Genomic DNA, 189,519 nt, shown 5'->3' with positions numbered 1-189,519 from the left:
ATTGTATATAAAATACTAGAATATTGTAGAAATAATTAATGGCTATTATACTAAAAACATATATTTCAGATTCTACGCATATGAAAAATCCCGCCCGCCCTATTACCTAAAGCTAAATATCACACAAACATGGTGCATTCTTAACTTTTAAATCATGATATTTATTAAAGAGAGCAAAGTAACGTTATTAGCCTGCAAAATTTACCTTAATAACAAAAAGCTTTAAACTGCTTTATTTAAAAACTGCTCTACCCCCGCTGATTTCTATATTATCTTCCGCCTTTATTGCAAAACGGTCTTTATTAGGAAAAGTAATAAAGCACCCTTTCATACAAAGGGTAATTGTTTGATTGACATTCAACGGAATATTTAAAGACATACCACCTTCTGCCACAACGAGATATTGTGCCTTTAAATCAGCATTCTTCACAGTTGCTGCAAAAGCCTTCATGGTCAAAATATCAAATATTGCAACCACTATAAAAAGATGCATACATTTTAACACTCTAAGATCCCTTCCTCAACAAAACGTTTATATAATACGAAGCGAAGAGCATTGCTCACCTCAGAAGGTGAGGTAATGTTAGGTACAAAAATAGCTAAATTAAATGAAAATTTTTTGCTATCAAATGCAGTAAAACTTACCTGTGGTGCAGGATGTTTTAAAACCCCCTCCGTTGCAGAAGCAATTTCTAGCAAAATTTCAACAACACGCTCTGGAGCAACATTAGAAGAAACAGTAACAGGGATATCAATTCGACCCATTTTACTACGTCGCGTCCAATTACTGACATTACTATTGATGAGACTTGAGTTAGGAATAATAATCGTCTTACGCTGAAATGTTTCAAGTTCAGTTGCACGCACACTGATACGTTTGACAATACCACCTACTGATCCAGATTCCACATAATCCCCAAGTTTAAATGGCCTTCCAATCAAAATAATAAGCCCAGATACAAAATTTTGAACAATGTTTTGCAATCCAAAACCTATACCAAGCGAAAGCCCACCAGCAATAAGTGCAAAATTTTTGAGATCCAAACCGGCCATTGAAAGCCCTACCAAGGCTGAAACAACAATACCACCATAACTTATGACTGTTTTAATAGAATTCCTTACACCAGCGTCAAACTTTCCATGCGCCAATACCGTTTCATCTAGCCAACCGATAAGTCGGCTTATAAAAAAACGAAAAATAAAAAAAGAAACAATTCCAGTTATAATAGAAATAAAAGAAATGAACACATTGCCAATTTGAAAACCAGTCATTAACTGCCACAATAATGCTCTTAGATCAGAATATGAAAGTCCACATTGTACAGCAATTGGTGCTGCACAAAATACAACCACAGCCAAATTGAGGAAAATGCTTAAAATACCCCCCAGTTGGTTCATTGTTTTCTCTTCTAAATGCAACCATTGCATCAAAGCATGACCAACACTAGTTTTCATAAATTGTCCTTTTATCCCAATAACTTGAGCACTTTTTATCCCTAGATACATTAAAAATAGAAACGCCCCACTAATTATAATTTGCTGTATAATAAAATGCGCCAAGCCAACATAACCTGAAAAATTCATTACAATTAGCAATAAACCTAATACAATGAGAGAAATTCGTATATAAAGTGGCCAAAATAGAGACTCACCACCTTCATTTGGAGAAGACTTATGTCTAAAGCGCAGAGGAACAAATGAGATAACAAGCAGTAATATCGCTACAAAAAAAACAGCAATGAAACTTTTAGCAATTGTTAAAGAAAGAGGAGCTGAAATTATTTGATAAATGCTATCGAGAACAGCATCAAATGCCAAAACGCTACCTAAAAAAGTAAATAAAATCACCAATTGATAGGTCACCAACGGTGCAATATTAAAAAGATGCACATGAGTCACATTCGATGATAGAAGAACAACTGCCAGACGATTTATAAAAAAGACTAAGATAAGTTGATACCCGACCATATCAAAAACGGTTATAAGCTTACCTAAATCCAAGCCAAAACTACGGAATAAAAACAAGACAATATAAACGCAAATAATACATACAAGTGAAGGAAGAAGAACCGAAATAAAAGCGACTAATAAGCGTTGCAAATAAGATATTTCTTCATCGTCCTTGATAAAATGGCAGCGTACATGCACAAGAACTTTATGTACAAAATAAGAAAGCCCCAAACCCACGAAAATCGGAATTAAAAATGAAAGGAATAGTTGTAACAACTTGAAATAAAATATGAAATTCCACCAAGAGCTCAACAGCAAAAAAAAATCAGATACAGCTTCTTTGGTTTTCTCAACAAGATGTTTTAGCATCGACATCGAAAACTCAAGCCTGTACGTAAGTGTATTTTTAAAAAGCTCTTGAGACTGAAAAATAGAAAGTTCAGCCATCCTATTTGCAGTTAAAAAGATTGCTTCAAATTGAAGCACTATATTATTAATCTTAGCTTTTTTCTCTATCCATATAGAGCGTTCCTTAGCGAGATTTTTTACATTTTTTGAATCATCGTGGAGTTCTGTTAAGGTGTCAAGGACTGCATTAATATCATTAAGAGGAGCACGTAAAACAAATGCGGCCTCTATAGCACGTTTGCTAATATCTCGTGCACGCAATCGCAGTTCTGCTAAAGCATGCTCATTTTCTGACTCATTTTCAAAGCTATTTTTTAAAACTTCTATATTTTGTTCAAGAGCCTTAATAATTATCTTCTGTTGTTGAATAATCTCATCAACCGAGTGAGAAGTTATCGGTTGTTCTATGATGGCACTTTGTGCTTCAGGATATCCCCGCGCATAAGAGCTGAATACAGTGATAATCCCTAGGATAATGAAAAGTGTACGTAATTTTTTTTTAAAAAATAAATACATATCTGCCTTAGATGTACAAAAAGGATCCCACCCCTTTTTAAAAATATCGCATGAGGAAAAAATTTTCAACCTTTTGTAGAATAGTCTTATAAAAGCTTCCCCTCATCCTATAATACTGATAATAAGAGAAAGAATAACTGTGAGCTGTGAACTTAATAAAATTCAAGAAGGCATTCTAGCATGTTTTTTTTTCACCTCTTTTGCTATCGCAAAAAAGAAAATTTCTGCTCTTTTTCAACTTTGCTTTTTCTATCTGGATCCAGCTTTGATATGTTATTGACTAATAAGTTAGGAATACGCACTTATTGGATCAAAAAACCATACACTAGTAATATAATAAAAGCCAATACACTTAATCCAGACCACAAGCTTGATCACTTAAAGATTACAATGGCCGCAAACAAAAAACTTGTAAATCTTTATATAAAACATGCTTTCCCGATCAATATTTTTCAAATCGCCCTAGCATTAAACCTCTTTTTAATAACTAATATAATTGTTCACACACGGTTTAAGAATTCTCAAACACAATATTTTCGAATAAACATGCTCCTGCTATTTCATGCTCCTCCTATTTTTGAATTATAAAACTATTATCTTATTTACCTCTTCCTTTAATTTTAATAACTATTAGATTGCCTATTAGCGGAATATATCATGCGTACATCAGGTTGGTTAACTACTTTTTATTGTTTTATCCTTTTGAGCAGCATTTACATTGCCTTGCCCAATTTATTCTCGCAAGAACAAGTTCAAAACTCAAAATTTTTACCTAACACCCGTGTAACACTGGGACTTGATCTTCAAGGAGGCTCTTCTCTCCTACTTGAACTCGATAGCAAAACGTTAAAGCGCGATCAATTACGTATAGTTTTAGGAAATGTGCGCAACACATTACGTGAAAAAAAAATACGCACATCGAGTGTCCATATCGTAGGAAACAGCATTATTGCTGTGATTTATGATCCATTACAAACTGAAAAAGCACTCTCTGCTTTAAAAACATTGGTAACTCCTATACACAGTGCCTTTGGTACTACAGCCAATGACATTTCTATCAGCGCTCAAAATAATACTATCCGTGTAATATTAACTGAAGTTGGTATTAAGGACCGTATTAATAATGCTATTGAACAAAGCGTAGAAATTATTCGTCGCCGTATAGATCAAGTTGGCGTTACTGAGCCAGCTATCCAAAAGGTAGGAACCGATCGTATTATGGTTCAATTGCCAGGCTTACAAGATCCAAAACAACTGCGTGATCTTTTAGGAACAACCGCGAAGATGACCTTTCATCTAGTACCTACTAACGTAGATGTAAATAACTTACCAGCAGGTGTTTCAATCCTTCCTGGATATACTAATGAAACACAAAGCTATGTAATTTATGACCAAATCGCCTTAGATGGAAATGTCCTAAAAGATGCCCGCGCAGGTTTTGATCCACAAATACCAGGACGTTCTATTATTTCATTCACCATGAATTCCGCTGGTGCAAAAATATTTGCAGACATAACACGTCGAAATATTAATCATCCTTTTGCAATCGTTCTTGATAACAAAGTTCTAACCGCTCCGGTTATTAATAGCGTTATTCCCAATGGACAAGGTCAAATTACAGGAGACTTTACCCCAAAAGAAGCATCAACTCTGGCTGCTCTTCTTCGTACTGGTTCCTTACCTGCACCATTAACAGTAATTGAAGAGAGGACAGTAGGTCCAAATCTTGGTGCTGATGCTATCAAAATGGGACTTTACACTGGTATCATTGGCTTTATTCTGGTGACAATTTTTATTTTTCTTCTATACAGAATTTGGGGTATCATTACTAATATAGCACTAGCACTCCACACTATTTTGACATTTGCTGTGCTAAGTCTTCTCGGTGCTACACTAACATTACCGGGTATTGCTGGTATTATTTTAGGAATCGGTATAGCTGTTGATGCTAATATTTTGATCAATGAGCGCATTCGTGAAGAAAGCCGCAAAGGGGTCAGCGCCTTTGCAGCCTTGGATCGTGGATTCAAACACGCTTTCGCAACCATTGTTGACGCCAATGTCACTGCAATTATTGCAACTGTTTTACTATTTTTATTTGGCACAGGCCCCGTTCGCGGTTTTGCTGTAACAATGTTGCTTGGTATTATTATATCTATGTTCACAAATATTACCATTGTGCGTATCATTATGGTTTGGATCATTCGTAAATGGAAAATTAAGACGTTACATCTTCAATCTATTTTCAACATTATCCCACAAAATACAGCTTTCCGCTTTATGAAAGCCCGTTTCATTGGCATAGGTGTCTCAATTGCTTTATCACTCACTTCAGTTTTTCTGTTTTTTAAACCTGGTCTGAATTTGGGAATTGATTTCATTGGTGGTAGCCAAATGAGTATTACTACAAAAGCACCAGCAAACTTAGCAACATTGCGTTCTAAGCTTTCTACCCTTAATATTGGTGAAATTACGTTGCAAAATGTTGATAATGCAAACACTGTGTTACTTCGCCTGCAGAAACAAAATGGTGACGAAACACAACAAACCATCGCCATTGATAAAGTCAAAATAGCTGTACAAAATATCTATCCAGATGCTACCTTCGATCAAATAGAGGTTGTGGGTCCAAAGATTTCAGGCGAGCTTGCCACAGCTGCTTTTACTGCTCTTCTTTTAGCTGCAATTGCTATGTCCCTCTATATATGGTTTCGCTTCGAATGGTTCTTTGCTGTCGGAGCAATTGCTACACTCATCCTTGATACTACAAAAATGATTGGTTTGTTTGCTTTATTTCAATTTGATTTTAATTTAACAGCCATCGCCGCTCTCTTAACCATTGTCGGTTATTCTATAAACGATAAAGTGGTTGTCTATGATAGAATGCGTGAAAATCTGCGTCTTTACAAAAAAATGCCTTTGCGTGAAGTCATTGACCTCTCAATTAACCAAGTTCTTGTACGTTGTCTCTTTACATCAACTACCACAGTTCTCGCTATGTTACCTATGGCGATATGGGGTGGAAGTGCTGTCCACAATTTTGCATTACCTATGGTCATTGGAGTTATTATTGCAACATCGTCCTCTATCTTTATTGCTGCCCCTATTTTATTATTGTTAGGTAATTGGTGGCGTAAACGAAATAATCATACAAAAACTACACTAAAATGAAAATGTTATGTTAATTCATATGATGTACTGCCTTTTTCTGATCATAAAAAAAATTACAGTTGTTTCAATTAACCCATTTTTTGATTAAAGAGTCATAAACAATTCTATGCTTCACGATACACCACTAATTACAACTATTGTTGCAGGTCTATGTTTAGCCTTTCTTTTGGGAATGATTGCGAATCGTTTGCGTATCTCACCGCTAGTAGGATACTTGTTAGCTGGTGTTATTGTGGGACCGAATACAGGTGGATTCAAAATAGATTCCGTCATTATAAATCAACTCGCTGAAATTGGTATTATTTTGCTGATGTTTGGTGTTGGACTGCATTTTTCATTAAAAGATCTTTTATCTGTGAAAGCTATTGCTATCCCCGCTGCTATTGCTCAGATAGCATTTACCACTTTTCTAGGTTTATGCCTCGGCTTGATCATGGAATGGGGAATCAGTGGTAGTATAATTTTCGGTTTAGCGTTATCAACGGCAAGTACTGTTATTTTGCTACGCGCTTTGCAAGAACGTCATCTTATTGAAACAGAAAAAGGCCGCATTGCTGTTGGTTGGTTAATTATTGAAGATTTAGCGATGGTTCTTATACTTGTTCTTATACCATCACTGGCAACTATTCTTCGCAATACAAAAAAAGAAGCTATTGATCCTCTTGTTCAATGGTTAAATTTAAACATTTGGGGAATTTTTGGTCTTACCATCTTAAAAGTTATAGTATTCATCATTCTCATGCTTGTTATTGGACGGCGCGTTATCCCGTGGTTGCTAAAAGTGAGCGCACACTCAGGATCACGTGAATTATTTCGTCTTAGTGTCTTTACTACTGCACTCGGAGTAGCTTTTGGAGCAGCTCATTTATTTGGTGTCTCTCTTTCTCTTGGTGCTTTTTTTGCAGGTATGGTTATGAGTGAATCAGAATTGAGCCATCGTGCAGCAGAAGAATCTTTACCACTGCGAGATGCATTTTCTGTCCTCTTTTTTGTTTCTGTTGGTATGTTATTTGACCCAGGAAAACTATTGACTCATTTCCTCCCTCTCTTAGCAACATTATTGATTATTATATTAGGAAAATCTGCTGTTTCCTTTTTTATCGTTAAAGCTTTTCACTATTCTAATGCAACAGCTTTGACCATTGCTGCAAGCCTTTCTCAAATTGGAGAATTTTCTTTTATCCTTGCAGGTTTAAGTTTGAACTTAGGACTTTTAAACGACGATGCCCATGATTTAATTCTTGGAGCTGCAATTCTTTCTATTTTTCTTAATCCCCTTGTTTTCATGGCCTGTAAAAAAATTAAAAAATATCTAGAAGATTATTCTGCAAATTCACAAGATACACAAATGATCACTGATATAAATCAGCAAGATCCTGACCAAGAATTTTTACAAATAACTTCAAAAGTAAACCATATTGTTATTATTGGTTACGGTCGTATTGGTAAATCTATTGCATTATCTTTAGTAAATAAAGATAAACCTGTAATTATAGTGGAGGAATCAAAACGCCTCACTGATAAAGCAATGGCAGATGGTTTTGAGGTAATCTGCGGTAACATCATTCAACAAGATATTATGAATGCCGCCAATATTAGAAATGCATACAAAGTTGTTATTACAATGCGAAGCACTATTGAAGTTGGAGAATGTATCGTGAATATACGCCATATGAAGGAGGATATTCAAATAATTACGCACGCGCTATCTGATGTAGAAACAGCTTATCTCATTGAAATAGGTGCTGATATTGTAGTAACTGATGATGAGGAAATTTCCAATAGTATTATTGAACATATAACTGGACAAAAATCTTTTAAAAGTATGCACAACCACGAATTAAATTTACAAAAAACATAAATAAAAAACGGATAAAGAAGCGTGAAAACAAAGCAATTTATATGGCCATTTATCGGTATCGCAGCAATGTTGATATCTATTCGCATTCTTTACAGAAAACTCTCTGTTATTTCTTTTAGCGATGTCCTAGAACGTTTGAGCAATTTAAGTATACAGCACTGGCTTTTAGCCTGTTTATGCTCTCTTCTAGCGTATGCTGCTCTTGCAGGATATGATCGAATTGCCTTGCAACATCTCGGCCATAAAATTTCTTGGATTTTTATTGCATTATGTTCGTTTACTACCTATGCCCTTTCACACAATATTGGTGCTTCAGTTTTTTCTGGTGCAATCGTGCGCTACCGCGCATATAAACTGAAGGGATTAAACGGAACCGAAATCGCGATATTGGTAGGTTTTTGCTCTTTTACTTTTGTAATAGGCACAACCTTACTTTTGGGGATCGTTTTGATTTTGGAACCTGAAATTATTACTCTCATTCACGAAGGGATTCCTGAATGGCTTGGAATAACAATTGCTACAATTTTGCTTAGTTGTATAGCGCTCTATACTTTTTGCAGCTGGCTTCAATTGAAACCTTTACGCTTAGGAAAAAAAATTCAACTTTCCTATCCAAAGCTAAAAATTGTTATTCAACAACTTCTCATTAGCCCCTTAGAACTTTTGGGAGCAGCAGGAATTATATACGCTGTTCTTCCGCACAGCACAGATATTCATTTTATTTCTGTGCTTGGTGTTTTCCTGGCATCTTTTACTATAACACTCCTCTCTAATGCCCCAGCCGGAGGAATTGGTGTTCTAGAAGCTTTATTCATAACAGGCATGCCCGATGTAAATCCAACTGATGTTGTTGCAGCACTTATTGTGTTTAGAATGCTTTATCTGGTTATACCACTCATCATTTCATTATTTATTGTAGCAATTTTTGAAGCTCACCAATATTTGCAACGAGCTCCTAAAACACCTCCGAATAAATAAAAATCTACTGCTATTCTTTTTGTGCGCGTGTATATAACAATAATTGTGCTGGATTTCATTTAATATGGGAAGCAACATAATGATTGCACTCATTTATCTTTTATATCGCACCTCAAAGCACCCCTATTTTTATATAAACAAATACGATGCAAAATACACGAAACTGTTTGAACATTTCTGTTTTCTTTCATAAAACGCTTTCGCCAGTTCACCCAATAAATTCTGCGTAGAAAAAGAAGCTCTTCGATAAGTTCCAACCCTTTTCTAATATTAAATATTGGTATTTTTATTTTGTAGTGTAATCTCTCGATACAACTTTTATTGAAAGGAGAAGGAACAAAAGAAGTTTATATAAACTAAAAGACAAAAAAGACTTTATAAGATTTTCATCTCTAAAAACTGCAGAAATAATGCATATAAAATCACCACTTTTAAGATTAATGATCATTTTACGAATAACTTTGCATTATTTTTTCTATTCCTAGCAGCAGATCATCTCGATAGAAGCTTTTTTCTAACCTGAAAGCGCATTAGCAATTAAACTTCTTGTATGTCTATTGCTTCACCCTCTAAAACCTATAAAATAATAATCCCACAATCGATCCAACAGTCTCCATATCCTTATCTATAAACCCAAAGAAGTACTATTATCCTCTTACTTACAAAAATAATTAGCTTTTTTCTAATAAGATAAGTGGAGAGATAAGAATTTTAGAAATATTTCTGCGATCCATTTCTATGACTTTAAAGCATAAACCTTCCGCTTCAAAACTTTCCCCCTCATTTGGTAAATGACCAAATCGCCAAAGCATAAATCCTGCTAGAGTAGTATAACGATCTGCCTCATCAACAAGATTACGCCCAAGATAACCGCTTAAACGTCGGATATCAGCATATCCCTCAACAAGAAGGCTTCCGTCTTCAAGCTGTTCTGCCATCATGGGTTCTTCATCATCATCAGGAAAATCACCTGCAATAGCTTCAAGGATATCAGTTGGTGTTGCAATCCCTTCAAAAGAACCATGCTCGTCAACAATAATAGCAAGCTGAACTGAAGAATGGCGTAATTGCTCCATCAATCGTAAAACGCTTGTATTTTCATGAACAACGAGTGGTTCTCGCATGGCTTTTTTCCAATTTATCTTTTTACCCTCAGCCAAATTTAAAAGAAGGTCTTTTGTTAGAGCAACCCCAACAAATTCATCCACTTTCTCACGTGCAAGAATTAAGCGGCTATGTTTTACCTGTTGTAATTCCTGACGCATTTCGTTCTCATCACCATTTAAATCTAACCACTCAATCTCATTACGCGGCGACATAATGGAGCGAACAGGACGATCAGCCAAATCGAGAACACCACGGATCATCTCTTTTTCTTCCGGCCGGAAAATCTCAGAAGCTGCTGCTTGTTCAGCAATAACATCTACAGTCTCACCAAGATTACCATCTTTGTTTCCCCCCCCTAAAAGCCTCAAAACTGCATCAGCTGTTCGACCACGTAAATCATTTGTTGTAATCATTTTTTCACGATTACGGCGTCCAATTTGATTAAAAGCCTCAATAAGAACAGAAAACCCAATAGCAGCATACAAATAGCCTTTTGGAATATGAAAGCCAAAACCTTCAACAATAAGCGTAAAGCCAATCATCATCAAAAAGCCAAGACAAAGGATCACAATAGTGGAATGACGATTAATGAAACGCATAAGAACGCCAGAACCAGACATCATCACCCCCATAGCAACAATGACTGCTATATACATAACTGTAGCCTGCTCCTTTGCAATCATACCTGTTGCAGTAATAATACTATCTAGAGAAAAAACGGCATCCAGCACTACAATTTGAACAATAACCTGCCAAAAAACGACATAAGCGATACCAGTTTTTCTTTCATGCGAAGTGCCTTCTAATCTTTCATGTAACTCTAGAGTTCCCTTTGCCAACAAAAAAACTCCACCACCAATCAAGATGAGACTATGCCAACTAAACACAAAAGATGAGAACGAAAGGATGATGGTATCAAGATTCATTACCCATCCAATAACTGAAAGAAGAAAAAGGCGCATCACTAACGCTAGCGTTAGGCCTACTAGGCGTGCACGATCTCGCAAATCCAGCGGCAATTTCTCAGCTAAAATTACAATAAAGACAAGGTTATCGATTCCTAAAACAATTTCAAGAAAAATCAGCGTAACCAAGCCAAACCACGCATGGGGATCAGCGATCCACTCCATCATAGTTCATCCTTTAAAAACTTAAAAGCGCGCGATTGATAAAACAAATTCATGAGCTTCCATTTTCATAATTAATCAAGCACATTGGACACAAACAAATCGCACCCCAAGCAAGAAACAGAAAAAAATTGCTTAAACGCACACAATTATTGATAAAATTTATAAAACAGAATGATAACCCACAGCACTTGCAACCACAAGAAGATTCCGCTGAATTTTTCTCGGGCATTACGCTCGATAATCCTCCAATTATAGCTCTGCATAATAATTAAAACACTCATTTATGAAGCTTTTTATAATGGGTCTATTTTTATATAACATTGCACGACAGTATCATATTTTTAATTGCACAGTCAATTTAGCTATAATTTTTACATAAAAAACAATAAAATCATCTAGACATCCTCCCAACAGAGCGTTATAGAACCGCTCATTCTCATTTTTGAAAAATCGTGGGTGATTAGCTCAGTCGGTAGAGCAGCTGACTCTTAATCAGCGGGTCGTGGGTTCGATTCCCTCATCACCCACCAGTAAAATCAAATAAGTGAGTGATTTTTCTCAATTATAAAAAAGCGTTTTTTAGCTGCAAAGCACTTATGGAGCATAAAAATAAGACTGTTGAATGATTGATGCTCTAAAATATCAGCTCACCTCTTGTAACTTGACAGTATATTTTATAAAAATTTATTTTTATCAAATTGTTACAGAGTAATCTTAAAATATTACTTAAAAAATTTTTAAATAAATCTTTATTTATTTCTACTTTTTCACGAGAAAATTTCTATTCCCAGAGTTTACTCAACGCTTAGCTTCGGCGAGATATCCCACCTTTGTTCTCGGCACCCATATCGCCAATTGTGTACTGCATCCTACACAATGGTACACCTGAAACAAACAAAAAATCTATAAGCATTATTCTTGTCTCAATGCGCACCGCATATAATAGCATTGATGACTTAAAGGCTATCAATCAGTTTAATTTTTTCATATTCGAGAGTGGTGATTATGGAGCTAGTTGGATTGGCAATAGTTTAAGGATCTTTCCATTTTTATGGAATTGTATAAATGTTACCCGAAATTAAATTAACACCATACTTCAGAGGATGAAATATACAAATCTGGAATTTTTATTAATGTATCCAACCCTGCCTACACTTACACACTAAAGGCAACATAGATTGGCTAATAAACGTATTTATACTTGAAGTTTTTTTCGACAGATATATATCTTTACTCTCCTCTTAAAAAGTTCTAGTATTTCTATTCTGTTAAACCAGCGCGATAAAACCAGTAACGGCTCGATGTAGTTTGCCACCAGGTTTTGCATAATTTGACACCAAGTTTTGCATCAATTTATTTTTTTTCAAAGAGTTTTTAAAGAGCTTTAAAAGGGTCTTCAAAGGGGTTTTAAAGCCCCCTCAAAGAGTATTTTTTCTTCTGCTAAAATCTTCTGCTAAAAATCGCAATTTGTGATGATTAGTTCTTTAGCAAGATTTGAACCACCAAATGAATAAAGTGTGGTGACCTCTTTTATATTAAATTGGCTGAAGGTTTTTCGAATCTCTGGCACATCATTTAAAGAAAGAAGAAACTTCCCCTTTAATTGCGAAAGAATCTTTGTCATCACCTGATAATCTTCTCGCTTGAACAAATCTTTTCCGTAGTAATCCTCAACACCCCAATAAGGCGGATCAAGATAAAACAAGATGTTTGGTCGATCGTAGCGAATCATAAAGTCAGACCAATTTAACTGTTCAATGCTAACTCCTGCTAAGCGGCGATAAATAAGCTCTAATGATGCTTCAGCCTTAAAGTAATTAAATCGCGCACTACAGTCAGTTGAAATGCAAATTTTAGCAATTGTGCTTGATTATCTGCCAATGCCGTACCACGCAGGACTGTACGCAACTCTGTCTGTAAATTTTGTGCAATGCGATTGAGGAGTTTCACCGATACCTTCGATAAACCAATCCTATCGGCAACATGTGTGGCAAAGTACAAACTTTGCACTTTGCCATTTAAGTCACCATCATTTGGCAAAGGGTCAACTTTACCCTTTGCCACTTTGTCCTTTGTATATTGATTACCGTGGTCACCGCCACGTTGAATCTCCCCATACTTCTTTTCCCATAACTCGCGATAGGTCTGTACGAATAATGTACGGTCAATAACCGATAATTCATTGCGAAAAAGGTTTTCTGCCACCTCTAACAATGCAGCACTCTCTTTATCGGCTTGCACTACAATGGCATCAATTTGATCATAATCCAAAATCTCAGCAGCGCATAAACGATGTGCTCCAGCAATAAGGGTATAATTACCCCCCTTTGCATTGGGGGTGTGGCGTACTGTAATGGGATTCATCAATCCCTCTTGTACCATAGACTGAGCAATTGCCTTAGCATGCTCATCATCCACAGGGCGAATACGATCAGGCACAACAATCAGATCAAGATTAAGTCTTTGAAACTGTGCCATTACGCTGCTGCCTTTCGGATTTCTTGTAAAAACAAATCCTCCGCACGCTTTGCCCATTTGTGATACGCTTTGGCAAAAACAGGCTCTGCTAAACGACGATTAATTACTTGTATGGATAAAGAAATAGAAGTGCGTTGACGTTCTTGTATAGCTACAATACGCCGCCGTGGAACCTGAAACTGATAATGAAAAATATGAATAGCAATCTGCCGCGCTAACATCGCATCAAATAAATGATGCGGCGGGTCAATAATATATCGTATAGGCAAATGACGAAAACTTCTTTGCACAACCTTATAACAGCAAGCAAGCATCGTTTCTAACCGCTCAACTTCTGAGTAAGGGTTGATGATCTCATTTTTTGCAGAACACCAATTTATCCTATCTATTTTGTATTGATTTTTAGACATTGATAAACCTTTTTGTCTTATGTAATCTAAAGGTTATGGGAAATGCGTTTGATAACGCATCCTTGTAACCAACTTTAAGCAGCATTATTGCGCAATGTGGAATGGGCTATGGAATCTGTATTGGAATGTTTTGCTGCTTTGAATATGCGACTGCGACTTTTGGGGTAGCGGTCGTAAAAAACCTGCTCAACGGGCAAGCCGATAAAATCGGCAATGGCGCGTTCGGTTTTTTCATTGGGCCGTTTCCAAATGTGTTTAACACTGGATGACGGTATTTGATAGGCTTTCGCAAGCTCCGCCAAGGTCATATTACGACGGCATAGCTCAGCTAAAATACTGTGGCGATCCCATGTTTGGGTGATGGTCATAACTTTCGCTCCTGCTTCAAACGGATGCTCCAACATCCGTTTTTTGTCGGGTTATTTGTGTAATAACTGCCTAATATAACGGGCAGTAATAAGAGTTAAGACCATTTTATGAGTTTTATTAACCCGCAAAATGGTTATAATGGGTATTTTTTTGGCACGTTTAGAAACAGAACCTAAAACACCATTGGCAAAACGGTTACGTGAAATACGACGAATCCTCGGAAACGAAGAACGGGGCATTTTTGCAAAATCTCTTAATTTGGCGAAAAATACGCTCGCAAATTATGAACTCGGTGTAAATGAGCCACCAGCATCTATCATGATTGCCTATCACAAAATTTATGGCGTAGACTTTCATTGGCTTCTCACTGGTGAAGGTGAAATGTTTAGTGACATGGCAAAGGCGAAAGCAGCAGGTTTTAAAGCGCCTACCATTCCTACTGGTCTCATGAAAAAGCTCGGTCGCATAGCTTATACAACCTATCGCGATGCAAAAATAAAACTCCCCCCTGAAGATATAGCGGAACTCGCGGCGGAACTTTATAAAAAACTGCAAGAGCTTGTTAAAAACATCAATGATACGGAAGAAGTTGAGCTTACTTTGCCACTTCTAAAACTGCACTTAAAGCGTCAAATCGAAGCTGAAAAAGCACATCTAGAAACTACACAAGATACGGCTTAACAATCATCTAAAATACAAAAATGCAGGCGCGTTTCTATTTACGTTAACAAATTCAATTAACATATTGTTTTTAAATAATTATATTAATAAAAAAATAGAAATGCGCCACATGGCGCGTTTCTATTTTGCTTTTTTAGCGATTTTGAGCTGATTTTGAAGATGGCTTCACTCTTTACGTGATTTTTTTCAAAGGGCTTTCAAAGGCAGTTTTCTGGGCTTTCAAAGGTTTTTTTTAAATCTTCAAAGACTTTTCAAAGGCTTTTCAAAGCCTCCTTACCTTATTTACTGAAAAATTCTGATTTTTACGATTTTTCGCACTTTTTGCGATTTTTAGGTGTCAAAATCCTCTTTGAAAAATGCTCATTTAATGGTAAAAAATATGCATAAAAACAATAAATTATCATCTATTCCTAACTAATCCCACCTCTTCCCACTTAGTGCAAAACATACCGTCAAACTACACTCGATTTATTCTTTCTTTTTGATCTTTTTTACAAAAGCATGATACCTCTCTAAAAATTATCAAGCTGCTTGCTATCATAAGCATCAAAATCTTCAAAAAAACATCAACATGATAGAGCTGATAGTCGTAAATAATAAAATCAGATAAAATATCATTTTTATTTGTAGCAACACCTTTCCGCACTGCGATATATGTCTTTGAATAAAATATGGCGAAACTATTTTCTTACTTGTTTCTACAAAATTTTCTTGAATAAGCAGCGGATATTTTGAAGCCGCTTTCTTTTTTAAGAGGTTCGACTTTTATTGACTAATTTTGTTGTCTTCTTCCACTTCCACTGTAACAACTTTTTGTATTTATCTGTTGAAAGATCTGGCACTCCATACTCGGTATTATCCCATTCAAGAAGCTTGCTACATAAAAGATATAGTAAGAATGCTGCTGTACGGTAATAATCCATCTAATCAAGTATTGTCTTCTAATTAGAGCCATCCTTACCATATCGTCCTTCCATAATAACTATTTCTGTGATAAATTTCATCTTTTAAAAAACTCAGTAAAATATATTATGTGTATGCGATCTTTCGTACACTACTAGAGTAATGTTCCAAATATAAGTTAAAATTTTTCACCATTTGATATTTTATCTTCAGTAAGATGATAACTCCATATTATATTCTAGAAAATGTAAAAACCCTCTTCTACTATAGAATCTAAAACAACTGCAGTACTGTAGTAGGCTTTGCCATAAACTAATAGGCAGTTCATTGACTCTTTGAAACAGCTTAAAAGTGATCGTTATAATAATACTAGGTTTTTTTTTATCAGCCATTTATAGTTGTTTCAGATATAACTTGAAATTCTGCACTCAAATATTCACTACATTTTTTGAAAATCTACACTCTTATCAGTTCCAATATTCTTTTTCTTTATCCACACAAAAACATAAAAAGTGTTTTCTTCCTTTACTCCTCATTAATATCATGCTTCGATAGAGAAGCATCGTATTTTACGGTGTAATTTGAAGTTTAAATAATTAAAGGGTTTCGCCAAAAAATGAACTATAAAAAAAAGTTAGAAGATAATTCTCAAAACAAACTGCAACGTGGGTTAACTAATCGCCATATACAACTTATAGCCATTGGTGGAGCTATCGGAACAGGACTCTTCATGGGATCAGGAAAAACAATCAATGTAGCAGGCCCTTCAATTATCCTAGTTTATGCTATTATAGGCTGTATTTTATACTTCGTAATGCGCGCTATGGGAGAATTACTTCTTTCTAACCCACAATACCGATCTCTTATTGACTTTTCAACCGATCTCCTAGGGCCAGGAATTGCTTTTTTTATAGGCTGGAGCTACTGGTTAAGCTGGGTTGTAACTGGAGCTGCTGATATCATTGCGATCATAACCTATACACACTTTTGGTGGCCAACCCTTAATCCATGGACTGTTGTTTTTGCTTGCATTATTTTCTTTTTAGCCTTTAACCTTGTAGCTGTAAAACTATTCGGTGAACTCGAGTTTTGGTTTGGTCTCATAAAAGTCATAGCAATTTTGGCATTAATTATTGTGGGATTTTATATGATCATGACTGGCTTTACCTCTCCAAATGGTAATCTTGCATCTCTCGCTCACGTATGGAACGAAGGCAATATTTTCCCTCGGGGCATTAAAGGTTTTTTTGCTGGATTTCAAATCGCCATTTTTTCTTTTGTTGGTATAGAAATTGCTGGAACAGCTGCAGCCGAAGTCAAAGAACCTAAAAAAGCTCTACCAAAAGCCATTAACTCAATACCTATTCGCATTATGCTCTTTTATATCTGTTCTCTTGTTGTAATTATGTCAGTTATACCTTGGAATCAAATGATTCCAGATAAAAGCCCTTTTATCGCGATGTTTTGGCTTGCGGGCATTCCGATAGCTGCTGGTTTAGTGAACTTTGTTGTTCTCACCTCAGCTGCATCTTCAGCGAATAGCGGTATCTTTGCTACTAGCCGCATGATATATGGACTCGCGACGCAAAAAAGTGCTCCTAAACTTCTAGGAAAACTTTCTGGAGGCCATGTACCTGCAAACTCCTTAATCTTTTCTTGCATATGTATTTTATCAGGATACGCGATTACATCGCTATCTCCAAGCATCATGAGCGCTTTTACAATTGTGAGCAGTATTTCAGCAATCTCATTTATATTCGTATGCTCTATAATTACAGTTAGTTATATTGTGTATCGTCGCACTCGTCCTATGCAACATGCTGAATCCACCTACAAAATGCCAGGAGGCATTATAACGTGTTGGATTATTTTAGCTTTCTTTGCTTTTATGATCTTTTTGTTAACATTAGAACCCGACACTCTAATAGCCTTTAAATGTGGTTTATTATGGTTTATTTTCTTAGGAGTAATGTATTTTATATTTGTAAGAAAAAAAATAGCTAAATGACAAATAAAATCTGTACATAAAAAGCATATCAGCAAAAAAAAATGTTATCCCTTTTTATACATGAAATATCAGTTTTTTATAGAGAATCCTCAATAAGTTTTAATGGTGTTTTTATTAACAATAAGGTGTTCAACTTTATTAAACTTATTATAAAAACAGAGTTTTTGCCAACTTTCTTCTCGAAGCTGAAAAAGCTTACTTGTTGTGCTATACAACGTATGGCTTAAAAACCATCTAAAATAAAAAGTTATATGAAAGTCTTTTTTCTTTTTTAAGGTTATTTCTGGAGTAAATTCTCCTCTTTTTAAAATTTTTTAGGAACCTTCAAAGGAAGTTTTCTGTATTTTTTGTCATTAAATGTTGATTTTTGTAATCTGATGCTTTTGTAAATTTTTGCTATTAAAAATCAATTTAACAAATATCGTAGTTAAATATAAAAAAAATGAAAGAAAAATTACAACATGGACTAAATAACTGCAACGTACAGCTTATAGCCACCGGAAGAGCAATTAGAACTGGTCTCTTCATAGGATCCTGAAAAATATTCAGTGTTACGGACCTTTAATCATACTAGTTTATGCTATTATAGATTGTATTCAATATCTCGTAATGCATACTATAGAAGAATTATTACTTTCTAACACACAATACAGATATCTTTTATTGATTTCCCAAACGATTTTCTAGGATCAAGTATTGGATTGTAACTAGAACTGCTAAAGTCATTGCTATTGTTAGTTATAAACATTTTTGGTGTCCTGAACTCAATCCATGGATTTTTTATTCTAATCAGTCTTATGTCGTTTTAATACTCAACCTTGTAGTTGTAAAATTATTTAGCGAACTTGAATTTTGGTTTGATTTTATAAAAGCCTTAGTGATTTTAGTGTTAATTATTGTAGGGTTTTACATAATCTTCACCGATTGTATCTCCCCAAATGGAACGGTTATCTCCTTTAGCAACATGTAGAAATACTTTTCCGCAGGAAATTACAGAATTATTTCCGGATTTCAAATTGAATTCTTATCATCTTTTTTACATTTATAATTTACTTATTGTCACTAGAATCTAATATTATAATAGCTTTAGAAATATACTCCTGCATAGTTTATATTTTTAGGAATCGTATATTTTCTTTTTGGAAAAAAGAATTTGCAAACACAAAGACTTAAAAAATAAACCTTATAGCAAAAAGGGTCAACTTTAGTTGACCCTTTTTGCTACTTACATAGCAGTTTAATATAAACTTCAATTACGCTCTTTATCAACCAAAGCGTTAGATTTTATCCAAGGCATCATAGAGCGAAGTTTTTTGCCAACTTCTTCAATAGAATGGCTATCATTTAAACGCCGCATGCTTTTAAAATGAGAAGCACCAGCTTTATATTCTTGAATCCAATCTGATGTAAATTTACCTGTTTGAATATCTTTCAAAATACGTTTCATTTCTTCTCTAGTTTTATCCGTGATCACACGTGGACCAGACATATATTCGCCCCATTCAGCTGTATTGGAAATCGAATAATTCATATTTGCAATGCCCCCTTCATACATGAGATCAACAACCATTTTAACCTCATGTAAACACTCAAAATAAGCCATTTCAGGTGCATAGCCTGCTTGTGTTAGTGTTTCATAACCTGCTCGAATCAACTCAACAAGACCACCACAGAGAACGGCTTGTTCACCAAAAAGGTCAGTTTCACACTCTTCTTTAAATGTTGTTTCAATCACCCCGGCACGTCCACCACCAAGACCACAAGCATAGGATAATGCTATATTCTTGGCATGTCCTGAAATGTCTTGTGCAACCGCAATTAAGCACGGAACACCACCACCACGTTGGTATTCATTACGAACTATATGACCTGGACCTTTAGGAGCAATCATCACAACATCGACTGTTTTTTTAGGCTCAATTAAACCAAAATGAATGCTCAAACCATGCGCAAAAGCAATTACCGCTCCATCACGTAAATAATTATGAATATGCTCTTTATAAATGTCAGCCTGCAATTCATCTGGTGTTGCCATCATGATAAAATCTGCCCATTTCGCCGCTTCAGCAACACTAACAACCTCAAAACCGTCTACAGTAGCCTTTTTAGCTGTTTCTGACCCGGGGCGTAAAGCAATTTGCACATTTTGAACACCGCAATCTTTTAAATTTAAAGCATGTGCGCGCCCTTGTGAACCATAACCAATAATGGCCACTTTTTTCCCTTTAATCAAATTAACATCCGCATCACTATCATAATAAACACGCATAAAAATGCTTCCTTCTCTCTATATTGAAATTGAATTTCAGATTATTTTTATTTAATAAAAAGTTATCCTGGGTACCTTACACATCGTAAATAGCAAAAACATTTACCATAATAAAATAGCAATTGAATAATATTTTTAAATTTGCATATTGCATACCAAAAGTTTCACCCCCTCAAACCTTTCAAAAACATACCTATATCCCAAAATAAATTTCAGTTTATGCTCTACAAGACAGTATACTATACGAAAAAATACTTCTTTAAAAAAAACACACCTGCTAAAATTCTGTTTTTTCTGCATAACCAATCATTGTATTCTTAAAGTTAAGATATACTAAGCGATTTTATCTCTTTCTTGATAAAAACTTCCTGTACAACCCTCAACAATTCAAAAAACTCTCATCTGCAAAAACACACGGAAATACTGCCCTTTCAATGCTTATTTTCCATAAAGATCTTCACAATAAACTGCTTCAAAATCTTGAATTCACTTGTTGTAAGCTTGCGTAAAAATTTTCTCTGATATTATTTATCCGCGCCTACAGCCTTATACGCTTGCTCCTTATCTTGTTAAAGATAAGGGCAACTTTTTTACTTATGATTCAATGCCACGATATACGTGGTAAACATATCATCAGATTAGCAAGCTAAGAATCCTTTATGAACTCAGTAGTTAAAAATCCCATACAATTTCTTGAAAAAAAATGTTTTTAAAATCTGATCTCTTAGATAAACATAATTACAACCGATAACATGAGTAAAAAAGCATTTAATGCATTAATAAATACAGAAAAATAGAGGGCTATAAATAAATATCTTTTTGGATCATAAGCCGCATCTCAAGCAGTATTATCTATCTAAGCATATAAAATTTTTTTGAGATGAACTGAAAGAGCTTTACAAAAATTTATTCTCGCAATTGAACAGAGAGAAAAAGTCACATCAACAATCGAATAAAACGCTGAACAGTTTTATGCATTCCATATTCTAACGCATCAGCAATAAGTCCATGACCAATGGAAACTTCATCAATCCAAGGAATACGACGGACAAGAGCAGGAAGATTTCCAATTGTCAGATCGTGTCCTGCATTAACACCTAATTTCAGCTCCTTAGCTCTTCTTGCTGCTAAAGCAAGTTTATTTAACTCTTGATCTTGTTTTGTCTTATCTTTAAACGCACCACCATAAGGTCCAGTATAAAATTCCACACGATCAGCTCCAATCGCTTTAGCAATATCCAGACCATCTACAATAGGATCAGCAAATAATGATACGCGAATTTTTTTTTCTTTCAAACGTTGGACAATAGGTTCTAAAAATTCTGCATCGTGAGCAAAATTCCAACCATGATCAGAAGTTGATTGAGAGGGATCATCAGGAACAAGAGTAATCTGATCAGCATAGTTTTCTGCTATATCTAAAAATACACCACTTGGGTAACCTTCAATATTAAATTCAGCGGTAGGAAATGTACTGTTAATTAAACAATATATATCTGGCAAATCAGAAAAACGAATATGCCTTTCATCAGGTCGCGGATGAACTGTCAACCCCGTAGCACCAGCTGTAAGTGCTATATGCCCAATACTCTTAATATTTGGCCACGGAAGATTACGCCGATTGCGCAAAACGGCAATAGCATTAAGATTCACCGAAAGTTTTACTGCCATGCACACTCCTATTTTCGTGTATAATTCTAAAGACAGGAAAAAACACATTCAAAAGAACAAACATTATTTTCTCTATCGGACAATTGTTAGCTTCTCTACCGCACGCGTAATGCCCGTATAAAGCCAGCGTGCATACATGTCACGAAATGCAAAACTTTCATCGAATAAAACTACATTGTTCCATTGAGATCCTTGTGCTTTATGAACGGTTAATGCATACCCATAATCAAAATCATCATATCTTTTTCTTAATTGCCATGAAATCTTATTCTGAGGATCCTCAAACACTGCTTTTAAAAGCTTAATCTTCACCACTCCACCCTCACTTTCTTCTGGTTTAATGAGAAGATTTATTCCGGGTTTAACTGTTTCCTTCTGTGAAGTCATCACCTTCCATAAAGAGCCATTCAACAAGCCTTTCGCGGACTCGTTGCGCAAGCACACAAGTTTATCTCCCGCTTGTGGATAATCTGCTGTAAACCCCTTCAGCTCACGTAAACGTTTATTATAAAGGTGGCGCGTTCGATTAATCCCCACCAAGATCTGTTCAGCGTCTAAAACTAATTGTTGATCCACCTCTTTTCGTGTAATAACACAGGCTGCTCCATAATTACCATAAGCAATATCACGTCCTTCACGCACATCCATAGCCATACGAATAATAGGATTATCTCGCGCTTGTCGATGGATTTCCGAAAGAAAAAAATCTGGCGCGCCTTTAGAAAAAAAGCCACCTCCTGATATGGGAGGCAATTGCCCCGGATCACCAAGAACAAGAATTGGCGTCCGAAAGCTCATCAAATCAAGTGCCAATTGCTCATCTACCATTGAACATTCATCAACAATGATAAGCTTAGCCTGCGCAGCCAAACTGCTCCGTTTCAATGAAAATGTCGGCGCAATAGATTTTTTTCCTGTTACTTCATCGGAAACTTCTTCTTCTCCACGTGGACGGTAAATCAGCGAATGAATAGTACAGGCGTTATTTGCACCTTTAGAACGTAAAACTTGTGCCGCTTTTCCTGTAAACGCAACAAATTGGACAGAACCATCAACTGTTTCCGCAAAATAGCGTGCAAGTGTTGTTTTACCTGTCCCTGCATAGCCAAAAAGACGAAAAATAGGAGAACGCCCATCCCTCAACCACGCAGAAACAGCCTTCAATGCATTATCCTGTTCCGGTGAAAACTGCATAGTTTATAAAAATAAGATTCGCACAAAAAGAGCAAGTATTTTGAAAAAAGTGACCGTCAAGAAAACTTTTTCATTAATAATTTCTGATACATGAATATCTAACAACCACTTTCAAAGCACAATTATCAACCATTTTGCAAGCGCTTTCGTAAAAAATATTTCAATAATCTAAATTATTGTGCCCATATAAAATTTGTATAAAGCTTTTTGATAAAATCTCATACTTGCTTAAGTAAAAGCATTCTGTTCTATAGACGAAGTCAACACAGTAAAATTAACATAGCTTAATATACGCATCTACTGCACCATATTAATAGATATAGAGTTGTAATTACAAATTTCTCAGGAAAAAAACTATCCTATTACAGAATATAAATATGTAACTTCATAAGCTATAATCCATATTTACTTATTAATCAGCTCAGTTATAGCTTAAAGTCAAATACGTTACCATGATGAAAAAAGATTAAACCTACTTATGGGTTGTTCATCCAGATACATTATAAATCAAAGAATGAATATTATGGATCTTTCCTTTCTCAGGTCATGACTAAATCACATCTCCTTCATATTATTAGGATAAATTAGCAGTTACTTATTTCTATTAATTCCGGTACAATAACATCATAACTCAAAGCACCGTTCTCTTATGCAGATTACAGTACACAACCTCTTTATATAAAAAGCGTCGAAAACAATAAAATCCCTTAATTATCTTGTGAATATATTCCTTTTATACCAAAACTCGGCCGTCCAACGAAATAGCGTTTGTAACTGCTTCATCATTAGCTTCATCAGGTAAAAGCATATCATTATGAGCACACCCAGATGGAATCATGGGAAAACAATTTTCTAAATTATCAACTCGGCAATCAAAGAGAACTGCTTTATCACAGTCAATCATTTGCTGAATTTTACCATCAAGTTCATCTGGTTTTGAACAACGTATACCAACCGCTCCGTAAGCTTGCGCCAATTTTACAAAATCAGGCATCGATTCCGTATAAGAATGAGAAAGACGATTACCATGCAACAATTTTTGCCACTGTCGAACCATTCCCATATACTGATTATTTAAAATAAAAACTTTCACTGGTGTATTATGCTGAATTGCTGTTGCGAGCTCTTGAATATTCATCTGAATTGAAGCATCACCAGAAATACATAACACAAACGCATCAGGATGTGCTATTTGAGCACCAATAGCAGCGGGAAGACCATACCCCATAGTCCCAAGACCACCAGAGGTAATCCAATGTTTTGGCTCATCAAAGCGATAATATTGTGCAGCCCACATCTGATGTTGTCCAACGTCAGTTGTGACATAAGCATTCTTATTTTTGGTAAGCGTATAAAGTCGTTCAAGAGCATATTGCGGCATAATAACATCTTGTTTATCAGCATATGCTAATGAATTACGAGCTTTCCAGCGATTAATTTGCATCCACCACGCCTCTCGACTTTCGCTTTTAAACGTTGGTCGCTGCATACGAAAATGTTGATTTATATTTTCCAAAACATCACTCACATCGCCAATAAGTGAGACTTCTGCTTTTACAATCTTATTGATACAAGAAGGATCAATATCAATATGGATAATGCGTGCATAAGGTGCAAATGCGTCAACCCGCCCAGTAATACGATCATCGAACCGTGCACCAACAGCTAACATAACATCACAATCATGCATAGCCATATTAGCTTCATAGGTTCCATGCATTCCAAGCATTCCAAGCCAATTTTTTCCAGAAGCAGGATAAGCGCCAAGCCCCATTAATGTTGAAGTAATCGGAAAATTTCCCAGTTGAACCAAATCGCGCAAAAGCTGTACAGCTTTAGAGCCTGATGAAATAACGCCACCACCAGAGTAAATTATAGGGCGTTTTGCTTCTACTAAAAGAGAGACAACACTTTCAATAGCTTTAGTGCTCTCTTTCAACTGCAGAGAAGAACGCAAAGGCGTAGAAATTTGAGGTGCTCTATAAACACCTGAAGCAAATTGAATATCCTTAGGAATATCAATTAAAACTGGCCCTGGACGTCCTGATTGGGCAATATAGAAGGCTTCATGAATAATTGCCGCAAGATCATTTACATTTTTAACTAAAAAATTGTATTTGGTACAGGATTTCGTAATGGCAGTTGTATCGGCCTCTTGAAAACCACTTTTTCCAATCACTGTCGTCGGTACCTGCCCAGACAAACAAACAATAGGAATAGAATCCATTAATGCATCTTGCAAAGGTGTTACAACATTAGTTGCACCTGGACCAGAAGTCACTAGCATAACACCTACTTTTCCTGTGCTCCGCGCATAACCTTCAGCAGCATGACCAGCTGCTTGTTCATGCCGTACCAAAATATGTTGAAGTGAATTTTGTTGATAAATAGCATCAAAGATAGGGAGGACAGCTCCACCAGGATAGCCAAAGAAATGTGTAATCCCTTGATCAATAAGAGCTTGAATCACCATTTCAGCACCTGACATTGTTTTTCCGTCCGCATGTTCTTGCATTTTTAGATGATTTGTCATTTTCCCACTCCCCTACTTGACAGCACAATAAAAGAGCCCTACGAAGGAGCTCATTATATGCAAAATATTGTATGATTATTCCTTTTATTCCCATACATAGAATGTACAAGGGCAGTATTTCCTGTAAAAATGCTTCTAGTTCTATTGATATCATTCGTCAATAAAAATTATACTGCCTAAAAATATGCATTAACAATTTTCTTTCTTAAATTGCTTTGCAAATCTCTTAGCTTTGGTATCAAGAAGTAACCCTCCATTCCTCATCAAATTGATTACGAAACCAAGTTATTTGCCTTTTTGCATACCTCCTTGTTTTTACTTTCACTGTTTCAAGAGCATTTTCAAAGCTTCTATATCCATCCAAATAATCTACAAATTCAGGGACACCAATAGCCTTCATCGCCGGCAATAAAGGAGAAAGCATAAGTTTCTTCATGGCAATTATCTCTTCTAAAGCTCCTCTTTCAATCATAATATCCAACCGCTTATGAATACGCTCATAAAGCAATTGACGTGGCGGAATGAGAAGAATTTTTTCTAAACAATTAGATGTAATTAGGGGTGTTGTTTTTTGCTTTTGCCACCAACTTAGTTTCTTATCAGTCGCATCATAAACTTCCAAAGCACGTACAATACGCTGACCATCTTGAGAAGAAATTTTCTCAGCGAGAACAGCATCAACCTGTAACAACTGACGATAAAGACTTTCAGCCCCCTCTTCATCAAACCGCCGTCTCCATTTTTTCCGTACAACATCTGGAATATGAGGAATTTTTGAAAGCCCCTCTAAAAGAGCACGAAAATAAAGCCCTGTTCCACCGACAAAAATTAGTGATTGCGATGTAAACGTAGCCAACAATTTTTCAACATCACGCACCCATTGTCCTACTGAATAACTCACACTAGGACTTACATAACCATAAAGATAGTGCGGAATAGTTATAGTATCCATTTTTGTCGGTCGTGCCGTTAAAATGCTTAAAACATCATAAACCTGCATTGAATCAGCATTAATGATGAGAGCATTTTTTTCTTGAGCCATTTGTAAAGCAAGCATTGATTTTCCACTTGCCGTTGGCCCCGCTATTAATGTAATCGTTCTCTCTGTCATGAATGGCAATCTTCTATGTTCATCAATAAACAATTTATTGCAATACACATGACAAACTCCAAAGGCTCTGTATTTTACCTACATCGTAATAGATGTAAACTCTTCAAATAGAAAGCACCCATGATAACTCGCCACTTTAATATTAGTTTAACATACATACTCAACCAGCTTTATCTTTTGATAAAAATGGATGCATTATGTTTTATACTGAAGGAAGAAAACTATAACTTATCGTATAATTTTATAGCAATAAAAATGATTAAAAATGCATTCAAAAGCATCAATCCATTAGGATTGCTACCAACCTTAACTCCCCATCTGGCCGAGCAACAATGAATAGAGCATTTTTGCGTCCAGCTTCACGTAGTTTATGGATACGTTTTTTAGCTTCATCAATCGTTGTGACAGAACTTTGATTGATATCAACAATCACTTCACCAATGCGAATCCGCTTTTTGTCTGCCGCACTGTTTCGTGCAACAGATGTCACTACTAATCCTTGAAGTTTATCAGTGATTGAATAACGATGACGTAAATCCTCTGTAAGCTCAGATAATGTCATTCCCATAAATTGCATAGTTACGCTTTTTGATACAGCACTACTTTTTTCATCGTCAGACTCTTTTTCGATATTTTCATTTGCATCTCCCTCAATCAAACGTCCAAGCTTAACTTTTACTGTTTTTTCCTTTCCATTCCGCAGAACAGTAATATCCACCACTTCTCCTTCTAAACTTTCCGCTACTAAACGTGGTAAATCACGCGCATGCCTAATTTTTGTCTTTCCAAAAAAAAGAATAACATCTCCATCCTGTAATTGACTATTGTCTACATCAGCATGTTCTATTTTACCAGCAACCAATGCTCCCACAGCGCTGTCTAATTTTAAACTTTTAGCAATATCTTCTGTCACTGGTTGAATATGAATAGCCAACCAACCACGCCGCATTTCGCCAAAATCACGCAACTGGTTAATAACAGAAAGAGCCATATCTGACGGTATAGCAAAACCAATACCAATAGATCCTCCTGAAGGCGAAATAATTGCTGTATTAATCCCGATTACTTCACCATTTCTATCAAACAATGGACCACCAGAATTGCCTCGGTTAATCGCTGCATCTGTCTGAATAAAATTATCATAAGGGCCTGCATTAAGATCACGATTACGTGCAGAAATAATACCAACCGTTACACTCCCACCAAAACCGTAAGGATTCCCGATAGCCATCACCCAATCACCAATGCGCGTCTTCTCCGAGTCACCAAAACGTACAGCTTTTAATTTTTTATTTCCTGCATCCACTTGCAACAGAGCTAAATCAGTCTTGCTATCCTTCCCAAGCAGCTTTGCTTTTAGCTTTGTACCATCAGTGAAATTAACTTCAATATCATCAGCATCGATGATAACATGATAATTTGTAACAATAAGCCCCCTTTGCGCATCAACTACAAAACCAGATCCTAAAGAACGTACCTTTTGAAACTGGCTGTCCTTTTTACCATCTTGAGGTGTAAAAAAATCACTAAAATATTCTTGTAACAATGAATCCTTTGGGATAACAGGCACAGAAGTATATTCGTCCTGTTCAGTTCCATCAACGGTCTGGGCTGTAGAAATATTCACAACCGTCTCCAAAAGCTCAGCAGCTAAATCAGGAATAGAGAGGAGTGTATTTTTCTTCTCCTCCCCCCAAGATAAACTGACTGATCCTGATAAAAACAAAACCACACAGACAACAACTCTTGTAACAAAGATCTTCAAAGACATATTTTTACCTATGAAATTTCTACCCATGACATGCCTTTAACAAAATGCTGCAAAGAAACTCATTAAATTTGTCTATGCAAAATCAATCTGGCTCAACACTCTACTGCTTTCATCAAAAAAGCAAGAAACCATGAATCATACCCCTAGGGCCAACGCTCCTACTTAGAGTCCATTGCTTCATCTACTCCCTCCCAACTTTTGGATCAATTTTACTGAAGCTAGGATTCATTGTTGAGGAAAGTTTTCTCTTTACTTGCAGTGGATTGCGGAAATAGAAAAAGAAATCCTCACTTGGGGAAATTACCATTGGAACACGTTCCAAATTTTTATACTGTTCCATAGCTAACCAAAAATCGTAAAAGGACGGATTAGCCTCTCTCGCATTCAATAAAAGACGAATACTCTCAGCTTGACCTTCACCACGGGTAATTTCAGCATCACGCTTTGCAACTGCGACGATCTCTTTATATTCACGATTAGCTTCCGCTACAATACGATCTCGCTCTTGTTGTCCACGTGCACGAATATTCTCAGCAGCTGCTTCACGCTCGGCTGCCATCTGTCTATATACATCTTCTGAAACAGCATCAGTTAAATCGGTTTTGCGAATACGCACATCAACAATAGTAATACCCAAGGAACCTGCATCTACAGAAAATTGCCTCTGCACTTCAGCCATCATAGCTCCTCGTTCATCTGATAAAGCCGCCTTAAACTCTCGCTTACCATAAACAGCCCGCAAAGCATCAATAAAACGCGGTGCAAGATTTTCACGCGCAGCAACCTGCGGACGCCCAGAAGCAATGCGTTGTAAAAATAACTTAGGGTCTGTAATACGATAAATAAAGAACGCATCTACTTCATAATAAGCACCACCACGAACTTGTACAGACTGTGTAGGAACATCGTAACGCAACAAACGGTTATCAACGACAATCATCTTATCCACGAAAGGCACCTTTAAGTAGATTCCAGGAGCAGACTCCACCTTAACAATTTGTCCAAAACGCTTAATTGCAACTTGTTGTCTAGGATAGACAATAAAAATAGACATCCACAAAACCATCAAAATTAGCACTATAGTACCAAAAATAAATAAAAAACGAGACTGCTGCATAATTAGCGTCCTCCAGAAATGCGAGAATCTAATAACGATGAAGAATGTGCTGGTGTCTTTTTCGCGTTTTCTAATGAATCGCTACGTAACAATTCATTCAGAGGTAAATAGGGCAGCACCGGAGAATTTATTTGATCAAGAACCAACTTATTTTGCGAAGAGAGGATATACCCCATCGTCTCCATATAAAGGCGATAACGAGTAGCCTCTGGTGAAATTGCTGCCTCACGAGCTATAGCCTGAAAACGCTCAGCACGCCCTCTCGCCTCTTCAACCATTTGTGCCTTTTCACCTTTTGCGATTTCCCGTGTGCGTGAAGCCTCACCATTCGCTAAACCAATTTTAGTAAAACGCACACGATTCCCCTCTTCAATCATTCGCCCACGTTCCTGTTCGGCCTGCTGGACAGAATTAAACGCAGCAGCAACCTTTGTAGGAGGAGCAGCTTCACTAATCGATACACGACTTATGTCAACACCGAGTTGATATTTATCTACAGTCAACTGGATAATTTTTCTAACGTCATTAGCAACTTCTTCTTTCTTATCGCGTAAAACATCATCAACAGGCCTTGAGCCAATAACTTCACGCATTGCACTCTCGGCAACTTGGCGAACTGTCCCTTCTTGATCATTCACATTAAATAAAAATTGACCTGGATGTGAAATTCTATAGTAAACAGAAAAATTAACATTAACAATATTCTGATCACTTGAGAGCATCAAGCCTTCACTTTGTTGCCTTTGACCAGGATGACCACCAATCGCGATTGTTTTTTCCGTTAAAGGAACTTTCAGATAGGTCTCAACTGGCCAAAAGTGAAAATGCAAGCCATCACCGATAGCTCCTTTCTTAGGCACACCAAAACGTAACTCCACAGCTTGTTCATTTTGCTGAACAACATAAATAGACTGATACAGCCAAAACAACACAGTAAGAAAAAGCAACAAAACAAAAAGACCACCTTTACCAAATTGTTTAAACTGATCCTGCCCTTTACGCAAAATATCATCAAGATTAGGACCATTGTCGCTACCATTATTGCCACCAGAACCAAAGATGTTCTTAGCCGGCGTTTTTTTATCACCACCGAGTTTATTTTTCTCACCACCCCACGGGCCACCACCATTTTGATTTGTCCAGGGCATCATCACCTCTTCAACTGACTCTTGTTAATCAAATACAAACTATTTCACTTGACTTTATAAGACGCCTCTCAATTGATTACAATGTGACTGACAGGCTCTTTATCATTATAATTTAATTACGAACGATTATTTCCGCTCATAAACCACAAAACGTGTCGCATGACTGTCTTTATCTCCTTCTGGAATATATTGTGTTTGCACAATAGTCCACTTTTCTTTATCAAAAACAGGAAAAAAACTATCACCTTCAATAGAGGCTAGGACTTCTGTAAGGAATACCTTATCAGCAATGCTAAATCCTTGTTGAAAAATTTCACCACCACCAATAATAAAAATTGCCTCTGCACCATTTTGAGAAGCAGCTTTTTTTGCAATAGAACAAGCCTGAGACAAAGAATGAGAAACAATAGCTCCTTCAGCTGTAAAGGCACGATTGCGGGTAATAACAATATTCGTGCGTCCTGGTAAAGGACGTCCGAGAGAATCCCAAGTTTTTCGTCCCATAATGATGGGATTACAGAAAGTCAAAGTCTTAAAGCGACGTAAATCTGTCGATAAACGCCATGGCATAGCGCCTTCACGACCTATAACACCATTTTCTGCAACAGCTGCAATTAAATAAACAGGAAAAGTCATATTGCCACCGGTGCCTTGATATGTGGTTGTGCTTCATAATTAAGCAATTCAAAATCCTCAAATTTAAAGGAAAAAAGATCTGTTACCTCTGGATTTATACGTATAAATGGCAAAGCATTTGGTGTGCGAGACAATTGACGTCTTGCCTGTTCAAAATGGCTAGAATAAAGGTGCGCATCACCGAGAGTATGAATAAAATCACCTACTTTAAGACCGCTCACTTGTGCAATCATCATTGTTAACAATGCATAGGAAGCAATATTGAATGGAACACCTAAAAAAATATCTGCTGATCGTTGATAAAGCTGACAAGATAATTTACCATCTGCAACGTAAAATTGAAAAAAACAATGACACGGGGGAAGAGCCATTTCCTCTATTAATGCGGGATTCCACGCTGATACAATTAAACGACGAGAATCAGGTGTTTTCTTAATCATAGCCAAAAGGTTACTGATCTGATCAATATGTCGTCCATCAGGAGCTGGCCAAGAACGCCACTGATAACCATAAATAGGGCCAAGATCACCTTTTTGATCAGCCCACTCATCCCAGATTGATACACCATGCTCCTTCAACCATGCGATATTTGTATCTCCTTTAAGAAACCATAAAAGCTCATAAATAATCGAACGCAAATGCAATTTTTTTGTTGTTAACAATGGAAAACCAACTTGTAAATCAAAGCGCATCTGATATCCAAAAACTGACCGCGTTCCCACACCGGTTCGATCTGCTCGATCAATCCCCTGATTTAAAACATGATATAAAAGCTCAAGGTAGGTTCTCATATAAATATTATGGCCGATTCTATCGATTATAGAAAATAGAAACTGTAAAGTTCAAAAAAATACAATTAAAATCTCTCTCTTGAAACATCTTACACAAAAAATTACCATGATTTTATTAAATTTTTGACGCAAAAGATAAAATACTGTAGACAGTCCCGAGAGGAATAAGTACGAGAAACAAATAACCGAAAATAAAATTACAAAGGGATAGATTTATGGAGAATGAAGCAACTCTAACGCTGCACGATACAAAAAAACGTGTTTCCTCTATCATATCAAGCGCGTCAGGTAATCTGGTAGAATGGTATGATTTTTACGCCTATGCTTTTACCTCTATCTATTTTTCATCACAGTTCTTTCCTTCAGGTGGAGACGTCGTCTTAGAGCTTTTAAAAGCTTCTGCTGTTTTTTCTATTGGTTTTCTCATGCGTCCAATCGGTGGTTGGATTTTTGGATTTATTGCTGACCGTTATGGACGAAAGCGCTCACTGCTTATTTCTGTTTTTATGATGTGCGGTGGTTCCTTCTTAATTGCCATACTACCTACCTACGAAACCATTGGAATGACAGCAGGATTTCTGCTTCTTTTGCTCCGTATGCTTCAAGGGCTCTCAGTTGGTGGCGAATACGGTACGACCGCAACTTATATGAGCGAAGTGGCTCTCAAAAATCGCCGTGGTTTCTTTAGCTCTTTTCAATATGCCACAATTATTGGTGGTCAGCTTCTTGCTAGCCTTGTTATTTTCATCCTAGCGTTGTATCTCACAGAAGATCAACTAAAAGCATGGGGATGGCGTATTCCTTTTGCGATTGGTGGGCTTGGAGCAATTGTTGCAATTTACCTCCGACGCTCACTTCATGAAACAACGACAAAAGAAAGCCGTTCTACACAAAAAGCCGGAAGTCTTAAAGAACTTTTATGCAATCATGGAAGAACTTTCCTTCTGGTTATGGGCTTTACAGCCGGAGGTTCGCTCACATTTTATACATATACTACTTATATGCAAAAATATCTGATCACGACAACTGGTTTTGATAAGCATACTGCCACGACTATAATGACGGCTGCACTCTTTGTCTTTATGCTAATTCAGCCCATATTTGGTTCTCTAGCTGATAAAATTGGAACAAAAGCTTCATTGCTTATTTGGAGTGTTTTATCTATTATTTTTACAATTCCTGCACTTAAAGTGATTGGCAGCACTAATAATACATGGGTTGCCTTATCGGTCATTGTGGGAATGCTTTTTATTATGAGTTTTTATACATCTGTCTCTGGTATCGTAAAAGCAGAAATGTTCCCTGCCTCAGTACGTGCACTGGGAGTTGGACTATCATATGCTATAGCCAATGCACTATTTGGTGGTTCTGCTGAATCCGTAGCACTGGAATTAAAAACTGTCGGATACGAATTTCTATTCCATTTTTACATAGTCGGTATGATGGTTATTGCATTCATCGCAATTTTCTTTATGCCAGATGCTCGAAAGGGAGGGTATCTGCAAGGAAATGATATTAATTAATTTTAAAATAAGAGAAAAGCTCGACTTATTGAGATTTTCTCTTAATTTTGTATTAAAACACATCGAAAATGCTATTCTTCCCTAAAAATATTAAGAAATAAGTTATTATATTGTTTGAGTAGAATTTATTCTTTAGCCTATTAAGTCCAGCGCACTTAAGATAAACTTTTTATAATAGTACAAGCTTGAAAAAAGAGAAAATTAAAGAATATATTAGCAATTTAGCACTGCTTATACTAATCCCTATCAACGATTTTACAATATTTTTATTGTTAGCAAAAAAACAACTATAAACTCTCCTTAAAATATCTGATACAATTGAGAATTTGGTATAAAATAGTCTACTGTAAATAACCGTAAGGGAATTAGTATACAAAAAAGGGGAAGGAATATTTTTATGAAAAATCAAACGGCTTCAATGCCTTTAGCATCGCATGATGATACAAAAAAACGTGTTTCCTCTATCATATCAAGCGCGTCAGGTAATCTGGTAGAATGGTATGATTTTTACACCTATGCTTTTACCTCTATCTATTTTTCATCACAGTTCTTTCCTTCAGGTGGAGACGTCGTCTTAGAGCTTTTAAAAGCTTCTGCTGTTTTTTCTATTGGTTTTCTCATGCGTCCAATCGGTGGTTGGATTTTTGGATTTATTGCTGACCGTTATGGACGAAAGCGCTCACTGCTTATTTCTGTTTTTATGATGTGCGGTGGTTCCTTCTTAATTGCCATACTACCTACCTACGAAACCATTGGAATGACAGCAGGATTTCTGCTTCTTTTGCTCCGTATGCTTCAAGGGCTCTCAGTTGGTGGCGAATACGGTACGACCGCAACTTATATGAGCGAAGTGGCTCTCAAAAATCGCCGTGGTTTCTTTAGCTCTTTTCAATATGCCACAATTATTGGTGGTCAGCTTCTTGCTAGCCTTGTTATTTTCATCCTAGCGTTGTATCTCACAGAAGATCAACTAAAAGCATGGGGATGGCGTATTCCTTTTGCGATTGGTGGGCTTGGAGCAATTGTTGCAATTTACCTCCGACGCTCACTTCATGAAACAACGACAAAAGAAAGCCGTTCTACACAAAAAGCCGGAAGTCTTAAAGAACTTTTATGCAATCATGGAAGAACTTTCCTTCTGGTTATGGGCTTTACAGCCGGAGGTTCGCTCACATTTTATACATATACTACTTATATGCAAAAATATCTGATCACGACAACTGGTTTTGATAAGCATACTGCCACGACTATAATGACGGCTGCACTCTTTGTCTTTATGCTAATTCAGCCCATATTTGGTTCTCTAGCTGATAAAATTGGAACAAAAGCTTCATTGCTTATTTGGAGTGTTTTATCTATTATTTTTACAATTCCTGCACTTAAAGTGATTGGCAGCACTAATAATACATGGGTTGCCTTATCGGTCATTGTGGGAATGCTTTTTATTATGAGTTTTTATACATCTGTCTCTGGTATCGTAAAAGCAGAACTATTCCCCGCTTCAATACGAGCAACAGCAATTGGACTAGCCCATGCTATAGCCAATGCACTATTTGGTGGTTCTGCTGAATTCGTAGCACTTCAATTTAAAAAAACGGGATACGAAGCTTTATTCCATTTTTACATAGTCGGTATGATGATTATTGCATTCGTCGCAATTATTCTAATGCCAAACGTTCAGAAAGTAGGATATCTTCAAAGAAACGATATTAGTTAACTTTTTAGTTAAGAAAATCAGAAAAAAGCCTAATAAACTGGGCTTTTTTATATCCGTCATATAGCATATAGGAATTTAGTATTTACAACGCTTTGATCCCCCCCATTTGAAACATCACAAAGAAGTAACATTTCCTTTTGTAAGGTCATCTAATGAAAAGTAAATTACTTCAAATTATTAAGCACTATTTCAAATATGTCATTTTCTTCTTTCACTCAATATAACGCAATAAAGTTCAAAAGAATACTTGAATTAATTTAACAAGCGTTCAGTCCTTTTAGCAAAGTCGAATAAAAAAGAAAAGTTCTCAATGGGCGGTTGTCTTTCTCATACCATCGACAATGCATTATTTGATGGCTCTGCTAAATATATGATACTTAGATTCAAAAAAAATTGGACATGAATCTATCTTTTTTTACATACGCTGTGTAATGATTATCGCATTCATTGCACTTCTCTTTGTACAGAATCTGAATAAAGAGGGATACTTCAAAAACGACAAAACTCACTAACGTCCTACATAAAATAAAAAATCCCAATTTATTGGGATTTTTTGTAATTATTATTGTCCAAAAATCCAATTTTAATATCATTTAAATTTTATGGAGCGCATTTAATTCTTTAGCTACCAAATAATAAAAAGTGATACGACTTTTTCTGCGATCTCCAGACATTATAGCTACAACTTTTGAAACAGCTGTTTTAGCACTCTGTTCATCAACGCCTAACACATCTTGAATCCATCTTTCGACACGTTCTAACTCTTTTGGATCAGATGTAGCAACAAGCGATGCATCTTGCTTCTTCATAACCAAAGCTAAACGATGGCTAAGCCGCTCTATTGCAGCTTCATCTGGATCTTGGTCATATAATTTAATATCTGCTAGATAATTTGTCATTTTGCACCATTTCCTCTCCAAAAATTAGCGACTGTACTTTACAACCGCATCATATACCTCCGTAGATAATTAGAGGATTAAAAATATTAACAACCCCCTTTTCCAAAGACCGTTCTTCATCTATATTAAGAACGCTGGCTTGCCAGCTATGGTAATAAATGGACAATGAAATAAACTTATTGGACCCGGGGGCGGTACCCGGCGCCTCCACCAAAATATAAAAAATTATATTTTGGTGGGGGCGAAATAGGATCGACAAGAGTGTAAAGATTGCTCTTTTACTCGGCATAGTACCACCGTTATCGGACTAAATGAGTAGTTGCAAATGACAACTATGCGGAAGCACGTATCGCCGCTTAATGTGGTGTGAATGCTTCAAATTAAGCCTTAAACTATCGCAGGTTTAAGCGGGGTTCGGAGGCACCTGGCAACAGAAGCCTTCACTTTTATGGATATTATAGATTGATCTTTCCAACATTATTTGTCATAAAATTTCATATTCTTTTTCGGTTAATTTAGATGCATAGTAGACAAAATATTGCTAGCCTTAAGATGCATTCCATCGCACAATATTACTTATCATCATCTTTTACGTGAAATAAAAGGAATAAGCTTCAATGATTCAAGATCAAATCCGTTACGATATTCTCGTTCAAGATGCACTTCGTGGGGTTATCCGTAAAGTTTTATCAGAAGTTTCCAAAGCAGGGCTTCCAGGAAATCACCACTTTTTTATTACTTTTTTAACAAATGCTTTAGGTGTAAAGATCTCTTCTCGACTTAAAAATCGTTATCCGGAGCAAATGACAATCATATTACAACATCAGTTTAGAGATTTAATTGTTTCTGAAACAGCCTTCGAAGTAACACTTTCTTTCAACGAAATTACTGAAAAATTAGTGATTCCCTTCACTTCTATCCAAGTATTTTATGACCCTGTAGCAGCATTTGAAGCAGCATTTGACCTGCCCTCAAACCTTACCTCTGAAGAAAGTAAAGATTCAGAAAATACTTTATCTAAACCTATCATTCTATCGGAAAAAGAAAATAAGCTCACAAAAGAACAAAACCTTAATACAAATAAGGAATCTTCAAACAATGATAGTAAACAAAGTGCTGATGTTGTCTCATTAGATTCTTTTCGAAAAAATAAATAAACTTTTTCATGGCTGAACTGATTAACCTTCGTCAATTTAGAAAACAAAAAAAGCGTGCAGAAAACGCTGTATTGGCAATAGAGAATCGCTATCGCTTTGGACGAACAAAAGCTGAAAAACTTTTCGAGAAAAAAAAGTCTTTAAAAGTGCAAAGAATTCTTGATAAAAATCGTTTATGGTACGATAAATAAGAGTAGAAGAAATGCATGAAAATAATTTTATTGATTGGTCAAAAGCAATCCCGCGAAAAATATCCGTTCGAATTGATGGACATGCAACAAGTGTATCTTTAGAACAACCATTTATAGACGTTCTTAAAACCATAGCACGCAAAGAAAGACAATCATTAGCCTTTATTATCGCTGATATTGACAATAAAAGACCGCAACAAGTGAACCTTTCGGCATCATTACGTATTTATGCACTTCAAAACGTTCTTACTCAACGCCTTTAGTCTTCATTTTTGTTACGATCTCTATTTCTTTATTCCATTAAGGGTATTGCCGTGTTTTTAAGAAGATTTTTTTAAACCTAACCCTAAGATGCAAAAAAGGCTAGAGAAAAGGTACAATGACTAATTTTCCTGATCACGGAATGTTCTTTGAATAAAACACTTCATTCCCGTAAACATATAAATAATCCTAGGTTAACTACATGCAGTATAACAGCAAAAGAAACAATGCGATATGATTTCAAATGATGTCGGTTATTTAGAAAAGCTTAATCCAGAACAACGACAAGCTGTAATGAATACAGAGGGACCTCTCTTAGTTCTCGCGGGTGCTGGTACTGGAAAAACACGCGTTCTCACTACCCGGATTTCTCATATTTTACACTCTGAGCTTGCTTCTCCTAAGCAGATACTTGCTGTAACTTTTACCAATAAAGCAGCACGCGAAATGAAAATGCGTATTGGTGAACTTGTTGGTACAATTGTTGAAGGCATGCCTTGGCTTGGAACTTTTCATTCCACCGGAGCGAAAATTTTGCGCCGTCACGCAGAACTTGTTAATTTAAAAAGCAACTTCACAATTCTTAATAGCGACGATGTTATTGCTCTTTTAAAGCAGCTTATTCAAATTGAAGGACTGGACGATAAACGTTGGTCAGCGCGTCATCTTGCAATAATGATTGATTCTTGGAAAAATCAAGGGCTTTCTCCAGAATATATTTCAGAAAGTGATTCCTATTCTTTTGGTAACGGCATGGGGCAAAAACTCTACAGAAGCTATCAGGATAGATTAAAAAACATTAATGCCTGTGATTTTGGCGATCTTCTACTTCATCCTATCTCTATCTTTCAACACAATCCAGATATTCTTCGCGAATACCATTCTAAATTCCGCTATATTCTTGTAGATGAATACCAAGATACGAATACAGCACAATATCTTTGGCTTCGTCTTTTGGCACAACAATCTAAAGGACAAGGTGTCAATCTTTGTTGTGTTGGTGATGATGACCAATCCATTTACGGATGGCGTGGTGCTAAAGTCGATAACATATTGCGTTTTGAAAAAGATTTTCCTCCGGCAAAAATTATTCGTTTAGAACGTAATTATCGCTCAACATCACACATTCTCAAAACCGCTTCTCACCTAATTTCTCATAACCAAGGGAGACTTGGAAAAGCACTTTTTCCTGATCAAGTAAATACTGAAGAAGAAAAAGTAAAAATTCATGCAATATGGGATTCGCAAGAAGAAGCTCGCGCAATTGGAGAAGAAATTGAACGCGCACAACAGGCCGGTCATTCATTAAACCATATGGCTATATTGGTGCGCGCATCATTTCAAATGCGTGAATTTGAAGATCGTTTTGTTATACTTGGCTTGAATTATCGTGTTATTGGTGGTCCGCGTTTTTATGAACGAATGGAAATACGTGATGCCATGGCTTATCTGCGTGTTGTTGTTCAACCAGCAGATGACTTGGCCTTTGAACGTATTATCAACACACCTAAACGCGGCCTGGGAGATATAAGTTTACGCACCCTTTATGAAAGTGCACGTGCACGTTCTATACCCCTCTTTTCTGCCGCAGCAGAAATAATTGAAACTGACGAATTAAAACCCAAGGCACGCAGTGCTTTGCGCAATGTTATTGAAAACTTTCGTCGTTGGCGAAATATGATGCAATGCACCCCTCATAAAGAGCTTGCTGAAATAATCCTTGATGAATCAGGTTATATAGCTATGTGGTTAGAAGATCGCACACCAGAAGCACCAACACGGCTAGAAAATCTCAAAGAAATGATCCGCTCTATAGAACAATTTGAAAATCTTGAAAGCTTTTTAGAACATGTTGCGCTGGTTATGGATGCTGAAAATAATGAAAATACCGATGCAATCAACATTATGACTCTTCATTCAGCCAAGGGACTCGAATTCGAAACAGTTTTTCTTCCTGGTTGGGAAGAGGGACTTTTTCCTCATCAGCGCTCATTGGATGAAGGTGGCAATTTAGGATTGGAAGAAGAACGTAGACTTGCTTATGTCGGGCTAACAAGAGCAAAAAAGCATTTGCATATATGGTTCGTATCTAATCGAAAAGTTCATGGACTTTGGCAGACAGCACTCCCCTCCCGGTTTCTGGATGAATTACCAGAAAACCATATAGAAGTTGTAGAAATGGGAACATCTTATGGTGGTTATGGAAAGTCTTCCTTTAAACACCATAGTCCCCTTTATAATGATTATAAAACACAAAAACAGAAGCATGCACAAAAGAATATTGAAGGAAAAATCATCGCTAAAACAAACTCTGAAACGCCCTCAGTGTTTTCAATAAATGATAAAATTTTTCATATAAAGTTTGGGTATGGTCATATCACAGCAATAGACGATAATAAATTAACGATTGTATTTGAGAAAGCTGGAGAAAAGCGTGTCCTCGACAATTTTGTGAGAAAAGCTTAACGCAAACATAACCAAAGTCATCATTCACAAGAAAAAGTTATTTCTCTTCATTGCATCTTGGATACCATATTCCATTTGTGAATAAAAATTTTGATTAGAAGCTTTTGCGTAGCAGACAATGTGTTGTAAAATTTATCAAGCAGCAAATTCCACCAAGTTATATCTAACAACACCTAAATTACATTATCGGGAAAACGCATCTTCAATTTCTTGGAAAAAACACTATGAATAACGACATAAAGTAAAATATCTTTCATTATGATAGCATTAGCAAAAATAACAGTACCATTTTCAATCCATATATCATGATTCAGTAAAACACATTTTTCACAATGTTTTTCACGACCAGGACTATCTAACGACATATAAAGAAATATAATGAGAGCATTCGTTAGGATGAAGGAATATTTTGCGTTAAAATACACTCTATGAGATGTTTTAGTATATTCACACATCATAATGTAAGCTTCAATAGAATAAAAATATCCAATATCGCTATAAATAACTTTACTGTTACGCTCAAAATAAGAAAAGCCCCCAACACCATATTACATCACGCCAAACCATCCGCTCATTGATTTCCAGATAGCGTTATAATTTACGACCCTGCAATCGTGCTATCATATTGATACAAAGTTTACTCTCATGGAATTTAAAATCTTTTTTCGTGTTATTCATCTTCCATCAATTGTTTTCCAAAAACTAATGTAAAAAACAAAGCAACTAGCTAAACAAACTCAACAATGAAACAGAGATTGCAAACTTAATAGACCAGTGTTATAATTTTTTTGGACACTTGAAAGAGTTAAACTATGAAAAATGTAATACGCATCTTAGGGCTAACAATTATATTTCTTGCAGGCATTTTTATTTATGATGCGTTAATAAACAAACCTTTAGGAAATAATTTTACACTTACTGATTCCAATGGAAAAACTGTCACTGAAGCTGATATTCGAAGTAAGCCTTCAGTACTTTTCTTTGGCTTCACCATGTGTCCTGAGGTGTGCCCTAATACATTAGTGAATCTTGATCGGTGGCTGACAGAACTTGGCCCTGAAACTGATAAGTTAGGAGTATGGTTTGTTACTGTTGATCCTGAACGTGACACCCCAGAAATACTCCGTGAATACTTGAGTAATTTTACTAACAAAATTATTGGTATCAGCGGAGATCCTGAAAAAGTTCATAAAATGGTAGATTCTTTTAATATCGTTGCTGAAAAAGTGCCCGGAACAGGTGAAAACTACACTTATAACCATACAGCAGCAATTTTCTTGCTCAAAAAAGGTGGAAAACTGGCTGGTGTTATTCCTTATGACACGAAAGAAGGCAATAGTGAATCAAGAGATGATATCGCCATTAAGCGACTAAAAAAATTAGCCTCAAAGTAAATTATAAAACCGATTAAGAGAAAGAACAAAATGTCGCAGCAAGTTCGCCTGTATTACGCTACTTTCAAGAGCGAAGCAGAACGGTTGTACACTCTTATGGAAACGGCTTTTGACGAAGAAGGGTATCCTCTTGCTCTTGTAGAAATAGATGAAAAAAATGCTGTATATGAAATTTCACTTTATGTAGATAAAGAAAACCAAGAAAATGCTGCTGAACGTTTTGCATATATCTTTTCTATAGCCCCTGATAAAATTAACTGTGAAATTTTACCCAATATTGATTGGGTTAAACAAAGCCTTGAAGGACTAACACCTGTGCATGCTGGCCCCTTTTTTTTACATGGAAGCCACAACCGAAACGATATTCCACCTAATGTTTTGCCTATTGAAATTGAAGCTAATCAAGCCTTTGGTACCGGACATCACGGAACAACAGCCGGTTGTCTGGAAATGATTTCCAAAGTAATGCAAAATGAAAATTCGCAAAATGTTCTTGATCTTGGCACAGGAACAGGAGTATTGGCCATTGGTATTGCAATGCTCAAACCTGTTTCTATACTCGCATCCGATATTGATCCAATTGCTATTCAAGTTGCACAACACAATATCGCACTCAATGGCGTAAAAGAGTATATTACAGCTGTCACAGCAACAGGTTTCAGTCATGATCAAATTGCATCACGTGCACCCTTTGACCTCATCATTGCAAATATCCTTGCTAATCCTCTGATTGAGCTTGCGCAAGAAATGGTACAGGCACTCTCAAAAGGTGGATCACTCATATTATCTGGAATTCTTGAAGAACAACATACCCATGTTGTGGAAACTTATATAAAACAGGGCTTAAAACATATTGAAACATATCACCGTCAAGGGTGGGTTACTATACACTTAAAATAGAAGAAAAAAGCATTGTTATGTATCAATCATTTGAAGAAACAACAAATCTAGACTGTACTGCAGAACGTATTTTCTCTCTTCGTAAAGAACTTGATCATCTTGGATTAGATGGCTTTATTGTCCCACGTACAGATGAACATCAAGGAGAATATGTCCCCCCACATGCTCAACGTCTTAGTTGGCTTACTGGCTTTACTGGATCATCTGGTATCGCACTCATTTTAAAGGAAAAAGCCATCATATTTACAGATGGACGTTATAAACTCCAAGTTCGTCAACAAACTGATCCTAGTATTTTTGATTATGAAGATTTAATATCTTGCCCATTGGCACAATGGTTTGCCAAAAATAAAAAAAAGCTTTCTATTGGTTTTGATCCATGGCTCCACACCATTACCGCCACAAATGCATTAAAAGAAGCATTAGAATTTGAAGCAGGTGGAAGGCTTATCGCAACTCAGTCCAATCTCATTGATCTTATCTGGCATGATCAACCACAATTACCCCAATCTGCCTTATTTATTCATCCTCTCAAATATGCAGGATGTAGTGTTAATGAAAAACTCACATTAATTCGAAAAAAAATACAACAAGCCAACGCAGATATTTTTATCTTTACAGATCCCTCCTCCATTGCATGGACATTCAATATACGTGGCAATGATGTTTCCAATACCCCCCTTTCTCTTTGTTTTGCTCTTATTCCCATCAAAGAAGCACCAACCTTATTCATTAACAGCAAAAAACTTGGTATAGAACAGAAACAATATTTGGAAAATTATGTAAAGTTGTATGAACCAGGGCAACTAATTTCAAAAATCAGAGATTATGCTCAAAAAGAAACAACTTTTTCCTTAGATCCAAGATTAACATGCGAAAAATTACGCACAGTTATTGAAGAAGAAGGTTGTTCTTTTGTCTCTCTTTCCGATCCCGCTGCCTTACCCCGTGCCGTTAAAAATGTTACAGAATTAGACGGTGCACGTAAAGCGCATCTGCGTGATGGTGTAGCGCTTACTCGTTTCTTTTCTTGGCTAGACAAGCAAACACCAGGCACACAGGATGAAATTTCTTGTGCTAAAAAATTAGAAGAATTTCGTATAATGACAGCAAATGAAATGGGCGAAAAACTTGAAGATCTGTCATTTGATACAATCTCAGGCGCAGGTGCAAATGGTGCAATTGTTCATTACCGCGTAACGAGAAAAACAAATAAACAACTAAATGCTGGTGAGCTGTATCTTGTTGATTCAGGAGGACAATATCGTGATGGTACAACAGATGTTACGCGTACAGTAGCAATTGGAAATATTGGAAAAGAAGAAAAACGCTGTTTTACTCTTGTTCTCAAGGGTATGATTGCTCTTTCAACCGCACGATTTCCAAAAGGCACACGCGGACAAGATATTGATGTCCTAGCACGCATCGCATTATGGAAAGCGGGTTTTGATTATGCCCATGGAACTGGTCATGGCGTTGGATCTTACCTTTCTGTTCATGAAGGACCACAAAATCTTTCAAGCCGTGGAAGCCAAGAGTTAATCCCTGGAATGATTATCTCGAATGAACCTGGATATTACCGCGAAGGTGCTTTTGGTATTCGTATTGAAAATTTGATGATTGTAAAGCCAGCACAAAAAATTAACGGCGGTGACATAGAAATGTTATCGTTTGAAACACTCACTAATTGTCCTATTGATCGATGGTTAATCCTACCAGAGCTTTTGACACAGCAAGAACGGCAATGGCTCAATGATTACCACGCTCACGTTTATCATATTAACGCGCCTTACTTAAATGAAGATGATAAAAAATGGATAAAAGAAGCGACAATGCCGATTTAAATAAATCCAGCATGCAGCATCTTTCACCTTTTTTAAAAGAGAGAAATGCGCATTTGGACCATCAAAGAAGGCAAAATACTCTTTAAGAGAACTTCAATCGTGTCCAAGAATTTAGAAATTAGAGCTATTTTGCAAACACAAGTCACATTATAATAATATAAAACGCTTACCAATATTTATTGCAACGCATAAGCAAAAACCACAGCTCAGATCTATAAGATGAATAATTATTACTAACCTAGTGCGTCACTCTTGAAGAGAAAGAATTTAAACATAATGTTTCTTAATCAATCGTAACCATGCTTTTTCATCTATAATCTTAACACCGTACTCTTGCGCTTTAACCGATTTTGACCCTGCTCCCAGTCCAGCAACAAGAAGATCCGTTTTTTTAGAGATAGAAGCTGATGTCTTGGCGCCTAATCTCTCTGCCAATGCTTTTGCTTCATCACGTGACATATGCTCTAAAATTCCTGTAAAAACAATTATCTTTCCTGCTATTGGCGAAGAAAATACCACCAAAGGCTCCTCATCAAGAGGCGTTACTTCCTCAAGCAAAGCAGATAAAATCTCACGGTTATGCGCTTCTTGATAAAAATCAACAATTGCTGTACCTACCTGTTGTCCAATTCCTTCAATATTAATGAGATCTCTCCAAGCTTCATTACCCTCTTCACCCATCTTATCGCATGGCATAGTGGCTGCCACCACAGCAGTCTCAAAAGCAGTATAATTTTGATAAGCGCGTGCAAGACGCCGCGCATTAACCTCTCCAACATAGCGAATGCCTAACGCAAATAAAAAACGACTTAAAGGAATTTTTCGGCAAGCATTAATAGCATCATAAAGTTTACGCACTGAAACAGCACCAAAACCTTCCATATTTTCTAAACGTGTCAAAGATTTTTCTTGGCGTCGTTGTAAAGTGAAGATATCAGCTGGTGTATGAATACAAAGTGTCTTATCCTGAACATGAAAGAAAAATTCCACTTGCTTTTTGCCAAGACCGTCAATATCAAAAGCGTTGCGCGAAACAAAATGACGAATACGCTCAATCGCCTGTGCTGGACAAATAAGTCCACCTGTGCACCGACGTATAGCTTCTCCTTCTTCACGAACAGCATGGCTTCCACAAGCTGGACAAAGGTGAGGAAACACAAAAGCAGCAGTATCTTTTGGACGTTTTTCAAAAATAACATCAACAACTTGAGGAATGACATCACCAGCGCGCTGCACAATTACTGTATCTCCTACACGGATATCACGCCCTTCACGAATTGGTTCACCTTTATTGCCAATCCCTTTAATATAATCTTCATTATGCAAACTTGCATTCGTAATTACCACACCACCAACAGTAATAGGTGCAAGACGTGCAACAGGAGTTAATGCCCCAGTTCTCCCAACTTGAATATCAATATCTTCCAAAAGAGTCGCTGCTTTTTCTGCTGGAAACTTATGCGCAATTGCCCAACGTGGTGAGCGAGATACAAATCCCAAACGCTTCTGTAACGTTAAATCATTAACTTTATAAACAACCCCATCAATATCATAGCTTAGGGAATGACGGCACTCTTCAATACCGTGATAATAGGAAATAATATCTTCTACGGTTTTAAAAACTTTTGTTAATGGATTTATAACAAACCCATATTTTTGAAACTTTTGCATCATCTCCATTTGGCTTTCTGCAAATGGTTCCTTAACCTCACCACAAGCATAAGCAAAAAATTGAAGCTTCCGACTAGCCGTTATGCGTGAATCAAGCTGGCGTAAAGAACCAGCCGCCGCATTTCTAGGATTAGCAAAAGTTAATTTTCCCTTTTCCTGTTGCCGTACATTAAGCGCTTGGAAATCTTCCCGTCTCATATAAACTTCACCGCGAACCTCCATAATACTGGGAAATTCACCCTGCAAAACTTGTGGAATATCAGAAATTGTCCGTGCATTCACAGTTACATCTTCACCTATATGCCCATCACCACGCGTTGCAGCCCGTACAAGCTTTCCTTCTTCATAGCGTAAAGATAAAGATAAGCCATCGATTTTTGGCTCAGCTGTTATTTCTAAAATTTGCGTTTTTGGAAAACGTAAAAAACGGCGAATCCGTTCAACAAAGTCACTTATATCTTCAGCGCTAAATGCATTCTCTAAAGAAAGCATTGCCTGTGCGTGAATAACCTTTTCAAATTTTTCAGAAACCGGTGCTCCAATTTTATTTGAAGGAGTATCTGAGCGAATTAGCTCTGGAAACAGAGCTTCAATCTCTGCATTACGACGACGAAGTGCATCATATTCTGCATCAGAAATTTCAGGCTGATCGTTATTATTATAAAGCACATCGTGACGTGCAATTTCTTTTGATAACCATTCTAATTCACTTTCTGCTTCAAGGGCAGTTAAATTTTTGATTGCATTTTTACTCATAAAATCTATTCCAAAATTATGGACGATAGCCATAAAAATTTCAATTCTTGTATCATAAGTGAAATATGAATGAACACATGCTCTTCAGTATTTTTATTATTTATCGATTATCTTTATGCAAGAAGCTTCTGAGCAGCTGCACGTGCTTCTTCAGTAATCTGTTCTCCTGCCAACATACGAGCAATTTCTTCTGCACGCTCATGCTCTTCCATTTTATGGATAGCCGTAATGAAGCAGCCTTTATCATCACTTTCGACCTTTGAAATAAGAAAATGGCTGTGTGCTTTCGATGCTACCTGTGGCGCATGCGTAATAACCAAAACCTGAACATTTTTCGATAAACGCTGCAATCTTTGCCCTATAGCGGCAGCAACGGCTCCACCAACACCTGTATCAATTTCATCAAAGATTAGTGTAGGAGCTGAACCTCGATCAGACAAAGAAACCTTCAACGCCAATAAGAAGCGCGATAGTTCACCACCAGAAGCCACACTGAGCATTGGTCCAGCACGTGTTCCAGGATTTGTTTGAACCCAATATTCAATACGATCTATTCCCTCTGCGGTACACTTTTCAGCGTCACTTTGCATTTCAACGATAAATTTTGCCTTTTCTAATTTTAATGCAGGTAACTCAGCCATAACGCTTTCAGATAAGCGATTTGCTATTTCTCGGCGCTTTATTGATAACGATTGCGCCAATGTATCGTAATCTTTTTTGGCCGCCCTCGTCTCCTCTTCAAAACGCGTTAATGTAACCTCAGCCTTCTCAAAATCAGAAAGCTTAGCATCCATTTTATCGCGTAATTGAGCTAATTCATCTACAGAAACATGGTATTTACGGGCAATCCCCCGAAGAGTGAAAAGACGCTCTTCTACCTGCTCCAATTCATCCGTATCAAAATCTAACGCCCTCATTGCTGCTTCGATACCATCTTGTGCTGCGGCAAGTGCATGCAATGCATCATCAAGCGATTTTACCACAGGCGTAATCAGTGTTTGCGCCTCAGAGATTTTCCGCTCTAAACGTCTTACTAAATTGGAAAGAACAGGAATTGGCGATTTGCTACCACTTAAAAGGTCATCAGCTTCCTTAATATCCGTCGCTATCTTTTCTAACTTCAACATATCCGCACGACGAAGGGACAATGTTTCTTCTTCACCGTCCTTAAAATCGTACTTATCAAGCTCTTCAACACATGCGCGAAGATAATCAGCTTCACGGATTGCGTCTTCTACTTTGATACGCTGTTGTTGCAAACGTTTTTCAAATTCACACCATATCTGGTAGCATCGACGCAAATTTTCTGTTTCAGCGTCAAGCCCACCAAAAGCATCTAATAATTGACGATGTGTAGCAACATCAACAAGAGCACGGTCATCATGTTGTCCATGAATTTCAACCAACATACGACCAATATTGCGCATCAACGCAACGCTTGCCGCATGATCATTAATAAAGACACGGCTGCGACCATCGCTTGACTGTACACGTCGTAAAATAATATCGCCTGTATCATCAAAGCCACTTTCACGGATAATTTGGCGTACAGGGTGTGAAAGAGGCACATCAAAAACAGCTGTAACTTCCCCTTGCATTGCACCCTGACGAACAAGAGAGCCATCTCCACGCCCACCAAGAGCCAACGACAAGGCATCAAGTAAAATAGACTTTCCAGCGCCCGTTTCACCAGTTAAAACAGATAATCCCGCTGTAAAATGAATATCGAGCGTTTCGATCAAAACAATATTACGAATCGAAAGCTGTGTCAGCATATAAAGTCAACGCACATTATTCTTATCACCACTTAAAGCATGTGAGATCCAAGAAGATTTATGCTCTTGGGGCAATATGTTACTCTTTTTTAGTAAATTGTAAGAAAATTTATACCACTCACTTTTGGGATAATTAAGTCCTAAAATAGCTGCTGCTGTCTGAGCTTCCTGAATTAAACCAAGAGCAAGATTAACCTCTGTCAAACGGAAAAGAGCTTCTTCAATTTGGTTTGTGTCCGAATATTCTTCAACCACCGTACGAAACCTTCTACTAGCAGCAAGATATCGCCTACCCTCCTCATAATAACGACCAATCTGTATTTCTTTACCAGCTAACTGCTCTCGCGCAAAACGTATTTTAGCTTTAGCATCCTTGACATACTCAGAATTAGGATAATGCTTCACAAGAAACTGCATAGCAGCAATAGCACGTTTAGTGTCGCGTTGATCGCGTGTAACATCCGGAATCCGGTGGAAAGAAGAAAGACCAATAATATAATAAGCATAAGCTACATCATTTTCTCCTGGATAAAGAGTAATGTAACGCTGAGCCATACTAATTGCTTCATCATACTTTGCGAGTTTGTAATTTGTAAAAGCACCCATCACTAAGGATTTACGCCCCCAATCGGTATAAGCATATTGCTTTTCAAGCGTAAAAAACTTTTTTGATGCTTCTCCAAGCCGCCCACTATTAAGGCTGGCAACTGCCTGATTATATAAAACATCCGGTGGGTCTATTTTTAAAACATATGCAGATGAACTAAGAGTATTTTTCTCTTTAAATAAACAACCCGCTAACATACAGGTGCTCCCCAAAAGCACTACACTTAACACCTTATATGCAACATTAGATTTTCTATATGGCATATTTTTAATACACACACGAGATTTTGTCATATATTTCCAGACTCCAAATAATGCCACGCTATAACTATAGCAAAAACTATTCATTAAAAGTTTTTATATCATATCGCTTTAAAATCCACTAACAAATTTAGTGATTTAGACTAATCATCCCCTTAAAAATAAATCAGACTATAAGAAAATCTTTGGAGTTTTCTGTCACTTTACCTACAAATAAATTTTTTCGTAACACGATTCATCTGCCAAAACAGCTTGCACTGACTGTGAATTAATTCTATGCCCACTACAGTAAGAACGAAATAATCCGATAAAAGGTGCTCCAAGCAAAGCAGTATCACCAATCGCATCAAGCGTTTTGTGCCTAACATATTCATTCTTCCAATAAAGACCATCCGAATTCATGACTTTTCCATCAAAATCGATAATAAGAGAATTTTCCAAAGAAGCTCCTATCCCCTTTCCAGAAACCCATAATTTTTCCACGTCTTTGACAAAACCAAAAGTACGTGCACGTGACAAATAGTTTTGAAATCGCTTTGTGGTAAGATCAAAACTTAAGTGTTGTTTACCAATAGTAGAATAAGGAAAGGAGATTGTTATATCAAAACGACACCCATCAAATGGAAAAAACTCTGCAAAACCGCTGCCTACCTCAACTCGCAAAGGTTTTTTTATAAGGAAATAAGAACGCAACGCATTCTGCTGTACAACACCAACCTCTCCAAAAGCTTGACAATACTGCCATGCAGAACCATCCAAAATAGGTATCTCATTGCTCGATACTTCAATAATAAGATTATCTAAATTATAAGCAGAGATTGCAGCCATCAAATGTTCAATCGTTTCAACTCTCACTTCTCCATATCCAAGCACTGTTGATAATTCAGTCGCCCCTGTTTGCGATGCAAGCGCTTGAAATATTTTCTCTGTTCCGTACAATCCACAACGCTTAAAAATAATACCACACCCAACATCAGCTGGACAAACCTTCACCACAGATGAACACCCACTATGAACACCATAGCCTTTAAATGTCACGGCCTTTTTAAGAGTAGATTGATATTTTTGCATTAATCTCATAACATCACGTGATTGGCTATTCTATGCCTTTTAGGGATACAAACCAAATAATAAATCACATAAATACTAAATAATAAACCCGCTTCAATAAGCGGGTTTATAAAAAACAGAGTATTTCTCTCCAAAATGCAATATATTTTACCGTACAAAATGTTTGCCTATCATAGAAGAGGCATCGCAATCTTTTCTCTTCCTTATTTATGCCAATTAATTTGCCTGACGGCGCAAAAATGCTGGTATTTCCAACTGATCTTCTTCGCTTATAAAACTACGCTGATCTTCCACTACATGAGGATGCAACTCGCCAGAACGACGTGGAACATAAATAGAAGCATCTTGAGAAAGCGCATGAGAATTTTTATTATAAACATAAGCTTCTTGCTGCTGAGAAGATCTCACAGCAGGCTCTAAGCGAGCTTCTGGCTCAGCTTCTTCACGATATGTCAAGCTTTGTTTCAAACGCTGCCAAAGATTACGAGGTCCTTGGTTAGTTGTAGATGACCTCTCACCTTGAGCATTATGAGCAACAGAGGGGAAATCCTTTAGCTCAGGCATACGCATAGGTGAACGCACTTGCATCTGTTGTACTTGCTTTCGTTGTACTTGTCTCCCTTTATGCTTCATAACCCCAGTCATTTCGTCAAGAACATGAGCCGTTGCCTCCATGCTCACTGGTGCAGTCATAGAACTTTGAGAACCACGGCTAACCTGCATACGTGGTACATTCAACATCTGCCCATGCACAGCACTTGCCCCATAGGGAGTAGCATTTGTACTTCGTGCATTAACTGTATCTGCAGGCTGTGAAAAAATTTGACTTTTAGGACGAAACTGTTCCCCAGTTGATTTTTCTATCTCCAATGCGTCTATCACTTCTTCCATTGACTCAGAAGGCAAAGGAGGTGACTGAACATGAAAAGAAGTCTGCGACATTCCAGGATCATTTTTACGAATTGAAGCTGCTGGTCTCTGAAGTTGGGAATGAGAGGGCTGGATAACATCACTAACTTCACGATCAATACCTGTTGCAACCACAGATACACGAATAACACCTTCTAGTGACTCATCATCAATGGCACCAAAAATAACATTTGCATCAGCATCAACTTCCTCGCGAATACGATTAGCGGCTTCATCTACTTCAAATAAAGTCATATCACGACCACCAGTAATAGAAATCAATAAACCACGAGCACCGCGCATAGAAGTATCATCCAACAGTGGATTTGCAATAGCAGCTTCGGCAGCAGCCAAAGCACGACCATCACCAGATGCCTCACCAGTCCCCATCATTGCCCGACCCATTTCGTGCATAACAGAACGAACATCAGCAAAATCAAGATTAATCAGACCCTCTTTAATCATCAAGTCGGTAATGGAAGCAACACCAGAATAAAGCACTTGATCTGCCATAGCAAAAGCATCAGCAAATGTTGTCTTTTCATCTGCGATACGGAAAAGATTCTGGTTGGGAATAACAATCAATGTATCAACAGACTTTTGTAAATCTTCAATACCAGCCTCTGCCGTTTTCATCCGGCGAGCACCTTCAAACTGAAATGGTTTCGTCACAACGCCCACGGTCAAAATACCTTTCTCACGGGCTGCGCGAGCCACAACAGGAGCTGCCCCAGTTCCGGTACCTCCACCCATACCAGCAGTAATGAAAACCATATGGGAATCTGCCAAATGATCGATAATTTCATCAATGCATTCATCCGCAGCCGCCTGTCCAACTTCCGGCAAAGCACCAGCACCTAAGCCTTCCGTAACTGCTGCACCAAGCTGGATCACACGTTCAGCCTTTGACATAGCTAAAGCCTGCGCATCCGTATTGGCAACAACAAAATCAACTCCCTGAAGACCAGCATTAATCATATTATTCACGGCATTCCCGCCACCACCACCAACACCAAAAACGGTAATGCGTGGTTTCAATTCCGCGATATCTGGCCGATGCAGATTAATCGTCATTTCCTTTTCCTTCTCATAAGACATCGCAAGCCAAAGCGATGAAATTTAATTTTCTATACAAACTTACTTAAAAACTCTCACGCAACCACTGACCAACACGCTGAAAATACCCACGCGTGCCCATCGATAAATAATTCACTGCAGACTGCATTGCTTTTTCTTCAAAACCCACCAATTGTGGATAAATTAACAATCCAACAGCAGATGTAAACGCCGCCCCTTTTGCAAGAGAAGGAAGCCTCGAAATACCTAAAGGCCGTCCTATACGAACATTTCTTCCCAACATAGTGCGTGCCATTTCAGGCAATCCTGTTAACTGGCTTGCTCCCCCAGTCAAAATAACACGCTTACCAATAACGTGACCAAAACCAGAACGATTTAAACAATCACGTACCATTTCTAAAATTTCTTCAACACGCGCACGAATGATCCGACCAAGAACAGCACGAGGATATTGAGTTTCACGATGTTCGTTTCCAATTTCCGCCACATTAATCATATGACGCTCATCAGCACTTGTCAGAAGCGCTGAACCATAGATAACCTTTAAACGCTCTGCCTCTGTAATAGACATAGAGAATCCGCGAGCAACATCAAGAGTTACATGATGCCCACCAAGCGCAAGTGCATCCGCATAAACAAATTTTCCCTCAAAAAATACTGAAAATGTCGTTGTTCCACCACCAAAATCAATACATGCTGCTCCTAAATGCGCCTCATCATTCGTCAAAACAGCAAGACCACTTGCAAAGGGGGTTGCAACCATTGCTTCAACACTCAAATGTGCACGATTAATGCAAATTTCTAAATTGCGTAAAGATGCTGTTTCCGCTGTTACAACATGCACATCCACACCGAACAACTCCCCTGCCATGCCAACAGGATCAGAAATTCCTTTATCGCTATCTAATACATAGGAAACCGGAACTGAATGCACAACACGACGCTCAACATCAAAGGATTTGCGAGAAACATCTGCAAAAGCCGTATGAACATCACGCCTGGTGACTTCACGACCATTCAAACGTACCATAGCATTGATAAGAGCACTTTTTAATCGGCTTGAGGAAAAATTCACAATTACAGAATCTACCACCAAACCAGCCATCTTTTCTGCTGCGTCAACAGCCAACCGTATTGACTGCTCTGCTGCAAACATATCCATCACAACACCGGATTTAATACCGCGTGAGCGTTGCACTCCAAAACCTAAAATTTCCATAGAATGTGTACGGCCATGCAAATAATGTGCATGCTTCAAAGGACGCAAACAGGCAATAAGACACACAATTTTACTTGAACCGACATCGAGAACCGTTAAAAAACGCGCTTTACGCCCACCTATATGATGTGATCCCAACAACATCATAAGCTCCCTGCTTTTCGCATTTTGAAAATGCGTTCTTCTTCTGCTACAGCAGCAGCACGACGTTCCAACGCATCATCTGATAAAGAAACAGTAATTCTATCAGAAAGACGTAAATCAACACTTAAAATATCACGAGAGAGAAGATCTTGTGCCTTACCCGTCTCAAGAAAAGAGGAAAGCCTTTCAAATGTGTCATTTTCAGGCAACAGAACACGTACCCCATTATTCAAGACAAGATCCCAACGCCGATCACCTACACGAACGTAAGCGCAAACATAATTGTACAGCTGTGGATATGCCGAAAGTGTTTGAATAAACATTTTGGCGGTACTTTGCGCACCCTGACCAACTATGAGAGGCAAACCCCGCACATCCCCCCCTTTAAAAGGCACAATGACGCGACCTGTCTCATCAACAATATCCATCATGCCACCATGCTGCCAGATTGCATACGGTTTACGCTCCACAATCGAAATACGTACAAGATTAGGATAAATCTTCTTAACGTGAGCTGATTGAACCCAAGCCTGCTTTTCTAAAAGAGAACGCGCCCTATCAACATCAAAAGTAAATATAGATGGAGCTGCATCAAGTCCTAAATTTTTTAAAACCTCCTGTTTTACCAAATGCTTATTACCACTTATGTGAACATCAGTGACCTTAAAACCAATATCTGATGCTACAGTTTTCATAATCATCCCGGTATAATAATCATTCGATAAAAGCCCATAAAGCACTGTAATAAAGAAAAATAATAAAACCGCGAAGGAACCAAAATGGCGCGGAACATAAATGTTGATAAACACAAACTCAGATATAAACCGGAGAACACGGCGATAAAGATGTGGCAAAGCTGGCACTAACAGCACCTCCATCGGAATAACTGTTTTATCAATAGTCAACGCATGCACGACGCGTCCTCCACCATCCACTGAATAACATCGCCATAAGTACGACCACTCGCTTTTGCAATATCAGGGACAAGAGATGTTGGCGTCATACCGGGCTGCGTATTAATTTCAAGCCAAATTAACTCTTCTGTTTTCTCATTAAAACGAAAATCAGAGCGGCTAACACCTCGACAACCTATCACCTGATGTGCTGCTAAAGACATTCTTTGCACCTTTTGGTAAATATTTGGTGAAAGTTGCGCAGGACAAATGTGAATAGAACCACCAGTTTTATATTTTGAATCATAATTATAGAATTGGAAGTGCCGATCTGGGAGAATTTCACAGACATCCAGCACCTCATTTCCCAAAACAGCACAAGTAAGTTCGCGGCCGGGAATATATTTTTCAACAATTACCTCATCTGCATACGCCCACTCAACCTCCGCAAAATTAGATGGCGGTGCAGATTCATTTTCTGTGACAATCACAACACCAAAACTTGACCCTTCACGCACAGGCTTAATCACATAAGGAGGCTCCATAGGATGCTCCCGCCCTATAGCAAAGCGGCTCATCACACAAGAAGGAGCAACAGAAACACCAACGCTTGCAACAATAATTTTTGCGCGCCCTTTATCCATTGCCAATGCCGACGCCATAACCCCAGAATGAGTATAAGGAATTTTTAAATACTCAAGAATACCCTGAATACGACCGTCTTCACCAAACGCCCCATGCAATGCATTGAAAGCAATATCAGGCTGTAATTGTGCAAGAACAGAAGCAATATGGCCATCAACATCTACGCGGCTCACACGATACCCCTGCTCTTCAAGAACATCAGCACAAGCCGTACCTGAAGATAAACTTACAGACCGTTCAGAAGAAATACCTCCCATCAATACAGCTATATGGTTATCTCTCATAACAACTTATCCTCATTAGAACACTATATATAGATCGCAGAGAAATCAGAGGCACTAGATACAGAAAATACCAAGATTTATCATTGCGAATCAATAACCTAGCACTTGACATAATGAATCAGACTCAAACGCATGACGCAAGAGATTCTTTGTTAATTTATTGATTCTTAATGGATTTTTTTTATTATCTCTTTGAAATGACTCAATTTTTTATTACACCGAAATAAGTTAATTAAATTGGTCAAAAAAAGGAACACTACGGCCTTGTTCAAATTGACCAATACGTTGAATTTCCCACTGCAATAAATGGTCTGAATGAGCCAAAACACGAGAACGCACTGTCTCTCCCAATACCTCAAGATCATAGCCTGTTGCTTGCCCTGTATTGATCATAAAATTACAGTGCATTTCACTCATTTGAGCCCCACCAATCCGCAAACCACGACATCCTGCTTCGTCAATAACACGCCATGCAGATATATTTTTAGGGTTTTTGAAAGTTGATCCACCTGTTTTTTCGCGAATAGGTTGTACTATTTCCCGGTGACGGGCAACTTCATCCATGGCTGCACGAATATTCTCTTTATTTCCTAGTTGTCCTTCCAACAAAGCAGCAGTAAAAATAAAACCTTCAGAAATACCACAATAACGATAGGAATAACACATATCCTCTAAACTTAAGACATGACGGCGTCCTTTACGATCAAGTGCATAAACTTCAACAACACGTGCGGCTGTTTCTACACCATTAGCTCCTGCATTCATTTTGAGTGCTCCTCCAAGACTACCAGGAATACCATGATAAAAATGAAAACCCGCAATCTCAGCTTCTAAAGCTGCTGCTGCTAAATGTTTATCTGCAGTAGCAGCACCAACCAAAAAACGCTTTGGAGAAACTTGCTGCACTTGTCCAAAACCTTTAGATGACAGACGAATAACAACACCAGGAATGCCTCCATCACGCACAAGAAGGTTAGAACCAATCCCTACAATTGTTACAGGGATAGGTTCAGGTAGATTTTTAAGGAAAAGAGCTAAATCTGCTTCATCCGCAGGCTGATAAAAAAGCTCTGCTAATCCACCAGTACGAAACCATGCAACCTTACGCATAGAAACATTAGGCGTAAGCTTACCTTTTATTCCATTTAACGCTGATTGCAATCGCACCAACAGCTTCTCACCATCAATGAGCTGAAAATTTATCATTTTTATCAAGCACCGCCAACTGGTGAGGCAACGCACAAGCCCACTGCGTGATATTGCCAGCACCAAGAAAAACAACATAATCCCCCGCCTTAGCAAATGTAGAAACAATTGAAACAACATCTTCCAGACTATGGATCAGATGCACATCACGATGACCAGCCATTTTAATATGCTCTACCAATTCTCTAGCACCAAAACCAGCAACTGGGTTTTCTCCAGCCGCATAAACTGGTGTAATCAACACAGTATCTGCATCATTAAAACAAGCAGCAAAATCTTCGAATAAATTATACAAACGTGAGTAACGATGTGGTTGTGCAATCGCAATCACGCGCCCTTTTGCACTCTCACGCGCTGCACATAAAACAGCCTTTATTTCGACAGGGTGATGCCCATAATCATCAAATATTTCAATGCCGCGCCAAATTCCTGTTTGCGTAAAGCGTCGTTTTACTCCACCAAACTCTACTAAACCCTTTTTTATAGATTCAGTTGAAATGCCAAGTTCATTAGCAATAGCAATTGCCGCAGTTGCATTAGAAACATTGTGCTGACCAGACATTGGCAAAATCAAATTTTTTAACTCAGTTTCTTTACCTGTCTTCCGCGAACGAATAAGAACATCAAAATGCGTTTTTTGACCATTCATCGAAAGATTTAAAAAACGTACATCCGCTTGTGGATTTGCGCCATAAGTGATCACCCAACGATCATTAATACGACCAGCCAACGACTGAACCTCGGGATGATCAAGACACAAAACAGCAAAACCATAAAAAGGAACATTTTCTACAAATTGCTGAAAAGCCTGACGCACAGCACCAAAACTCCCGTAATGATCCAAATGTTCAGCGTCAATATTGGTAACAACAGCAATATCAGCAGGCAATTTTAAAAATGTGCCATCACTTTCATCTGCCTCAACGACCATCCAATCACCTTCCCCCATACGAGCATTCGTGCCATAATCATTGATAATCCCGCCATTAATCACCACCGGATCAAAACTACCAGCGTCAAGAAGTGCTGCTACCATTGATGTGGTCGTTGTTTTACCATGCGTACCACCAACAGCAATTGCTCGACGAAACCGCATTAACTCCGCTAGCATTTCTGCACGCCTTACAAGAGGTAAATGCCTTTCTTTCGCAATAATATACTCAGGATTTGTTTTCTTTATAGCACTAGAAAAAACAACAACCTCTGCATCTCCTAAATTTTTAGCGTGATGGCCTATATAAATATTAATTCCTTTTTTTCGTAAACGTTCAACATTTGCACTATCAGCTTGATCTGAGCCTTGAACTTTATAACCAAGATTATGGAAAACCTCCGCAATTCCACTCATCCCAATACCACCAATTCCAATAAAATGAATAACACCTATATTAAGCGGCATTTTCATCAAGAAACTCCTCTTTTATATCTGAGAGCGATCGTCGTGCAATCAACGCTTCAACCATATCAGCAAGGCGACTTGTTGCATGTGGTTGTCCAACTTTTTTTGCACAAAACGCTTGTTTTTCCAATAGATGCGGTGTAGAACAGGCCTCTGTTAAAAGAGAAGCAAGTCTCTGCACAGTTAAATCTTTTTCTGCTATAATCTTGGCCCCTCCCGCATTAGAAAGTAAAGCTGCATTTTCTGCCTGATCATGATCTAGAGCATGGGGATATGGTATCAGCAATGCGGGTCGGCCAATTACAGCTATCTCACAAACAGATGAAGCACCCGCACGTGATAAAATAAAATGAGATTGCGCCATACGTTCAGCCATATCATCAAAAAAAGGTGCAACTTCTGCTCGCACACCTATCTTGTGATAGATTTTTATCAGCTCTCCAGCCTCACCCCGAACTTGCTGAACAAGCCGTAAACGTTTACGTATCCTGTCATCAAGCAAAGCAATTGCTTCTGGAACAATTTTTGAAAAAGAAGATGCCCCTTGACTACCACCAAAAATCAAAAAATGAAATGGCTTATCACCAACAGAGGGACAATAAGGAATTTCTGCTGCTTTAAGAACAGCTTCACGCACAGGATTACCAGTCAAAAGCATTTTATGAGCGTAAGGGTTATTTAGTGACAACAAACCTCCTGCTATTGCTTGCACAAAAGCTGCCAACGCCCGATTGGCACGCCCCATAACAGCATTTTGCTCATGAATAAATGTTACACGTCTTGTTAAGACAGCAACTAAAAGAGGAGGAAAGCTAGGATATCCTCCAAATCCGCCAACAAGAACAGGACGCAATTTATAAAAAAGCGCTAATGATTGCCCCATTCCCTTTAACAAAGTCAAAACTGTTTTTATAAGTGCCAAAGGGTGGCGTCGTGTAAATGTTGCTGATGAAAGTAGATGTGTGTGCTCTTCGTCAAAACAACGTACAAAACGTTTTGCTCTTCCATCCGTAGCTAAATGAACATCATATCCACGACGCCTTAATTCAACAGCAACTGCTTCTGCAGGGAAGAGATGCCCACCTGTACCACCAGCGACCAAAACAATAACTTTTTTATGAGTCATGGGTTGTACCTAAAGCAGAAGAAGAAAAAGCTGAAAGGCGGGCTTCTGGCCAACGACGCGTTAAACTAAGCAAAATACCCATTGAAAGTGCAATCGCTATCATAGATGAGCCACCATAAGAAATAAATGGCAATGTCATACCTTTTGGAGGCATTAAATGAAGATTAACTGCCATATTAATTCCAGATTGAAAGCCAATCATCATGGCTATGCCAGTAATACCAAGACTTATAAAGGAATCACGCGTATTCAATGCTATATATAATGAGCGCATAACAATAAAGCCAAAAAGCATCATAATTAATAAACAGAGGATAATACCATATTCTTCAGCAGCAACGGAAAACACAAAATCTGTATGGCTATCAGGAATAATACGTTTCACCGTTCCCTCTCCCGGCCCTTGCCCAAACCAACCACCATTTAAAATCGCCTCACGTCCTACATCTACTTGAAAAGTATCGCCTTCACCTGTCAAAAAACCATTAATACGTTCACGTACATGGTGTAAAAAAAGATACGCAAAGACAATTCCTACAATACCTAAAATGATAAATAAAAAAATAATGATAAGAGGCACACCAGCAATAAAAAACAGGCCACCCCATGTTGCACTTATTAAAAGTGTTTGACCAATATCAGGCTGCAAAACAAGAAGCACACAACAAAAGGCATAAAGTGCAAAAGCTAACGTATAACCGGGAATACCTCTGTCTCGTACTTGTTCTGAAAAAAGCCAGGCAGACACCACAACAAAAGCAGGTTTCATAAATTCTGAAGCTTGCACAGAGAAACCAAATATAGGAATCCACCGCCGCGCTCCCTTTAATTCTGGCCCCCAAAATAAGGTTGCAATCATAAGAACAAGCGTTACAATTAGTAGAAGGGCACATAAACTGCGAATATTACGAATCGAAAAAAAAGAAATAGTAACCATCGTAAAAAACGCTGGAATACTAAAAATGATATGCCATCGAACAAAATAAAAACTATTGGCAATTCCGATTTTTTTTGCAATGGTGGGGCTCGCAGCAAAAGACAGCATAATGCCAATCCCCATTAAAAGCAAACAAGCTGCAAAGATAGAGCGATCAATCGTCCACCACCAATTAGCAATTGGGTCTCTATCCGCACGTGTAACCATTATATCCACCTTATTCTTGTCATAACTCTACTCAAAGCCCTATGGTTCCAACTTTTTGTGGCAAACACTTCAATAACTGAATTACAAAGAAAAAGATTCTAGAGTATTAACACAAAAGCATTTTTTAAAAAAATTATGCTTCTTTTAACTGCGTAACAAAAGAAACAAAAGCTTCCCCACGCGTTTCATAATTTTTAAATTGATCATAGCTTGCACATGCGGGTGAAAAAAGGACAACAGCCTCTTTCACTTTACAACGCATTGCATCAGCAGCAGCTTCATGTACTGCATCTTCCAAAGTTAAACTCATCGAAAAAGGAAAAGAAGATCCAATCACGCCAGCAAATTCTTCCGCTGCCGTCCCAATTAAATAGGCTTTGTGAATTTTATGAAAAAATCCTCTAAGAGCCTCAATCCCACCCTCTTTTGCCTGCCCTCCAACAATCCAAAAAATATTATTAAAAGTAGAAAGTGCAGGAGCTGATGCATCTGCATTTGTAGCCTTGCTATCATTAATAAACAAAACTGATCCTATTTTACGCACCTGCTGCATACGATGAGCTAACCCTTTATAACTAACTAAATGCTTTTCTATATGCGGATCATTCATTTTCAAAGCCTGCAATGTCGCTAATGCCATAAGAGAATTTTGTGCATTATGACTACCACGTAATGAAGCAGCATGAGCGAGATTCGCAAGCATATGACGCTGTCCTTTACAAACAGAAAAGAGCTTATCCCCATCCGCATAAAAACCATTTTCAACAAAATTTTCTTTAGAAATTGCTTCAACTTGATGGCCTTCAAGAAGTAATTGTTGATACAAAATCTGACAAGCTGCATCATCAACTGAAACAAAAGCACGAGAAGCTCCAGCAACTAAACGCCTTTTGGTTTGTACATAATGAGCAAAACTGCCATGGCGATCAATATGATCAGGTGTTAAGTTCAATAAAAGCCCAATAGTTGGCTTAAGAGAAGGTGTAAGATCAATTTGAAACGATGAACATTCAATCACGTAAATACGTTTTTTAACAAATGGCTTAAGCATCAATATTGCAGTTCCAATATTCCCACCCATTTGCACATCATAGCCCATTTGTTCCAACAAATGAGCAAGCAAAGCTGTCGTTGTTGATTTCCCATTCGTGCCCGTAATAGCAATGAACGGAACGTCTTGATCGCAAAAACCACACTGTTGTAAAAAATGGTTACGTGCTCGAACAAATAATTCAATATCACCGATAATTTCTATATCTGCTTTACGCGCTTTCTCAACAACCCAATGAGGTTTAGGATGAGTCAAAGGAACTCCAGGAGATAAAATCAATGCAACAAATTCTGACCAGTCCTCATGTTGAAGATCTCTCGCTGGAATATTATGCCGTAAAGCCGCTTGTACACTTGAAGGATTATCATCCCATGCAACCACTTCTGCACCGCCGCTGATCAATCCTTGTGCAGCCGCTAATCCTGATTGCCCTAATCCAAAAAGAGCAACTTTTTGACCTTTATAACACGCAATAGAAATCAAAGCTTTACCGTAATTTAAGTGTTGAAAGACCAATCAAAGCAAGAACAATCGAAATAATCCAGAAGCGTATCACAACCTGACTTTCAGTCCATCCTTTTTTCTCAAAATGATGGTGTATCGGTGCCATAAGGAACACCCGTTTTTTTGTTAATTTGAAATAACCAACCTGAATAACAACCGAAAACCCTTCCAGAACAAAAAGCCCACCAATAACAGCCAAAACAATTTCATGCTTGGTTATTACAGCAACAATACCCAATAGCCCTCCAAGAGCCAAAGAACCAGTATCCCCCATAAAAATAGCTGCAGGTGGTGCGTTAAACCATAAAAAGCCAAGCCCCGCACCAACAACAGCTCCCAACAAAACAGCCAGTTCACCTGTTCCCGATACATAATGTATTTGCAGATAATCAGCAAAATTTATATTACCAGAAAGGTAAGAAATCAGAGCAAAAGACAAGGAAACAACCATTACAGGAACAATAGCAAGCCCATCAAGACCATCAGTCAAATTAACTGCATTACCAGTCGCTACAACAACAAAAGCAGAAAAAGGGATAAAAAACCAGCTCAAATTGATAAAGTAATCTTTCACAAAGGGCAAAGCTAATCCAGGAGAGCCAACTTGCAAGATAGCAAAAGCAGCAATTGCTGCAACAAAAAACTCAAAACTAAGCCGCGCTTTCCCAGAAAACCCTTTCTCTGTTTGTTTTGTAACCTTTAGATAATCATCATAGAAACCAATTGCCCCAAAAGAAAGCATAACAAATAACGATACCCACAAGTAAATATTCAATAAATTACACCACAAAAGCGCCGATACCACAGTGCCAGTTAAAATCATCAATCCACCCATGGTAGGCGTCCCCGCCTTTTTAAAATGTGTTTGAGGACCATCGGCTCTAATGGGCTGCCCTTTTCCTTGTCGTAATTTAAGAGAAGCAATGATGCTAGGGCCAAACAAAAATACAATTAACCCAGATGTGAGCATAGCCGCCACAGTACGAAAAGTAATGTAACGAAAAACATTGACGCCTGGAAGCCAATCACTAAGCAAAGAAAAAAACAACACCATACTACAAAACCCATTTAAATTACCGAGAAACCACTTTATAGCTATCAAGCAGTGCAGCCACAATATCTGATGAATAAAGACTACGGGATGACTTAATCATAAGCAAATCTCCGTCAGAAATTTCTGCAAAAATAAGCGGTAAAATTTTTTCAATATTTTCAGCATAATGAACCGTAACATAGACAGACAGATCAGTAGCTAAAAATTTCATAGCTTCACCAAATAAAAAAACTGGATTAGCACCAGAAAGATATACTGGCTTTACTAAATCACGATGGAGTTTTTCACTATAAGCCCCTAACTCCAGCATATCACCTAAAACAGCAATTCTCCTACCACCCCCACCTACTGGCCCTGTAGCAAGCAAATCAAGAGCAGCACGCATAGACGCGGGATTAGCATTATAGCTTTCATCAATTAAATGAAATTCTCCACCACTTGATAACGATAGGCGATAACGAACACCGCGCCCCTCTTGAAGAGGAAAATCACTTAAAGAAAGCAAAATAGACTCCAAATCAACACCGATGGCATCACAAACAGCAATAACACTTAAACTATTTTGTATAATATGTCGTCCAGGAGCAGCAATTGTAATCACTTTATCTTGCTCCCCAATATTTACAATCATAGAAGAACAATCTGTTAAAAGACGTACATCTTTCGCCTGATAATTAGCACTTTCAGTCTCACCAAAGCTTAAGATCTTTTTCACACCACACTGCTTTGCTTTTTGAACTAAATAAGAAAAAAAATCATTATCTGCATTTAAAATGGCAATGCCGTCCTCATCCAGTCCTTCAAAAATCTCAGCTTTTGCATCAGCTATTCCTTTAAGATTTTTGAAGAAGCCCATGTGCCCTTCTGAAATATCCGTAACTAAAACAACATGCGGATGAACTAACTTAACCAAGGGGCGAATTTCATCTTTATGATTCATACCAATTTCAAAGATACCATAATCACTATCCACAGGCATCCGCGCCAAAGTAAGAGAAACCCCCCAGCAATTATTTAAAGAAGCAAGATTCGCATGAACATTCCCAACAGTTGCAAGTACTTTTTTCAAAGCTTCTTTTGTCGTAGTTTTTCCAACAGAACCTGTTATCGCTATAATCCTAGCTCTTGAACGTTTGCGTGCAGCTTGCGCAAGTTGTTCTAAGGCCTGCAATACATCAGGGACAACAATCAATGGAGCGGATATTTTTTCCATTTCAGCCAAACGATTTTCTGCAACGATAAGGACGCCTGCCCCTCGTGCGTAAGCTTGAGCAGCAAAATCATGCCCATCAAGATGATGCCCTTTTATACAGAAAAAAATATCACCCTCTGTAAGAGTTCGACTATCAATGGAAATTCCAGAAAAAGTTTCTGGTATACACCCAACCACAAAACCATCAATTGCCGTAACAAGTGCTTCTTTATCCCATAAAGCTATCATCTATTTCGTTCCTGCAAAGCATCAATCACTTTCAAGCGATCTGAAAAAGGGTATATTTTTTGCCCTATAATTTGACCATTTTCATGCCCCTTTCCAGCAATAATTAATGCATCCCCCGCTTTAAGAAGTCCCACCGCATAATAAATAGCTTCGCTACGATCTGCTATTTCAATCGCTTTTGGTGCTGCTTGTAAAATATCCTTGCGGATTTTTCCTGGCTCTTCTGTACGAGGATTATCATCAGTTATGATAACAATATCCGCCTTATTTTCTGCAATTTTGCCCATCAAAGGTCTTTTTCCCTGATCGCGATCACCTCCACAACCAAAAACAAGAATTAAACGCCCTTGAGTAAAAGGACGAATAGAAAGCAACACTTGCTCTAAAGCTTCTGGCTTATGCGCATAATCTATATAAATAGGAGCATTATTTTCTGTCTTTCCAACCAACTCTAATCGACCAGGAGCTCCCTGCAAAGTTTCAAGGGAGCGAAAAGCATTGCTAGGAGAAATACCTGTTACAATCGCTAACCCCGCCGCCAAAAGCGCATTTGTCACCTGAAAATCTCCAGCTAAAGGTAAATCAAATGTATAAATATCGTTTTCTACACGGCATTCAACACACTGCTTTGATCGCTGATGTTCAATACGATTAATAGTGATAAATTTTCCTTTACGCCCAATTGTAAAAACACGGCGGCCTGCTTGGGTGATAGCCTCAACAACCTTTTGTGAATAAACATCATCTGCAAAAATCAAAGCAGGAAAATCTTGAGGCAAAAGCGTATCAAAAAGCCTTATTTTAGCACGCAAATAATCCTCTACACACGTATGATAATCCATATGATCGCGCCCTAAATTTGTAAAGGCAGCAGCAGATAAACGTACCCCATCAAGTCGGCGTTGATCAAGACCATGTGAAGAGGCTTCAAGAGCTACATGTGTAACACCTTCAGTAGAAATTTCATAAAGTAACTTCTGCAAGGCTAAAGGGTCAGGTGTTGTGAGAGAACCAGAATCATTTCGGTTAGGAGAAACCACACCTACCGTTCCTATACTCGCAGCACATAATCCAACATGAGTCCAAATTTGCCGAACAAAAGAGACAACAGATGTTTTACCGCTTGTGCCTGTCACAGCAACTACAGTTTCAGGTTGAGCACTGTAAAAACGTGCAGCTGCAATTGCTAAGCTACGACGAACATCACAAACACGTAAAACCGGAACAGACAAATTTTCAAGAACAACACTCAAATCTGTAACGATCACTCGCGCACCACGCTTTATAGCATCGTTTATGTATTGTCTACCATCACTTTGCTTACCTTGAACGGCTACGAAAACATAACCCGGCAACACTTGCCGAGAATCTGCACTGATTCCTGTTATTTCCATTGAAGAAAGACTTTCATCTTCAATACATTCCGTAAAAACTGCTCCAAACAACATGATAACGTACCTTGATATTAATTTTGTGATTGTCTAACTAATCTTGAGCTCTTCTTTGTGCTTAAAATAGGCTCATATTCTTTTTCAAAATCTGGCTTTATTCCCAAAAAACTAGCTGAACGATAAATAATATTTGCAAGCATTGGCCCTGCATTCATTGCTGCTGTTGCTGACTTTTTTCCCTCTTCAGGCTTAGGCTCATCGATAATTGTTAAAATAACATAAGAAGGATTCTCAATGGGAAAAGCAGCGAGAAAACTATTAAAGTTTTTTGTTTTAGAATATTTTCCATTTTCAACTTTTTCGGCCGTTCCTGTCTTACCACCAACGCGATAACCTTCTACTCTTGCATTACGTCCAGAACCAATATCGCTATTTAATTTATAAAGATAACGCATACTTTGACTTGTTTTTGCCTGTAAAACCTTTTTTGCATGTTGCAAAGCTTGTTCTTTTGTCCGCTTTAAAAATGTAGGTTGGATCAACCAACCGTTATTCATTAAAGCAGCGGCACCCACCGCTGTTTGCAGTGGCGTTGTTGCCATACCATGACCAAAAGAAATTGTCATAGAATGGATATCCTTCCAGTGATACGGCACAATAGGATGGGCAACTTCAGGTAATTCAGTTGTTAATCGATCAAGCAAACCAAGTCGTTTTAAAAAATTACGATGTTCGTCAACCCCTATTGCCAATGCCTCCTTAGCAGAACCAATATTAGAAGAGTAAATAAAAACCTCCCATAAAGTTAAAGGACGGTTTTTTCCATGAAAATCACGAATAGTATATCCTCTTCCTGCATGCATTGGTTGTGAAGCATCAATGACACTGTTTAAATGAAACATATTTGAATCAAGTGCCATTGCGGTCGTAAAACTTTTAATGATAGATCCCATTTCAAAAGTTCCAGCCGTCATCCGATTTAAACGATCACTTTGCAGAGCTTCAATAGGATTTCCGGGGTCAAAATCCGGTATAGATACCATGGCGAGAACTTCACCAGTATGTATATTTAAAATAACCGCTCCTGCAGCAAGTGCCTTATAACGCTTCATGCCCTCAATAAGTTCATTATGAACAATTGTCTGAACACGGACATCAATCGAAAGCTGAACTGGCTTTAATGATCCTTCAGTTGCAACACCAGCAGCACGTAGAGTACTTAATCCGGCATCATCAATATATTTTTCCATACCCGCTATGCCTTGATTATCAACATTCACCATACCGAGAATATGCGAACCCACTGATCCACTTGGGTAAAAACGACGGATTTCAGTACGAAAACCAACCCCCGGAATACCAAGAGCCATAATTTTTGCCTTTTGCCCCGGTGTTAATCCACGCTGAATCCAAGAAAAGCTAGACTTTTTTTTTAAACGTTTATAAGTTTCCTGCCAATTGAGATCGGGCAAAACTGTTGAAAGTAATTCAATAGTTTCATCTACATCAATAATGCGTCGAGGTTCAGCAAAAAGCGAATAAGTTTTAATATCTGTTGCTAATAAATGACCATTACGATCAATAATATCAGGACGCGCAGTCAATCGAAGAACTCTTGGCCCTTTTGCTTCTTCAATCTGCCCACTTTCAAGCCCATAAAAAATAAGACAAGTTCCCATGATACCATATAAAATAAGGAAACAGAATAAAGAAAAAATTAAGCGTAGACGACTAGAATACGGGCGACGAACAGAAAAGTTATGAATATTCGACTGGCTATTTAAGTGCTTTTTCTTCTGTGAAAATAAAAATAACGATTTCATCACCGCACGCCTTTTCGAACAACGTCATTTACCTGAGAAGTACGACTATTCACCAAAATATCCTGGCCTGCATCCAAGATATTTTGTTTAATCACTTCTTCAATTTGAACATGAACGCGTTTTGGAATATCTTTAAGCTCTACGATTTGGCGAGGATGTATGGTCTCTAAACCAAGCTCTTTTTGATAAAGCTTCGCAAGTTTCTGCATGCGTGAAGGCTCTATCATCACAGCCCACTCAGCATAAAGCAAATTCACTGTATTCTTTTCTGCAAAAATTTCATGTTCAAGACGGCGAATTTCACTCATACGTTTTTGGACATCATATTTTACCTTATAAGTAAAACCTGCAATACAAATCATAATCATCACCAAAATCATATCAAATGTACGAAAAACTGTCATTTTTTGGCGCCTTCAAAACGAGGAATCTCTGCTAAACTGAATAACTTCATATCTGCGTCCAGACTATCCACTTCCGTACGCACACCAATGCGCAACCTCGCAGAACGCGAACGAGGGTTTTGTTGCAACTCCTCTTTACTTGCAGTTACTCCGCCTTTAAACAAAGGAAAAAATGTTGCTGGAGCCGTCTCTATTTCAGGAAGATAACGCGATCTCATACACTTTCCTGAACGAGCAGAGAAAAATCTTTTGACCATACGATCTTCAAGAGAATGGAAACTCACGACACCCAAACGGCCTCCTGCTTTTAAAGCGCGTTCAGCAGCAAATAAGCCACGCGCAAGTTCACCAACTTCATCATTAACATAAATGCGAAGAGCCTGAAATACACGCGTCGCCGGATGAATCCGATCTCCTGCTTTACGCCCTACCAATGTCTCAATGGCATGAGCAAGGTCACCTGTACGCAAAAAAGGCTGAATACAGCGGCGTTTTTCAATCATCCGTGCAATTCGAACCGCATAGCGCTCTTCTCCTAATATTTTAAAAATCCTAATTAACTCATCTACTTTTAAACGATTCACAACATCGCTTGCGGTAAAACCAGTCTGAGCCATACGCATATCTAATGGACCATCTTTTTGAAAAGAAAATCCTCTTTCAGCTTCATCAAGCTGCATAGAAGAAACACCAATATCCAAAATAACGGCATCCACTTTCTCTTCAATGACGCAATCCAATTGTGAAAACTCCATTTGTACCAAACGGAGTCGTGGAAAAAATTCATCAACAAGCGATTGTCCAGCGCCAATAGCATGAGGATCACGATCAAGAGCAATAACCTCAGCACCTGCATTTAACAAAGCACGCGTATAACCACCAGCACCAAAGGTGCCATCAATCACTCTTGCCCCACCCAATGGCATAAGCCCAGCTAAAACCGGTTGTAACAACACTGGGATATGGCGTTCAGCTTTATGACCTTGTTCTGTCACAATATTCCATCTAGATTTACGCTTCTTAAAACCAACAGCCATCACTGGCAACTGATGTCAAAATAACCAAAACTTCAACTCTCATCTCTATCAAAATGAAAGAAAATAAAGCTGAAGTGAACCTAATACATATCCTAGCATATTATATTTAAAAAAATGTTATCCTTTTACAAATAATCTTTAGTCTAAGTGCATATTTTATAAAAATACACACTCCACAAAAAACATGTACAATATCAATTGTATAAAATAGAGCTTAATCACGAAAGATCAGTCGGCCTGTAAGCCGGGTTCTGTATGGTAAAGCTTATACTCTACATGGCAACCATTCATCTGGGACGGATGTTACCACCCGCCTCGTGCAACCTACCCAAATGACTCACCCGGAAAGCGGCTGCAAGCTAAACCTTGCGCGTCATTTCTATTCGGTCTTGCTCCCGGTGGGGTTTACCTTGCCACACTCATTACTGAATGCGCGGTGGGCTCTTACCCCACCCTTTCACCCTTACCTACAAAAATAGGCGGTTTACTTTCTGTGGCACTTTCCCTAGGGTCGCCCCCGCCGGGCGTTACCCGGCACCGTTTCTCCATGGAGCCCGGACTTTCCTCACTTGCCGCCTTTAGGCATTGGACAAGCGCGGCTGCCCAGCCGACTGACAGAGCACTTATAAAACATTTTTTCTTAAGTGAAAATAGCTCCTTTAAGATATTTCATAAAACTGATTAAAAAAATGCATCACCTTTAAGATACATTTTCATTTTAATGAAGCTAAATAAGTTTTTACTTTTGAGCAATATTTTGCCGAAGTAGAATTCATTTTTTTTGCAGCATGACCTGCATTATATTTAAGGATTGTGCCACATGTATTTCCACCACTTAATTTATATGCTCGCGCTAAATAACGCATACCGTATTCAAGATTAGTCGCGGGATCGTAAAGCTCTTGTAAAGAACCATTGAATCCCAATGTTCGCGCAGTAGACAACTTAATTTGCATCAAACCTATTTCACCAGCAGCCCCTTTTATACGAGCCCTATAATTACTTTCAACTCTCACAACAGCATGTGCTAAATTAACAGGAACATTATACTTATTTGCAAGTTTCTGAATAAGAGACTCGTAAGGACGAACAGAAATCTTAAAAGCAACAGCTACCGGGCTTTCATTTAAACTTGCAACATTTAAGATAGTACGAGCTCCACTGATATCAAATACAAAAAATACAGCAAATACTGTACTTAAAAGAATTTTTAAAAATTGCATTTTCCTTCTCTTCATTAAAACATTCTCAAAGAGTAGCCAAAACGGCTTTGCGAATGCATTTTAAATAAAAAGAAAGCTAAAGAGCGGCTTGAAAATGAAAATATTGGGACAATTTTAAGATAAATTTTCGCGACAGAAGAAAATTACTCATATTAATAATTATATATTGATATATCTCTTAAATTATAACAAAATTCTAAACATTATAAAAACATGATATACTTTAATTAACTCGAATATAGTTAGAGCACTAAAAACTTTTTTTTAAAAAAAAGTGACAATTTAAAATTCTGCTACCATTTTTTACATACGATTATTAAAATATTTATTGAAGTCAATTCCATAATCACAAAAAATGGAGCATATTCACCAAGTGCTATCAATCCCACAAAGGTCGTAATAATGATAGAAACCGTTATAAACTCTTCGCACTAGCTGATAAACACACGCTGCAAAACACTTTATAGGCAAACAAATCATCTACAAAAACTAACCATTGCGCATGAAGTTCACAAATCTATCAACCCTTGTCACACAACACAGCTCAATAGCATCTGGATAAAAATCCATCTTACCCATCCCCATTCAAATATTGTGCCAACAAAATATAATCCATTTATTGTTGCACGCACTATCCTGATTTTCAGAAAGCGTACAACAAATAAACATCATAAAACCTGAAAAAAACTTCAAGTAATCGCCCATTTTCTATCCCTTAAATATAAAATAGGCAGTATAACCTTCTTGAAGGCTTTTTAAAATTCCACGATAAACTATAATAACGCTCGTAAGATACACTGAAAACACACACTTCTTTAAAGAAATGACTAAAAATTAAAGATACCTAATGGAAAAATTTTAAAAATCGTTTTTAAAAAAGCACAAAAACAGCGTCAGCTAACGCCTAGAGTTGCCCGCCGCCCTACCTACCAGTAAGAAAATGGTAGTAATCATTCAACAAAACAGTTCCTGAATTAATTGCTTCATCGTTGAGGGATCATATTAAAGAAGTTTATTATAATTTATATCGAAGAAACACTCTGGCGAATTGTTAAAACACCGCAACAGCAAAGACTATCCCCCAACCCTTAACGCTCTCCCCGATAAACTACAAGTCGAACTACTCAGCGCGCTCGCTCTCTTCTAATACCGCACAAAACCTTAACAACCAATTCCCAAAATCCTGACTGAGGAGACCCTCAGCCAGGCCAGACAATCTACGGGATCCACGCGGGGGGGGGGGGAGGAGGTTCCCAGATCGTCCTCTCACACCAACCATTAAAGCCGATGTAATATCCTGCTATGGAATAAAATACTTTAAACAACAAGAAGTTCTTACATATTCCCCGCAAAAAAACATAAAAAAATTACAAATAGTCTAAAAGTGAAAAATTTTAGGCAAAAAATATATGAAGTGATCCAATTTGAAGCAATTTAATTTTGATAAGAATCTAAGAATCTATAATTATCACGTTTTTTATAATATTTTTCTAGAAACTCCAATAACTGTAAAGGCTTAAAAACATAAGCGATTTCTTTTGCCCCTATAAAACAGCATATAAAAGCAATAATTCCTTCTCTAACAGTTCCCACCGAAATCATAAAAAAATAAACCATTTAGTACTTTAAGATTATACAAAAAATAAATACTTGAACGTAATTTGTTCTGAATCATGTACTATACAGATCTAAAGTGACTACAAATGATTCTACAATCAGAAAAAACAGTATATTATCATAATAGAAAACGACTAGTGGAAATATTTTCTCCCTATATCTACCAGCTGAGCTTTTCCGAAAAATTATAAAATATAGAAATTTCTATATTCTATTCTCTTTAACAGGCTTACACCCTTCACGAAAAACTGTAGGCAACTAATATTATTCAAACACTTTCTTTTAAAAGACATCTCAGCTTGCTTCCAATCCATCTTCAAACACCATTCCAGAAAGATATAACACAAGACCTATTAAGCGCCACCGCCCTTGATATGTATAAAGGTAGAAAGCAGAACCATGATTTATTTACCTGCATCAATGTTGCTAGCTGTTCTTTATTGAATAATTCATAAAAGCCATATTTTTTCTTACTCAAACGGTTTATTTACGCATTAATCCCTCTTATGATACGCAAACAGTTGTTTTTATTGTGCATTAAAATTTAATACGAGAAAGTATTTCTATATCTTGAACTCTGTTTCAAGTTGGAAATGATTAATTAGCGTGATAGAATGACATGCCGGACAATTGAATAACACTGCATTAACAGATATAAATAACTACCTTAATCGCCTTATTTTTGAAGGACATGTTTGGTTATACAGCTTGCACGCCCATATCTCCAAACACCAATACTATAGCATAAAAAGCGATAAATATTCAAATAGTTACAAAAGCTCCACATTGGTGCTTTTAATTAAAAAAATCAAAGAATAAAATACGTTAACAAACACAACTATGCAAAATCCACTTTTTTATCTTTGAGATCATCTATCAGTAAACACGGATCACGTGCAAGCCAAAGTATAGCCATTAGCCTTTCGTTATTTTCAGTTTTCATAGGAGAAAGAAAAACTTTTTTTTCTAGAATAAGCCCCGTATTTTCAAGCCATTGTTCTATTTGTGAATCTGAAAACCCAATATGCATATCAGCATCATAAAAATGCGAAGATCCAACTTCATAGTGCACAAAATCCAAAACCAGCAAACACCCATTAGGACGCAACACACGTGCCAATTCGTTAAACGCTGTCTCAGGATTCTCAAGAAAGAGCAAAGCCCAATGAAAAATTACCAAATCAAAAGTTTTATCTCCAAAAGATAGTTGTAAAAAAACATCACTATCAAGTGCAACTTTCACTGCAGACGTATAAAGGCCTGAAAACAATTTTAAGAAAGAGCCTGTACCTATACCAATATCCAGCATTGTCTCAAATAGTTTATCGCCAATAACTTCAAGTAAGGCACTTTCTACGACATGATCCGCAACATATGATGACCGCAATGTATTCCATTGCGTTACAGTTCGTAAAAAATACTCTTGCCTCATTTTTCGACGCTTTTTTTTAACAGCTAACAAACGTGCACAATCGTATGCTAATATCATATCATGTTTTGGCAATGCTGAAATAGCAGCCATCATAATGTCTTTACCTAAACAGCTATGACACAACTTAAAATAGATCCATCCCCCCTTCTGATAACATTCAATCAACCGTGCCTCATATAATAAACGTAAATGTCTTGATACACGTGATTGCGACTGAGAAAGGATAAAAGTAAAATCAGAGATCGTTAAATCTTCATGATACAAAAGCGCAAGAATACGCAAACGGCTCACTTCTGCCACTGCTTTTAGAAGTGTAATCACTACATCCAAACTTGCTATTTTTTTCATCAATATTCCTTACTGCTCAGATAAGCATTTATTCCTATTAAATAGGAAATTAAGCAGAAGGCACATAGTTGCATCTATTCTGTTTTTATTCTTTTTCCATAATGTCAAAAATGAAAAATTGCTAAAAAACTAAAATATCTGCTCTCACTATTACTCCATGATGATAACAAGAAGATTTGTATTGCAATTGCCGAATAGCGTAAGAAAATTTACGTTTTCCATTATACTCTGATAAGCAATAGCTTCTAATTTACATCATTGGCATATAAAGCATGATAAGGAATTCCACAGAAGAATAGAACAGGATTCTGCATCTATGTCTAATTTAATGCGATAAATAAAAACCTCGCAATACAGCATCAGCATCCTCTTTTAAAAAATAAAGAAGATACAAAACACCATCACTATTTTCTCAATCAGGTTGAAACAGGATAAGAAATTCTAGCGTGTAAGCGGCTTATAATTTACATGCTTAGGATTGAGAGATTCTGCACCAAGACGGCGGATCTTATCAGCCTCATATTCAGCAAAATTACCTTCAAACCATTCCACATGGCCATCACCTTCAAAGGCCAAAATATGAGTTGCTAATCGATCAAGAAACATACGATCATGTGATATGATAACTGCACAACCAGCAAAATTTTCCAATGCATCCTCCAATGCACCTAATGTTTCAGTATCAAGATCATTTGTCGGTTCATCAAGGAGAAGAACATTGCCTCCTTCTTTTAAAATTTTAGCTAAATGTACGCGATTGCGCTGCCCTCCTGATAAATTTGCAACCTTTTGCTGTTGATCTGCCCCCTTAAAATTAAACGCACCACAATAAGCGCGACTGTTCATTTCATATTTACCTAACTTAATAATGTCATTTCCGCCAGAAATTTCCTCCCAAACGGTTTTATCACCCGCTAACGAATCGCGACTTTGATCAACATAACTCATGTGAACTGTTTCACCGATGCGTATTTGACCTGAATCTGACGGTTCCTGTCCTGTTAACATTTTAAATAAGGTAGATTTCCCCATACCATTGGCACCAATAACTCCAACAATGCCACCAGCAGGAAGCTTGAAAGAGAGTCCATCAATTAACACACGCTCACCATATGCTTTAGAAAGATTATCAACTTCGATAACAACCTGCCCCAATCTTTCTCCAATAGGAATAGTAATTTGTGCCTCTCCAGGACGACGCTCACGTGCAGCCTGAACTAACTCATCATAGGCCTTAATTCGAGCCTTTGACTTTGCTTGTCGCCCTTTTGGACTAGAAGCTATCCACTCTTGCTCACGTAATAATGCACGCTGACGAGCAGCCTCTTCACGACCTTCCTGAGCAAAACGTTTAGCTTTTGCCTCCAAATAAGCAGAATAATTCCCCTCATAAGGAATACCTTTACCACGGTCTAATTCTAAAATCCAACCTGTTACATTATCGAGAAAATAACGGTCATGCGTAACCAAAAGCACCGCACCATGATATTCACGCAAATGCTTTTCAAGCCAAGCTGTAGTTTCGGCATCCAAATGATTCGTCGGTTCATCCAAAAGTAATAAGTCAGGTTTTGATAAAAGTAATTTACAAAGCGCAACACGCCGTTTCTCACCCCCTGAAAGTTTTATCACACTTTCATTGGCTGATGGACAACCAAGAGCGGCCATAGCCATTTCCACTTGACTTTCTAAATCCCAAAGGTTCTGACTGTCTATAATATCCTGAAGCTGTGCACTTTCATCAGCAGTTTCCTCGCTATAATTCATCATTAACTCATTATAACGTTCAATAATTGCCTGTTTTTCAGCAACACCTTCCATTACATTGCCACGCACATCTTTGCTTGTATCAAGGATAGGTTCTTGCGGCAGATAGCCACAACGTGCCCCTTCAGAAAGCCATGCCTCTCCTGTATAATCCTTATCCAACCCAGCCATAATACGTAAAATTGTCGATTTACCTGCACCATTCTGCCCTAAAATACCGATCTTCGCATCTGGATAAAAAGATAAATGAATATTTTCTAAAATTTTTTTGTTGCCGTAAGCCTTGTTAAGCCCAGCCATGTGATAGATAAATTGACGTGCCATGAATTTCTCTTTATATCGTGCGGTATTAAAGGTTGAGACTTCGAAAAAGTGCTTTCACTTTCTTAAACTTCAGTTAAAGAGCACTTGCATTATATCAAAAACTTATTGCTGTATATTGATACATTTTTTCTAATCCCACAAGCCCAACAAAGGTTCTAAATGCAAAAAAACATTCCTTTGAAGACAAAAACACAACTCTTTTTAGCTATACCTGAAACGTGCTATCAAATTCCGCCTTACTTTTCTGTACCAGATACAACAATGTGTTTTTATCGCATCAAACCAACCTATCAATGTAATATAGCACTACCCCAAAAACCAATTCTCTATGCTCCTTCTTTTTTTGCTTTTTGGGCTTTACATTACGCTGTAAAAAACCCATCCCTTTTTTCATCACTTTTATGCTACGGAAAACAATGGTTTACTCCTTTCGCTTTAATGTGGCTCAAATTACGTTTACAAAATGAGCGCTACCTTATGGGATCTGACGTCCCAAGCTCCATAATCATGAAGACTTTATACCAACATGTAGAAAGGAGTGAATACAGTGCTCTCCCTATTGGGACATGGTTACAGTTCGTAAAAAACTATAAAAAAAATTATAGAAACTTATCCATCCCCATTTTTTGGCTTGATAAATATAAAAATAAATTTTCCACAGGAGGGGTTTCATGGAAAAGGAAGTCTTAATCGTTATTGATGTCCAAAATGACTTTTTACCAGGTGGAACACTTGCAATACCACAAAGTGATATCATTTTACCGACTGTAAATAATCTAATAGACCATTTTGATCATGTCATTTTTACACAAGAATGGCATCCAAAAAACCATTGCAGTTTTGCCTCTTCCTATCCTAATAAAGTACCCTATGATACAGTTGACCTTAACTACGGTTCTCAAATACTTTGGCCTGATCATTGTATACAAGGAACACAAGGAGCAGAATTTCATAAATCTCTTAAAACTGAGAAGGCGCAACTTATCCTTAGAAAAGGCTATAATCAAAATATTGATAGCTATTCAGCTTTTTTTGAAAATGACCATAAAACACCAACAGGCTTACAGCTTTATCTCAAAGAACGTGGTTTCACAAAGCTAGTTATGTGTGGATTGGCAACTGATTTTTGTGTTGGTTTTTCTGCACTTTACGCTATAAAATGCGGCTTTAAAGTCAGCGTTTCACTAAACGCTTGTGCGGGCATTGATCTAAACGGATCTCTTAATACTATGCTAAAAACTATGAACGAAGCCGATATAGAGCTCTTAATGGCCTCCTAAGATATCTTTTTACACTACTGTTGTGATGCATAAAAATTTTTTAACTTATTTAGACACAACATGTCTATTCAAATTGTTAAAACGAACAGAAGAATAAAATGCTATTCCAATAATACAGCCTCCAACAAGTCCTGTTAATACTTCAGGAATAAATATAACGGTTTGCAAATACATAATCACTGCAAGTACCAAAATCGCATAAAAAGCGCCATGCTCTAAATAACGATAATGCAACAATACTCCTGACTCGACAAACATAATCGTCATCGAGCGAACATAAAATGCACCTATACCAAGGCCAATTGCGATAATAAAAAGATTATGTGAAAAGGCAAAAGCGCCAATAACGCCATCGAAAGAAAAACTAGCATCTAAAATTTCTAAATAAAGAAATGCACCTGCTCCCCCTTTGGCAACTGTCATTAAAGTCGTTTTTGGAGCATCCAAAAGCGAACCAATGGCTTCGACACCTATAAATGTCAAAAGCCCATAGAGAGCAGAAAGCAAAAAAGTCATTTTATCTTCTTCTACGATCTGCCCAGAAAAAAATAATATAAAAACCAAAACAATTGCAATATCAATTCCAATAAGCGACCCAAACTTCTGGGCTGGCTTCTCTATACAACTGAGCCAATGCACCTCTTTTTCAGGATCAAAAAAATATTTCAAAGCAACCATCATGAGGAAAGTTCCTCCAAATGCAGCAATTCCCACATAAGCATTTTCTAAGATTGCAGCATATTTCTGTGGCTCCAATATTGCTAATTTTACTGCCGCAATTGGATTAATCCCAACAGCAACAGCAACCACTAATAACGGGAAAACAATCCGCATCCCAAATACTGCCACCAAAATACCCCATACCAAAAAACGACGGCGCCATAACAGATCCATTGTTCCAAGAATACGCGCATTGATAATAGAATTATCAAAAGATAAAGAAATTTCTAAAATCCCTAAAATACAACAGATAAAAAAATATTGAAGAAAACCAGCAACACTGCCAGTTTCAAACCAACCAATAACTCCTCCTATAAAAACGCCAACAATTGTGAAAAAAAAGGTCCATCTAAAATAGCCTAACAGGCTCATGAGCACTCCTTAAAATTTATTTTCTTAATTTATCTGTGGCGCAAATTGAAAGACTCCATCAATAAATACAAAAATAGATAGAATCTACACAGCGGATTTTTATAAAACTTCTGGCAAAATTATATGAAACTTCCAGAAAAAAAGGCAAGAGTTGCTTTCTATCCACTAAAATTAAAAAAAATAAAGAGAAATAAAGCTATAAATATTGACATTGCATCATGAGGTATTAATACATAGTGTGCCTTTATTGGTCAAAGCCTATACCATGTGAATTAATGAGGGAGATAATTCGTGGCACGTCCTGAAACTGAATCAAAAACTATATTTGGAAAACGTTTACGTTATGTACGCCTCGCATTAGGGGATCCATCACGCGAAACACTTGCTAAAAGTTTTAGCATGACAAAAAATTCCATCGCTTTTTATGAGCGGGGGGAAAGAGAACCCAACCTTAGTGTCTTAAAAACATATCACACGTTGTACGGTGTCAATATTAACTGGCTTTTAACTGGGCAGGGAAAAATGTTTGATACCGAATACACTAAAGGTGACTTTGACTGGAACTATTTTATAAAAAAAATTGAGGTATTGGAAAAAATTCTTGCCAAAAGTGATCACAGCGAAACACTAAGTCAAGAAAAGATCGACAAATCTTATGAAAAATTGCAACAATATTTATCAAAACAAGGTTTATCTAATAGCCTTAACCCAAAAGCCGCAATATCTCTGATCGATATGAAGGCAAAAATGGCTAATTCTTATACCCTTAGCATATTCATTGATTTACTTATTCGAAGCGTATCTCAAAAAGAGATTATAGCTAATCAATAAACATTCTTATCACAAAGAACAACGAAACAGATTTAAATTATGCCAGCAAGGAAAGAAGCGCTCTCACCTTTTCCATGCTGGTAAACTTTCGTATACCATAATAATTTTGTCTATATAACAAAGTAATTTAATGTATCATTCCTGAAAGCAATAAAAGAAATTTTTTTCTTATTTAAGTAGGAATGTAATATAAATAAATTAAAAAAATCATTTTTATATTATAAAATACCTGTTTATGCCTTATTGACAATAAATATTTTCTTGTTACAAAATATAATTATCATAGAAACTATTGCTCTAAGATAAAAAATTTAAGGAGAATATATTGACTACTCACCATGAAGACATACCTTAGTGTTCACAGTCAAATTGGTGAATGTCTATCATGCACATTATCGGCTATTTTATGAGGTAGGAAGCATGTATTTTGAGGTGTTTCAAGGAGTTCACAATCAATGGTACTGGCGGCTAATCTCCGGAGACGAACAAAAAGTCGCTTTTTCTAGCAAGGGTTATTCAACTAAACAAGATATCTTGATAAGTATTGAGCAGATAAAAGAGACTACACATAAAGCCCTTATTAGAGAGCTGCAGTCCTAGTGTTCTTTACCATTACGTAAAAATCTTACCTTAGACATATTGAGTCCTCGTATCACACTTACGTGATAAACGAGAAGTGTTTGTTCTTCCCTCTAATATTACGTTTTTATAGGATTATAATATACACAAAAAGCTGTTAATGGAGCTTTTCGCAAGTTATGTTTCTATCCCGAAGCTGACAGTTAAATTTCTGTTGAACATGCCAACCTGCCGCTTTTTCAAATTTTGTATTTTTTCGTAAAAATAGCAGAATATACAACACAAATTATGTGTCCGATGTACGATCATCCTATCAGGTATCTAGTATCTTCCTGGTTCGTTTTTCTCTTCTTCTTTTTGAAGAGCTTTAACCGGATCGCGATAATAAAAAGCAAACTGAAATATTATTCCACTGACAACAAAAACAGCATGTATTAAGTGCAAAAAATCACGCTCGGTACCCTTTAATTTTATCTAACAAAACTCACTAAAAATGATGTGAAAAAATTCCATGAAAGTCGCCAAAATCTATACTATCAAAAAAATTGTTTGCACCGTATTTATTTACACAAAATGCACGAGCACAAATGATTGCAAACTAATGCTAACGACACAACAAATTTAACAGACGCCTTCCTAAAAGTTACTGTATAACTGCAAACTAACAGCTTGACATAAATATTAGAACTTTCAAAAATCTTTGCATAATTATAAATTTGTATAATACCATAAATACGTAGAATACTGGAAATAAGCAACACATAATGTGTCTGTGCCTTATCACGAATACAGATATCATCGCAAACACAGGCATCTTTGTAGATCACAACATTAGAAAAAGCATATTCGTCTTCAATTAAGCATCTAGCATTTGTATGCATTCCACCAAACAATCATCTGCAAGATAGTAAAGAGCCTTCGTACTCTATCGAAACACAAAAACCATTTTTTCCTGATATTTTTAAAACTTTTTAACACACATATGCGATACACTATCTAACAATAACCCTATTTATTAAAACAAAAAAACAAAGCGTTTTAAATCTATGATCTGCGCTTTTTTAAAGCCATGTTTTTTTCTTTAAAACCGAAAATTCACTATATCCGTGCGCCGACATTAATGCAAAAATTTCTTACAAATGCCAATGTTGGGGTATATCTTGATTTATGGGAACGCTGCGTATACTATCAGTAATATCTCATGAACACGCTAAAGATACTCCCTTCTCTGGAGTATACGCATCCACCCTGTTATATCCGTGGAATTAAGCAACCGTTTTTTGTTAATTTGAATCTGAAAGTGCATGTGGATATTTTGTTATTGGTTAAAAACAACTCTGTATCCTTCATAAGCGAAAAACTACGCATGGATATTTTCACGCTCCTTATATTATATATTCTGGATTCGCAGCGCAATTTTAACGCTATAGCGTAAATGTGTAAAGGTCTAAAAATGACAAAGACTGAAAAAGATTGGTTCCAGCGCTTAATTGAACTGATAAAAAGTGATGGACGTACGATGATTGAAATAAGTAAAGCAGCAGGCTGTGGACAAAACTACGTACAACAAATGATAAATGGAGGAAAAAGACCCTCTGTCGATAAACTGATGGCCATTCTTAACACACTCGGAAAGACTAGCGCTATCTATGTAATAACGGGCTTTAGTATCTCCGATGAAGACTTAAAACTTATATCTTTGGTTTCGTCTGGAGATAAAAAGAAGATTGAGGCTTTGAACGTTCTGTTGAACGAGAAGAAGTTGTAGCATTTTCTACGATTTTCAATATCTCCTGCTTTTGAACCGTAGACAAAGCCTCCCATTTTACGATTATGTCAGATAAAGCTGCCTCAAGTTTTTCGTCATTATTCATAGTTACACTCCATGTAGTCAAACTATATAACGCTAAAGCGTTTATATATATCCCATACCTTAGAAAAAAATATTTGCAATAGATCGCATGGAAGTAGTTGTAGTGTACAAACTGCTTTTATGAAATCAGGCGAAATTTCGTTGGTTGTGTACCATGGTGGAACAAAAAGCATCACACAGTTCAAACCTTTTTACAAAAAAGTTGACATATTACTTTTACCAACGACGCTAATAACGCTACTCAGATCTCGCGATTCGAATCAATAGCTAATCACAATGAAGATATCTCTGAAAACTCTGCCCAACTCTGCGTAAAAGAACATGAAAACAACTGTCTTGAAAAAAATATATCACAATTTTATTTTACACAGCGCAGCCTATGTTTTGATATACCATAAAGAAAGAACATAATGATGCAATATAAACAGTTCTTGTGAACAGCAGCTGCCTATGAGATGCTTTTTAAAAAACCTTCTCCGCCACTAAAACTGACGTAGAGACCTATCCTAAAAGAAAAAAATATTTAAACAAGTTCCAATAATAGCGCATATCAATTGCATAAGAACTTACAAAAAATAAGAAAGGAATTTAATGACAAAGATAAAAACCACCCCAGAAGCAACACAGAAAAAGAAGTTGAGTCTCTGAAAATACACCTAATGGCTCATCTGGATAAAATCAAAAAAGTTCTTGGTAAATTGCTCTTCAATGACAATTCAAACCACAGATGGAATAGAATCAATGAGTATAGTCTAGAAAAAAATGCATATTTTAATGAATATTGCACAACACAAGCTTAAAACGTCAACACAATAGACTCAAAAAAAACAATTCATTTAAGGTGTTAAAAAAATAACCCGACCTCAGTTATAAAAAAACGCCTCTCAAAAATTGAAAAAAGAAGACATAAATAAATGCTACCATTCGATAACAAAATATACACAAACATCCACGAACTTGAATCTTTCGTATATAAATTGACATCCTGCTACTCTAGTTCCGATCGGTTGAAAAAGCATGATATATAATGGCATTCATTAAAAAATAAAAAAGCCAATTTAAAATAAAATACTTTCACTCCGGCTTTAACTGCACTAGAAAAAAATTAAAACCAGCCTTATCAAAATAAAACACTCATATAAGAAAAGAAAAAATAAACACAGGGTACAGAATCCCAGAACTTCTATTAACCTATTTATTTTATAAATTGGTGGGCCCGGAGGGACTCGAACCCCCAACCAAGCGGTTATGAGCCGCTGGCTCTAACCAATTGAGCTACAGGCCCCACATAGGTTGTTTCTCTCTAAACTAAAAAAACCTACGATACAAGAGCCTATCTGTATTATAATTTATCTTTTTCTCTTTTCTTTGGTTTTTTTTCTGTGCCCTAATTTCTTTACAAGAGTCTCCTAAAATGAGAAAATAATAAACCGATAAATATAAAGGAATGGATATGATAAAAACAATTTTCCAACCGTTCAGTCATTACAGAACTCAAATAGTCATGGCAGTACTCACACTATTAGCCAGTTCAGTTGCTATACAAGCTACAGAAAGCACAATAAAAAACTCAACAATTAAAGTTACTGCAACTGGAGAAAGCCACGCAGCACCCGATATGGCAACTATCGATTTAGCAGTTATTACAAATAGAAAAACTGCCCAAGAAGCATTAGAAGCGAATAATAAATCTATAAATGGCATTGTAACTGCTCTTAAGAAGAACGGAATCCAAGAAAATGATTTGCAAACATCAGGCTTTTCTATTTATCAAAACGATTCCGATAAGCATAACGAAACAAAGAAGAGTGCAGAAGAATATCAGGTTTTCAATGTCTTAAGGATTCTTGTTCGCGACCTTCCCAAGGCTGGTAAAATATTTGATCAAGCAATAAAGTCTGGTGTTACAGTAGTCCACGGTATTGACTTCAGCAATGCTAATACGAAGCCATTTTATCAAGAAGCACGGAAAAAAGCCATTGCTGAAGCCTTAGAAAAAGCAAAAACTATAGCACAAGCAGCAAACGTCAAATTGGGAAAAATTATTGAAATCAATGAACATCGTGATAATCATTATCCAACGCCACGCCTTACAAGGAGTGCAGCACAGACACACTACTCCGAAAATACAAATTTTTCAGGAGGCACGTTGAGTTATAATGTTAATGTTACTATGGTATTTGCTATAGACTAAATCTATATAGTGCTATTAATTATTGCATAAAACAATCATATTACTGGCCTTCAGAGAAAAGACCGGTGATATGGTGAGGTTAAGTTTCTTGAAACAATAACTTATTTTCCCGGATTCCTATCTAATCTACGCACAAAAATTTTTTGATGTATAGCCCACCAATTTCTCGACACGAGCAGATGTCATCATCGTAAAGTTTTTTCCTTCCTCAATAAAGCAATAGATACAACTTTCTGGAAGTCCATAAACCGTTTTAATCATTGAAACATTCCTCAATATGCAATGTTTCCTATCTAAAAGACAACAAGAAACGCTGGTTGTACAAATATCATCAATATTTATTATCTTCTACTTCTTGTAGACAACAACACCCGCAAGCAAAGCGAAACTTTTCTCGCTTTAAAATTGAAATTTCTTCTAGCTTTGCACCTTCTAAAAAGGAATTCCTTTATTCATAAAATCAATCACATTTTTTAAAATAAGAAAAATTATCACAAGGAAAACAAATAAAATTCAATCCTTAAAATTTCATAGCTTTATATTTCTCAAAAAACATTAAATCCACTGCATTGCCTCAGGAAAATCTTTTTCAAACAAACAAAAAAGTGCGCTTTTTGAATATTTTATATTCTAAATTAACAATATAACTAAAATAGAAACTTTAAATTTCTATATAGTTACATAAATCGCTTGTGTAAATTCCTTTGGAATACAAAAGAAAACACACCCTGGACATCAAATAATTGATACGTTCCAATATAGGTCAGTCTTAAAATATTAAGCCCTTCAATAAGCAGATCACTATACGCAGAATAATATTTGAGATACGTTAAACATCTTAAATTGTGCATAGATTTTCAACACTTACGGTATATCCTTTCCCAAAAAGCATCTCAAAAACTATAGCACATTACCTTTTGTTCACACTTATTTAAAAAGGAATGTATATTTGAATATGCATAAGCCTTTTATTAAGAATCAAGAAAACTACGTAATTTGCGTGAACGACTAGGGTGCTTCAATTTACGAAGTGCCTTTGCTTCAATTTGACGAATACGTTCTCGCGTAACTGAAAACTGTTGACCAACTTCTTCCAACGTGTGATCAGTATTCATCCCTATACCAAAACGCATCCGCAAAACACGTTCTTCACGTGGCGTTAATGAAGCAAGAACGCGAGTCGTTGTATCACGAAGATTAGCCTGAATAGCGGCATCAATTGGCAACAAGGCATTCCTATCCTCGATAAAATCACCCAAATGAGAATCATCTTCATCACCAACTGGAGTTTCAAGTGAAATAGGTTCTTTTGCAATTTTAAGTACTTTCCGCACTTTCTCTAACGGCATCGAAAGTTTGCTCGACAATTCTTCTGGTGTTGGTTCACGTCCAATTTCATGTAAAATTTGGCGTGATGTACGAACAATTTTGTTAATTGTTTCAATCATATGAACAGGAATACGAATAGTACGTGCCTGATCAGCAATTGAGCGTGTAATCGCCTGACGAATCCACCATGTTGCATAAGTTGAAAATTTGTACCCACGCCGATACTCGAACTTATCTACAGCTTTCATCAAACCTATATTGCCTTCTTGAATAAGATCGAGAAACTGCAAACCACGATTAGTGTATTTTTTTGCAATTGAAATCACGAGACGCAAGTTAGCTTCCACCATTTCTTTTTTAGCAATTGTTGATTCACGTTCACCTTTTTGCACCTGCATAACAATTCGACGAAACTCACCAATTGAGATACCTGTCTCCTGCGCAAGATTTTGGATTTCGCTACGCAAACTTTGAATTTCTTTCCCTTCATTCATCGAAAATTCTTGCCAACCAGGCCCTGGCAAAGTCGCAACATAATTCAACCAATCTGTATCCAATTCGCGGCCTTGATATTCTTTTAGAAAATCCTCATGCCCGATACCATAACTATTGGCAATCCGCTTCAGTTTACCCTCATTATGGATCAATCTTTTATTGATATCATAAAGCTGCTCAACCAAAGCCTCAATACGATTTTGATTCAGAGAGAGCGACTTTACTGCTTGAATCAACTCGCTTTTTAATTGAGTATATTTTTTCTTCTGAGAAGGCGAAAGAGCGCCCTCTTTATTCTCGACCAAAGTACTCTCAACATGCTGATCTTGTAATTTGCGTAATTTTACATAGGTCTGAGCAATAAAATCCAATGTTTCCATAACTTGAGGACAAAGCTCACTTTCCATTGCAGCAAGTGACAAATTAACTTCGTCATCGTCTTCTTCATCATCCTCAAGAACTCTATCTCCCGTAATACCCACCATATTACGTGTACCAGAAGATATTTTTTCCTCTTTTATTTTATCAACTTCACTTCGTTCAACAACAGGAGCCTGTTTAGCCTCTGGACCAGCATAAGTCATTTCAAGATCAATAATCTCACGCAGTAGAATACGTTGTTCTTTCAGTTCTTCACGCCAAATAATGAGGGCCTGAAAAGTCAAAGGACTCTCACAAAGCCCTGCAATCATTGTTTCACGCCCTGCTTCAATACGCTTGGCAATAGCAATTTCACCTTCTCGCGAAAGCAGCTCAACAGCTCCCATTTCACGCAAATACAGACGTACCGGATCATCAGTACGATCTGCTACCTCACGTTTATTAGTTGTCGTTGCAATCGCGTGGCTAGAAACCGCTACCAAATCGCCACTCTCTACCGTAACCTCTTCCTCATAATGTTCAGACTCGACGTCATCTTCATTGTCTACAACATTAATACCCATCTCAGAGAGCATGGCCAAGATATCTTCAATTTGTTCAGAGGTCACCTCGTCAGAAGGAAGAACTTCATTCAGTTCATCCATCGTCACATACCCATTTCTTTTTGCGAGTTTAACCATTTTCTTGATGGCATCATCAGAAAAATCAAGAAGATGACTATCCAAACTTGCTTGGTTTACTACTTCCACATTATCTTTCTGTTTAACCTTTGTTGCCATACCGTAACTCCACTTGATCACTACATAGCAGCTTCCACGTGACCAACTTTTTGCATTCTCACTTAACGTATCAACAGTTTCTTATATATATTTCTTCTTAGAAGAAATTAGTACGGAAAAGAATACATTTGTATACGTCCTTTATTCACACAAAAACGCGGGAAAACTCCAGAAGTTTCCCCGACACCTCTCAGCTTTTCTGAGATAATCTCTGCACCATATAGTAAGAACCAATTTCCCGCTTTTCCCAAAATTCAGCCGCCATCTTTCATAAAAATGCCGTTCACATAAACTTCCTCATCTTAAGCCTTAGGTGACTGATTCGCATCAAAAAAGCGAATCATTTTATTGTATCTTGCTTATTCTCATCTATTTTTCCATCCAACCAACTTCCAAATCCTTCAATTAATGCTTCTGTTGCCTGCGTTTGTTTCAGCTCATTTTTTATCTCACGAAGCAGATTAAAAATCTGACTATCAGGATTTTCTAAAAGTTGCTCTTTGATATCTTGTAATCTCTTATGTAGGTGGTGTTCTTGAAGATGCAAGTAGATGGCCTGTTTTAATATGGCACGAGCATCTTCTACAGGAGCTCCAATCAAAATTGTACGCATACCAACATTTTGCACAAGAGACTTCATATGCTCTAATAGAGTTTTTTGCCCCTTTTTTTCTAAGAGAGAAACCATTGTCTCTTTATCACGTAGCTGCTCGTTCCCAAGAATTTCTAACATAGATTGATGAAAGCACACTAATTGAGCATTTTGCAACTCCAACTCAGAAAAGACTTCAAAATTTTCATACCACAGCTCAGGATAATACGCCAAAATCAATAAAATAACTGCCTCACGCAAAGGGATAGATCGTGTAGCATTGCGCACTATATCTGTATTTGCCAATACAGAAAAAGATTGATCTTTAAATGCTCTATTTTGTAAGTTTTTCTCATATCGTTTTGCTCCTTTTTTCTTTGAAAAAGAAGAGCGAAAAAATTCAAAGAGCCGTTTCTTTATATCTTGCAAATAATAGCGACGTATATCTTCATCCTTAATCGTAAAAACTTGCTGTTTTAGTTGTTTTTCTAGTGCCGCTCGTGCCTCTGGAGTTTCAAAATTCTTCCCATAAGTAGCACGCCACCACAAAAGCTCAATCAGTGGAACCGCCTTTTGCAAAAAAGAAGCAAAAAGCTGTGCGCCACCGGTTGAAATAATTTCATCTGGATCTTTACTTTCTGGCAACAAAACAAAGCGCACAGAAACTCCTGCTTTTAAAAGAGGAAGCACGCGATCAGCAACACGAAAAGCAGCTTTTAAACCAGCGTTATCTCCATCAAAACATAAAATGGGATCAGTATCTATCTGCCATAAAAGCCCAATTTGCGCCTCCGTTAATGCTGTCCCTAAAGGTGCTACCACTCTCTCAAAACCAACTTTAATCAACGCAATTACATCCATATAGCCTTCAACGACAAGGACAGAACGAACTTTTTCATCAATAGCAGAACGGCTATTTCTGCGAGCTGCTGCTGCATTGTACAATATATCGCCTTTATGAAACAGCACTGTTTCAGGACTATTGAGATATTTTGCTGGTGCATCTTTCTCTAATGCACGCCCTCCAAAAGCCACTACGCGTCCGCGTAAATCTTCAATAGGAAACATAATACGATTTCTAAATCGATCATAGGAAACAGTATTATCTTCATCAGATTTTATAAGCCCACAATCTTCCATTTGTTTTATTGAAATACCGCGTGCACTTAAAGCTTCTTTTAAAGCTGTACGTCTAGCTGGAGCAAAACCAATCCGCAAACGTTCTGCAAGCTTTGGTGTTACACCACGCGCATCAAGATAACGACGCGCCTGCATACCCTCTTTACTGTGTAAGCTATGCTGAAAAAAATCTGTGGCTACTCTCATAACATTATAAAGATCGACCTTTTCTATCTGACGTTTATGACTTTGTGCATCAAAAAGAGGTAATTTTATCCCTGCGACATCAGCTAAACGCTCTACACTTTCTGAAAAATGCAATCCATCAAGCTCACAAAGAAAAGTAAAAATATCACCACTCGCACCACAGCCAAAACAATAATAGCGACCTTTATGATCATCACAATGAAAACTTGGCGTTTTTTCACCATGAAATGGGCAACAGCACCAAAAATCCCCTCGCGAAGGCTTACTTTTTCGAGGATCAAATACCACCCTTTGACCAATAACTGTTGAAATTGGTAATTTGGTGCGAAGTTCATCCAGGAAATCAGGTGGAAAGCGCATTATCTCTCACAGAGTATTAAAATTCTCTTTTGCATATTTAACGACTTTAGAGCATAATTCCAATATCTTTTCTTAATTAGTTGAAAAGTTTTAAAGGTTCAGCTGTATATATTTCAAAAATGGAGATAGAAAAAGTGATCGAATTTGTTGCCCCATATCCGTGGTTTAGAGCCATTTTTTGGCTCATTGTTCTTACTGTTGTTGCGCTTTTAGTTAACTTCTTAGTACGAAAATTACTCATTCGCGGATCAAAAAAGCTTACTTCTTTCCTTCCCAAAAATACAGCCAACGATATAAACAGTGCCATTCAGCATATGGCAAATATTATTTCAGCTTTTTTTCTTTCCGTTGGTATTAAATTTATACCAACCTTGCCCAAAGCATTTAGCGCCATTGTCTATAATGTTGCTAATGCATTCATTATTTTTATTATTGTCCTGATAATTTCTACCCTTCTCAATGTCATTAATGTCATTTACGAACAACGGCCAATAGCACAACTGAGGCCAATAAAAGGCCCTATTCAAATCGCGAAAATTGCACTTTTTTCTATTGCCACAGTTTTAATAGTGGCCACATTAACCGACCGGTCACCTCTTATTCTCTTCTCCGGTCTTGGTGCAATGGCCGCTGTCCTCATGTTGATTTTTCAAGACACCCTGCTGTCCCTCGTTGCAAGCATCCAAATTTCATCCACAGATATGGTGCGTGTCGGCGATTGGATTGAAATTCCTAGTCTTAATGCAGATGGAAATGTCATTGAAATTGCACTTCATACCGTCAAAGTTCAAAATTTCGATAACACAATCACTACTGTACCCATCCGTAAACTTGTGACAGATTCCTTTAAGAATTGGCGTGGAATGCAAGAATCTGGTGGACGCCGCATCAAACGATCCCTCTTTATTGACCAATCAAGCATCCGGTTTCACACAGAAAAAGAACAAGAATATCTTGCCCAATTTAATTTGTTAGAAAATTATTTTATGCAAAAAATACCAGAAATCCATGAATGGAATGCTCAATTAGATAAAAATAAAGACTTCTTAGCCAATACCCGCCGTTTAACAAACATCGGAACTTTTCGTGCTTATGTTTTTGCGTATTTACAAAAGCACCAAGACATACAAAAAAACATGACTCTGATGGCACGACAATTACCTCCTACACCAAACGGTTTGCCTTTAGAAATCTACTGTTTTACCAACACAACCGTTTGGCTAGAATATGAAAAAATTCAAAGTGATATTTTTGATCACCTTTATTCCATTCTTCCAAGTTTTGGTCTAAAGATTTTCCAAAATCCAAGCGGTTATGATTTCAGTCATGGATTATCAAAGGCAAACTAAATAAAACGATAAATTTCAATTCGTAAATTTTTGTGTCAACCATATTCATAACAACAAAGAAAGAAAAAGTATCATGAATGGTTCATTGGTACTCCTTCATCTTGCAGGCGCTATTTCTTTATTACTGTGGGCCACACGCATGGTACGCACAGGGATTGAGCGCGCCTATGGTGACAAACTTAAATACAAAATGCGCCATGTCATTTCCAAACCATTTTTTGCTGTAAGTTTTGGACTTTTTACAGCAATGATTTTACAAAGCTCTACAGCAATCACACTACTTGTTGGTTCTTTTGTTGAATCCGGATTTGTCTCTGGATTAGCAGGACTTATGGCTGTACGTGGAGGAGAATTAGGATCAGCATTAGTTGTCAAAATTCTCTCCTATGACCTCACTATCATTGTGCCACTATGTCTTTTAATCGGCACTTCTACCTTCATGACAACTGAAAAACGTAATTGGCGTCAAATAGGACGTATTGTTATTGGTATTGGTCTTTTGATTTTATCTTTACAAATGATAAGTGCAGCCACCGAACCTTTACGCGACAGTGCGATTTTGCCTAGCATAATGAATTACCTTTCAACAGATCCTATTTCTACTTTTTTGTTGGCAGCCGTATTAACTTACCTTTTACATTCATCCATTGCAGGAATCATTTTGTTGGTTAATTTTGCCAACTACAATCTTATTCACACCCAATTGTGTATTGTAATGGTTCTTGGAGTTAATTTTGGTTCCTCTCTTATAGCGCCGCTTTTAACACGCAATGCCTCCCCGAATACCCGCCTTGTTCCATTGGGCAATTTACTTATGCGTGGAGCTGGTTCAATCTTTATCCTTATTTTATTTCTCTTCTTTGAACCACCGGTCACATGGCTTGGCAATAATGCCTCTACTCAAGTTATCAACGGCCATATCATTTTTAATGTTTTTATTCTACTTGCTGGAATACCACTCTCCAAATGGATTTTAAAACTGACCACTAAAATTGTCCATGTAAGTACAAAAAAAACACAAACCGATAAAATGTCTAATTTATCTAATCAAACAGCCCTTGATGATAGCGTCCTTGAACGCCCAACTTTAGCACTTTCTAATGTCATGCGTGAGGTTATTCATATTTGTGATCTCGTAGATATTATGCTAGAAAAAATCATGGGACTGTATGAAAATCCTGATCCCGACATCATACGTGAGCTCAACCAGTTGAATACCATATTGGATAAAAAGCATATAGCAATCAAACTTTATCTCGCACGATTGGCTGGACAAAAATTGTCTGATGAAGAAGCCCTTCAAATACAAGAACTGCTAGGCGCTTGTATAAAATTAGATCAAGCAGGAGACATCATTATTCACAATATGCTTATGCTAGTTAAAAAGAAACAGCAAAAAGGTCTACAGTTCAGCAAAGATGGATGGGATGATCTCCTTCGTTTCCACGCCATTGTTCTAGCCAATGCGCATATCGCATTTAACCTTCTTGTCTCGCGTGACACACACACCGCGCATTTGCTAGTACAGAAAAAGGATCAACTCCGAAATTTAGAAAAAGAAATAAGTTTAAAACATTTTAAACGCCTCCGTGAAGGTGATACCCAAAACGTAGAGTCATCCGGTCTTCATCTTGACACTGTACGCGATTTAAAACAGATTAACTCCCTTTTAACCTCAATGATTTACCCAATTTTAGAAGAACAGGAACTACTCAAAAGTTCCCGCCTGCGTAATCCTACCGAACAGAAAACGGCCAAACCTTAAATTTTAAGAAAAGTTAGGCGAGAAAATGGATAATTGCCACTATTATAGAGAAAAAGTTTACCATAATAAATGCAAAATATACGTGGAACTGCAAAAATTATATCAATTTTTTTACGGCTTCAACCCACGCAGCATTTTGTAAAAAATTAAACAAAAACATTTTTAATATCATTGTAAGGTGATACCCATATCGTATTTTCAGGCTTCATTTCAAACTTTTTTGGTACTCAGTTTACTTATTTTTTCACCATATCACTCTAGTTTTTTTGAACTTAGTTATAGGAGTTGGAAAGTAATCACTGACTAAATATACTTTTTACACTTTCAAAATACTTTTCTTAATACACAAAATATCTCTAACTTTAGCATTTTTTATTAAAATGAAGGAAATTACGTGTATTTATGATTTTTTGGATATAATGCTGTATATATTACGATAAAATATGCACGTTAGTTTAAAATAAGCCAAGTAAAAAAGTAATGAAGTTTCCAAAACAATGTCTTCCCTAAGAAAAGAATAAATCTTGACCTTTATAAAGCTTACCCTAGTTAGAAATAACAGTTTATATTTAGGTAAAGGAGAATATAATGGAAGATGCAAACATCGGTTGGATTGCAGCTGTAATTGTTGGCGGGCTTGCAGGTTTGGCCGCACAATATTTCATGAAAAGCCAGACAGGAATATTTCTAAACATTATCTTAGGAGTTGTTGGAGCAGCATTAGCCAGTTTTCTTTTTAACCTTTTAGGCGTAAATTTTGCCGGTTGGATTGGTTATCTTATTTCAGGTTTTATAGGAGCCTGCATTCTTATATGGGCAGGACGAAAGATTCGATTATAGACTATTTATATATTTTTTAGAGCTACCTTTTCGTGCCGAGCGGAACAATTTAAATATTTTCGCTACAGCTTTCAATGACAGCGATGAAGTGGAGGTGAGGTGCTTAAACTGTGATTTTTGTATCAATGTCGTTGTTTTCTTTATGATAGAAGCAAAAAACACCTTACAACTCATCACACTGTGCCAATAGATAGATCACAGCATAGTTACACCGATAGATGTGTTAGTATTATTGAGTACAATAATAGCTTAATCTCGTTATAATCCAAGCTCAAATATCATTGTTTTCAATATTCAATTGCTCTAGCAGCATACTGATATCAAAAATTTTATAAAGAATTAACTCATACTATTTTCTGCTACTGTAATTGCTTATTTTATCAACATATATAAAAAATTCTTCTTATTTTGATTTATCAGCCTTAAAAATGAATTTTAAGATACAAACTGTCTTTCCCAATCCCCTGTTGCTATTTAAAAAATTAAAAAGTGTATTGTACATCATACTCCTAGATAAGAATATATGTTTTACATATTTTTTAATAGCTTTCCATTAAACATTTCTTTTACACATTCCCGTTTAAAATCTTGTTGATTTTGTATTTTTGTATTATAGTATGAAATATCTATTTGCATGCATCTAGCATAGCACACGACATAGAGTTTCAGATGTGAAATGAAATGATGGTTGATCACAAAGATTCCATTTTGCCACCTCTGAAGTGGTTGTCTGATCAAGATCCCTCAATCCCAGAGAATATTCGTGATTGGCTCATGGAGTTTGGCTCAATGACGCTTCGGTTAAAAAGTCACTGTACCTGCATACGTGTTGAGCCACAACGCGAATGTTTTATTACGCGGGATAAATTGAAAGAAGAAGCGGAACATCTGCCAAAGAGTGTACGTTACTGGCTACGCGAAGTCGTACTTATGGGAGATAATCAGCCTTGGCTCCTTGGACGCACTGTAATCCCGCAAGAGACCCTACTCGAACAGAATCAAGCAATGATGAATTTGGGCAGTGTACCACTGGGGCATTATTTGTTTAACAGTGACAAATTGACCCGCGATTATATTCATATTGGACAACAAGATGCACTATGGGGACGTCGTTCCCGTTTACGGCTCACAGGAAAACCATTGTTGCTAACTGAAGTTTTTTTAATATCTTCCCCTCTTTACACAATAAACCCCGCATAAATAGAAGGTTCTACCCCCCTTTTTATACATAACTTGTCTGCTGTATATAATTTTTTAAATAAAGAAACAGAGTTTTCAAACTTGTCTCAACATATTATAAATGGACAACTCTTCTCACAATATCCCTTTAGCCATCTCTCCTCAAAAATGTTTCTACTTTTAAAAAAAAATATCTAAAAACATCTCTTATCTCATCATAATCATTATCTTACGGCACATAATAAAAAATAGTTAATCTATGCTTTGAAAAATCGTAAAACAGGGCTTTACCTCTTCATGGAATAAACCTATACTCCCAATTCTAGGAAAAACAATATACACAATATCTATTATGATTGTGTTTTTGTGTAAGGTTGACCATTATACTCTTTCAGATAATAAATTGTGGGCGCACACTATGACACGAACTATCCCATCTCACGATCCTTGGAGTATAAAAAAACCTACAGCCCTCTTAATATTAGCTGATGGAACAGTTATTGAAGGTAAAGGAGCAGGTGCTACGGGTATTGCTGAAGCTGAAATCTGTTTTAATACCGCTATAACTGGCTATGAAGAAATCCTCACAGATCCATCATATACGCAACAAATTATTAATTTTACTTTTCCTCATATAGGAAATGTAGGGGCAAATAGCGAAGATATTGAAGATCTCACACCCCTCAACTGTCATGGTGCAGTTGGTGCTATTTTTAAAGCAGACATTACGCATCCCTCTAACTACCGTGCACATGAAAACCTTAATAAATGGCTTAAAACACGTAAAATTATTACACTTTGTGGTATTGATACGCGCGCACTTACCATTCTTATCCGTGAAAAAGGTGCACAAAATGCCGTTATCGTACATGATCCTCAGGGAAACTTTGACATACCTTCTTTAAAGAAGCGTGCACAAAAATGGCCCGGTCTTATCAATCGTGACCTTACAAAAGAAGTTACATCTAAATCATCAAGGCAATGGAATGAAAAGCCATGGGTGTGGAATAAAGGATATAGTACAAACAATGTGCACAATCTTCACATCGTTGCAATTGACTATGGCATTAAGCGCAATATTCTTCGCCTTATGGCTACACAAAACACACGCATTAGTATTGTGCCCGCCCATACAAGTGCAGAAGAAATTTTAGAAATGAATCCTGACGGTATTTTTCTTTCCAATGGACCAGGTGACCCAGCTGCGACAGCTCAATACACCATTCCAACAATCGCAACATTGATTGACCGTAATTTACCACTTTTTGGTATATGTCTTGGCCATCAACTTTTAGCTCTTACTATGGGTGCAAAAACCGTTAAAATGCATCAAGGACATCATGGCGCCAATCATCCTGTTAAGGATCTTAATACTGGGAAAGTCGAGATTGTATCAATGAATCATGGTTTTGCTGTAGATGCTACATCTTTACCAAAATATGTCCAAGAAACACATATTTCCCTGTTTGATGGTTCAAACTGTGGTATTCGAATCGCTGAAAAACCAGTTTTTTCTGTTCAATACCATCCAGAAGCCTCTCCTGGACCACAAGACAGTCATTACCTTTTTCAATATTTCTGCGATCTTATTATGGATTATAAAAAATATCCTGGTTGAATTGCTTTATCTTTTGGATTTTTTTCCTTGCATTTTATCTTTTTGTATAGAAGCATATGACCTTCAGTATCATATCAAAGAGCGGAACCTGCTTGAAATTCATGAATTTTGTTTACATTCTGCATTGTCTTAGCAAAATACTCTGAGCAGCCAGGAAATCAAAAACTTAGTGTATCTGGTAAGAAAAAACCATCATCATGACGACAAGTAAAGTACACAGAGAAAGTTCCCTCAAAAAGAACATAGAAATAAAACAAAATATTATCGCGCCCAGCAGTTCTCTCTGTAAATTTTCAAACATCGGCATTAAGGCGATAGTTGATAGGTGCATAAACAAGATATTCAAACATTGTACAACAAAACTATATAAACTATTTATCCTTGCATTGCCACAGCCAGGCATAGCAGCCAATGAAAACAGGAAATCTACCCCATAGTAAAACGCCAATCACTTCAATGACTAAAAGAGTAAGTCAGAATAAAAGATACAACAATAATCTATCTTCTTGAAAAAACACTATAAGGAAACCCAATAAATATTCCACCCTAATTATAGCGTTCTTTAATAACCAATGCTCCAAATGCTTTATCATGCAAATTCTGCAAACTAATAAAGAAGAAATCAACAGCACCCAGAGAACTATTGGATATTGTCTAATTGCAAAAAGTTTCCAAAAGGGTTTGTACACTTAATATTAAAATTAGCGTTTATTCCAGACAGGAAAAATTCCTAAAAACATAATCCATATAAAACGGAATATGAAAACTAAACTGACCTAAAAAATTTCTTATAAACGAATCTAAAATAAATCTCAACACGGTGCAATTCTTAAAATAAAAACTGAGTGCACTAGTCTTTTCGTCAGATAGGATATATCAGAAAATATATTGTACAAATTGCAATAAGTATGAATAGCTTCCAATACCTTCGAGGCATTACGGTCAGTTTTGTTAGCTACATTCCTCCTCTTGAATATCAAGCACTTCCAAAAAATTTAAGGAGATCTCATGAAAATAACTGAAAACCTTTAACATAAGCTCTTAGGAAAAGTCCATCTATTTCCATATGAACGTATTGTCAAAAGAATATGCCATCAAAATAAAATTTTATCGTAAAAATGAAATAAGCCAGCAGCAAAAATTGCAAATACCCTATAAAAATAGGCGCTGACTAGGTGAAAATGCATCAATCCTTAATATTGACATTATTCTAGCTAAAAGGCGCACCTTAAGACCTCTTTTACAATCAACATTGTATGATACCCTAGCTGCGCTAGTCATTTCTATTGGATATTCACACGCCTTTTAAAAATCCATTCTCCCTTGTAACAAATGCACCGTTCTATAGCATCACCACCAAGGAAGCGTATAAGCAAAAAGTTCACATAAAACATAGTATATTCACGATATCCTCTGTAATGCACATAATATTTTGTTTTTACACAAAAATTTTCATTTATAGTAAAAAGCTAAAATGTTCTGCTAACCACAATATCCCTCTATTTCATGAAAAAAACATGGAAAAGGTATTTTATAGCTTACTTTCTTTATCTATTAACTTATACAATGGCTGTAATCTCAAAATTCAATATTCCGCCTGTTGCATGTTACAATCGCTCACGGATATTTGTCATAGGAAAAAAACATGCCAAAACGTACAGATATAAAATCTATTCTTATAATTGGAGCAGGGCCTATTATCATTGGTCAGGCATGTGAATTTGACTATTCAGGCACACAAGCCTGTAAGGCATTAAAAGAAGAAGGCTACCGAATTATTTTGGTAAATTCTAACCCAGCTACCATTATGACGGATCCAGATCTAGCTGACGCCACTTATATTGAACCTATCACTCCCGAAGTAATTGCTAAAATTATTGCTCATGAACGCCCTGATGCCCTCTTACCAACTATGGGAGGCCAAACTGCACTCAATACAGCCTTATCATTAAAACGTATGGGAGTTTTAGACCGCTATCATGTTGAAATGATAGGCGCAAATGCTGATTCTATTGATAAAGCTGAAGATCGCGCCTTATTTCGCCAGGCAATGGTAAAAATTGGTTTGGAAACACCACGTTCTATCTTGGCTAATGCAACAGAACTTAAAGAAGAAAATCGCCGTCAGCACACAAAAACACGGGATAAACTTAAAGAAAAACTTTCTGGTGAAGCACTTGACCAAGCACTAGAAGAGCTTGAACGTGATTGGCGACGCACAGAAGCCGACCGCAAACAACATTATATTGCACATGCAACTGCAAAAGCGGTACAAGCTCTTGATATTGTTGGTCTTCCAGCTATTATCCGTCCTTCATTTACCCTTGGTGGAACTGGTGGTGGAATCGCTTACAACCGCTCTGAATTTTATGAAATTATTGAACGTGGCCTTGAGGCTTCACCTACAACAGAAGTGTTGATTGAAGAAAGCGTTTTGGGATGGAAAGAATATGAGATGGAGGTTGTTCGCGATAAGAATGACAACTGTATCATTGTTTGTTCTATTGAAAATATTGATCCTATGGGCATTCATACTGGTGATTCGATCACCGTAGCTCCTGCTCTCACCTTAACTGACAAAGAATATCAACGTATGCGCAATGCTTCAATTGCTATACTGCGTGAAATTGGTGTTGAAACCGGTGGATCCAATGTACAGTTTGCAGTTAATCCGGAAAATGGACGTCTTATTGTCATTGAAATGAACCCCCGTGTCTCCCGCTCTTCAGCACTTGCCTCAAAAGCAACAGGCTTTCCAATTGCCAAGGTAGCGGCTAAACTAGCAGTTGGCTACACACTTGACGAATTAAAAAATGATATCACGGGCGGTACAACACCAGCATCATTTGAACCTTCTATTGACTATATTGTTACTAAGATTCCTCGTTTTGCTTTCGAAAAATTTCCTGGTTCATCACCTGTCTTAACCACTGCGATGAAATCTGTGGGAGAAGTGATGGCAATTGGGCGCACTTTTCAAGAATCGCTGCAAAAAGCGCTCCGTGGACTTGAAATTGGTCTTACCGGTCTTGACGAAATTGCGATTCCTGAACATGCGGAGGGTGATGAAAAGAGCGCTATACGCTCCGCAATTGCAATACCAAGCCCTGATCGTCTACGCTACATTGCCCAAGCAATGCGTACAGGTTTACCTTTACATGAAATTCACCAAATCAGCAAAATTGATCTATGGTTTTTAGAACAAATAGCCTCCATTATTGAAATGGAACAGCGTATCCGTATCCATGGATTACCCCAAGATACAGAAAACCTACGCATGTTAAAAGCCATGGGCTTTTCGGATGCCCGTTTAGCCACCCTTACAGGAAAAGAGCCCGATGATATAACTGCTTTGCGCAAATCACTTAATGTTAAACATGTTTTCAAACGGATTGACACCTGTGCAGCTGAATTTTCTTCACCTACAGCGTATATGTATTCAACATATGAAATTCCTTTTGCAAATGTAGAACATTCGGAAGCACAAGTTTCTGAACGCAAAAAAATTGCTATTTTAGGTGGGGGGCCAAACCGCATCGGACAAGGTATTGAATTTGACTATTGTTGCTGCCACGCTGCTTTTGCACTCCGCGATACAGGTTTTGAAGCCATTATGATTAACTGCAATCCTGAAACCGTCTCGACCGACTATGACACCTCTGATCGCCTTTATTTTGAATCTTTAACAACAGAAGATGTTATTGCTATTTTAGAAACAGAACAGAAAAAAGGTGAATTGGTTGGAGTCATCGTTCAGTTTGGCGGACAAACACCATTGAAATTGGCCAGTGCACTAGAAAAGCACAAAATCCCCATCTTAGGCACTTCACCTGACGCTATTGATTTAGCAGAAGATAGAGATCGCTTTCAAAAATTGTTGTTCCAACTTAATTTAACACAACCTAAAAACGGAATTGCTTATTCAGTTGAACAAGCACGCCTCATTGCCAATGAACTGGGCTTTCCATTGATTGTGCGTCCTTCTTATGTTTTAGGAGGAAGGGCTATGCAAATTATCCGTGATGAACGTAGCTTGCAGAATTATTTACTTGAGAATGTGCATGAATTAGTACCAGAAGATATCAAAACACGCTACCCCAGTGACAGAACGAGCCAAATAAACACATTACTTGGTAAAAATCCACTTTTATTCGATACCTACCTGACAGAAGCAATCGAAGTTGATGTTGACTGTCTATCTGATGGAGAAGAAACATTAGTTGTTGGCATTATGGAACACATTGAAGAGGCAGGAATTCACTCCGGTGATTCAGCTTGTTCTTTACCCGTGCATACTCTCTCACACAAATTGACAATTGAATTAGAGCGCCAAACCAAAGCGTTAGCAAAAGCACTTCATGTTCGTGGTTTAATGAATGTGCAATATGCAGTTAAAGACGATACAGTCTACGTTTTAGAAGTTAATCCCCGTGCTTCACGTACTGTCCCATTTGTTGCAAAAACGATTGGTTGCCCTATTGCTAAAATAGCCACACGCATTATGACAGGAGAAACTCTTCACAATGCTCTCCAGGTTTATGGTGGATTGCCATCTCCACAACACAAAAAACGTATTGCCGTTAAAGAAGCTGTTTTTCCTTTTTCCCGTTTTCCAGGTGTTGATACACTTCTTGGGCCAGAAATGCGCTCAACCGGTGAAGTCATGGGGCTTGATTATGAATTTGCACTTGCTTTTGCTAAAGCTCAACTTGGAGCTGGTGTTGAACTCCCAAAAGAGGGAACTTTGTTTGTTTCTGTAAGAGATGAAGATAAAAAACGTATCGTTAATCCCGTAAAACTTTTGACAAAACTTGGCTTTTCTGTTTTAGCAACAAGTGGAACGCAAAAATTTCTTACCGAACATAATATTGAAGCAAAAAAAATTAATAAAGTATTAGAGGGACATCCTCATATTGAAGATGCGATTCGTAATCGACAAATTCAATTGATTTTTAATACAACCAGCACTGCCAGTGCCATCTCAGACTCCAAGTCATTACGCCATGCAGCGCTTATGCAAAAAGTTCCCTATTATACAACAGTTGCTGGAGCAGAAGCTGTGGCAGAAGCTATTAAAGCACTTAAAAAAAGTAATCTCAAAGTGCGCTCACTGCAAAGCTATTTCACTTGAATTTTTTGTTATAAGTAGAGTGTATTCTCTCAAGCTTTTCTTTTATAGAATACAGATTCGTACTTGCTTTTTATCCAAAAGGCTTTTATATAATTCCTATCGAACTTTTGGTTATGTGACTTTCTTTCCTGTGCAATATGCGCTTTCGACGAAACTTCTCCCACCTAATTTCGATCTACAATCGTATTGAGAGCTTTTGGCCTCAATACACAGTATAATATATATTCTAAGGAGTTTCTTATGTCTACAGGAACAGTTAAGTGGTTTAATACAACCAAAGGTTTTGGGTTTATTCAGCCCAGTGATGGAAGTGCTGATGTATTTGTACATATTTCTGCTGTTGAGCGCTCTGGTTTAAGCAATCTTAATGAAGGACAAAAAATTTCTTATGACGTTCTTCAGGACCGTCGTTCTGGGAAATTTGCTGCTGGCAACCTTTCAGCACTCTAGTCTTTAAATTCTGCAATATTGTAGTGTAATATTTTAAAACCTTCATCCATAAAGATGGGGGTTTTGTTTTTTATAAAACATAATTTACCCTTATAGTTTATCTGTTTTTTTTCACAATTATCAAGATACTTCTAAATCTTTTCTATAAAACTTGCATGATTTTTGCGAAGGTATCTCTCATTAGCAATCTCAAAAAACAACGATATTGAATCTTCGCAGGAGTGTTTCCGCAGTTTTTTATTGCATACAAAGCAATCTCTTATAAAATACTAAAAAAACAACAGTCATTTTCTTATACGTATATAAAGGTTAAAATCATGGCTTTTATCGCAGAAAAGCTTTCCTACATCAAACCTTCTGCAACAATTTCTGTTTCCCAAAAGGCACGCGATTTAAAAGCACGAGGTAAAGATGTCATTACTTTAAGCGCTGGAGAACCAGATTTTGACACACCAGAAAATATAAAAAATGCCGCCATTGAAGCTATTCGACGTGGAGAAACAAAATATACGCCTATTTCTGGTATTCCAGAATTGCGCCAAGCAATTTCTGAAAAATTTAAAAGAGAGAATAATCTTCTTTATAAACCAGAGCAAATTATTGTTGGTACTGGTGGTAAACAAATCCTCTTTAATGCATTGATGGCAACTTTAAATAAAGGAGATGAAGTTATCATTCCCTCCCCTTATTGGGTTAGTTATCCAGAAATGGTTGCCTTAAATGATGGTATACCTGTCTTTGTAGAAACTAAAGCTGAATTTTCTTATAAACTTCAACCGCAAGAGCTAGAGGCTGCTATTACCCACAAAACCAAGTGGTTCATTTTTAACTCCCCTTCCAATCCATCAGGCGCCGCTTATACACATGATGAATTAAAAAAACTAACAGATGTTTTAATAAAATACCCCCATATTTATATCCTCACTGATGATATATATGAGCATCTAACATATGAAGGTTTTACCTTTGTTACTCCAGCTCAAGTAGAGCCCAATCTTTACGACCGTACCCTCACAATGAACGGGGTTTCTAAAGCTTATTCTATGACCGGTTGGCGAATCGGTTATGCAGGTGGACCGCAAAAATTAATTAAAGCCATGGATACCATTCAAGGTCAGCAAACATCTGGCACAAGTTCTATTTCACAGTGGGCAGCCGTCGAAGCACTTAATGGTCCACAAGATTTTATTGCTCAAAATAAAAATATTTTCCAAGCACGTCGTGACCTCGTCGTTTCTATGTTAAATCAGGCTCTCGGCATTAACTGCCCAACGCCGGAAGGTGCTTTTTATGTTTATCCTTCTTGTGCAGAGCTCATTGGGAAAAAAACACCTGAAGGTAAAGTGATTTCTCATGATGAAGACTTTGTAATGGCGCTTTTGGAAGCAGAATCTGTTGCTGTAGTCCATGGATCTGCTTTTGGACTTGGACCAGCTTTCCGTATTTCCTATGCAACATCAGAAAAATTGCTTGAAGAAGCTTGCCTACGGATTCAACGCTTTTGCAGTAATTTACTTTAAAAACTTTTAGCATCCTCTATTTTGAATAGTTTTTTGCGGTTGTCAGTTTATCTGAGATAACTTCTGCTGTTTGGTTATAGTTTAAGTAAATAGCTTCTGCCAAAAATACATATCAATGGAACCGTAAGGAAGTATATGCAAAAACAACTAATTTGAAATGATATTCTGATAAGGTGCATTATTAACTTTTTCCACATTAATTAAAGTGCACTATTGGCCATTTAAACTTTATGATCAAGAAAGGACCCTTTCAGATTCTATAGTCCTTTTAAACCATTATCACCCAACAAACTTTACGTATATTTATAAAGCTTGACAGTTTTTAAATAAGTGTAGAATGCTAAAAACTGAGCAATTGTAAATACTATGCGCCTCTAGATCAAACTTTTTCTATTCCGCAATCGTTATTATAATCCAAATATTTCAGCAAATTCTCCATCACATATTGATGTGTCTAAAAATTGTTAGATATTCATAAAACTATTGCAGTTTTTTTATTACCTTTCGATACATCTGTATTTTCAAATACTATTACAAGAATAAAAAAAAAGCCGGGCAAATGCCCAGCAAATCTTGAAAATCCTCAGAGATAAAATCAATCTAAAAGATTTTCGTAAGGGAACGCTCAAGAAAATGCAATGGGAGACAACATAATCAAGAGACACCACTTTATGTCATTTTATAAGAAGAAGTACAACAAAGACTTAAGCGCATCTGCTATGCAATAAACACATAGCTTTAAACAATAGATCATTAAAAAGACCACTGACGAGCTTTTAAAAATATATAATCTCGAAAAGCTTTCAACTTTGCCAAATTCTTTAAAGCGTAAGGATAACAGAAAAAAGTATCAAAAGAAGGAATATCACCAATATCAGGAAAAAGGCGCACAAGTCGATCATCATTACACACAATATAATCAGGCAGCACAGCAATGCCAAGATCTTGCATAATCGCATTCTTGATTGAAATAATATTATTGACTCGTAATATTGAAAGCCGCAAAGACCCATCACTTCTCCCGGCCTTTTCCAACCAATTTAAACCAGATAAATAAGCAGGAACAGGTTCCCCAAATGAAATAATACGGTGAGCATCCAACTCAGACAATGTTTCTGGTTTGCCATAATTTGCAATATAATTTTTCGAAGCATAAACGTGCATATGAATTGTAAATAATTTTTTTTGTATAAGATCAATTTGTTGGGACTGATGTAAACAAACAGCGCAATCTGCGTGACGCGTCGTCAAATCAACATCAAGTCCTTTATCATCAAGCAAGAGATGAACCTGTATATCCGGATAAAGATTAAAAAATTCAGGTATACGCTCCACAATCCATCCTGTCCCCATTCCAAAGGTTGATGTAACACGCAAAATCCCTTTTGGCTTTTCATAGCTTTCGCTTAATTGCGAACGTGTACTCTCAAGCTTCATCAAAACATCATGTGTTGTTCGATAAAGAATTTCGCCCTGCTCCGTTAAAATTAACCCACGAGCATGACGATGAAATAATGACACACCAACATCCACCTCTAAAGCTGAAACCTGCCGTGAAACCGCTGATTGAGATAAATGAAGCTTCTGAGCCGCATGCGTAAAAGAACCTGCTTCTGCTGCAGCATGAAAAACTCTCAACTTATCCCAATCTAACGGTGCTACCACAATTTCACCTCTAAGTTTTTTACTTTTTCAATAAATTTTTATGCTTGCAATTCTAGAAAACGCTCTGCTTCTAATGCCGCCATACATCCCCGTCCCGACGCCGTGATAGCTTGGCGAAACGTTTCATCTGCTACATCACCTGCAGCAAAAACGCCAGCAATGCTTGTTGCTGTTGAATCTGGTGCTGTCCATAAATAGCCGCCTTGTTTTTGTTTTAGTTGCCCTTCAAACAAAGAAACACTGGGATCATGCCCAATAGCAATAAATATTCCCTCGGCATTTACCTGAGTTTCCTGACCAGTATTAACATTTTTAAGACGTGCACCCGTTACAATCGGCCCTCTTGAACCCTGGGCTGGCAAACCAATAATTTCTTCTACCACATGATCCCAAATAATACGTACATTATCACAAGCAAGCAATCTATCCTGCAAAACTTTCTCTGCTCGAAAACAATTTCGCCGATGAACTATGCTTACATTCTTCGCCAAATGCGACAAATAAATAGCTTCTTCAACGGCTGTATTGCCCCCACCCACAACAATGACATCCTTATCACGATAAAAAAAGCCATCACACGTAGCACAAGCAGAAACACCACCACCCATAAAGGTCCGCTCACTTTCCAAACCAAGCCAGCGCGCCTGCGCTCCCGTTGCAATAATCAGCGCATCACAAGAATATTGCGTTCCTGAATCTCCGTATAAGGTAAAAGGATATTTCAATAGATTAGCTTTTGTAATATTATCGTACACAATTTTTGTGCCCATATTTTCGGCTTGTTGTGCCATTTGCTCCATCAACCACGGTCCTTGAATTGGATCGGCAAAACCTGGATAATTTTCAATAGTAGTTGTAATCGTCAACTGCCCACCCTGCTGCAATCCAGTTACTAAAACCGGTTTGAGCATTGCTCTTGCTGCATAGATCGCCGCTGTATAACCAGCTGGACCAGAGCCAATAACAAGCAAGCGAATATGCGAATATACCATAGGATCCCCTTCACTTCTTTATTAATTATTCTATAAATTATAACGATATGTAATCTTTGGAAAACATTTTTTAACAACCTAAGTTACGGTGCATATACACTTCTTTTAAAGTTTTATAAAAAAGTTCAATTGTCAATTTATAAAGGCGCACTTAATATAGAAATTAACCTTTACCTTATAAAGAGAAAAACGTAAATTTTTATGAGTACAAAATCATAATAAAAATAGGAGGCTATAATTTTTCAATTTATCATCAATGTCTGTGCACGTTTTGCATTAATAATGGGAGCAGCAATGCTTTTGCCAATTTTTGTGGATTTGCACGACAGTAACCATAATTGGATAACTTTTCTCTACTCTTGCACCATAACCACCATGTTAGCGACATTAATTCTTCTAGCTACTAAGGGTGCTACCTGTCATTTTTCAGCACGGCTCGGCTTTATGCTCACTGTTTGTCTTTGGCTAACAGGCAGCATCGTAGGCGCCTTGCCTCTTTATCTTGCTCCACTCCCAATTTCTCTAGCTGGAGCAATCTTTGAATCCGTTTCTGGAATTACAACAACAGGTTCCACAGTACTTACGGGCATTGATAATTTATCACGAAGTATTTTGTTATGGCGTTCTATCATATGCTGGATTGGAGGTATTGGCTTTATCGGTTTAGCCTTATTGCTTTTGCCCTCACTCCGTGTTGGTGGAGTACGACTTTTTCACATGGAATCCTCAGATAAATCTGAAAAAATATTGCCCCGCATCAATCAAATTGCTAACGGAATTATTGTAGCTTATATTGGACTAACACTAGCTTGTATGCTCTCCTATTTTGCTTCGGGCATGAACCTATTTGATGCCATCAACCATGCAATGAGTACGGTAGCAACAGCTGGATTTTCGACTCATGACGCTTCTTTTGGATATTTTTCTGATAAACCAGCCATCTTGATTATTGCAACAATCTTCATGTTGCTTTCCGCTTTACCCTTCGTGCTTTACGTTAAATTAGTGCTCCCTGGTCACTCTAAACGCTTCATTGATCCACAAGTAATCATTTTTTTCCATATTGTTTTCCTTTTTAGCTTTGCTTTAGCAGCATGGCTACGATTTCACGATCACCGTCCTTTTCACTTGATTTTTCTTGATGTAATTTTTCATCTTTCATCCATCATTAGCACCACTGGTTATAGCGCTGAGGATTATCAACTTTGGGGACCTTTCGCACTTGGGATTTTTTTTATTGTTTCTTTTACGGGTGGATGTGCCGGTTCTACCTCTGGCGGAATGAAAATCAATCGCTTAATTATCCTTTGGAGGATTACACAAGCAAATATAGAAAAACTTCTTTCTCCCAATATCGTCGTAAAAGCCCGTTACGATCACTCAAATATATCTAGCGATGTTGCTAAAGCGGTTTTATTTTTTGTCTGCCTTTATATGTTCTGTCTTCTTATCGGCAGTGCACTTCTGCTCATAACTGGCCTTGATTTTACTTCTGCCTTTACTGGCGTCTTAACTGCTCTTTCAAATATTGGCCCAGGTTTTGGAAACATTATTGGTCCTGCTGGCAACTTCTCTACAATCAATGATAATGCTCTATGGATCTTAAGTTTTCTTATGCTGGCCGGCCGTCTTGAAATTATAACTGTATTCGTACTTTTTATCCCCGCTTTTTGGCGTGAATAATCTTAATGAACGAAATTTAATTTTATAACGATCAGAAATTTACAAAATAAGCAGTGTACATTCTAAAATTTAATATCCATTCAATTTCTGGAAAAACCTTGAAAAAATTTCAAATAACTAATTATATCAGCAGTACAAAGGTGCCAAAAATAAATCTCTATTAACCTTATAGGGAGTCTCAGCTGTTTGAAATGGCTGCAATGCATCAAGAATTATAAAATGTTATTTTCAAGAACCTTTAATAAGACAATATCTTTGTAATACTCTAGTTTGTTGACCTTTATCATCAAAAAAAACGGATCATGCAATACCAAAATATATTTTACTAAACGCAGACATCCCCCCCCTCTGTACAATAACCTGATAAGCGAATTACCGGACCCCATAAATATACTGCTAGCAATAACCCTATTCATGCAGTGTAGTAATATCTTGAAAAAAGCAGACGAAAAAATCGAGGAACTGGTGTAAAGACGAATTTAGGCTTCATTCACAAAATACCATACAAAAAGACTTAACAAGGCATCTCAATGAGCGTGCTCAATACTAAACAATCCCTCTCAGTGGCTCTTCCAAAACCTAAAAAGATTTATAAAGGCAAGGATCAACAAATTTCATGATAATTCAAAAACAAAATTTGAAGATATTTGTACTTTTTTCTGCCATAGTGGAATGGGCTGAATAAACACAGGCTTTATTCCTAATAAGGACTTTTAAAAATCAAAGAGCAATAATCTCAGTTTCTTCTAAGGATCCAGGCATAAGCATTTAGATATACTGAACCTCTATAATTTCGTAATTATGAGCACCACCTGGTGCATTCACTTCAATCACATCACCTTCTTGCTTGCCAATGAGTGCACGTGCAATAGGTGAGGAAATAGAGATTTTACCAGTCTTTACGTCAGCTTCTTGATCACCGACGATCTGATAAACCTTCTTTTCTTCAGTATCCTCATCCAAAAGCTTGATAGTGGCTCCAAACTTAATTTTGTCACCTGAAAGACGTGAAACATTAATAACTTCAGCCCGCGCAATATAGTCTTCAAGCTCATTTATACGCCCCTCATTAAGACTTTGTGCCTCTTTAGCAGCGTGATATTCAGCATTTTCTGACAGATCCCCATGCGCACGCGCCTCAGAAATTGCTTCAATAATTCGTGGACGTTCCTGCTGTTGACGCCAACGTAACTCTTCTTTAAGACTTTCGAAACCAGCTGTAGTCATCGGAATTTTTTCCATAATCTGTCCCTTTCTGTTGCACGGAAGGTTTAATAAAAACACAAAAAACAGCTTCCAAAATTACTTTTGGAACCCGAAAACCACAATCCTTCTTATTATATAGTACAGCATTCCTGTTTTCCATATAAAAATAAAATAAGGAAACAAAGCATTCATTCATTATGTTTAAGCCATCTGATATTTTTGTTTGATGCTTAAAGTGTCAAACTGCATTTCCGCCATTAAAGAGTCCTACATAATAACCCCATTGTATTTTTTTCTGTTTTATCATAACCTAACGAAAGAAGACCTTGATATGAAGAGAGAAGAAAAGAAAATCTCTAAAGGAATCCTCTGTAGAAAAATGAAAAAATTAATAATTTTTTTTATATTTTGCCCTTTCTTTTTAGCCACAACAGCCTCTAAAGCAGTAGATGCTTTTGTCACAAGAAATCTTAATTTTAGAACAGGACCAAGTATTCAGCACGTACTTCATAGTGTAATTCCTGCAGGAGCATTGGTATTTGTTCAAAGTTGTAAAGGGGACTGGTGTCACATTAAATACAACACAAAAACGGGCTGGGTTTCAGCTCGTTATCTATCATTTAAAGATGGAAATAATCTTTATCACACATACACAAATTTTCAGTAATAAATCACTGTGTATATAGTCATTCTTCCTAACAGCCATGCAAATATTACAAAAGATCCTCAATTAAATATAGCTACAGTGCAAACGAAATGGTGAACATGTAAAACTGCTAAGCAACATTGTAGTATTATAGCTATGAAGTTGTAAAAATTAGTATTTCATTTAAAATTACAAGCAGCTTTACAATACAAGGACACAACAATGAAAAATGGTTTCACAGCAACAGTGGAAGCTCTTGCTGCACTTATTGCCTCAGGAAATCCTCTTTTTAAGAATGGCGCACTGTGGACACCTCACCGTCCTGTTCGCCCTGAAAAGTCTGAAGGTGGCATTCCATTTGAACTTAAAACATCCTTTGAGCCTGCAGGAGATCAACCTAAAGCAATTAAAACTCTGGTTGAAGGAATTGAAAAGAATGAACGTACCCAAGTGCTTTTAGGTATTACCGGATCAGGAAAAACCTATACAATGGCAAAAATCATTGAAAAAACACAGCGTCCGGCTTTGATCTTAGCACCAAATAAAACTCTGGCAGCACAACTTTACGGAGAATTTAAAAGATTTTTTCCCCACAATGCTGTTGAATATTTTGTTTCTTATTACGATTATTATCAACCAGAAGCCTATGTTGCACGCTCTGACACTTATATTGAAAAAGAATCTTCTATTAATGAACAAATAGACCGTATGCGCCACGCTGCAACACGTGCTGTACTTGAACGCGATGACGTTATTATCGTCGCATCTGTATCCTGTATTTACGGAATTGGTTCAGTAGAGACCTATACAGCCATGACATTCCAAATAGAAAAAGGCGACCAACTTGATCAACGCCAAATTCTAACCAGTTTAGTTGCTCAACACTATCATCGACAAGATCTCAATTTCACTCGTGGTTCTTTTCGTGTTCGAGGAGATATAATTGAAATTTTTCCTGCTCATCTTGAAGACCGTGCATGGCGTATTTCACTTTTTGGAGATGAAGTAGAAACAATCACTGAATTTGACCCTCTAACGGGGCAAAAAACAGACGACCTTCAATCTATTAAAATTTATGCCAATTCACACTACGTAACACCACGCCCAACACTAAATCAAGCAATACAATCAATTAAAAAAGAGCTTGCTCAACGCCTAGATGAACTGAACGAAGCTGGACGTTTTTTAGAAGCTCAGCGTTTAGAGCAACGTACAATTTTTGACTTAGAAATGTTAGAAACAACTGGCTCATGCCCTGGAATTGAAAATTATTCACGTTATTTAACGGGACGAAAGCCTGGTGAACCACCCCCAACCTTATTCGAATATATTCCAAATAATGCTCTTGTTTTTATCGATGAAAGCCATGTAACCATTCCCCAAATTGGTGGTATGTACCGCGGTGATTTTCGACGAAAAGCCACTCTAGCGGAATATGGATTCCGCCTACCTTCCTGTATGGATAATCGTCCTTTACGCTTTGAAGAATGGGATGCTATGCGCCCGCAAACTATTGCTGTTTCTGCAACGCCTGGTCGCTGGGAAATAGAACAATCTCACGGCACTTTTGCTGAACAAATTATTCGCCCAACAGGGCTCATTGAGCCAGAAATAGAAGTACGTTCAGCGCACACTCAAGTCGATGATGTTATAAATGAAATTCGCAAAACAATTCAAAAAGGCTACCGTACATTGGTGACTGTCCTGACAAAGCGTATGGCCGAAGATTTAACAGAATACCTACATGAACAAGGTATTCGCGTACGCTATATGCATTCTGATAATGACACCTTAGAGCGTATTGAAATTCTTCGTGATCTACGGCTTGGTACCTTTGATGTCTTAATTGGAATCAACCTGCTTCGAGAAGGTTTAGATATTCCAGAATGTGGTTTTGTTGCCATTCTAGATGCCGATAAAGAGGGTTTTTTGCGCTCAGAAACATCACTTGTACAAACAATCGGACGCGCTGCACGCAACATAGATGGACGAGTCATACTTTATGCAGATACAATTACTGGCTCCATAGAACGGGCCTTACAGGAAACACAAAGACGTCGACAAAAACAAATAGCCTATAATGAAGAGCACCATATCACACCAACCACTGTCAAAAAAAATGTCGACGATATTCTCAACTCAGGGTGTCAAAATCACCATACTCATACAAATATTCCTGCTGTCATCAGGAAAAATAATTTGCTTGGTAATAATTTAGCTCTTCATATTCAATCTTTAGAAAAATCAATGCGTGAAGCAGCATCTGACCTCAACTTTGAAGAAGCAGCTCGACTTCGTGATGAAATCAAACAACTACAGAAAATAGAACTAGAAATCGTGGATAACACTTTAATACATCATAGTAAACAGTCCATCAATGACTCCATAACAGAATCAAATCTTGACGTTAAACCAGATCTTGATCACGTAGATCCAAGAAACCACGGATACCAGCGTTTTAAAAAAACGAAGGGTAAAAGAAAACAAAAAAAATCCTTTCCAACCGATAATCCAGAGCCCTTAAACTGTCCAAAATAAATCTTAACCACCTCTAAAATCTTTATAAAATGACCAGTAAAGGTATCATTTCATAAAATAAAGCCCTAAACCTCAACTGAGGCTTAAATTTAGCGAAAAAGTTATGTAAAAAAACTTATTACAAGAAAATGCTTCTAAACTCTAAACGAAATCAAATAGCATCTGTTTTCTATATCTCCAAAAACCTAGCTAGTGATATACTGTGTAGCCCAATTTTTATAATCAATATCTTATGAAACATGTCATAACAGAACAGCACCATTATAAGCCAAGAAAGTAAAACGAAGGCTTTATCTTAATACTATAAATCTATAGTGACAGAAATTATATCCATTGTTCATGCTCCTAATAATTCCTGTTTTCAATCCTGTGAGACACAAAAATACTAAAATTATTATTTTCATTAAAGCCGGTTATAAAGATAAAGGTTAGTAATTATAAATACTAGATTGATAAATTAATCTTAAAAAGAGTGTAATTTTTAAAATAGCTGTTTACTAGGATTTTTTCTATTTTTTGATAATTTTTTCTCAACCAAATGGCTTCCTTATGCGTTTTGTCAAAATAAAGTCCAAAATCGTTCAGGTTATATTCAGTTTAGTCCGCGTAGAGTGCGGATAATACGAATTTATGTAAAGGAGTGTTGCTTATGAAAAAATTTACTAAGCTAACAGTGTTATCAGCAATATCAGCAGCAACCATTTTAGTGTCGCTAGATGCAACGTTTGCAGACACAACATTCATCCATAATGAAAATATTATGGAAAGAATAGGGAGCAATTTTCCTTCTCACGATTTTGGCATCCATTCTAATATTCATCACAACCCCCATGTTGAGCATAAAAGGCGAGAATACAACCAGTACCGCGTTGAACGCAAAACGCATCATTATGTCGAACGCGAAAAAACAACACAGCGTCATATACATCACCATCATGTGAGTCCTAATAAGTCAGGGGATGCGTTAACAGCAGGTATTGTCGGCCTTGCTGCTGGTGCAATTCTCGGAAATGTTTTAAAGCAGCCAGAACAACCACAGGTTGTTTATCAAAGCATACAACATCCGCAAGTAGTATATCAAGAAGTTCCACAAAACCGAGTAATTTACGAAGTTCAACAAACCACAACATATCAGCCAGTCCAACAGACACAGACAGCTCGCTGGCTTCAATATTGCCAGAAAAAATATCGCTCATTTAATCCAAATACAGGAACTTTTCGGGGCAATGATGGTTTAGAGCACTTTTGTTATGCTCCATTAAATTAACTTTTCTTACGTTCCAATGAAAAGTCTTGGACGATGTCGAAAATGCTGGGGGGTGTTGTGTGATCAGCTATCTGTAAAGCCCTTGAAGAAAGGGGTTGTGTTGGAGTTCATAGCCTAAGGAGCTTTGTGGGCCATGTCCGCAGATGAAACGGACGTCTTCGCCTAGAGGTAAAATCTTTTCCTTAAGAGATTTCATTAATTCTTCATGAGAACAGAAGGGGAGATCTGTACGCCCAATAAAACCACGAAAAAGGACATCTCCCAATATAGCAAAGCGTGCGGTTTCATTGAAATAAATAACGTGACCAGGAGAATGCCCTGGTGTGTGGAAAACTTTAAAAACATGTCCTGCGAAATGAACGCTATCACCGTCTTCTAACCACCTGTCAGGAATACAAATGCGTGCATCAGTGATGCCATAGCTTTGTGCACTTTTGTGTGCAGCATCCATCACAGGCTTATCATCGCAATGGGAACCGATGATTTTAACATTAAGTGCCTCTTTAGCTTGCATTGCCGCTCCTGCATGATCAACATGACCATGTGTTATCCAAATAGCCTCAACTATAATGCCCTTTTTTTGAATCACTTCTTGAACTCGAGGCCAATCACCACCAGGATCAACTAAAACTCCTACTTTTCGTTCATTATCAAAAAGCAAAGTACAATTTTGTTGAAGAGGTGTAACCGGAATAATATGTATACTAAAATAAGACATGATATCCTTTTCAAAAGTAAAATTTTTCCAAGTGTATAAGTAACATTTTCTTTCTCTTAACGGAATAAAATAGCCTATCTCGATAGCTTTATGCAACTTATGTAAATGTGAATTTTGTAGAAACTAAACTTTCGTCAAGGTTTTGAAGACTCACCGACTATATTTAAGTTTCGTATAACAATGCACCTTACCTTCTTGTGATTAAATAGCGATATTCATTTCGCAATCTTTTATTTCAATTTTTCTTTAAAAATGGATTTCGTGTTTCAGTCTCAGCCAATGTGGACAAAGCAAAGTGGCAGTTCACAAGTTGAGATATTGATCTCCCTATAATTGATGTATAATGCTCAACCAAAATGGTGTAGATCTTACCCGCTCACTCCGTCACAAAAGACTCTTCCCATTCTTATGCCAACAACTTTATTGAAAACAGGAAAACTATATCTATGGCTTAAAAGCAAGCGTTCATGACTATCTTTCTAAGCCAATTGACTCTCGTTAGCTTTTACTCCACATCGATAAAGCAGCCTAACATCGTCTAAATAGTTTTTGGATTACATATATTCAATTTCGCGGTTTAATTTCAAAACAGGAGAATAGCTTAAAATTAACATAACAAAATACAAAATATGATTGTTATTTTTACCGAAAATGCAGGAAATATAATTTCACACCAAGATAACTATAGATATATCAAGCATATTACAAGAATGTGTAGAACTAAACCATTGCTATTCTGCTGCCTTCCCTCTTCAAGAACCTAAACCATTTTTTCAATTATTAGCTATTTTATAAATGGAAAAATCACCTAAAAAATTAACAACCCCTTTTGAATTGATAGCATGATGGATTCTGATCTTATTCGAAATCCTCATCAATCCTTAGCCACAAGGTCTCGCACGTCTTTTCACTATAAATTTCCAAGACTAGTATTTTTTATGCTTGATAGTTAAGAACCCCTCTGTTGTTGTATTTCTGACAACGACTTAGCTCAAAAAATGAAACCAATTTACCAATTAACTAAAACACTAGCATTGAATTTTAAAGTTTGTAGGCATTGTATTTAAATTATGGTTTACACTTTAAAATTCAGCTAACGTTAGCAAATAATAATTTTGATATTGAAGCACTTAAGAAAAATGTTAGCGACATGCACAGTATGCTAAAAACAATTATATATGTTTTTCCTATAGCGAAGGAAGCGATGATGTTAACATCTTTGATTTGAAAACTTTTATGCAAGAATTCTCCACTGATACCCATATTAATAAACATAAATTTTCCATACATTATTGACGGTTTTAGGAAGACAAAAGTGCGCCCACATGCTTTCCCTTCACACACTCAATAACCTTATGTAAAATGCATTTTATTACACGAACACTGTTACACTAATAACCATATCTTAAACAGAATCTTTCATCATAATGATTGGGAAGATGTGCCTAGAACCCGTAAAAATATGCGTAAAAAAGTATTTATGCCGTTCTGTAGATTCGATAAAATATGAAACCAAGATGCAGGTGGAACATACCTCAGTCTTTTTTTACCTAAAATATGATGCATAGCCATGGAGGCAACATTCAATTAGAGAACAGCTCGTTAAGGGATTACACACCATTATCGATATTCCCTTATGAGCAGTATCATTTTAAATCACCTATAAAAAAACTTCTAAATGATTTAGGCATTCCCCACAGTTTCAAACAAAGTATATTGCAGTGCCTTACCAGCACTTTCTCCAGACCAGGCAACCATCTGAAATGCAACATAATGGCTTTCACATACTGTAAGTGCGTGAATTAACAATGCTTCAACCTGTACATGAGATGGATGCACCCCACCAGCAAGAAGAAGCCCCTGCCGGTAAATAACCGAATTATTCCCTTGCCAATAATCAAAATGTCCCAGCAACAATTTTTCATTAATTGCCAGCAATAAGCGATGCATTTCCGCTGTTCGGGCACTGTCAATAGAAAGATCAAATGCACAAGCTAAATGAAGCGCCTCCTGCATTTCCATCCATGAGAAAGAAAGACGATAATTTGCCCATTTTCCCTCTACACAAACACTAATTTCATCTTGTACATCTCGCTCGAATGACCAATCATATTTGCAGGCAATCTGTTCAATAAAGTCAACAGGATGCTCTTCTCTTTCTGTGGCGCAAAACGCAAGCCTCATCATAACCCTCAATCATATTAAAACATTGTCAACAGAACACAAAATGCCAAAACTGTAACGACATTTGCTACAATCAAAGCCTTTACACAAAACAAATACACACTAAAAACACCAAAAATCCACAGAACCCAATAAAGCTTTCTGCAGCAGCCTGATAATAATCAAATGAATCATCAAGTCTTTTCAGTGTATTGATACAATTTCACAGTACTAGCCCCCTGCTTCAAAAAAAGTGCTTTTCGATAAAAAAAAATCAAAAACAAATCTGTAATCTGCTCTAACAGATTCAGTATTAAGCATTTTTTAGCTTCATGCATCACATTGAAAAATTGGGGATATTTTTTCTAATGCTGTCCTTCTTAACAGAAATCTCCTTATTTTTTTCGTGTATGCGTCTTCTCTAGCTCATCAAGACGTCTTTTCAAATCAGCATTATCGGCATGTAATTTCAGCACCATATCTTTAAACGTTTCAAATTCTTCCCGTGAAACAAGATCAAGCTTATTGGCTATCTTCTCAGCCTGCAGACGAAAAGCTGTGCCAGCTTCACGTCGTATACCTTGAACAACATCGGTAGCATCTGTTGCTAATTTTGCTAATTCATCAAGAATACGGTTTGATCCATTACCCATAACATTTTTCCTTAAATTTTAATTATTGACGCATGCATTATAGCGTATTTTAACAACGTTTAGATACTGCATTTGTTCCTTTTGCTCCATTTATAGATTTTATCTCACTATACAGACTTTACTTTGTTTTTTACGCTCACTTTACAATCATAAATTATTACCACAATAAACAAATGGAAACCTACAGCCCTTCTGACTTGACCATTGTGCATTCATCTGTCATTTCTGAACATCATATAACCTCATATAATGGAAAATGCCCAACTCATGAATAATCTTTCTTGTCCAACCATTGCTTTTCCATCTTTCCTTGATCCCATAATCATCCACTTAGGACCTATAGCTCTCCATTGGTACGGACTTGGTTACGTAATAGGTATCCTTTTTGCTTGGTGGTATGCGCAAAAATTGTTAAAAAAACAAACCTTATGGTACGCAAATAATCCTCCTATGGATGAAAATAAGATAGGAGATTTTGTTGTCTGGTCTGCCATTAGTGTCGTTGTCGGTGGGCGCTTAGGTCAAGTTCTTGTATGGGATCCCATTTATTATTTTAACCATCCAAACGCCATCATCGCAGTATGGAACGGGGGAATGTCCTTTCATGGCGGACTCATCGGCATTATCATTGCAATGATCTGGTTTGCCTGTAAAAACAGTATCAATATACGAGCAATGTTTGATATAATTGCTGCAGGTGCCCCTATTGGTATCGGCATTGTACGAATATGCAACTTTATTAATCAAGAATTATGGGGCAATATTACTACAGTACCTTGGGCAGTTTGCTTTCCCTTAGATCCTTACCATCTACCGCGCCATCCTAGCCAACTTTATGAAGCATTCATGGAAGGATTTCTTCTTTTCATTATCCTGTTTATCATTATTTTTGTTTTCAAAGCATTAAAGCGCTCTGGAACCGTAGCAGGAACATTTATTATAGGCTATGCAATAGCACGCAGTATCTCAGAACTCTACCGTGCTCCTCAAGAAGATCCAGAATGGTTTTCTACCCTTTTTCATTCTACAGGATTTACGTATGGTATGGCCTTATCTCTTCCCATGCTTTTTTTAGGTATTTATCTCCTTCTCCCAGCCTTCAAACGTAAATCTAAAAAACATGGCGACCCTAAAAGAAAAAATTAAAGAAATTATTGCGCTTAATGGCCCCATTCCTGTTAGTCAATATATGACGTTAGCACTAACAGATCCCCAATTTGGCTATTATCAAACACAAACGCCCTTTGGACGCTCTGGTGATTTCATAACAGCGCCTGAAATAAGCCAATTATTTGGAGAAATGATTGGCATTTGGATCTTAGCAAGCTGGCAAGCCCAAGATTATCCTCACCCTTTCATTCTTGCTGAAATAGGTCCTGGCCGTGGAACTCTCATGGATGACATTTTACGTACCATTAAAAAATTATCCACAACAGCATTTAATGCGGCTGAAATTTTTCTCGTTGAAGTAAGTAAACAGCTCGCAGAAGAACAAAAAAAACGTCTTTGCTCTTATCAAAAACAAATCTATAGTATTGAAAGTTTTGATCAAATTCCTTCTGGACCGCTTTTCTTAATTGCCAATGAGCTCTTCGATGCGCTCCCCATCGACCAATATATAAAAATTAATGGCGAATGGAAAGAACGCCGCATTACAATAAATCAAGATGGAGATTTCCAATTTATTGCCGCCCCAGGTAAATTTCCTTCTTCTTGTATACAATCCTATTATTCCGAAATACCTGATGGAACAATTTTTGAGCATGCACCCTCACGGTATCAATTAATGCAGCAAATCAGCGACCATTTGGCACATATGAAAGGTTGTGCTTTGCTTATCGATTACGGTGCCTCTGATCTTGCATTTGGCGATACACTGCAAGCAATTTCAAAACATAGATTTTGTAATATTTTTGATAGTCCTGGTGAACATGATTTAACATCACATGTTGGTTTTTCTTTTTTAAAAAAAATAGCCATTGAGCAAGGCTGTTTTGCTGAAATTCTAGAACAAGGAGATTTTCTTTTAAAAATGGGTCTGCTAGAGCGCGCAAGACAGCTTGGAGCCAATAAAAGTACAACATTGCAAGACAAAATCTATCAAGATATCGAACGACTGATTGGATCAGACCAAATGGGTAAATTGTTTAAAGTCTTGCATGTAAGTGACAAAAAGATACCGTTATCTCCTAGATTTTGATTACCAACAATAACGCTCATTGACAAATAAGGGTATCTCACCCACTATTCCCACTTTGAATAAACATCTTATAAGAAACTTTTATGAATCCTGCCCCTTTTCCCATACTTGCAAAAAATCTCTCTGCTTTACATACGCATGGAATAAAGCATGGTTTTTTTACACGCCAAAGCGGTATTTCAAAAAGCCTTTATCAAAACCTTAAGGTTAGCCAAAATTCAAATGATAAACCTGAACACATTGAAAAGAATCGTATTTTTATCGCCAATTATTTTGGTGTTGATGTAAAAAATTTAGTCACTGTCAATCAAGTACACTCCTGTGAAGTCGTTGTGGTTAATCAAGCTATTATGGATGCACTCCCTAAAGCTGATGCTATCGTTACAACAACACAAGAACTCGCAATCGGTATTCTTACAGCAGATTGCGGACCGATTCTATTTGCTGATCCACAAGCAGGTGTCATTGCCGCAACACATGCTGGCTGGCGAGGGAGTTTAAATGGAGTTGTGGAGAAAACAATTTCTGTTATGGAAGAGCAAGGAGCCAAAAGACCATCAATAACAGCAGTTCTTGGACCTTGTATTGGCCCTTGCCACTACGAAGTAACAAGCGAATTTTACAACCAGTTTATTGATTATCATAGGAAGTTCCAAAAACATTTTTTAAAGACGGATAAACCAAATCACTTTTACTTTAACCTATGGACATTCATTATGAATCAGCTAAAAGAAGCAGGGATCCGTGCTTCTTGTCTAAAGCTTTGCACATACAAAAATGAACAGTCCTTTTTTTCCTATCGCCGTGCAATACACCGCAATGAACCTGATTGTGAACGGCAAATTTCTGCTATCGTACTGAAAAATAAATAATGATTCATTAACTCACAGAATACGAATATTTTTGCCATTATTGTCTTCAATATTTTATTGTAATAGCTAAAAAAGAGTTCTTTCAACATGGTTGCTCTTCATCCATTTCACAAATAATACATTGCCCATATTGAAACTGTTCTTCTATAAAACAACAGCAAACATCCCAATTAACAGCCATTTTTCCTCACAGCTAAAAAACATTCTCTAAAAATAGTAAAAATTTCAAAAAAAGAAAAACTCATACCACTTTAACAATGATTGGTAAAATTCTAATATTTTTATAATTGTTTCCTTGCAATTTAAATTTAAAAAGTTAAAAACCGTATCACATTTCACCGTGATTACCCATAGGATCTATTATGAAACTTTTTTGCGGCAATTCTAATCCACGCCTCGCTGAAGATGTTGCAAACTATTTAAATACTCCTTTAGGCAAAGCAATCGTAAAACGTTTTGCTGATCAAGAAATTTTTGTGGAATTACATGAAAATGTACGCGGACAAGACGTGTTTGTTTTGCAATCTACATCCTATCCAGCAAACGATCATTTGATGGAATTGCTTATCATGATTGATGCTCTTCGTCGTTCTTCAGCGCGCCGTATCACAGCTGTAATACCCTATTTTGGCTATGCTCGCCAAGACCGTAAACCTGGACCACGTACCCCTATTTCTGCAAAACTTGTTGCTAACCTGATTACTGAAGCAGGAGCTCATCGCGTTTTAACATTGGATCTTCATGCCGGACAAATTCAAGGTTTTTTTGATATTCCAACGGATAATCTTTATGCTGTTCCTGTTATTTCTCGGGATGTTAAGATGCATTACTCCCTTGAAAAGGTTGTTGTTGTTTCACCCGATGTCGGTGGTGTAGTACGAGCACGTTCCTTAGCTAAACGTTTGAACAGTTTGCTAGCTATCGTGGATAAACGTCGCGAACGTCCCGGTGAATCAGAAGTTATGAATATCATTGGGGATGTATCTGGAAAAGATTGTCTTTTGCTCGATGATATTGTTGATTCAGGTGGAACACTATGCAATGCAGCAAGCGCTTTACTTAAACACGGAGCAAATAGTGTTACAGCTTATATCACTCACGGCGTTCTTTCTGGAAATGCTATTGAACGCATTACTAACTCAGAACTAAAAGAATTGGTTATTACGGATTCAATTATGCCAACGAAAGTAATTGAAAAAGCACATAATATTCGTGTTTTGCCAATTTCTGACCTTATTGGGGAAGCAATTGCAAGAACAGCAGCAGAGCAATCTGTTTCAAGCTTATTCGGTTAAATTAGTTCCATAAGCCCCCTAATGCTGTTTCTACACAAAGATAAAAAAGAGGTGTTATAGTACATTGACTATTAAAATGCATATGAATAATAGTGAGACTGCACTCTTCAAAGTAAATTGAATACGGGTATACATAACTTAAAGAATGCGTCCATTAAAGGACTACGAAAATGCATTCTGTTTGTACATTTTTTCAGTTAATACAACATTTATCACATCAAAAAAACACCTTGAACATCATATTAAAAACCTTCTGCTATATGTTAAGAGATGTTTTTAATTTTTACTCACAATGCCACTTGCAGCGGTTTCTTCATCGACTAAAGTCTAGGCAATGACCAATTTACACAAAAATTGTAAAAGACTTAAAAGATCTCCCAATATACCATAAATACAGTAGCGAAGCTAATAAATCTTTATAACGCATTAATGTTAAACAATAGAAGATCTCAGGATCATAAAGGGTTTCCAGAGTAACATATTTTACTTGAATATCATAATCAACAACAGAAATTTTAGGAAATAAACCCAGTTCTTCTACCAACAACTTTTGTTTTTTACGCATAACCCCTTCTAATATTTCATGAGTTTATTTTTCTTTTACAGCCTGTTCATGATTAGTGAAATAGAATTTAAATTTCCTCTAGTGAAGCCAGAAAAAAAAGTTCATTTACATCAACCTATTATTTTAGAAATAGCATTAAGGTTGAACTAGAAGAACATATTACGTAACTACTTCGACATGAACAATATGCGCCAACTCTATTTTACTCTGCTAAGCCTCAAATAATGACATAACCCAATTTATCTACAAAGGCTATAAAACTACCGTCTAGACCAATTATACAATGTTATATTCAAAAAAAGATAGAAGAAGATGTAATTTCCCTGATCAGGAATTGTCTTCACAAGAGGAGACATCTCCAGTTACTCTTCAAGATCAAAAAATGCTGGCAACAATTAAGAAAAAGTGCAACATTCTGCCACCTCACAAAAAGTAGTTTCAATCTTTTATAACATTTCCAATATTTGTTTTTAATATATCAACTAGTATTTGTTTATTCTCTATCCGAGACACATATTTCTTAATATTTCCTCTTTTTAACAATAGAAATTACCGATTTTTCTCACAACGCTTGCATCTGCGAATTGTTTGAATTATAGGGATATCTTCTGCGTAGACACCCTTGGAGGCAACGTAGAATGGAGCAATCGCTGCTTACTAGCGCATATCTTCATATTCATACAAAAACTGTTATTCGTTTTTGATGGATCTCCAATCATGTAAAAGGACTTAAATTATGAGCAAAAGCTATACTCTTAAGGCTGAAATACGCGAGCGGGTTGGTAAGGGGTCCTCCCGTGAACTTCGCCGCAACGGTCTCATTCCTGCTGTTATTTACGGTGACAAACAACCTCCTTTGGCAATCTCGGTTTCTTATAAAGAAATCTTCTACAAAATTCATGCTGGTGGCTTTCGTACCACTGTTGCTAATATTGTAATTGGTAAACAAAAAATCATGGTTTTACCAAAAGACTACCAATTGGATCCTGTCCGCGACTTTCCCTTACATGTAGATTTTCTACGTATTTCAGCCAAATCTGTCGTAGAAGTAAATATTCCTGTACACTTTCTCAATGAAGATACAGCTCCCGGTATTAAAAAGGGTGGTGTCTTAAATATTGTTCGCCATGAAATTGAATGTACCGCTCTAGCAAACGCTATTCCTGAAGCAATTGAAATTGATCTCTCTAATTATTCCATTGGTGATTCTATTCATATTTCAGCAGTGCAACTGCCAAAGGGTGTTACTCCAGTTATCCAAGATAGAGACTTTACCATTGCAACCATCGCAGCTCCTGCTGACATGGATGCAAATGATGATGCTTTACAACAAGAGAATAACGTAAAAAAAGAGGACAATTAACAGGTGTTAGCAGGCGGGGCATTTTCCCGCCTTAATTTTTTAGATATTCATTACTCCCTCACACTTTACTGAAGGCGCACATGTGGCTTATTGCTGGTCTTGGCAATCCTGGTTTACGCTACCAAAATAATCGACATAATATCGGTTTCATGGCTATTGATGCCATTTACCAGTCCTTCTCTTTTTCTCCATGGTCGAAAAAATTTCAAGCCGAAATTTCTAATGGTTCTATAAATGGTAAAAAGACTTTTCTTATAAAGCCTCAAACTTTCATGAATCTCTCTGGGCAAGCTATTGGTGAAGCCTTGCGATTTTATAAATTAGATTTGAAGAATTTAATTATCATTTATGATGAGCTAGACTTACCTCCAGGAAAAGTACGTGTAAAAATCGGTGGAGGAAATAATGGGCATAATGGCATAAAGTCTATTGATGCCCATTGTGGCACTGACTACTGCCGTGTACGCTTAGGGATCGGACATCCTGGTTCCAAAGAGCTTGTTCATCAGCATGTTTTGGGAAATTTTACAAAATCTGACCAAGAGTGGTTATTTCCTTTATTAGACGCAATTGCAAAAAATATCGATCTCCTTATTCAGAGCAACAAGTGTCTCTTTATGAATGAAGTCTCACAAGCAATAAAAAACAAAAATCTACGATAACAGCTTATTTTTCTAAGACATGGAAATAAATCAATATTTCTTTGTGCAATTCTTGTACATAATACTCTTTTTTGAAAAGGAGAGTAAGAAGTAATGCTTAAAATGATTAAGAAATGCTAGCCAAATGCACCCTTTTTGGAATTTAAAAATTTGTTTGGATTAACAATGGACTGTAACGGATCGTATACATTCGGTTGTTGATTTAAAACTCTGGATGTATCCTCATTGTTTTGTATCACAACCACACGTGAACCAATGGGAACACGATCATAAAGATCTATAATATCTTGATTAAGTAAACGAATACATCCACTTGAAACAGCACGTCCAATTGACCACGATTCGTGTGAACCATGAATGCGGAAAAGTGTATCCCGTCCATTTTTGAAAAGATAAAGTGCTCGTGCACCCAATGGATTATCAGGTCCTGGTGGCATTCCTTGCCCCAAATGACCATAACGCTCTGGTTCTCGAGCCATCATTGCCGCCGTAGGAGCCCAACTTGGCCACCGGCGTTTGCGCTGTACAATCCCTTCACCTTCAAATGCTAATCCTTCCTTACCGACACCAATACCGTAACGCAAAGCTTGCCCATTTTCACCAATAAGGTAAAGAAAATAATCCTGCATATCTATGACCAATGTCCCAGCTGGATAAGATGTATAATATACCACTTGTTGACGCCAAAATTTTGGATCAATTGTTGAAAGGTCAACCGCAGGTAATGAGTAAGACTCATTTGTTATAGGGCCATACAAGGCTTGTATTTCTTCTGGAATATATTGGACGGATTGAGAAGAAATAGATGACATATCTAATTGACGAGTAGCACATCCAACTAAAGCCAAAGGTACTGCAATTAAAAAGGAACGACGAGACAACACTCTTATATTTTCTCCGATTAATTCTTTATGAAAGCTCGTATACTATGAAAAACTTAGCGCACTATTAACATTAACTTAAAATTTCCTTACCCTTAAAATTAGAGAGCGCAAAATATAGAAAAAAATATAACTCATTTTTTCAACATAAACTTTTTCCTTCCATATAGCCGGATGAAGACTATGACTCTTCTCAAAATATGCTATAAAAATTCCAAAGAAGCTTTATCTTGGTCAAATCAATAGAAAAGAAGACACTCATGGGTTTTAAATGCGGTATTGTGGGATTACCTAATGTTGGTAAATCAACCCTTTTTAATGCACTAACAAAAACAGCTACAGCACAAGCTGCCAATTATCCTTTTTGTACAATTGAACCCAATACCGGCGAAGTTGCTGTTCCAGATTCACGAATAGAAAAAGTTGCATCTATTGCGGGTTCAAAAGAAATCGTTCCCACACGCATCAGTTTTGTTGATATTGCTGGACTTGTACGTGGCGCGTCAAAAGGTGAAGGTTTAGGCAATAAGTTTTTAGCCAATATCCGTGAAGTCGATGCTATTATCCATGTTTTACGTTGTTTTCAAGACGAAGATATTACCCATGTAGAAGGACACATTAATCCTATTTCTGATGCCACAACTGTTGAAACGGAACTAATGCTTGCAGATCTTGAAAGTCTTGAGCGACGGATCGTACAAATCCGTAAACGTGCAACTGGAAAAGATAAAGAAGCTCTCATAATTCTACCTATAATGGAAGCATCATTAAATTTACTGCAAAATGGGAATCCTGTCCGGCTATTACTCAAAGATATTTCTTCCGATGAACGCCGCACACTTGATGGTTTAAACCTTTTAACTGCAAAACCCGTTCTTTATGTTTGCAATGTAAGTGAAAATGACGCTGCTCATGGAAATAGTTTTACCCAAACAGTTGAAAAAATGGCAACAGAACAACATACTCAAAGCATTATTATTTCTGCTGCCATCGAATCTGAAATCACCCAACTTAATGATACAGAAGCCTCAGAGTATCTTAATACCCTTGGGCTTATTGAACCGAGTCTTAATCGCCTTATTCGTGCTGGCTACCATTTACTGGATCTAATTACTTATTTCACCTGTGGTCCTAAAGAAACACGAGCATGGACAATTGCACGCGGTACTAAAGCGCCCCAAGCGGCTGGTGTCATTCACTCAGACTTTGAACGTGGCTTCATTCGCGCCCAAACCATCAGCTATAATGATTATATCGTTTTTGATGGAGAAAATGGCGCAAAAGAAGCAGGTAGAGCTCGTGATGAAGGAAAAGAATACATTGTACAAGACGGCGATATCATGCTGTTTAAACATAATACCTAATACCCACTTCATTTTAAAGTTTTATCTTGAAGGTGTTGTAATAATTTCATTTATAAAATTGTTGCAAAACCTTCACGAGATTGTCTATAAGAAACAGCGCCATCATATAATATGACAGCAACTGTTTTCTTCATAGAAGGATGGAAATAGAAGTTAGCGTGTCCAACGTCCTTCATATTTAAACGTTGGAGCATCTTTTAAAGAATCCTTTGTAGCATTCGTAATAAGTTTCCACTTTCCATAATCATTTGTCATCTGGATTGTCTCTGGAGAAACAACTACATAACTCTCCCCGATACCAAGGAAACCACCAACAGCAATAACAAACCCCGCAATGTTATTTTCACGCAGAATGATATCTTTTACTTCACCGATATTTTCATTTTCTATATTGTATACATACGCACCAATAAGGCTCGAAGCAACAAAATCAGTTGCTAAAGGTGTAACATAACGCACAGACATATCTGATCCCACTTGTACAATACCCGTTGCAGAAATCATTTCAGGTTTACTAGAGGGTACAGTGAAAGACTGAGCATAAGCACTAGAAGCCATCAAAAATAACATCAGAGTAGTACATGTAATTTTTTTCATTTTAACATCTCCGTTTTTACTTTGCTTTTACTTTACAAAGTCTCAATGCATCATAACAAGATTTGTTCCCTACGCCCTAAAAAGACCTGTATTCCAGGCTTTTTCTCCTCTTCAGTCTTTATTTTTTCCAAAACTCCCCCTTGAAACCACACCAGATGCGGACTTTTAAAATATAAATAACTCCCCTCAAAATTGTTAAAAAAATAAAATAACCTTAAAACCGGTTTTTTTACGAACCTCCATATAAAGATCTGTAGCTCACATTAAAAATGTAGAAACATCACACGTATAATGCTCAAATGTTTCTGGTATTTCATCCTCATAGGAAAAAATATTATCCTTCAAACAAACACATCATTCAAACTGCTAGTACCATTTATTGTATTAGAAAAATAGAATCTTAAAGATGCCGTGTGTATTACCGAAGAATGTAGTAATATAATCTTTAAAATTGTGGCGTATTTAATATACTCTCTTGTATTAAAAGTAAATATTCAGAGATATTGTAAGAAAGTTAATTTACGGCCTGACGTTAAATTAGATCAAGTTCAATATCTGCATTTATGAAATTTTTTGCAGACGTTATATACAATCTTACGCGTTATTTCCTGCATACACTTCAATCATTATAGTAAAATAATCTTACCGAAATCAATGCGCTTGAAATCACCCAATAACTCTTCTACGCTTTCTCCAAATAAAGTTAGTTTTAGATTCAGTAAAACCTATAAATTCCATCATCTCAGGCTCTAATCAAATTTCACAGATAATACATATTTTGACGATTGAAATTGAATTTAATAATCCAAACTTACTCTATAAATATTTTGTTTTACCAGAATGAACCAATTCATTTCAGATATAATTAAATATGGTGGGAAACTCCCTCCTGTTTATCTCAGCCAAGCCTATGTCTGTAACTTTTTTCTGAAATTTAAAGGGAATAACAACCAAAAGAAAAACCAAGTTCTTTTCAGTTACATTTCTCGACAAGCCACAAGAAGCTCTTTACAAACACAAAGAAAAAATCATATTATATGAAATATGACACTTCACATTGCTCTTTTTCAACCTGATATTGCTGGTAATACTGGAGCAATTTTGCGTCTTGGTGCTTGTTTTGGTTTGCATGTTCACATTATTGAACCTGCAGGGTTTGATCTATCGGACCGTAACCTTAAGCGATCAGGCATGGATTATCTCGAATATGCTTCCCTAGAGAGACACACTGATTGGCAACATTTTATAAGCACAATGAAACACTTGAACCGTCGTCTTTTTCTTTTGAGCACAAAAGCAGAGACATGCTATACGCAGATATGTTATAAGAAAAACGATGTTTTACTTTTTGGTCGTGAATCGGCAGGTGCTCCCGATTATGTCCATGAAGCCGTTGATTATACATTAAAAATCCCCATACAACCACGCACACGCTCTTTAAATCTTGCAATGAGCGTAGCCATAACAACAGGGGAAGCACTTCGTCAAATTGGTTATAATATATAATAGAAAAATTTCACTGAGGATTTCAGTATATTATACTGACAAGATATACCTGTATTCTGCAAATAGTAAACGATTTTTAAAAGAGTGCAATCATCACATTTTTCTAGAATCCAACAGTTCCATAAAACCTCATACTTCCTTGATTGTGCTTCTGAGATAAAATACAAAATACCTTTGCAAACCATCAAGAAAGAACTTCGTAGAGTTAGAAAGATAATAGTTCAGCATATCATTTCCGCTGCAAATAAACACACAGTTTAAAACAAAAGCTGGAAACAACTCCAGCCATAAACCATAAAAAAAAGCGTCTTTGTAAAAATTCACATTATGGACTAATTTTTTCTAATAATGCATTACGATCCATTAAAAACCCGCTTTCAACCCATATCATTTCTATCTCTTTGAGTTTTTTCCCTAAAAGTACTCCTTTAGAAAAACCTCTCTGCATCAAATCCTTGCCATTAATAGGAAAAGTCGGAATCTGCCATTTTAGAGCAAGCTGATAAAGCCTAATAAAATCCTTTGCTTTTTGCGAAACTCCATTTCCCTCCATAGCATCAACATATGATGAAGCCACAGACAAAGATAATTGATCTAAAACCGGCTGTCGACCATGAAAATACATAAGTTTTTGCACAAAAAAATCTGAACAATTTTGGCTAATCATTTTCAACTTTGCCCATTCCGTTAATCGTATCGTTTCTTTATGAGACAAACGTAAGCGCTGGGCCATTTCATGGAGACGTATAGGGTCAGGAGGAAGAAGACTTTCTAGGCGTAACAACAGATCAATTTTCCAACCAAGAGCCTGTTCTACTTTTACCAATAAGTGGATTGTATCAATGCCCCATTTTTCTGTTTCAGGAAAAATGAGTGTCAAAATTCCGCTTTGTCGCATCCATAAAAGAGCACGTGTTGGATCTGGAGCAGCGAGAAGCTTCTTCATCTCTCCCCAAATACGCTCAGATGAAAGTTTTTGTAGACCATGTTTTAAATAAACGCACGCTTTCAAGCCTTGTACATCAGGTCGTCCTGCACCATACCAGGCAAAAAAGCGAAAAAATCGCAAAATACGCAAGTAATCTTCGCGAATACGATTCTCCGCAATACCAATAAAGCGTACTGTTCGACTAGCGATATCGTTTAAACCTCCCACATAATCATAAATGTGACCAACAGCATCACAATAAAGCGCATTAATCGTAAAATCCCGCCGTTCAGCATCTTTTTGCCAGTCCCGACAAAATACCACTTTTGCATGGCGACCATCCGTTTCAATATCAGAGCGGAGGGTTGTAACCTCATAAGAACATGACCGAGTAACAACCGTTACTGTACCAAATGCAACCCCTGTAGGAATAGCTCTAAATCCTGCTTTTTCTACACGCTCTATAACTTGTTGAGGAAAACAGGTTGTAGCAATATCAACATCACTAATAAGCTGCTCTAATAGCTGATTGCGCACAGCTCCCCCCACAATACGCGCCTCTTCACCATCAAAAGACAAAAGATGAAGAAGTGTTTGGATGTCACTATTCTGTAACCACGCAACCTGTTCAAAATTTCGCCTTATGCCCACCCTTTAACCTTTCAAAAAATTCTTTCTCATTATCTCAAAAAAATCTCCTCATAGAAAAATATTTTTAGAAGATACATTATATAATGCATTTATTGATCCCAAACAAATTTCTCTATCTGCGCACGAATATTAAAAAAATAGCATATTATACTTCTTTTCTTCTCATTTTCTGATACAAATCATATAATATTCATTATCATATAAAAGAAATTATCGATTTTACGACAAATGCCTTAAGGAAGAAATATGAGTCAAAGTGATACATCATTTAATTCTAAAAAAAAGGCCAGTATCAAGAATGATGCCCAAGTGATTATTGATGACATTAATACAATACATAAAGAACTGGGTATTCTACAACAAGAGATTGACAAAGTTATTTTTGGACAAAATCATGTAATTGAATATACTTTAACAACTATTTTTTCTGGTGGACATGCTCTTCTTGTTGGTGCTCCAGGACTTGCTAAAACGCGGCTTGTTGAAACATTAGGAACGGTATTAGGACTTGATGAAAAACGTATCCAATTTACGCCTGACTTAATGCCATCGGACATTATCGGCTCTGAAGTTATGGATTCCGATAAAAGTGGTAAGCGCTCTTTCCGCTACATTCAAGGCCCTATTTTTACGCAGCTTCTTATGGCTGATGAAATTAACCGTGCCTCTCCTCGCACGCAATCAGCCCTTTTACAAGCCATGCAAGAATATCATATCACCGTTTCTGGTACCCGTTATGATTTACCTCAGCCTTTTCATGTACTTGCAACTCAAAACCCTCTCGAGCAAGAAGGAACCTACCCACTTCCTGAAGCACAACTGGATCGCTTCTTGATGCAAATTGATATTGACTATCCTGATTTAACAACAGAACGACGTATTATTTTGGAAACAACGAAAGAGAAAAACCAAAGTGTAAGACCGATTTTGTCAGCTCAAAAACTGAAAAAAATTCAAAATATCGTTCGCAAAATGCCTATCTCAGAAAATATTATAGAAGCCATTTTAAAGATCGTCCGTTCAGCTCGCCCCCATAAGAACAACACTCTTGCCAATAGTTATGTTGCTTGGGGACCTGGCCCACGAGCGTCACAAGCTCTTTCACTTTGTGTTCGCGCTCGCGCTCTTTATTACGGACGTTTAGCTCCATCACTTGATGATGTTGAAGCATTAGCTTACCCCGTATTACAGCACCGAATGGCACTTAATTTTTCTGCACGTGCCGAAAATATAACCGTAAAAGATGTTATAAATAATCTCGTGAAAGACATCCTATAATGGCTCTTGGTAAAAAAGTTTTCAAAAAGCACCCAATGTCACTTGCTTCTAAGCTGCATAAAGATGCTACGCAGATGCCATATTTTCTTTTACAGGCACATCTTATAGCCAATACACTGATAACCGGATGGCATGGTCGACGCAAGCGTGGTAATGGGGAAAATTTTTGGCAATTTCACCCTTATGTTGAAGGAGAACCCATTACACACATTGATTGGCGTCGTTCAGCACGTGATGAACATACTTACCTACGCGAACACGAATGGGAAATGACACAGACAGTTTGGCTATGGCCTGATCAGAGTGCATCTATGCATTATTGTTCTCGCTTTTCCAAAATTTCTAAGGGTAATTATGCCATCATTCTTACCCTTGCATTAGCAATGCTTCTTGCACGCAATGGCGAACGTATTGCTATTCCAGACTTAATGCCTCCTACAATGGCATCCAATGTAATAGAACGTGTAGCTTTAGCGTTAGCAAATCATTCAGATGAAAATGCATTTCCAGATTTTTCAGCTATTACGCGCTTTTCACACGCCATCATAATAAGCGACTTTCTCGATTCTTCTGAAAAGATCATCAAACATTTAACCATTTTATCTACAAAACGGGTTAGAGCTCATTTAATTGAAGTTTCTGATCCCGCAGAAGAAAACTTTCCCTATAAAGGTCGTACAGAGTTTTTTGATCCTGAAACAAAAGAAAAACAAGTTTTCGGAAAAGCAGAAAATCTTCGTGAACATTATTGCAAGCTGTATAAAGCAAGACGACAAGAATTAGAAAATTTTTGCTCACGCCAAGGATGGACTTATCATGTAAATACCACAGACCAATCCTTAACAGAAACTGTTTTGCACCTCGCGAACAAAATTAACGCCTCTCCATCTTACAGGAGGGAGCTTTGAGTTTTGCCGCCCCACTGCTGTTACTCGGACTTTTATCTCTACCAGTCATATGGTGGTTATTACGTATAACACCTCCATCCCCGCATAAAGAGCTTTTTCCTCCTTTACGTTTTCTACAAAAGTCGACTAATCAGCAGGAAACTGCAAACCAAATACCTTGGTGGTTACTGTTATTACGGTTAACTATGGCAGCAATCATTATTATCGCTTTGGCACAACCCACTTGGAACAAAAAGCCGGTTATGCTTTCCGGATCTCAATCACTTGTACTCATTCTCGATAATGGATGGGCATCTGCAAAAGAATGGAAAAAACGTGTTTCCATTGCCGAAACTCTTCTTGAACAAGCAGAAAAACAGAAAAAAGATATTTATTTTCTTGCAACAGCTGAAAATGATACCTCCAATATGGGTCCCCTCTCTGCTAAAGCCACAAAACAAAAGTTAATGCATTTGCAACCCCGCCCTTGGCCTGTTAATCGCGTGAATGTACTAAAAAAATTAATCGAAATAACCAAAGGCAAAGCCCTTGATATTGCTTACTTAAGTGATGGATTACAAACAAGTGACGATGACCAAGCTTTTGCTCTTATTGAACAGTTAAAACCAAAAACATTCTTATGGTACTTAGCTGATATTTCCGATTTAATCGGTATAACAGCAATAGAAAGTAACAAGGGAACAATGGTAGCGCGCGTCATCCGTTCGACAACACACAACGAGACCCCTGCCACACTGAGCCTCTATGATTTAAACAATAAACTTCTTGGCCAATTTATAACCAACTTTATTGAAGGAGAAACAACAACACTTGTTCCTTTTAACATACCGCTTGAATTGCGCAACGACGTTGCTTGGGTAAAAATCAATAACCAAGCTCATGCTGCGGCTACCTTTTTAGTCAATAGCCATAATAGAGTGAGCCGAGTTGCTCTCCTCTCACAAAATACCAATGAAATGACACAACCTTTGCTCTCTCCATTTTACTATATTATAAAGGCATTACAAGATAATACACAGCTTATAACAGCCAATGGAAGAGGACTTTCGACTGATATTGATCATTTACTCAAACAAAATCCTTCTGTTTTCATTATGGGTGATATTGTTAACATGCCAGAAGAAGCAGAAAAAAAGCTCTCTAATTTTGTGAATAAAGGGGGAACACTTATCCGCTTTGCAGGAGAAAACCTGAGTACTGCGGAACACTATGATAGCCTACTTCCAGTGCCACTGCGTCCTGGTAAACGTTTGCTCGGGAGTATTATGTCTTGGACAAAACCGCAAAAACTTGCACCTTTTACAAAAAACAGCTTTTTCTTTGATCTTCCTTTTCCGGAAGATATTACTGTCTCACGCCAAATTCTAGCAGAACCAATCCCCAATCTTTTTGAGAAAACGTGGCTCAGTCTTTCTGATGGAACCCCTCTTATTACAGCCACTAATCGCGGTAAGGGAACACTCATTTTTATTCATATAGCTCCCGATCCTACATGGTCAAATTTCCCTCTTTCTGGCTTTTTTGCACAAATGTTACAGAAACTAATCACATTAAGTTCCTACGGAAGTATAAATCAAACATACATAGAACAAAAAACAACCGCACAGAATCCTTGGCGAACAATTACCGCCAACGGACAATTGCAAACACCTCCCTCTCATGTTGTTCCACTAATTCCTGATACCCAAGAACCACTCCGTCCCTCCTATAATACTCCACCTGGACTTTATGGCGTAAAAAATAATTTTTATGCACTCAATATCTTAAACCATTCATCACGCCTTATGAAACAATCATCATTGCTGCCCTCTCTAAACAAGAATTCTTTATCTTACGATACAAAAGAAAAACGTCTTACTGGGCCACTTTTAGGATTAGCCATACTATTATTCGTCTTTGACAATTTTTTAATTTTATGGATGGGTGGTACTTTTTTTCTTAATAGAAGAAAAAATATTCTCCTTTTTCTCCCTCTTATAATAAGTTTCATCACCTTGTTTTCGCATGTACCAACAGTTCATGCACAAAACGTAAAAAATCATAATGAGACCATAGTACAAGCAGCTGGCTCTACACATCTTGCATATATTGTAACCCATAACCATGAAATTGACACAACTAGTAAAAGTGGACTAGAAGCACTGAGTCAATTTATTGCAGAACGCACAATGCTTTCTCCCGGCTCTGTGATAGCACTTGATCTCGATAGAGATGAGCTCGCCTTTTATACTCTCATTTACTGGCCAATTGATGCTAATAGCCCTGTACCAACACAAAAAAATCTTGAAAAAATAAACGCCTTTATGAAACATGGAGGCACTGTTTTATTTGATACACGTGATCAGATAAATACCAACCTTAATCTCACAGGAGCTGCCACCCCAAGCACACAAAGGTTACGAACTATCTTAAAGGGATTAAATATTCCAGCGATCGAACCAGCATCAACTAATCATGTTGTTGCGCGTTCTTTTTATATTATGCCAGATTTTCCCGGTCTCTACCGTGGTTCACATTTATGGGTTGAATCATCATCAACAACTAAAGAAAATAAAAATTTTCTTGCTACAGGTGATAATGTAAGTTCTCTCCTAATCACTGCAAATAACTTTGCCGCTGCTTGGGCACTAGATGAAAAAGGAATGTGGAAATATCCACTTATCCCAAATGATCCGATGCAACGCCTCTGGGCATTTCGTGCAGGATTAAATATTGTTATCTATGTGCTTACAGGAAACTATAAAGCTGACCAAGTTCATGTTCCAGCACTCCTAGAACGCTTTAAAAAAGAAAAAAGGCAATGATACCATCCTTCACTTTTCAACCTTTTTTGCCTCTTTCTTGGATTCTCTTATTAGGAGGTATATCCACCTTTTTTGTAATTATTGGGCTCGTTGCACGACGCCAAGGATCTTTATTGCGCCTTATAGCATTAACCTCACTCATTCTTGCTTTGCTTAATCCGATGATTATAAAAGAGCAACGTGAACCACTTAAGAGCACAGTAGGTATTGTAATTGATCGCAGTAAAAGCCAAACATTTGGCACACGTAAAAATGATAGCGATGCAGCACGTGCACAATTAACCAGCGCATTAGCGCATTATCCACAATTTGAACCCCGTTTTATTGATGCTGGAAAACTTGCTGATAATCAATATGCACCCTCAACAAATTTATTTCATGCTTTAACACAAGCTATATCTGATGTACCACCATCTCGTTATGCAGGCACAATTTTTATCACCGATGGACAAGTGCATGATATTCCACCATTATCAGATTTTCACCATAAAGCGCCTACTAATGCTCTTATCACAGGAAGACCAAATGAATTTGACCGCCAAATCAAAATTATTTCCCCTCCTCGCTTTGCCCTCATCAATAAACCACAAACAATCTCCATCCTTTTAGAAGATAAAGGACAATCTCAAGAATCTCTAGAAAAGAAAGCAAATATTACTGTAAGTGTTAATGGAGAAGAAGTAGGACATTATTCTGTCATTCCTGGCATTATTTTTCAAACTGAAATCACTCTTCCTCATGCTGACAAAAATATCATCCAAGTTACAACTGACGAGCAAAAAGGTGAATTAAGCTTTGAAAACAATCGCGCTATAACCACTATTGAAGGAATCAGAGAAAATTTACGTGTTCTTCTTATTTCAGGTGCACCGTATAATGGTGAACGAACATGGCGCGATCTTTTGAAAGGAGACTCCAATATTGACCTTGTTCATTTTACTATTTTACGTCCTCCCAATAAAGCAGATAATACGCCATTAAGCCAATTGTCACTTGTGGTGTTTCCTACAAGAAAGCTCTTTGTTGAAGAGATTGATAATTTTGATCTTATCATTCTTGATGGCTACCAACACTCTTCTGTTCTCCCATTAATCTATTATGATTATATAGCTCAATATGTACAAAAGGGTGGCGCATTACTGATGATAACAGGACCTGAGTTTACCCAGAAAAACTCACTTGCAAAAACACCTCTAATAAGCATCCTACCGGCATTACCCAATGGTGTTATCATTCAAAAGCCTTTTCGGCCTAGCTTAACCAAAGAAGGTGAACGTCATCCTGTTACGCGGGACCTTGCAACGCCTACCTATCCAGCTTCTCAATGGGGGCAATGGCTAAGGCAAATTGCAATTAAAAATATAAATCAAGGCACTGCTCTCATGAAAGGTGCTGATGAACAACCACTTTTACTTCTTTCCCGTGTTGGCAAAGGGCGTGTTGGGATGTTGCTTTCTGATGAAAGTTGGCTTTGGGCAAGAGGTTTTGAGGGTGGAGGCCCTTATGCAGCTCTTTATCGTCGAATTGCCCATTGGCTTATGAAAGAACCAGAACTTGAAGAAGAAAAATTAAGTGCGGTAAGCAACCATCGTGGCTTAATGATTCGTCGCCAAACGCTCAAAGATCACCCAGAACCAGTTGAAGTAACCTTTCCATCTGGAAAAAAAGAAAATATTGCCCTTATAAAAGAACAAGAAGGTGTTTTTACAACAACTATTAATACGGATGAAACAGGGATTTTTACCATAAAAAACAGCGATTTAAAAGTTCTTGCTTCTGTAGGAGCGCATGATAGTCTGGAATTATTTGACTTAATTTCAACGGAAGAAAAGCTCGCCCCCATCATTAAATACACCGATGGATACATAGCACGTTTACACAACAAAGAAAAAGAAGGCATTAATCTTCCTCCGATCAAGTTGATTCAATCACAAATAGGCTCAACACCTCCCCATAACCATTCAATTGTTCTGAAAGAAGCGATGGAAACCCGTTTAGTCAATAGCTTCTATTTTTCGATCTTTTCGGGTTTCTTTGCACTACTCGCTTGTCTTTTACTTTTGAACAGCATGTGGTATTGTGAAAGCCGTTAAAAGTTTCTAAGAATTAAGCTACAATTTTAAAATGTGGCTTATTTTACAAAGACTTTTCTTACAAAACTGTTTGCTCATTTAACAATCTTTTCTTATCTCACTTGTCTCAAAAATGCATCAGCTTGTCTTAATAGTCTTTTTCATTGCCTAAATTAATTTCAACGCTATGCTAATATCTATGTTTTACCTCGCCCATATATCAGATGTGCATCTTTCACCTCTGCCGCAACCTTCCTTATCTGAACTTTTTGGGAAACGCCTTACGGGCTACCTGAATTGGCAAAGAAAACGTAAAAGCCAAATGGCAAGAAATGTCCTAGAAGCTTTAATAGATACCTTAAACAAGAAAAATCCTGATCACCTTGTAATCTCCGGTGATCTTGTCAATCTTGCTCTCAATAAAGAATTTGAACAAGCGCGTAATTGGTTACTTAAGCAAGGTAATCCTCAAAATATTTCTTTAACATTTGGTAATCATGACGCTTATGTCCACGGAGCATTCCGAAAGGCATGTGCTTTCTTTCAACCTTGGATCACGAGCGATTTCCCTCAAAAAAATGCTTTTCCTTATATGCGCATACGCAATAATGTCGCCATTATAGGCACTTCTTCAGCTATCGCTACACCACCCTTTCAAGCTTCTGGCTATTTTGGCAAAATGCAAGCGAAAGTTTTATCACAACTTTTAAATGAAGCTGCAACACGCAACCTTTTTCGTGTTGCTATAATACATCACCCTCCTTTTCACCATGCAACTTCTTGGTATAAAAAGCTATGGGGCATAGAACGTTTTCTAGACGTTATAAAACATCACGGCTGCGAACTCGTTCTTCACGGACATACTCATTTACCTACATTAAATACCATTAAAGGAACAACGGGAAAAATTCCCATTGTCGGTGTTGCTTCTGCATCACAAGCTTTTGGTGGTAAAAAACCACCTGCAGGCTTCAACTTATTCGCCATTGAGCGCCTTCACCATCAATGGCACTGTCAATTGCAGCGTTATAATTTTATAAACAAAAAAAATGAAATAGCGTGTACTGAAACAATTGATCTTTAGCACTTTGTAAAACAAGTAAAAAACAAAAATATCTTTTGGTTCAGAGCATTTTAAATAATAATATAATTGGAAAATTCCTTATATAAAAGGAATCATTGTTGTACCTGGAGGCAACTTAGCCTCATCTTCAGGCTCTACATGAATAGAAATACGCACATTATCAAATTCTTTTTGAAGAACAGCTTCAATTTTATCACAAATCTTATGCGCTTCTCCTACCGACATCGCTGCCGGTACAACCAAATGAAACTCTATAAAAGTAACTCTACCAGCAACACGCGTAAGCAAATCATGTACTTCAAGTGCACCGTGGGCATTTGCAGAGATGAGCTCACGAATTCGCATGGTTTCATTCAATTCAACCCCAACATCCATTAACCCTTGAACGGCACTGCTAATCACCTTCCACCCCTGCAAAAGAATATTAACGGCGACAATTATAGCTAAAACCGGATCCAAGACGCCCCATCCACCCAGAAAAGAAGCAATGAGGCCAATTAAAATAGCAAGTGAAGTAAAAACATCTGTTATAAAGTGTATTCCATCAGCTTTAAGAACGGGTGAACGGTGGATTTTTCCCTGTTGAATAAGAACCCAACCCCATATGTAATTTATGGCACTTGCAGCAAGATAAATCACGAGCCATATTCCAGGTTTTTGTACTAACTGAAAAGTTGAAAGAGCCATCCATGCTTCTCTTAAAATTACAATTGCCGCAATAATGATCAGGATTCCTTCAAGAATCGCAGAAAAATATTCCGCCTTATGATGTCCAAAAGGATGATTATGATCTGCCGGCTTCATACTTACCTTAACAGCCCACCATGCTGCCAATGTAGCGAATATATTTACGATTGATTCTAATGCATCAGAATAAAGTGCGATTGAACCAGTAAGGTAATATGCCCAATATTTTAAAGCAAAAATAATACAAGCAATGAAAATAGAGTACAAAGTCAAGCTTTGTATATCGATTTTTACATTCATAATCATACCCTTTTCTTCAACTAAATAAGGGATAACATTTTCAGCCCTACACCCTATGGTATTTTTTCCGTATCTGCCAATATTTCCTCAACATCACAGAAGCTTCACAAAAAAATAAACGACTCTTATAGCCATTGTTACTGCAGCAACTGCTTGGTATACGGTATAATATAACGGATAGAGTAGTATGGATATAACTCAAAAAAGAAGCAATTAACCCTCTAAGAGAAGTCAAACGCATCTTACTTACGCACTGTTTAGAAATCTTTAGTATATCAGCGCAATTACGCGCAGTGAAAAGATCGTTCAGCATTTTGCTACGACCTAACTTTATTAAAAAATACAACCGCTAAAACAACTTTGAAAATCATTTTTATGAGCGAAAAAGAGAAGTAATTACCCCAAAAAAAAGAATCTGGGCATTGGGGACCCAGATTCTTTACCCTTAGCAAATTAAGGATATGCAGAGCTTAGGAAATAGCGGGGACCTAAGACTCTGCACCCGATACAACACGATACACGGTGCTGTACTCAGTGTCTTCATACTATACCCATGGTTGTATTTTGTCAACATGAATTCTATCATAGGTTTAAAATAATGAATTTTTTTCTTTATCAGAAATAAAGCAAGCATTTCACATCTGGAAATTTAAAAAAAAGAACATTAAAAACCCTGTATGCGTTTGAATATCATAACAATTCACGAAACTGATGACCCACGTCTGGAGGACTATCAAAAAATCCGTGAAAAAGACCTTGTTGGACGACAACATCAATTTATTGCTGAAGGAAAAGTAATATTAGCAGCATTACTGCATTCGAAGGAGTTTTCTGCTCTCTCACTGCTCACAGTGATAGAACGCCTTCCTGGGCTTATGCCACTTTTAGAAAAAGCACAACCAGCATGCCCTATTTATTGCGTTCCGCAAAAAATTATGGATGAAATTGCAGGATTTCATGTTCATCGCGGTGTACTCGGTATTGGTAAACGAAAAATGCCACCATTATTACAAAGCTTTTTAAAAGATCTTCCAGAAAAAGCTTTGATTCTAGTTTTATGTGGTATCTCTAATCACGATAATATGGGCGCTATTTTTCGCAACGCCGCTGCCTTCGCCAGTAATGGCATCATCGTTGACAAAACTTCGTGTGATCCACTTTACCGCAAATCAATCAGAGTTTCTACTGGCGCAGCGCTGAAAGTACCTTATACGCGAGGCGCCAATATTAACAACATTATAGAAACTTTAAATGATGCAGACTTTCATCTTTATGCTCTATCCCCCTCTGCACCATCCACTCTCAAGCAAGCAAAAACAAAAAAAAGGACAGCACTGATATTGGGAACAGAGGGTGATGGCTTACCAAGCCATGTGCTACAAAAATCAGAAACTTTACGCATCCCCATGGCTCGCGGCTTCGACAGCCTCAATGTTGCCACAGCATCAGGTATTGCTCTTGCTCATTTTGCTGATTTTAATAAACTCCACTAAAAATAATAACGCTCTAAACTCATAAAAAATATCCCACTATGGATTAATTTATTTTTAAGAAGTGATTGTTTCAAGTTTGGAGGAAGCAGCAGTTTTTGTTTCCAGATTGCATAAAACGCGCTTCAACATCACTTCAATATCAGCAGCACGTTCTGAACGGGCCACAAATCCTCCCCCAAGAACGCGTGATTCATTATCATTACCATCATAAAAAACACAAGCTTGCCCTGGTGCAACAGCACTTTCGTGCTCTAACAAATCAACGAAAAATATACCTTCTTGATAATGTAGGCGAGCAAGATGGGGGGGACGGGTTGAACGCACTTTTACAGCTATTTCAATGCCACCAGGAGGAAAATTATCCAACTGCTCATCACCCAGCCAATTGACATCACGCAAAAAAAGCTTATGTGTTTCTAACATTTCACGCGGACCAACAATAACACGCGCATTTTCTACATCAAGATAAACCACATAAAGCGCTTCACCCGTTGCAACACCAATACCACGACGTTGGCCAACAGTATAATTTACAATTCCCGAATGCTTTCCTAAAACTTGTCCATCGATATGCACAATCGCTCCAGGATTGACAGCTTCTGGACGCAATTTTGTGATAACATCAGAATATTTTCCCCGCGGAACAAAACAAATATCCTGACTATCAGGTTTATCAGCAACAACAAAGCCCATTCCCGTTGCTATTTCACGAACACGTGCTTTTGAAAGATCACCAAGCGGAAAACGCAAATAATCAATCTGCTCTTGTGTTGTTGCAAATAGAAAATAACTCTGATCGCGATCAGCATCAAGGGGGCGAAAGAGTGCTCGATGCACACCATTGGAACGCGAGCGAATATAATGTCCTGTTGCCAAAGCATCTGCATCTAACTCACGCGCAGTTGCTAATAAATCAGCAAACTTAACGGTCTGATTGCATGCGACACATGGTACAGGAGTTTCTCCGTGCGCATAACTTTCTGCAAAAGGATTAATTACAGCTTCATGAAACCGCTTTTCATAATCAAGAACATAATGAGGTATCCCCAATGTCTCTGCTACGCGGCGCGCATCTTCAATATCTTGTCCTGCACAACACGCTCCCACTCTATGTGTTGCAGCACCATAATCATAAAGCTGCAACGTAATTCCAATGACATTATACCCTTCCTTTTTCAAAAGGCCTGCAACAACCGATGAATCAACTCCCCCCGACATTGCTACAACAATGCGAGAATCTTCAGGTCGTCCTGGTAAATCAAGACTGTTCAAAAACATGCATTTATTCTCTATTTAATGGATATCCATTCGTTCACATTCTTACTTATGCGCACTGTTCATTGCTTTTTATGCTTATGTCCTTTTATATTTTTTTTGTACTTTACACAACCAACAGCATCACTTTCTTTTAAATGGCTGCAAACAAAAAATAGTGATGTAAATAAGGCACAATAAAAGTTTTTTAAAAATCCGATAAAAACATCGCAAAAAACTATTCCACTCACTTCATTTTGTATCACATTTTCACAGGTTGGCTTACTTTATTAATTTTTTTTCAACGCGTTTAGCTCTTTTTTAAATTTCATGTTTTAAAAACGAATCAAGTCCTTGACTAAAGGTAGAGGATACAATGAAAAATTTGATAAAATTACCAATGAAATATGTTATGGGGCCGGATGGAAGTCCGCTTACAATTGCCGATTTACCACCGAAAACAACAAGGCGCTGGGTGATCCGACGCAAAGCTGCAGTTGTTGCGGCTGTGAGAGGTGGATTATTAAGTCTTGATGAGGCATGTCAGCGTTATTCTTTGACCGTAGAAGAATTTCTTTCATGGCAAAGTTTGATCGATGAACACGGTTTAGCTGGATTACGAACGACAAAAATTCAAAACTACCGGCACTAGTTGCTATTGATAATGATTTGATAACAACTTTAAAAGTTTATTTAAAATAGCCAAACTTTTATCAAGTTTGGCTGTCTTTTTATGTTTTCAGCAGATAGATATCTCCAAAATTATATAGCTTGCATCATCACCTATCATCCAGCCATGGAGTTAGATTGAATTAAAGTACCATTATCCCCAACTGCAGCTTTCTTTCTTCGCCTCTCAAGAACCTGCGCACGTTGTAATTCTGTATTGACTTCATGGAGAGCAATTTCAGCATTTGTTTTTTGAAGCTGCAAATCACGAATCGAGTTTATAAGATTATCGCGTCTTTGCCGTGCCGCACGAGCCAAAGCAGAATAAGCAAAGTGATGAACATTATTGTTTCCAGATTTACGTTCTTCATTAACAATTTGGGTATCCAGTTCTAACACCATCTGCTCAAATTCTGCTATCATCATCTCAACCTGTGCAATTTCACGACGTTTTCCACGCACTTGAAACATCCTCAATCGCACCATACTTCCCCGTCGCTTCATGCTTACTACTCCTTAATTGCACCAACAATTGCAAATTGCACTAACCCAAAATTAGTACATTTACCTACATTTTAGTTACACTATTTCTGAAGAAAACAGTCCACTTGACTAACATTAAAATATAATTTCTTAATCTTTCCCCAAAGCGTCTACAAACATAATTTTCTTTCAAAAAAAATAACTATCTTTTTGCTTTTCGCATCCACTATAGAATGAAGAGATTTAAAGCTCAGTAAATAAACACTGAAATTGTAAAAAAGTAATTTAAAAGAATCTTTTATAAGATTTTTTTAAATGAATACAAAAACATTTCACTTGTTCATTAATTTTAAAAACTAAGGGATTTTTCTAAAATAATTTTGAAATCCCTTTTAAAAATGAAAATATTTTGTTAACCACTATAATAGATAGTGGGGAATTCAGTGGTTATTGTTACGCGTACTACTGAAATATTCATAAACACTTTTATTTTAAGTGTTTAATTTCATGAATTGTTTTTTATTAACAGTGGTTATACCAGCAGTTAATAAAATAATAAAGTGCTCCTTCTGATTCGGAGGAGCGAAGTGAGGGATCTAAGATGCGCGTATTATTAATTGAAGATGATAAAGCAACTACCCAGAGCATTGAGTTAATGCTAAAGTCAGAAAACTTTAATGTCTATATTACTGATCTAGGTGAAGAAGGAGTCGATTTAGGTAAGCTCTATGATTACGACATCATTTTGCTTGATCTGAATCTTCCGGATATGTCAGGCTATGATGTCTTGCGAACCCTGAGATTAGCAAAAATAAAAACTCCTGTCCTCATTCTTTCTGGTATGAATGGCATTGAAGATAAGGTACGTGGTTTTGGTTTTGGTGCAGACGATTATATGACAAAACCGTTCCACAAGGATGAGTTAATTGCACGTATTTATGCGGTTGTTCGTCGCTCTAAAGGGCACGCGCAATCGATCATTGTTACTGGCGATCTCACCGTTAACCTTGACGCAAAAACAGTTGAAGTTGCTGGACATCCCGTTCATTTAACTGGTAAAGAATACCAAATGCTAGAGCTTCTCTCTTTGCGCAAAGGCACCACGCTCACCAAAGAAATGTTTCTCAATCATCTCTACGGTGGAATGGATGAACCAGAACTTAAAATTATTGATGTCTTTATCTGTAAATTGCGGAAAAAATTAGAAGCAGTCTCTTCTAATGTTAACTACATTGATACAGTTTGGGGACGTGGTTATGTCTTACGTGACCCAGTTGAAAATAACGTACGTAAAACCGCTTAAACAGTGAAATCGCACATTGTAAAATCTCGGGGTACAGCGGGCCGAGATTTTTTTTTGTTCCAATAAAAGCTCGCACGCAGAAAATCTCTTAGGTATATAGAGAATATTTCTGGCTTAAGAAAATCAAAAATTCCCATTTATAGATATAACATCATCGTTCTCAGATAAAATCTAAGCTACATTTTTGCAACACAACTTAAACACTTATATCTTATTTTAAAGCTTCTTCACACTTTCCAAAATAATACAACCGTTGGTTTCATCTATATTTATTTTCATATCTGTCATCTCAGAAAGTAACACCGTATAATAAAATTGGATGACATGAGCATCGATATGTTCTTCCTTAATGTTCCCATTATATAACTCAATAAAATGAGAAGGAATACGTAAATTGTTACCACAAACCTCAAACCGAAAAGAACGTTTATGTTCGTCCTGCAAAATCATAACAACGATTTCACCCCCACGAGAAACTGTTGCGTTCGCTATCAATAATAAATTCAGTAAAAGTTTAACTTCATTTTTTGGTAAAAGCAACGCAGGAGCCTGCCATTTTAAAATTGCCTTTTCTTCCTTCATATATTGCTGAGAAACCTGCTCAGCAGAACGTGTATCTATTTGTCCTCCACTTGCCCCGGAAAAACCAAAAGCCAACCGCGCAAATTGCAAACGTGCAGAAGCACTGGCAACGGACCAACGCACCAATTGCAAAGCATCTTCTTCAGCTCCTCCTTCATCATAAAGCTCCATCGCATTTTGAATAGCGCCAACAGGTGAAATTAAATCATGGCAAATACGACTACAAAGCAAAGCAGCAAGATCGGTAGAATTCAAAGAAACAGTGAACGTCATAATTATTGAGAACTCCTAGATTTTAAAAAGTTTCATTTTAAAGCAAAACTCTTAATATCCCATGCACACATATATGGAACCTTAACAATCACGATAAAATTTTTTTAGAAACAAATTTAAGGATTTATATATCTTATTCTCTCATTTTTTATTTGAACAGAATAAAAATCCTAATATTATCTTTTGGTTTGTAATTTATAAAAGGAAAAAACTCTATGGCTCTCCCTCTTTTAACACATTGCTACAAAAGGATTGTATCCTTAATCTTCCTTTTATTCATAGTTATAAACTGCACAATCATAAACCATGCAAATGCTCAATCCCAACCAATACAACAAAAGGAACCCTATTATTCGCTGCAAGAAATTATCGATTCCGGCCATATCTTCTTTGGAAAAACTTCCAGTGGTATAGCAGTAGCAATTCAAAATGTTTTTTCACGATATGGTCACCCAAATGCCTATATTTTAGGAGAAGAAGCGTCTGGTGCTTTTCTCGCTGGACTAACCTATGGCGAAGGAACACTTTTTACTAAAAATTATGGACAACAGAAAGCTTTTTGGCAAGGACCCTCTATAGGATGGGATTTTGGTGGACAAGGCTCTCGTTTAATGATTTTAGTCTACAATCTTAATAAGATAAATAATTTATGGGGACGCTATGGTGGTATTTCAGGTTCAGCCTATTTAATAGCAGGTGTTGGTTTTCATATCCTTCAGCATAAAAACGTCCTATTAGTTCCGATACGTACAGGAGTTGGTGCACGCTTCGGCGTTAATGTAGGATATTTAAAATTAACACCCACACCGACATGGAATCCATTTTAAATGGACCCCTATTGAAAAGGAGATTTATGCTTATACAATCGCTTCTTTTTTTTATTCTTGGAGTCGCCTCCATTTCTTGGTTACTTGTGATTTTTGCCCCTCTTATTTGGCGCAAAGCCGTTCATTTTGCCCATAAACATGTTTCTGCACAAATTCCACTATCACACACTGAAATACAGGCAAATTACGATTTTCTTTCTGCCCAACATGCTGTAAAATTAGCGCAAAATGAACACAAATACGACTCTTTACAAAAAAAATATGCCCAACAAAAAATACAACTTAGCAAAGTAATGGGACAGCTTTATCAATTATCGCTTCGCACCGAAGACACTTATTCCTCAAAAAAAGAAGTTTCTACAATCAAACAAAATGACGGTGTAACAAATAATTGCATGATGGAAATCAAAATTATGCACGAAAAAATAGCACAATATCAGCAACGTTTACAAAAAATTAAAATTCATGAGCTTGCCACCGCTGCTAACCATCAACTCCTAGATGAACTGCGTGAAGAAACAAAGGAATTAGCAGCAATATTATCTGCCCAAATAGCGCTACAGGAAGGTGAAATATCACCCATAAATACACTGATCAAAAACTCCAAAAGAAAAAATGACTTGGCGTCGCGTATTCGTAAAAAAATAGCCCACGCAAAAAAAAGTTCCTTACATAAGTAATCTTTTAAAACAACTTAGTATAAATATTTAAACTGACAAACATTTGCGTTATCATGTTGATAAAAACATATAAGATGATCTTTATGCCCAAGAAATTATAGTAACAGAACAGCCGCTAATTCTGATTTTTTTTAGTTATCAACTATAAAATACTTTCCAAGGTATAATAAAATTAAAGCTAACTGTTAAATAGCCTTAAAGATAAAAAATATTATCTCAAAAACAATAAAAATCTCTTATTCCTTGGATAATCATATCCTGATCGGTCTGCGTCAAATAAGGATGCATAGGTAAACTTAAAACACAATCTACTAAAGACTCAGAAACAGAAAGAGAACCTTTTACATAAGGAAAATTTTTATAAGCTGGCTGCTCATGCAATGGAGTCTTATAATAAATCATTGTGGGAATAGAATTTTTCTGTAAGTATTCCTTTAATTTGTCGCGATTCTTCACTTTAATAGTGTATTGTGCATAGGTACAACGAACATTCTCTATCATTTGCGGAACTGTGACGATGTCCCTTAAATTATCGGAATAATATTGAGCGATTGCCATACGCTTTTCCATCTCATCTTCAAAGATAGCAAACTTTTCTAGCAAAATTGCAGCTTGAATTGCATCTAGGCGCGAATTCATACCGATACGCACATTATCGTATTGTGTTTCGCCTTTACCATGAAACAGAATAGAACGCAAAAGCTCTGCCATACTATCATCATTAGTCATCATAGCTCCCCCATCGCCATAACACCCTAGTGGTTTTGCGGGATAAAAACTTGTCGAGGATACATCACCAAACGCCCCACACATAATTTTACCGCTTCTCCCCCCAATCGATTGAGCAGCATCTTCAACAATAAAAAGATTTTCCTTTACCGCTACTTTAGCAAGTTCCTCATAATCGGCAGGAAGCCCAAATAAATCAACAGCAATAATTGCCTTTGGTTTGAGTCGTCCCTCTTTTTTAATCATTTGGATCGCTTCACAAAGTTTTTCAACATCAAGATTGAACGTATCAGGCAAAACGTCCACAAAAACAGGTTCAGCTCCTACCAAAGCGACAACTTCAGCAGTTGCAGAAAACGTGAAGCTAGGACAAAAAACAGCATCTCCCGGACCAATATTTTTAGCCATAAGAGGCATCTTCAACGCATCAGTTCCATTAGCACACGCAATAACATGCCTAACACCAAGATAATCTGCTAATTGTTCTTCAAACTCTGTTACTTTCGGTCCCAAAATATACTTACCACTGGCGACCACATGCGCAATTGCAGCATTAATTTTGTCTTCAATACGTGCGCGCTGCGCTGCAAGGTCGATAAACTGCATATTAACTCCATTAATCATCACAATAATGCAAAAACGCTATACTTATCCCTTTTATCTACGATAATTGACACTAGCAACAGTTAAAATCCGTAAAACGGCAATCGCATCATCACCATTTGTACGAGGCGACTGACGCATTGCAATACAATGAAGGAAATGCTGTAATTCACAAGTAAGCGGCAAATCCTCACAAACATCAACATACTCCAGCTTATCATTACTAAAAGCCCACTTTTGATTTTCTTTCCACACGGAAAAACGGTGCAATGCCAATTTACGGCTCCACGGTTCTATATCATCAAAAACGAGCATAGCCTTTGTACCAACAACAGTTAGACGTCTTTCACGATATGGACTAAGGCGTGAAGTAAAAAGATGACTACGTACACCATTTGGAAAAGTCATGTGAATATGAGCAAAATCAGAAAGCTGATCAATAACAGCTGCTCCTTCTCCACGAACTTCAGAAGGTTCACATTTTGTTAAAGCCAAAATCATAGAGAGATCATGAGGAGCAAGATCCCATAAAGCATCGCTTTGTGTATGAAACTTTCCAAAGCCTAATCGATGAGAATAAATATAACGTATCTCCCCTAATTCCCCTTTTTCCACCAATTCACATACTTTTTCAAAAGCAGGGTGAAAACGCAAAATATGACCTACCATAAAAATTCGCCCATATTTCGCAGCAACCTGAACTTGGTATTCAGCATCCTCTACATTCAAGGCAATTGGTTTTTCAACAAAAACATCTTTACCACTTTTAAAAGCGCGTACTGCATTTTCTGTATGGAATTGGGGAGGCAACGCCAACACCAGCGCATCAATATCCTCACGAGTAAAAAGATTTTCCGGAGCAATAGATTCCACACCATACATGCGAGCATAACCTGCAGCACGCTCAACATTCCTATCAGAAACTGCTACTAAGACTCCTAAACCTTTGAGTGTTCGTATATGATTTTCACCCCAATTTCCGCACCCTAAAACTGCTACACGTGGCACCATTTTTATGCTTTACCCTGCTTATTAATAAAAAAAAATACACTTCTACTCATTCCATACCGAGGATGAAATAGAATGACAAGAGAAAAGCGTAAAAACGATGCTTGACATCTCACTATTCTACCTCTTATACCCGTACAGAATGAGATAAGTTGTAATCATATTTGTCTATCTTGGCGGAGTAGCTCAGTAGGTTAGAGCAGAGGAATCATAATCCTTGTGTCGGGGGTTCAAATCCCTCCTCCGCTACCGTTTTATTTTCGTTGTGTTTTCAGAGGACCTTGCACTGTAGTGTGTGTAGCCTAAAAGCTGTTTTGTATAGTTTTTAAAGAGTCTTTGTACTAATTTATTTTTTCAAAAGTTTTTTTTAAAACGTTCCAAGAATTATCTTAAGTCTCTCAATTTTTCGTAAGAATTTCTCAAAATAACCCTATCTCCTTCTGATTTTTTAAAAAAAGAAAAAAAGCAACCTCTCTGCAACTATATAACTATGCAGACCCCGTTACACTCTATTAATCATTTTCTGTTTTTGCAGCATGTTCTCAACTCTTCTCCCTTATAAAATAAACAAATCGAGATTGACACAAAATGATGAACACAAATAACGAAAAAATCTCCAAACAGCGTGTAGCGTAAAAAGAATTTACATACTTTTATCCTGTAAAGATAAAAATCAAAAAGGCCATTATTAGAAATGGCACAAAATTGAAAAAATAGTGAACATCCTCAAAAACTTAAAACAAAAAAACTTTATTTTTTCTTCTATAAAACCTATCATACCATTTCATCTTTGTGAACAATAGGCTCAATACTTGCTTCAAAAAACATCTTTGTATAGCCGTGTTGTGCGTGCAAATTGCGCAAATTTTCGTTGCTGAGCTCCTCAAGAATGACCCCTTTGTGCATAATGCCAACACGCTCACAAATGTGTGCAACAACAGCAAGATCGTGGGATACCATCAAATAAGTGAGCTTTTTTTTCTCTCGTAACGATCTCAACAAATTTAAAATTTCAGCCTGTACCGACACATCCAATGCAGATGTTGGCTCATCAAGCAATAAAACCTCTGATTCAATAACCAAAGCACGTGCAAGAGCAATACGTTGACGTTGCCCTCCAGACAATTCATGCGGATAACGGTAAAGAAATGAAGAATCTAAACCAACAGAATTTAAAGCATCATGCACCCGTTCCTTTGGATTATCCATATTATGGATTTTGAGAGATTCAGAAAGAACAGTATAGACCATTTTTCTTGGATGAAGTGAAGCATAAGGATCTTGAAAAACCATTTGAACCCGGCGTAAAAAATCCTTGTTTCTATTTTTTGCTGCTTCTTGTCCATCAAAAATGAACTGACCACTATAATCCGGAATAAGCCCAACCAGTGTATTCAAAATAGTTGATTTTCCGCATCCTGATTCACCAATCAAACCATAAGCTTCACCACGCTTAATATGAAAGTTGACATTTTTAACAACCGTTACTGCTTTATGCCTATGTCCAAAAGTTACAGATAAATTAGACACATCAATAATATTCTCACAATTACTCATGGAGTAGCTCCTTCAACGCCATTAACAATCGTAGGGTTATGCAACCAATCAGAATCACGCTCAGGAACAGCCAAAACATCAACAGGACTATCAAGCCGTGGCAAACTAGCTAATAGAGCTTTAGTATAAGGATGAGAAGCACTAGACAAGTCACATGCAGGCAACTCTTCTAACACACGACCTGCATACATAACCAAAACACGATCACAGAAATTCGCAATCATATTCAAATCATGACTAATGAAAATAAGTCCCGTTCCAGATTTAGTTACAAGCTTATCCAACACTGATAAAACTTGACGTCTTACTGTAATATCAAGTGCAGATGTTGGCTCATCTGCAATAATTAAATCAGGCTCAGGAATGAGCATCATCGCAATCATCACGCGCTGCCCCATACCGCCTGATATTTCGTGAGGAAATAATCGCATCACATGTTCAGGATCACGGATATAAACAGATTCTAACATAGCAATCGTTTTTTTACGCGCATCAGATTTTGAAACACGGTAATGAATACGGTAGGCCTCCATAATCTGTTCCCCAATCCGTATTAATGGATTAAGCGAATATTTAGGGTCTTGTAAAATCATTGAAATACGCTTCCCCCGGATAGTCCGCATCCGAGATTCACTTGCAGCCAACAAATCAACATTACCAAAGCGCATTTTTTTAGCTTTAATAATTGCTGTTTTTGGATTTAATTTTAGTATCGCGCGCCCAGTCATTGATTTTCCTGACCCAGATTCGCCAACAATTCCAACTTTTTCTTTTCCGATGGAAAAATTAACACCACGCACAACCTCTAAATTGCCATGCGTTGTAGGAAAAGAAATACGTAAATCTTCTATCTCTAATAAATTTTTATCCATTACGTGGATCCAATACATCACGAAGTCCGTCGCCTAAAAGATTGAAAGCAAGGCTTGCAAGCAATATTGCACAACCTGGTATTGCAGCCAACCACCAACTTGTCATCATAAATTCACGACCTGTCGAAAGCATTGCTCCCCATTCAGGACTTGGAAGTTGAGCACCTAACCCTAAAAAACCAAGACCAGAAGCCGTCAAAATAATTCCAGACATGTCTAATGCTAACCGAACAATCACTGAAGGAATACACATAGGCGCAATATGAAATAAAATAATTCTCAAAGTAGATGCACCCTGCAAACGGACTGCTGAGACATAATCAGATGAACGTATAGTCAAAGTCTCGGCACGCGCTAAACGTGCTATCGGCGGCCACGCTGCAACAGAAATTGCAATAGCTGCATTTTCAATGCCTGGCCCTAAAGCCGCTGAAAAAGCAAGAGCTAGAATCAAACCTGGAAAAGCAAGAAAAATATCGACGATACGCATAAGAACAGCATCAACTACTCCTCCCATATAACCAGATATAGTTCCAACAATCAATCCTATAGGACCTACAATAATTGTAGTGAGAAAAACGATATAGAGAGTGATACGCGTACCAAAAATAATTCTGGTAAAAATATCACGTCCCAACTCATCGGTTCCTAAATAATGCTGCATAGATGGCGGTTGCAATCGATGCAACAGATCATTACTAAAAGGATCATAAGAAGTAATCCAAGGAGCAAAAACTGCACACAAAGCAATAACCAGAATGATAATCAAACCAAATACAGCAGAAGGATTATGAGAAAATTTTATTGCTGAATAATAAGCTTTTTGTACATTTGCTTGAATTATCGATCTTGGGACAGGTTCATTTAACCAATATCTCAAAGAAAATGATGATTGCAATTTATGATGATTATTTTTTGTCATAAACGTGTCCTCGGATCAAGTATGCGATAAAGAAAATCAGAAAATAAATTAATAGCTATAAATATAATTCCTATAAGCAAAGTGCATCCCACAACTGCATTCATATCTCCTGCTAAAAGAGCATTCGTCAAGTAACGCCCAAAACCAGGCCAAGCAAAAACTGTCTCTGTTAAAACAGCACCTTCTAATAAAGAAGCGTAAGAAAGTGCAACAACAGTGATAATCTGAATAGAAGCGTTGCGAAAAGCATGACACCAAACCGTTCGCATCAAAGATAATCCCTTAACACGTGCAGTAATAATATATTCCTGATTAAGCTGTTCAATCATAAACCCACGAGTCATACGTGTAATGTAAGCCATAGAACCGAAACCCAAAATTAAAGCAGGCAAGATAATGTGGCTTACCGCATTACAAAAAGCCTCCCACTGCCCCTGCAAAGCGGTATCCAAAAGAAAAAATCCTGTCCTAGATTCAAACGAATATTCATAAAGAAAATCAATCCGCCCTGGACCACCAACCCAACCAAGTTCAGCATAAAATATTAATAATGCCATCAGACCAAGCCAAAAAATTGGCGTTGAGTAACGAAGGAGCGTAAAAATACGAACAAAATGATCAATAAATGAATCACGATACATTGCTGCAAAAACACCAAGTGGAATACCCAAACTCGTGCCAATAATAATAGAAATTGTTGCAAGCTCTAACGTTGCAGGAAACACGCGCGTAATATCTTCCAAGACAGAGTGCCCCGAAGTTAACGCATCCCCCAAATTAAGCGAAAACACATCGCGAAGATAATTCCAATATTGAACTATCAATGGCTTATCAAGACCAAGCTTGTAAAACATGGCATCGTAAGCTTCTTGGCTAATATTATCACCAAGCATAGCAAGAACAGGATCTAAAGGAAGAATGTGACCAAGAAAAAAAGTAATGGTCACTAAACCAAGAAGCGTAAAAAATACAGAAATAAGCAACTTAAATGTCTTAAAAAAAAAGGCCCATAAGTACAAATTCTTCTTCTTTGGTGATGTTGCTATATTAGCTTCTAAACACGATAAAGTCATCTTAATAAGATCCTACACACTGATAAAAAGTAAATGCGAAGTCTTCCCCCCGCAACACAATAAAATAAATTATAACAAAGCTTTACACACAACTTTACTGATACGACTGCGCATACTTTTCTGCATCATTGTAGTAAATTCTAAAACTATTCCAAACCCAATTCTTTACTGTAGGCCCTATACCAACAGTATAATACGGCTGAAATAAATAAACCATGGGACCATGCTCAAACATATAATACTGCAAGGCATTATATTGCTTAATCCGCTTATCTTGATCTTTTTCAAATAATGCATCCATTACCATTTTATTAGCCTTTGCATCATAATAGCCAGCGCGCCAAGCCAGATTCGTGCTATGAGTTTTTGTAAATGTCGGATCAGGATTAAAAACACTATTTAATGAAACAGGATGTCCATCAGGGTCAGAACTCCCCCACCTCATAACCGCAGTATCATAATTTCCACCACGAACACGACTTAGCAATTGAGCATGTGCCATTTTTTCAATTGTAAGCTCAATACCAATTTTACGCGCATTTTCCTGGATAGATTGTGCAACAGATGAAGCATAAGAAAGGCTGCTCACCAAAAGATTAGCTTTAAAACCATCAGGATAACCCGCTTCACTTATAAGCTGCTTTGCTTTTTCTAAATCTAGACTGAAAGGTAACCCTTGCTCTTCATTCAAAGCCCCCGGAATGCCTAATGGTATGTAACTTGCTCGTGGAATTGCAATACCTTTTAAAATAGTTTTTCCAAGACCTTCATAATCAATCAAATAACGAAATGCTAATCTTACTTTTTCGTTAGCAAAAATTTCATTTTTGTTATTCAGCGAGAAATAAACAGATTGTGGTCGTAAAACACGGCTAATTCTGATAGGACCGTTCTGCTTTTCAATGCTCAAAATATCCTCTGAAGAAAAATCGCGCGCTACGTCCACATCACCTTTTTCCAAAAGCAATCTCTGACTCGTTGACTCAGCGACATGACGTATTACAATCTTCTGTATTTTTGGAGCTTCTCCCCAATAATGTTTAGCTGCTTGTAATACGACTCTGTCTCCCGGATTCCAGCGCACTAATTTATAAGGACCAACGCAAGCCGAATGGGTTGCTAAATATTTATTACCCATATCACCATTAACACTATTCGCCTCAATTATTTTCCGATCGAGTAAAGCAGAAGCATAAGATTGCCCGATAACAATCAATATAAGATGAATAGGATAAGGTTTATCCAATTTTAATTGAAGAGTTTTATCATCTAAAGCTTGAATACTTGTATCTATATTATCTTTTGTAAACCCATAGGCTATAAAAGACTGAGCAAAATTAAATCCTAATTTAACAATACGTCGCATTGACCATGCAAGATCTTGCGCTGTCGCCACTCTTCCATCATCAAACTTTAAATCATCACGAAGATGAAAAATAATTCTTTTTCCATCATCTAAAACATCCCAAGATTGAGCCATTGCAGGACGAATTTTTGCAGAATCAGATTTATCATATTGCACCAATGCACTACACATATTCATCAATATTTCACTTGTTACAATCTCAAGTGATTGCGCGGGATCAAAACTGCTAATTGAATCAATATTCCAAGCCATCACCAATGCACTTTTTTGTGGTGCACTTAATGCTGATGATATGAATCCATTAAAAAAACTTGTCACCCCTAATAAAAGATAAAGCCTCTTTAACGTTTTGCTTTTTTTCATTTTATTCCTCTACTTTGCATTTTATTTTTGAAAACATTTTTTACACAAAGCAATTCTAATTTTTCTATTGCCCCCCAAAACATAATCATAGAATTTCCTGCTTAATTTTCGCAAAATATATTCTCAATCTTTAATCTACAAATTGAGATACCTCCCCTGCCTTTTCAAATATGAATTCTCATGATTACAAATATAGACTACATAGCATACCACAAACTATACTTAATTCCACTTATAGTAACTCCCCTGCAGTTTCGTCTCTTAGATGGGTTTAAAAGCACTCTCATGCAGGGGAAACAGCGTCGTACCTATATCATAACCAGGATTTCTTTATAGTAAAGGAACTTAAATACACCTTTATTTCTCAATTACACTATAAAAAATACGCGGAGCATTATTCCATACCCATTTTTTAACAACAGGTGACATAGCAACAACACTATATCTTTGATAAATAAATGCATATGGCCCTGTTTTCATAAGCTCTCGCTGCAATTCAGCATATTTCTGTGCCCGTTTTTTAGAATCCTTTTCAAATAATGCATCCGTCACTTTCTGATTCATATTTGCATCATAGTACCCGTTTTGCCAGCTGGGATACGCTGTATTTCTAGCTTCAGGTCGATTATCGGAATTGTAAATAAGACGTAAAGCCATTGTATGAGGATCCGCAGAGTCATTATTCCATCCAACAAAAGCAGTCTCAAAAGAACGTGCATAAATTTTTGAAAATAATTGCGCACCTCCTAAGCGTTCAATTTTCAAATTCACACCAACCTTTGCAGCATTATCTTGAATAGATTGTACAATCGGCAAATTAAAAAGAGTTGCTCCGACAAGAATACTTGTCTCGAACCCATTCGGATAACCTGCCTCGGTTAAAAGCTGCTTAGCCTTTTGAAAATCAACTTTAAAGGGTTGTCCTTCTTGTTCATCTAAAGCCCCTAAAGTTCCAAGAGGAAGGAAACTTGCACGCGGAATAGCAAATCCCTTGAGAGTTGTCTTTGCAAGACCTTCATAATCAATAAGATAGCGCATTGCCAAACGCACTTTTTCATTAGCAAAGATAGGATTCGTCATATTGAAGCCCCAATACATTATAGATGGCGCCAACACTCTCTCAACCTTAATATCTGATGTTTTTTGAAGATCTAGCAAATCTTCAGATGTCAAACCACGTGCAACATCAATATCGTTTTTTTGTAACAATAAACGTTGTGTTCCCGACTCATCAACATGACGAATCAAAATCTGCTTGATCTTGGGCGCTTTTCCCCAATAATTAGAACTTGCACGCAATAAGATAGCCTCGCCAGGATGCCAACTTGTCAGCTGATAAGGACCGACACAAGCAACATGGCTAGCCAAATACCGATTTCCCATATCCCCGTCTTTTTCATGCTTCATGATTGTTTGGCGATCAAGCAAGGCTGTAGCATATCTAGCAGCAACATTACTAAGAATAAGCTCTTCTGGGTAAGGCTTATCAAATTTCATTACCACAGTTTTCTCATCTGGTGCTTGAAGAGCAGAATCAACTGTTTTAGCTGTTATACCATAATCACTAAATGTCCCAGCATTAGCCATATTCAATTTAACAACCCGCTTCATACTCCAAAGAAGGTCATAAGCATTTGCAGGACGACCATCATTAAACTTCAAGCCATCACGCAAGTGGAAAGTAATCGTCGTACTTTTACTATCCCCTGAAACCTCCCAACTTTCTGCCAGAGACGGAACTATTGTAACGGCATCATCTTGAGCAGTACTAACCAAAGCATCACAAGTATTCTCAATAATTTCAGCTGGAACAACTTCATTGATTTGCGCTGGATCAAATGTAACAATACTATCAATACTCCAAGCCATCACGAGTGTATCAACAGGGGTTTTTGCGGATAGTTGTTGCAAAGAGGCACTTACGGCAATAAGAGCAGAAATAAAAGAACCACTACTCCTCAATAATTTTCTCTTAAAACTCATCAATTTTTCCTTTGTAATATTTTTATCGATTCAGCATTTTAAAATGACACAACAAACTCACGATACCAAAAAACTGAATAAAAACGATCTAACGACCTACACATATTTATTCCATTGTTTAATCTGTTTGTTGATGCCCTAATAAAACCGTAAAAGCGCACACCCTACAGCTCATATGCTGCTAAATTTTACCCACACGACAACACATAACACCCATTATTCACTGAAACAAGAAAATTATCCCCTTAGGCTAATCATTGAATCTGAAAGCCATGAATAAAATTATCACATGAAAATTTATAACTTATCATCCCATTTCCTTAAACTACATCAAAAAAATAATTGCGCTCCTAAATATCCAATCTTAAAGCGCGAACACTCTCCCTCCCTCATTAACGTAATTAAATTAAACAGTTGGTGAAGCATAAAAATATCTTTTTTCAAAAACATACCGCGATTAAAATCATCTAACCTTTTAAAAACTAAATATAAAACAATACCTTAACCTTAAACAGTAGGTAATATGATAAGAAAAAATCGGAGCAAAAAATACCAATTTTTCAGATATCATCTTTCTAGAAAGACACTATCTTCAAAAAACATCACGCCTGACAAGAGAGCACATAATTAAACATACATCTTCCACTAACAAAAATAAAATCCACCACACTTGCCTCGCACAAAAACATAGCTGAAGATAAACTTTTCTTAAACTGCGACTTTTACCACCGCTTTGGGCATCCAAAAAATTCACAATAATACCAATATCCTTAGATTCAATGGAAAATATTAAAGATTTAACTAAGCATTACAGCAGATAAAAAACCTTTCTCGCTTCCGCCTACTTCTTTAGAAGACAAAACTCACACATATAACAAACCACTATTAGAGGAAAGCTATCAGATAATAAAGCATCATACACATATTCTAAGTAATTGAGCATAATTTTTCATTATGGTTTTTTAATTTTTTACTTAATTAACAATCACTTGAAAACAGAACATCTGGCCAAGATAACTCATGACCATACTTCAAAAATAGAACAGCATATACACGAATAAGCCCAAAATTTAACGACAAAAACACCCTTCAATATGATCATTAACAATCCCTATTGCCTGCATAAAAGCGTAACAAGTAATCGGCCCCACAAATATCCAACCACGTTTTTTTAAATCTGTCGCAAGACGCACAGAAGAAGGCGTCATAGGATTATCCCGCAATATTTGAAAATTTACCTTTTCATGACGCTCAGACTGCGGTGGCTGAAAAGACCAAAAATAATGAGACAAGCTGCCCCATTCCGCAACGATTTCCGTTGCTTTTACGGCATTATTAATCACTGATAGAATTTTTCCTTTATGACGAACAATGTCTTTATTTTGCATTAATATTTTCACCTTTACTTTATCGTAGTGGGTAATTTTTTCAAAGTCAAAGTGATCAAACGCATTTCTAAAAGAGGAGATTTTTTTTAAAATTGTTAACCAAGAAAGTCCTGCTTGAAAACTTTCAAGGCAGATCTTCTCAAATAAACAGCGATCATCAAAAACAGGCTTGCCCCATTCATTATCATGATAAGCACAATAAAGCGGATCAGTTCCTGCCCACGAACAACGAACCTTTCCATCTGCCCCCATAAGAAGCCCTTCACTAAGCACTACATTTACCTCACTAAAAGAGTGTGTCTTGACCATCTTGTTTTGATTTTATTCGTTTAGATTTTAGAGATCGACCGGAAACATGATTTTGTGTTGAAACACTAATTTCACCGTCAAAAAAACGCAATTTTATTGATCCTGTTTTTGGAAGTTTTACTAACCGTTTAATAGGTTTATCATTTTGCTCCAAAGCCAAAACAAAACCACGCTCTAAAATACTTTGGTATGAAGCACTTCTTAAAAGTCTGAATGATAACTCTGCCTGAGCACGTTGTTTTTCAACGCTGCGCAAAAAAGCACGATGGAGACGGATAGTATATTCTATGGTATTTTGCTTGGCATGTTCAACATTTAATAATCGTAGCGAAAAACGTGCACCAACCGCATAAAAACAAAAACGTTGTTTATCAAAACTTACGTGAAGAGCACGCTGCAATCGACTTGAAATTTCATCAAAACCACGCCGTGGTAGAGAAAAAAGTTGGTCGACAGTTAAAAGTCCTCGGGTCACAGCACGCAATTTTTGTTGATGAAAATCAAAATAACGCGCTAACCCTTTGCGTAAACGTGCACCAAGCGAGGCCACTTCCACTTCGAGATCAAACTTAACGGGAACAGCCTTTTCTGCTGCGCCTGTAGGAGTTGGAGCGCGCCAGTCAGCGACATAATCAATCAAAGTCCAATCCGTTTCATGCCCAACAGCAGAGATAACCGGAAGTGTAGATGCATAAACAGCACGAACAACAGCTTCGTCATTAAATCCCCACAAATCTTCTAAACTTCCTCCTCCCCGTGCAACAATAATAAGATCAGGTTTAGGAATAATACCTCCTAAAGGAAGAGCATTAAAACCTTCAACAGCATCAGCCACTTCCCTCCCACTTGTCTCCCCTTGAACACGCACAGGCCAAACCAAAATATGTAATGGAAAACGATCTGATATACGATGAATAATATCGCGAATGACAGCACCTGTTGGCGATGTCACAACGCCTATAACTCTGGGCATATAAGGCAAAGGTTTCTTCTTGGACTCATCAAATAAACCCTCATCTGCGAGCTTCTTCTTGCGATTTTCTAACAGCGTCATTAAAGCGCCAACCCCTGTTGGTTCAAGTGCTTCAATGATAATTTGGTATTTTGATGACCTCAGATAAGTGGTAAGTTTTCCAACAGCGATTACTTCCATTCCTTCTTCCGGAGGGAATTTAAGCTTTTCCATAACGCTGCGCCAAATAACAGCCTCCAACCGCGCCTTATCATCTTTTAAAGCAAAGTAGGCATGCCCTGAAGCATGAGCACCACGATAGCCTGATATTTCCCCACGTATCCGCACATAATCAAACTTTTCTTCAACAATACGCTTTAGAGCTCCTGCTATTTCAGAAACACTAAATTCTGCAACGTTCGTTGCACCTACTTTTTCACCAAAAAAATTCATCATTTTTCAATTCACAGAAGTTGAAATATTCACTCTTTTAACATGTACACAAACACATCTTTGATTAGAATGACATGCTTCTCTAAAATAGAATGTCTTGAAATGACATTCTATACACAACATATTAACTTCTTTAAAGAGGCCTTCGACGCGCTAAAAATCGCCCTTATCATCTCGAACCTTTATAATTGTCTCTTGGAAAATTCTTAGAAAAAAGAATGCCCAACAAGTTAATGAAAGAAACACTATGAAAATATCTCGAAAAATGGCAACAGAACTCGAACGCGCTTCAGAAACAGCCACAGAGGTTACTCCAGCCTTAAAAGGCCGTAAACTCGAAAAAAAAGTGAGAAAAAACAAATAGCGGAAAAAAATCTTTTCTCTATAATAATGGCACCATCACAATTACGCAACGGGAATGCTATATGTTTAAAGATATGTCAAAATCAACAATATGCCCAACTCTTTTTATGCATTTTCCAAGTGTGTAATACAAAATTTTGTATGCATAACAATAAAATTTTTTAAATATCTAGGGAAAAAGGGGTTTGTAATTCTTACAATCCTTTCTACATGACTCCGGTGGAAATAATCATTTTTATGCCTATTTTTTCTTTTTTACGTATTCTTATAAAAATAACGCTGTAGCATTTTATTTTCACTAATCTTTTCTAAAAATCAAGCGGCATAAAAAGCCTGTAGTAACAGCCACAATCACCGCAACAATACCATATAAAAAACCATATTTGTGAGCTGCTTGAAAAATTGTATAAGCTATATGTGCTTTGACAATTTCAAGAGTCGTGCTTGCACTATCGATAAATTTTCCATCACGAAAAAGATAAGCACGAGCCTTATAATGTCCAACGGGAATATTTGCCGGCAAACGAAAATGTGCTGTAAAAAGTGTACCAGAACCAAAACGAACACCGCCCACTTCCTCATTATAAAGGTTTTTGGCCCTTTGCAATTTTATAAGTTCATCGCGAAAAATTTGTATTTTCTTCTGATCCTGTTCATTCGTCTGCGGCAACAAATGGGATAATCCTAAACCTAAGCGTTTATAAGTCGCAACGCTAGTAATAGCATCAATCTCACGCGTTGTAACAACATAATAAAAGAGAGGAACATTTTCAAAAACAAGAGAATCTGCGTTAACCCAAACTCCAGCATTACGTTTTTTTTCTCGTATAACCATAGGCCGGGTTTGTCCCTCTAAACTAACCACAATATCATAACCATTCTGTCGAGAGTATAATGGATCTACATTTTCCAAAACACCAGCAATATAAAGATCACAACCTTCGAAATGTGTATCGACCGTAACCCTATTTGTTGTGACGATAATTTGGATAGTTTCGTGATTAACTTGATCAATGAATGCAGCTTTTGCACCAACATATGCCCACGTAGGAAAAGAGACTACGAAAAAGCAAGCAGAAATGATCCATAAAGAAAATAATCTACCCATTTTTATCTCATAAGAATATCCAGAGAAAAAAGATTATCAGGGCGCACAAATAACTGAAAAGCAAGACGCATACACATAATCAACACTAAAAATGCAAGCGCCATACGCAATTGTTCAGCTTTTAACTTTCGTCCAGCCCGTGCTCCATATTGCGCACCAATACTTCCTCCAAGCATCAGCAAAAAAGCCAAAACAATATCAACAGACTGATTAGTCACACTTTGCAAAACGGTGGTAAAAGAGGATACAAATGTAATCTGAAAAAGTGAAGTTCCGATCACCACACTTGTTGGAACACGCAGCAGATAAATCAGTGCTGGTATCGTAAAGAACCCCCCACTAATTCCCATAATAGAAGATAGCAACCCAACAATTAATCCAATCCCTAAAACTGGAATAATACTGACATACAGCTTTGATGCCCGAAAACGCATTTTAAACGGCAAGCGATGGATCCAATTATGCCTGCCGGCAAGACGAATATTGACTTTTTCCGCCTTGCGCTGACGCACCATATCACACCAACTTTCAATAATCATCAAACTTCCTATGCTCCCAAGAAGAATCACATAAAGAAGCGAAATTATTAAGTCTAATTGACCTAATTTTTTCAGGAAAGAAAAAATCTGGATCCCGATAAAAGAACCAGTTCCCCCTCCAATGGCTAAAAGAATACCAAGTTTTACGTCAAGAGTGCGTCTTCTAAAATGTGTAATCGCCCCCGCCACCGATGCTGCAATCATCTGGGTGGCTCCCGTTCCAACAGCAATAACAGGAGGAATATTATAAAAAATCAATAAAGGTGTGATAATAAAACCACCACCAATCCCAAAAAGACCTGAAAAAAAACCAGCAATGATTCCCATACCAATCAAGATCAGCATATTGAGCGACATTTCAGCAATTGGTAAATAAATACTCACTTACAGAACCTTCAAGATAATTGAGTTTTCTAGATAATTTGAGAGGCTTCTCTCCAATAGTCTTTCTTGCGTTTTCAAAAGGACAATTTTAGCTGCTGGGCATAGCATCTTGGCAAAATGAGAAACACGCAATACTCTACATTTATTAACTTAATATCATAAAATTTAAAAAAACGAACTCCTATTAAAAATTCATGAGAGATAACGCTATTGCTGCCATAAAGACAATGATTAAAAAATAAAGAAAAATTTTTTTAACAAGATAACGTGAAAAAAAGGAAAATCCTATAGACTCTGTACTTAAGGAAGGAGACTGATCATCCCCAATGCTATGACCAACTGCTTGAACATCAGAGCATTTTTTTTCTACTGCAGAGCGCTCCACAGAATCCTTAATGTTTTTAAAAGAAGGCTTCATGGCATTTATGTGCAAAGTGCCTGTACCCTCTTCTAGCACATTATTCTTAGCATGTGTTGAAATTGGAGTTATATTGTTTTGTGCTGAAAAGTTTTGTGCCTCTTGAAACGAAGCTCGTTCTTGATTGCCCTCACATTCCATATGAGCAAGGTGCTGCACAACAGAATCAGAAGGTTTTAGACGAAGCGTACGCCGGGTTACCGACGCTTCTTCTAGGATTTTTTTTTCGCTATGCAGACTTTGAACAAGAGTTTTAATCTGCTCTAAATATTCAAAAAGCTTTTTTTCTTTTTGGCAGCGTGTATAGTGCTCAACCAAAATTGCCCGACTAATGTCATCTAAGTAAGATTTTAAATTCTCTTCTATTATAGAGCTTTGCGACGTTAAATGGCGAGGCGAATACTTCATTTGCATTTGTGCATAAACAGAGCGTAATCTTTTAGCAATGTCCGACATCGTTACTTCAATCGGCGTATCCGCCTTCTCCTTTTGCTCAACAGCAAAAAAAGAAGACTTATCATTCTTCATCTGCTTTGTAGTATGACTCTTCGTATTCAAAAGCTCTACCCCTCATTGTATTTAACAACACTACGCCTCATTAATGTTTGCAAAAAATTGCAATGAATTAAGAAATGTGCCCTATTTTAGTAAATAGAGCTTTAAGAATTTCTAAAAATATTTAAAAAAGCGACATTTAAATTTGTTGCTCTCAAGGTTTTAATCAGAACATCACTTCTTTGTTTTTTCAGCATTTTGCCATGACATGAAATAGCTATTGCTCCCATTATAAGTTGAGCATGTGCAACAAAAAATAATATCTTCATAACCTACACTACTGTTTTTACTTTTTGTTCAAGCAAAGAAAGCAATTATTAACGTAAAAAAAGAAGCATAATACAATGTATATTAGAAATAACGATAAAAGAGTACCAACAAATGTGAGAAAGCTTATATAATGAGAAAACCAGCTATAAGTACAATTTAGTTCTAAACGATTTGGTTTCTTGTGGTTATTATTATAAACTTGTAACCATACAAATAAGGAGGATCATCATGAAGATAATTGTCGCTGTCAAACGTGTTGTTGATTATAACATCAAAATACGCGTCAAACCAGATAGCACAGGTGTTGATCTTTCCCATGTAAAAATGTCTATGAACCCTTTTGATGAAATCGCCGTGGAAGAAGCAATTCGCCAGAAAGAATCTGGAAAAGTTTCAGAAGTTGTTGTTGTTTCAATTGGGCCTGAAGCAGCACAAGAAACCTTACGCACAGGACTTGCAATGGGCGCCGATCGCGCTATCCTTGTCACAACGGAAAAAGTACTTGAACCCTTAGTAATTGCTAAGATTCTGAAAGTTATCGTTCACGAAGAAAAGCCAGATATGGTCTTTTTAGGAAAGCAAGCCATTGATGACGATAGCAATCAAACTGGACAAATGCTAGCAGCTCTTCTTGGTTGGGGACAAGCAACTTTTGTCTCATGTCTCAACATAGAAAATGGACACGCTGTTGTTACTCGCGAAGTAGATGATGGCACACAAACTCTTTCTCTACCCCTTCCCATAGTTATGACCGCTGATCTACGGTTAAATGAACCGCGTTACATTTCATTGCCAAATATCATGAAGGCAAAAAAGAAATCTATTGAAAAAAAAGCACTTGCTGATCTTGGTATAGATACGCGAACACGTCTAACAGTCTTGAGCGTTGCAGAGCCAAAACCCCGCAAATCTGGTACCAAAGTGGCTAATGTAACAGAGCTTGTCAATGCACTAAAGCAAAAAAATCACATTTAAGCTCTATAACCAAGGCATAAAATTAAAGAGGTAAAAACTTATGGCAATTCTTTTGTTAGCCGCACATAATACCGAAGAAACTGCAAAAACACTCACCGCAGCTCAAGAAATAAGCGATACTGTCGATATTTTAGTTTGTGGAACAAAGATTCAACAACTTTCTGAAAACTGTGCCAAACTCACTGGGGTGCGACAAGTCCTCATCGCGGAAGCTGATTATTTAGCACAGCAACTAGCCGAACCTATGGCAAATACAATTGTTAAGTTAGCTATTGATTATGATGTAATCATGGCTCCATCTACCAGTAGCGGCAAAAATGTGATGCCACGCGTAGCTGCTCTTCTTGATCTTATGCAAATTTCAGACATTATTGCCGTTCTTGCACCCGATACTTTCAAACGACCAATTTATGCAGGGAATGCAGTTGAAACTGTACGTAGTAACGACCATAAAAAAGTTATAACAGTTCGTACAGCCTCTTTCAGACCGGCCCCTTTCCAAAATAACTCTGCCCCCATTAAAACAATAATGCCAGCCCCCAATCCAAACCTTTCTACTTTCATAAAAGCAGAAACAAGCAAAAGCAATCGCCCCGATCTTACTTCGGCACGTGTTATTATATCAGGCGGACGTGGTCTTGGTTCACGAGAGCAGTTTATGGCGTGCCTTTTACCCCTTGCAAACAAACTTAAAGCTGCCTTAGGTGCTAGCCGCGCAGCAGTTGATGCAGGCTATGCTCCAAATGATTGGCAAATTGGACAAACAGGAAAAGTTGTTGCCCCCGAGCTTTACATTGCCGTCGGCATTTCCGGTGCAATTCAGCATCTAGCCGGTATAATGGATGCACAAGTTATTGTAGCCATTAATAAAGATGAAGAAGCCCCTATCATGCAAATTGCTGATTATGCTCTTATAGGCGATCTTCACGAAATTATTCCGGAATTAGAGAGAGCTTTATAAGCCATGAATTTACCTTTGCATAACCAACGTGAAAGTATGGAGTTTGACATAGTGATTGTCGGAGCAGGACCTGCAGGACTTTCTGCGGCAATTCGCTTAAAACAAATTAATCCTGAACTTTCTATTACAATCATTGAAAAAGGCGCTGAAGTCGGTGCTCACATTCTCTCTGGTGCAGTTATTGACCCTATCGGCATTGATACCCTCTTACCAGAATGGAAAAATGAGCACAATCACCCATTCAAAACGCCTGTCACCAGTGACCAATTTTTTTTTCTAAAGCCAAAACACGCCACAAGATTTCCCAATATATTTCGTCCAAAAATTTTATCAAATGATGGTTGCTATATAGCATCACTTGGAGATGTTTGCCGCTGGCTTAGCAAAAAAGCAGAAGCACTCGGCGTTGAGATTTATCCTGGTTTTTCTGTATCGCACACAATACAAAACGATAAAGGAGCTATCATCGGTGTTCTCACAGATGATATGGGGCTAAAAAAAGATGGAACCCCTGGAGAAAATTATATGCCAGGAATGGTTTTACTGGCAAAATATACTCTAATTGCCGAAGGGGCGCGTGGCTCAATTGCAAAACAGCTGATACAAAAATTTGACCTCAGTCAAGGCCGCGAACCACAAAAATTTGGTATCGGCATTAAAGAGCTCTGGAAGGTTTATAATACAAAGCATAAGCCAGGTTTAGTTCAACATTTTACCGGATGGCCACTAGATAATAATACTGGTGGTGGAGGTTTTCTTTACCACCAAGAAAACAATTTAATTTCTGTTGGTCTCGTTGTACACTTGGACTATAAAAATCCTTACCTCTCTCCCTTTGAAGAATTTCAACGTTTTAAAACGCATCCCAAATTATATGAAATCCTCAAAGACGCAAAACGCCTTGCTTACGGTGCTCGCGTTATCAGCGAAGGTGGGTGGCAGTCTGTACCAAAACTTACCTTTCCCGGTGGAGCACTCATTGGCTGTGCTGCTGGTTTTGTTAATGTCCCTCGTATCAAAGGATCACACAATGCTGTATTATCTGGCATATTGGCAGCTAATAAAATCGCCACAGCTCTTGCACAAGGTCGCGCTCATGATGAAGTCGAAGAAATAGAAGAACAATGGCGAAAAGGTCCTATTGGCAAAGATCTTTATAAAGCACGCAACGTCAAACCACTCTGGGAAAAATTCGGCACAAAATATGGAATTAAGCTTGCCGGCTTTGATATGTGGTGGCAACAGTTGTTTGGATTTTCCTTATTTAAAACACTCTCTCACGGAAAAGAAGATTATGCATGTCTTGAACCAGCAGAAAAATTTCAACCCATTGCTTATCCAAAGCCAGACGGTATTGTAACCTTTGATCGCCTTTCTAGTGTTGCGCTTTCAAATACACGCCATGAAGAAAACCAACCTTGCCATTTAAAAATAGCTTCATTAGAAAAACAAAAAGACTCAGAATACGCAATCTATGGAGGACCTTCCACACGCTATTGCCCTGCCGCAGTCTACGAGTGGCTAAGTCATAATGATCACAAAACCTATGTTATTAACGCCTCGAACTGCATACATTGTAAAACCTGCGACATAAAAGATCCTAATCAGAATATAAATTGGACTTGTCCGCAAGGCGGTGAGGGACCACTCTATCTCCATATGTAATTTTGTTCATTATACTAAAATTAGGACTCACAAAATTTAATCGATAAAAGCGCGTTCTTTCAAAACAGGATCTCGTTCTATATCTTCAATGCATGCGTTTTTCCACAATATGAAAATGAAACACCTTAAACCGTTACTTCTGCCATAAAATACTTTTACGAATACATAACTTTTTTCATTAAAAGCAATCCATAAAATTCTGTTATTAAAAAACTTTTTATATATAAAAATCGCAGCAATAACTAAAATGCTTTACCGTTTCAATTCAGTTTTATAACATTCAAAAGCATTTATGGTACTATTTTTAAAATAATGAAAAAATACCTACGCCTTTGCTTTTCTCATCCTTTCCACCACGAAAACAGCATGCCATTATGCTGCTCATTCGCCAACTTACTTTAGAAAAAATCTCTACAAGGTTCAAAATCTATTTTTTAGCACTTTTTATGAATGCTATAATACAAAATCTATTTAGTACTCCTATCTTTAAATTTATGAAGGTGTGAAAGCGTTATTATTCTATTTACCAATTCCCAGTTTTTACTCTTGCTCTTGCATCAAGTCAGTTTATAAGAGGCATATATTTTATCTCCCTCTTACATGATTTATTCATATGTTGCTCTATCTTGTGACATAAAAGAAAACGTTTTTTTATCCAGAATACAAAATATTAAAAAAGCTTGCGGTATTCAGTGCTTTCACTCAAGTTAAGAGAAAGACTTATCCTTATAAATCAATCTATTACTATAGAAAATCCTGAATATCACGCTGTTCGCTCTTCAATATATGGTAGATAATTTTGTAAATCTGTATTCACACAAGACTAAACGAACACAACAATATCATTCTCATGGAGATCAGAAGAAAATATTGTGGGCAAGAATTTTTAATTCGTAAACGAAGCATTCATTTTTTGTAAAGTGGTCTCAAGCGCCGTTATCAAAGCTTTCCTTCCCCCTTGGCGAGAAAAACAATTTGACAAAAATTCATTTGTTCCCCCCTTCGTTGAAAACTCTTTCTCAAGCAGTGAGAAATCAAGAGATTCTTGAGAATCAGTAGCTATAATTTTGCGCATTTCATCCGTTAGATTTCCAAACATCATAGTAAGAAACCTTGCCAACTGCTGTTCTTTTAATCCTTTTTCAACAAACCATTGATGTGCTGTTCCTATAAAATTAAAATAAATTCCCATTAACGAACCAGCAGTCATAAAAAGGTTAAACTGATCTTCCGCATCCAACACTACGACACCGCCCAAAGCCTCAAATACAGTATGTAAAAATGGATGATCAGGATAAATTGGCGTTAGATTTTTGCATTCTGCAACAAAAGGAAGTGGAACAGCACGATAAACCTTATGATTAATCCACTCTTCAACTTCTGCTGCTTTTGCCATAGCAAGCACAGAAACAACAAGCTGTTCTGGACGAAATCGCAGAGGACGTAAAATCTCTTCTGCAATTTGATTGGGCAAACATAAAAAAACACAATCACTCACATCAAGTACAGCTTGATTATCTTCAGCAATTGTAACTTTATCATATTTATACGAAAGGTGTTCTGCTATTTGCGCATTGCGTGGTGAAACAATAATTGAAAGAACATCTACAGTGCTCGCCATTAAGCCATCTACTATTGAAGCGCTAATAGTACCTGTTCCCAAAAAACCAATTTTCATTTCCATTCCTCGCTCTTATAATTTTTAATGGAGTCGAATTAGTACTTTAGTTATTTTAACTAATATAAATACTAATTGAAAAAGCAAAATATAATACAGGAAGAATAATCAATCCCAAATAGATTTTAGGCTTATAAAGAAAAACTGCTAAAGCAGAAAACCAACCGACAAGAACAACCGCTAACCCTGATTATTTACGAGCACAATGTTCGTTGCCATGAGCCCACCAATAACTAACACTCCAAAAACAATCAATAAACCAGTTATAAATTTTTCCATAATTATTCATATTTTTCTTCTGATAACCCCCAACCTATTATGCGTTATGCACTTTTATTTAAATTACACATACATCATAAAGGGCTTTTTACCCACCATGGCGAATAATATAGAACTCTTTATTTATCAGATGTAAAAAAGGCTGGAATATGGTGCGGCCAACGCCAAGGTAATATTGCAATAAAGTCAAAGCGTATAGATAAGAGAGAATGATCTTTTTGTCGCGCTAACCAAATATCAGCCGCTGCTTCAATGCGCCTCTCACTCATCCGAGAAACCGCAACCATTGCTTCAGCCAATGTTGGGCGTGCTTTTACTTCAACCATTAAAACAAGATTTCCACGCCGTGCAATTAAATCAATTTCACCACATTTTGTTTTAAAGCGAATTTTCAAAATGCGAAACCCCTTGAAACGTAACCACCAAGCCGCCAATTTCTCTGCACGAACTCCTTTATGAAAAGACTCACGCTTTTTTTGCATAATTTTATGCACCTTTTAAAAAAATCAATCTCTGAAAAAGTTCTTGCTTTCTGAAACCCGTTTTTTTTGCCACCATTGCTGCTGCTTTTGCCGTAGAATGTGAACTTGCCAATTCTAATAACATTTCATCAATTTCTTGATCGCTCATTACTTTCATAGGGGTGAGCGCCGCTCCAACAACCACAACAATTTCCCCGTGGATTCGTGGCTGATTTCCATAATTTTCAAGCAAATTTCCTAAATTAGAAACATCCACTGTTTCAAATTTTTTTGTTAATTCACGACATATTGCAGCAGGTCGATCTGCTGAAAAAGCCAAAATCATATCCTGCAAAGTTTCAACGAGACGATAAGGCGATTCATAAAAAACCAAAGTTGCAGGAATATCTTTTAATTGTTCTAACCTTCTTTGACGCTGTGCCTTACGCGCACTCAAAAAACCTGCAAAGAAAAAGCTATCTGTGGGAAGTCCTGTCGCCACTAAAGCAGCTAACAAAGCTGATGCACCAGGAATTGGAAAGATTTTATAACCTTCTTCACGTGCTTGCTCTACTAATTTAAAACCAGGATCAGAAATAAGTGGTGTTCCAGCATCTGAAACAAGCGCTACAGTTTTATTTTGTGACAAAGCCGCTAATAACTTCAATCCTGCTCTTCGTTCATTATGTTCATGATAAATAAATGTTTTTTTCTGAATACCATAGCGCTCCAACAAAATACGCGTCACTCGCGTATCCTCACATGCTAAAATATCAACTCCTGCAAGCACTTGCAAAGCACGAAGAGTAATATCTGCAAGATTTCCGATAGGCGTTGCCACAAGATAAAGCCCTGGTTCTATAACCGGTGCAGAATAAACATGAGAGCCTATAAAATACGCTTTTTCACTCATATCCTTCCTTCATAATCAAACAGTCCCTTGACATGAGATCCTACCAATACCTTTACCCATAATCATCATTCAGACATTTCTGCCAATTTTTTATCTCTACCAAAAGATCATAGCTTGAATAATCAGTCTTACAAAAAAGATGCACTGCCCTTGCAGCCAACGCCTGCTTTGGTATCATAACCCGCTTTGATCATCATCATTACCTTCAACAGAGTGAATTTCTGATGTGATAAACACCATATCAACACAAATCACTCTCTTGAATAGCAGAAACAGTTGCTGCATCATTTTTGTATTAGCGTGAATTGTCAGCATAGAAAGACCCAATCTGTAATATTTTACACAACCTTTGCAAGGATATAATCAATATCCAGAAATTTCATATCAAAAGATATCATTTTCTGTTCTGAGCTTAAACGAGATCTTTAATCAATCTCATACCACCAGCAAAAGCCAATTGACAGCCTATTTTATCAAAACGGACATTATCATCCAATTGCATGATCAATTTTTCCGTTTTCTTGACATCTGGAGCACCTAATCCAACGATGAGCTGCTCATTTTCTGGCAACTCCCATAAAACAATCCTTTATGTTTTTGATGATCGCATATTAGTAAAAGCTGTAAAAAACGCAGATTTAAAAAAAGTTGTGTTTAACTTGATCAATTATTGTACGATAAAGCTTAGCATGTTCTTCATTGGGCTTAGCAACAAAAATTGGTACACCATCATCTGAAGAAGAGCGCAATGCGATATCGAGCGGAACTTCTGCTAAAAAAGGGATGCCCTGGCGTTCAGCTTCTGCACGTGCACCACCATAACCAAAAATATCATAACGCTTTCGCGTATCAGGAGCAATAAAATAACTCATATTCTCAATGAGCCCTAAAATAGGAACACCAACTTTTATAAACATTTCTATCGCTTTACGAGCATCAACCAAAGCCAGATCCTGCGGAGTAGAAACAACTAGGGCCCCCGTTAACTGCACTTGTTGCGCAAGCGTTAATTGTGCATCTCCTGTACCTGGCGGCATATCAACCACTAACACATCAAGAGGCTCCCATAAAACGTCTCTTAGCAATTGTGTTACAGCTGCCATCACCATAGGACCACGCCAGACCACAGGTTTTTCTTCTCCAACCAAAAATCCCATCGACATCAATTTAAGACCAAATTTTTCAAGCGGTTGAAGCTTTTTTTCACCAATCAGTTGTGGTTTTTTATTAACAAGTCCTGCCAAACGAGGCAAAGACGGACCATAGATATCTGCATCCATTACCCCTGTTTTGAACCCAGAATCTTGTAAAGCTAATGCAATATTTATTGCCATAGTCGATTTGCCAACCCCCCCCTTTCCAGAAGCAACCGCAATGACATGCCGCACACCTTTTATTGCGGTTTTCATAGGCAATCCACCGACTTTACGTTTTGGTGCAGAAACAACTGCATCTTTTTGCACCTGAGGAGATACCTTCGATTTTTTTTCTGCAGTCAGTGTAACTACAACAGATTCAACCCCATCCAAAGCATATACAGCTTCTTCAGCAGCACGGCGCAATGATTCCCATTCTTGCACACGCCCATCTGGAACAGTGATGGAAAAAAAAACCTTTCCGTGAATAATCAATATTTCTGAAAGAAGCCCCAATGATGCAATATCGCTTTCAAAATCCGATCCTTTGACTTTATGCAACGCATTGCGGACAGCCTCACTTGTGATAGGATTCACGCTCTTTCCTCTCGATACAGATTCTAAAAAATACAGTTATAATGGCACAAAACACTTCAACTTAAATGCCTGAAGTTTCCCATTTTACAAAATTGTAAGAATATAAATATTTTATATATTATCTCTTTTTAAATGCTAAACCAACCTCAAATAAAAACCTCGAACATAAATCTTGTATCAAATTCCATTAAATACGCTTATCGTATAATCACTTTATGACTATCTTTAAAAGGCATCAAGCAAAGAAAAATTAATAAACTCCTCATGCTTAAAAGTACGTTTTAAACCATAATCATACAACCAAAAATCACGATTACTTTTTCACTCTGTTTAAGGCCTTAGTCATTCACTTGTATTACAAAAAAGATAACTGTAAACTGAAGCATTGTAACCAATAATTATTTTCTTTAAGTTTTTAAATGATACAAACAAAACGTACATACATTGGAGTTTTTTGTATCCTCAAAAGTCAAAGAGAAAAATAATCTGAGATTGACTTTTTTTATATTTTTCCTTATGGGTTAGCAGTCATATGATAGATAAGACCGTTCATCCAGTGTATAACTGCCCATAAAATTTAAGAAGGGCCGCACTCTGCGGTATTTAATAAATGAAACGTACTTACCAACCCTCTAAACTTGTCCGTAAACGCCGCCATGGATTTCGTGCACGTATGGCAACAGCTAGTGGCCGTAAAATTATTGCTGCAAGGCGTGCTCGTGGACGTAAGCGGTTGTCCGCTTAACATTAAATTTTCACAACAGTTGAATATTGTCCATCATCTCTTCGTTGTGAAACTTTCGTTATGAACTTTTGGTGCCTGCTTTTGCAGGCATTTAATAAGATTGTGAAACGCTCTTTATGAAGAAAACCCCTCCTTTCCGCATTCGCAAGAGAGCGGATTTTTTGGCTGTGCGCACAGGAGAAAAACGACGTGGACCTTTATTTTTGCTCGAAGTTAAATCCCATGAACAAACAGCAAAAACAAAATCTCCCCTTGTTGCGCGCGTAGGCTTTACTGTTACACGTAAAAACGGCAATGCCGTTAAACGCAATCGTATTAAAAGACGTCTACGCGAAGCAGTAAGGGTTGGTTTAACAGACAATATGGAGGCAGGAACAGATTATGTGATTGTCGCACATTCTGATGTGCTTCATGTGCCTTTTACATCTTTAATCAATGAATTAAACCGAAGAATAAAACAAAAAACAAAACATCAGAAACGTTCAACAGGGTAGTATGGATGGAATATAACCGCAATTTCTTTATCGCCATTGGATTGTCTTTTTTAGTGCTTATCACGTGGCAATTTCTTTATGTTGCTCCTAAACAAGCTGAATTACAAAAAAAACAAGCAATTGCACAACAGCTATCAAAACAGCAGTCAGCACTTTCTACTCCGGCTACAAATTTTTTAAAAGATGAATCAGCGTACGGATCAACATCTATCATTAATCGCCCAATGAATCATGAAACCAGAAGTGCTGTATTGGCTCAAACAAACCGTATTGCTATCCAAACAAATGAACTTGAAGGTTCCATTAATCTTGTTGGAGCACAATTTGATGATCTTCTTCTCAAAAAATATCGCGTGGTAGTAGATAAAGATTCACCGGAAATTGCTTTATTAAACCCAAAAGGATTCACAACAACCTACCTCGCTGAATTTGGTTTTGCAAGTTCGTCTTTACCAGCAAAGGCCTTGCCACAATCCGATACATTATGGCAAATAGAAGGCAAAAATACAACACTGACCCCCTCAACACCTGTTACTTTAATCTACGATAATGGACAAGGACAAATCTTCCGTCGCATCCTTTCTGTTGATGATCACTACATGTTTACCATTGAGGATTCTATTAGCAATAAGGGGGATAAACCAATATATCTCTCACCTTATGCCCGCGTCGCACGTGCAGCTCCACCAGAAGATACCAATGCAACCTATTTGCTTCATGAAGGCATGATAGGTATTGCAGGTGATTCACTTAAAACTGAAAAATATAAAACATTAGCCGATCTTGATCCTAATCCTAGTAATGGGCAAAAAAGTATAAATTTCTCTAAAGCAAAAGGAGGCTGGATTGGCATTACCGATAAATACTGGGCTGTAGCGGTTATTCCTCCACAAGACAAAGAATATACAAGCCGGTTTATTTATTTTGACCGTTTGCAGACGCATTATCAGTCTGACATGTTAGGTACACTTTTAACTATTGTTCCAAACGAAACAAAAACCGTTACAAATCATCTTTTTGCTGGGGCAAAACAAGTTGAAATCATCAATCACTATCAAAATGATCTGAAAATTAAGAAATTTGCTCTTTTAATCGATTGGGGGTGGTTTGATTTCATTACCAAACCAATGTTTTCTATTATTGACATTCTTTATAAGCAAACAGGAAATTTTGGTGTCGCCATTCTTCTTGTCACAGTGCTATTAAAAACACTGCTCTTTCCGCTAGCAAATAAATCCTACAAATCTATGGCGCGTATGAAGCTTATACAACCAATGTTGCTAGAAATAAAAGAAAAGTATTCAGATGATCGCACCAAACAACAACAGGCAATAATAGAACTATATAAGACCAAAAAAATTAATCCTCTTGCAGGTTGTTGGCCAACGTTTATTCAATTTCCAATATTCTTTGCTCTCTATAAAGTTCTGTATATCACCATAGAAATGCGGCATGCACCTTTCTTTGGCTGGATTAAAGATTTAGCAGCACCTGATCCCACGTCCCTTTTTAATTTGTTTGGCCTCTTACCGTACACAACTCCAGCATTTCTTACGGTTGGTGTATGGCCTTTAATTATGGGAATAACAATGTTTCTACAAATGCGTATGAATCCAGCCCCTCAAGATCAAACGCAAGCCATGATCTTCACGTGGATGCCAATCATTTTTACTTTTATGCTCGCTTCCTTCCCTGTTGGTCTTGTAATTTATTGGGCATGGAACAACATATTATCGATGATTCAGCAAGGTATCATAATGAAACGTCAGGGAGTGAAAATTGAGCTTTTTGATAATCTGAAAGCCATGTGGCAAAGATCACCTAAAAAAGAAGTGCATGAATGACAAAATATCCATCTTTTTCTGGAATTTTTTCTCGTAATTGGATTTTTATTCGTAGTGTGCCAACAATACGCTTTCTTCCACCCGAAGGACCATCAGAGATTGCATTTGCAGGACGCTCCAATGTTGGAAAGTCATCTTTGATCAATGCACTCGTCCAACAAAAAGGCTTGGCACGCACCTCAAATACTCCAGGGCGAACCCAGGCACTTAATTACTTTATACCTGATGGTTTTAGTGGAGAACAAGGAGATCTTCCCCCGATGGCACTCGTAGATATGCCAGGTTATGGTTTTGCCGAAGCTCCTAAAAATCTGGTTGATGCATGGACAGATTTAATTTTTAGCTATTTACGAGGTCGCACAACACTAAAACGTGTTTATATCTTGATTGATTCGCGTCATGGTATCAAAAAAAATGATGCAGACGTTTTAGATCTTCTTGATAGAGCCGCCGCCTCTTATCAAGTTGTTTTAACTAAGAGTGATAAAATAAAATCAAGCGCCCTTGAAAAATTAATAACAACCACAAAAATGAAGCTTTTCAAACGTCCGGCAGCTTATCCTGAACTTCTTGTGACATCTTCAGAAAAAGCATTAGGTTTGGAGGAATTACGTGCTGCCATTTTACAAACGATTGCAGTATAGAATGCATTTCTGTATTAATAATTTATTAAACATAATTTCTAGCTACTACTAATAATCTTGCACTTCTAGTAAAGCACCTTTATACAAATTTCTATTACTTGAAAGAATTCTCATCAACTTATTTTATAGTGTAGATTATGCTGACACTTTTTCACTCTCCTTTATCTTCTGGCTGCCGTTTCATACGTCTCATTCTCGGAGAATATAGTGTAAGCACTCAGCTTATTGTAGAATATGAATGGGCCAGAAGACACGAATTTCTCGCACTTAATCCAGCTGGGCATGTTCCTGTCCTTCTAGCGGAACACGAAGTTCCCTTATCAGGAGCTACCGTTATTTTCGAATATTTAGATGAAACACGTGGTAGTCTTCTCCAAGAAAATAAATTTTTTCCTGAGAACCCTTTAGATCGCGCCGAAGTACGCCGTCTCAATGACTGGTTTTTAAATAAATTTGAAAATGAAGCTACGCGCCATATTGTCCGAGAACGAATCGATAAACGTGAAATGCCACTCGCCATTGGCGGTGGTGCTCCAAATTCACAAATTTTACGCAATGCACGCGCCAATATTCGACCACATATGAATTACCTTAATTGGCTTTGCGCATCTCGTGATTGGTTAGTCGGATCAAAACTGTCTTATGCAGATTTAGCAGCAGCTGCTGCTATTTCTGTACTTGATTTTTTAGGAGAAATTGATTGGGAGCATTCTCCTGCAGCCAAAGATTGGTATATGCGAATTAAATCACGACCTTCCTTTCGCCCTCTTTTAACAGATCGCATTCGAGGAATTGCTGCTAGTCCTCATTATGGGGATCTTGACTTCTAAGCATCTCCCTAAACCAGTTAAAGTAATATTTAATATCATAGAAAATATAGTTTGATACCAATAAAGTTTTATCTACGAGTAATTTTTACTCTCCAAAAGTTATATTAAAAAATGTATTGTAGAACACTCACATTAATTTACTTTATAATGAGAACAAAGGTTTTTATCGTCATACGCCTTTATAAACCGGCGATTTCTTTACAAAACTAAAAAAGAAAAATTTTTTTCCTGTAGAACAAAAGAACCGTTGGAAAGAAGGAGAGAATTTTCCTATATTGCAAGCGCTAAATGTTATAAGGAGAAAAATATGCGCCTTACAGTTGTTGGTGCTAATGGCAAAATGGGACGTGAGCTCATTATAGCAATTCAGCGTCGAAAAGACATAGAACTTTGTTCTGCCCTTGTGCGTAAAGGATCACCTTTTGTCAACAAAGATGCTAGTACATTGATTAGCTCAAGCCTTCTTGGCGTTCGCATCACTGATGATCCTGAAAAGGCCTTTTCTAACACAGAAGGTATTTTAGATTTTTCACAGCCACAAGCCAGCCTTCTCTACGCCAACTATGCTGCACAAAAAGGGCTTGTTCATATTATCGGCACAACTGGATTTAGCAAAACAGAAGAAGCACAAATTGCAAATTTTGCAAACTACACAACTATTGTTAAATCAGGAAATATGAGCCTTGGAATAAATCTCTTAGCAAACCTTGTAAAGAAGGCCGCAAAAGCATTAGAAGCTAATGATTTTGATATTGAAATTTATGAAATGCATCACGCCGGCAAAATTGATGCCCCTTCTGGAACAGCTCTTCTTCTTGGCAATGCGGCAGCCGAAGGTCGCAATGTTATGCTAAACAATGTGAGTGTTAGTGAACGCTGTGGCCACACAGGTGAACGCAAAAAAGGCACTATTGGCTTTACCTGTTCACGAGCTGGAACGGTTGTTGGTGACCATAGTATCACGTTTGCAGGCCAAAATGAGCGCATTATTCTTTCACACATAGCACAAGAACGTTCTATTTTTGCCAATGGTGCATTAAAAGCAGCTTTATGGGCAAAAAATCACGAAAACGGTCTCTATTCAATGCTCGATGTTCTGGGGTTGAGTAACGAAGTTTAAACAATCAATGTAACGCAGGAAATTCACAATGGAACGTAGACTTGTACTAATCCGTCATGGACAAAGTGAATGGAATCTTAAAAATCTTTTTACCGGTTGGAAAGACCCAGATTTGACAGAAAAAGGCTGTTCAGAAGCAATAGAAGCGGGAAAAAAGCTTAGAGAAGCTGGTTTAAAATTTGATATCGCTTACACATCTGCCTTACAACGCGCGCAAAAAACTGCTCAATATATTTTAGAACAAATGGGGCAATCCAATTTGGAACTGATAAAAAACACAGCATTAAATGAACGCAATTATGGCGATCTATCTGGTCTAAATAAAGATGAAGTATGTCAAAAATGGGGGGAGGAACAAGTACAACTATGGCGTCGCTCCTATGCTATCGCGCCCCCTAATGGAGAGAGCCTACGCGATACTGGTGCACGCGTTTTGCCCTATTATCTTTACCATATTCAACCGCGTATTTTGCGCTCTCAAACTGTTTTGATCACAGCACATGGCAACTCTCTTCGTGCACTTATTATGGCACTTGAAGGCTTAAACAGTGAAGAAATTATATCTCAAGAATTAGCAACTGGTATTCCCATTATTTACACATTGAATTCTGACTCAACAATTGCATCAAAGATAATTGCCACGCCTTGAATTCATACAATTGAAATGGATGAAGAAATTCTTATAATTTTATTGACAGAGTTACCCCACAATATTAGATGCATTTTATAGCCCAGATGGCGGAAGTGGTAGACGCGCAGGTTTCAGGTACCTGTGCCGCAAGGCGTGGAGGTTCGAGTCCTCTTTTGGGCACCATATGTATCTAAACTTCATTTAATTGATTGATTATATATATAAATCTTTAATGTTCTGGGTACATAAACAAAAGTAAGAGAATAAAATCTTCAAACGTGCTTCTATAGCCTCTTCAGAATCAAAACTTCTTTTCAAGGGATTTTTTAGCTACTCCAAACATCCAAAGTGTTTGTATTTTCAACCTTTTAAACTCTCTCTCATTTAATAAAATCATAAGAAGAAATTTTACTTTCTTGCAATCGCTGTTTAAAAAGCAGATTTACATCCTGAACAGTTAAAAAAGCTACCATGCAAAATTCACTTTAGAAAGAGATGTGCTTAAACAGTGCATTCAACAGCTACGCAAATAATTGCGTGATCAAGATGAGCAACCTAACCAGACAAATTCTTTTTGCTAAACAAAATATAGGACTTCCTAAAACAACTGTCATTTGACGTGAATTGACACGAAGAAACAATCAGATAGAAATTAGTAAATTATAAATATCGGTCACTATGAAAGAAGGTATCAACAAATTGTCCTAAACCGATTTGTGGATCATTTCTGCTTATACCCCTGATCAGCTGGTATTATGGATAAATGAATGGTGTGTAAAAAATAAACAAGATCACTTTTCACATTATGCACACCTCTATCAGCAAACAGACTCTTTCGGTAACATTCTCAGCGGTATTATAGGAATTGGAACAATATACTATTCGGGACAATATTTCATAGGATACATCATCTCACGCCTGCTGTGGATCTTTCAAAATACCGTGGGAGGAGCATTGTTTATTTATCCATGTGTCTTTTCAAAGCCAGTATTTAGATTATCTAACATTCTTGGCAACTAATAATACCCCTCAGACGATAAAACTGATCACCTCAACAATTCATAAATGCTGGTACTTATGTCCCACCGTATAGGCGTCTCCTCGGCACAATATTTTTCAAATTCATTGATGTCCAAACAGTATGTTATTAATAAAAAATATAAGAATTTTACAAAATACTTTTCGCTCTTTTCTTCCACTATATGCGTAGCACTTCATTTTTCACTGCAATCAAATTGCTGTTATCGCGTTTTCGTTAATCCATAGATTCTATTTATACCACACAGATAGGTGAAAAATCCTGTTTTTTCAGAGCCTAACAAAAAACAAAAGCAACATATTTCTGGCATCATCAGTACCATATTCTTTAGTGGAAGAATATTTTCAGTAATGCTATTAAGTGCTATCTTTTTTCTTCCTGCAATAATACCACCATCTTATTATCTGCTATTACTAACCGTGACTTTTTTCATACACAGCTTTATCACCATGAGGTGGATAACAAACTCTCGCAAATCTAGATTAGAAGAAAACCCTATAACAACTACCCTCCTCAAATGATTTCTCTCAAAATACCTTTACGCTTCTTTACGGGACTGGTATATAAGCGTCTCACAATACGGTGCATATAATGATACAGAAACACTTACCGGAAACCGGTTCGTGATAAATTACCACCACATTTTGCCTTTTCTATATTTTAATACACACCCCCTCCACGAAACCTGCGCACCGCAAACAAAAAAGCAGATAAATTTTCTAAAATTAATAAACTAACCTCCCCTAACCACACCGAACCACACCGACCTACAATGTTAAAAAATTACATCATAACCTAATCAAAGATTTAAATTTATGCTCACCTCATCAGAGATTTAGACTCATTAATCCTCTTCTTATGTAAAGAAATAGACACAGGCTTTCCTTCTACTAAAGCTAAATTTCTTTCAGCTCTGTTAAAGACATTTTCACCTTTTTTGTTAACGATCTGATGTGCAGATTCTGGATTTTTTTCTACATATTCTGCTAGGCGCTTTTCACTGTACACGTGTTTATAAAAATCGATCGGAAGATACCCATCCACCTGATCACAAGGCACAAAGGCACCTTTATCACACAAAAGACCCTTAACATTGTCTCTGTGCATTTTTAATATCTTTTCCGATTGTTTACAAAGCTTCTTGGCTAGAGCCAAGCTAGCAACCCCACTTGCAGAGGAGAAACCTTGAATATCCATCTCTGCCCCGACAAAATGACAATCAGGTAATGCAATAGCTTCAAGAGCTGATTTCTGCACTGCAAACAACTCTGCTGCATTCGGATTGCTAAATTTAGTAGATTCAAAAAGTATTAAGGACGTCTGGCTACCGATAGCTCTATGATCAATTACAGCAAAATGAATTTCTGGATTCTGCAGACAAATTATAGACCTAGAAAACTGCACTCCTTTCTCGATACCTTCCTTTATCAATGCAGCAAAATCACCAGGGTCCTGAAAGAATTTAAGGTTCATATATTCATATCGTTCATTTGCCTTTTTGACAAATGCAGACATCATTGTAAGATCCGTCGACGAATAATTGGTAGTTAAGAAATTGCCAGACAGCATGTCGCTCTCTAAACTTGAAACAAGATTTCTTACCGATTTTTCACTGAACAGGGCACTGGGTGATCGCTCGCCTTCAACGGAGAGGCCTTCTAAACGGGCAAGAAGACTTTCTAGTGTTTCTTCCGCTTTATCACCTTCTTTTAAGGCACTTGGCTGGTTTGTTGCACCTTTTTGATTTGGCATAAATTAACTTCCTTATTAAGAATAACAAATAAGGATGCCAACATTATATTGAGGCAAAAATATGTTTTTTATTACCACCTTTCCATCTTAAAAGATGGAGAAGAAGAAGGGCTTTACTTAAACAATCTTCTTAATAGAGCTTGCCAAATCTAGATTGTATGCTCTTAACAAAAGGCTATAATTTTTGAAAATTCTGGATCTCAAAAATCTATAAGGATTGATAGAATCTTTATAATATTTGGTACGTTATCTTGAAGTGTTAAAATCAAAATTTTTTACCACAATCCTGATCTTCAACATCTCCACAATTAATAAATTGAAATAATATTATCCCAAAATCACATAAAAATTGATCCTGCTATTTCATTGCACACCTCCATAGATTTGTTTTCTTAAGCACGCTAATCTTCCAAGTATGATTTTATTAAAGCAGCACCCTTTCTGCATTATAAGCTCTTTGAAGCATTATTGTAGGCTAATCCGTGAAGCCTTTCTGCATTTTGTCCTGATAAGATACTTGAAGCACGAAGACAAACCAATTACTTCCACGCAAATAGTCAATGAAATCCCCTGGTCGCACTTCCAAAACTTTGACTGCTGCAATCAACCCCATTCATCATCAAACCGCTTTACACCTTCAAGTACTTCTGCTTTTTATTTGAATTCAACAGTGATCGTGTCCTTCTGCTCAATTTAACCGTTTAGATATGTTAAAAGGCCTATCATTTCTCAAGACTTGAGTAATAAATTATAGGGTTATGCGGTGGTGATTCGCTTTTTTAATTCTTTCTAGCAATCAAGTATTTTTTTCGTAGTCTGATGCTATAACCCAATGCCAAGATTAAGGCACTCATGCTTAAGAAGGTTCTAGCAAAAGCGATTTTTTACCTTTTGCATCAACGTAAGTACTGGTGAAATCAACTGTCTAAAATTTTTGAGCGTTAAGTTTTTCAAGCATTTTCCTGATTTGTGCACAAAACGATCACATCATTTGCTGCAAAATTCAAAAATTTCATAGCTAAAATCTTAAAAGGTTTTTAGATATACAACAAAACAAGCAAAAAGAATCAACAGAATAAAAATTCCAAAATTTTCATTTAACTAATTGATTTAATTAATTTATGGCGGAGAGGAAGAGATTCGAACTCTCGAGAGCCTTTTGAGCCCTACTCCCTTAGCAGGGGAGCGCCTTCGACCACTCGGCCACCTCTCCAAGGGAGTGCATAAAGGCTATCAAGAGAAAGTTCAAGACATTTTCGATTTTTTTCAAAAATATCTGAAATTTTTCTTTCATTTGTTTCTTGAACATGTTTCTTGGATAAGAAAAAAGTTAATAAATTGTGAATTTTGTTTTTTTTTATTATGTTGCCTTGAATATTGCATAAATATCCTTCAGAGAAGTAACTGCATATTTGTATTAAAAATATGGTTAATGTCATAGAATCGCGTATTTTGCTCAATTTCTCGTGAATAGAGCAACACGTGTTTTTTAATGGAAATCGAGTTACCTTATCATGGGAGAGCACAATGAATACTAGGATTCTCTTTTTAAGCTCAGTAACAGCTTTTTTAGCAATTCCTGAAGCACATGCAACTTCAACATTGACTACAAAAAAAGAGCCTGCGGAATATATTCGTGTTTGCGATGCATATGGAAAAGGATATTTCTATATCCCTGGAACAGAGACATGTATGCGTTTATCAGGAAATGTCCGCGCTGATCTTATGGGGGGTGATAACATCGATGCAACAACTAATGCTGAGTTAGCTAACAAACAGAAAACTTATGCTGCATCATCACGATTCACTCTTGTTTTTCAGACTGCTTCTGAAACAGAGTTGGGAACGCTTCGTTCATATGCAAGAATTTATTCGCAATGGAGCAATGGTGCTGATAAAGCTGGTGCAAAACTCGGAGCCGCTTACATCGAACTCGGTGGTTTTCGTGTAGGCCTTGATGATACAATTTTCAATAGTTGGACTGGTGATTATGGTAATGTGATAAACGATGACAGCATAGCGCCAGCAGGTATTACACGTACTAACTTTATTTCTTATACCTTTAGTGGTGACACTGGCTTTGCTGCTATTATCGGAGCTGAATTAGGTAATGCTGATAATCCAGCCAAGAAGGTATATTATTATATTGATGCAGATGATAAAATCATTGAGTTTCCTAATGATAAACTTCCAAGCAAAAGAGTAAAAAATTACACTCCAAATTTGGTTTTTGGTATAAAATTCATGCAAAAATGGGGTGGTTTTTCAACAGTTACTGCTTATGATGCTTACTACAAAAAATGGGCTGGTAAAGTTCGTGTAGATTTTAACTTCAATGATAATTTTAATCTTTGGATCATGGGTGGTTATAAAAATAACGTTGATTACTACACAAAAGATGAGGACGATTCGCTCGCAAGACAAAGTACAACAATCTATGCAAATTGGGGAGGGAAATGGGCTGCTTGGGCTGGGGCAACTTACAAACTCAATCCAAAGGCAAGTTTAAATGCTCAAGTTTCTTATAGTACCGTAAAAACCTTTGCCACTTCTGTAAACATCTCATACACACTGTTACCAGGTCTTGTTATTACGCCTGAGCTAACTTACGTTTCTTGGAATGATGATCGCACTTTCACAGGTCTAAACAACGGTGCACCACATACTCTGCGCGACAAAAGTGCCTTTCAAGGTATGATCCGCATCCAGCGTTCATTCTAGTTTTTTAGGTAACACTTTAAAAACTAGCAACCTATGGTGCTAGTTTTTGAAGTTTTTTATAATTATCATCATAATATCTCATGACATTTATCTTCTGTCAGATTTAACAAAGACTATTTACTTTGCAAAAATATTCCAAGAATCTGAACCAGATAAATGTTGATAATTACTTTCATAAAGCTCGTATATTTTTAGATAACAGCAAATATTGATTTCCAAGAAATGTGTTGCAAAAATTATGCACATATCTTCAGGAGCAACCAAAGATAAGATAGGTATATACGCAAACAATTATATAATAGATCACAGGAATATTCTTAGTAAAGATGGTAGTTTTAAAATAAATAATGAAAATTTTATAATTTTAGGTTTTGGATATACACCAAGAGTACCTACTCAAAAGTGGAAATGCTGTATAATTTTTAAAGTCTTGCAAACATAGTACTTATATTCTTCGCAATGAACATATTTTTCTTGTTTTATTCCTTCAAGCATTGCTAAATTCTGCCTATATACCATGAATTCAAAAGCTTACCTCTGCAAGCCACACACTTTTTTTCCTTTTTTCGCTCACTTCTTTATAGATAATTCTTACAGTATAAACGAGCTTCTTTTAGACGAACACAATTGGGAAAAAACACCCACTTCAGTAGTTAGATGTATTTAAACTAAACTAAGTTAAACTAGCTCGACGGAAAATACTTATCTACCAAAGCATAGATAATCGCTGCAGTTTCAACATCCAGAACCCCATCATAACTTTTTTGACGAAAATGAAGCTGAAATGCTCGAATCAAGTTATTGTATCCAACTTCGGTACATGCAATCGAAATGTCATATCCATAACGTTGCAACTTAGCCAAAACATCCGCTTTGGATGGAAAACTCTTACAGAACTGATCCTGATAGTGATCTTTTAGTTCATCATCATACCATGCCCCTACGCCTGCTGCATAAAGTTCTTTCCACGGAAATGCAGCTCCTGGATCACTCTTTCTTCCAACGGCAATATCACTGTGTCCCACAACATCGGTCGGCATAATATCTGGATATCTTTGAAGAATATTTAAAGAAAGTTCCTGAACTGCATCAATTTGCGTCGGATTATAAGGAGGAAATATAAAACCTTCATTGTTATAAGAAACCAAATTAACTGCCTCAGCCTGCAATTCACGCTCACCCTTATTAACTGGATTTAAAACACCTGCACCCTTTACAGCCACTTCATCAACATATTTACTTTTCTCTGAAGAATCTGAATGACCTGCGGCTAAATTAACTATTTCTATTCCAATAGATGTATCATTTATATTACTCCGCCCAGCCCATGAACTGACACCCGCATGCCACGCACGCTCGTTTTCATCAACTAAGTTAAAGATACGCAGCCCTTTAAATCCCGCCTCAATATACGTCTGCTCCGACGGGTCAGGAACAAGATAGTGGGAGCTAACATTCTCTCCTGTAAGAGCCATAAGCGACGCTTTAAAATTAAGTGCAGTGTAATGCATTACAAGAAAGCGAACACGACGATTAAAGCCTTTGATAGAGCGATAACTATTGTAATCAATCTGATACATCAAAATTTTTCCTCTTTTTACCATCACACATCATGACAGATAATTCAAAAATGAGTGTTGAGGCGACTTTTGGAAATTTTTGCGACACATTCCAACGTACAGACACAAAGCACCATACTTAATAATAGGCTCATCAAAAACATCCCCCCTTACCTAACAATTAATACACATCTTCAAAGTCTCTATACGCAACCATCAAAGTACTTCTGAGAGCACTTACAAACCAATAGCTCAGATATTTTCCCAAACAAATTCTTGAAAATTTACCACAAAATGAATAAAAGTATAGCAAAATCGCCAATAAAACACTTCCTCGCATTTTGCACATAAGACTGTCTCTTCTCTTATTAAGCTTTTGCAATAGCACGCACGCACACACCAGGCATAACACCTAACTCCTACGTGGTAGTATAAAAACATTACAAAGTGATTTTATGAAATTTTTGTGTCAATTTATTGACAGAAGAATTAACAATGCATATTTGCGATTTATTCTTCACTTGAATAGTTTCAATAAAAGTTGCAAGCTCTTCTATACATATTGTAAACAATCAAGACGCTTACTTGTTTTTTCATAAAGAGAATTTTCCGGTCATTATCTTTAAAATATATCACTCATTTATAAATAGACACGTTCTGAAAATTTTTCCCTGAACTGAAAAAATTTTTAAGAATCATTGTTATTTTATCTCTCAATAAAAATCCCCACACAATTTACGTATGCATATGAGTATCACTTACAGATAATAAATACTTGTTGCAAAAAAGTAATGTAGAGCTCTAACCTCAACAAAGTGTGAAAACCCAAATGACAACATCAACATTGTTCTGTGTGGCTATTTAGAATAAAAATATTTTCTAGTTAATTAACCCTATTTAACATTGTACGATGCCAAATAAAGCTGCGTCCACATATAAATCTATCTAAAACATCCCAAACAGTTTCTGCGTCTAATAGCAGCAATCATTTTTTGAATGTTTTATACTTTCATCATGTATTATTTTCTTTTCTTCGTTTGCGGATATTTTTTAAAACCAACCAAGCTGCATATTCTTGTAAGACCACAGCTAAAAACGGTCGCGTATAAGGAAAAGAAATATGATCATCGCCACAGTCTTTAATCCGTACAGTCATTGTGGCATGTCCAAGGCTTTCTTCTTGGTTTTCTAATATCTCTAAAGAAGGTGATAAGCTAACCTCAACCTCAAGCAGTGGAATATCTTTAGTATCTTTTTCTATTGGTTGAAAATGTTTTAAAAGCATTGGATCACTTGCATACCAATGAACTTCTGCATGCATTGCTAATTGCCCACGAGCAGTTGTGATCTCTGCAGCAACCAAACATGGACGAAAATGATTTTCAAATTCTTCGATTAAATGTTGTTCCAAAGGTGTCGATGAATTGCCGACTAGTTGTACAAGAACATAAGGGCTCTTCCATAAAAAATGTCGTTCAAATGGCTGATTTGCAAAATGACAATCAACCCAATGCGCAATTGTACTTTCATCTCTTCCAATCAAAGTCCACGCATATTGTGCGCGTGGTACAAGAGAATATTTCTTTTCACCGTGTTTTAAATAATCTTCTAAAAGTGCAAGAGCCTGCGTAGGTGGACCGGGTAAAGCCACGAGGGAACTTCCATTACAAAATAGAAAAAAACCAGGCGCTGTACCCGTAGGGTTATCAAGCACCTTTGCCTTCTCAGGAAATAAGGCTTGACGAACATTACTGGGATCCGCAGTCATACCTAAGCGTTGCAATTGACCTTTGATTGTTTTCCAAACAGCTTCATTATGAACCAATGGCTGCTGCACAGCTTGAGAAATCGCATCACGTGTCTTGTCATCTGATGTAGGTCCCAATCCTCCACTGACAATGATGAGATCTTCTTGCCCAAGACAAGCAACCACAGCCTCACTTATTTGCTGTAATTGATCAGCGCAAACAAAATGGCGTGTTACTTGAATATTTCTTTTTTCTAAGCTTTGACTTAAATCCTGTAAATTCGTATTCAAACATTGTCCTGAAAGGAGTTCATCACCAACAGTAATAACCGCAGCACGACACACAGAAATAGGATTCACTAAAGAATTGAGAACAGCTTCAGCCATCTGACGTGTAGTAGCTAAACCTCCTAGATCATAAGTAACACTTTTTCCAGAACGAATAACTTGATCAACACTCTCAGACAATTGTTGTGCTACCTCTTGAAAACCTAAATGCTCTAAGAGTAAAGCAGTGGTATACAGCATAGCAGAAGGATTTGCTTTATTTTGTCCAGTAATGCGCGGTGCACTACCATGAACAGGCTCAAAATAGGCAATTTTTCTTCCCACATTTGCACTAGGTGCGAACCCCAATCCGCCCATTACACCAACAGCAAGATCAGAAAGAATATCACCAAACATATTTTCAGCAACAATCACACCAAAACGCTCTGGTTTAGTTGAAATCCATAAAGCAATCGTATTAACATTATGAATTTCTGCTTCTATTTCTGGATAAGCTTGAGAAATTTTATCAAAAACTTCTTGAGAAAATTGACGACTTTCGCGCATAATATTTTGTTTATCGGCAAAAGTAACCCGCTTAAAACCATGTTTCCGTGCATAAGAAAAAGCGTATTCAAACAACCGTTCTAAACCAAAGCGCTTTTGTAAACGTACCGTCGATGCCGCTTCATCACAACCATATTCTTCTAAATTAGGATGTTTTAGCCATGCCGCTGCTTCAAGAGCTACACCACAAAAGTCTAATCCTGCATAAAGACCTTCGATATTTTCTCTGATTACGCAAAAATGAAAAGGCCTTCTTGAACCAACGATATATCTTATAGACCGTATATTCGCAAATATATTCAATTTTTGGTGAAACTGAATAATAGGAGAAACATAAGAAAGTTTTTTCTTTTTTAAATCCGGTGAAAGCTCTTTTAAAGCTGCATCTTTTCCTTTACTGTTAACAGCTCCAAGCAAAATAGCATCACTCTTAGCGATTTTTTGCCAAGTCGCTTGAGGGACTGAATCTCCCTCCTGTTTCCAACATTTCCAACCAATATTACCATAGATTAATTCAATCGGTAACTGCAACTGCTCTAAGATCATCAGTGCAGCATCACAAACCTCAGGTCCTATTCCATCACCAGGTAACACGAGAACTTTCTTTTTCATAATTTATCAATCCATTCATTAACAATTGCATACGTCATTGAAGGATTATCGTCCCATAAACGCGTACCCGCACTAGAGATAATCTTATATTCATGATTTAAACGATAGCTTTGAGTTTGATTATTTACAGTTGCGAACTGTGACTTTTCACCCACCAAGGCTAAAAATTTTCCACCATATTTAACAATCTCACTCCTTGCATCCATGTCTAAAAGTAATCGAAAACCCCTTTGCATACGTTCAATAGCCATATTTTTTTTCTTGCTAGGAATCTTTGCGCGTACCCTTTTCTTAATTTCTCCAAGAGGTTGGATCAAAATATTTAATGTTTCCAGAGCTTTTGATAAATCACCATCCTCTAATAAACTAAGAAGATATTTAATGCGCTGTTGCAAAAATGCATCTGGATAACCCGGTGCATTCACAGCAAGCACAGCCTGTATATCTGGAAGTCGCGCTGCCAAAATCTGTACCAATGTTCCCGCCATGGAAAATCCCACAAGCAATAAAGGCCCTTGAAAGCGATCTTTAAGTTTTTCGGTGATTATGGGGAGAACTTCAATCGCAGCAGAACTACCAGAAAAAAGGGATAATGTATCTATTAGAGTAACATGAAATTCTTTTTCTAAGAACAGTTTTGTAAGAGGAGAACAAAAAGCCCCTTTATCCCAGACAGGCATTACGGGAGAAAAAATAACAATATGTGGGTTCATGTTACTGGTATTTCTCTGCACTTTTTAAAACTTGAATAATCACCAGCAGGTGCTTTTTTTGCTCCCAAGTTCAGTCCTTAATTTACTAAAACTTCAAAGAAAGCAATAAAACTC

The 189,519-nt window shown here is 37.1% G+C and carries 142 protein-coding genes, 5 tRNA genes, 2 other RNA genes and 4 pseudogenes; 66 read left to right on the top strand and 87 right to left on the bottom strand.

Going from position 1 to position 189,519, the window contains the following annotated elements; all coding sequences use genetic code 11:
* Positions 1 to 232 precede the first annotated feature (232 nt).
* Together WCP76_RS03605 and WCP76_RS03600 are read right to left on the bottom strand one after the other, a co-directional pair.
* Positions 233 to 493 (bottom strand): hypothetical protein, encoded by a 261-nt coding sequence (locus WCP76_RS03605; RefSeq protein ID WP_442894705.1) that lies wholly within the window; start codon positions 491 to 493, stop codon positions 233 to 235.
* Between the two features lie 5 nt (positions 494 to 498).
* Positions 499 to 2,874 carry a mechanosensitive ion channel family protein gene (locus WCP76_RS03600; RefSeq protein ID WP_336294318.1) on the bottom strand — a complete coding sequence of 792 codons (2,376 nt, stop codon included), beginning with the start codon at positions 2,872 to 2,874 and terminating at the stop codon, positions 499 to 501.
* A gap of 657 nt (positions 2,875 to 3,531) precedes the next feature.
* On the opposite strand from WCP76_RS03600, the gene secD reads away from it, so the two are divergent.
* The 3 genes from secD (at position 3,532) to WCP76_RS03585 (ending at position 8,884) form a co-directional block, all read left to right on the top strand.
* Positions 3,532 to 6,045, top strand: coding sequence for a protein translocase subunit SecD (gene secD, locus WCP76_RS03595; protein WP_336294317.1), 2,514 nt, complete (start codon positions 3,532 to 3,534; stop codon positions 6,043 to 6,045).
* Positions 6,046 to 6,151: 106 nt separating this feature from the next.
* Entirely contained in the window at positions 6,152 to 7,906 is a 1,755-nt protein-coding gene (locus tag WCP76_RS03590; protein WP_336294316.1) for a cation:proton antiporter domain-containing protein, read from the top strand.
* Positions 7,907 to 7,927: 21 nt separating this feature from the next.
* Positions 7,928 to 8,884: a lysylphosphatidylglycerol synthase transmembrane domain-containing protein gene (locus WCP76_RS03585; RefSeq protein WP_336294315.1), complete on the top strand. Its 957-nt coding sequence runs from the start codon at positions 7,928 to 7,930 to the stop codon at positions 8,882 to 8,884.
* A gap of 671 nt (positions 8,885 to 9,555) precedes the next feature.
* Here WCP76_RS03585 and WCP76_RS03580 read toward each other — a convergent pair.
* Complete coding sequence (locus WCP76_RS03580) at positions 9,556 to 11,124, bottom strand: TerC family protein (protein WP_336294314.1); 1,569 nt, start codon at positions 11,122 to 11,124, stop codon at positions 9,556 to 9,558.
* A gap of 451 nt (positions 11,125 to 11,575) precedes the next feature.
* Here WCP76_RS03580 and WCP76_RS03575 point away from each other — a divergent pair.
* Positions 11,576 to 11,651 (top strand) — tRNA-Lys (locus tag WCP76_RS03575).
* Positions 11,652 to 12,574: 923 nt separating this feature from the next.
* On the opposite strand, the pseudogene WCP76_RS03570 reads toward WCP76_RS03575, so the two are convergent.
* The 4 genes and pseudogenes from WCP76_RS03570 to WCP76_RS03555 all read right to left on the bottom strand — a co-directional run.
* A pseudogene (locus WCP76_RS03570) lies at positions 12,575 to 12,949 on the bottom strand (DNA adenine methylase); the annotation flags it as partial.
* A pseudogene (locus WCP76_RS03565) lies at positions 12,922 to 13,599 on the bottom strand (ParB N-terminal domain-containing protein); the annotation flags it as partial. The pseudogenes WCP76_RS03570 and WCP76_RS03565, both read right to left, overlap by 28 nt.
* Positions 13,599 to 14,009 (bottom strand): hypothetical protein, encoded by a 411-nt coding sequence (locus WCP76_RS03560; RefSeq protein WP_336294313.1) that lies wholly within the window; start codon positions 14,007 to 14,009, stop codon positions 13,599 to 13,601. The pseudogene WCP76_RS03565 and the gene WCP76_RS03560, both read right to left, overlap by 1 nt.
* Before the next feature lie 74 nt (positions 14,010 to 14,083).
* Positions 14,084 to 14,377: a helix-turn-helix domain-containing protein gene (locus WCP76_RS03555; RefSeq protein WP_336294312.1), complete on the bottom strand. Its 294-nt coding sequence runs from the start codon at positions 14,375 to 14,377 to the stop codon at positions 14,084 to 14,086.
* Positions 14,378 to 14,528: 151 nt separating this feature from the next.
* Between WCP76_RS03555 and WCP76_RS03550 the strand changes: the two genes are divergently transcribed.
* The 3 genes from WCP76_RS03550 to WCP76_RS03540 all read left to right on the top strand — a co-directional run bounded on the left by WCP76_RS03550 (position 14,529) and on the right by WCP76_RS03540 (position 18,940).
* On the top strand, positions 14,529 to 15,059 hold the full coding sequence (locus WCP76_RS03550) for a helix-turn-helix domain-containing protein (protein WP_336294326.1): 531 nt from the start codon (positions 14,529 to 14,531) through the stop codon (positions 15,057 to 15,059).
* A gap of 1,519 nt (positions 15,060 to 16,578) precedes the next feature.
* Positions 16,579 to 17,970: an amino acid permease gene (locus WCP76_RS03545; RefSeq protein ID WP_336294311.1), complete on the top strand. Its 1,392-nt coding sequence runs from the start codon at positions 16,579 to 16,581 to the stop codon at positions 17,968 to 17,970.
* Between the two features lie 688 nt (positions 17,971 to 18,658).
* Entirely contained in the window at positions 18,659 to 18,940 is a 282-nt protein-coding gene (locus WCP76_RS03540) for a hypothetical protein (RefSeq protein WP_336294325.1), read from the top strand.
* Positions 18,941 to 19,219: 279 nt separating this feature from the next.
* On the opposite strand, the gene ilvC is transcribed toward WCP76_RS03540, so the two are convergent.
* The 10 genes from ilvC to WCP76_RS03490 all read right to left on the bottom strand — a co-directional run bounded on the left by ilvC (position 19,220) and on the right by WCP76_RS03490 (position 32,211).
* Positions 19,220 to 20,239, bottom strand: coding sequence for a ketol-acid reductoisomerase (gene ilvC, locus WCP76_RS03535; RefSeq protein WP_336294310.1), 1,020 nt, complete (start codon positions 20,237 to 20,239; stop codon positions 19,220 to 19,222).
* 936 nt (positions 20,240 to 21,175) lie between these two features.
* Positions 21,176 to 21,910 carry a pyridoxine 5'-phosphate synthase gene (locus WCP76_RS03530; RefSeq protein ID WP_336294309.1) on the bottom strand — a complete coding sequence of 245 codons (735 nt, stop codon included), beginning with the start codon at positions 21,908 to 21,910 and terminating at the stop codon, positions 21,176 to 21,178.
* A gap of 72 nt (positions 21,911 to 21,982) precedes the next feature.
* Positions 21,983 to 23,104: an ATP-dependent DNA helicase gene (locus WCP76_RS03525; RefSeq protein WP_336294308.1), complete on the bottom strand. Its 1,122-nt coding sequence runs from the start codon at positions 23,102 to 23,104 to the stop codon at positions 21,983 to 21,985.
* Between the two features lie 733 nt (positions 23,105 to 23,837).
* On the bottom strand, positions 23,838 to 25,637 hold the full coding sequence (locus WCP76_RS03520; protein WP_336294307.1) for an acetolactate synthase 3 large subunit: 1,800 nt from the start codon (positions 25,635 to 25,637) through the stop codon (positions 23,838 to 23,840).
* Positions 25,638 to 25,875: 238 nt separating this feature from the next.
* Entirely contained in the window at positions 25,876 to 26,748 is an 873-nt protein-coding gene (gene miaA / locus WCP76_RS03515) for a tRNA (adenosine(37)-N6)-dimethylallyltransferase MiaA (protein WP_336294306.1), read from the bottom strand.
* A 280-nt stretch (positions 26,749 to 27,028) separates the two neighbouring features.
* A complete protein-coding gene (locus tag WCP76_RS03510; protein WP_336294305.1) occupies positions 27,029 to 28,546 on the bottom strand; it encodes a Do family serine endopeptidase in 1,518 nt (505 codons plus the stop codon).
* 154 nt (positions 28,547 to 28,700) lie between these two features.
* Positions 28,701 to 29,636, bottom strand: a complete 936-nt coding sequence (gene hflC / locus WCP76_RS03505; protein ID WP_336294304.1) for a protease modulator HflC — start codon at positions 29,634 to 29,636, stop codon at positions 28,701 to 28,703.
* A gap of 2 nt (positions 29,637 to 29,638) precedes the next feature.
* Complete coding sequence (hflK, locus tag WCP76_RS03500) at positions 29,639 to 30,784, bottom strand: FtsH protease activity modulator HflK (protein ID WP_336294324.1); 1,146 nt, start codon at positions 30,782 to 30,784, stop codon at positions 29,639 to 29,641.
* A gap of 126 nt (positions 30,785 to 30,910) precedes the next feature.
* Positions 30,911 to 31,420 (bottom strand): dihydrofolate reductase, encoded by a 510-nt coding sequence (locus WCP76_RS03495; protein WP_336294303.1) that lies wholly within the window; start codon positions 31,418 to 31,420, stop codon positions 30,911 to 30,913.
* Positions 31,417 to 32,211 carry a thymidylate synthase gene (locus WCP76_RS03490; RefSeq protein WP_336294302.1) on the bottom strand — a complete coding sequence of 265 codons (795 nt, stop codon included), beginning with the start codon at positions 32,209 to 32,211 and terminating at the stop codon, positions 31,417 to 31,419. Before WCP76_RS03490 ends, WCP76_RS03495 begins: the two co-directional genes overlap by 4 nt.
* 215 nt (positions 32,212 to 32,426) lie before the next feature.
* On the opposite strand from WCP76_RS03490, the gene WCP76_RS03485 reads away from it, so the two are divergent.
* Both WCP76_RS03485 and WCP76_RS03480 read left to right on the top strand, forming a co-directional pair.
* Positions 32,427 to 33,734 carry an MFS family transporter gene (locus tag WCP76_RS03485; protein WP_336294301.1) on the top strand — a complete coding sequence of 436 codons (1,308 nt, stop codon included), beginning with the start codon at positions 32,427 to 32,429 and terminating at the stop codon, positions 33,732 to 33,734.
* A 397-nt stretch (positions 33,735 to 34,131) separates the two neighbouring features.
* Positions 34,132 to 35,451, top strand: a complete 1,320-nt coding sequence (locus WCP76_RS03480; RefSeq protein WP_336294300.1) for an MFS family transporter — start codon at positions 34,132 to 34,134, stop codon at positions 35,449 to 35,451.
* Between the two features lie 593 nt (positions 35,452 to 36,044).
* On the opposite strand, the gene WCP76_RS03475 is transcribed toward WCP76_RS03480, so the two are convergent.
* A complete protein-coding gene (locus WCP76_RS03475; protein WP_336294299.1) occupies positions 36,045 to 36,350 on the bottom strand; it encodes a DUF2853 family protein in 306 nt (101 codons plus the stop codon).
* Positions 36,351 to 36,444: 94 nt separating this feature from the next.
* On the opposite strand from WCP76_RS03475, the gene ssrA reads away from it, so the two are divergent.
* The 5 genes from ssrA (at position 36,445) to WCP76_RS03450 (ending at position 40,425) form a co-directional block, all read left to right on the top strand.
* Positions 36,445 to 36,795, top strand: a transfer-messenger RNA (tmRNA) gene (ssrA, locus tag WCP76_RS03470).
* Positions 36,796 to 36,967: 172 nt separating this feature from the next.
* On the top strand, positions 36,968 to 37,507 hold the full coding sequence (locus tag WCP76_RS03465; protein ID WP_336294298.1) for an SspB family protein: 540 nt from the start codon (positions 36,968 to 36,970) through the stop codon (positions 37,505 to 37,507).
* Between the two features lie 8 nt (positions 37,508 to 37,515).
* Entirely contained in the window at positions 37,516 to 37,698 is a 183-nt protein-coding gene (locus tag WCP76_RS03460) for a DUF4169 family protein (RefSeq protein ID WP_336294297.1), read from the top strand.
* 11 nt (positions 37,699 to 37,709) lie between these two features.
* Complete coding sequence (locus WCP76_RS03455; protein WP_336294296.1) at positions 37,710 to 37,961, top strand: ribbon-helix-helix domain-containing protein; 252 nt, start codon at positions 37,710 to 37,712, stop codon at positions 37,959 to 37,961.
* A gap of 232 nt (positions 37,962 to 38,193) precedes the next feature.
* Positions 38,194 to 40,425, top strand: a complete 2,232-nt coding sequence (locus tag WCP76_RS03450; protein WP_336294295.1) for an ATP-dependent helicase — start codon at positions 38,194 to 38,196, stop codon at positions 40,423 to 40,425.
* 173 nt (positions 40,426 to 40,598) lie between these two features.
* Here WCP76_RS03450 and WCP76_RS03445 read toward each other — a convergent pair whose 3' ends face one another.
* Positions 40,599 to 40,790: an LbetaH domain-containing protein gene (locus WCP76_RS03445; protein WP_336294294.1), complete on the bottom strand. Its 192-nt coding sequence runs from the start codon at positions 40,788 to 40,790 to the stop codon at positions 40,599 to 40,601.
* A 447-nt stretch (positions 40,791 to 41,237) separates the two neighbouring features.
* Here WCP76_RS03445 and WCP76_RS03440 point away from each other — a divergent pair, with 447 nt between their 5' ends.
* The 3 genes from WCP76_RS03440 to WCP76_RS03430 are packed head-to-tail and all read left to right on the top strand — an operon-like array spanning position 41,238 to position 44,563.
* On the top strand, positions 41,238 to 41,819 hold the full coding sequence (locus tag WCP76_RS03440) for an SCO family protein (RefSeq protein ID WP_336294293.1): 582 nt from the start codon (positions 41,238 to 41,240) through the stop codon (positions 41,817 to 41,819).
* Between the two features lie 30 nt (positions 41,820 to 41,849).
* Positions 41,850 to 42,719 carry a 50S ribosomal protein L11 methyltransferase gene (locus WCP76_RS03435; protein WP_336294292.1) on the top strand — a complete coding sequence of 290 codons (870 nt, stop codon included), beginning with the start codon at positions 41,850 to 41,852 and terminating at the stop codon, positions 42,717 to 42,719.
* Positions 42,720 to 42,736: 17 nt separating this feature from the next.
* Positions 42,737 to 44,563, top strand: coding sequence for an aminopeptidase P family protein (locus WCP76_RS03430; RefSeq protein WP_336294291.1), 1,827 nt, complete (start codon positions 42,737 to 42,739; stop codon positions 44,561 to 44,563).
* A 267-nt stretch (positions 44,564 to 44,830) separates the two neighbouring features.
* Here WCP76_RS03430 and ligA read toward each other — a convergent pair whose 3' ends face one another.
* From ligA to ettA, 23 genes are all read right to left on the bottom strand, one after another.
* Positions 44,831 to 46,990, bottom strand: coding sequence for an NAD-dependent DNA ligase LigA (ligA, locus tag WCP76_RS03425; RefSeq protein WP_336294323.1), 2,160 nt, complete (start codon positions 46,988 to 46,990; stop codon positions 44,831 to 44,833).
* Between the two features lie 113 nt (positions 46,991 to 47,103).
* Positions 47,104 to 48,765 carry a DNA repair protein RecN gene (recN, locus tag WCP76_RS03420; RefSeq protein ID WP_336294290.1) on the bottom strand — a complete coding sequence of 554 codons (1,662 nt, stop codon included), beginning with the start codon at positions 48,763 to 48,765 and terminating at the stop codon, positions 47,104 to 47,106.
* Positions 48,766 to 48,771: 6 nt separating this feature from the next.
* Complete coding sequence (locus WCP76_RS03415; protein ID WP_336294289.1) at positions 48,772 to 49,665, bottom strand: outer membrane protein assembly factor BamD; 894 nt, start codon at positions 49,663 to 49,665, stop codon at positions 48,772 to 48,774.
* A gap of 174 nt (positions 49,666 to 49,839) precedes the next feature.
* A complete protein-coding gene (lpxC, locus tag WCP76_RS03410) occupies positions 49,840 to 50,712 on the bottom strand; it encodes a UDP-3-O-acyl-N-acetylglucosamine deacetylase (RefSeq protein WP_336294288.1) in 873 nt (290 codons plus the stop codon).
* Between the two features lie 207 nt (positions 50,713 to 50,919).
* Entirely contained in the window at positions 50,920 to 52,686 is a 1,767-nt protein-coding gene (ftsZ, locus tag WCP76_RS03405) for a cell division protein FtsZ (protein ID WP_336294287.1), read from the bottom strand.
* Between the two features lie 67 nt (positions 52,687 to 52,753).
* Positions 52,754 to 54,055, bottom strand: a complete 1,302-nt coding sequence (gene ftsA / locus WCP76_RS03400; RefSeq protein WP_336294286.1) for a cell division protein FtsA — start codon at positions 54,053 to 54,055, stop codon at positions 52,754 to 52,756.
* Complete coding sequence (locus tag WCP76_RS03395) at positions 54,052 to 54,966, bottom strand: cell division protein FtsQ/DivIB (protein WP_336294322.1); 915 nt, start codon at positions 54,964 to 54,966, stop codon at positions 54,052 to 54,054. The genes ftsA and WCP76_RS03395 overlap by 4 nt, the downstream gene beginning before the upstream one ends.
* Positions 54,954 to 55,874, bottom strand: coding sequence for a D-alanine--D-alanine ligase (locus tag WCP76_RS03390; protein ID WP_336294285.1), 921 nt, complete (start codon positions 55,872 to 55,874; stop codon positions 54,954 to 54,956). The genes WCP76_RS03395 and WCP76_RS03390 overlap by 13 nt, the downstream gene beginning before the upstream one ends.
* A 228-nt stretch (positions 55,875 to 56,102) precedes the next feature.
* On the bottom strand, positions 56,103 to 57,080 hold the full coding sequence (murB, locus tag WCP76_RS03385; protein WP_336294284.1) for a UDP-N-acetylmuramate dehydrogenase: 978 nt from the start codon (positions 57,078 to 57,080) through the stop codon (positions 56,103 to 56,105).
* The gene (murC, locus tag WCP76_RS03380) at positions 57,058 to 58,485 is read right to left on the bottom strand and encodes a UDP-N-acetylmuramate--L-alanine ligase (protein WP_336294283.1); all 1,428 of its coding nucleotides are present in this window, start codon (positions 58,483 to 58,485) and stop codon (positions 57,058 to 57,060) included. Before murC ends, murB begins: the two co-directional genes overlap by 23 nt.
* Complete coding sequence (locus tag WCP76_RS03375; RefSeq protein ID WP_336294282.1) at positions 58,469 to 59,605, bottom strand: UDP-N-acetylglucosamine--N-acetylmuramyl-(pentapeptide) pyrophosphoryl-undecaprenol N-acetylglucosamine transferase; 1,137 nt, start codon at positions 59,603 to 59,605, stop codon at positions 58,469 to 58,471. The genes murC and WCP76_RS03375 overlap by 17 nt, the downstream gene beginning before the upstream one ends.
* Positions 59,595 to 60,749 carry an FtsW/RodA/SpoVE family cell cycle protein gene (locus WCP76_RS03370; RefSeq protein ID WP_336294281.1) on the bottom strand — a complete coding sequence of 385 codons (1,155 nt, stop codon included), beginning with the start codon at positions 60,747 to 60,749 and terminating at the stop codon, positions 59,595 to 59,597. Before WCP76_RS03370 ends, WCP76_RS03375 begins: the two co-directional genes overlap by 11 nt.
* A 133-nt stretch (positions 60,750 to 60,882) precedes the next feature.
* Positions 60,883 to 62,283: a UDP-N-acetylmuramoyl-L-alanine--D-glutamate ligase gene (murD, locus tag WCP76_RS03365; RefSeq protein WP_336294280.1), complete on the bottom strand. Its 1,401-nt coding sequence runs from the start codon at positions 62,281 to 62,283 to the stop codon at positions 60,883 to 60,885.
* A 4-nt stretch (positions 62,284 to 62,287) separates the two neighbouring features.
* Complete coding sequence (gene mraY, locus WCP76_RS03360; RefSeq protein WP_336294279.1) at positions 62,288 to 63,358, bottom strand: phospho-N-acetylmuramoyl-pentapeptide-transferase; 1,071 nt, start codon at positions 63,356 to 63,358, stop codon at positions 62,288 to 62,290.
* Positions 63,359 to 63,377: 19 nt separating this feature from the next.
* On the bottom strand, positions 63,378 to 64,799 hold the full coding sequence (locus WCP76_RS03355; protein ID WP_336294278.1) for a UDP-N-acetylmuramoyl-tripeptide--D-alanyl-D-alanine ligase: 1,422 nt from the start codon (positions 64,797 to 64,799) through the stop codon (positions 63,378 to 63,380).
* Positions 64,796 to 66,247 (bottom strand): UDP-N-acetylmuramoyl-L-alanyl-D-glutamate--2,6-diaminopimelate ligase, encoded by a 1,452-nt coding sequence (locus WCP76_RS03350; RefSeq protein WP_336294277.1) that lies wholly within the window; start codon positions 66,245 to 66,247, stop codon positions 64,796 to 64,798. The genes WCP76_RS03355 and WCP76_RS03350 overlap by 4 nt, the downstream gene beginning before the upstream one ends.
* Positions 66,248 to 66,264: 17 nt before the next feature.
* On the bottom strand, positions 66,265 to 68,013 hold the full coding sequence (locus WCP76_RS03345) for a peptidoglycan D,D-transpeptidase FtsI family protein (protein ID WP_336294276.1): 1,749 nt from the start codon (positions 68,011 to 68,013) through the stop codon (positions 66,265 to 66,267).
* On the bottom strand, positions 68,013 to 68,417 hold the full coding sequence (gene ftsL / locus WCP76_RS03340; protein WP_336294275.1) for a cell division protein FtsL: 405 nt from the start codon (positions 68,415 to 68,417) through the stop codon (positions 68,013 to 68,015). The genes WCP76_RS03345 and ftsL overlap by 1 nt, the downstream gene beginning before the upstream one ends.
* A complete protein-coding gene (gene rsmH, locus WCP76_RS03335; protein WP_442894704.1) occupies positions 68,414 to 69,454 on the bottom strand; it encodes a 16S rRNA (cytosine(1402)-N(4))-methyltransferase RsmH in 1,041 nt (346 codons plus the stop codon). Before rsmH ends, ftsL begins: the two co-directional genes overlap by 4 nt.
* A 224-nt stretch (positions 69,455 to 69,678) precedes the next feature.
* Positions 69,679 to 70,069, bottom strand: an RNA gene (gene rnpB, locus WCP76_RS03330) — RNase P RNA component class A.
* 98 nt (positions 70,070 to 70,167) lie between these two features.
* Positions 70,168 to 70,677: a lytic transglycosylase domain-containing protein gene (locus WCP76_RS03325; protein WP_336294273.1), complete on the bottom strand. Its 510-nt coding sequence runs from the start codon at positions 70,675 to 70,677 to the stop codon at positions 70,168 to 70,170.
* 2,455 nt (positions 70,678 to 73,132) lie between these two features.
* Positions 73,133 to 74,074 (bottom strand): ArsR/SmtB family transcription factor, encoded by a 942-nt coding sequence (locus WCP76_RS03320; protein ID WP_336294272.1) that lies wholly within the window; start codon positions 74,072 to 74,074, stop codon positions 73,133 to 73,135.
* A gap of 441 nt (positions 74,075 to 74,515) precedes the next feature.
* The gene (gene ettA, locus WCP76_RS03315; protein WP_336294271.1) at positions 74,516 to 76,165 is read right to left on the bottom strand and encodes an energy-dependent translational throttle protein EttA; all 1,650 of its coding nucleotides are present in this window, start codon (positions 76,163 to 76,165) and stop codon (positions 74,516 to 74,518) included.
* A gap of 159 nt (positions 76,166 to 76,324) precedes the next feature.
* Between ettA and WCP76_RS03310 the strand changes: the two genes are divergently transcribed.
* On the top strand, positions 76,325 to 76,855 hold the full coding sequence (locus WCP76_RS03310) for a hypothetical protein (RefSeq protein WP_336294270.1): 531 nt from the start codon (positions 76,325 to 76,327) through the stop codon (positions 76,853 to 76,855).
* Entirely contained in the window at positions 76,837 to 77,445 is a 609-nt protein-coding gene (gene pncA / locus WCP76_RS03305) for a bifunctional nicotinamidase/pyrazinamidase (protein ID WP_336294269.1), read from the top strand. Before WCP76_RS03310 ends, pncA begins: the two co-directional genes overlap by 19 nt.
* Before the next feature lie 45 nt (positions 77,446 to 77,490).
* On the opposite strand, the gene WCP76_RS03300 is transcribed toward pncA, so the two are convergent.
* Positions 77,491 to 78,537, bottom strand: a complete 1,047-nt coding sequence (locus WCP76_RS03300) for a DUF475 domain-containing protein (RefSeq protein WP_336294268.1) — start codon at positions 78,535 to 78,537, stop codon at positions 77,491 to 77,493.
* A 291-nt stretch (positions 78,538 to 78,828) separates the two neighbouring features.
* On the opposite strand from WCP76_RS03300, the gene WCP76_RS03295 reads away from it, so the two are divergent.
* From WCP76_RS03295 to WCP76_RS03285, 3 genes are all read left to right on the top strand, one after another.
* Positions 78,829 to 79,368 carry a helix-turn-helix domain-containing protein gene (locus WCP76_RS03295; RefSeq protein WP_336294267.1) on the top strand — a complete coding sequence of 180 codons (540 nt, stop codon included), beginning with the start codon at positions 78,829 to 78,831 and terminating at the stop codon, positions 79,366 to 79,368.
* A gap of 420 nt (positions 79,369 to 79,788) precedes the next feature.
* Complete coding sequence (locus WCP76_RS03290; RefSeq protein WP_336294266.1) at positions 79,789 to 79,968, top strand: YegP family protein; 180 nt, start codon at positions 79,789 to 79,791, stop codon at positions 79,966 to 79,968.
* 1,432 nt (positions 79,969 to 81,400) lie between these two features.
* Positions 81,401 to 81,715 (top strand): helix-turn-helix domain-containing protein, encoded by a 315-nt coding sequence (locus tag WCP76_RS03285; RefSeq protein ID WP_336294265.1) that lies wholly within the window; start codon positions 81,401 to 81,403, stop codon positions 81,713 to 81,715.
* On the opposite strand, the gene WCP76_RS03280 is transcribed toward WCP76_RS03285, so the two are convergent.
* Positions 81,639 to 81,821 (bottom strand): hypothetical protein, encoded by a 183-nt coding sequence (locus tag WCP76_RS03280; protein WP_336294264.1) that lies wholly within the window; start codon positions 81,819 to 81,821, stop codon positions 81,639 to 81,641. The genes WCP76_RS03285 and WCP76_RS03280 overlap by 77 nt on opposite strands.
* A gap of 1,207 nt (positions 81,822 to 83,028) precedes the next feature.
* Positions 83,029 to 83,105 (bottom strand) — tRNA-Ile (locus WCP76_RS03275).
* Between the two features lie 168 nt (positions 83,106 to 83,273).
* Between WCP76_RS03275 and WCP76_RS03270 the strand changes: the two genes are divergently transcribed.
* Complete coding sequence (locus WCP76_RS03270) at positions 83,274 to 84,014, top strand: SIMPL domain-containing protein (protein WP_336294263.1); 741 nt, start codon at positions 83,274 to 83,276, stop codon at positions 84,012 to 84,014.
* A gap of 126 nt (positions 84,015 to 84,140) precedes the next feature.
* Here WCP76_RS03270 and WCP76_RS03265 read toward each other — a convergent pair whose 3' ends face one another.
* The 3 genes from WCP76_RS03265 to dnaG form a co-directional block, all read right to left on the bottom strand.
* Positions 84,141 to 84,275, bottom strand: a complete 135-nt coding sequence (locus WCP76_RS03265) for a hypothetical protein (protein WP_336294262.1) — start codon at positions 84,273 to 84,275, stop codon at positions 84,141 to 84,143.
* 710 nt (positions 84,276 to 84,985) lie between these two features.
* Positions 84,986 to 86,998, bottom strand: coding sequence for an RNA polymerase sigma factor RpoD (rpoD, locus tag WCP76_RS03260; RefSeq protein ID WP_336294261.1), 2,013 nt, complete (start codon positions 86,996 to 86,998; stop codon positions 84,986 to 84,988).
* 340 nt (positions 86,999 to 87,338) lie between these two features.
* Positions 87,339 to 89,276, bottom strand: coding sequence for a DNA primase (dnaG, locus tag WCP76_RS03255; RefSeq protein WP_336294260.1), 1,938 nt, complete (start codon positions 89,274 to 89,276; stop codon positions 87,339 to 87,341).
* A 134-nt stretch (positions 89,277 to 89,410) separates the two neighbouring features.
* Between dnaG and WCP76_RS03250 the strand changes: the two genes are divergently transcribed.
* From WCP76_RS03250 to WCP76_RS03215, 8 genes are all read left to right on the top strand, one after another.
* Positions 89,411 to 90,625, top strand: a complete 1,215-nt coding sequence (locus WCP76_RS03250) for a mechanosensitive ion channel family protein (protein ID WP_336294259.1) — start codon at positions 89,411 to 89,413, stop codon at positions 90,623 to 90,625.
* Positions 90,626 to 90,698: 73 nt separating this feature from the next.
* Positions 90,699 to 92,390: a Na/Pi cotransporter family protein gene (locus WCP76_RS03245; protein ID WP_336294258.1), complete on the top strand. Its 1,692-nt coding sequence runs from the start codon at positions 90,699 to 90,701 to the stop codon at positions 92,388 to 92,390.
* Between the two features lie 588 nt (positions 92,391 to 92,978).
* Positions 92,979 to 93,230 carry a GlsB/YeaQ/YmgE family stress response membrane protein gene (locus tag WCP76_RS03240; protein WP_336294257.1) on the top strand — a complete coding sequence of 84 codons (252 nt, stop codon included), beginning with the start codon at positions 92,979 to 92,981 and terminating at the stop codon, positions 93,228 to 93,230.
* 681 nt (positions 93,231 to 93,911) lie between these two features.
* On the top strand, positions 93,912 to 94,430 hold the full coding sequence (ubiC, locus tag WCP76_RS03235) for a chorismate lyase (RefSeq protein WP_336294256.1): 519 nt from the start codon (positions 93,912 to 93,914) through the stop codon (positions 94,428 to 94,430).
* A gap of 397 nt (positions 94,431 to 94,827) precedes the next feature.
* Positions 94,828 to 96,027 carry a glutamine-hydrolyzing carbamoyl-phosphate synthase small subunit gene (gene carA, locus WCP76_RS03230; RefSeq protein WP_336294255.1) on the top strand — a complete coding sequence of 400 codons (1,200 nt, stop codon included), beginning with the start codon at positions 94,828 to 94,830 and terminating at the stop codon, positions 96,025 to 96,027.
* Between the two features lie 1,645 nt (positions 96,028 to 97,672).
* On the top strand, positions 97,673 to 101,158 hold the full coding sequence (carB, locus tag WCP76_RS03225) for a carbamoyl-phosphate synthase large subunit (RefSeq protein WP_336294254.1): 3,486 nt from the start codon (positions 97,673 to 97,675) through the stop codon (positions 101,156 to 101,158).
* Positions 101,159 to 101,398: 240 nt separating this feature from the next.
* The gene (locus WCP76_RS03220; RefSeq protein ID WP_336294253.1) at positions 101,399 to 101,608 is read left to right on the top strand and encodes a cold-shock protein; all 210 of its coding nucleotides are present in this window, start codon (positions 101,399 to 101,401) and stop codon (positions 101,606 to 101,608) included.
* A gap of 317 nt (positions 101,609 to 101,925) precedes the next feature.
* Positions 101,926 to 103,128, top strand: coding sequence for a pyridoxal phosphate-dependent aminotransferase (locus WCP76_RS03215; RefSeq protein ID WP_336294252.1), 1,203 nt, complete (start codon positions 101,926 to 101,928; stop codon positions 103,126 to 103,128).
* A 753-nt stretch (positions 103,129 to 103,881) separates the two neighbouring features.
* On the opposite strand, the gene WCP76_RS03210 is transcribed toward WCP76_RS03215, so the two are convergent.
* Complete coding sequence (locus WCP76_RS03210; protein WP_336294251.1) at positions 103,882 to 104,793, bottom strand: LysR family transcriptional regulator; 912 nt, start codon at positions 104,791 to 104,793, stop codon at positions 103,882 to 103,884.
* A 38-nt stretch (positions 104,794 to 104,831) separates the two neighbouring features.
* A complete protein-coding gene (trxB, locus tag WCP76_RS03205) occupies positions 104,832 to 105,785 on the bottom strand; it encodes a thioredoxin-disulfide reductase (RefSeq protein WP_336294250.1) in 954 nt (317 codons plus the stop codon).
* 294 nt (positions 105,786 to 106,079) lie between these two features.
* On the opposite strand from trxB, the gene WCP76_RS03200 reads away from it, so the two are divergent.
* On the top strand, positions 106,080 to 107,468 hold the full coding sequence (locus WCP76_RS03200) for a TrkH family potassium uptake protein (RefSeq protein WP_336294249.1): 1,389 nt from the start codon (positions 106,080 to 106,082) through the stop codon (positions 107,466 to 107,468).
* A gap of 768 nt (positions 107,469 to 108,236) precedes the next feature.
* Here WCP76_RS03200 and greA read toward each other — a convergent pair.
* Complete coding sequence (gene greA / locus WCP76_RS03195; protein WP_336294248.1) at positions 108,237 to 108,710, bottom strand: transcription elongation factor GreA; 474 nt, start codon at positions 108,708 to 108,710, stop codon at positions 108,237 to 108,239.
* A gap of 295 nt (positions 108,711 to 109,005) precedes the next feature.
* Here greA and WCP76_RS03190 point away from each other — a divergent pair, with 295 nt between their 5' ends.
* The 3 genes from WCP76_RS03190 (at position 109,006) to WCP76_RS03180 (ending at position 113,125) form a co-directional block, all read left to right on the top strand.
* Entirely contained in the window at positions 109,006 to 109,341 is a 336-nt protein-coding gene (locus WCP76_RS03190; RefSeq protein WP_442894703.1) for an SH3 domain-containing protein, read from the top strand.
* A 201-nt stretch (positions 109,342 to 109,542) separates the two neighbouring features.
* On the top strand, positions 109,543 to 111,858 hold the full coding sequence (uvrB, locus tag WCP76_RS03185) for an excinuclease ABC subunit UvrB (protein ID WP_336294247.1): 2,316 nt from the start codon (positions 109,543 to 109,545) through the stop codon (positions 111,856 to 111,858).
* Positions 111,859 to 112,507: 649 nt separating this feature from the next.
* A complete protein-coding gene (locus tag WCP76_RS03180) occupies positions 112,508 to 113,125 on the top strand; it encodes a BA14K family protein (protein WP_336294246.1) in 618 nt (205 codons plus the stop codon).
* 67 nt (positions 113,126 to 113,192) lie between these two features.
* On the opposite strand, the gene WCP76_RS03175 is transcribed toward WCP76_RS03180, so the two are convergent.
* The 3 genes from WCP76_RS03175 to WCP76_RS03165 form a co-directional block, all read right to left on the bottom strand.
* Positions 113,193 to 113,843, bottom strand: coding sequence for an MBL fold metallo-hydrolase (locus tag WCP76_RS03175; RefSeq protein ID WP_336294245.1), 651 nt, complete (start codon positions 113,841 to 113,843; stop codon positions 113,193 to 113,195).
* A gap of 1,683 nt (positions 113,844 to 115,526) precedes the next feature.
* Positions 115,527 to 116,027 carry a type III secretion system chaperone family protein gene (locus WCP76_RS03170; RefSeq protein ID WP_336294321.1) on the bottom strand — a complete coding sequence of 167 codons (501 nt, stop codon included), beginning with the start codon at positions 116,025 to 116,027 and terminating at the stop codon, positions 115,527 to 115,529.
* Between the two features lie 374 nt (positions 116,028 to 116,401).
* Positions 116,402 to 116,659 (bottom strand): accessory factor UbiK family protein, encoded by a 258-nt coding sequence (locus WCP76_RS03165; RefSeq protein ID WP_336294244.1) that lies wholly within the window; start codon positions 116,657 to 116,659, stop codon positions 116,402 to 116,404.
* A 267-nt stretch (positions 116,660 to 116,926) separates the two neighbouring features.
* On the opposite strand from WCP76_RS03165, the gene lgt reads away from it, so the two are divergent.
* From lgt to WCP76_RS03145, 4 genes are all read left to right on the top strand, one after another.
* The gene (lgt, locus tag WCP76_RS03160) at positions 116,927 to 117,805 is read left to right on the top strand and encodes a prolipoprotein diacylglyceryl transferase (protein ID WP_336294243.1); all 879 of its coding nucleotides are present in this window, start codon (positions 116,927 to 116,929) and stop codon (positions 117,803 to 117,805) included.
* Positions 117,780 to 118,859, top strand: coding sequence for a class I SAM-dependent methyltransferase (locus WCP76_RS03155; RefSeq protein WP_336294242.1), 1,080 nt, complete (start codon positions 117,780 to 117,782; stop codon positions 118,857 to 118,859). The genes lgt and WCP76_RS03155 overlap by 26 nt, the downstream gene beginning before the upstream one ends.
* 83 nt (positions 118,860 to 118,942) lie before the next feature.
* A complete protein-coding gene (gene pgeF / locus WCP76_RS03150) occupies positions 118,943 to 119,731 on the top strand; it encodes a peptidoglycan editing factor PgeF (RefSeq protein WP_336294241.1) in 789 nt (262 codons plus the stop codon).
* 362 nt (positions 119,732 to 120,093) lie between these two features.
* Positions 120,094 to 121,026 (top strand): ribose-phosphate pyrophosphokinase, encoded by a 933-nt coding sequence (locus WCP76_RS03145; protein ID WP_336294240.1) that lies wholly within the window; start codon positions 120,094 to 120,096, stop codon positions 121,024 to 121,026.
* Positions 121,027 to 121,369: 343 nt separating this feature from the next.
* Here WCP76_RS03145 and WCP76_RS03140 read toward each other — a convergent pair whose 3' ends face one another.
* Entirely contained in the window at positions 121,370 to 121,591 is a 222-nt protein-coding gene (locus WCP76_RS03140; protein WP_336294239.1) for a hypothetical protein, read from the bottom strand.
* 736 nt (positions 121,592 to 122,327) lie between these two features.
* On the opposite strand from WCP76_RS03140, the gene WCP76_RS03135 reads away from it, so the two are divergent.
* The gene (locus WCP76_RS03135) at positions 122,328 to 122,954 is read left to right on the top strand and encodes a 50S ribosomal protein L25/general stress protein Ctc (protein WP_336294238.1); all 627 of its coding nucleotides are present in this window, start codon (positions 122,328 to 122,330) and stop codon (positions 122,952 to 122,954) included.
* Between the two features lie 80 nt (positions 122,955 to 123,034).
* On the top strand, positions 123,035 to 123,616 hold the full coding sequence (pth, locus tag WCP76_RS03130) for an aminoacyl-tRNA hydrolase (RefSeq protein ID WP_336294237.1): 582 nt from the start codon (positions 123,035 to 123,037) through the stop codon (positions 123,614 to 123,616).
* 116 nt (positions 123,617 to 123,732) lie between these two features.
* On the opposite strand, the gene WCP76_RS03125 is transcribed toward pth, so the two are convergent.
* On the bottom strand, positions 123,733 to 124,500 hold the full coding sequence (locus WCP76_RS03125) for a L,D-transpeptidase (RefSeq protein WP_336294236.1): 768 nt from the start codon (positions 124,498 to 124,500) through the stop codon (positions 123,733 to 123,735).
* Positions 124,501 to 124,757: 257 nt separating this feature from the next.
* On the opposite strand from WCP76_RS03125, the gene ychF reads away from it, so the two are divergent.
* Positions 124,758 to 125,861 (top strand): redox-regulated ATPase YchF, encoded by a 1,104-nt coding sequence (ychF, locus tag WCP76_RS03120; RefSeq protein WP_336294235.1) that lies wholly within the window; start codon positions 124,758 to 124,760, stop codon positions 125,859 to 125,861.
* Between the two features lie 153 nt (positions 125,862 to 126,014).
* On the opposite strand, the gene WCP76_RS03115 is transcribed toward ychF, so the two are convergent.
* Positions 126,015 to 126,458: a PRC-barrel domain-containing protein gene (locus tag WCP76_RS03115; protein ID WP_336294234.1), complete on the bottom strand. Its 444-nt coding sequence runs from the start codon at positions 126,456 to 126,458 to the stop codon at positions 126,015 to 126,017.
* A gap of 1,044 nt (positions 126,459 to 127,502) precedes the next feature.
* Between WCP76_RS03115 and WCP76_RS03110 the strand changes: the two genes are divergently transcribed.
* Positions 127,503 to 127,964 (top strand): tRNA (cytidine(34)-2'-O)-methyltransferase, encoded by a 462-nt coding sequence (locus tag WCP76_RS03110; RefSeq protein ID WP_336294233.1) that lies wholly within the window; start codon positions 127,503 to 127,505, stop codon positions 127,962 to 127,964.
* Between the two features lie 325 nt (positions 127,965 to 128,289).
* Here WCP76_RS03110 and WCP76_RS03105 read toward each other — a convergent pair whose 3' ends face one another.
* Positions 128,290 to 129,543, bottom strand: coding sequence for a CCA tRNA nucleotidyltransferase (locus tag WCP76_RS03105; protein WP_336294232.1), 1,254 nt, complete (start codon positions 129,541 to 129,543; stop codon positions 128,290 to 128,292).
* Between the two features lie 246 nt (positions 129,544 to 129,789).
* Here WCP76_RS03105 and WCP76_RS03100 point away from each other — a divergent pair, with 246 nt between their 5' ends.
* The 5 genes from WCP76_RS03100 (at position 129,790) to WCP76_RS03080 (ending at position 137,689) form a co-directional block, all read left to right on the top strand.
* Entirely contained in the window at positions 129,790 to 130,821 is a 1,032-nt protein-coding gene (locus tag WCP76_RS03100; RefSeq protein ID WP_336294231.1) for an AAA family ATPase, read from the top strand.
* Entirely contained in the window at positions 130,821 to 131,729 is a 909-nt protein-coding gene (locus WCP76_RS03095; RefSeq protein WP_336294230.1) for a DUF58 domain-containing protein, read from the top strand. Before WCP76_RS03100 ends, WCP76_RS03095 begins: the two co-directional genes overlap by 1 nt.
* Entirely contained in the window at positions 131,726 to 134,533 is a 2,808-nt protein-coding gene (locus WCP76_RS03090; protein ID WP_336294229.1) for a DUF4159 domain-containing protein, read from the top strand. The genes WCP76_RS03095 and WCP76_RS03090 overlap by 4 nt, the downstream gene beginning before the upstream one ends.
* On the top strand, positions 134,530 to 136,626 hold the full coding sequence (locus WCP76_RS03085; protein ID WP_336294228.1) for a hypothetical protein: 2,097 nt from the start codon (positions 134,530 to 134,532) through the stop codon (positions 136,624 to 136,626). The genes WCP76_RS03090 and WCP76_RS03085 overlap by 4 nt, the downstream gene beginning before the upstream one ends.
* Positions 136,627 to 136,792: 166 nt before the next feature.
* A complete protein-coding gene (locus WCP76_RS03080) occupies positions 136,793 to 137,689 on the top strand; it encodes a metallophosphoesterase family protein (RefSeq protein ID WP_336294227.1) in 897 nt (298 codons plus the stop codon).
* A gap of 78 nt (positions 137,690 to 137,767) precedes the next feature.
* Here WCP76_RS03080 and WCP76_RS03075 read toward each other — a convergent pair whose 3' ends face one another.
* On the bottom strand, positions 137,768 to 138,676 hold the full coding sequence (locus tag WCP76_RS03075; RefSeq protein ID WP_336294226.1) for a cation diffusion facilitator family transporter: 909 nt from the start codon (positions 138,674 to 138,676) through the stop codon (positions 137,768 to 137,770).
* A 677-nt stretch (positions 138,677 to 139,353) separates the two neighbouring features.
* On the opposite strand from WCP76_RS03075, the gene WCP76_RS03070 reads away from it, so the two are divergent.
* Positions 139,354 to 140,169: a TrmH family RNA methyltransferase gene (locus WCP76_RS03070; RefSeq protein ID WP_336294225.1), complete on the top strand. Its 816-nt coding sequence runs from the start codon at positions 139,354 to 139,356 to the stop codon at positions 140,167 to 140,169.
* A gap of 54 nt (positions 140,170 to 140,223) precedes the next feature.
* Here WCP76_RS03070 and mnmA read toward each other — a convergent pair whose 3' ends face one another.
* The gene (gene mnmA, locus WCP76_RS03065; protein ID WP_336294224.1) at positions 140,224 to 141,447 is read right to left on the bottom strand and encodes a tRNA 2-thiouridine(34) synthase MnmA; all 1,224 of its coding nucleotides are present in this window, start codon (positions 141,445 to 141,447) and stop codon (positions 140,224 to 140,226) included.
* Positions 141,448 to 141,799: 352 nt separating this feature from the next.
* Between mnmA and sciP the strand changes: the two genes are divergently transcribed.
* Positions 141,800 to 142,075: a CtrA inhibitor SciP gene (sciP, locus tag WCP76_RS03060; protein ID WP_336294223.1), complete on the top strand. Its 276-nt coding sequence runs from the start codon at positions 141,800 to 141,802 to the stop codon at positions 142,073 to 142,075.
* 134 nt (positions 142,076 to 142,209) lie between these two features.
* Here the strand turns inward: sciP and WCP76_RS03055 are convergent, their stop codons facing one another.
* A complete protein-coding gene (locus WCP76_RS03055) occupies positions 142,210 to 142,596 on the bottom strand; it encodes a flagellar export protein FliJ (protein WP_336294222.1) in 387 nt (128 codons plus the stop codon).
* Between the two features lie 580 nt (positions 142,597 to 143,176).
* Here WCP76_RS03055 and ctrA point away from each other — a divergent pair.
* Positions 143,177 to 143,878 carry a response regulator transcription factor CtrA gene (gene ctrA / locus WCP76_RS03050; RefSeq protein WP_336294221.1) on the top strand — a complete coding sequence of 234 codons (702 nt, stop codon included), beginning with the start codon at positions 143,177 to 143,179 and terminating at the stop codon, positions 143,876 to 143,878.
* A gap of 216 nt (positions 143,879 to 144,094) precedes the next feature.
* Here ctrA and chpT read toward each other — a convergent pair whose 3' ends face one another.
* Positions 144,095 to 144,733 carry a histidine phosphotransferase ChpT gene (chpT, locus tag WCP76_RS03045; protein WP_336294220.1) on the bottom strand — a complete coding sequence of 213 codons (639 nt, stop codon included), beginning with the start codon at positions 144,731 to 144,733 and terminating at the stop codon, positions 144,095 to 144,097.
* Between the two features lie 215 nt (positions 144,734 to 144,948).
* On the opposite strand from chpT, the gene WCP76_RS03040 reads away from it, so the two are divergent.
* Both WCP76_RS03040 and WCP76_RS03035 read left to right on the top strand, forming a co-directional pair.
* Positions 144,949 to 145,560 (top strand): DUF1134 domain-containing protein, encoded by a 612-nt coding sequence (locus WCP76_RS03040; protein ID WP_336294219.1) that lies wholly within the window; start codon positions 144,949 to 144,951, stop codon positions 145,558 to 145,560.
* 26 nt (positions 145,561 to 145,586) lie between these two features.
* A complete protein-coding gene (locus WCP76_RS03035) occupies positions 145,587 to 146,240 on the top strand; it encodes a hypothetical protein (protein WP_336294218.1) in 654 nt (217 codons plus the stop codon).
* A 216-nt stretch (positions 146,241 to 146,456) separates the two neighbouring features.
* On the opposite strand, the gene WCP76_RS03030 is transcribed toward WCP76_RS03035, so the two are convergent.
* Both WCP76_RS03030 and WCP76_RS03025 read right to left on the bottom strand, forming a co-directional pair.
* On the bottom strand, positions 146,457 to 147,575 hold the full coding sequence (locus WCP76_RS03030) for a DegT/DnrJ/EryC1/StrS family aminotransferase (RefSeq protein ID WP_336294217.1): 1,119 nt from the start codon (positions 147,573 to 147,575) through the stop codon (positions 146,457 to 146,459).
* Between the two features lie 51 nt (positions 147,576 to 147,626).
* Positions 147,627 to 148,583 (bottom strand): Gfo/Idh/MocA family protein, encoded by a 957-nt coding sequence (locus tag WCP76_RS03025; RefSeq protein ID WP_336294216.1) that lies wholly within the window; start codon positions 148,581 to 148,583, stop codon positions 147,627 to 147,629.
* A 172-nt stretch (positions 148,584 to 148,755) separates the two neighbouring features.
* On the opposite strand from WCP76_RS03025, the gene WCP76_RS03020 reads away from it, so the two are divergent.
* A tRNA-Met gene (locus tag WCP76_RS03020) sits at positions 148,756 to 148,829 on the top strand.
* A 525-nt stretch (positions 148,830 to 149,354) separates the two neighbouring features.
* Here the strand turns inward: WCP76_RS03020 and WCP76_RS03015 are convergent.
* The 11 genes from WCP76_RS03015 to WCP76_RS02965 form a co-directional block, all read right to left on the bottom strand.
* Entirely contained in the window at positions 149,355 to 150,137 is a 783-nt protein-coding gene (locus WCP76_RS03015) for an ABC transporter ATP-binding protein (RefSeq protein WP_336294215.1), read from the bottom strand.
* Complete coding sequence (locus WCP76_RS03010) at positions 150,134 to 151,009, bottom strand: ABC transporter ATP-binding protein (protein ID WP_336294214.1); 876 nt, start codon at positions 151,007 to 151,009, stop codon at positions 150,134 to 150,136. The genes WCP76_RS03015 and WCP76_RS03010 overlap by 4 nt, the downstream gene beginning before the upstream one ends.
* Positions 151,002 to 151,931 (bottom strand): ABC transporter permease, encoded by a 930-nt coding sequence (locus WCP76_RS03005; protein ID WP_336294213.1) that lies wholly within the window; start codon positions 151,929 to 151,931, stop codon positions 151,002 to 151,004. Before WCP76_RS03005 ends, WCP76_RS03010 begins: the two co-directional genes overlap by 8 nt.
* Positions 151,928 to 153,004: an ABC transporter permease gene (locus WCP76_RS03000; RefSeq protein ID WP_336294212.1), complete on the bottom strand. Its 1,077-nt coding sequence runs from the start codon at positions 153,002 to 153,004 to the stop codon at positions 151,928 to 151,930. Before WCP76_RS03000 ends, WCP76_RS03005 begins: the two co-directional genes overlap by 4 nt.
* A gap of 94 nt (positions 153,005 to 153,098) precedes the next feature.
* Positions 153,099 to 154,733, bottom strand: coding sequence for an ABC transporter substrate-binding protein (locus WCP76_RS02995; RefSeq protein WP_336294211.1), 1,635 nt, complete (start codon positions 154,731 to 154,733; stop codon positions 153,099 to 153,101).
* 357 nt (positions 154,734 to 155,090) lie between these two features.
* A complete protein-coding gene (locus WCP76_RS02990) occupies positions 155,091 to 156,716 on the bottom strand; it encodes an ABC transporter substrate-binding protein (RefSeq protein WP_336294210.1) in 1,626 nt (541 codons plus the stop codon).
* 1,070 nt (positions 156,717 to 157,786) lie between these two features.
* Complete coding sequence (locus WCP76_RS02985) at positions 157,787 to 158,413, bottom strand: DNA-3-methyladenine glycosylase I (protein WP_336294209.1); 627 nt, start codon at positions 158,411 to 158,413, stop codon at positions 157,787 to 157,789.
* A complete protein-coding gene (gene xseA, locus WCP76_RS02980) occupies positions 158,391 to 159,818 on the bottom strand; it encodes an exodeoxyribonuclease VII large subunit (RefSeq protein WP_336294320.1) in 1,428 nt (475 codons plus the stop codon). Before xseA ends, WCP76_RS02985 begins: the two co-directional genes overlap by 23 nt.
* A gap of 661 nt (positions 159,819 to 160,479) precedes the next feature.
* A complete protein-coding gene (locus WCP76_RS02975) occupies positions 160,480 to 161,289 on the bottom strand; it encodes a TIGR02186 family protein (protein WP_336294208.1) in 810 nt (269 codons plus the stop codon).
* Between the two features lie 2 nt (positions 161,290 to 161,291).
* Positions 161,292 to 162,212, bottom strand: coding sequence for a sulfite exporter TauE/SafE family protein (locus WCP76_RS02970; protein WP_336294207.1), 921 nt, complete (start codon positions 162,210 to 162,212; stop codon positions 161,292 to 161,294).
* A 184-nt stretch (positions 162,213 to 162,396) separates the two neighbouring features.
* Complete coding sequence (locus tag WCP76_RS02965; RefSeq protein WP_336294206.1) at positions 162,397 to 163,188, bottom strand: hypothetical protein; 792 nt, start codon at positions 163,186 to 163,188, stop codon at positions 162,397 to 162,399.
* A 495-nt stretch (positions 163,189 to 163,683) separates the two neighbouring features.
* On the opposite strand from WCP76_RS02965, the gene WCP76_RS02960 reads away from it, so the two are divergent.
* From WCP76_RS02960 to WCP76_RS02950, 3 genes are read left to right on the top strand one after another with little or no spacing between them, the layout of a single operon-like run.
* Positions 163,684 to 164,430 carry an electron transfer flavoprotein subunit beta/FixA family protein gene (locus WCP76_RS02960; RefSeq protein ID WP_336294205.1) on the top strand — a complete coding sequence of 249 codons (747 nt, stop codon included), beginning with the start codon at positions 163,684 to 163,686 and terminating at the stop codon, positions 164,428 to 164,430.
* 40 nt (positions 164,431 to 164,470) lie between these two features.
* Positions 164,471 to 165,391: an electron transfer flavoprotein subunit alpha/FixB family protein gene (locus WCP76_RS02955; RefSeq protein WP_336294204.1), complete on the top strand. Its 921-nt coding sequence runs from the start codon at positions 164,471 to 164,473 to the stop codon at positions 165,389 to 165,391.
* A gap of 3 nt (positions 165,392 to 165,394) precedes the next feature.
* Positions 165,395 to 167,056: an electron transfer flavoprotein-ubiquinone oxidoreductase gene (locus WCP76_RS02950; protein ID WP_336294203.1), complete on the top strand. Its 1,662-nt coding sequence runs from the start codon at positions 165,395 to 165,397 to the stop codon at positions 167,054 to 167,056.
* An 886-nt stretch (positions 167,057 to 167,942) separates the two neighbouring features.
* On the opposite strand, the gene WCP76_RS02945 is transcribed toward WCP76_RS02950, so the two are convergent.
* From WCP76_RS02945 to WCP76_RS02920, 6 genes and pseudogenes are all read right to left on the bottom strand, one after another.
* A complete protein-coding gene (locus WCP76_RS02945; protein ID WP_336294202.1) occupies positions 167,943 to 168,734 on the bottom strand; it encodes a pyrroline-5-carboxylate reductase in 792 nt (263 codons plus the stop codon).
* Between the two features lie 55 nt (positions 168,735 to 168,789).
* A pseudogene (locus WCP76_RS02940) lies at positions 168,790 to 169,013 on the bottom strand (hypothetical protein).
* A gap of 119 nt (positions 169,014 to 169,132) precedes the next feature.
* The gene (locus WCP76_RS02935; protein WP_336294201.1) at positions 169,133 to 169,495 is read right to left on the bottom strand and encodes a YraN family protein; all 363 of its coding nucleotides are present in this window, start codon (positions 169,493 to 169,495) and stop codon (positions 169,133 to 169,135) included.
* A 4-nt stretch (positions 169,496 to 169,499) separates the two neighbouring features.
* A complete protein-coding gene (rsmI, locus tag WCP76_RS02930; RefSeq protein WP_336294200.1) occupies positions 169,500 to 170,387 on the bottom strand; it encodes a 16S rRNA (cytidine(1402)-2'-O)-methyltransferase in 888 nt (295 codons plus the stop codon).
* A gap of 412 nt (positions 170,388 to 170,799) precedes the next feature.
* Positions 170,800 to 170,958, bottom strand: a complete 159-nt coding sequence (locus WCP76_RS02925; protein WP_336294199.1) for a beta/alpha barrel domain-containing protein — start codon at positions 170,956 to 170,958, stop codon at positions 170,800 to 170,802.
* A 67-nt stretch (positions 170,959 to 171,025) separates the two neighbouring features.
* Positions 171,026 to 172,120: an Mrp/NBP35 family ATP-binding protein gene (locus WCP76_RS02920; protein ID WP_336294198.1), complete on the bottom strand. Its 1,095-nt coding sequence runs from the start codon at positions 172,118 to 172,120 to the stop codon at positions 171,026 to 171,028.
* 610 nt (positions 172,121 to 172,730) lie between these two features.
* Between WCP76_RS02920 and rpmH the strand changes: the two genes are divergently transcribed.
* The 8 genes and pseudogenes from rpmH to WCP76_RS02880 all read left to right on the top strand — a co-directional run bounded on the left by rpmH (position 172,731) and on the right by WCP76_RS02880 (position 178,611).
* A complete protein-coding gene (gene rpmH / locus WCP76_RS02915) occupies positions 172,731 to 172,865 on the top strand; it encodes a 50S ribosomal protein L34 (protein ID WP_208436117.1) in 135 nt (44 codons plus the stop codon).
* 116 nt (positions 172,866 to 172,981) lie between these two features.
* Positions 172,982 to 173,375: pseudogene (rnpA, locus tag WCP76_RS02910) on the top strand (ribonuclease P protein component).
* Complete coding sequence (yidC, locus tag WCP76_RS02905) at positions 173,365 to 175,203, top strand: membrane protein insertase YidC (protein ID WP_336294196.1); 1,839 nt, start codon at positions 173,365 to 173,367, stop codon at positions 175,201 to 175,203. Before rnpA ends, yidC begins: the two are co-directional and overlap by 11 nt.
* Positions 175,200 to 175,847, top strand: coding sequence for a ribosome biogenesis GTP-binding protein YihA/YsxC (gene yihA / locus WCP76_RS02900; protein ID WP_336294195.1), 648 nt, complete (start codon positions 175,200 to 175,202; stop codon positions 175,845 to 175,847). Before yidC ends, yihA begins: the two co-directional genes overlap by 4 nt.
* Before the next feature lie 137 nt (positions 175,848 to 175,984).
* Positions 175,985 to 176,677 carry a glutathione S-transferase family protein gene (locus WCP76_RS02895; RefSeq protein ID WP_336294194.1) on the top strand — a complete coding sequence of 231 codons (693 nt, stop codon included), beginning with the start codon at positions 175,985 to 175,987 and terminating at the stop codon, positions 176,675 to 176,677.
* A 307-nt stretch (positions 176,678 to 176,984) separates the two neighbouring features.
* Positions 176,985 to 177,797: a 4-hydroxy-tetrahydrodipicolinate reductase gene (gene dapB, locus WCP76_RS02890; RefSeq protein ID WP_336294193.1), complete on the top strand. Its 813-nt coding sequence runs from the start codon at positions 176,985 to 176,987 to the stop codon at positions 177,795 to 177,797.
* A gap of 28 nt (positions 177,798 to 177,825) precedes the next feature.
* A complete protein-coding gene (locus WCP76_RS02885) occupies positions 177,826 to 178,446 on the top strand; it encodes a 2,3-bisphosphoglycerate-dependent phosphoglycerate mutase (protein ID WP_336294192.1) in 621 nt (206 codons plus the stop codon).
* 80 nt (positions 178,447 to 178,526) lie between these two features.
* A tRNA-Leu gene (locus tag WCP76_RS02880) sits at positions 178,527 to 178,611 on the top strand.
* A gap of 1,675 nt (positions 178,612 to 180,286) precedes the next feature.
* On the opposite strand, the gene WCP76_RS02875 is transcribed toward WCP76_RS02880, so the two are convergent.
* The 3 genes from WCP76_RS02875 to WCP76_RS02865 all read right to left on the bottom strand — a co-directional run bounded on the left by WCP76_RS02875 (position 180,287) and on the right by WCP76_RS02865 (position 182,432).
* Entirely contained in the window at positions 180,287 to 181,219 is a 933-nt protein-coding gene (locus WCP76_RS02875; protein ID WP_336294191.1) for a YopJ/AvrA family T3SS effector serine/threonine acetyltransferase, read from the bottom strand.
* Between the two features lie 475 nt (positions 181,220 to 181,694).
* The gene (locus WCP76_RS02870) at positions 181,695 to 181,832 is read right to left on the bottom strand and encodes a hypothetical protein (protein WP_336294190.1); all 138 of its coding nucleotides are present in this window, start codon (positions 181,830 to 181,832) and stop codon (positions 181,695 to 181,697) included.
* Positions 181,833 to 182,341: 509 nt separating this feature from the next.
* Positions 182,342 to 182,432, bottom strand: a tRNA-Ser gene (locus WCP76_RS02865).
* A 314-nt stretch (positions 182,433 to 182,746) separates the two neighbouring features.
* On the opposite strand from WCP76_RS02865, the gene WCP76_RS02860 reads away from it, so the two are divergent.
* The gene (locus tag WCP76_RS02860) at positions 182,747 to 183,940 is read left to right on the top strand and encodes a porin (protein ID WP_336294189.1); all 1,194 of its coding nucleotides are present in this window, start codon (positions 182,747 to 182,749) and stop codon (positions 183,938 to 183,940) included.
* A 683-nt stretch (positions 183,941 to 184,623) separates the two neighbouring features.
* On the opposite strand, the gene WCP76_RS02855 is transcribed toward WCP76_RS02860, so the two are convergent.
* The 3 genes from WCP76_RS02855 to WCP76_RS02845 all read right to left on the bottom strand — a co-directional run bounded on the left by WCP76_RS02855 (position 184,624) and on the right by WCP76_RS02845 (position 189,405).
* On the bottom strand, positions 184,624 to 185,520 hold the full coding sequence (locus WCP76_RS02855; protein ID WP_336294188.1) for an N-acetylmuramoyl-L-alanine amidase: 897 nt from the start codon (positions 185,518 to 185,520) through the stop codon (positions 184,624 to 184,626).
* Positions 185,521 to 186,511: 991 nt separating this feature from the next.
* Positions 186,512 to 188,692 carry an isocitrate/isopropylmalate family dehydrogenase gene (locus WCP76_RS02850; protein ID WP_336294187.1) on the bottom strand — a complete coding sequence of 727 codons (2,181 nt, stop codon included), beginning with the start codon at positions 188,690 to 188,692 and terminating at the stop codon, positions 186,512 to 186,514.
* Positions 188,689 to 189,405, bottom strand: coding sequence for an alpha/beta hydrolase family protein (locus WCP76_RS02845; protein ID WP_336294186.1), 717 nt, complete (start codon positions 189,403 to 189,405; stop codon positions 188,689 to 188,691). The genes WCP76_RS02850 and WCP76_RS02845 overlap by 4 nt, the downstream gene beginning before the upstream one ends.
* Positions 189,406 to 189,519 lie beyond the last annotated feature (114 nt).

Source organism: Bartonella vaga, assembly GCF_037070895.1.
In the GTDB taxonomy this organism is placed as follows: domain Bacteria; phylum Pseudomonadota; class Alphaproteobacteria; order Rhizobiales; family Rhizobiaceae; genus Bartonella.
This window is presented reverse-complemented; position numbering and strand designations above follow the sequence as displayed.

Bases quoted from the DNA above. Each gene is read 5' to 3' on its own strand.
- WCP76_RS03345 (WP_336294276.1), bottom strand. From the start codon at position 68,013: ATGAAATCGTTATTTTTATTTTCACAGAAGAAAAAGCACTTAAATAGC.
- WCP76_RS03270 (WP_336294263.1), top strand. From the start codon at position 83,274: ATGATAAAAACAATTTTCCAACCGTTCAGTCATTACAGAACTCAAATA.
- WCP76_RS03165 (WP_336294244.1), bottom strand. From the start codon at position 116,659: ATGGGTAATGGATCAAACCGTATTCTTGATGAATTAGCAAAATTAGCA.
- WCP76_RS03350 (WP_336294277.1), bottom strand. From the start codon at position 66,247: ATGTTGTTTGGAGCAGTTTTTACGGAATGTATTGAAGATGAAAGTCTT.
- WCP76_RS03460 (WP_336294297.1), top strand. From the start codon at position 37,516: ATGGCTGAACTGATTAACCTTCGTCAATTTAGAAAACAAAAAAAGCGT.
- WCP76_RS02885 (WP_336294192.1), top strand. From the start codon at position 177,826: ATGGAACGTAGACTTGTACTAATCCGTCATGGACAAAGTGAATGGAAT.
- lpxC (WP_336294288.1), bottom strand. From the start codon at position 50,712: ATGAGATTAATGCAAAAATATCAATCTACTCTTAAAAAGGCCGTGACA.
- WCP76_RS03245 (WP_336294258.1), top strand. From the start codon at position 90,699: ATGAATGGTTCATTGGTACTCCTTCATCTTGCAGGCGCTATTTCTTTA.
- yihA (WP_336294195.1), top strand. From the start codon at position 175,200: ATGACAAAATATCCATCTTTTTCTGGAATTTTTTCTCGTAATTGGATT.
- ctrA (WP_336294221.1), top strand. From the start codon at position 143,177: ATGCGCGTATTATTAATTGAAGATGATAAAGCAACTACCCAGAGCATT.
- pth (WP_336294237.1), top strand. From the start codon at position 123,035: ATGTGGCTTATTGCTGGTCTTGGCAATCCTGGTTTACGCTACCAAAAT.
- WCP76_RS03510 (WP_336294305.1), bottom strand. From the start codon at position 28,546: ATGGGTAGAAATTTCATAGGTAAAAATATGTCTTTGAAGATCTTTGTT.
- ftsL (WP_336294275.1), bottom strand. From the start codon at position 68,417: ATGACAGTTTTTCGTACATTTGATATGATTTTGGTGATGATTATGATT.
- WCP76_RS03440 (WP_336294293.1), top strand. From the start codon at position 41,238: ATGAAAAATGTAATACGCATCTTAGGGCTAACAATTATATTTCTTGCA.
- WCP76_RS03485 (WP_336294301.1), top strand. From the start codon at position 32,427: ATGGAGAATGAAGCAACTCTAACGCTGCACGATACAAAAAAACGTGTT.
- WCP76_RS03215 (WP_336294252.1), top strand. From the start codon at position 101,926: ATGGCTTTTATCGCAGAAAAGCTTTCCTACATCAAACCTTCTGCAACA.
- mraY (WP_336294279.1), bottom strand. From the start codon at position 63,358: ATGGTGTTGTTTTTTTCTTTGCTTAGTGATTGGCTTCCAGGCGTCAAT.
- WCP76_RS03290 (WP_336294266.1), top strand. From the start codon at position 79,789: ATGTATTTTGAGGTGTTTCAAGGAGTTCACAATCAATGGTACTGGCGG.
- WCP76_RS03355 (WP_336294278.1), bottom strand. From the start codon at position 64,799: ATGATAGCTTTATGGGATAAAGAAGCACTTGTTACGGCAATTGATGGT.
- WCP76_RS03080 (WP_336294227.1), top strand. From the start codon at position 136,793: ATGCTAATATCTATGTTTTACCTCGCCCATATATCAGATGTGCATCTT.
- WCP76_RS03135 (WP_336294238.1), top strand. From the start codon at position 122,328: ATGAGCAAAAGCTATACTCTTAAGGCTGAAATACGCGAGCGGGTTGGT.
- WCP76_RS03140 (WP_336294239.1), bottom strand. From the start codon at position 121,591: ATGCGTAAAAAACAAAAGTTGTTGGTAGAAGAACTGGGTTTATTTCCT.
- rpoD (WP_336294261.1), bottom strand. From the start codon at position 86,998: ATGGCAACAAAGGTTAAACAGAAAGATAATGTGGAAGTAGTAAACCAA.
- carB (WP_336294254.1), top strand. From the start codon at position 97,673: ATGCCAAAACGTACAGATATAAAATCTATTCTTATAATTGGAGCAGGG.
- WCP76_RS03560 (WP_336294313.1), bottom strand. From the start codon at position 14,009: ATGTCTAAAAATCAATACAAAATAGATAGGATAAATTGGTGTTCTGCA.
- rpmH (WP_208436117.1), top strand. From the start codon at position 172,731: ATGAAACGTACTTACCAACCCTCTAAACTTGTCCGTAAACGCCGCCAT.
- WCP76_RS03455 (WP_336294296.1), top strand. From the start codon at position 37,710: ATGCATGAAAATAATTTTATTGATTGGTCAAAAGCAATCCCGCGAAAA.
- WCP76_RS03480 (WP_336294300.1), top strand. From the start codon at position 34,132: ATGAAAAATCAAACGGCTTCAATGCCTTTAGCATCGCATGATGATACA.
- WCP76_RS03375 (WP_336294282.1), bottom strand. From the start codon at position 59,605: ATGACTCATAAAAAAGTTATTGTTTTGGTCGCTGGTGGTACAGGTGGG.
- WCP76_RS03415 (WP_336294289.1), bottom strand. From the start codon at position 49,665: ATGACAAAATCTCGTGTGTGTATTAAAAATATGCCATATAGAAAATCT.
- WCP76_RS03580 (WP_336294314.1), bottom strand. From the start codon at position 11,124: ATGATGGAGTGGATCGCTGATCCCCATGCGTGGTTTGGCTTGGTTACG.
- WCP76_RS03200 (WP_336294249.1), top strand. From the start codon at position 106,080: ATGCTTTTGCCAATTTTTGTGGATTTGCACGACAGTAACCATAATTGG.
- ftsZ (WP_336294287.1), bottom strand. From the start codon at position 52,686: ATGACGATTAATCTGCATCGGCCAGATATCGCGGAATTGAAACCACGC.
- WCP76_RS03110 (WP_336294233.1), top strand. From the start codon at position 127,503: ATGACACTTCACATTGCTCTTTTTCAACCTGATATTGCTGGTAATACT.
- WCP76_RS02985 (WP_336294209.1), bottom strand. From the start codon at position 158,413: ATGGTCAAGACACACTCTTTTAGTGAGGTAAATGTAGTGCTTAGTGAA.
- WCP76_RS03115 (WP_336294234.1), bottom strand. From the start codon at position 126,458: ATGAAAAAAATTACATGTACTACTCTGATGTTATTTTTGATGGCTTCT.
- WCP76_RS03280 (WP_336294264.1), bottom strand. From the start codon at position 81,821: ATGAATAATGACGAAAAACTTGAGGCAGCTTTATCTGACATAATCGTA.
- WCP76_RS03300 (WP_336294268.1), bottom strand. From the start codon at position 78,537: ATGAGCCTGTTAGGCTATTTTAGATGGACCTTTTTTTTCACAATTGTT.
- WCP76_RS03435 (WP_336294292.1), top strand. From the start codon at position 41,850: ATGTCGCAGCAAGTTCGCCTGTATTACGCTACTTTCAAGAGCGAAGCA.
- WCP76_RS03525 (WP_336294308.1), bottom strand. From the start codon at position 23,104: ATGCAGTTTTCACCGGAACAGGATAATGCATTGAAGGCTGTTTCTGCG.
- sciP (WP_336294223.1), top strand. From the start codon at position 141,800: ATGAAAAATTTGATAAAATTACCAATGAAATATGTTATGGGGCCGGAT.
- WCP76_RS03390 (WP_336294285.1), bottom strand. From the start codon at position 55,874: ATGAGAGATAACCATATAGCTGTATTGATGGGAGGTATTTCTTCTGAA.
- WCP76_RS03465 (WP_336294298.1), top strand. From the start codon at position 36,968: ATGATTCAAGATCAAATCCGTTACGATATTCTCGTTCAAGATGCACTT.
- miaA (WP_336294306.1), bottom strand. From the start codon at position 26,748: ATGACAGAGAGAACGATTACATTAATAGCGGGGCCAACGGCAAGTGGA.
- ftsA (WP_336294286.1), bottom strand. From the start codon at position 54,055: ATGATGTTGTTGGGATCACATCATATAGGTGGGCGTAAAGCGCGTTTT.
- WCP76_RS02845 (WP_336294186.1), bottom strand. From the start codon at position 189,405: ATGAACCCACATATTGTTATTTTTTCTCCCGTAATGCCTGTCTGGGAT.
- WCP76_RS03445 (WP_336294294.1), bottom strand. From the start codon at position 40,790: ATGTCGTTAGATAGTCCTGGTCGTGAAAAACATTGTGAAAAATGTGTT.
- WCP76_RS03035 (WP_336294218.1), top strand. From the start codon at position 145,587: ATGCTTATACAATCGCTTCTTTTTTTTATTCTTGGAGTCGCCTCCATT.
- secD (WP_336294317.1), top strand. From the start codon at position 3,532: ATGCGTACATCAGGTTGGTTAACTACTTTTTATTGTTTTATCCTTTTG.
- WCP76_RS03095 (WP_336294230.1), top strand. From the start codon at position 130,821: ATGGCTCTTGGTAAAAAAGTTTTCAAAAAGCACCCAATGTCACTTGCT.
- mnmA (WP_336294224.1), bottom strand. From the start codon at position 141,447: ATGTTTTTGAACAGTCTTGATTTACCAGGACGACCTGAAGATTCTCGC.
- yidC (WP_336294196.1), top strand. From the start codon at position 173,365: ATGGAATATAACCGCAATTTCTTTATCGCCATTGGATTGTCTTTTTTA.
- WCP76_RS02850 (WP_336294187.1), bottom strand. From the start codon at position 188,692: ATGAAAAAGAAAGTTCTCGTGTTACCTGGTGATGGAATAGGACCTGAG.
- WCP76_RS03590 (WP_336294316.1), top strand. From the start codon at position 6,152: ATGCTTCACGATACACCACTAATTACAACTATTGTTGCAGGTCTATGT.
- trxB (WP_336294250.1), bottom strand. From the start codon at position 105,785: ATGGTATATTCGCATATTCGCTTGCTTGTTATTGGCTCTGGTCCAGCT.
- WCP76_RS03475 (WP_336294299.1), bottom strand. From the start codon at position 36,350: ATGACAAATTATCTAGCAGATATTAAATTATATGACCAAGATCCAGAT.
- WCP76_RS03055 (WP_336294222.1), bottom strand. From the start codon at position 142,596: ATGAAGCGACGGGGAAGTATGGTGCGATTGAGGATGTTTCAAGTGCGT.
- pgeF (WP_336294241.1), top strand. From the start codon at position 118,943: ATGAATCCTGCCCCTTTTCCCATACTTGCAAAAAATCTCTCTGCTTTA.
- WCP76_RS03145 (WP_336294240.1), top strand. From the start codon at position 120,094: ATGAAACTTTTTTGCGGCAATTCTAATCCACGCCTCGCTGAAGATGTT.
- WCP76_RS03430 (WP_336294291.1), top strand. From the start codon at position 42,737: ATGTATCAATCATTTGAAGAAACAACAAATCTAGACTGTACTGCAGAA.
- WCP76_RS03285 (WP_336294265.1), top strand. From the start codon at position 81,401: ATGACAAAGACTGAAAAAGATTGGTTCCAGCGCTTAATTGAACTGATA.
- hflC (WP_336294304.1), bottom strand. From the start codon at position 29,636: ATGCAGCAGTCTCGTTTTTTATTTATTTTTGGTACTATAGTGCTAATT.
- WCP76_RS02860 (WP_336294189.1), top strand. From the start codon at position 182,747: ATGAATACTAGGATTCTCTTTTTAAGCTCAGTAACAGCTTTTTTAGCA.
- WCP76_RS02950 (WP_336294203.1), top strand. From the start codon at position 165,395: ATGAATTTACCTTTGCATAACCAACGTGAAAGTATGGAGTTTGACATA.
- xseA (WP_336294320.1), bottom strand. From the start codon at position 159,818: ATGAATTTTTTTGGTGAAAAAGTAGGTGCAACGAACGTTGCAGAATTT.
- WCP76_RS03530 (WP_336294309.1), bottom strand. From the start codon at position 21,910: ATGGCAGTAAAACTTTCGGTGAATCTTAATGCTATTGCCGTTTTGCGC.
- greA (WP_336294248.1), bottom strand. From the start codon at position 108,710: ATGGAAAAAATTCCGATGACTACAGCTGGTTTCGAAAGTCTTAAAGAA.
- ychF (WP_336294235.1), top strand. From the start codon at position 124,758: ATGGGTTTTAAATGCGGTATTGTGGGATTACCTAATGTTGGTAAATCA.
- WCP76_RS03605 (WP_442894705.1), bottom strand. From the start codon at position 493: ATGCATCTTTTTATAGTGGTTGCAATATTTGATATTTTGACCATGAAG.
- WCP76_RS03555 (WP_336294312.1), bottom strand. From the start codon at position 14,377: ATGACCATCACCCAAACATGGGATCGCCACAGTATTTTAGCTGAGCTA.
- dnaG (WP_336294260.1), bottom strand. From the start codon at position 89,276: ATGCGCTTTCCACCTGATTTCCTGGATGAACTTCGCACCAAATTACCA.
- ettA (WP_336294271.1), bottom strand. From the start codon at position 76,165: ATGGCACGTCAATTTATCTATCACATGGCTGGGCTTAACAAGGCTTAC.
- WCP76_RS03070 (WP_336294225.1), top strand. From the start codon at position 139,354: ATGCGTTTGAATATCATAACAATTCACGAAACTGATGACCCACGTCTG.
- WCP76_RS03180 (WP_336294246.1), top strand. From the start codon at position 112,508: ATGAAAAAATTTACTAAGCTAACAGTGTTATCAGCAATATCAGCAGCA.
- WCP76_RS02955 (WP_336294204.1), top strand. From the start codon at position 164,471: ATGGCAATTCTTTTGTTAGCCGCACATAATACCGAAGAAACTGCAAAA.
- WCP76_RS03085 (WP_336294228.1), top strand. From the start codon at position 134,530: ATGATACCATCCTTCACTTTTCAACCTTTTTTGCCTCTTTCTTGGATT.
- chpT (WP_336294220.1), bottom strand. From the start codon at position 144,733: ATGACGTTCACTGTTTCTTTGAATTCTACCGATCTTGCTGCTTTGCTT.
- dapB (WP_336294193.1), top strand. From the start codon at position 176,985: ATGCGCCTTACAGTTGTTGGTGCTAATGGCAAAATGGGACGTGAGCTC.
- WCP76_RS03265 (WP_336294262.1), bottom strand. From the start codon at position 84,275: ATGATTAAAACGGTTTATGGACTTCCAGAAAGTTGTATCTATTGCTTT.
- WCP76_RS03190 (WP_442894703.1), top strand. From the start codon at position 109,006: ATGAAGAGAGAAGAAAAGAAAATCTCTAAAGGAATCCTCTGTAGAAAA.
- WCP76_RS03040 (WP_336294219.1), top strand. From the start codon at position 144,949: ATGGCTCTCCCTCTTTTAACACATTGCTACAAAAGGATTGTATCCTTA.
- WCP76_RS03600 (WP_336294318.1), bottom strand. From the start codon at position 2,874: ATGTATTTATTTTTTAAAAAAAAATTACGTACACTTTTCATTATCCTA.
- WCP76_RS03000 (WP_336294212.1), bottom strand. From the start codon at position 153,004: ATGACTTTATCGTGTTTAGAAGCTAATATAGCAACATCACCAAAGAAG.
- WCP76_RS02995 (WP_336294211.1), bottom strand. From the start codon at position 154,733: ATGAAAAAAAGCAAAACGTTAAAGAGGCTTTATCTTTTATTAGGGGTG.
- rsmI (WP_336294200.1), bottom strand. From the start codon at position 170,387: ATGAGTGAAAAAGCGTATTTTATAGGCTCTCATGTTTATTCTGCACCG.
- WCP76_RS03370 (WP_336294281.1), bottom strand. From the start codon at position 60,749: ATGGTTACACGTGCGGATAGAGACCCAATTGCTAATTGGTGGTGGACG.
- recN (WP_336294290.1), bottom strand. From the start codon at position 48,765: ATGCTGACACAGCTTTCGATTCGTAATATTGTTTTGATCGAAACGCTC.
- WCP76_RS03175 (WP_336294245.1), bottom strand. From the start codon at position 113,843: ATGTCTTATTTTAGTATACATATTATTCCGGTTACACCTCTTCAACAA.
- WCP76_RS02855 (WP_336294188.1), bottom strand. From the start codon at position 185,520: ATGTATCAGATTGATTACAATAGTTATCGCTCTATCAAAGGCTTTAAT.
- WCP76_RS03520 (WP_336294307.1), bottom strand. From the start codon at position 25,637: ATGACAAATCATCTAAAAATGCAAGAACATGCGGACGGAAAAACAATG.
- WCP76_RS02875 (WP_336294191.1), bottom strand. From the start codon at position 181,219: ATGCCAAATCAAAAAGGTGCAACAAACCAGCCAAGTGCCTTAAAAGAA.
- murB (WP_336294284.1), bottom strand. From the start codon at position 57,080: ATGATAAATTTTCAGCTCATTGATGGTGAGAAGCTGTTGGTGCGATTG.
- WCP76_RS03100 (WP_336294231.1), top strand. From the start codon at position 129,790: ATGAGTCAAAGTGATACATCATTTAATTCTAAAAAAAAGGCCAGTATC.
- WCP76_RS03030 (WP_336294217.1), bottom strand. From the start codon at position 147,575: ATGCAGTTTATCGACCTTGCAGCGCAGCGCGCACGTATTGAAGACAAA.
- hflK (WP_336294324.1), bottom strand. From the start codon at position 30,784: ATGCCCTGGACAAATCAAAATGGTGGTGGCCCGTGGGGTGGTGAGAAA.
- WCP76_RS03310 (WP_336294270.1), top strand. From the start codon at position 76,325: ATGCAAAAAAACATTCCTTTGAAGACAAAAACACAACTCTTTTTAGCT.
- WCP76_RS03025 (WP_336294216.1), bottom strand. From the start codon at position 148,583: ATGGTGCCACGTGTAGCAGTTTTAGGGTGCGGAAATTGGGGTGAAAAT.
- WCP76_RS02975 (WP_336294208.1), bottom strand. From the start codon at position 161,289: ATGGGTAGATTATTTTCTTTATGGATCATTTCTGCTTGCTTTTTCGTA.
- WCP76_RS03170 (WP_336294321.1), bottom strand. From the start codon at position 116,027: ATGAGGCTTGCGTTTTGCGCCACAGAAAGAGAAGAGCATCCTGTTGAC.
- WCP76_RS03075 (WP_336294226.1), bottom strand. From the start codon at position 138,676: ATGAATGTAAAAATCGATATACAAAGCTTGACTTTGTACTCTATTTTC.
- WCP76_RS03325 (WP_336294273.1), bottom strand. From the start codon at position 70,677: ATGCAATTTTTAAAAATTCTTTTAAGTACAGTATTTGCTGTATTTTTT.
- WCP76_RS03010 (WP_336294214.1), bottom strand. From the start codon at position 151,009: ATGGATAAAAATTTATTAGAGATAGAAGATTTACGTATTTCTTTTCCT.
- WCP76_RS02895 (WP_336294194.1), top strand. From the start codon at position 175,985: ATGCTGACACTTTTTCACTCTCCTTTATCTTCTGGCTGCCGTTTCATA.
- WCP76_RS02990 (WP_336294210.1), bottom strand. From the start codon at position 156,716: ATGAGTTTTAAGAGAAAATTATTGAGGAGTAGTGGTTCTTTTATTTCT.
- WCP76_RS03490 (WP_336294302.1), bottom strand. From the start codon at position 32,211: ATGAGAACCTACCTTGAGCTTTTATATCATGTTTTAAATCAGGGGATT.
- WCP76_RS02935 (WP_336294201.1), bottom strand. From the start codon at position 169,495: ATGCAAAAAAAGCGTGAGTCTTTTCATAAAGGAGTTCGTGCAGAGAAA.
- WCP76_RS03220 (WP_336294253.1), top strand. From the start codon at position 101,399: ATGTCTACAGGAACAGTTAAGTGGTTTAATACAACCAAAGGTTTTGGG.
- WCP76_RS03495 (WP_336294303.1), bottom strand. From the start codon at position 31,420: ATGACTTTTCCTGTTTATTTAATTGCAGCTGTTGCAGAAAATGGTGTT.
- WCP76_RS02960 (WP_336294205.1), top strand. From the start codon at position 163,684: ATGAAGATAATTGTCGCTGTCAAACGTGTTGTTGATTATAACATCAAA.
- WCP76_RS02945 (WP_336294202.1), bottom strand. From the start codon at position 168,734: ATGAAAATTGGTTTTTTGGGAACAGGTACTATTAGCGCTTCAATAGTA.
- WCP76_RS03320 (WP_336294272.1), bottom strand. From the start codon at position 74,074: ATGAAAAAAATAGCAAGTTTGGATGTAGTGATTACACTTCTAAAAGCA.
- ilvC (WP_336294310.1), bottom strand. From the start codon at position 20,239: ATGCGTGTTTATTATGATAGTGATGCGGATGTTAATTTGATTAAAGGG.
- WCP76_RS03155 (WP_336294242.1), top strand. From the start codon at position 117,780: ATGGCGACCCTAAAAGAAAAAATTAAAGAAATTATTGCGCTTAATGGC.
- WCP76_RS03240 (WP_336294257.1), top strand. From the start codon at position 92,979: ATGGAAGATGCAAACATCGGTTGGATTGCAGCTGTAATTGTTGGCGGG.
- uvrB (WP_336294247.1), top strand. From the start codon at position 109,543: ATGAAAAATGGTTTCACAGCAACAGTGGAAGCTCTTGCTGCACTTATT.
- rsmH (WP_442894704.1), bottom strand. From the start codon at position 69,454: ATGGCTGTTGGTTTTAAGAAGCGTAAATCTAGATGGAATATTGTGACA.
- WCP76_RS03015 (WP_336294215.1), bottom strand. From the start codon at position 150,137: ATGAGTAATTGTGAGAATATTATTGATGTGTCTAATTTATCTGTAACT.
- carA (WP_336294255.1), top strand. From the start codon at position 94,828: ATGACACGAACTATCCCATCTCACGATCCTTGGAGTATAAAAAAACCT.
- ligA (WP_336294323.1), bottom strand. From the start codon at position 46,990: ATGAGTAAAAATGCAATCAAAAATTTAACTGCCCTTGAAGCAGAAAGT.
- WCP76_RS03545 (WP_336294311.1), top strand. From the start codon at position 16,579: ATGAACTATAAAAAAAAGTTAGAAGATAATTCTCAAAACAAACTGCAA.
- WCP76_RS03450 (WP_336294295.1), top strand. From the start codon at position 38,194: ATGATTTCAAATGATGTCGGTTATTTAGAAAAGCTTAATCCAGAACAA.
- lgt (WP_336294243.1), top strand. From the start codon at position 116,927: ATGAATAATCTTTCTTGTCCAACCATTGCTTTTCCATCTTTCCTTGAT.
- pncA (WP_336294269.1), top strand. From the start codon at position 76,837: ATGGAAAAGGAAGTCTTAATCGTTATTGATGTCCAAAATGACTTTTTA.
- ubiC (WP_336294256.1), top strand. From the start codon at position 93,912: ATGATGGTTGATCACAAAGATTCCATTTTGCCACCTCTGAAGTGGTTG.
- murC (WP_336294283.1), bottom strand. From the start codon at position 58,485: ATGAAAATGCCGCTTAATATAGGTGTTATTCATTTTATTGGAATTGGT.
- WCP76_RS03005 (WP_336294213.1), bottom strand. From the start codon at position 151,931: ATGACAAAAAATAATCATCATAAATTGCAATCATCATTTTCTTTGAGA.
- WCP76_RS02870 (WP_336294190.1), bottom strand. From the start codon at position 181,832: ATGGGGTTGATTGCAGCAGTCAAAGTTTTGGAAGTGCGACCAGGGGAT.